205 protein-coding genes, 1 tRNA gene, 1 other RNA gene and 3 pseudogenes (2 of these 210 cut by a window edge) are annotated in these 230,686 nt (G+C 58.0%); 116 read left to right on the forward strand and 94 right to left on the reverse strand.

Annotation, left to right across the window (positions count from 1 at the left end; translation table 11 throughout):
* The 3 genes in view from SANT_RS02875 to SANT_RS02885 are tightly spaced (at most 10 nt apart) and all read right to left on the reverse strand, a layout consistent with a single transcriptional unit that may run on beyond the window.
* Positions 1 to 617 carry the 5' portion of a DmsC/YnfH family molybdoenzyme membrane anchor subunit gene (locus SANT_RS02875; RefSeq protein ID WP_025420796.1) on the reverse strand. Its footprint begins 244 nt before the window's first position, so only the first 617 of its 861 coding nucleotides appear in the window; it begins with the start codon at positions 615 to 617; its stop codon lies beyond the left edge, outside the window.
* Between the two features lies 1 nt (position 618).
* Complete coding sequence (locus SANT_RS02880) at positions 619 to 1,236, reverse strand: DMSO/selenate family reductase complex B subunit (protein WP_025420797.1); 618 nt, start codon at positions 1,234 to 1,236, stop codon at positions 619 to 621.
* A gap of 10 nt (positions 1,237 to 1,246) precedes the next feature.
* Positions 1,247 to 3,691, reverse strand: a complete 2,445-nt coding sequence (locus SANT_RS02885) for a DmsA/YnfE/YnfF family dimethyl sulfoxide reductase (RefSeq protein WP_025420798.1) — start codon at positions 3,689 to 3,691, stop codon at positions 1,247 to 1,249.
* 458 nt (positions 3,692 to 4,149) lie between these two features.
* Between SANT_RS02885 and SANT_RS02890 the strand changes: the two genes are divergently transcribed.
* Positions 4,150 to 4,614 carry a GNAT family N-acetyltransferase gene (locus tag SANT_RS02890; RefSeq protein WP_025420799.1) on the forward strand — a complete coding sequence of 155 codons (465 nt, stop codon included), beginning with the start codon at positions 4,150 to 4,152 and terminating at the stop codon, positions 4,612 to 4,614.
* A gap of 196 nt (positions 4,615 to 4,810) precedes the next feature.
* Here the strand turns inward: SANT_RS02890 and phoA are convergent, their stop codons facing one another.
* The gene (gene phoA / locus SANT_RS02895) at positions 4,811 to 6,250 is read right to left on the reverse strand and encodes an alkaline phosphatase (protein WP_038668147.1); all 1,440 of its coding nucleotides are present in this window, start codon (positions 6,248 to 6,250) and stop codon (positions 4,811 to 4,813) included.
* 346 nt (positions 6,251 to 6,596) lie between these two features.
* Here phoA and SANT_RS02900 point away from each other — a divergent pair, with 346 nt between their 5' ends.
* From SANT_RS02900 to SANT_RS02915, 4 genes are all read left to right on the forward strand, one after another.
* Positions 6,597 to 6,860 (forward strand): helix-turn-helix domain-containing protein, encoded by a 264-nt coding sequence (locus tag SANT_RS02900; RefSeq protein ID WP_025420801.1) that lies wholly within the window; start codon positions 6,597 to 6,599, stop codon positions 6,858 to 6,860.
* A gap of 71 nt (positions 6,861 to 6,931) precedes the next feature.
* Complete coding sequence (locus SANT_RS02905; RefSeq protein WP_051440085.1) at positions 6,932 to 7,738, forward strand: endonuclease/exonuclease/phosphatase family protein; 807 nt, start codon at positions 6,932 to 6,934, stop codon at positions 7,736 to 7,738.
* Positions 7,739 to 7,752: 14 nt separating this feature from the next.
* A complete protein-coding gene (gene clsB, locus SANT_RS02910) occupies positions 7,753 to 8,997 on the forward strand; it encodes a cardiolipin synthase ClsB (RefSeq protein ID WP_025420803.1) in 1,245 nt (414 codons plus the stop codon).
* Positions 8,994 to 10,034, forward strand: coding sequence for a lysylphosphatidylglycerol synthase domain-containing protein (locus SANT_RS02915; RefSeq protein WP_025420804.1), 1,041 nt, complete (start codon positions 8,994 to 8,996; stop codon positions 10,032 to 10,034). Before clsB ends, SANT_RS02915 begins: the two co-directional genes overlap by 4 nt.
* Before the next feature lie 92 nt (positions 10,035 to 10,126).
* Here SANT_RS02915 and SANT_RS02920 read toward each other — a convergent pair whose 3' ends face one another.
* The 3 genes from SANT_RS02920 to SANT_RS02925 form a co-directional block, all read right to left on the reverse strand.
* Positions 10,127 to 11,008, reverse strand: coding sequence for a PhzF family phenazine biosynthesis protein (locus SANT_RS02920; protein ID WP_025420805.1), 882 nt, complete (start codon positions 11,006 to 11,008; stop codon positions 10,127 to 10,129).
* Positions 11,009 to 11,831: 823 nt separating this feature from the next.
* Positions 11,832 to 11,981, reverse strand: coding sequence for a hypothetical protein (locus tag SANT_RS24575; protein WP_200867266.1), 150 nt, complete (start codon positions 11,979 to 11,981; stop codon positions 11,832 to 11,834).
* 383 nt (positions 11,982 to 12,364) lie between these two features.
* The gene (locus SANT_RS02925; RefSeq protein ID WP_025420806.1) at positions 12,365 to 12,616 is read right to left on the reverse strand and encodes a hypothetical protein; all 252 of its coding nucleotides are present in this window, start codon (positions 12,614 to 12,616) and stop codon (positions 12,365 to 12,367) included.
* Positions 12,617 to 12,851: 235 nt separating this feature from the next.
* On the opposite strand from SANT_RS02925, the gene SANT_RS02930 reads away from it, so the two are divergent.
* Entirely contained in the window at positions 12,852 to 13,532 is a 681-nt protein-coding gene (locus tag SANT_RS02930; RefSeq protein WP_025420807.1) for a TetR/AcrR family transcriptional regulator, read from the forward strand.
* Between the two features lie 417 nt (positions 13,533 to 13,949).
* On the opposite strand, the gene SANT_RS02935 is transcribed toward SANT_RS02930, so the two are convergent.
* The 4 genes and pseudogenes from SANT_RS02935 to SANT_RS02950 all read right to left on the reverse strand — a co-directional run.
* On the reverse strand, positions 13,950 to 15,356 hold the full coding sequence (locus SANT_RS02935; protein WP_025420808.1) for an efflux transporter outer membrane subunit: 1,407 nt from the start codon (positions 15,354 to 15,356) through the stop codon (positions 13,950 to 13,952).
* A gap of 27 nt (positions 15,357 to 15,383) precedes the next feature.
* A complete protein-coding gene (locus tag SANT_RS02940) occupies positions 15,384 to 18,488 on the reverse strand; it encodes an efflux RND transporter permease subunit (RefSeq protein ID WP_025420809.1) in 3,105 nt (1,034 codons plus the stop codon).
* Complete coding sequence (locus SANT_RS02945) at positions 18,485 to 21,697, reverse strand: efflux RND transporter permease subunit (RefSeq protein WP_025420810.1); 3,213 nt, start codon at positions 21,695 to 21,697, stop codon at positions 18,485 to 18,487. Before SANT_RS02945 ends, SANT_RS02940 begins: the two co-directional genes overlap by 4 nt.
* A 268-nt stretch (positions 21,698 to 21,965) precedes the next feature.
* Positions 21,966 to 23,133: pseudogene (locus SANT_RS02950) on the reverse strand (MdtA/MuxA family multidrug efflux RND transporter periplasmic adaptor subunit); the annotation flags it as partial.
* Positions 23,134 to 24,112: 979 nt separating this feature from the next.
* On the opposite strand from SANT_RS02950, the gene SANT_RS02960 reads away from it, so the two are divergent.
* The 21 genes from SANT_RS02960 (at position 24,113) to SANT_RS03060 (ending at position 42,547) form a co-directional block, all read left to right on the forward strand.
* A complete protein-coding gene (locus SANT_RS02960) occupies positions 24,113 to 24,994 on the forward strand; it encodes a winged helix-turn-helix domain-containing protein (protein WP_025420813.1) in 882 nt (293 codons plus the stop codon).
* A 298-nt stretch (positions 24,995 to 25,292) separates the two neighbouring features.
* Positions 25,293 to 26,063: a helix-turn-helix domain-containing protein gene (locus SANT_RS02965; protein WP_237234641.1), complete on the forward strand. Its 771-nt coding sequence runs from the start codon at positions 25,293 to 25,295 to the stop codon at positions 26,061 to 26,063.
* The gene (gene sctC / locus SANT_RS02970; RefSeq protein WP_025420815.1) at positions 26,060 to 27,691 is read left to right on the forward strand and encodes a type III secretion system outer membrane ring subunit SctC; all 1,632 of its coding nucleotides are present in this window, start codon (positions 26,060 to 26,062) and stop codon (positions 27,689 to 27,691) included. Before SANT_RS02965 ends, sctC begins: the two co-directional genes overlap by 4 nt.
* A 386-nt stretch (positions 27,692 to 28,077) precedes the next feature.
* Positions 28,078 to 30,120 carry an EscV/YscV/HrcV family type III secretion system export apparatus protein gene (locus tag SANT_RS02975; RefSeq protein WP_025420816.1) on the forward strand — a complete coding sequence of 681 codons (2,043 nt, stop codon included), beginning with the start codon at positions 28,078 to 28,080 and terminating at the stop codon, positions 30,118 to 30,120.
* Between the two features lie 17 nt (positions 30,121 to 30,137).
* The gene (gene spaK, locus SANT_RS02980; protein WP_025420817.1) at positions 30,138 to 30,539 is read left to right on the forward strand and encodes an SPI-1 type III secretion system chaperone SpaK; all 402 of its coding nucleotides are present in this window, start codon (positions 30,138 to 30,140) and stop codon (positions 30,537 to 30,539) included.
* Positions 30,540 to 31,835 (forward strand): type III secretion system ATPase SctN, encoded by a 1,296-nt coding sequence (sctN, locus tag SANT_RS02985; protein ID WP_025420818.1) that lies wholly within the window; start codon positions 30,540 to 30,542, stop codon positions 31,833 to 31,835.
* Complete coding sequence (locus tag SANT_RS02990; protein WP_025420819.1) at positions 31,819 to 32,280, forward strand: hypothetical protein; 462 nt, start codon at positions 31,819 to 31,821, stop codon at positions 32,278 to 32,280. Before sctN ends, SANT_RS02990 begins: the two co-directional genes overlap by 17 nt.
* The gene (locus SANT_RS02995) at positions 32,259 to 33,125 is read left to right on the forward strand and encodes a hypothetical protein (protein ID WP_025420820.1); all 867 of its coding nucleotides are present in this window, start codon (positions 32,259 to 32,261) and stop codon (positions 33,123 to 33,125) included. The genes SANT_RS02990 and SANT_RS02995 overlap by 22 nt, the downstream gene beginning before the upstream one ends.
* Positions 33,122 to 34,276 (forward strand): FliM/FliN family flagellar motor switch protein, encoded by a 1,155-nt coding sequence (locus tag SANT_RS24580; RefSeq protein WP_200867267.1) that lies wholly within the window; start codon positions 33,122 to 33,124, stop codon positions 34,274 to 34,276. The genes SANT_RS02995 and SANT_RS24580 overlap by 4 nt, the downstream gene beginning before the upstream one ends.
* 7 nt (positions 34,277 to 34,283) lie before the next feature.
* Positions 34,284 to 34,958, forward strand: coding sequence for an EscR/YscR/HrcR family type III secretion system export apparatus protein (locus tag SANT_RS03005; RefSeq protein ID WP_025420822.1), 675 nt, complete (start codon positions 34,284 to 34,286; stop codon positions 34,956 to 34,958).
* A complete protein-coding gene (locus tag SANT_RS03010; protein ID WP_025420823.1) occupies positions 34,955 to 35,215 on the forward strand; it encodes an EscS/YscS/HrcS family type III secretion system export apparatus protein in 261 nt (86 codons plus the stop codon). Before SANT_RS03005 ends, SANT_RS03010 begins: the two co-directional genes overlap by 4 nt.
* A 3-nt stretch (positions 35,216 to 35,218) precedes the next feature.
* Positions 35,219 to 36,016: a type III secretion system export apparatus subunit SctT gene (gene sctT, locus SANT_RS03015; RefSeq protein ID WP_025420824.1), complete on the forward strand. Its 798-nt coding sequence runs from the start codon at positions 35,219 to 35,221 to the stop codon at positions 36,014 to 36,016.
* Entirely contained in the window at positions 36,006 to 37,064 is a 1,059-nt protein-coding gene (locus SANT_RS03020; RefSeq protein WP_025420825.1) for an EscU/YscU/HrcU family type III secretion system export apparatus switch protein, read from the forward strand. Before sctT ends, SANT_RS03020 begins: the two co-directional genes overlap by 11 nt.
* 94 nt (positions 37,065 to 37,158) lie before the next feature.
* Positions 37,159 to 37,665: a tetratricopeptide repeat protein gene (locus SANT_RS03025; protein WP_025420826.1), complete on the forward strand. Its 507-nt coding sequence runs from the start codon at positions 37,159 to 37,161 to the stop codon at positions 37,663 to 37,665.
* A gap of 433 nt (positions 37,666 to 38,098) precedes the next feature.
* Positions 38,099 to 39,292 (forward strand): PrgH/EprH family type III secretion inner membrane ring protein, encoded by a 1,194-nt coding sequence (locus SANT_RS03030; RefSeq protein ID WP_025420827.1) that lies wholly within the window; start codon positions 38,099 to 38,101, stop codon positions 39,290 to 39,292.
* A gap of 11 nt (positions 39,293 to 39,303) precedes the next feature.
* Positions 39,304 to 39,558, forward strand: coding sequence for a hypothetical protein (locus SANT_RS03035; protein WP_025420828.1), 255 nt, complete (start codon positions 39,304 to 39,306; stop codon positions 39,556 to 39,558).
* Positions 39,559 to 39,602: 44 nt separating this feature from the next.
* Positions 39,603 to 39,914 carry a hypothetical protein gene (locus SANT_RS03040; RefSeq protein ID WP_025420829.1) on the forward strand — a complete coding sequence of 104 codons (312 nt, stop codon included), beginning with the start codon at positions 39,603 to 39,605 and terminating at the stop codon, positions 39,912 to 39,914.
* Entirely contained in the window at positions 39,911 to 40,672 is a 762-nt protein-coding gene (locus tag SANT_RS03045; RefSeq protein WP_025420830.1) for an EscJ/YscJ/HrcJ family type III secretion inner membrane ring protein, read from the forward strand. Before SANT_RS03040 ends, SANT_RS03045 begins: the two co-directional genes overlap by 4 nt.
* A complete protein-coding gene (locus SANT_RS03050; protein WP_025420831.1) occupies positions 40,653 to 41,252 on the forward strand; it encodes a type III secretion apparatus protein OrgA/MxiK in 600 nt (199 codons plus the stop codon). The genes SANT_RS03045 and SANT_RS03050 overlap by 20 nt, the downstream gene beginning before the upstream one ends.
* On the forward strand, positions 41,239 to 41,886 hold the full coding sequence (locus tag SANT_RS03055) for a hypothetical protein (protein WP_148296229.1): 648 nt from the start codon (positions 41,239 to 41,241) through the stop codon (positions 41,884 to 41,886). The genes SANT_RS03050 and SANT_RS03055 overlap by 14 nt, the downstream gene beginning before the upstream one ends.
* Before the next feature lie 58 nt (positions 41,887 to 41,944).
* Positions 41,945 to 42,547, forward strand: a complete 603-nt coding sequence (locus SANT_RS03060; protein WP_025420833.1) for a hypothetical protein — start codon at positions 41,945 to 41,947, stop codon at positions 42,545 to 42,547.
* Positions 42,548 to 42,562: 15 nt separating this feature from the next.
* On the opposite strand, the gene yajD is transcribed toward SANT_RS03060, so the two are convergent.
* The gene (gene yajD, locus SANT_RS03065) at positions 42,563 to 42,904 is read right to left on the reverse strand and encodes an HNH nuclease YajD (protein ID WP_025420834.1); all 342 of its coding nucleotides are present in this window, start codon (positions 42,902 to 42,904) and stop codon (positions 42,563 to 42,565) included.
* Between the two features lie 183 nt (positions 42,905 to 43,087).
* Between yajD and SANT_RS03070 the strand changes: the two genes are divergently transcribed.
* Positions 43,088 to 44,536 carry a glycosyltransferase family 39 protein gene (locus SANT_RS03070; protein WP_025420835.1) on the forward strand — a complete coding sequence of 483 codons (1,449 nt, stop codon included), beginning with the start codon at positions 43,088 to 43,090 and terminating at the stop codon, positions 44,534 to 44,536.
* Between the two features lie 197 nt (positions 44,537 to 44,733).
* On the opposite strand, the gene SANT_RS03075 is transcribed toward SANT_RS03070, so the two are convergent.
* The gene (locus SANT_RS03075; RefSeq protein WP_025420836.1) at positions 44,734 to 45,954 is read right to left on the reverse strand and encodes a pyridoxal phosphate-dependent aminotransferase; all 1,221 of its coding nucleotides are present in this window, start codon (positions 45,952 to 45,954) and stop codon (positions 44,734 to 44,736) included.
* A 333-nt stretch (positions 45,955 to 46,287) separates the two neighbouring features.
* On the opposite strand from SANT_RS03075, the gene SANT_RS03080 reads away from it, so the two are divergent.
* From SANT_RS03080 to SANT_RS03170, 19 genes are all read left to right on the forward strand, one after another.
* Complete coding sequence (locus SANT_RS03080; RefSeq protein ID WP_025420837.1) at positions 46,288 to 47,307, forward strand: phosphotransferase enzyme family protein; 1,020 nt, start codon at positions 46,288 to 46,290, stop codon at positions 47,305 to 47,307.
* A 423-nt stretch (positions 47,308 to 47,730) separates the two neighbouring features.
* A complete protein-coding gene (locus tag SANT_RS03085) occupies positions 47,731 to 48,552 on the forward strand; it encodes a winged helix-turn-helix domain-containing protein (RefSeq protein WP_025420838.1) in 822 nt (273 codons plus the stop codon).
* Positions 48,549 to 49,046, forward strand: coding sequence for a FidL-like protein (locus SANT_RS03090; protein ID WP_025420839.1), 498 nt, complete (start codon positions 48,549 to 48,551; stop codon positions 49,044 to 49,046). The genes SANT_RS03085 and SANT_RS03090 overlap by 4 nt, the downstream gene beginning before the upstream one ends.
* Before the next feature lie 278 nt (positions 49,047 to 49,324).
* The gene (gene arsC, locus SANT_RS03095; RefSeq protein WP_025420840.1) at positions 49,325 to 49,687 is read left to right on the forward strand and encodes an arsenate reductase (glutaredoxin); all 363 of its coding nucleotides are present in this window, start codon (positions 49,325 to 49,327) and stop codon (positions 49,685 to 49,687) included.
* A 1,599-nt stretch (positions 49,688 to 51,286) separates the two neighbouring features.
* A complete protein-coding gene (gene flhD, locus SANT_RS03100) occupies positions 51,287 to 51,637 on the forward strand; it encodes a flagellar transcriptional regulator FlhD (protein WP_025420841.1) in 351 nt (116 codons plus the stop codon).
* A gap of 2 nt (positions 51,638 to 51,639) precedes the next feature.
* Positions 51,640 to 52,221, forward strand: coding sequence for a flagellar transcriptional regulator FlhC (flhC, locus tag SANT_RS03105; protein WP_025420842.1), 582 nt, complete (start codon positions 51,640 to 51,642; stop codon positions 52,219 to 52,221).
* A gap of 114 nt (positions 52,222 to 52,335) precedes the next feature.
* Positions 52,336 to 53,235 carry a flagellar motor stator protein MotA gene (motA, locus tag SANT_RS03110; RefSeq protein WP_025420843.1) on the forward strand — a complete coding sequence of 300 codons (900 nt, stop codon included), beginning with the start codon at positions 52,336 to 52,338 and terminating at the stop codon, positions 53,233 to 53,235.
* On the forward strand, positions 53,235 to 54,155 hold the full coding sequence (gene motB, locus SANT_RS03115; RefSeq protein ID WP_025420844.1) for a flagellar motor protein MotB: 921 nt from the start codon (positions 53,235 to 53,237) through the stop codon (positions 54,153 to 54,155). Before motA ends, motB begins: the two co-directional genes overlap by 1 nt.
* A gap of 31 nt (positions 54,156 to 54,186) precedes the next feature.
* A complete protein-coding gene (cheA, locus tag SANT_RS03120; protein ID WP_081730500.1) occupies positions 54,187 to 56,592 on the forward strand; it encodes a chemotaxis protein CheA in 2,406 nt (801 codons plus the stop codon).
* A gap of 36 nt (positions 56,593 to 56,628) precedes the next feature.
* Positions 56,629 to 57,120 (forward strand): chemotaxis protein CheW, encoded by a 492-nt coding sequence (gene cheW / locus SANT_RS03125; protein ID WP_025420846.1) that lies wholly within the window; start codon positions 56,629 to 56,631, stop codon positions 57,118 to 57,120.
* A gap of 121 nt (positions 57,121 to 57,241) precedes the next feature.
* Positions 57,242 to 58,930, forward strand: a complete 1,689-nt coding sequence (locus SANT_RS24820; protein ID WP_025420847.1) for a methyl-accepting chemotaxis protein — start codon at positions 57,242 to 57,244, stop codon at positions 58,928 to 58,930.
* Positions 58,931 to 58,973: 43 nt separating this feature from the next.
* A complete protein-coding gene (locus tag SANT_RS03135) occupies positions 58,974 to 60,593 on the forward strand; it encodes a methyl-accepting chemotaxis protein (protein WP_025420848.1) in 1,620 nt (539 codons plus the stop codon).
* A 39-nt stretch (positions 60,594 to 60,632) separates the two neighbouring features.
* Positions 60,633 to 61,490 carry a protein-glutamate O-methyltransferase CheR gene (gene cheR / locus SANT_RS03140; protein WP_025420849.1) on the forward strand — a complete coding sequence of 286 codons (858 nt, stop codon included), beginning with the start codon at positions 60,633 to 60,635 and terminating at the stop codon, positions 61,488 to 61,490.
* Positions 61,487 to 62,536, forward strand: coding sequence for a protein-glutamate methylesterase/protein-glutamine glutaminase (locus tag SANT_RS03145; protein WP_025420850.1), 1,050 nt, complete (start codon positions 61,487 to 61,489; stop codon positions 62,534 to 62,536). The genes cheR and SANT_RS03145 overlap by 4 nt, the downstream gene beginning before the upstream one ends.
* A gap of 36 nt (positions 62,537 to 62,572) precedes the next feature.
* Positions 62,573 to 62,962, forward strand: coding sequence for a chemotaxis response regulator CheY (gene cheY, locus SANT_RS03150; protein WP_025420851.1), 390 nt, complete (start codon positions 62,573 to 62,575; stop codon positions 62,960 to 62,962).
* Between the two features lie 12 nt (positions 62,963 to 62,974).
* Positions 62,975 to 63,610, forward strand: coding sequence for a protein phosphatase CheZ (cheZ, locus tag SANT_RS03155; protein ID WP_025420852.1), 636 nt, complete (start codon positions 62,975 to 62,977; stop codon positions 63,608 to 63,610).
* 158 nt (positions 63,611 to 63,768) lie between these two features.
* The gene (gene flhB / locus SANT_RS03160; RefSeq protein WP_025420853.1) at positions 63,769 to 64,911 is read left to right on the forward strand and encodes a flagellar biosynthesis protein FlhB; all 1,143 of its coding nucleotides are present in this window, start codon (positions 63,769 to 63,771) and stop codon (positions 64,909 to 64,911) included.
* A gap of 1 nt (position 64,912) precedes the next feature.
* Complete coding sequence (gene flhA, locus SANT_RS03165; RefSeq protein WP_025420854.1) at positions 64,913 to 66,997, forward strand: flagellar biosynthesis protein FlhA; 2,085 nt, start codon at positions 64,913 to 64,915, stop codon at positions 66,995 to 66,997.
* A 29-nt stretch (positions 66,998 to 67,026) separates the two neighbouring features.
* Positions 67,027 to 67,461, forward strand: coding sequence for a flagellar protein FlhE (locus tag SANT_RS03170; RefSeq protein ID WP_071882061.1), 435 nt, complete (start codon positions 67,027 to 67,029; stop codon positions 67,459 to 67,461).
* A gap of 176 nt (positions 67,462 to 67,637) precedes the next feature.
* Here the strand turns inward: SANT_RS03170 and SANT_RS03175 are convergent, their stop codons facing one another.
* The 4 genes from SANT_RS03175 to SANT_RS23990 all read right to left on the reverse strand — a co-directional run bounded on the left by SANT_RS03175 (position 67,638) and on the right by SANT_RS23990 (position 69,705).
* Positions 67,638 to 68,078, reverse strand: coding sequence for a flagella synthesis protein FlgN (locus tag SANT_RS03175; protein WP_025420856.1), 441 nt, complete (start codon positions 68,076 to 68,078; stop codon positions 67,638 to 67,640).
* Positions 68,079 to 68,081: 3 nt separating this feature from the next.
* Complete coding sequence (flgM, locus tag SANT_RS03180) at positions 68,082 to 68,378, reverse strand: flagellar biosynthesis anti-sigma factor FlgM (protein ID WP_025420857.1); 297 nt, start codon at positions 68,376 to 68,378, stop codon at positions 68,082 to 68,084.
* 83 nt (positions 68,379 to 68,461) lie between these two features.
* Positions 68,462 to 69,397, reverse strand: coding sequence for a flagellar basal body P-ring formation chaperone FlgA (flgA, locus tag SANT_RS03185; RefSeq protein ID WP_051440092.1), 936 nt, complete (start codon positions 69,395 to 69,397; stop codon positions 68,462 to 68,464).
* Positions 69,398 to 69,438: 41 nt separating this feature from the next.
* Entirely contained in the window at positions 69,439 to 69,705 is a 267-nt protein-coding gene (locus SANT_RS23990; protein WP_148296230.1) for a hypothetical protein, read from the reverse strand.
* A gap of 139 nt (positions 69,706 to 69,844) precedes the next feature.
* Between SANT_RS23990 and flgB the strand changes: the two genes are divergently transcribed.
* From flgB to flgL, 11 genes are all read left to right on the forward strand, one after another.
* Positions 69,845 to 70,258 (forward strand): flagellar basal body rod protein FlgB, encoded by a 414-nt coding sequence (gene flgB / locus SANT_RS03195; RefSeq protein ID WP_025420860.1) that lies wholly within the window; start codon positions 69,845 to 69,847, stop codon positions 70,256 to 70,258.
* Between the two features lie 3 nt (positions 70,259 to 70,261).
* The gene (gene flgC / locus SANT_RS03200; RefSeq protein ID WP_025420861.1) at positions 70,262 to 70,666 is read left to right on the forward strand and encodes a flagellar basal body rod protein FlgC; all 405 of its coding nucleotides are present in this window, start codon (positions 70,262 to 70,264) and stop codon (positions 70,664 to 70,666) included.
* A 12-nt stretch (positions 70,667 to 70,678) separates the two neighbouring features.
* Positions 70,679 to 71,344: a flagellar hook assembly protein FlgD gene (locus SANT_RS03205; protein ID WP_025420862.1), complete on the forward strand. Its 666-nt coding sequence runs from the start codon at positions 70,679 to 70,681 to the stop codon at positions 71,342 to 71,344.
* A gap of 54 nt (positions 71,345 to 71,398) precedes the next feature.
* Positions 71,399 to 72,604: a flagellar hook protein FlgE gene (gene flgE, locus SANT_RS03210; RefSeq protein ID WP_025420863.1), complete on the forward strand. Its 1,206-nt coding sequence runs from the start codon at positions 71,399 to 71,401 to the stop codon at positions 72,602 to 72,604.
* 18 nt (positions 72,605 to 72,622) lie between these two features.
* Entirely contained in the window at positions 72,623 to 73,375 is a 753-nt protein-coding gene (locus SANT_RS03215) for a flagellar basal body rod protein FlgF (protein ID WP_025420864.1), read from the forward strand.
* An 18-nt stretch (positions 73,376 to 73,393) separates the two neighbouring features.
* Entirely contained in the window at positions 73,394 to 74,176 is a 783-nt protein-coding gene (flgG, locus tag SANT_RS03220) for a flagellar basal-body rod protein FlgG (protein ID WP_025420865.1), read from the forward strand.
* 114 nt (positions 74,177 to 74,290) lie between these two features.
* Positions 74,291 to 75,007 (forward strand): flagellar basal body L-ring protein FlgH, encoded by a 717-nt coding sequence (locus SANT_RS03225; protein ID WP_025420866.1) that lies wholly within the window; start codon positions 74,291 to 74,293, stop codon positions 75,005 to 75,007.
* Positions 75,008 to 75,015: 8 nt separating this feature from the next.
* On the forward strand, positions 75,016 to 76,146 hold the full coding sequence (locus SANT_RS03230) for a flagellar basal body P-ring protein FlgI (RefSeq protein ID WP_051440094.1): 1,131 nt from the start codon (positions 75,016 to 75,018) through the stop codon (positions 76,144 to 76,146).
* Positions 76,146 to 77,114, forward strand: coding sequence for a flagellar assembly peptidoglycan hydrolase FlgJ (gene flgJ / locus SANT_RS03235; protein ID WP_420480348.1), 969 nt, complete (start codon positions 76,146 to 76,148; stop codon positions 77,112 to 77,114). The genes SANT_RS03230 and flgJ overlap by 1 nt, the downstream gene beginning before the upstream one ends.
* Positions 77,115 to 77,239: 125 nt before the next feature.
* Positions 77,240 to 78,880, forward strand: coding sequence for a flagellar hook-associated protein FlgK (gene flgK / locus SANT_RS03240; RefSeq protein ID WP_025420869.1), 1,641 nt, complete (start codon positions 77,240 to 77,242; stop codon positions 78,878 to 78,880).
* 42 nt (positions 78,881 to 78,922) lie between these two features.
* A complete protein-coding gene (gene flgL, locus SANT_RS03245; protein WP_025420870.1) occupies positions 78,923 to 79,882 on the forward strand; it encodes a flagellar hook-associated protein FlgL in 960 nt (319 codons plus the stop codon).
* A 12-nt stretch (positions 79,883 to 79,894) separates the two neighbouring features.
* Here the strand turns inward: flgL and fliR are convergent, their stop codons facing one another.
* The 13 genes from fliR to fliF all read right to left on the reverse strand — a co-directional run bounded on the left by fliR (position 79,895) and on the right by fliF (position 91,177).
* Positions 79,895 to 80,677, reverse strand: a complete 783-nt coding sequence (fliR, locus tag SANT_RS03250) for a flagellar biosynthetic protein FliR (protein ID WP_025420871.1) — start codon at positions 80,675 to 80,677, stop codon at positions 79,895 to 79,897.
* Between the two features lies 1 nt (position 80,678).
* On the reverse strand, positions 80,679 to 80,948 hold the full coding sequence (gene fliQ, locus SANT_RS03255) for a flagellar biosynthesis protein FliQ (protein WP_025420872.1): 270 nt from the start codon (positions 80,946 to 80,948) through the stop codon (positions 80,679 to 80,681).
* 20 nt (positions 80,949 to 80,968) lie between these two features.
* Positions 80,969 to 81,730, reverse strand: a complete 762-nt coding sequence (gene fliP / locus SANT_RS03260; RefSeq protein ID WP_025420873.1) for a flagellar type III secretion system pore protein FliP — start codon at positions 81,728 to 81,730, stop codon at positions 80,969 to 80,971.
* The gene (gene fliO / locus SANT_RS23755; RefSeq protein WP_025420874.1) at positions 81,727 to 82,380 is read right to left on the reverse strand and encodes a flagellar biosynthetic protein FliO; all 654 of its coding nucleotides are present in this window, start codon (positions 82,378 to 82,380) and stop codon (positions 81,727 to 81,729) included. Before fliO ends, fliP begins: the two co-directional genes overlap by 4 nt.
* Positions 82,381 to 82,797 carry a flagellar motor switch protein FliN gene (fliN, locus tag SANT_RS03270; RefSeq protein WP_025420875.1) on the reverse strand — a complete coding sequence of 139 codons (417 nt, stop codon included), beginning with the start codon at positions 82,795 to 82,797 and terminating at the stop codon, positions 82,381 to 82,383.
* Positions 82,790 to 83,791: a flagellar motor switch protein FliM gene (fliM, locus tag SANT_RS03275; RefSeq protein ID WP_025420876.1), complete on the reverse strand. Its 1,002-nt coding sequence runs from the start codon at positions 83,789 to 83,791 to the stop codon at positions 82,790 to 82,792. Before fliM ends, fliN begins: the two co-directional genes overlap by 8 nt.
* A gap of 5 nt (positions 83,792 to 83,796) precedes the next feature.
* Positions 83,797 to 84,276, reverse strand: a complete 480-nt coding sequence (fliL, locus tag SANT_RS03280; protein WP_025420877.1) for a flagellar basal body-associated protein FliL — start codon at positions 84,274 to 84,276, stop codon at positions 83,797 to 83,799.
* A 146-nt stretch (positions 84,277 to 84,422) separates the two neighbouring features.
* Positions 84,423 to 85,733 (reverse strand): flagellar hook-length control protein FliK, encoded by a 1,311-nt coding sequence (locus SANT_RS22820; protein WP_025420878.1) that lies wholly within the window; start codon positions 85,731 to 85,733, stop codon positions 84,423 to 84,425.
* Between the two features lie 29 nt (positions 85,734 to 85,762).
* The gene (gene fliJ / locus SANT_RS03290; protein ID WP_025420879.1) at positions 85,763 to 86,212 is read right to left on the reverse strand and encodes a flagellar export protein FliJ; all 450 of its coding nucleotides are present in this window, start codon (positions 86,210 to 86,212) and stop codon (positions 85,763 to 85,765) included.
* A gap of 192 nt (positions 86,213 to 86,404) precedes the next feature.
* Positions 86,405 to 87,778, reverse strand: a complete 1,374-nt coding sequence (gene fliI, locus SANT_RS03295; protein WP_025420880.1) for a flagellar protein export ATPase FliI — start codon at positions 87,776 to 87,778, stop codon at positions 86,405 to 86,407.
* Entirely contained in the window at positions 87,779 to 88,468 is a 690-nt protein-coding gene (locus SANT_RS03300) for a flagellar assembly protein FliH (protein WP_025420881.1), read from the reverse strand. It lies immediately after the preceding gene.
* Entirely contained in the window at positions 88,461 to 89,453 is a 993-nt protein-coding gene (gene fliG / locus SANT_RS03305; RefSeq protein ID WP_025420882.1) for a flagellar motor switch protein FliG, read from the reverse strand. Before fliG ends, SANT_RS03300 begins: the two co-directional genes overlap by 8 nt.
* Positions 89,450 to 91,177, reverse strand: a complete 1,728-nt coding sequence (gene fliF, locus SANT_RS03310) for a flagellar basal-body MS-ring/collar protein FliF (protein ID WP_025420883.1) — start codon at positions 91,175 to 91,177, stop codon at positions 89,450 to 89,452. Before fliF ends, fliG begins: the two co-directional genes overlap by 4 nt.
* A 235-nt stretch (positions 91,178 to 91,412) precedes the next feature.
* Between fliF and fliE the strand changes: the two genes are divergently transcribed.
* Complete coding sequence (fliE, locus tag SANT_RS03315) at positions 91,413 to 91,727, forward strand: flagellar hook-basal body complex protein FliE (RefSeq protein WP_025420884.1); 315 nt, start codon at positions 91,413 to 91,415, stop codon at positions 91,725 to 91,727.
* A 288-nt stretch (positions 91,728 to 92,015) separates the two neighbouring features.
* Here fliE and SANT_RS24445 read toward each other — a convergent pair whose 3' ends face one another.
* The 4 genes from SANT_RS24445 to fliD all read right to left on the reverse strand — a co-directional run bounded on the left by SANT_RS24445 (position 92,016) and on the right by fliD (position 94,976).
* Complete coding sequence (locus tag SANT_RS24445) at positions 92,016 to 92,171, reverse strand: hypothetical protein (RefSeq protein ID WP_158500143.1); 156 nt, start codon at positions 92,169 to 92,171, stop codon at positions 92,016 to 92,018.
* A gap of 434 nt (positions 92,172 to 92,605) precedes the next feature.
* A complete protein-coding gene (gene fliT / locus SANT_RS03320; protein WP_025420885.1) occupies positions 92,606 to 92,980 on the reverse strand; it encodes a flagellar protein FliT in 375 nt (124 codons plus the stop codon).
* A 118-nt stretch (positions 92,981 to 93,098) separates the two neighbouring features.
* Entirely contained in the window at positions 93,099 to 93,503 is a 405-nt protein-coding gene (gene fliS / locus SANT_RS03325) for a flagellar export chaperone FliS (RefSeq protein ID WP_025420886.1), read from the reverse strand.
* 48 nt (positions 93,504 to 93,551) lie between these two features.
* Positions 93,552 to 94,976 (reverse strand): flagellar filament capping protein FliD, encoded by a 1,425-nt coding sequence (gene fliD, locus SANT_RS03330; protein ID WP_025420887.1) that lies wholly within the window; start codon positions 94,974 to 94,976, stop codon positions 93,552 to 93,554.
* Between the two features lie 298 nt (positions 94,977 to 95,274).
* On the opposite strand from fliD, the gene SANT_RS03335 reads away from it, so the two are divergent.
* Together SANT_RS03335 and SANT_RS03340 are read left to right on the forward strand one after the other, a co-directional pair.
* Positions 95,275 to 96,795: a flagellin gene (locus tag SANT_RS03335; protein ID WP_025420888.1), complete on the forward strand. Its 1,521-nt coding sequence runs from the start codon at positions 95,275 to 95,277 to the stop codon at positions 96,793 to 96,795.
* Positions 96,796 to 97,139: 344 nt separating this feature from the next.
* Positions 97,140 to 97,865, forward strand: a complete 726-nt coding sequence (locus tag SANT_RS03340; protein ID WP_025420889.1) for an RNA polymerase sigma factor FliA — start codon at positions 97,140 to 97,142, stop codon at positions 97,863 to 97,865.
* 340 nt (positions 97,866 to 98,205) lie between these two features.
* On the opposite strand, the gene SANT_RS03345 is transcribed toward SANT_RS03340, so the two are convergent.
* The 7 genes from SANT_RS03345 to SANT_RS03375 form a co-directional block, all read right to left on the reverse strand.
* The gene (locus tag SANT_RS03345; protein ID WP_025420890.1) at positions 98,206 to 99,444 is read right to left on the reverse strand and encodes an HD-GYP domain-containing protein; all 1,239 of its coding nucleotides are present in this window, start codon (positions 99,442 to 99,444) and stop codon (positions 98,206 to 98,208) included.
* 130 nt (positions 99,445 to 99,574) lie between these two features.
* A complete protein-coding gene (locus SANT_RS03350) occupies positions 99,575 to 100,714 on the reverse strand; it encodes an AraC family transcriptional regulator (RefSeq protein WP_025420891.1) in 1,140 nt (379 codons plus the stop codon).
* Positions 100,693 to 102,087 carry an MmgE/PrpD family protein gene (locus SANT_RS03355; RefSeq protein WP_025420892.1) on the reverse strand — a complete coding sequence of 465 codons (1,395 nt, stop codon included), beginning with the start codon at positions 102,085 to 102,087 and terminating at the stop codon, positions 100,693 to 100,695. The genes SANT_RS03350 and SANT_RS03355 overlap by 22 nt, the downstream gene beginning before the upstream one ends.
* A complete protein-coding gene (locus tag SANT_RS03360; RefSeq protein ID WP_025420893.1) occupies positions 102,084 to 102,830 on the reverse strand; it encodes an amino acid ABC transporter permease in 747 nt (248 codons plus the stop codon). The genes SANT_RS03355 and SANT_RS03360 overlap by 4 nt, the downstream gene beginning before the upstream one ends.
* 3 nt (positions 102,831 to 102,833) lie before the next feature.
* The gene (locus tag SANT_RS03365) at positions 102,834 to 103,508 is read right to left on the reverse strand and encodes an amino acid ABC transporter permease (RefSeq protein WP_025420894.1); all 675 of its coding nucleotides are present in this window, start codon (positions 103,506 to 103,508) and stop codon (positions 102,834 to 102,836) included.
* A 90-nt stretch (positions 103,509 to 103,598) separates the two neighbouring features.
* Positions 103,599 to 104,474 carry a transporter substrate-binding domain-containing protein gene (locus SANT_RS03370; RefSeq protein WP_025420895.1) on the reverse strand — a complete coding sequence of 292 codons (876 nt, stop codon included), beginning with the start codon at positions 104,472 to 104,474 and terminating at the stop codon, positions 103,599 to 103,601.
* 218 nt (positions 104,475 to 104,692) lie between these two features.
* Positions 104,693 to 105,451, reverse strand: a complete 759-nt coding sequence (locus tag SANT_RS03375; protein ID WP_051440098.1) for an amino acid ABC transporter ATP-binding protein — start codon at positions 105,449 to 105,451, stop codon at positions 104,693 to 104,695.
* A 503-nt stretch (positions 105,452 to 105,954) separates the two neighbouring features.
* On the opposite strand from SANT_RS03375, the gene SANT_RS03380 reads away from it, so the two are divergent.
* From SANT_RS03380 to SANT_RS03390, 3 genes are all read left to right on the forward strand, one after another.
* Positions 105,955 to 106,947 carry a phosphotransferase enzyme family protein gene (locus SANT_RS03380; RefSeq protein ID WP_025420897.1) on the forward strand — a complete coding sequence of 331 codons (993 nt, stop codon included), beginning with the start codon at positions 105,955 to 105,957 and terminating at the stop codon, positions 106,945 to 106,947.
* Positions 106,944 to 108,296, forward strand: coding sequence for an aspartate aminotransferase family protein (locus tag SANT_RS03385; RefSeq protein WP_025420898.1), 1,353 nt, complete (start codon positions 106,944 to 106,946; stop codon positions 108,294 to 108,296). The genes SANT_RS03380 and SANT_RS03385 overlap by 4 nt, the downstream gene beginning before the upstream one ends.
* Before the next feature lie 136 nt (positions 108,297 to 108,432).
* A complete protein-coding gene (locus tag SANT_RS03390) occupies positions 108,433 to 109,194 on the forward strand; it encodes a DeoR/GlpR family DNA-binding transcription regulator (protein WP_025420899.1) in 762 nt (253 codons plus the stop codon).
* 229 nt (positions 109,195 to 109,423) lie between these two features.
* Here the strand turns inward: SANT_RS03390 and argH are convergent, their stop codons facing one another.
* The gene (argH, locus tag SANT_RS03395) at positions 109,424 to 110,938 is read right to left on the reverse strand and encodes an argininosuccinate lyase (protein WP_025420900.1); all 1,515 of its coding nucleotides are present in this window, start codon (positions 110,936 to 110,938) and stop codon (positions 109,424 to 109,426) included.
* A gap of 423 nt (positions 110,939 to 111,361) precedes the next feature.
* On the opposite strand from argH, the gene SANT_RS03400 reads away from it, so the two are divergent.
* Genes SANT_RS03400 through SANT_RS03410 form a run of 3 tightly spaced genes read left to right on the forward strand, consistent with a single transcriptional unit; the run spans position 111,362 to position 114,765 of the window.
* Complete coding sequence (locus tag SANT_RS03400) at positions 111,362 to 112,684, forward strand: MFS transporter (RefSeq protein ID WP_025420901.1); 1,323 nt, start codon at positions 111,362 to 111,364, stop codon at positions 112,682 to 112,684.
* 18 nt (positions 112,685 to 112,702) lie between these two features.
* On the forward strand, positions 112,703 to 113,866 hold the full coding sequence (locus SANT_RS03405) for a mandelate racemase/muconate lactonizing enzyme family protein (protein ID WP_025420902.1): 1,164 nt from the start codon (positions 112,703 to 112,705) through the stop codon (positions 113,864 to 113,866).
* Positions 113,860 to 114,765 carry a dihydrodipicolinate synthase family protein gene (locus tag SANT_RS03410; protein ID WP_025420903.1) on the forward strand — a complete coding sequence of 302 codons (906 nt, stop codon included), beginning with the start codon at positions 113,860 to 113,862 and terminating at the stop codon, positions 114,763 to 114,765. Before SANT_RS03405 ends, SANT_RS03410 begins: the two co-directional genes overlap by 7 nt.
* A 65-nt stretch (positions 114,766 to 114,830) precedes the next feature.
* On the opposite strand, the gene SANT_RS03415 is transcribed toward SANT_RS03410, so the two are convergent.
* The 5 genes from SANT_RS03415 to SANT_RS03435 all read right to left on the reverse strand — a co-directional run bounded on the left by SANT_RS03415 (position 114,831) and on the right by SANT_RS03435 (position 121,296).
* Positions 114,831 to 115,508, reverse strand: coding sequence for a helix-turn-helix domain-containing protein (locus tag SANT_RS03415; RefSeq protein WP_025420904.1), 678 nt, complete (start codon positions 115,506 to 115,508; stop codon positions 114,831 to 114,833).
* A 646-nt stretch (positions 115,509 to 116,154) separates the two neighbouring features.
* A complete protein-coding gene (locus SANT_RS03420) occupies positions 116,155 to 117,537 on the reverse strand; it encodes a sugar porter family MFS transporter (protein WP_025420905.1) in 1,383 nt (460 codons plus the stop codon).
* Positions 117,538 to 117,548: 11 nt separating this feature from the next.
* On the reverse strand, positions 117,549 to 118,532 hold the full coding sequence (locus tag SANT_RS03425; RefSeq protein WP_025420906.1) for a 1-phosphofructokinase family hexose kinase: 984 nt from the start codon (positions 118,530 to 118,532) through the stop codon (positions 117,549 to 117,551).
* Positions 118,529 to 119,866: an FGGY-family carbohydrate kinase gene (locus tag SANT_RS03430; RefSeq protein WP_025420907.1), complete on the reverse strand. Its 1,338-nt coding sequence runs from the start codon at positions 119,864 to 119,866 to the stop codon at positions 118,529 to 118,531. Before SANT_RS03430 ends, SANT_RS03425 begins: the two co-directional genes overlap by 4 nt.
* Before the next feature lie 32 nt (positions 119,867 to 119,898).
* Positions 119,899 to 121,296, reverse strand: coding sequence for an FAD-binding oxidoreductase (locus SANT_RS03435; RefSeq protein WP_025420908.1), 1,398 nt, complete (start codon positions 121,294 to 121,296; stop codon positions 119,899 to 119,901).
* Between the two features lie 167 nt (positions 121,297 to 121,463).
* Between SANT_RS03435 and SANT_RS03440 the strand changes: the two genes are divergently transcribed.
* The gene (locus SANT_RS03440; protein WP_237234642.1) at positions 121,464 to 122,318 is read left to right on the forward strand and encodes a class I fructose-bisphosphate aldolase; all 855 of its coding nucleotides are present in this window, start codon (positions 121,464 to 121,466) and stop codon (positions 122,316 to 122,318) included.
* A 14-nt stretch (positions 122,319 to 122,332) separates the two neighbouring features.
* Entirely contained in the window at positions 122,333 to 123,295 is a 963-nt protein-coding gene (locus tag SANT_RS03445) for a YhfZ family protein (protein WP_025420910.1), read from the forward strand.
* A 137-nt stretch (positions 123,296 to 123,432) separates the two neighbouring features.
* Here SANT_RS03445 and SANT_RS03450 read toward each other — a convergent pair whose 3' ends face one another.
* Positions 123,433 to 124,335 (reverse strand): LysR family transcriptional regulator, encoded by a 903-nt coding sequence (locus tag SANT_RS03450; protein WP_025420911.1) that lies wholly within the window; start codon positions 124,333 to 124,335, stop codon positions 123,433 to 123,435.
* A 120-nt stretch (positions 124,336 to 124,455) separates the two neighbouring features.
* Here SANT_RS03450 and SANT_RS03455 point away from each other — a divergent pair, with 120 nt between their 5' ends.
* On the forward strand, positions 124,456 to 125,874 hold the full coding sequence (locus SANT_RS03455) for an aldehyde dehydrogenase family protein (protein WP_025420912.1): 1,419 nt from the start codon (positions 124,456 to 124,458) through the stop codon (positions 125,872 to 125,874).
* Positions 125,875 to 126,171: 297 nt separating this feature from the next.
* Here the strand turns inward: SANT_RS03455 and SANT_RS03465 are convergent, their stop codons facing one another.
* Entirely contained in the window at positions 126,172 to 126,957 is a 786-nt protein-coding gene (locus SANT_RS03465; RefSeq protein ID WP_025420914.1) for an IclR family transcriptional regulator, read from the reverse strand.
* A gap of 543 nt (positions 126,958 to 127,500) precedes the next feature.
* Here SANT_RS03465 and SANT_RS03470 point away from each other — a divergent pair.
* From SANT_RS03470 to SANT_RS03525, 12 genes are all read left to right on the forward strand, one after another.
* On the forward strand, positions 127,501 to 129,210 hold the full coding sequence (locus SANT_RS03470) for a M28 family metallopeptidase (RefSeq protein ID WP_025420915.1): 1,710 nt from the start codon (positions 127,501 to 127,503) through the stop codon (positions 129,208 to 129,210).
* A gap of 43 nt (positions 129,211 to 129,253) precedes the next feature.
* Complete coding sequence (locus tag SANT_RS03475) at positions 129,254 to 130,816, forward strand: ABC transporter substrate-binding protein (RefSeq protein WP_158500144.1); 1,563 nt, start codon at positions 129,254 to 129,256, stop codon at positions 130,814 to 130,816.
* A 72-nt stretch (positions 130,817 to 130,888) separates the two neighbouring features.
* The gene (locus SANT_RS03480) at positions 130,889 to 132,490 is read left to right on the forward strand and encodes an ABC transporter substrate-binding protein (RefSeq protein ID WP_025420917.1); all 1,602 of its coding nucleotides are present in this window, start codon (positions 130,889 to 130,891) and stop codon (positions 132,488 to 132,490) included.
* Positions 132,487 to 133,359, forward strand: a complete 873-nt coding sequence (locus SANT_RS03485) for a hypothetical protein (protein WP_025420918.1) — start codon at positions 132,487 to 132,489, stop codon at positions 133,357 to 133,359. Before SANT_RS03480 ends, SANT_RS03485 begins: the two co-directional genes overlap by 4 nt.
* Positions 133,356 to 134,969 (forward strand): gamma-glutamyltransferase, encoded by a 1,614-nt coding sequence (ggt, locus tag SANT_RS03490; protein WP_038668164.1) that lies wholly within the window; start codon positions 133,356 to 133,358, stop codon positions 134,967 to 134,969. The genes SANT_RS03485 and ggt overlap by 4 nt, the downstream gene beginning before the upstream one ends.
* A gap of 60 nt (positions 134,970 to 135,029) precedes the next feature.
* Positions 135,030 to 136,010 carry an ABC transporter permease gene (locus SANT_RS03495; RefSeq protein WP_025420920.1) on the forward strand — a complete coding sequence of 327 codons (981 nt, stop codon included), beginning with the start codon at positions 135,030 to 135,032 and terminating at the stop codon, positions 136,008 to 136,010.
* Positions 136,010 to 136,930 carry an ABC transporter permease gene (locus SANT_RS03500; RefSeq protein WP_025420921.1) on the forward strand — a complete coding sequence of 307 codons (921 nt, stop codon included), beginning with the start codon at positions 136,010 to 136,012 and terminating at the stop codon, positions 136,928 to 136,930. Before SANT_RS03495 ends, SANT_RS03500 begins: the two co-directional genes overlap by 1 nt.
* Entirely contained in the window at positions 136,930 to 138,813 is a 1,884-nt protein-coding gene (locus SANT_RS03505) for an ABC transporter ATP-binding protein (RefSeq protein WP_025420922.1), read from the forward strand. The genes SANT_RS03500 and SANT_RS03505 overlap by 1 nt, the downstream gene beginning before the upstream one ends.
* Positions 138,814 to 139,059: 246 nt before the next feature.
* The gene (locus tag SANT_RS03510) at positions 139,060 to 140,637 is read left to right on the forward strand and encodes an ABC transporter substrate-binding protein (RefSeq protein ID WP_038668167.1); all 1,578 of its coding nucleotides are present in this window, start codon (positions 139,060 to 139,062) and stop codon (positions 140,635 to 140,637) included.
* On the forward strand, positions 140,637 to 142,514 hold the full coding sequence (locus SANT_RS03515; protein ID WP_200867269.1) for a CocE/NonD family hydrolase: 1,878 nt from the start codon (positions 140,637 to 140,639) through the stop codon (positions 142,512 to 142,514). Before SANT_RS03510 ends, SANT_RS03515 begins: the two co-directional genes overlap by 1 nt.
* Before the next feature lie 617 nt (positions 142,515 to 143,131).
* Complete coding sequence (locus SANT_RS03520) at positions 143,132 to 144,469, forward strand: IpaD/SipD/SspD family type III secretion system needle tip protein (RefSeq protein WP_081730411.1); 1,338 nt, start codon at positions 143,132 to 143,134, stop codon at positions 144,467 to 144,469.
* A gap of 614 nt (positions 144,470 to 145,083) precedes the next feature.
* A complete protein-coding gene (locus SANT_RS03525; RefSeq protein ID WP_081730412.1) occupies positions 145,084 to 146,958 on the forward strand; it encodes a pentapeptide repeat-containing protein in 1,875 nt (624 codons plus the stop codon).
* Between the two features lie 317 nt (positions 146,959 to 147,275).
* On the opposite strand, the gene SANT_RS03530 is transcribed toward SANT_RS03525, so the two are convergent.
* Entirely contained in the window at positions 147,276 to 148,034 is a 759-nt protein-coding gene (locus tag SANT_RS03530; protein WP_025420927.1) for an alpha/beta hydrolase, read from the reverse strand.
* Between the two features lie 178 nt (positions 148,035 to 148,212).
* On the opposite strand from SANT_RS03530, the gene SANT_RS03535 reads away from it, so the two are divergent.
* Positions 148,213 to 148,659, forward strand: coding sequence for a MarR family winged helix-turn-helix transcriptional regulator (locus SANT_RS03535; protein WP_025420928.1), 447 nt, complete (start codon positions 148,213 to 148,215; stop codon positions 148,657 to 148,659).
* Between the two features lie 257 nt (positions 148,660 to 148,916).
* On the opposite strand, the gene SANT_RS03540 is transcribed toward SANT_RS03535, so the two are convergent.
* Positions 148,917 to 149,780, reverse strand: coding sequence for an IclR family transcriptional regulator (locus SANT_RS03540; RefSeq protein ID WP_237234643.1), 864 nt, complete (start codon positions 149,778 to 149,780; stop codon positions 148,917 to 148,919).
* Positions 149,781 to 150,096: 316 nt separating this feature from the next.
* On the opposite strand from SANT_RS03540, the gene SANT_RS03545 reads away from it, so the two are divergent.
* Complete coding sequence (locus tag SANT_RS03545; RefSeq protein ID WP_025420930.1) at positions 150,097 to 150,801, forward strand: PAS and helix-turn-helix domain-containing protein; 705 nt, start codon at positions 150,097 to 150,099, stop codon at positions 150,799 to 150,801.
* Here SANT_RS03545 and SANT_RS23995 read toward each other — a convergent pair.
* The gene (locus SANT_RS23995) at positions 150,770 to 151,177 is read right to left on the reverse strand and encodes a hypothetical protein (RefSeq protein WP_148296232.1); all 408 of its coding nucleotides are present in this window, start codon (positions 151,175 to 151,177) and stop codon (positions 150,770 to 150,772) included. The two genes, SANT_RS03545 and SANT_RS23995, sit on opposite strands and share 32 nt — an antisense overlap.
* Positions 151,178 to 151,270: 93 nt before the next feature.
* Between SANT_RS23995 and SANT_RS03550 the strand changes: the two genes are divergently transcribed.
* Both SANT_RS03550 and SANT_RS03555 read left to right on the forward strand, forming a co-directional pair.
* On the forward strand, positions 151,271 to 151,924 hold the full coding sequence (locus tag SANT_RS03550; RefSeq protein WP_025420931.1) for a helix-turn-helix domain-containing protein: 654 nt from the start codon (positions 151,271 to 151,273) through the stop codon (positions 151,922 to 151,924).
* A 14-nt stretch (positions 151,925 to 151,938) separates the two neighbouring features.
* On the forward strand, positions 151,939 to 152,418 hold the full coding sequence (locus SANT_RS03555; protein WP_025420932.1) for a hypothetical protein: 480 nt from the start codon (positions 151,939 to 151,941) through the stop codon (positions 152,416 to 152,418).
* Here the strand turns inward: SANT_RS03555 and SANT_RS03560 are convergent.
* The 6 genes from SANT_RS03560 to tkt form a co-directional block, all read right to left on the reverse strand.
* Positions 152,411 to 153,148 carry a metallophosphoesterase gene (locus tag SANT_RS03560; RefSeq protein ID WP_025420933.1) on the reverse strand — a complete coding sequence of 246 codons (738 nt, stop codon included), beginning with the start codon at positions 153,146 to 153,148 and terminating at the stop codon, positions 152,411 to 152,413. The two genes, SANT_RS03555 and SANT_RS03560, sit on opposite strands and share 8 nt — an antisense overlap.
* Complete coding sequence (locus SANT_RS03565) at positions 153,145 to 153,840, reverse strand: VUT family protein (RefSeq protein ID WP_025420934.1); 696 nt, start codon at positions 153,838 to 153,840, stop codon at positions 153,145 to 153,147. The genes SANT_RS03560 and SANT_RS03565 overlap by 4 nt, the downstream gene beginning before the upstream one ends.
* 340 nt (positions 153,841 to 154,180) lie before the next feature.
* Entirely contained in the window at positions 154,181 to 155,554 is a 1,374-nt protein-coding gene (locus tag SANT_RS03570; protein WP_025420935.1) for a PTS ascorbate transporter subunit IIC, read from the reverse strand.
* A 23-nt stretch (positions 155,555 to 155,577) separates the two neighbouring features.
* Positions 155,578 to 155,850 (reverse strand): PTS sugar transporter subunit IIB, encoded by a 273-nt coding sequence (locus SANT_RS03575; RefSeq protein ID WP_025420936.1) that lies wholly within the window; start codon positions 155,848 to 155,850, stop codon positions 155,578 to 155,580.
* Positions 155,851 to 155,890: 40 nt separating this feature from the next.
* Positions 155,891 to 156,343 carry a PTS sugar transporter subunit IIA gene (locus tag SANT_RS03580; protein ID WP_025420937.1) on the reverse strand — a complete coding sequence of 151 codons (453 nt, stop codon included), beginning with the start codon at positions 156,341 to 156,343 and terminating at the stop codon, positions 155,891 to 155,893.
* An 81-nt stretch (positions 156,344 to 156,424) separates the two neighbouring features.
* A complete protein-coding gene (gene tkt / locus SANT_RS03585; RefSeq protein ID WP_025420938.1) occupies positions 156,425 to 158,422 on the reverse strand; it encodes a transketolase in 1,998 nt (665 codons plus the stop codon).
* A gap of 310 nt (positions 158,423 to 158,732) precedes the next feature.
* Between tkt and SANT_RS03590 the strand changes: the two genes are divergently transcribed.
* Positions 158,733 to 159,470, forward strand: coding sequence for a GntR family transcriptional regulator (locus SANT_RS03590; RefSeq protein WP_025420939.1), 738 nt, complete (start codon positions 158,733 to 158,735; stop codon positions 159,468 to 159,470).
* Positions 159,471 to 159,601: 131 nt separating this feature from the next.
* On the opposite strand, the gene SANT_RS03595 is transcribed toward SANT_RS03590, so the two are convergent.
* Both SANT_RS03595 and SANT_RS03600 read right to left on the reverse strand, forming a co-directional pair.
* The gene (locus SANT_RS03595) at positions 159,602 to 160,336 is read right to left on the reverse strand and encodes an alpha/beta fold hydrolase (protein ID WP_025420940.1); all 735 of its coding nucleotides are present in this window, start codon (positions 160,334 to 160,336) and stop codon (positions 159,602 to 159,604) included.
* A gap of 98 nt (positions 160,337 to 160,434) precedes the next feature.
* Entirely contained in the window at positions 160,435 to 161,343 is a 909-nt protein-coding gene (locus SANT_RS03600; protein ID WP_025420941.1) for a DMT family transporter, read from the reverse strand.
* Between the two features lie 102 nt (positions 161,344 to 161,445).
* On the opposite strand from SANT_RS03600, the gene SANT_RS03605 reads away from it, so the two are divergent.
* Together SANT_RS03605 and SANT_RS03610 are read left to right on the forward strand one after the other, a co-directional pair.
* Positions 161,446 to 162,351, forward strand: a complete 906-nt coding sequence (locus SANT_RS03605) for a LysR family transcriptional regulator (protein ID WP_038669121.1) — start codon at positions 161,446 to 161,448, stop codon at positions 162,349 to 162,351.
* 248 nt (positions 162,352 to 162,599) lie between these two features.
* On the forward strand, positions 162,600 to 163,601 hold the full coding sequence (locus SANT_RS03610; RefSeq protein WP_025420943.1) for a bifunctional helix-turn-helix transcriptional regulator/GNAT family N-acetyltransferase: 1,002 nt from the start codon (positions 162,600 to 162,602) through the stop codon (positions 163,599 to 163,601).
* Positions 163,602 to 163,865: 264 nt separating this feature from the next.
* Here SANT_RS03610 and SANT_RS03615 read toward each other — a convergent pair whose 3' ends face one another.
* On the reverse strand, positions 163,866 to 164,786 hold the full coding sequence (locus tag SANT_RS03615; protein ID WP_025420944.1) for a LysR family transcriptional regulator: 921 nt from the start codon (positions 164,784 to 164,786) through the stop codon (positions 163,866 to 163,868).
* A 106-nt stretch (positions 164,787 to 164,892) separates the two neighbouring features.
* On the opposite strand from SANT_RS03615, the gene SANT_RS03620 reads away from it, so the two are divergent.
* Positions 164,893 to 165,525, forward strand: a complete 633-nt coding sequence (locus tag SANT_RS03620) for an NADPH-dependent F420 reductase (RefSeq protein WP_025420945.1) — start codon at positions 164,893 to 164,895, stop codon at positions 165,523 to 165,525.
* 1,748 nt (positions 165,526 to 167,273) lie between these two features.
* Here the strand turns inward: SANT_RS03620 and SANT_RS03625 are convergent.
* From SANT_RS03625 to SANT_RS03655, 7 genes are all read right to left on the reverse strand, one after another.
* Positions 167,274 to 168,077 (reverse strand): DeoR/GlpR family DNA-binding transcription regulator, encoded by an 804-nt coding sequence (locus SANT_RS03625; RefSeq protein WP_038668170.1) that lies wholly within the window; start codon positions 168,075 to 168,077, stop codon positions 167,274 to 167,276.
* A 178-nt stretch (positions 168,078 to 168,255) separates the two neighbouring features.
* Positions 168,256 to 169,341, reverse strand: a complete 1,086-nt coding sequence (locus SANT_RS03630) for an ABC transporter ATP-binding protein (protein WP_025420947.1) — start codon at positions 169,339 to 169,341, stop codon at positions 168,256 to 168,258.
* 14 nt (positions 169,342 to 169,355) lie between these two features.
* Positions 169,356 to 170,672 carry an alpha-glucosidase/alpha-galactosidase gene (locus SANT_RS03635; protein WP_025420948.1) on the reverse strand — a complete coding sequence of 439 codons (1,317 nt, stop codon included), beginning with the start codon at positions 170,670 to 170,672 and terminating at the stop codon, positions 169,356 to 169,358.
* A gap of 28 nt (positions 170,673 to 170,700) precedes the next feature.
* Positions 170,701 to 171,558 (reverse strand): carbohydrate ABC transporter permease, encoded by an 858-nt coding sequence (locus tag SANT_RS03640; protein ID WP_025420949.1) that lies wholly within the window; start codon positions 171,556 to 171,558, stop codon positions 170,701 to 170,703.
* A complete protein-coding gene (locus SANT_RS03645) occupies positions 171,558 to 172,493 on the reverse strand; it encodes a carbohydrate ABC transporter permease (RefSeq protein WP_025420950.1) in 936 nt (311 codons plus the stop codon). The genes SANT_RS03640 and SANT_RS03645 overlap by 1 nt, the downstream gene beginning before the upstream one ends.
* A 21-nt stretch (positions 172,494 to 172,514) precedes the next feature.
* Positions 172,515 to 173,810, reverse strand: coding sequence for an ABC transporter substrate-binding protein (locus SANT_RS03650; RefSeq protein ID WP_200867270.1), 1,296 nt, complete (start codon positions 173,808 to 173,810; stop codon positions 172,515 to 172,517).
* A 238-nt stretch (positions 173,811 to 174,048) separates the two neighbouring features.
* Positions 174,049 to 174,993, reverse strand: coding sequence for a BadF/BadG/BcrA/BcrD ATPase family protein (locus tag SANT_RS03655; RefSeq protein WP_025420952.1), 945 nt, complete (start codon positions 174,991 to 174,993; stop codon positions 174,049 to 174,051).
* 325 nt (positions 174,994 to 175,318) lie between these two features.
* Here SANT_RS03655 and SANT_RS03660 point away from each other — a divergent pair, with 325 nt between their 5' ends.
* Positions 175,319 to 176,599, forward strand: a complete 1,281-nt coding sequence (locus tag SANT_RS03660) for a D-tagatose-bisphosphate aldolase, class II, non-catalytic subunit (RefSeq protein WP_025420953.1) — start codon at positions 175,319 to 175,321, stop codon at positions 176,597 to 176,599.
* 11 nt (positions 176,600 to 176,610) lie between these two features.
* Positions 176,611 to 177,786: an SIS domain-containing protein gene (locus SANT_RS03665; protein WP_025420954.1), complete on the forward strand. Its 1,176-nt coding sequence runs from the start codon at positions 176,611 to 176,613 to the stop codon at positions 177,784 to 177,786.
* Positions 177,787 to 178,161: 375 nt separating this feature from the next.
* On the opposite strand, the pseudogene SANT_RS24665 reads toward SANT_RS03665, so the two are convergent.
* Positions 178,162 to 178,382: pseudogene (locus SANT_RS24665) on the reverse strand (helix-turn-helix domain-containing protein); the annotation flags it as partial.
* A gap of 1,410 nt (positions 178,383 to 179,792) precedes the next feature.
* On the opposite strand from SANT_RS24665, the pseudogene SANT_RS24855 reads away from it, so the two are divergent.
* A pseudogene (locus SANT_RS24855) lies at positions 179,793 to 179,957 on the forward strand (IS3 family transposase); the annotation flags it as partial.
* A 576-nt stretch (positions 179,958 to 180,533) separates the two neighbouring features.
* Here SANT_RS24855 and SANT_RS03675 read toward each other — a convergent pair.
* Positions 180,534 to 180,609: transfer RNA gene (locus tag SANT_RS03675), tRNA-Phe, on the reverse strand.
* A gap of 655 nt (positions 180,610 to 181,264) precedes the next feature.
* Here SANT_RS03675 and SANT_RS03685 point away from each other — a divergent pair.
* Entirely contained in the window at positions 181,265 to 183,427 is a 2,163-nt protein-coding gene (locus SANT_RS03685) for an ornithine decarboxylase (protein ID WP_025420957.1), read from the forward strand.
* 247 nt (positions 183,428 to 183,674) lie between these two features.
* Here SANT_RS03685 and mltC read toward each other — a convergent pair whose 3' ends face one another.
* The 3 genes from mltC to mutY are packed head-to-tail and all read right to left on the reverse strand — an operon-like array spanning position 183,675 to position 186,169.
* Positions 183,675 to 184,748 (reverse strand): membrane-bound lytic murein transglycosylase MltC, encoded by a 1,074-nt coding sequence (gene mltC, locus SANT_RS03690; RefSeq protein ID WP_025420958.1) that lies wholly within the window; start codon positions 184,746 to 184,748, stop codon positions 183,675 to 183,677.
* Positions 184,749 to 184,805: 57 nt separating this feature from the next.
* Positions 184,806 to 185,078, reverse strand: coding sequence for an oxidative damage protection protein (locus tag SANT_RS03695; RefSeq protein WP_025246773.1), 273 nt, complete (start codon positions 185,076 to 185,078; stop codon positions 184,806 to 184,808).
* Positions 185,078 to 186,169 carry an A/G-specific adenine glycosylase gene (gene mutY / locus SANT_RS03700; protein ID WP_025420959.1) on the reverse strand — a complete coding sequence of 364 codons (1,092 nt, stop codon included), beginning with the start codon at positions 186,167 to 186,169 and terminating at the stop codon, positions 185,078 to 185,080. Before mutY ends, SANT_RS03695 begins: the two co-directional genes overlap by 1 nt.
* A gap of 168 nt (positions 186,170 to 186,337) precedes the next feature.
* On the opposite strand from mutY, the gene trmB reads away from it, so the two are divergent.
* Complete coding sequence (trmB, locus tag SANT_RS03705) at positions 186,338 to 187,057, forward strand: tRNA (guanosine(46)-N7)-methyltransferase TrmB (RefSeq protein ID WP_025420960.1); 720 nt, start codon at positions 186,338 to 186,340, stop codon at positions 187,055 to 187,057.
* A 56-nt stretch (positions 187,058 to 187,113) separates the two neighbouring features.
* Positions 187,114 to 187,827: a DUF2884 domain-containing protein gene (locus tag SANT_RS03710; RefSeq protein ID WP_025420961.1), complete on the forward strand. Its 714-nt coding sequence runs from the start codon at positions 187,114 to 187,116 to the stop codon at positions 187,825 to 187,827.
* Positions 187,828 to 188,024: 197 nt separating this feature from the next.
* On the opposite strand, the gene hemW is transcribed toward SANT_RS03710, so the two are convergent.
* The 6 genes from hemW to SANT_RS03740 are packed head-to-tail and all read right to left on the reverse strand — an operon-like array spanning position 188,025 to position 192,250.
* Entirely contained in the window at positions 188,025 to 189,155 is a 1,131-nt protein-coding gene (gene hemW, locus SANT_RS03715; protein ID WP_025420962.1) for a radical SAM family heme chaperone HemW, read from the reverse strand.
* Entirely contained in the window at positions 189,148 to 189,741 is a 594-nt protein-coding gene (rdgB, locus tag SANT_RS03720) for an RdgB/HAM1 family non-canonical purine NTP pyrophosphatase (RefSeq protein WP_025420963.1), read from the reverse strand. The genes hemW and rdgB overlap by 8 nt, the downstream gene beginning before the upstream one ends.
* Before the next feature lie 59 nt (positions 189,742 to 189,800).
* A complete protein-coding gene (yggU, locus tag SANT_RS03725) occupies positions 189,801 to 190,097 on the reverse strand; it encodes a DUF167 family protein YggU (RefSeq protein ID WP_025420964.1) in 297 nt (98 codons plus the stop codon).
* Between the two features lie 5 nt (positions 190,098 to 190,102).
* On the reverse strand, positions 190,103 to 190,642 hold the full coding sequence (locus SANT_RS03730; RefSeq protein WP_038668174.1) for a YggT family protein: 540 nt from the start codon (positions 190,640 to 190,642) through the stop codon (positions 190,103 to 190,105).
* Between the two features lie 52 nt (positions 190,643 to 190,694).
* The gene (gene proC, locus SANT_RS03735; protein WP_025420965.1) at positions 190,695 to 191,516 is read right to left on the reverse strand and encodes a pyrroline-5-carboxylate reductase; all 822 of its coding nucleotides are present in this window, start codon (positions 191,514 to 191,516) and stop codon (positions 190,695 to 190,697) included.
* Between the two features lie 38 nt (positions 191,517 to 191,554).
* Complete coding sequence (locus SANT_RS03740) at positions 191,555 to 192,250, reverse strand: YggS family pyridoxal phosphate-dependent enzyme (RefSeq protein WP_038668177.1); 696 nt, start codon at positions 192,248 to 192,250, stop codon at positions 191,555 to 191,557.
* 16 nt (positions 192,251 to 192,266) lie between these two features.
* Here SANT_RS03740 and SANT_RS03745 point away from each other — a divergent pair, with 16 nt between their 5' ends.
* From SANT_RS03745 to rhaT, 3 genes are all read left to right on the forward strand, one after another.
* Positions 192,267 to 193,229: a type IV pilus twitching motility protein PilT gene (locus SANT_RS03745; protein WP_038668180.1), complete on the forward strand. Its 963-nt coding sequence runs from the start codon at positions 192,267 to 192,269 to the stop codon at positions 193,227 to 193,229.
* A 245-nt stretch (positions 193,230 to 193,474) separates the two neighbouring features.
* A complete protein-coding gene (locus tag SANT_RS03750) occupies positions 193,475 to 193,771 on the forward strand; it encodes a hypothetical protein (RefSeq protein WP_025420966.1) in 297 nt (98 codons plus the stop codon).
* Positions 193,772 to 194,028: 257 nt separating this feature from the next.
* Positions 194,029 to 195,063 carry an L-rhamnose/proton symporter RhaT gene (rhaT, locus tag SANT_RS03755; RefSeq protein ID WP_025420967.1) on the forward strand — a complete coding sequence of 345 codons (1,035 nt, stop codon included), beginning with the start codon at positions 194,029 to 194,031 and terminating at the stop codon, positions 195,061 to 195,063.
* A gap of 273 nt (positions 195,064 to 195,336) precedes the next feature.
* Here the strand turns inward: rhaT and SANT_RS03760 are convergent, their stop codons facing one another.
* Together SANT_RS03760 and rhaS are read right to left on the reverse strand one after the other, a co-directional pair.
* Positions 195,337 to 196,191 (reverse strand): helix-turn-helix domain-containing protein, encoded by an 855-nt coding sequence (locus SANT_RS03760; RefSeq protein WP_025420968.1) that lies wholly within the window; start codon positions 196,189 to 196,191, stop codon positions 195,337 to 195,339.
* A gap of 145 nt (positions 196,192 to 196,336) precedes the next feature.
* Positions 196,337 to 197,173, reverse strand: coding sequence for an HTH-type transcriptional activator RhaS (gene rhaS / locus SANT_RS03765; RefSeq protein ID WP_025420969.1), 837 nt, complete (start codon positions 197,171 to 197,173; stop codon positions 196,337 to 196,339).
* A 317-nt stretch (positions 197,174 to 197,490) separates the two neighbouring features.
* On the opposite strand from rhaS, the gene rhaB reads away from it, so the two are divergent.
* The 4 genes from rhaB to rhaM are packed head-to-tail and all read left to right on the forward strand — an operon-like array spanning position 197,491 to position 201,390.
* Positions 197,491 to 198,963, forward strand: a complete 1,473-nt coding sequence (gene rhaB, locus SANT_RS03770; RefSeq protein ID WP_038668182.1) for a rhamnulokinase — start codon at positions 197,491 to 197,493, stop codon at positions 198,961 to 198,963.
* On the forward strand, positions 198,960 to 200,216 hold the full coding sequence (locus SANT_RS03775; protein WP_025420971.1) for an L-rhamnose isomerase: 1,257 nt from the start codon (positions 198,960 to 198,962) through the stop codon (positions 200,214 to 200,216). Before rhaB ends, SANT_RS03775 begins: the two co-directional genes overlap by 4 nt.
* A 12-nt stretch (positions 200,217 to 200,228) precedes the next feature.
* The gene (gene rhaD / locus SANT_RS03780; RefSeq protein ID WP_025420972.1) at positions 200,229 to 201,062 is read left to right on the forward strand and encodes a rhamnulose-1-phosphate aldolase; all 834 of its coding nucleotides are present in this window, start codon (positions 200,229 to 200,231) and stop codon (positions 201,060 to 201,062) included.
* 13 nt (positions 201,063 to 201,075) lie between these two features.
* Positions 201,076 to 201,390 (forward strand): L-rhamnose mutarotase, encoded by a 315-nt coding sequence (gene rhaM / locus SANT_RS03785; protein ID WP_025420973.1) that lies wholly within the window; start codon positions 201,076 to 201,078, stop codon positions 201,388 to 201,390.
* Positions 201,391 to 201,559: 169 nt separating this feature from the next.
* Here rhaM and ruvX read toward each other — a convergent pair whose 3' ends face one another.
* The 8 genes from ruvX to metK all read right to left on the reverse strand — a co-directional run bounded on the left by ruvX (position 201,560) and on the right by metK (position 209,555).
* Positions 201,560 to 201,985, reverse strand: a complete 426-nt coding sequence (gene ruvX / locus SANT_RS03790; protein WP_025246785.1) for a Holliday junction resolvase RuvX — start codon at positions 201,983 to 201,985, stop codon at positions 201,560 to 201,562.
* Positions 201,985 to 202,548 carry a YqgE/AlgH family protein gene (locus SANT_RS03795; RefSeq protein WP_025420974.1) on the reverse strand — a complete coding sequence of 188 codons (564 nt, stop codon included), beginning with the start codon at positions 202,546 to 202,548 and terminating at the stop codon, positions 201,985 to 201,987. Before SANT_RS03795 ends, ruvX begins: the two co-directional genes overlap by 1 nt.
* A gap of 115 nt (positions 202,549 to 202,663) precedes the next feature.
* Positions 202,664 to 203,620: a glutathione synthase gene (gene gshB, locus SANT_RS03800; RefSeq protein ID WP_025420975.1), complete on the reverse strand. Its 957-nt coding sequence runs from the start codon at positions 203,618 to 203,620 to the stop codon at positions 202,664 to 202,666.
* Positions 203,621 to 203,631: 11 nt separating this feature from the next.
* On the reverse strand, positions 203,632 to 204,363 hold the full coding sequence (gene rsmE, locus SANT_RS03805) for a 16S rRNA (uracil(1498)-N(3))-methyltransferase (RefSeq protein WP_025420976.1): 732 nt from the start codon (positions 204,361 to 204,363) through the stop codon (positions 203,632 to 203,634).
* A gap of 94 nt (positions 204,364 to 204,457) precedes the next feature.
* The gene (endA, locus tag SANT_RS03810; protein ID WP_025420977.1) at positions 204,458 to 205,162 is read right to left on the reverse strand and encodes a deoxyribonuclease I; all 705 of its coding nucleotides are present in this window, start codon (positions 205,160 to 205,162) and stop codon (positions 204,458 to 204,460) included.
* 111 nt (positions 205,163 to 205,273) lie between these two features.
* Positions 205,274 to 205,789: a SprT family zinc-dependent metalloprotease gene (locus tag SANT_RS03815; protein ID WP_025420978.1), complete on the reverse strand. Its 516-nt coding sequence runs from the start codon at positions 205,787 to 205,789 to the stop codon at positions 205,274 to 205,276.
* 341 nt (positions 205,790 to 206,130) lie between these two features.
* Positions 206,131 to 207,528: a sugar porter family MFS transporter gene (locus SANT_RS03820; RefSeq protein ID WP_025420979.1), complete on the reverse strand. Its 1,398-nt coding sequence runs from the start codon at positions 207,526 to 207,528 to the stop codon at positions 206,131 to 206,133.
* Positions 207,529 to 208,400: 872 nt separating this feature from the next.
* A complete protein-coding gene (gene metK / locus SANT_RS03825) occupies positions 208,401 to 209,555 on the reverse strand; it encodes a methionine adenosyltransferase (protein WP_025420980.1) in 1,155 nt (384 codons plus the stop codon).
* A gap of 821 nt (positions 209,556 to 210,376) precedes the next feature.
* Between metK and speA the strand changes: the two genes are divergently transcribed.
* Together speA and speB are read left to right on the forward strand one after the other, a co-directional pair.
* Positions 210,377 to 212,353 carry a biosynthetic arginine decarboxylase gene (gene speA / locus SANT_RS03830; RefSeq protein WP_025420981.1) on the forward strand — a complete coding sequence of 659 codons (1,977 nt, stop codon included), beginning with the start codon at positions 210,377 to 210,379 and terminating at the stop codon, positions 212,351 to 212,353.
* A 19-nt stretch (positions 212,354 to 212,372) separates the two neighbouring features.
* Entirely contained in the window at positions 212,373 to 213,296 is a 924-nt protein-coding gene (speB, locus tag SANT_RS03835) for an agmatinase (protein WP_025420982.1), read from the forward strand.
* A gap of 169 nt (positions 213,297 to 213,465) precedes the next feature.
* On the opposite strand, the gene fliB is transcribed toward speB, so the two are convergent.
* Positions 213,466 to 214,704, reverse strand: coding sequence for a flagellin lysine-N-methylase (gene fliB, locus SANT_RS03840; RefSeq protein WP_025420983.1), 1,239 nt, complete (start codon positions 214,702 to 214,704; stop codon positions 213,466 to 213,468).
* Positions 214,705 to 215,828: 1,124 nt separating this feature from the next.
* On the opposite strand from fliB, the gene pgk reads away from it, so the two are divergent.
* The 5 genes from pgk to SANT_RS03865 all read left to right on the forward strand — a co-directional run bounded on the left by pgk (position 215,829) and on the right by SANT_RS03865 (position 221,332).
* Positions 215,829 to 216,992 (forward strand): phosphoglycerate kinase, encoded by a 1,164-nt coding sequence (gene pgk, locus SANT_RS03845; RefSeq protein WP_025420984.1) that lies wholly within the window; start codon positions 215,829 to 215,831, stop codon positions 216,990 to 216,992.
* 114 nt (positions 216,993 to 217,106) lie between these two features.
* The gene (gene fbaA / locus SANT_RS03850; RefSeq protein ID WP_025420985.1) at positions 217,107 to 218,183 is read left to right on the forward strand and encodes a class II fructose-bisphosphate aldolase; all 1,077 of its coding nucleotides are present in this window, start codon (positions 217,107 to 217,109) and stop codon (positions 218,181 to 218,183) included.
* 360 nt (positions 218,184 to 218,543) lie between these two features.
* On the forward strand, positions 218,544 to 219,512 hold the full coding sequence (gene mscS, locus SANT_RS03855; RefSeq protein ID WP_025420986.1) for a small-conductance mechanosensitive channel MscS: 969 nt from the start codon (positions 218,544 to 218,546) through the stop codon (positions 219,510 to 219,512).
* 262 nt (positions 219,513 to 219,774) lie between these two features.
* Entirely contained in the window at positions 219,775 to 220,416 is a 642-nt protein-coding gene (locus SANT_RS03860) for a LysE family transporter (protein ID WP_025420987.1), read from the forward strand.
* A 190-nt stretch (positions 220,417 to 220,606) separates the two neighbouring features.
* Entirely contained in the window at positions 220,607 to 221,332 is a 726-nt protein-coding gene (locus SANT_RS03865) for an oxidative stress defense protein (RefSeq protein WP_025420988.1), read from the forward strand.
* 261 nt (positions 221,333 to 221,593) lie between these two features.
* On the opposite strand, the gene SANT_RS03870 is transcribed toward SANT_RS03865, so the two are convergent.
* A complete protein-coding gene (locus tag SANT_RS03870; RefSeq protein WP_025420989.1) occupies positions 221,594 to 222,487 on the reverse strand; it encodes a LysR family transcriptional regulator ArgP in 894 nt (297 codons plus the stop codon).
* A 183-nt stretch (positions 222,488 to 222,670) separates the two neighbouring features.
* On the opposite strand from SANT_RS03870, the gene rpiA reads away from it, so the two are divergent.
* Complete coding sequence (gene rpiA / locus SANT_RS03875) at positions 222,671 to 223,327, forward strand: ribose-5-phosphate isomerase RpiA (protein WP_025420990.1); 657 nt, start codon at positions 222,671 to 222,673, stop codon at positions 223,325 to 223,327.
* 294 nt (positions 223,328 to 223,621) lie between these two features.
* On the forward strand, positions 223,622 to 224,854 hold the full coding sequence (gene serA / locus SANT_RS03880) for a phosphoglycerate dehydrogenase (protein ID WP_025420991.1): 1,233 nt from the start codon (positions 223,622 to 223,624) through the stop codon (positions 224,852 to 224,854).
* Positions 224,855 to 225,073: 219 nt separating this feature from the next.
* Here serA and SANT_RS03885 read toward each other — a convergent pair whose 3' ends face one another.
* From SANT_RS03885 to zapA, 3 genes are all read right to left on the reverse strand, one after another.
* Entirely contained in the window at positions 225,074 to 225,703 is a 630-nt protein-coding gene (locus SANT_RS03885; RefSeq protein ID WP_025420992.1) for a 5-formyltetrahydrofolate cyclo-ligase, read from the reverse strand.
* A 21-nt stretch (positions 225,704 to 225,724) separates the two neighbouring features.
* A non-coding RNA gene (gene ssrS, locus SANT_RS23210) (6S RNA) lies at positions 225,725 to 225,908 on the reverse strand.
* Between the two features lie 50 nt (positions 225,909 to 225,958).
* On the reverse strand, positions 225,959 to 226,288 hold the full coding sequence (zapA, locus tag SANT_RS03890; RefSeq protein ID WP_025420993.1) for a cell division protein ZapA: 330 nt from the start codon (positions 226,286 to 226,288) through the stop codon (positions 225,959 to 225,961).
* Positions 226,289 to 226,466: 178 nt separating this feature from the next.
* On the opposite strand from zapA, the gene SANT_RS03895 reads away from it, so the two are divergent.
* From SANT_RS03895 to ubiI, 4 genes are all read left to right on the forward strand, one after another.
* The gene (locus tag SANT_RS03895) at positions 226,467 to 227,054 is read left to right on the forward strand and encodes a YecA family protein (RefSeq protein WP_025420994.1); all 588 of its coding nucleotides are present in this window, start codon (positions 226,467 to 226,469) and stop codon (positions 227,052 to 227,054) included.
* 75 nt (positions 227,055 to 227,129) lie between these two features.
* Positions 227,130 to 228,449, forward strand: a complete 1,320-nt coding sequence (gene pepP, locus SANT_RS03900; RefSeq protein ID WP_025420995.1) for a Xaa-Pro aminopeptidase — start codon at positions 227,130 to 227,132, stop codon at positions 228,447 to 228,449.
* The gene (gene ubiH / locus SANT_RS03905; RefSeq protein WP_025420996.1) at positions 228,446 to 229,624 is read left to right on the forward strand and encodes a 2-octaprenyl-6-methoxyphenyl hydroxylase; all 1,179 of its coding nucleotides are present in this window, start codon (positions 228,446 to 228,448) and stop codon (positions 229,622 to 229,624) included. The genes pepP and ubiH overlap by 4 nt, the downstream gene beginning before the upstream one ends.
* A 31-nt stretch (positions 229,625 to 229,655) precedes the next feature.
* Positions 229,656 to 230,686, forward strand: partial view of an FAD-dependent 2-octaprenylphenol hydroxylase gene (gene ubiI / locus SANT_RS03910; RefSeq protein ID WP_025420997.1) — the 5' portion only. 187 nt of this gene lie beyond the right edge of the window; 1,031 of the gene's 1,218 nt are visible here — the first part of the coding sequence; the start codon lies at positions 229,656 to 229,658; its stop codon lies beyond the right edge, outside the window.

A 230,686-nucleotide genomic window follows, 5' to 3' on the forward strand; every position in this document is an offset into this window, starting at 1 on the left:
GGCAACTGGCTGGCCTGCAAAATCACCACCAACAGGCTCGCCAGCAGGGCAAGGGCGCTCACCCAGGGCAGGTAGCGCAGGGCGGCGTCCGGGATCCCCGCCGCGCGCAGCAGCAGATAGCCGAGCAGCGGCCCGCCTATCAGCACCGTCAGCACAAAGCCGAGCGGCGTAAAGACGCTGTACCAGGTCGGCACGGTATCGATAAAATACACCCGGCCCATGGCATACAGAAATACCAGTCCCGCCAGCGCGATCGCCACCAGCCAGGGTTTATCCAGCCGCAGGGGCAACCGGTTCAGCACCGCCAGCAGCCAGTAAAGCCCCCCCAGGGCGAAAAACAGCGAACCGGTGGCTATCTCATTGCTCAAGGGTGAGGCGCCCAGCCGATTAAGGGCGTTCATAGCGCGCAGCGGCGATCCCAAATGCAGCATCGACGCGGCGAAGCCCACGCCCATCAGCGCCCACAGGAAAAACATCATCCTGCGCACCCGGCGGCCGCTGTCGGCCGACAACCGCCCGCCGAGCAGCAGCGCCGCCATCGCCAAATAGCCGCCGATCACGCACTGGCCGGCCACGGTGAAAAACATCAACGGCCATTCATGCCATCCATTACCCATGCTACACCTCCCGCGGGTTTGCCAAATAACCGGTGGTATCGCCCACCGGCCGGCTATTGCTATTGGCCTTTAACACCAGATTGGGCCGGGTGAAACGTGCCGGCGGCAACGGGGCGACTTCCGCCAGCTGACCGTACTTGGCGCGCAGTTGGTCGATAGGCGCCAGATCCAGCGCCCGTAAGGGGCAAGAGTCAACGCAGATGGGTTTTTGCCCTACCGCCACCCGTTCGTGGCAGCCATCGCACTTGGTCATGTGGCCCTTGTTGGCATCGAACTGCGGCGCGCCATAAGGGCAAGCCATATGGCAATAACGACAGCCGATGCAGATCTCTTCATTGACCACCACAAACCCATCTTCCCCTTTGTGCATGGCGCCGCTTGGGCAGACTTTCACGCAGGCCGGGTCTTCGCAATGGTTACAGGCGATGGAAAGATAGTAGGCGAAGACATTCTGATGATAACTGTCGCCGTCCTGCTGCCAATCGCCGCCGGCATATTCATAAATACGACGAAAACTGACCTGCGGCGACAGGTTTTTATAATCCTTGCAGGCCAGCTCGCAGGTTTTACAGCCGGTGCAACGTTCGGAATCGACATAAAATCCGTATTGAGTACTCATGACCGACTCCCTACGCCTTCTCTATCTGGATAAGATTGGTATGCTGCGGATTGCCCTTCGCCAGCGGCGATGGACGCTGCGTGGTGAGGGTATTAATACAGCCGCCGTGGTCCACCTTATCGCCGTTCATATCCGCCTGATGCCAGGCGCCCTGGCCGATGGCGGTGACGCCGGGTAAAATGCGCGGCGTGACTTTTGCCATAATGCGGACTTCGCCGCGGTCGTTGAACACTCTGACCCAATCGCCGTTTTTGATTTGCCGCGAACGGGCGTCGAGGGGATTTATCCAGATTTCCTGCTGGCAAGCGGCCTGGAGAACATCGATATTGCCGTAGCTGGAGTGCGTTCGCGCTTTATAATGGAATCCCGCCAGTTGCAGGGGGAAACGCGTGCGTAGCGGGTCATCCCAGCCCTCAAAGCTTGAGGCATATTGCGGCAGCGGCGTTATGGTGTCACCCTGTTGCAACTGCCAACGGGCGGCGATATCCGCCAGCTGCGCCGAGTAGATCTCGATTTTCCCCGACGGGGTTTTTAGCGGATGGCCCGCTGGATCCTCGCGGAATTGGCGGTAGGCGACAAAATGGCCGTCGGGATCGCGCCGTTTGTAAATGCCCTGCGCCTTGAGCGTTTCATAGTCGGGCAACTGGGGATCGCGCGCGCGCATTTTATCGTAGAGATAATGCAGCCACTCTGATTGGCTGCGGCCTTCGGTGAACCGCTGCAGGACATCGTCCCCCAGCCGCCGGGCGATCTCGCTGGTCATCCAGTAGAGGGAGCGGCGTTCAAATTTCGCGCTGGTCGCCGGCTGGCCAAAAATCAGATAGCCCATGTTACCGGCATAATCATTCGGCACGATATCTTCCTGCTCGGTGGTCATCAAATCCGGCAGCAGCAGGTCGGCGTACTTCGCCGACGAGGTCATAAAATTTTCAACGACCACGATCATCTCGCAATCCTTATCGTTTTGCAGGATCTCGTGGGTGCGATTGATGTCGGAATGCTGATTCACCAGCGTATTGCCGGCATAATTCCAGATAAACTTAATCGGGACGTCGAGTTTATCTTTGCCCTGTATGCCATCTTTCAGCGCGGTCAATTCCCGGCCGCGGGCGATGGCGTCGGTCCACAAAAACACCGGTATTTTTGTTTTCACCGGGTTGGTGCCCACCGGAAGCCGTTCGATGGTGATGGTGTAGGTGGATTCGCGGGCGCCGCTGTTGCCGCCGTTGATGCCGACATTGCCGGTAAGGATAGGCAGCATGGCGATGGCGCGCGCGGTTTGCTCGCCGTTGGCCTGTCGCTGCGGCCCCCATCCTTGGCAGATATAGGCCGGTTTTGTACTGCCGATTTCCCGCGCCAGCTTGATAATGCGATCGCGCGGGATAGTGGTGATTTTTTCCGCCCAGGCGGGCGTTTTGGCGATGCCATCGTCTCCTTCGCCGAGAATATAGGCTTTGTAATGCCCGTTGGCGGGCGCGCCGGCAGGCAGCGTTTTCTCGTCATAGCCGATGCAGTAAGTATCGAGAAACGCCTGATCCACCAGATTTTCGGTGATGAGAACCCAAGCGATGGCGTTCACCAGCGCGGCGTCGGTGCCGGGACGGATGGGGATCCACTCATCCTCGCGGCCGGCGGCGGTGTCGGTATAGCGTGGGTCGATGACGATCATGCGCGCCTGCGAGCGTTCCCGCGCCTGCTCCAAATGATAGGTAATGCCGGCGCCGCTCATGCGGGTTTCTGCCGGGTTATTACCGAACATCACCACCAATTTGGTGTTGACGATGTCCGAGGTGCTATTGCCTTCATTACTACCGTAGGTATAGGGCATGGCGGCGGCAATTTGCGCGGTGCTGTAGGTACCGTATTGGCCAAGCGATCCGCCATAGCAATTCATCAGCCGGGTGACCAGCGAGCCGGAGGGGGACGACCGGCAAAAGTTGCCGCCGGTAATGCCGGAACTGTAATGAATGAATACCGCTTCGTTGCCGTAATCCTTGACGATCCGCTTTAGATTGGCGCTCAGGGTGTCCAGCGCTTCATCCCAACTGATGCGCTCAAATTTACCTTCGCCACGCTTGCCGACCCGCTTCATCGGATAATTCAGGCGGTCGGGATGATTCATACGGCGGCGTATAGAGCGGCCGCGCAGGCAAGCGCGCACCTGATGATCGCCATACTGGTCGTCGCCGGTGTGATCGGTTTCCACCCAATACACCTCATCATCCCGCACGTGCAGGCGCAGCGCGCAACGGCTGCCGCAGTTTACCGAGCACATGCTCCAGACAACGTTATCTTGCGCGGCGGCGGGCGCGATGGACTCGGCGTGCGCCTGGCGAAAGGGCAGAGGCAGGGCATGGCTGGCCAGCAATAAACCGCCGGCCGCGGTGCCGCCTTTAAGCAGGTTACGCCGGCTGATTGCGACCGGCTCCTGCGGGGAAAAGGAATTGGTTTTCATCGATCACCCATTGATTGCTCACAAAAATTGAACCGTTTAGCGCAAGCTCAGTTAATATGTTATGGAAACTATTGGCTTGCAGGCTAATGATGAACCTATGAACGGATGCGTAACTTGCTTTCACGCAATGTTATTGCGGTTATTCGCCGTCCCTGCCTGAGAATGTGACAGGGATAGCGTTATTGGCGACGTTATCGCGTTATGGCGCGCCGGTGCCAAGTGCCAAGTGCCAAGTGCCAAGTGCCAAGTGCCAAGTGCCAAGTGCCGAGTGCCGAGTGCCGAGTGCCGAGTGCCGAGTGCCAAGCGCCAAGTGCAAGGCGAGATGCTTGCGGGCGCAGCAGGACAGCAGTCCGTAATGCGGCGACACAGGCCAGGAATGAGGGGCGCAATACCCATTCATATCAGTCGCCGCCGGTCCGGCAAGGTCTGTTTTTTTTCCTAAGCACAACGGATATCAAATGATTACACTTCGAGATATGACCGCGGCGGAGTTTGCCGTTTATCTGCCTAGCGCAGTTGAAGAGTACGCGCGCGATCTCAGCGACAACCATGGCTATTCGCTGAATGTTGGGCGCGATAACGCCGCGCGCATAATGCATGATTATCTCCCGGACGGGCATGAAACCGTCGACCATCGATTGTGGTGCATCGTGCGCGATGGCGAGCTGGTGGGCTATCTGTGGGTCAGCTTGCGCGATCGACCGCAGGCTTATATCTGCGATTTCAGTATTCTGCCCCCTTGGCGCCGCCGAGGCTACGGCCGCGCCGCGTTGACGGCGCTGGATAACGAACTTGCGGCCGCGGGATGTACCGAGGTGGCGCTGCGGGTGGCGGCGAATAATCCCCACGCCCGCGCGTTGTATGAAAGCAATGCCTTCCACCTTACCGGCTATACCATGGCCCGCCAGCTGGTACAGCAGTGAGAAGCCAGCGCGTTCGGGCCACTTGCGCCTGATAGCGCTAGCCTGTGCGGCGCGCTGCCGGTTAAGGCGGGTTTACGACGGCGCGATGCGGGTTCACCGCAAACCCATCGGCCCTCGGGAGGCTTAGGATGACTTCAACCCTAATTTCCCGAAGGCGCGGGTGACTTCGACGCCATCGCGCCGGCAAGGCGCAGAATTACTTCAACCCCATGGCATCGCGCAGGGTATAAAACAGATCGGTCTGGTCAGTCAGGCCGGCGACATTGGCCGCGTGGGGACCGTACGCGGCGATGCGCAACTGGGTTCCAGTATGGCCCTGCGATTCAGCGTCCTCTGAATTACCGTAGCTGATGGCCATTACCGCGCCGTCTTTGGTGATAAGCGCCTGTGTCAAACCCGGCGCCTTGGCGTCAGCCTCGATAATCTGGCTGGAATGCGCATGGTCAGCGGTCACCACCACCAGCGTATTGCCGTCGGCGCGGGCAAACGCCAACGCCTGCTGTACCGCCTCATCCAAATCCACCGTTTCGCCGAACTGGCCGCAAGGATTGGCGGCATGATCCTGTTTATCGATGGACGCGCCCTCCACCTGCAGGAAAAAGCCCTGCGGATTGACTTTCAACAAATCAATGGCCTTGCGGGTCATCATCGCCAGCGTCGGCACGCTGGCGCTACGGGACGGATTGTCGACACAGGTGACGGGCTGCCCATCGACATTACCGTGATAGACGGCTTTAGGCCCCTGCCAGCGTACCGGCATGTTGCCCTCGGCAAACAGCCCGAGCAGCGGTTGCTGCTGATTCGCGACGGTGACGGCGTTCAGACTCTCAGCATCGTCCACCAGCCGGTAACCCCGCGCCAAGGCCTGTTCCCGCAGGCTTTTTCCCTGCCACTGGCCGGCCTTCGCCTGCTCGGCAAATGTCTTGCCGCCGCCCCCCAGGGTGACGTCGGCCCGCGCCGCCAGCAATTGCTCCGCAATCGAGCCGCGGCCATTATTTTCCAACGCCTGGGCGCTGCAAAGCTCGCTGGTCTTCTCCGGTCCATAACATTTGCGCGAGCTGACGTGGGCTACCAGCGCCGCCGGCGTGGCATCTTCCAGTTCGGCAGTGGACACGTTACCGGTGGCTTTACCCGCCGCTTTGGCCATTTCCAGAATCGTCGGGCGGTCTTGTCCGCGCACGTCTACGCCCAGCGCACCATTGTATGTTTTGACGCCGGTCGACCAGGCGGTGGCCGATGCGGCGGAATCGGTAACATAACTCGGTTTATGGCTGGTCTTATCCAATGAGTAATGGGTGTACTGACCGGTTATTGGCAGCGCGTCTATGCCCGGAAACATCTTTCCCGCGCCATAAGCATAATTACGCGCGGCGGTGATTTCGGAATCCCCCATGCCGTCGCCAATAAGCAAAATGACGTTTTTAGCCTGGCGGTTGCTTAGCGCGGCGGCCAGCGCGGCGGTCTGATCGCCTTGCAGGCGGCGGGCGCCGCCGGGTTGGGTGATATCGCCGTGGGCCGAGCGATCGGCCAACACATCATCCGCGGCCATCGCCGGCGCGGCAATACCGGCGCCGGCAAGAAGAACGGCGCTTATTACCAGAGAGAGAAGTGAAGCTGAACCAGAGGAATGCGGCATAATAACAGGACTCCCATTGTCATTTTAGTGTCTTAAACCTGACCGGAGTCTACGAAAGCGCGATGACGTTTTTATGACAGCGCCACGCCCGCATTGCTGCGCCGGCGCTACAGCGGGATGCCGTATTTCGGCGGCGTGGTTACTGCTGCGGGCGGCGTGTCGTGGCGGAGTCGGCGCTCTGGGCGGCGTGCGCGACAGGTGCCGGGCGGCAGGTATGGCAGGCGCGGCGGCGCTCTGGCGCACGAGGTAGCTTGGATGCGCCGGCGCTACAGCGGGTGGCGCAGTTGTGTCTTGGGAGCTACGATTATAAGCATGCTTATTTACTGACGTTTAAACGGATATGTCGATGACGACACTTGCTGATATCTCGGCGATGTTAAAACACGCCCGCCGTCACGCCGGTCTATCTCAAGAAATGCTGGCGCAGCGCGCGGGGGTGGCACGTACTACCGTGGCGCGCATGGAGACACAGGCCAACAATGATATGAGCGTCTCCGCGCTGGTGCGTCTGCTGGACGCCGCGGGGTTCGATTTACGCGCCGTCTTGCAGGGCGACTATTCCCTTGAGCGTTTTCTCACCCGGCAGCGACAGGACGAAAATGTCCGCTGATAAGGGCCATAGTGCCGCGCCGCGGCATGACCTAACGCGCGAGGTTGTCTGTTTATTAGGGGTTTGGCGACATGCTTCGAGCTGAAAGTCAGGACGATAATTTGACCACCAGGGTTAACCGGGCCGGTCAGGGCTTTTCGTTCAAGGTCCTGACCATTAACACCCATAAAGGTTTTGCCGCCTTTAATCGGCGCTTTATTCTGCCCGAGCTGCGGGAAGCCGTCCGTACCGTCTCGCCGGACGTGGTGTTTTTGCAGGAGGTGCTGGGCGCCAACGAGAAACACGCCAAGCGTTTTGAGAATTGGCCCGTGGTGCCGCAATATGAATTTCTTGCCGACAGTTTATGGGAGGATTTCGCTTACGGCCGCAACGCGGTCTACCCCGATGGCGATCACGGTAACGCGCTACTCTCCCGTTTTCCCATTCGCCGATATCAGAACGTGGATATCTCGGTGGCGGGAGAGGAGAAGCGCGGTATGCTGCACTGCGAACTGGCGGTACCGGGTTACGCGGGCGCCCCGCTGCATATGATTTGCGTTCATTTAGGGCTGCGCGAGCAGGACAGACAAGCCCAACTGCGGCAGGTGAGCCGTCATGTCAACGCGCTGCCCGGCGATGCGCCGGTGGTGGTAGCGGGGGATTTCAACGACTGGCGCCAGCGCGCCAGCCCGATTCTGCACCGCGCCGCGGGGTTAAAAGAGGTGTTTACCGAAGCCCATGGCCGGCCGGCCCGTACTTTTCCCGCGCGTTTTCCCCTGCTGCGGCTGGATCGCATCTATGTGCGCAACGTCCGTATCAGCCAGCCGACGCTGTTAGCGAAACGTTCCTGGTCTCATTTGTCCGATCACGCGCCGCTGGCGGTGGAGATCCATTTATGAGTAAGCCTGACACCATGAACATGGAGTGGCGCGAAGGCAATCGCATTAAGCTTCTGGAAAACGGCGAAGCGTTTTTTCCGCGCCTGCACGAGCGAATTCACGCCGCCGAAAAAGAAGTGCTGCTGGAAACCTTTATCCTGTTCGAGGATAAAGTCGGCCGCGAACTGCAACAGGTGCTGATTGCCGCTGCGCAGCGCGGCGTGCGCGTGGAATTGACGGTGGACGGTTACGGCTCGCCCGACCTTTCCGACGATTTCGTCGCTGCGATGACCGGCGCCGGCGTCCGTTTTCGCTACTACGATCCCCGACCGGCGTTTATGGGAATGCGCACCAATCTCTTTCGCCGCCTGCACCGTAAAATCGTGGTGGTGGATGCCCATTTGGCGTTCGTCGGCGGCATCAACTTTTCCCATGAGCACTTAAGCGATTATGGCCCGCAGGCCAAACAGGACTATGCGGTGGAGATTGAGGGACCGGTGGTAGAGGATATCCACCGCTACTGCCTGCGTGCCTTGTATAAACGCGACGAGCAGCGCAATTGGTGGGGACGTCGCTCCCGCCCGCCGGCCCCTAACCGCCGGCCCGGTGATGCCCAGGCGCTGTTCGTTTATCGTGATAACGATGAGCATGCAACCGATATCGAGCAGCATTATCTGGAAATGCTGCGCAGCGCCAAGCGCGATGTGATTATCGCCAACGCCTATTTTTTCCCCGGCTATCGCCTGCTAAAAGAGATGCGCAACGCCGCCCGGCGCGGCGTCAATGTTGTACTGATCGTGCAGGGTGAACCGGACATGCCGATAGTCCAGGTGGGCGCGCGCATGCTGTATCACTACCTGGTGCCGGAAGGGGTGAAAATTTATGAATACTGCCGTCGGCCGCTGCATGCCAAAGTGGCGCTGAAAGATGACGCCTGGGCGACCGTGGGATCGAGCAATCTCGACCCATTGAGTCTGGCGCTCAATCTAGAAGCCAACGTCATTATTCACGATCGCGCCTTTAACCGCGAGCTGCGGGATAACCTTGACCGACTTATCGCCAACGACTGCCAATGGGTGGATGAAAGCAAAGTGCCGCGACAGACCTATTGGCATTTAGCGAAAAGCGTGCTGGTGTTTCATTTTCTGCGCCACTTTCCGGCATGGGTCGGCTGGCTGCCGGCGCACACGCCGAAGCTGGCGCTGGTGCCCGCGCCGGTGCAGCCGGAAATGGAAACGCAAGATCGTACCGATACGGAAAATGGGAGCGTGAAACCATGAGCCGCTCCTCCTCCTACCAGCGTCACGGCAGCCGGCGCGGCGACGACGCTAAGCGCGGTTGGCTGACCTGGGGCAAAAGAGTCGTTACCTGGCTGTTTTTAATCGCCGTGATCGTATTGATGGTGGTGTATGCCGGCAAGGTGGACTGGGACGACGTGCTGCATGCGCTGAAGAATTATAGCCCCGGCGCCATGCTGGCGGCGATTGGTTTAGTGGTGGTGAGTTACCTGATTTATGGCGTTTACGACCTGATCGGGCGCGCTTACTGCGGCCACAAACTGGCCAAGCACCAGGTGATGCTGGTGTCGTTCATTTGCTATGCCTTTACCCTCACGCTCAGTACCTGGGTGGGCGGTATCGGCATGCGCTACCGGCTGTATTCGCGGCTGGGGCTGTCCAATAGCGCCATTACTCGCGTTTTTACCCTGAGTATCGCCACCAACTGGCTGGGATATATCCTGCTGGCCGGGCTGGTGTGCGCTTTTGGCGTTATCAAGCTACCGGCCAGCTGGGGTATCGGCGAAGTGGCGCTGCGGCTAATCGGCGTCGGACTGCTGGTATTTATCCTGGCGTATCTGGGCTTGTGCGCCTTCTCCAAGCGCCGCCGCTGGACGGTTCGCGGGCAAAAACTGGTGCTGCCGTCGTTACGTATGGCGGTAGCGCAACTGGGGGTGTCCGTTGCTAATTGGATCGTCATGGCGGGCATCATTTATATTTTGCTGAACGACAAAGTGGGCTTCCCGCTGGTGCTGGGCGTATTGCTGGTAAGCAGTATTGCCGGGGTGATTATCCATATTCCGGCCGGGATTGGCGTGCTGGAAGCGGTATTTGTCGCCATGCTGCACGGCCAGTCTATCTCCCATGGCACGATTATCGCCGCGCTGCTTGCCTACCGCGCCCTCTATTTTATCGCACCGCTGCTGCTGGCGATTGTGCTTTACCTCGGGTTGGAAAGCCGCGCGAAGGCCTTGCGTGCCAAAAACGAGCGCGACCTGCAACAGCAAGCGCCGGACGGTGACGAAGCGCCGCCGGCGTAGCGGGTGGGGCGTGATGTCGAGCAAAGCGCGATGGGGCCGCGATAGGCCTGAACTCTGCGCAGGCCATACAGGCTACAGCGGGTTTGCGCGGCTTAAAGCGTGATGTTTCCCTCGATTAACGTCGCGGAATAGCCGCCAATCCAGGGTTCGGCCCGCAGGTAATCCACAAACACCCGCCCGTCGCGCTGCCTGCAGGTGCCTTGACGTACCCGATAACTTTCGGCGAACGCTGGATTGCCGGCAAAGTCACGCTGCGGCAGCAGCCGCGCAAGACAAGCGTTGGCGCTGCCGGTGACGGGATCTTCCACCAGGCAGCCGTGCTCGATGATAAATGCCCGCATTTCAAAATCGACATCGCCCGCCGGGGCATGCCGACCATAAAAGGCAACGCCGGTGGCGCCGCACTGCGCCAGCAGCTCGGCCAGCGCGGTAACTTGCGGTTGCAGCGCTAAGCAGACGTCGGCGCTGGACACCTCGACCATTAACCAGCGAATGCCCATATCCACCACCGTTGGCGCCCCCTTGCCCGTCGAAGGTTCTCCTCCGGCGGCCGCGGCCAACAATCCATAACTCTGTGCGGAAAGCGGCGTCATTGTCGCCTTGGGCGCCTCGAAAGCCAGCATACCGTCACGGGCGATAGCAATTGTGACGTTACCGATGCCGCACTGCTGCACCAGATGACCGGGGAGTTTCGGTTTAAAGCCGTTTTCCAGCAGTGCATGAGCGGTACCCAGGGTGGGATGGCCGGCAAAAGGCAATTCACCGGCTGGCGAATAGATTTTCACCTGATAATCGGCCTGTGGCTCTGAGGGCGGCAGTACAAAGGTGGTTTCTGACAGATTAGTCCAACGGGCGATAGCCAACATCTGGTCATCAGACAGGCCATCCGCATCCATTACGACCGCCAGCGGGTTGCCATTGAGCGGCACCGCGGAAAAAACATCGACTTGTTTGAAACGTCGTAATTCACTCATAATTTTCCTGGTAATCATCGGGCCAAAAGGATTGCCGCGCGCGGGCTTTCAAGAGTAAGACTACTCCAAGCGGCGTATAATGAGAAAATTCCTGTTACGCCATCCCGCCGGCGTTATTTTTCAGGATCGTCATCCCCATAACGTTGGGCGGTATTATGCCTCTCGATAGAATAACGCCAGCAAGAAAGAATTCGCCGGCAAATAAATAATGTCAGGTAATGGCGGCCCGCGTGAAATTATTAATGACCATTTTAGGCAAATACAGCGAATGGCAGGGTACAAAACGAGCCCGATGCGCGATCATACTCGCTGCGCTTTGGGCGAGCACGGCAACGGCTAAGCGACAGGCGCCGATTAGGCCATAATAGCACTCTGATATAGACGGCTTTTTTTGGCTCGCCAGGGATAAGTGAAATGCTTTGCGCCGCCCGGCACATCGATCGGCAATCCTCCGCAAACCGACGGCGGTATAGATGTATTTTCATTAATCTATCGGCGGAACGGGACCGGCTAATTGCTGCAGCGGTGTAAGACGACTCGCCTGCGGAGGTTAGAGGATGGGACGGAGCGGCTTACGGCGGGAGGCGTGTGCCCGCACTCGCCCACGCCCACCCACGAGAGCGTCTGGACGTCGCGGCCAGCGAAGGGGAGAGTTTGCCTGTCTGCCCCGGTGAGCGGAAGGGACTGGGATGGCCGACGAGCGAAGGGGAATGGGCTGGATCCGCCCGTCGGCGAGAGGGCCTGGACGGGCCGCCACGCGAACGGGATGCAGTTGACGGCGCCGCCGGCGGCCGGAAGACGCAAAGGCCGCCGGCGGGCCCGGTTAACGTGGCGGACCGCCCTGCCAATGCGGACCGCCGCCGCCGGGGCCACCGCCGCCCCAACCGCCACCGCCGCCGGGGGGCGGCCACAGACAACCGCTCAGGGCGGCGCTCAGAAAGACAATGCCGAGAAACATAATTAAATGACGCATGCATTAACTCCATGGATTAATAATTTGATGTATCAAATCATTCACCGGGGAGGTATTTTGATCAATGCTCGACAGAGTAAAGGAATTGTAAAATCAATGACCGCTGTAACAAGCTGCGGATAATTAATACGACCAGCGGAAAAAAAAGAAACGGCGATGATGAACACTATAGGAAGAAGCTGAATAGTCGTCGTTTAATAGAATGGAAATGACAATCAAGAGAAGTCTTAATTTAATCTCGTATCGTTTATTATCGCATTAACTTGCAACTTCCTGTCCGTGTCCCAGGATGGTGATTCCGACTCGCTTTAGGCCAAAAAAAAGACCGCCCTTTGGCGGTCAATCATGCAGACGGCGGTTCCCCGGTTTTGCCGGGTGTGGGTTTAATTATAAATGACGGCGGTGCCGTGCATGTCGCGTTGCCCCGACAGTGAGGTCGGGGGATAGCTTGGGGAGTGGTCTCCGTTCACTTTATCTCCCGGCTCGCCATAAAAGGTGCCCACGCCGCTATGGCTGGAGGTCGCGACCAACGCAATGGGCAGGAGCTCATGTGCCGGAGGCTGAACTGCGGCCAGCGCGCCGGAGGAGAGTAGGCTGAGGGCGGCGGCAATGAACAATATTGGTCTGTTTTTCATCGAATTTTCTCCCGACTACACCGTCAGAAGGATGGCGGTTGAATAAATAGTTAACATTTGATAACTAAATGATAGACCGCAGCGGCTGATGAAGCAAGACAATATTTTAATGATCATTATAATAATGCTTTCCCATGCGCACATAATGCAAAAACTCTCTCGACACCGGGGGGAGTATTTTTTATAATGACCATTAATTTAGTGTATTTTTTCACCATTCGGCAAGAGAGGAACTATGAGCGACCATCAAGCCGCCTGTGTCAAAAAGGGGCGCGGGCGTCCGAAACAATTCGACCGTGAAACCGCCCTGGACCAAGCACTGCAACTGTTTTGGCGCCATGGCTATGAAGCGACTTCCCTTGCCGATCTGGTCGAGGCCACGGGGGCCAAGGCGCCCACGCTGTACGCTGAGTTTGGCAATAAAGAAGGGTTATTCCGTGCCGCGGCGGAGCGTTACGTAACCAAGTTCGCCGAAAAGGGTAAAGCCCTGCTGGCGCGCCCCGGTCTTTCCGTCACGCAAGCCATTGAAGACTTTTACCGCGCCGCCGCGGCGATGTTTACCGATAAAAGTTTACCGTCCGGTTGCTTTATCATTTGTACCTCGGCAGCGCTGGCCGCGTCGTCGGATGAAGTGGCGCAGATCCTGCGCTCGCGCCACCATTTGCAAGAACACACGCTGCTGGATTTTCTGTTGACGCGGCAGCAGCAGGGGGAACTCCCGGCCAGCACCGACTGTGCGGGTCTGGCAAAATATCTCGCCTGCACGCTGCAGGGGATGTCGGTTCAGGCGCGAGACGGCGCCAGCGAAGACGATCTCAACGGCATTGTCAGCACGCTGATGGCGGTCTGGCCGACGTTAAGCCAAACCTGCCGGCATATGAGCGGCGCGCAAGCGGCCACGGCCGAACACGCCTGATAGCCCATCTGATTTCCGTTGAGGCCAGCGCCAGTGCCTATGCTGGCCGCACGAACGAGGGGGCTCCGGGGCAGCCTCGCGCACCGGTAAAGTTCACCCGCGTTCCGCATGATTGATTCCCACGCAATGCCGGTGACATTTTCACCCGCCCCTGCTGCGATGCCCCCCGCATTTCCGTTGGAATTTCCTCGCGCTCCTGCCGTGAGGCCAACGCATTCCCGCTGGCGCTTTCACGCATACCCACTGTGATTTTCATGCGCTGTCGCTGGGACGCCCCCCAGGAAACGGCTGTTCTTTTCCAATGTGCCATCGCGGTAGCGGGTTAACCCCCAAGCGCCGGGCGGTATCCGTTGCGCCCTGCGGATGATAACCCTCGCAGAGGGCGCCCCCGGCGTCGTCCGGAAGCGCCTGGCATCGCTAGGGCGCCGCGGCGTCTTCCGGCGCCTGCCAGCCGCCGCCGAGGGCAACGATCAGTTGAACGCTGGTCACCCACTGCGTGCTTTGCAGCGATAACAGACTCTGCTGCTGAGAAAGACTGGTGTTTTGCGTAGTGGCGACATCGAGGTAATCAATCATCCCCGCTTCATACTGATTATACGTGACCCGTGCCGATTCCTGCGCGGCCTGCGCCGCCCGCTGCCGGGCCGCGATTTCGCTCTCTAGGGTGCGCAACTGCACCAAATAATCCTCCACTTCCTGGAACCCCGCCAGCACCGTTTGGCGATAGCTGGCGACGCTCGCGTCATAGCTGGCCTCCGCTTGTTCCACCTGCGCTTTGGTGGCCCCGAAATCCAGTAGGGTGCCGCTTAATTCCGGCCCCAGCGACCAGGTCCGATTGGGCAGCGACAGCAGATTGTGCAGCGCGGCACTGGTGAAGCCCCCGCTGGCGCTGAGGGTCAAATCGGGATAATAGGCCGCTTTGGCGACGCCGATTGCGGCGTTGGCGGCCGCCACGTTGCGTTCGGCATAGGCGATATCGGGACGGCGCTGCAATAACTGCGACGGCAGCGATGGCGGAATCGCAGGCATGGCGGCGATAAGGGGCGCGGCGGGCAGGCTGAACGCCGACGGCGGTTTGCCCATTAACACCGCGATTGCATGCTCCAACTGGGCGCGCTGCCATTGCACATCGAGCGCCGAGGCGCGGGCGCTCTCAAGGGTCGTTTGCGCCTGCGCCAAGGTATCGCGCCCTTCGCTGCCGGCCTGATATTTATTATTGATGATGCGTACGTAGCGCTCATAAGCGGTAATGCTTTGCTGATACAGCGCCAGTTGCTGATCCATCACCCGCAGTTGGAAGTAGTCCTGTGCCAGCGTTGATTGCGCGCTGAGGGTGATATTGGCCAATTCCGCCTCGCTTGCCTGGGCGCTAGCGCGATTTTCTTCCAGCGTGCGGCGCAGCTTGCCCCACAGATCCAGTTCCCAACTGGCGCTGGCGGTGGCGCTATGGCTATTGCTGGTCGTGCTGCTGTTGCCCGACCGGGTGCTGGAGGCCGTACCGGTGACGCTGGGATAAAGATCGGCGCGCGATTCCCGCGCCAGCGCCAGCGCCTGGCGATACAGTGCCTGATATTGCGCGACGTTTTGATTGGAAATTTGCACTTGGCGTAGCAGGTCGGACAGGACCGGATCCCGATACACCGCCCACCATTCGCCTTTGCTGAGCTGATCCTGCGGCGTTGCCCGGGTCCAACCCTGGGCTTCTTTAAACTGCAACGGCACTTCCGTCGCGGGCCGGTGATAGTCCGGTCCCACGCTACAGCCCGCCAGCGTCAGGGCCAGCGCCAGGGGGAGTAACTTCAGTGCGCGGTGTAAATCATTCATTATGGTGTTTTCACTCTTTTAACGGCTTCATGCCGTGCCGGTTTTACGCAAGCGATGCCAGGCGCGCTGACTATTGCGGCTAAGACGATCGAGGTAGAGATAAACCACCGGCGTTGTAAACAGCGTCAACAGCTGACTCAAGGCCAGCCCGCCGGCGATGGCCATCCCTAGCGGGCTGCGCAGATCCGCGTCGCCGCCGCTGCCGAGCGCCAGCGGCAGCGCGCCAAAAAAGGCCGCCAGCGTGGTCATCATAATCGGCCGGAACCGCATCAGACAGGCCTGGGTGATGGCCTGCTGCGGCGTGAGCCCCTGATTGCGTTCGGCCGCCAGGGCAAAATCGATCATCATGATGGCGTTCTTTTTCACAATCCCTATCAGCAACAAGATGCCGATCAAGGCGATCACCGTCAACTGGGTGCCCGTGACCAGCATCAGCAACAGCGCCCCCAGACCGGCCGAGGGCAGGGTGGATAATATCGTCAGCGGATGAATATAGCTTTCATACAATACGCCGAGCACAATATAGACCGCCGCCAGCGCCGCCAGGATAAGCCAGGGCATTGACGCGGCCAGCGCGGCAAACGCCTTGGCGGTTCCCTGGAAGCCGGCCTGGATGGTGCTGGGCAGGGCGATCTTCACCATCGCGTCCTTAATCGCCGCCTGCGCCTGCTCCAGCGACACGCCATCGGCCAGGTTAAAGGCGACGGTACTGGTGGCGGATTGCCCCTGATGCGCCACCGACAACGCCGCATTGGCGCTGCTAAAAGTAATGAACGCCGATAACGGGATCGATTCGCCGTTGTCGTTCACCACAAACAGTTTTTTCAATACTTCGGCATCGCCGGTATAGGCTTCGTTAAGTCCCATAATCACATGATATTGATTCAGGGTTTTGTATATTGTCGCCACCTGGCGCTGGCTGAAGGAGTTATTGAGCATCGCGTCGAGCATGTCGGCATTCACGCCCAGCCGGGTGGCTTTGTCGCGGTCGATGTTTAACATGATCTCTTGGCCGCCGTTTTCGCTGTCGGCGTCCACGCTGGTCAGCTCGGGGAGCTTTTCCAGCGCCGCCTTCACTTTCGGCGTCCAGACGCGCAACAGATTAAGATCATCGGCCTGCAGGCTGTATTGATAAGAGGCGTTGGCGCTGCGTCCGCCGATATGAAGATCCTGCGCCGCCATGAGAAACAGCTGCATGCCTGCCTCATTGCGGAATTTATTGGTCAGCCGGTTCGCCACCACGGTTGCGCTATCGCTGCGTTTGTCATAATCCTTCAGGCGCACGAAAAATGTACCGCTATTGCGTGATCCGAAAGCGCCGCCGCCGATGGATGACATCACGCCGTCCACCGCCGAGTCCTGCTGGATGAGTTTGGCTATCGCCTCGACTTTGGGCTTCATCGCCTGGAAAGAGATGTTTTGATCGGCGCGCACCATCCCCATTAGCAGGCCGGTATCCTGATTGGGGAAGAAACCTTTTTGCACCACGCCGTATAAAAAAAGATTCAGCATGATAGTCAGCACCAGGCTAAAGAGCGTTAGCCTTTGGTGACGCATCACCCACCCCAGTGCCAGGGCATATCCCGCCAAAAGCCTGGCCAGCCCGCTCTCGATCAGCAAATACAACCGGTTGGGGCGTTTGCTCACCGGCGGTTTGCGCCGCAGCAGACGCGAACACAGCATCGGCGTCAGGCTCAGTGACACCACCATCGAAATCAGCAGCGAGACGGTGAGCGTAACGGCGAATTCCCGAAACAGCCGGCCGACGATACTGCCCATCAGCAGAATGGGAATGAACACCGCCACCAGCGACAGCGTCATCGCCAGGACCGTAAAACCGACTTCCTGCGCACCCTTAATCGAAGCGCGCACCGGCCCCAGGCCTTCTTCGATATAGCGGGTGATGTTTTCCAGAACCACAATGGCGTCATCCACCACAAAGCCGGTGCAGATAATCAGCGCCATCAACGACAGGTTGTCCAGACTGTAATCCAGCAAATACATAACCGCGCAGGTACCGATGAGCGACACCGGCAGCGCCAGCGCCGGAATAATCACCGCCTGCAGATTGCGCAGGAAAATAAACACCACGGCGATCACCAGGAAAATCGCAATCAGCAGCGTCTCCTCGGTGTCGTACAGCGAGGCGCGGATGGTGGGGGAGCGGTCCACGACCTTATGCAGCTCGACATCGCCGGGCAGCTCTGCCTGTAGCGCCGGCAGCGCGGCGTTGATGGCATCAATGGTTTCCAGCATATTCGCGCCGGCCTGGCGGGTGACGCCGATCATCACCGACGGGGTTTGATTATAAAAGCCGATGTTGTATTTATCTTCCACCGAATCGGTGACGGTGGCGACATCGCTTAAACGGATGGCGGTGCCGTTGATATAGGTGATAATCAGCGACCGATAATCCCGCGCCTTGTCCAACTGGCCGTTACCGTCCACCACAAACGAGGTAGTTGCACCCTGCAACATGCCTTTGGGTAAATTGGTGGTGCTATTGGCGATGGCGCTGCGCACCGTATCGAGTGAAATCCCCAGATGGTTTAGCATTTGCGGCTGCAAATCGATACGCACCGCCGGGAGCGCGCTGCCGAGTAGCGACACCTGACCGACCCCCTGCACCTGGGCGATTTTCTGCTGAATGGTGCTTGAGGCCAGATCGTAGAGCTCGCCGCTGGCGCGGGTGTTGGAGGTCAGGGCCAGCATGACGATGGGCGCATCGGACGGATTGGCTTTGCGGTAAGTGGGCAACGACGGCATGCTGCTCGGCAGCAAGCTGCGCGCGGCATTGATGGCCGCCTGCACATCGCGGGCGGCGCCATTGATATCGCGGTCGAGCTCAAACTGCAAAATAATCCGGGTCGATCCCGTGCTGCTGCTGGAGGTCATCTCGGTGACGCCGGCAATCTGGCCCAGCGATCGTTCCAGCGGCGTGGCCACGGTGGCCGCCATGGTTTCCGGGCTGGCGCCCGACAGGCTGGCGCTGACCATGATGGTGGGAAAATCCACCTGCGGTAGCGGCGCCACCGGCAACAGCCGGTAGCCCAGTAGGCCAAGCAGCAAAATGGCCAGCGTGAGCAGCAGCGTCGCCACCGGCCGGAAGATGAACAGCCGCGAGATATTCATGGCGCCGCTTGCCTGCGTTTACGCCGCACGAAGCGCTGGCCACGTTGCGCCAGGCCGTCAAACCACAGATAGATAACGGGCGTCGAGAACAGCGTCAGCACCTGACTGAAGATAAGACCGCCGACAATCACCAGCCCCAGCGGCTGGCGAAGTTCGGCGCCGGAACCGTGGGCCAGCATCAACGGCAGCGCGCCCAGCAGCGCGGCCATGGTGGTCATCAGAATCGGCCGGAAACGCAGCAGGCAAGCCTGATGAATGGCCTCGCGCGGCGTCATGTGGTGCTTGTTTTCCGCCTCCAGCGCGAAGTCGATCATCATGATGGCGTTCTTTTTCACGATGCCTATCAGCAGGATAACGCCGATAAGCGCAATCAGGCTGAATTCGGTGTCGGCGAGCAGCAAGGTCAGCAGCGCGCCTACCGCGGCCGAGGGCAGGGTGGAGAGAATGGTGACCGGATGGATAAAGCTCTCATACAAAATCCCCAGTACCACGTACATGGTGAGCAGCGCCGCCAGAATCAGCCACAGCGTATTACCGGTGGCGCTCTGGAAGGCAGAAGTCTCACCCTGATAGCGCAGGGTAATGCTCGACGGTTGCTCAAGGGACTGGCTGACCTGCGTGATCGCTTTCTGTGCGTCTTCTATTGAATAGCCGTCATTGAGATTAAACGACACGGTTACCGCCGGGAACTGGTTCAGCCTGACATGGACCAGCGATCCTGTCCGGCGGTGCACCGTGGCGATAGAGGTCAGTTTGACCATCGCCGTCGCGCTGCCCGAGCTGGAACTCGAACTCGAACTCGAACTCGAGCTAGAACTGGAGCTGGAACTGGAGCTGGAACTGGAGCTGGAACTGGAACTGGAGCTAGAACTGGAGCTTGAGCTCGTCGCCAAATAAATATCATCCAGCGAGGCCGGCGATTGTTGATATTTGGGCTGAACCTCCAGCACCACCCGGTACTGATTAGATTGGGTAAAAATTGTCGATACCAACCGCTGCCCGAAGGCGTTATACAGCGCGGTGTCCACATCCGCCGCGGTGATGCCGTAGCGCGCCGCGGCGTCGCGATTGAGCTCCACGTACACCGTTTGCCCCTGATCTTGCAGATTGCTCACCACATCGCTGAATTCGGGCTCCTGCTGCAGGCGCGCGACGAGTTTCGGCGTCCAGTTAACCAAATTTTCGCTATCGGCATCATCGAGAGTGAATTGATACTGGCTGGGCGTGACCTGATCGTTGACCGTCAGATCTTGTGAGGATTGCAGATACAGCGTAATGCCCGCGACCTGTTGGGTGGCCTCTTTCAGCTGTTTGATAATGACATCGGCGCGATCGTCGCGATCCGCAAAAGGTTTTAAATTGATTTGCAGGCGGCCGCTGTTCAGGCTGGTATTGTTGCCGTCGATACCGACCGTGGAGGAGACGCTTTCCACCTGTGGATTCTTGAGGATATCGTCCACCAGCGCCTGCTGTCGCCGAGCCATCTCGCCGAAGGAAACGTCCTGCGAGGCAATCGTCACCCCTTGAATCAGACCGGTATCCTGCTGGGGAAAGAAGCCTTTCGGCACCAAAACATAGAGTAACGCGGTCAGCGCCAGCGTCGCCAGCGCCACCAGCAGCGTCAGGCGCTGATGGTCAAGTACGATAATCAGCAGCCGATCGTAGCCGGCGATAAGCCGGTCGAAAATCTCGCCGCCCTTACGGTAAAAACGGCTCTGTTCCGCCTCCGGGATATGGCGCAGCAGATAAGCGCATAGCATTGGGGTGAGGGTGAGCGACACCAGCATCGATACCAGAATCGATACCGCCAGGGTGATGGCGAACTCCCGGAACAGACGGCCGACCACATCGCCCATAAACAGCAGCGGAATTAATACCGCTATTAGCGAGAAGGTCAGCGAAATGATGGTAAAACCTATCTGTCGGGAGCCGTTAAGCGCCGCCTGCATGGGCGTTTCGCCCTCTTCCAGCCGGCGGGAAATATTTTCTACCACCACGATAGCGTCATCAATAACGAACCCGGTGGCGATAGTGAGCGCCATCAACGACAGATTGTTCAGACTGAAACCGGCCAGATACATCACGCCGAAGGTTCCCACCAGCGACAGCGGCACCGCCACGCTAGGGATAAGGGTCGCGGCGATGTTGCGCAGGAAGAGGAACGTCACCATCACTACCAGCGCAATGGACAGCATCAGCTCAAACTGCACGTCGCTGATGGAGGCGCGAATGGTCTGGGTGCGATCGGACAGGATCTGGATCTTGACCCCGTCCGGCAGCGCGGCCTGCAGCGTGGGAAGCTGCGCTTTAATATTATCCACCACTTGAATAACGTTGGCGCCCGGCTGACGCTGGACGCTGATGACAATCGCCGGATTACGGTTGGCCCAGGCGGATTGAAAGGTGTTTTCTTCCGCTTCCTCGATCTGGGCGATATCTTTCAGCCGCAGGGCGGCGCCGTTCTGATAGGTGAGAATGAGATTGCCGTATTCGGCGGCGGTGCGTAGCTGATCGTTGGCGTCGATGGTGATCGAATGATAACGCCCGTCGAAGCCGCCTTTAGCGGTATTGACGTTGCTATTGCCGATAAGCGTATTCACGTCTTCCAACGTCAGATGATGCGCCGCGAGCGCGCGGGGATCCATTCGTACCCGGATCGCCGCCTGATGACCGCCCGCCAGGGTGACCATACCGACGCCTGAGATCTGCGATAATTTTAGCGCCAGACGGGTATTGACCAGATCTTGTACTTGTATCAGCGGCAGCGTATCCGAACTCGCCGCCAGGGTGATGACGGCGGTATCCGCCGGGTTCACCTTTTTATAGGTGGGCGGGTTGGGCAAATCGTTTGGCAGCAGGCTGTTGGCGGCATTGATTGCCGCTTGCACTTCTTGCTCCGCCACATCCAGCGACAGGTCGAGGGAAAATTTCAGCGTGATGACCGATGCTCCGCCTGAACTGGTGGAATACATCTGGCTGAGGCCGGCCATCTGGCCGAGCTGCCGCTCCAGCGGCGCGGTGACCGACGATGCCATCACATCGGGACTGGCGCCGGGGTAAAGCGTAGTCACCTGGATCGTGGGATAATCCACCTGGGGCAGCGCCGAGGTGGAAAGCATTTTGTAGGCGAAAAGCCCGGAAATCAGCACCGCAATCATCAATAAAATGGTGGCGACCGGGCGCTCGATAAAAAGTCTGGAAGGGTTCATTGCGCGGCGCCGTCGTTACCGCCGGTCGTCGAGACGCGCTGCGTCGCCGCGCTGCCGGTGTGGCGGCGGGTGACGCCTGCCGCCTTGCCGTTACCGCCCGAGGAACCCTTCGCCGCGCCATCACCGCCGGTCGTGCCGTCAATTGACTTGGCGCCGCCGTTACCGCCCGTGGCGCCGCTATCCGTTGTGCCGGCGCTGCCCTTGACGCGAGTCGCACTGCCGGGCGCGCCGCTTTCCACGGCACTGCCGCCGCCGGTATCGTTGTCGCTGACGATCGTCACTTTCGCGCCGTTGCTCAACCGGTCAATGCCTTCGGTGACCACCCGTTCGCCCGGCGATACGCCGCTCAGAACGGCCTGTAGCGAGGTGCCGAAGCTCGGTCCCGCTTTGACCTGACGGCGTTCGACGCTGTTATCCTGCTTGATGACATACACGAAATCCCCGTCGCTGCTCAGCTGTAAGGCCTGGGCGGGGATAACCGTCGCGCCCGCCAGTACATTCGTTTGCAAACGCACATTCACAAATTGATTGGGATAGAGTTTTTCATCGTGATTGGCAAACATGGCTTTAAGCTTGATGCTGCCGGTCTCGCTGTCGATTTCGTTGCTGATAAAGTTCAGCTCTCCCTGCGCCAGCTCGGTCGTGCCATCTTGATCCAGCGCGGTGGCGGGCAAGGTTTGGCCGTGATGCAAAGCCTGTAGTAGCGTAGGTAAATTGGCCTGCGGCACGCTGAAAGTGACGGCGATAGGTTGGGTCTGGGTAATGGTCACGATGCCGGTGGTGTCGCTGCTATGCACCATATTGCCGGGATCCACCAGCCGCAGCCCGACCCGGCCGCTGACCGGCGCGGTGATCCGCGCATATTCCAGATCCAATTTCGCGGCGTCAATCTGCGCCTGATAAGATTTGATTGCCCCGGCGTACTGGCCTACGGTGGCGGTCTGGGTTTCTAAATCCTGACGCGACAGGGAATCCTGCGCATAGAGTTTTTGATAACGCGCCAGCGTCAGCTGCGCGCTCTTCAGCAGCGCTTGGTTTTGCGCCAAATCGCCCTGATATTGCTCTAGGCTGGCCTGATAGCTGCGCGGGTCGATCTGCGCCAGTAACTGCCCCTGCTCCACCTTCTGTCCTTCGGTAAAATAGACTTTGAGCAGTTGGCCATCCACCCGGCTGGTTACGGTCACGCTGGCGTTCGCCACCACCGTGCCCAAGGCCGATAAGGTGACGGGAACATCCGCCTGCTTGGCGACACCGCCGTGTACCGCCGTCGGGCCGCCCATGCCCATTCTCATACCGCCCGGCCGACCGGTCGGGGCAGCGCCGCTGCCGCTGTGGTGAGCGAAGAGGTAATAACCGAGGCCGGCAATCAACAACAGTATCAAAACCACCACTAAAACATTACGCCACTTAATCGTCTGCTTTGAATATCTTCTCATGGGATGGGGCTGGCCAGTTCGGGTTAAAATCGTGTTATCTTAACAGATTAAAGTAATTCGGATGCTTATTCTGTAAGCGTTTCGTCAAAAAGCGTTTCATTTGCCGTATCGCCCCCGCCGCCGCGTAACGTGGTGCCAAGACGGGTCGGACGTAGGGATTTCGGCCTCCCATCGCGTCAAAAAGAGAGAAACAGGATGCTGCGCCCGTTTAGGTGCGCAACATCGGTTAGTCCACGGTTAAGCGCTGACGCCTGTCAAGTATAGCGGCTTGGGGCATAAGGGTCAGACGCGGCGGCATGCGTCCGCGCGGTACACGGTGCGCAGTAATACGCATCGGCGGCACGCGTCCGCGCGGATATACGGCGCGCAGTAATACGCACCGGCGGCGTTTGTCCGCGCGGCATACGGCGCGCAGTAATACGCACCGGCGGCGTTTGTCCGCGCGGTACACGGTGCGCAGTAATACGCACCGGCGGCGTTTGTCCGCGCGATACGCTGACGATCTCGAGATAGGGGAGCCGTGTTTCTTGGCCGCCGTGGGTTAAAACCTCAGAATGATCCAAATCGCCGCAGGGCAGGTCGAAGACGAACCGCCTTACGCGCAGGTCATCGTAGTAAGGATTAAATTAATTATTCTAAATATGATTATATTATTTTTATAAACTATATCGGTTATAATTCTGCTCAGCTTTAATTGCACTATTTCTTCACAGGCATGCCGGGTTAATCACTTTTTTAGCGCTCAATTTTCCGTCGGTTTATAGCTTCGTATGTTTATCTTTGGTTTAAGTCAATACTATAACCTTTAATAATTAGATGAGGGTTAATTCGTTAAACCCGAAGATAAATAATCATTATTTTTAGCAGCGAATTAAGGATTGCATTGAAGAATGATGCATTTGCCATGAGCTACGCTGGACACTATTCCGTGCTGAAATAATGAAATGGAAGTTTATCGGGCAACAGGAGATATTAAAGGATGGATATAGCTCTGAAAAAAAATCAGGCGTCTTGCGCATGTACGCCTTTAGCGCCCATCGGCCCGGCTGGCGGAGGCAAAAATACTCTGCCGCCCGTACAGTACGCTTTTGGCGATTTTCTGCTGAACTCCTCCCGCGTGTTGTTTCATAAAGACAAACGGCTCAGCATCTCCCCCAAGGAACTGGGGGTGCTGAGTTTATTACTGGAATCCGCCGGCGAACTGGTGACCAAGGCGCAGATTATTCATGAAGTCTGGTACGGCGGCAATGTCGGCGAAGAATCGCTGACGCGCTGTATCTACGTGCTGCGGCGTATCTTACAAGAGGAGAAAGATCACCGCTATATCGATACGGTTTACGGTAAGGGCTACCGGTTTACGCTGCCGGTCACGCGCATCTTGCCCGCCCGGCCCGGAATGCCGGCGCGCTGCGTGCTGGCGGTATTTCCCTTCCGGCTGGCCGGTGATATCGACACCGTCGGTTTGCAGGATGCCATCGTACAGCAACTGGCGCCCTGCTCGCCGCTGGGATTGCATGTGTTGCCGACCTCGCTGACCATGAACTGTCGCACCACTGACGCCACGCTGCAATTGCTGGACAAAATCCGGCCGGACTATTACCTCACCGGTTACGAGCTGAACCTCGGCGGCGCGCCCTCGCTACGGATTGAGCTGATGCGCGCCGAGGATCATCTGGTGCTGCTGCGTGAACGGGTGGCCAAAGCCCATTTGGGGGGCGAAGGGCGCTTTCTGCGCACGCTGAAGCCTCTGATTTTGGGCGCGCTGCCCGGTATGAAGGCGATGGGACTGGCGGCGGGGAAGACAGCGGAGGGGGAGATCGGTCGGTCAGCTATGCCGGGACAGGAGGAAAGAAAAAAATGAGCCGGTCGCCACGGCCGATGCATTGTAAAGCGCGCCGACGGCGGCGGGCCCAGTAAGCGCCTGCGCGTCGGGCGCATTATTTCGCGGCGTAACCTAAGTCCCGATAAATCGGGTGGTCTCCTCGCCATTGCCTGGAATGAGAGAAAGCGTTTACCACGCGTCAGGCATGCTGTGAGCGTTTAAGCCATGAGAGGCTTCTGCAATTATTTCTCACCCTGAGTCATATTTTCATCATGATTTCTTTGAAAGAGACAGGCAATGTATGGCTATGAATATTAAGCAAAAGCGAACTGAGATAATGATGAGCAAAGAAATCATTGTCTCACCCGCTTCGCTGCTGAATGAATATCATCAGCAGGATATCTCGGAGCCAAAATGCTGGTTGCTGGAAATTCCCGATGGTGATTGCGATATTCATGTTCGCTGGGCGAATGAATCGTCGCGTCTGACATTATCCGCCGGATGGCGCGGCATGCTGTTAATGCAGCGCTTGAATCTGGCTCTGCGCGCCGGTACAGCGCGGCATCAGGAATTACCGCTCTTTGCCCTGGCAAAATTACAGGTATTTATCGACGAGTCCCGCGGCGTGCAGGTGGATTACGCCCAGCAGCAATGGGCGCAGATCGAGTTGCATGATTTTCCGCATATTGGCACCTGCGCCGATATAGAGCAGTGGATGCTGGGGAATTATCAGAGCGCGCCGTCCCAAATGAATGCGCTGGCGGTATTTTTGCGCCAGACGGAGTGTTATTGGTTAATACGATTTCTATTAAATGAGTCTGTCAATAATGGCAAGTTGAACGTTCTCGGCGCGCGTTACGGCCTGTCTTATTCACATTTCCGCCGCCTGTGCCGCAACGCGCTGGGAAACTCGGCTAAAAATGAGCTGCGGGGCTGGCGTATCGCCAGGGCGCTGCTGGATATGGTCGAAGAGCGGCAAAGCCTCACCGAGGTCGCCATGCGCTATGGCTATGCCTCATCCTCGCACCTCTCCAACGATGTCAGAGACGCCTTTGGGGTCTCCCCCCGCGGGATATGGAATATGATCAACAAGAAAGCGGAACAATGAATAACATCGCTCAGATAAGCCGCGGCCTGCTCTGCGTTATGTTGCTCGCCTGCGCCGGCCCGCGCGTCGACGTTCGCGCGGCGGAATTATCCCGGCAAGGCGAAGGTTATGTAGCCAATAAAGACGGCGTGAAAGTCTTTTTCGATGCGCTGTCGGCACGCCTTAATCAACCGGTGATTGTCAGCAAACTGGCGGCGCGCAAGCAGATAAGCGGCGAGTTCGACCTGGCGGATGCGCGGGCGCTTTTGACGCGCATTACCCAACAAATGGGGTTGATGTGGTACAGCGACGGCCAGGCAATCTATATTTATGACGCCAGCGAAATGCGCCATGCGGTGGTGGCGCTGCGCAGCATTTCACCGGCGGCGCTGCGCCATTTTCTCCAGCAGGCCCAATTGCACGATTCGCGCTACCCGCTGCGGGGAGATCCCGGTGGTCACGTCCTTTATCTCTCGGGGCCGCCGGTTTATATCGAGCTGGTGGAGAATGCGGCCCGCCTGCTGGATAAGGAGCCGGACGGCATACACGAGCGCGAGCAGGCCGAGGTTATCCCGCTAAGTTACACCTTTGTCGGCGATCGCCATTACGCATTGCGCGGCGAGAAAGTGACTATTCCCGGTATCGCCACGGTAATCGAGCGGCTGATGAGGCGGGAAGGGCGCCTGCCTGTCGTCGAGCCCCCCAGCCCGCTCACGTCCGCAGAGGCGCTGCTTCCCGCGGTGGACGCGCGCGGGGAACAGGACGTGGAATCGCCGCTGTGGCCGGTGCAGGTTATCGCCAATCCCAGCAACAACAGCCTGCTGGTCAAGGGGAGCGGCCGCCAGGTGCAATTTGTGCGCAATCTAGTGCATTCACTGGATATTCCTAAGCGCCACGTGGAGCTATCGTTATGGATAATCGATCTGGAGAAAAGCGACCTCGATCAGTTCGGCATCAATTGGCAGGGCGGCACCCGCATCGGCCAGCGGGGGGGCGTCACCTTTAATCAAGGATCCTATAGCGCCTTGGACGGTACGCGATTTGTCGCGTCAATATTGGCGCTGGCCAAAAAACACCGCGCCAACATTGTTTCTCGGCCGATTATCCTGACCCAGGAGAACGTGCCGGCGATTTTCGACAATAACCGGACCTTTTATACGCGGCTTCTGGGCGAGCGCAGCGTGGAGCTGCGCGAAGTGACCTACGGCACCATGATAAGCCTCCTGCCGCGGTTTTCCGGCGACGATGAGGTGGAGATGGCGCTGACGATCGAAGACGGCGGCGAAGTCGCCCGGCAGCACAGAAATCCGGGGCCGGATGACCTGCCGGAAGTGGGGCGCACCCATATCAGCACGGTGGCGCGCGTGCCGCGGGGAAAGAGCCTGCTGATTGGCGGCTATACCCGGGATGAGATTCGGGATAACCGCGGGCGATTACCCGGTCTGGGGTCGATACCGCTGATTGGCGGTCTGTTTCGCCATCGCGTCGATAAGCAGGCCAATATGGTCAGAATTTTTCTCATCCAACCGCGGGAAATTTCCGCGCCGCTGCAGCAGGACGCCGCCGCGTTTGCCCGTTCCATCGCCGCACGCAGCCATGAGGGTATATTGAAGGACTGGGCCGATAATTACCTCGCCAGCCAGCAGTAACCGTCCAAATAACACGGCGGCGGGAGATAACAAGGCGGTGAAAATTCTTATTAGCCGAGAAAATGTGCGCCGGTTTACCCGGCGGTGAGCAAATGTGGTTAATATGAGCAAGGTTATCCCGTCCGCTGACACGATATTGTCGCGCGACCTTATCAAGGCCGCGGCGCGGCCGTGATTCCGACCGCCGTCTTTCATTTATCTCCGCGGCTGCGATAATTATTAATCATGCATATAATTTTTCATCATAAAAATAAAAATGCTGTTGGGATCGCGCGGGCGGCCCGGCGCTAGTGCGGTTAACGCGTCGCCGCTCGACGGGAATAACGGGCGGCGGACGTCGCGTCCTTGCTTGATATCTATCTGGCTGAACGAAATGGATCATTCACGTGCTTAATCGATTTTTAAACCACATTCATTCCCGTCCTGAATTACTGATTCTGGTATTGGTGATTACAATCATTGCCATGCTCATAATTCCACTACCGACCTATTTGGTGGATTTTCTTATCGGCCTGAACATTGTCATCGCCATGCTGGTATTCATGGGGGCGTTTTATATCGATCGCATTTTAAGCTTTTCGACGTTTCCCGCGGTGCTGTTAATAACGACCCTGTTCAGACTGGCGCTGACGATAAGCACCAGTCGGCTTATCCTGACCGACGCCGACGCTGGCGAAATTATTGCCACCTTCGGCCAGTTTGTCATCGGCGATAACCTGGTGGTGGGGTTCGTCATTTTTGCCATCGTGACCGTGGTTCAGTTCATCGTCATCACGAAAGGCTCTGAACGTGTCGCCGAAGTGGCCGCGCGCTTTTGTCTGGACGGGATGCCCGGCAAGCAGATGAGTATTGACGCCGACCTGCGCGGCGGCGTGATCGACGCCGAAGGCGCCCGCGAGCGGCGCAGCGTGCTGGAACGTGAAAGTCAGCTCTACGGCGCGTTCGACGGCGCGATGAAGTTTATTAAGGGCGATGCGATCGCCAGCATTATCGTCGCCTTCGTCAACTTTATCGGCGGCATCGCGGTAGGCATGAACCAGCATCACATGGATCTGTCTCAGGCGTTGTCCACGTTTACGCTTTTGACCATCGGCGACGGGCTGGTCGGCCAGATCCCGGCGCTACTGATCTCGATTAGTGCAGGCCTCATCGTCACCCGAGTCAACGGCGATGGCGATAATCTGGGCCGCAATATCATGCAGCAATTGCTGGGAAACCCCTTCGTGCTGCTTGTCACCGCCGTGCTGGCGCTGTCCATTGGTATGCTGCCCGGCTTTCCGCTGCCGGTGTTCGTTATGCTGGCGATGGCGCTCGGGACATTGCTGCTGATGCGCCAGCGGCAAACCCGCACCGTCCCGCTGCCCGCGCCCGCGGACTACGCCGGCGGCATGACGCTGCGCGCCGGAACCGGGGACGGCCAGCCGGCCGGCGGCTATCCGGATCGGATGATGCCCGAGGCGCTGGCGGTGATCCTACAGGTGTCGCGCGCCAATTACGCCCGGCTGGAAAAAGAGCAATTATGCGAACGACTGCGCGGCCAGTTCCTTATCGACTTTGGCGTCACGTTGCCGCCTCTGATGCTACGCCCCTGTGAACATACGGACGATCGGACGGTAGGGGTACTGCTTAATGAAATCCGCGCCGACACCTTCACCATCCACTTCGACATGTTGAGGCGCAGCATACCCGGCGACCGGCCCTGTCCGTCCGACGTGACATTGCATCAGGATCAGGAGGGCGTGTGGGCGTCGCCGGACGATCGGGAGACGCTGCTTGCCGCGGGTTGCGTGCTGCGCCCGGCGGTGGATGAACTCTATCACTGCTTCGCGGTGATGCTGACTCACCACGTCAACGAATTTTTTGGCGTGCAGGAAACCAAGCACTTGCTCGATCAAATGGAAGGCCATGCGCCCGATCTGCTCAAGGAAGTGTTGCGCCACGCTACGGTGCAGCGCATCGCCGAGCTGCTGCAGCGGCTGCTGATGGAGCGCATTTCCATTCGTCATTTGAAGCTGATTATGGAGGCGATGGCCCTGTGGGCGCCGCGGGAAAAAGATGTGTCCGCGCTGGTGGAGCACGTACGCTGCGCGCTGGCGCGCTATATCTGCCACCAATTCGCCACCGATAACCTGCTGCGGGTGGTCATGCTGTCGCCGGAAGTGGAGGAAACCCTTCGCGCCAGTATCCATACCACGTCGGCGGGCACTTTCCTGAATCTCAGTCCGCAGGTGTCGGAAGAATTAATGGCGTTATTTACCGCCGCCCTGGAAAACTTGCCCATCGTCCAGCGCGATATTGTGCTGCTGGCGGCGGCGGATATCCGACGTTTTATCAAATCACTTATTCAACATCGTTTTCGCGATTTGGAAGTGCTGTCATTCGGTGAATTAACGGACAGCGTAACCGTAAATGTCATCAAAACAATTTAAACCAAGAGGAATACGACATGTACGTTGATATTGCGGCATTGGTACGCGAGGCGCTGCTGGACAGCGGCTGCGATCCCAGTTTACTGGGTAATTTCGACAGTCATTCCACGATTGCGCTGGATTTTAATGACATGCCAAGTATTTATATCAGCAGCAGCGATGACGATATCTGGCTGTGGTCGCGCATTGCGGAATATCAGGACACTATCCTTGAGCAATGTTCGTATAACTTATTAAAAGAGTTGCTTGAAGGTGCGGAGTATATTCGCGGGGGGCATTTTTCGCTGGCTGAAAATGAAAGCTATCTTGAGCTTAAGGCGCTGCTGTTGCCTTGGTGTCTGGAGAACAAACAAAATTTCGCCAGTGCATTAAGCGGCTTCTTCGAGCGTTTGGAACGTTTCACTAAGGCGTTACGCTAAATGGAGCGGCCGCTGAGAATGCTGCGACGACAGGCGCTTCCCCTGCGTCTGTCGGGGCCAATTATTGAGGCGGCGCTGCCGGAGGTGGCGGTAGGCGAGATTTGCGAGATCCGCCGTCATTGGCGCTCGGGCGAAGTGATCGCTCATGCGCAGGTGCTGGGGTTTCACCGCGAGCGGACGGTGCTCAGCCTAATCGGCGCCGCCCACGGCCTGTCGCGGGAGATGCTGATCCATCCCACCGGCGGCCCGCTGCGGGTGGCGGTAGGCGACACGCTGCTCGGCACCATCATCCTGCCCTCGGGCCGGCTGAGTGAGCGCCTGGTGCCGCCGCCGCAGGCCGGCGCCGTTGAACTGCGCGCCATTGATGCGCCCGCGCCGGACTATCGTCAACGCGTGGGGGTGCGGCAACCCCTTATCACCGGCATCCGCGCGCTTGATGGGCTGTTGACCTGCGGCATCGGTCAACGCGTGGGTATTTTTTCCTCCGCCGGCTGCGGCAAAACCCTGCTAATGCATCAGCTGATTGCCCACGCCGACGCCGAGGTGTTCGTTATCGGCCTGGTGGGAGAGCGGGGTCGCGAGGTGACCGAATTCGCCGAGGCATTACGCCTTTCTCCCCGCCGACATCAATGCGTACTGGTGTATGCCACCTCCAATTACGCCTCCCTGGAGCGATGCAATGCCGCGCTGGTGGCGACGACGGTGGCGGAATACTTTCGCGATCAAGGCAAGCGGGTGGTGCTGTTCCTGGATTCCTTGACCCGCTTTGCCCGCGCGCTGCGGGATGTGGCCCTGGCCGCGGGCGAAGCGCCGGCCAGACGGGGCTACCCCGCTTCGGTGTTTGACGCGCTGCCGCGTCTTCTGGAGCGGCCGGGGAATACGCATACCGGCAGTATTACGGCATTTTACACGGTGCTGTTGGAAGGCGATGACGAGCCGGATCCCATCGCCGACGAAATCCGCTCGATTCTCGACGGCCATATTTACCTCAGCCGTAAACTGGCGGCGGCGAATCACTATCCGGCTATCGATATCCTGCGCAGCGCCAGCCGCGTGGCGGGGCAGGTGACCGAACCCCGGCAACAGTCGCTGGCCGGCGCCATTCGTGGCCTGATGACCCGGCTGGAGGAGATGCAGACCTTGATCGATTTAGGGGAGTATCGCCCTGGGGATAACGCGGAAAACGACCGGGCGCAGGCTAAAAAACAGGCGCTATGGGACTTCCTTCGCCAAGACGCCGATCGGGCGGAGGATGTCGGCCAGACGCTGAGGCTAATGCATGCCCTTGATACGTGATATCGAACGACTCAGCGCGCGCTGCGAGCTGCGTTGCCGCACGCTGACGGCGACGCTCGCGGCGCTGGCGCGGCAACGGGAAACGCTGACCTCCCGGCTCAAAACGCTGGGGGAGCAGCAGTGGGCCGTCGCGCGGCAAACGGCGCTTGTCCGGCCGCAGGGGGTCGTCGATCGCCGCGCATTGATGTTGCATCAGCAGCGGTTGATGGCCCTGCGCGAAGAAAGCCGGCGGCTGGCGGATCGGCAGCGGCAGATGGAACAGGCGGTGCTAGCGCTGGATAAGCAGCAGCGTGAGGTGCTTGGCCAACGGCGCGCGTGGCAGAGGAAGCGGGAAAAGTACGATGGCTGGCTCGAACGGCAGCGGCACGCCAATCGGTTAATGCAATTGTACCGGCAGGAGACAGAAACAGAGGAGATGATGACATGGAACCGCTCGCAAGGATAAGGGACTGGCCGTCCGCCACGGCGGCATCCCCGGCCATTACGCCGCTGGCGGAGAGAGTTTCCGCCTCATCGCCAGAGAATGTGCATGCAGACTGGCGCGCCGCGCCTTCATCGTGCGGCGGCGGGGAGCGCCAGCAGGTCGCCGTCGCGGAAGACCGCCCGCTGGAGGAGGGGGCATCAGCATGGGGGGAGCAGGCGTCTTCATCATGCTCTTCGTTGCAGGGGCAGTGGCGCAGGGCGGCACCGCTCGGCGCCGGCAAAGGGCGGCGGCACGGCGGTGCATGGTGCGCGGCGCGGACCGCGATATTTTCCCTGCGCGCCAGGGCCGCGGCGCTTCATGGGCCCGGTGCGGGCAGGTTGCGCGCACCGATCGCGCCGCCGGAGCCGCGAGCGTTGGCGGAAGCGCTTCATACGGCGCTGATCAAAGAGATAGAGCAAAGCCAGTGGCTGGCGCTGCAGCGCGCCGCCGATCCGCTGCTGATGTCCACAGCACTGGCCGAGCGCCAGGATCCTTACGCCGGGCGCCATGATGCACCCGGTGCCCGCTACCGGCAGAAACGGCGGGCGCCGCGCCAGCCGGAACCGCAGCCGCTGCCGTCCCCCGCGCCGCAGGAGATGACGGCGGCGACCGCGCAGTGGATCTATCGGTTCCGCGGCGATGAAGGGGATTTTGTGCGGATCCTGGCGGCGATGGATGAGGGGGGATATCGGCTGATCCCGTCCAGCCATCAGGTAAGGGATCGCCTGGCGGCGCATCTTCCGGGCGCGCCTGTGGGCGTTCGCCTGATGAATGTCCCGCCAGCGGCGTCGGCGTCGGCGCCGGGCCTGCCGGAGGCGCCGACGTGAAGGCATTTCGGTTACGCAGGCTGACGCCCGCCGACGTCCGCTGGCGGCGGCTGCAGGCGGCATGGAACGCCCAGGGCATGCCCGCCCGTTTGCGCTCTCCTCCAGAGGGTGTCTATCTGTCCATCGGCGACGATCGCTGGCGGGGAATGATCGATCCGCGTCAGTGGCTGGCCTGGCACAGTCCGCAACTGGCGGCGCTGGCGCGCGAGGCCATCAGCGATCGCCAAATCCAGGCGTTGATAGAGGCCATGCCGCAGCCTTTGTCTTTCGCGCCGGCGGTATTGTCAGGCCAGGCTCTGGAGATCGGCCCGCTGATGCACTATCGCACCGGCGCCGGCCCCTGTCTGTATCTGCCCGCGCAGGAGTGCCCGGTTTGGCTGACGCAATTCAACGCGCCGCTGCCCCCTATCCACGCCGCCGGTTTGCCCTGTCTTTCCGGCGTTCCCCTGGTAGTGGAATGGGTGATTGGCAGCAGTCTTCTTCCGGCGGCGATGCGCGGCCAACTGGCGTCCGGCGATGTCCTGCTTATCTCGCGGCTGACTCGCCAAGTGAAATGCCAAGGGCGTCCGATCGGTTTTTATTTACAACAGGAAGGAAAGATCAGCATGAAGGCCAATGATAACGATGAAGGCACGCTGGCCCCCGGCCATGTTTCTCTAACGCCCGATTTAGCTTTCGCCGCGGCCGATGCTGCCGCGAAGCCCGGTAATGCGCACGCCGCCGGTCAATCCCACAGCGCCTCCCGTAACGTAACGGCTGGCCACCCGCGGGAGTGCGGCAGTTATCCCGCGGCCTCTTCCGGTCTATCGCAGACGCCGGCCGACTCTGGCGCCGCCGGCGTCCCGCATTCCGACGCCGGCGGCGAGGGGCCAGCCCCGGCGGGGCGAACACCGCTTAGCGATGAGGGGGAGGATCCGCTGGCCAATCTGCCGCTGACGCTGGAATTTATTTTGCAGCGCCGTTATCTGTCGTTGGGGGAAATACAGCAGTTTAGTCAGGGAAAGGTACTGGAGCTGGATCCGGAGGGGGAAAAACATATCGAGATACGCGCCAATGGGCATCTGCTGGCGCTCGGCGAATTGGTACAGCTCGAAGGTCGCCTGGGCGTGGAGTTAATGGAGTTGTCGCTGGATAACCGCTATGACCGCTAATTTCGGCCTGCCCAACGAGATGAGCCTTATCGGGATCCTGGCGCTGGCGACGCTGTTGCCCTTTATCATCGCCTCCGGCACTTGTTATATCAAGTTCTCCATCGTCTTCGTTATGGTGCGCAACGCGCTGGGTTTGCAGCAGGTCCCCTCCAACCTCACCCTGAACGGCATCGCGCTGATGCTGGCGATGTTTATTATGGGGCCTATCGCCGGCGATGCCTACCATGCCTACCAGGCGCAGCCGGTAACACTGAGCAGCGCCGCCTCGGTACTGGAGTTTTTGGAAAACAGCATGGAGTCGTACCGGCATTATCTACAGAAATACGCCGATCCGCATCTGACGGCGTTCTTTGACCGGGCGCACGGCGGCGCGCACAACGCCGAGGCGACAGGCCATAACCCCTCGATGCTGGCGCTATTGCCCGCTTATGCGCTGAGTGAAATCAAGGACTCCTTCCGAATCGGCTTTTATCTGTACTTGCCGTTTGTGGTGGTGGACCTGCTTATCTCAAGCGTACTGCTGGCGCTTGGTATGATGATGATGAGCCCGATTACCCTCTCGGTGCCGATAAAGCTGGTGCTGTTTGTGGTGCTTGACGGCTGGACGCTGTTGTCGCAGGGGCTGGTGCTGCAATATCTCGATATGGGCGCCGGCGCGGATATGGCAGGAGGCCCGGGATGAATAATTTGTTGTTTGCCGGTAACAAAGCCCTGTATCTGGTGCTTATTATGGCGGCGGGGCCGATCATTGTGGCAACGCTTGTGGGATTGCTGGTGGGGCTGTGCCAAACCGTGTTGCAATTGCAAGAACAAACGCTGCCGTTCGGCATCAAACTGTTGAGCGTCACCCTGTGCCTTTTTTTGCTATCCGGCTGGTATGGCGAAACGCTGTTGCAGTTTGGCCATGAAGTGATAAGGATGGCGTTAAGCCGCGCCTGACTGATGATCTCGCCTCTGTGGTCTTCCCTGTATGAATGGCTCGTTACCCTGGCGGTGGTGTCGGCACGCATTACGCCGATGTTTTTCCTGTTGCCGTTTTTCAGCGGCAGCATTGTTAGCATTACCGTCCGCACGCCGGTCATTTTTTTCGTCGGCGCCGCCCTGTGGCCTTACTCTTTCGACGCCATGGCCTCCCTTGAGCGCGCGCACATGCTGGAAATCGTGCTGCGCGAGGCGGCGATTGGCCTTCTGCTGGCAATATTATTGGCGCTGCCGTTTTGGGTTATGCATGGTCTGGGGGCGCTGATTGACTATCAGCGCGGCGCCTTGCTCAGCAGCGCCTATGATCCCATCAGCGGCGTCGATACTTCGGAACTGGCCAATTTATTTAATCTCTTTTTTGCCGCGGTGTTTTTGCAGGGGGGCGGTTTGACGCTGCTGCTCGAGGTCTTTGTCGGCAGTTATCAACTGTGCGATCCACTACAGCCCTGCCTGCCGTCGCTTGGCAAAATGACCACTCTGCTAGAGACGATGACGACGCGTATCCTGGTGCTTTCAAGCCCCGTGTTGGCGGCGCTGTTGCTTATTGAGATTTTGCTGGGCCTGCTTTCCCGCTTTGCGCCGCAGATGAATGCCTTCGCCATCGCATTAACGCTTAAGAGCGGCGTGACCTTCCTCATTATTTTGATTTACTTCGCGCCGCTGCTGCCGGACATGTTTCGTCAATATTGGCTGACGCCTCCCCAGCTGGAAGCCTGGCTGAGCGACGACCCATCGAAGGAGAGGGGCAATGAGCAATAAAACCGAAAAGCCGACGCCTAAACGCCTGCGCGACGCCGCGAAAAAAGGGCAAACGTTTAAATCCCGCGATGCCATCATCGCCTGCACGATGCTCTGCGGCGTCGCTTGGCTAACCTCCTTTACCTCGCTGGAGAGCCTAATGGATTTTTATCGCCAACTGGTGGCCGGCAATTTTTCGTTATCTCTGAGCGCCTACCGCAACGCGCTAGTGCTTCTCGCCCTGCGGCTGCTGCTGCCGATCATAGCGATAGGGATTGCGGCGTCGGCGCTGCCGTTGCTGCTGCAAACCGGCTTTCTGCTGGCGACCCGGGCGTTCAAGCTCAATTTCCAGGCCCTCAATCCCGCCCGCGGGATTAAGAAAATATTTAGCCTGCGTACCGCGAAAGACGGCGTAAAAGCGATGCTCTATCTGGGGGGATTCGCTATGGCGCTGGTGATCGTCTGGCGCAGTCAGCGGCAATTACTCTTTGCGCAGCTGTTTGCCAATCCGCAGGACATCGTGACCATCTGGCGACAATTGCTTATGTCGCTGGTACTTACCTGCTTGTTGTGTATCGTCTGCGTAATGATCCTTGACGCTATTGCCGACTACTTTTTGCACCTGCGCGATCTTAAAATGGATAAGCAGGAGATTAAGAGGGAGATGAAAGAGCAGGAAGGAGACCCGGAGATAAAACATCGCCGCCGCGAAGCCCACATGGAGATCTTATCTGAACAGACCCAATCCGATATTAAAGGATCGCAATTGATTATTGCCAATCCCACTCATCTCGCTGTGGGCATTTATCATAATCCAGAACTGACCCCTGTGCCGTTTATCTCGGTGCTGGCGCGTAATCAACGGGCGCTGGCCGTGCGCGCCTATGCGAAAAAGGTCGGCGTGCCGGTAATTGAAGATGTGAAATTGGCCCGACGGATTTACCATACCCATCACCTCTATTCTTTTGTCAAGATTAACGAGCTTGACGAGGTGCTCAGGTTATTAAGCTGGTTACAAGATGTAGAAAATGCCGGGCATTATGATTATGCAAAAGAGAATGATGAATAGATTTTCTTTTGCATAATAACTAAGTGTGTCATTTAACCCCTATTTTACTCTGATAATTTATCTTATTTGATATGGCTATTTTCAGGAGATAAACATGACCGCTGATAATTATATTCAGAAAAAAAATATTGCTGAAACATTATGGAAGGTGGTAAACAGCGGCGCCGGAGAAAGGGCTATGCGCGAGCTACCTGAAGGTTGGCTGACGGATCTTGCCGGCGGTGACGATAATGACGATCTTCATCAGCAGCTGGAAAATGCCGCGGTTTTTTTCCGCTTTCTGTGCATTTACGACTGCCATAACCCGGATTATTATATTGGCCTCGGGGCAGTCTATCAGTTACAAAAGCAGTATCAAAAGGCGGCAGATATTTATGCGGTAGCGTTTTCTATGGCGAAACAGGATTACCGACCGGTTTTTTACAGCGGCCAGTGTCAGGCGCTGATGCATAAAAAAGCCAAAGCGAAGCGCTATTTTCAATTGGTCATTGATCATTGCCAGCAAAACGAGTTGACCCGCTGGGCGCGCCAGAGCCTCGACGAACTGAGTCAATCCGCGGGTCAGGAACAGCATAATGCCGGTCTGGAAGACTGTCCCTGATGGAGGGACCTGTGCCGCTCCCGCGTGAAGAACGCGGGGCGCATCTTGCGCGTGCCTCGTCTGGGCAATAACTTACGATGTTGCGCCGGGGAATAGACGATGTCTCGGGTGGGTGACAATAGGTCCGCTAAAGCGCGATGTTATTGTCAGGTCAAAACCCGATATTGGAACTTGGCGCGCAAGACTCTCGACCACCGCGATGCTTCATTGTGGCAATAGCAAGAGCCTTGAGGGGAAATAATAAATTGCCCCGGTGAAAGCGGGTCACTTTAAGCGTATTATGACGGCGATGATAAGAATTTATTTCTCCAGGCGGCAATAATTCCTCGCGCGCAATAATAATTTATCAGATTTCCATCATGAAGTTTCGCTAATGAACGGGTTATACTTATATTAATTACCTCGCAGGTTACGGTATTGATAGATATTATGGATGATGAATAAAAAAAACGAACTTGGGTTGCTGTGCCGGGACGGTCTCGTATTACGCTTGCTGAACGGTTCGCTTAAAGGATGCGAATATTTCCTTAGCGCACCCATAACGTTATTTGTTGCCGGTGGCGAGGGGCAGACCGGCCCACGTCATGAACCGCCTTCCCTGCCGCCGGAGACCATTTTCATTCCGCGTCATCAGGGCGGCGTCAATTTTGAAATTGTCATTGCTACCGCCGCGCCGCACAAAAGCGTGCTGCGCGTTTTAAAGGATGACGGTATCCGCGAAACACCCCTGGTCGCCAATCGGGTGTTGACCGCCGGCCCGCAGGCGCTGGCGGTCAGAGCGGCGGCGGCGGCGTGGGATGCGGCGATTCTGGACTATTGCGAGACGCCAACGCCGGTCGCGCCGGCGCGATGGCGCCGCAGGGGCGTACTGGCTCTGATGTCGCTGATAGCCCTGCTTGGCGCGGGTTATCTGCTGCGGTACGACATCGTTACGGGTCATGAGGATGTCGCGACCTTGGGCAGGCATCTTGCCGGTGACAACGGTAAGTTCCATCTTTTGCCCGGCAAGGACGGGAGCCTGTATATGCTGGCCGACAGTGAGCGTGATGCCGCCTGGGGCCGCCAGTCGCTGGTGCGCCACACCTCTGCCGCCGCGGTGAAGGTGCTGAGCTGTAACGACGAGCGCAGGCGGGTGCATGCCTGGCTGGAACGGTACTATCCCTGGCTGGGTTTTCATCGCATCCACATCGACGATCCGTCCGCGCCGGAGCTGATTCTCAGCCGACAGCGTGCCGTGCTCTCCCCGGCGGAGCAGGATCGATTGAGCGAGGCGCTATTGGAAATGTTGCCTTATGCGCGGCAGATCTCGTTCGGGCAGTTGGACGACGACGCTGTGGTGCGCGACGCCGAAAACGGCTTGAGACAGCTGGCGATCGGCTATCAGCGCGTCGATCATCCCAACAGCGTCACCTTCGTGATAAACGGTGCGCTGGAGGACGGCGAGCGCCAGCGAATCCGCCGCTATGTGGAGGCCTTCCAGCAGCGGTGGAGCAGCAACTATGTGCAGTTCGCCGTCGACCTTAAGGACGACCCGCTGGCGGGAAAATCTTTTTCCTACGGCCAGCAGAATTTTGTCAAACCCAACGCCGGCCACTGGCATTTCACCCCATCGTCATCCAACAGATAAGGAGATAAAACGTGAACGGTATCGGTAGCCTAAGCCCGAGTGAACAGAGCAGGTACGCTGGCAATCCCAGCCAAGCCGTAAATCACATTGAGTCGATATACGATAGGGCTGCTAATGCGGTAAATCAACAGGATAATATTGATCCCCTGGCGGCATACATGGCGCAGAAAAATGACGCGAATCTTAAAAACGGCTTTCTCAGCCTGACGACCCGATTAAAGATGTTCAGCGATATCGTCTCGGAAATCATTCGCAACTCGCGCTAACGGCAAGGCGGGAAACTTGCCTCACTCTCAAAGGAAACGAGATTATGCACGCAAGCATCAGCCCCGTTCGGCGGGGCAACCCTCTCCAGCACACTTCGACCGTTTCCGTCGCGCGGGAGGGGATCCGCAGCCTGGAGGAGCAATTATTGCACACCCTTGCCGCCGGCGTGGCCGAGAACCACCACGACAAGCTCGCGCTATTGCGGCCGCCGCCCCCGCTAACTCAGCGGCATGACGCGCTGACGGACATGGTGCGGCAGCAAGTCAACGGCATGAAATACACCATGCGCACCTCGCTGATAGCGGCACTGGTCAATAAAGCCACCCTGGCGGTAAAGACCGTGCTAGGCACATGAGCAGCGCCAGCCGCCTGGCCTGCGGCGCCATGTTGATCGCCATGCTGAGCGCCTGTAAAGATGAAGCGTTGCTTAAAAGCCTCGATCAGGTGCAGGCTAACGAGGTCATTGCCACACTGCAACGCAACAATATCGCCGCTGAGAAGAGAGACCACGGCAAAAGTGGTTACAGCATTACCATTAGCAAAGTGGATTTGCCGGCGGCCGTGGATCTGTTGAAAACTTACCAGTTACCTTCGCCGCCCCGCATGGAAATCGCGCGGATGTTTCCCGGCGACTCACTGGTTTCTTCGCCGCGCGCCGAAAAGGCAAGGTTGTATTCGGCTATCGAACAGCGTCTGGAGCAATCATTGCAGGTGCTTGAGGGGGTCGTGAATGCGCGCGTTCACGTCAGCTACGATATCGACGCCGGCGAGAACGGCAGGACGCCTCGACCGGTACACCTTTCCGCGCTTGTGAGCTATGAGCCGGAAAGCGACCCCTCGCTCTTGATAGGCGATGTGAAACGTTTCTTGAAAAACAGCTTCGCCGAGGTGGCCTACGAGCATATTTCAGTCGTCCTCTCCCGCCGGCCGGTGCCGCAGCATCTACCGCCGGTGCGTCAGTCGCCCACCGCGGCGGCATCGCTGAACGGCTGGCGGCTGGGGGGCGTTGGCGCCGGTCTGGCCTTGCTGCTGTCGGCCGGTTTATGGTGGCGAAAAAAGCGGGCCGCGGCCATGCCCGCGCGCGAGATGAGCGATGAGTGTCGTGCCCCTTGATAGCATTATGTACGATCCCCTGACGTGGATCCATCCGGCCCGCTTTGCGCTGCCTGCCAGGCTGGACGGCATCGCGCAGCGCTCGATACTTAACGGTATGCTGATAAGCCTGTACGGGCTCAGTCTTGAGCGTCCGGCGCTGCCCGCGCACTCTTTGCCGCGCCAGTTCGTCGAGGCGTGGCATTTGCTGCCCCAAACGGCGCTGCTGATGGCCTGTCAGCGTCATCGGGCCTCGCTCGCTATAGGCGGGTGCGGTGCCGGTTTGCCCGATTGGTTGCGACAGTTCGCCGCGCTACCGCTGATGGCATCCCGATCATCGCCCACGGAGAGCTTGCCCAGCCCGGCACGGCTGTTAGCGTGGGGGCGATATGAATTGCTGGCGTTTGCGGACGGTTTGCCCCGCGGCCTGCGCCAGCGCTTGGATCTGCTGTTCCCGCCGGAGGAGGGCCGGGATGATTCACATGGATTGTCCCGACCGTCCCCCTGTCGACTATTACTCAAACTTGCCTTTCAACATGCCAAGAGACATCCCGCTACGCCGGATGCCGCCGGTTTACGGCGGTATATTGATCAAACGTGAACACCTCCAGCGCCAGCGTTGCGCGATGGATTTAATCAAACAGGCCCGCCGCGAGGCGGTGAAATGCCTTAAACAGGCCGCCGAAGAGGCGGAGCGCTTGCGAAGCCAGGCCATAAGCGAAGGATACCAGCAGGGGGTGTTGGCCGCGGCGGACGCGGTGGCCGACTATCTTGCCGAGCGGCAGGGTCTGCATCTGTCGCTGCAGCGCGAGGTTGAGGACCACGCCCGCGCGCTGCTTACGGCGGCATTGTCCCATGCTGATTTGCTGCTGGTGCTGCTGGAAGAGTGGCTGGCGCAACAGCCCGAGCCGTCGATTCCGGCGCCGCTGGAGCTGTGGGTGCCAGCGGATCGCCGCGCCGCCGCGCTACGGCTCAAGCGCCAGATAGGCGCGCTGTGGCGCGGCAAATATGACATTATCGCCCACGACGGCGGGAGTTTTATCATGAAATATGGCGATCAGGTCGCGGAATTTGATGCCGAGGCGTTTATCGACGCGGCAACCCGGCAGATGGCCTCTTGCCCTGACTATGGCACCAAAGTCCGCCGGCTCAGTGAACAAGGGCTGCAAGCGCTGTCGGAACGGCTGATGCGGCATTTCGCCGGCGAACATGCTCTGCCGATAAGTGAACCTTAGCGCGCATCGTCAGTCTGTCGTCAGAGCGGCAGTGATTAGTGAAGGCACAATGGGAGCAATGATGACTGAATCTCAACCTCAACGCGGAGGGGATCGCCGCCTTGGCGTCGCCATCGCGCTGGCGGCGGCGCTGGCGTTAAGCGGCTGTGCCTGGGGGCCCGCCGACGACAACCCCGCGCGCGCCTGGCTGGCAAGCGTGGCCGATCCTGGCTGCACGGCTGGCGGCGCCGTAACCCACCGGCAGACGCCGCCGATGCTCTATCGCGCGCTGGCGAGCTGCATTCGCGCGCAGCATTATCAGGACGGCGTGCTGCTGTTTGCTCTCGCGGGCAGCTACAGCTGGTATGACGCGCTGCGGGTGGATAGCGATGAAGCGCGGGAGGCGCATAGCCTGCTGCTGGCGGAAACTCTGAAGAGCGTCGATAAGCGCCGGCGGCAGGCCTTTTGGATGGTGGCGAAAGCGACCCTTGCGGATAAACAGGGGCATCAGGCCATCTGCCAGCGCATTCAGGCGATCGGTAAACCGGTCTATCTGCCTGACTATCTGTCATCGTTCGCCGCCGCCGGCGCCCTTACCCGGCCGATGGACGATGAGGCGATGTGGAAGGCCGCGATCGCGGGCTATATGCATTGCCCTACCGACGTGCTGGTCATCCGCTGATCGGCGCCCACCCGGCTATTTCTTCATCATGGCCTTCAGATTGGCAAAGGGGTTGTGGGTCGCCATCCCCACGTCCCGCTGCGCATCCTCGCCCGCGACCACCGTCGAGCCGTACAGGCTTGCCTCAGTGTATTTCTCATGCTCATGGTCGTGGCAATACAGGCACAACATCTCCCAATTGCTGCCGTCCTCGGGATTGTTGCCGTGGTCGTGATCGATATGATGCACCGTCAGCTCGCGCAAGTTGGAATAGGTAAACTCGCGGCTGCAACGGCCACAAACCCAGGGAAACAGCTTCAACGCTTTTTCACGATAGCCGTTTTCCAGCCGGGCATAATTTTTTGGAATATAAGCCATAAATGACACGCTCTCCGCGCGGTAGAAAACCCCTTGAGAGTGTAGCTTAAATCCCGCCGCTATCGCTATACCCCTTGGCGGCGACGGGACGCCGCCGGGATTTTCCCCGCCGGCGATATAGATGTTTAAGTAACGTTTATCGCTGCGGCACTATGGTAGGAAAAAATTAATTTACCGAAGTACATGAAAAGAGATCAAATTCTTCTGCTTGGCTGGTGTGTCGGCTATGCCATGCTATGGACGGGTGTCACCTTCCTGCTAGATCCCACCGTTCCTTATGATGCTATCGAGGCGCTGAATTGGGCGATGAATGCGGAATGGGGATCGCCCAAAAATCCCTGGCTGGTGGGCCTGGTCATGCGGCCGGCGCTCTGGCTGTCGGCACCCTGGTTGAGCTTTTACTGGTATGCGACGCATTTTCTGGCGGTTGCGCTGGGCATGTTTGGCGTTTGGCAACTTGCCTGGCGCCTAAGCGGCGACAGACGCCTGGCCTGGCTGGCGCTGCTGGCGCTCAACCTCAGCGGCGTCATCAATTTCGATATCATTTCCTTTAACGATAATTATCTGTTGGTCATGCTCTGGCCTTGGCTGTGGGTGTTTTTCCTACGGGCCGCCTTCGATCGCCCCGGTTGGTGGCTGGCGTTCGCCGTGACGGGGGGGCTGGCGTGCATGGCGAAATATTCCAGCCTCTCGTTCATGTTCTCGGCCTGGATGTTAACGCTGCTAATGCCGGCCATCCGTCGGAGTTATCGCCAACCGGCGTTTTATTTGGCCGTTCTGGTATGGCTTATTATTGTGGCGCCAAACGGATGGTGGTTGTGGCAAAACGACTTTGCCGCCGTTAAATGGGTGGATTCGCAGGTCACGCCCGGAGTGACGCTGCACGGGCTAAGCTCGGCAGCGACGGTGTTTTATCCGTTGGCGGTGCTCGCCGCCGTGCTCATCGTACTGCGGGCCCGTCTGGGCTGGCCACCTACCCCGCAGGGCCGGGCGGCCCTGGGAATGATGGTGATCCCGCTGGGACCTATCCTGGTGTGGTTCAGCCTTCACGACGGCGGCCGTATCACCGAATGGCTACAGCCTTACATGATGCCCGCCACGGCGCTGATGATGGCCTGCGTGACGCAACCGCCTAACCGGCCGCTGGCGGGTACGCTGAAAAAGCTGTTGCTGTGGGCGCCGGTGGTGCTGGCGGGTTACAGCGCGGTGATGCTGTTAAACCTGCGCGGTGCCGGCGAAAAATTAGCCGGCATCAAGCCCTTTAGCCAGCAGGTAAACGAACGCTGGCAGCGGCACTATCACCAGCCGGTGCGCTTTGTCGGGGGCGATTATTTATCCCAGTGGCTGACGTTCTACATTGACGACCGTCCGGCGGTGATTACCCCCTGGTCCGTGGAACGGCGGCCGAATATCTACACCCGCTCGTTGCGTCAGGATAGGTTGTTGCACGATGGCGTACTGCTGCTGGGGCCGCGCGGGCAGAACTGCGGCGAAGCGGATTTCAGCGATATACTGGCGCCCTGGCCGGCACTATCCATCGGTTATCGCGAGGAGATGGCGTTTGTGCCCCATCCCGGCGCCGGCGCCGTTCCGATTTGTCTGGCGTTTGTGCCGCCGATGACGCCGGAATGATCTCGCTACACGCCAACTCACCGCGGGGAAGAAATGCTGTGACTACCGCGATTCGCCGCACGGGTTAGACGCTCTGGCGGCCGTATACCGGCGCCGGTATACGGCGCCGTTTTCGCGTCTTGGACGCTGGCCGTCGCGTTTCGGCGTTGGCGACGACCCACTGCTCATGCGTCCCGGCACCCGGCAGGGGGAGAGGGTCAGCTCCGCCAGGCCGAGTGGCGCAGGAACCGGCTAAAGCGATCGGCGCCCTGTTCCAGCTTTTTGCTCGCGCTGGCAATACACCAGCGCAGGCAGCCTTCGCCCGCTTCACCGAATGCGCTGCCTGGCGCCAGCCCGACGCCGGCCTCGGCCACCAGCGCTTTACAAAATGTTAAGCTGTCGTTTAGGCCGTGTACGCGGAAAAAGAGGTACATGGCGCCCTGGGGCAGCGGTACTTCGACTTCCGCCAGCGAGCCGAGCCGCTGATAGAGATAGTCGCGGGAAGCCTGAAAGCGGGCCACCGTCTCCTGGCGCAACGCCTCGCCCTGGTTTACCGCGACCAGGCCGGCTTTTTGCACGAAACCGGGGGCGCAACTGCTGTTATATTCAATCAGTTTGCCTAATTCATGCATCAGCGCCGGCGGCGCGACCACCCAACCCAGCCGCCAGCCGGTCATCAGCCAACTTTTGGAGAAACTATTGATGACCACCAGCCTGTCGTTAGGATCGGCAATATCAAGGAATGACGGCGCGCAGCGATCGGGGGGGCCGTCATACACAATGCGGCTATAGACCTCATCGGAGACGATCCAGATACCGTGCCGCCGACAGTGCGCCAATATCTGCGCCTGTTGCGCCGCCGGCATCACCCAGCCGCTGGGGTTGTTGGGGGAATTGATCACCAGCGCCCGGCAATCGGGCGTCAAGGCGTGCAATAACGTTTCCAGTGAGAGATGCCAACGGGCGATGCCCTGCTCGTCCGGCCGCAGCTCAAGCGCGACCTCCTCCACCTGCACGCCGAGAATGCGCGGGATTTCCACCAGGTTTGGCCATACCGGCGTCACCACCACCACCCGATCCCCGGGGCTATACAGCGCTTGGGCGGTCAGCATCAGCGCGGATACCCCGGAAGAGGTCACAACGATCCGCTCTGCACTGACCGGCTGGTGCAGCCGCGAAAGGGAGTGTGCCAGCGCCTCACGCAAAGCCGGCTCGCCTAAGTTCGGCGTATAAAAGGTGTCGCCGGCGGTCAACGCCGCCTGCGCCGCCGCGCAAATAAATGCCGGCGTCGGCAAATCCGGCTCGCCGAACCAGAACGGCAAAATATCGTCGCGGCCGATGCCGGCGTTGGCGACGTCGCGAATAGCGGAGAAGCGCAAATCGCGCACCGCTTCGCGCGCCAAGGCCGGGTGTCCGGCCTGTAAAGGAAACTCTGACATAGTAACGACAGCCTTTTATTAAACTAGGGGATCCGCTGTGCCCGCCATCCGTTACGCCGCCTGCGGCAAGCGGCGCGGTAAGGATGACTGCGTATCAGCCACCCACTCCCATCAGAGTAACCGATACTTAATTGCCAACAATAGCGATAATTGCTGTCGCAGCGAGGGCGCCTACCGATAATGCCTCTCGCGGCGAACGACCGTAGCGCTTTCGGGAAAATCTTTGGTAGCAACGGCTGTTGCCCGTTGTCGGGCTAGGGGACTGAACGCTGTCGGGAGAATCGGCACCGGAATTGCATGCTTATTTGCCTCACGTCTCTCAAGGAGTTAAGCATGGCCGCCGAACAGTACGACAGTCTGGACGATGACGCGATCGTCCGTCTTGCCCATCAAGCGCTCGCCGCCTTTCCTTGGCTGACGCCACGGCGCGTGAGTCTGTTTTGTCGCTCCGAAAACGCCACATTGCGCGTCATTGATCAGCATAATCAAGGCTATGCGCTGCGCATCCATCGGCCGAATTACCATTCATTAGCGGATATCCGCAGTGAACTCTGCTGGCTGCAAGCGCTACAGGCCGCCGGCATTGCGGTGCCACAGGCCAGGCTGCAACAGGACGGCCTGCCCGTGGTCTCCCTGCGCGCCGCTAACGGGCAGACCCGCTATGCGGTTTTATTTGACTGGATTGAAGGCGCGGTGTTGCAAAGCGATGTCGACAGCGTGCGCGACACCGATTTCGTGGTGCTGGGCGAAATTACCGCCCGCTTGCACCAGCAAAGCCGGCAATGGATGCTGCCGGCCGAATTTAGCCGCCTAACCTGGGATCATGCTTCGATGGTCGGGGCGAAAGGACACTGGGGACACTGGCGATCGGTGCCCGGCCTGCGCCCGGAAGATTGCGCGCTCATTGAGCACTGCATGAGCCGGACGGCGGACGCCCTGCGACGTTACGGGCAATCTCCCGCGCGTTTTGGGCTGATCCACGCCGATTTACGGCTGACCAATGTCATGCGGTACCGGGATGAAACGCGGGTGATTGACTTCGACGACTGTGGCTTCGGCTGGTATTTACACGATCTGGCGGCGGCAGTCAGCTTCGTCGAACACCACCCCGCCGCGCCGGAATGGGTTGCGGGCTGGTTAGAAGGCTATCAACGCCACTGCCCGCTTGGCGAGGAGGATAAGGCGGTGCTGCCGGCGCTGTTCATGCAGCGGCGTATTCAACTGTTGGCGTGGGTAGGCTCCCATGCCGAGACCGAGCAGGCACGCTCCCTGGGGCCGCAATGGGTTGACGAAACGCTGCGTCTATGCCGCCGATATCGGGATAACGCTGGGCTACCGATAGGCGCCGGTTAAACAGGGAAGGGGCGCCCGCCGATTAATGCTCGCGGCGGCGGGGACAGCCCGTCTTACCTCAAGGGAATAGCGGCTTCGATGAGTAAGTAATAAAGAGATTAATAGTAAGTCTACTAATCAATAAATGGAAATTAAATGAATTTCTAGTATTTTTATATCAAAATAATTTTTTTGTGTATAATGATTGACATCACTAATAAGTATTTGAATCTACTTATTGTGAAGTCAGGGTTTCATATTTTAATGGCTTGTGGAGAATGTTATTTAATTGTGCTGAAAGAGGGGTTTTCAGCGCAGTGGGCGTTATGTCCTGAATTATCCCGTCATGCTTAATTATCGCTAATGAATATGTCTGTCGAGACGACCTGCCTGGCTTCGGACCCACTACTAATCTGACTTTGCGTCAAACAGGTGCAACTTATCGTGCTTAAAAAGTATATTATCAATGATATCATTGAATTTAACGCAGATGAATGTGTCCTCGTCTATATCAACACGGGCGATGCGATTCCGCTCACGCTGTCCGCCTCGCGTTTGCTGGAGTATTTCGTCAATTCCGGCGGCATCATTCTTACTCGCGAATCTCTACTGGAAAATGTGTGGAGCAAATACGGCCTCACCGCCTCCGGCAATAACCTGAATCAATATGTCAGCGTACTGCGGCGCACCCTGGCGGGGCTTGGCATCAATAACTTTATTGATACCCTGCCCAAGGTGGGATTCAAATTGAATCCGGCGGTCACCATTAGCCTGCCGCCGGGGGCGGAGATGGAGGGGGAGTCGCCGCCGACCGACATTGACGGGTTCCCTGCTCCCGTCGAACCTGCGCCGCCGCTCGCGGCCGGTCATCAGCGCGGGGCGAAGCGCAATCATCAACGCCATTTGGCCTTATTCGGCGGGCTGGCATTGATGATCATACTTGGCGTGCTGAGCTATTCCTTTTGGTCGACCTCGGGCGCAGTGGCCGCCCATACCATCACGCTTCCCGCCTCGGGAAAATGCCAGATCACCTTTATGCGGGATTTACCTGAGGCGGCTCGCGCCCGCAGGTTGCAAGAAATAAATGCCATTATTAAGGAAAATGACAGGGTTTGTGACAAGGAGAAGCGCGTCTATTTCGTCAGTGAGAAGGACAATGACCCCGCCAGTTTCGGCCGCACGCTGCTCTCGCTATGCCATATCGGCGGTAAGCAGGAAAATATCAGCTGTGAGAATTTCTATTATTACAACCGGAAAACGTCATGAAGTATAAACGCGTTATTGTGATTGCATTGGCGGTCGTTGTTGCCGCCGGCGCACTGTTGCACTTTCTCAGCGCAGGCGAAGACCTTTTTAACCCATCGCGGCAGATTGATTGTAAAGCGTTCACGGTGAATAACCTCGATGATGGTAACCAGCGGTTTAGGTTCTCCCTGAATGTGCGGGCGCGGTTATTCGGTAAAGGGGAGGGCACTTTGTATTATGAAGGGTATGCCAATCATAACGGTAGTGACAGTTATTTCGCCCGCACGGTGTATCTAAGCCATGCGCAGCGGGTGGGGAAAGATACCTACCGTTATCAAATCGACAATGTGGTTAAATCGCCGCTAGACCAAACTCAGGAAGCGGTCTTCGATGAATTTTGGAGTGAGAATACCGCCGACAAAAATGTGCTTTTGTTGTCGGTGACGCCGCTTGCGCCTAACACTTACCTTTTCGGCAGCGCCTTTTCTCCCCAGTTTACCTGCATCGCGCAATAAATAAACGCCGCCCCCGCTGGCATGACCGGCAGGGGACAGGCTACGCAGGCGCGAGCGACCCCCCTGTCGGGTGCACAATGGTCGGCATGAGCGACTCACGATATGCCGGCAGGGCGTTTTCGGTCATAATGTCTCCTTTATAAGCCATTTCGGTAAGAGGCGGGCCGGCACGGTTACCCGTCATGATGAATGAACGGTGCGCGGCCCGATCACGGCGCTGTGCCGGCAATTTTCCTCTGTGCCGGCTCAACGACGGCGCACGGCAAACAAGGAAGCTTATGACCTCAGTTACGATCTACCATAACCCCGCATGCGGCACTTCGCGCAAAACGCTGGCTTTGATCCGCGACAGCGGCATTGAACCGAGCGTGATCCACTATCTGGATCAGCCGCCCTCCCGGGCACAGCTGAAAGAGATGCTCAACGCTCTGGGACTGCGCGCCCGCGATCTATTGCGTAGCAAGGAAGCGCTTTACCGGCAATGGGGGTTGGAAGACGCGCAGCTTAGCGAGGAGGATCTCATAGAGGCGATGCTTAAGGCGCCCATTCTGATGAATCGGCCGATAGTGGTGACGCCCATCGGTACGCGGCTCTGTCGGCCGGCGGAAACGGTACTGGAAATTTTACCTTTGCCGCGCTAACGGGTTTTATCCCCGCGCCGCTTTGTTACACAGCTAACACGGTCAGGGGCGGTCGTTAACGCGCCTTTATAACATCCAGCGGCCTTCCGGTGGTGTACTCATGGTAGTGCGGCAAACGGTCTGCCTATTGCCTTGGACCGGCTCATTGCCGCAATGGCCTGTTTAAACCGGCGCGGGTATTTACCAGCTTATCGTCGCATTGTTGATTAATCAAAAGTCGACCAACATCGGCGTCTATTATTGCATTATCTCGGGAAGCGTCTTTTATCGTGCAGAGGGAAGCCTCATTGCGCCTTTGTCCTGGGTCGATGACGGAGGATATTAATTTATACTCGCGATCGAGCGTTGAATAAATTCGTACGACGATTTGTTCCACGCCTGAGATCGATTTATTCTCAATGGTGCTGGGATGAAATATTTTTTTTATGACTGATGCCGCGGTCGAAATAACCGCAGACCTCTTCTAATAATTTTCAAAGGAGGTCTATATTAACGCACTTAGGGCGCGTGTTTCATGGCATTCTGTCATTAATGTCTTTGCGTGAAAGAGATGATATTTTAAGCTGATTGTGGTGACTATTTGACCTGCGTCGCAGCAGAAAAATAAGTTCACGTCAGGCGCAATGCTAAAAAAAAGATTGTCTATAGGGACGTTGGCCTGATCCTGCCCCGCGCCGTCACAGCCACTTAGCGCGGCGACATTTCTCTCCTGAATCGGCCGTGAGTAACAGCTTTAGCGCCGGCGACAGGGATAGTTTTCGACAATAGCCTTAAGCCGCGGCGGGAAATAAACGAAAATGCAACTTTAGCAACGGCGGCGTAACATTATACTGCGTTAATTAACGCCATTATCCAGGCCGGCAACCTTAATCGCCATAATGCCAGTTGCAGGATTACACATACGGTTACTTTTCATAGGTAAAACCCGACGCTATCTCGACGCTTTCTTAAGCGTCGATAACGCTTGCGGCGCTGAACCCCTCCAGAACGGCTGCGGAGATGTGAAATCGCCTTCGTTTTGCTTAAAAAGTGATCGATATGGATTTAGTGGTGCTTTTATCTAATGATTGAGGCGTTATTGGCATAGTTGACTGCAAAATAAGAAATCATAGAAATATGATCTGCCATAACGCGCCTTTCAGGACTAAATCACTTATTTTAGACTTTTATCAGACGTTTTTTAGCCGATTATCGGTTGAAAAACTGCTTGACTAGAATGTGAAATCTGTTAGATGGCAAGGAAAAAAAGGCTAAAAAGTTCATAAAGTGTGATGTGGATCACGTTTTTGGTAAATCTTTCCACTTCACTGATTGTGTAACAGCCAGATTCAGCGGTAGAGTCAGCCAACTTTCGGATTAATCGTATTATTTGTTACTGAATCTCATGGATGAGTCCTGACGAGCCAGCATTCTCGGCGTCAGCGGCTCTGCTTGTGTTGGCTCAAATTTCGCAGAGGGTAATAACAGCGTGTGCCGCGCGAGTACGCTGGCCACGTGATCACAATTTGGCCAATATCCTGTTCTAATAACCATAGCCTCCTAAACAAAGGAGATTATGATGACCCGACTACACCTGAACATCGTCATTAGGGATGTAAAATGAATACCAGTGAAGTGCTGAAGAATATCTACGGTATCAATCTGTCTTATTTATCACTAGCGCAACGTTTGATTCAAACAGATAAATCTTCCGCGATGTTTCGATTGGGTATTAGTGAATCCATGGCGGAAACATTGCAGAAATTAACCATGGCGCAAATGGTAAAACTGGCAGAAACGAATCAGCTACTTTGCGTGTTTCGTTTTGAAGATCCGAAAGCCATTACACAGCTTACACAGGATTCACGGGTGGAAGATCTTAATCAAATACACGCCAGTATTTTATTGTCCAGTCGATTAAATGAGCAATTAACCACGAAAGCTGGCTCAACGCCTAAAAGAAAGAGTTAAACATGGCCGAAAAAAGTATTGTCCAAGAGGTAAAAGAAATCCAGCTTGCAATGGAGTTAATTTCTCTTGGCGCACGGTTGCAAATGCTGGAAAGCGAAACGCAGCTTAGCCGGGGCCGGTTAATAAAATTGTATAAGGAAATTCGCGGCAACCCGCCCCCGAAGGGGATGTTGCCGTTTTCGACCGATTGGTTTATGACCTGGGAACACAATATTCATTCATCGATGTTTTATAACATTTATCAAGTGCTGCTTAACCACGGCCGTTGCTCATGGGTGGAGGCGGTGATCGGCGCCTATCGCCTCTATCTGGAGCAGTGCCCGGAGCAGGATGGCGATATTCCGTTACTGGCGCTGACCCGCGCCTGGACGCTGGTGAAATTCGTCGACAGCGGCATGCTGCAACTGACGCCTTGCGCCCACTGCCGCGGTCATTTCATCACCTATGCCCACCAACCAAGCCAGAGTTTTGTGTGCAGTCTCTGCCAGCCGCCGTCGCGCGCGGTAAAAAGACGTAAACTTTTGCCGGATGCTGCCGATAATAATCCTATGTTGTCAGATGAGCAGAGAAGCGTCGCGGTATGACGGCCTGCCGCGGCAGGTTGATCCCGCCCTCACCGCAACGGTGAGGGACGCGTGACCCGCCTGTGCCGATCGGGTCGCTTTTGCTTGCCTGCTCTTCGCAGAAGGAGCGCTATCGTGTTAGTCATACTGGGTTACATTGTTGTTATTGCGACCGTCTTGGGTGGCTTTCTGATGGCCGGCGGCCATCTTGGCGCGTTGATACAACCGGCCGAATTTCTGATTATCGGCGGCGCCGGTATCGGCTCCTTCATCGTCGGTAATAACGCGAAGGCCATTAGAGCCACGCTCCGGGCGCTACCGCTGTTATTCCGCAGCGCCAAATATACCAAGGCCCGTTACATGGACCTGATGACGTTGCTGTTCCGGCTGATGGTGAAGTCACGCCAGCAGGGTATGCTCAGCCTGGAACGTGACGTGGAGAATCCCGCCGAAAGCGACATATTCAAGCAGTATCCGCGCATTCTTAACGATCCCTCCCTGCTGGATTTCATCACCGATTATCTGCGGCTAATGATAAGCGGCAACATGAACGCGTTTGAAATCGAAGCGCTGATGGACGTGGAAATCGATACTTTTGAAGAGGAATGCGAGATTCCCGCCAACAGTATCAATTTGCTGGGCGACTCGTTGCCCGCGTTTGGTATTGTGGCGGCGGTGCTGGGCATGGTACACGCCTTGGGAGCCGTTGATCGCCCGGCGGTGGAGCTGGGCGTACTGATAGCACAGGCGATGGTCGGCACCCTGCTCGGCATCCTGTTGTCCTATGCGTTTATTTCGCCGTTGGCCTCGCTGCTGCGTTTAAAGAAAACTGAAACCGTCAAAGTGTTGCAGTGCATCAAAATCACGCTGCTCTCCAATTTGCATGGTTATGCGCCGCAAATCTCCATCGAATTTGGTCGTAAATCGCTGTTTACCACCGAGCGACCCTCGTTCCTTGAGCTGGAGAATCATGTCAAACAAGCGCGAGGACTGAACAAAGCGGCGGCGCAGGATGGGGTGCAAGAAGCGGCGTAATGCAAAAGCCTATTATCATTGTTCGCAAGCGTAAACCCGCGCGTGCCTCGGGTGCGCATGCCGGCAGTTGGAAAATCGTTTTCGCTGATTTTATGACCAGCATGATGGCCTTTTTTTTGGTCATGTGGCTGCTGGCGATCGCCAGCCCGCAGGAGCTGACGCGGCTGGCCGAATACTTCCGCACGCCGCTGGAAGTGGCGCTCAACAAGGGCGAACGCAGCAGCTCGGATTTTAGTCCGATACCGGGCGGCGGGGAAGATCCCACCCGTCAGGAAGGGAATGTGCATAAGGGGCTTGCCCCGTCGGAAGCCGGCCAGGACGCGGTAAAACTGAAGCGGCTGCGGGACGTATTGGAACAATTGATCGCCAACGATCCCCGCCTGCAAAAGCTGCGTCCCCAGCTGCTTATCGATCTGGTGGAAGAAGGCTTGCGGATACAGATTATCGATAACCAGAATCGCCCGATGTTCAGTACCGGCAGCGCGGAAGTCGCTCCCTATATGAGCGTGATCCTGCGCACCATCGCGCCGGTGCTCAATGATATTCCTTACAAGATTTCTATTTCGGGCCATACCGACGCCACGCCTTATGCCAACGGCGGTCACGGTTACAGTAATTGGGAATTATCGGCGGACAGAGCCAACGCGTCGCGGCGGGAATTAGTGCTGGGCGGCCTGGCCGAAAACAAGGTGCTGGGAGTGGTAGGGATGGCGTCCACCATTAATCTGGATAATCAGCATCCCGACGCGGCCATCAACCGTCGCATCAGCCTGCTGGTCTTGAATAAGCGGACCGAGCGGTCTTTGGCTCATGAAAACGGCCAAAATCAGGATGTGCTTGTCGATGGCGCCGACGTGCGCCAGCGGCCGGACCTGCTGCACGACGTTTCCGCCGCGGACGGTGCTGCGCCGACAAAATGAATTTTCCCATCGCAGAGGTGAAGCCGTGAGCATGGATCTGAGCGCTTTTTATCAGACTTTTTTTGATGAAGCCGATGAGCTGTTGGCCGACATGGAGCAGCATTTGCTGCAGCTGGATCCGCAAGTGCCGGACAGCGAGCAACTGAACGCCATTTTCCGGGCTGCGCATTCCATCAAGGGCGGGGCGGGAACCTTCGGTTTCAGCGCATTGCAGGAGACCACGCACTTGCTGGAAAACCTGCTCGATGAGGCGCGCCGCGGTGAGATGTCCCTGAATACCGACAGCGTCGATCTGTTTTTAAAGACCAAGGATATTATGCAGGATCAATTGGACGCCTACAAAATGGCCCAGCAACCCGATGAAGAGAGCTACCGGTATATTTGCGAAGCGCTTCGTGAACTGGCGCTGACGGCAAAAGGCGGCGATGGCGTCGCGTCGGCGCCGGCGGCCGAGGTCAGCGCCGGCGCGGTGGCCGCCGCGACGTCCGCAGACGACGATGTCGCCACGGCGGGCGCAGCGTCGGCGGGCGCCTGTCGTGCCAAGGCGGTTGCGGACGAACCGGTGCATGAGATCGTCTTGACTGGCCTGACCCCGCAGGAAATCACCTTGATGCGCGAGGAACTGGCGAATTTGGGGCACGTCCTCGCCGACAGCGAGAGCGAAAACGGCCTCAGCGTCCGCCTGCAAAGTACCCTGGGCGAGGAGGATATCGTCGCCGTACTGTGTTTCGTGCTGGAGCCGGAACAAATCCGATTTGCCCACGCTGGCGCGCCAATACAAACCGGACAGTGCGCCGACGAGCAGAACGTGGATGACCGGCCGGCGCCGGCCTGCACCCCCGGCGATGCCGCGGCGTCTCCTGCACCCGCCGACGTCACCGCCGCCGGGCAAGCCAGCGTCGGAGAGGTGGACCGCGAGCAGGATTTTGCCGGCGCGCAAGCCGCCATGGCCGCCGATATCAGCGCCGTCGCCGATGTTTCCGCCGCTGCCGATCTCGCCGCCGCAGACGGCGTGCCTGTCGTCGTCGCAGACGGCGTGCCTGTTGTCGCCGCAGACGGCGTGCCTGTTGTCGCCGCAGACGGCGTGCCTGTCGCCGCCGCAGACGGCGTGCCTGTTGTCGCCGCTGACGCCGTACCTGTCGCCGCCGCAGACGGCGTGCCTGTCGCCGGCGATGCACGGGATGTGGCGCCCGCGGGCCGGCAGGCGTCGACCGCCGTCCCCGCTGCTGCGCCAAAAATGGCGGTGAAGAGCACCGACGGCAGCATTCGCGTGGCGGTGGAGAAAGTGGACCAGCTAATAAACCTGGTAGGTGAACTGGTCATCACCCAATCCATGCTCGCGCAGCGTTCCAGCGAACTGGATCCCGCCCACTACAGTGAACTGCTTAACAGCATGGGGCAGCTCGAGCGCAACGCGCGCGATCTGCAAGAGTCGGTAATGTCGATTCGCATGATGCCGATGGAATACGTCTTCAGCCGTTTCCCGCGTCTGGTGCGCGATCTGGCCGCCAAACTCGGTAAAGAGGTGCGCCTGGAGATGCAGGGCAGCTCCACCGAACTGGATAAAAGCCTGATTGAGCGCATTATCGATCCCCTGACCCATCTGGTGCGCAACAGCCTCGATCACGGTCTGGAATCCCCCGCCGCCCGTCTGGCGGCCGGTAAATCTGCCGTCGGCACCCTGGTGCTGGCCGCCGAACACCAGGGGGGCAATATTTGTATCGAAGTGCGTGATGACGGCGCCGGCCTGAACCGGGCGAAAATTCTTGCCAAGGCCAGCGCCCAGGGCATGGCGGTTAGTGAACATCTCAGCGATGAGGACGTCGGCAGGCTGATTTTTGCCCCGGGCTTCTCCACCGCGGAAGCGGTAACCGATGTTTCCGGGCGCGGCGTGGGCATGGATGTGGTGAAGCGCAACATCCAGGCGATGGGCGGCCATGTGGATATTCTGTTTGAAGCGGGCAAAGGCACCACCGTCCGTATTCTGCTGCCGCTGACGCTGGCCATCCTTGACGGAATGTCGGTACGGGTCAGCGATGAAGCGTTTATTTTGCCGCTGAATACCGTCATGGAATCTCTCCAGCCCCAGGCGCAGGATCTCTATCGCATGGGCGGTGATGAACTGGTGCTACAGGTGCGCGGGGAATACCTGCCGCTGGTTGCGCTGCATCATGTGTTCAATGTTCCCGGCGCCAAAACCGATCCCACCGAGGGGATTGCGGTTATTTTGCAAAGCGCGGGACGCCGGTATGCGCTGCTGGTGGACCAGTTGGTCGGCCAGCATCAGATTGTGGTGAAAAATCTGGAAAGCAATTACCGCAAGGTGGCGGGCATTTCGGCCGCGACCATTATGGGGGATGGCAGCGTGGCGCTGATTGTAGACGTTTCCGCTCTACAGCCTTTGAACCGTGACAAATGCCAGGTCAGCGCCGCTTAATCTGATTTTCACTCACGTCTAGTAAAAGGGTAAACCATGGCAGGACTTGCAAATATGACGACATTAGCCGGCGAAAGCGCGGGCGAAGAATTTCTGGTGTTTACCCTGGGAAGCGAAGAGTACGGCATCGATATTCTCAAGGTTCAGGAAATCCGGGGTTACGACCAGGTGACGCGTATCGCCAATACGCCGGCCTTTATCAAAGGGGTCACTAATCTGCGCGGCGTTATTGTACCCATTGTCGATCTACGGATTAAATTTGCGCAAAACGACGTCAGTTACAACGACAATACGGTAGTGATTGTGCTGAACCTCCAGCAGCGGGTGGTGGGTATTGTGGTGGATGGCGTCTCCGATGTCCTGTCCCTGAGCGCCGATCAAATTCGGCCGGCGCCGCAATTTGCGGTCACGCTGGCTACGGAATATTTGACCGGTCTGGGGGCGCTGGAAGACCGCATGCTGATCCTGGTGGATATTGAACGGCTACTCAGCAGCGAAGAGATGGCGCTGGTGGATAGCGTCGCCTAAAGGCACAGGATGGACAACCTAAGGCGGGAGCGGGGCTTCCGCCTTTTTTTCTGCCGCCGGGCATAAAGTTTGGCGGGCCGATGCCGATAAAACAGCATTAGGTGAATCAGGAACAAATACAATGTTAAACAGAATGAAAGTGGTTAACGTTATTTTAATCGCCCTGGTGTGCTATGGCTTGATTCAAATAATTAGCGGCGGATTATTCTATTCGGTCCAGACGCAAGACAGACATCATTTTAACGTTTATCAAAATCTGCATAACCAGCAGGCACAGCTTAGCGCCAGCTGGGTAGCGATCCTCCAGGCGCGCGACGGCTTCAATCAGGCGCGTATTTCGGTACTTAACGGCGCCAGCCCGGAAGATCTGCGCCGGCAAACCACGGCCGCGCTGGAGGCGCTGGGGAATGCGCAGAAAACCTTTAGCCGCTTCGCCGCGATGGTGCAGTCTGATAAGACGACACCCGACAATTTCGCTACCCTGCAAAGCGCCTTTACCCGCCTCCATGAGCAGCTGAAGCAGGCCGCCATATCGCTTCGAGACAGCGGCGACGATACCGTCGACGGCGCAGCGCTACAGGCGCCGCTCACGCAGTTCGACGGCGCCTATCGCCAGTATCTGAACGGTAATGACCGCCAATTCTCGCAGGCGGTGGTGCAAACCGGTCACATTATTTACCGCTCGGTGGCCATCATGCTCGGGATTTTCCTCTGCGCGGTAGCGGTTGGCGTGGTGTTATGGCTCGCCATCAGCCGGGTGCTGATGACGCCGCTGCATCGCATTATCGAACATATTCAGCGTATTGCCGCGGGCGATTTGACGGAGCCTCTGGCCATCGACAGCCACAATGAGATGGGAACGCTGGCGCACAATGTGCGTCAGATGCAGCAGAGCCTCATCGATACCGTACGGGCGGTGCGCGGCAGCGCCGACGGCATTTATCGCGGCACCGGCGATATCGTCGCCGGCAACAACGATCTGTCCGCGCGCACCGAACAGCAGGCGTCGGTGCTGGAAGAGACGGCCGCCAGCATGGAACAGTTGACCGCCACCGTGAAGCAAAACGCCGATAACGCGCGGCAGGCGAAACAGTTGGCGATGAATGCCTCGGACACCGCGCGGCACGGCGGTAAAGTGGTGGATAACGTCGTCCACACCATGCAGGACATTGCCGGCAGTTCGCAGAAAATCGCCGATATTACCGGCGTGATTGACGGCATCGCTTTCCAGACTAATATCCTGGCGCTGAACGCGGCGGTGGAGGCGGCCCGCGCCGGCGAGCAGGGCCGCGGCTTTGCGGTGGTGGCCGGCGAGGTGCGTAATCTGGCCCAGCGCAGCGCGCAGGCCGCCAAGGAGATCAAAACCCTTATCGACGATTCTGTCAGCCGGGTGGAAGAGGGCTCGGTTTTGGTGGAAAGCGCCGGCGAAACCATGCAGGAAATCGTTACGGCGGTGACCCGCGTTACCGACATTATGGGTGAGATCTCCTCCGCGTCCGATGAACAGAGCCGCGGTATCGATCAAGTTGGCCAGGCGGTTATCGATATTGACCGCGCCACATCGCAAAATGCCGCCATGGTGCAGCAATCCGCCGCCGCGGCGGTGAATTTGCAGCAGCAGGCCGAACGGCTTACCCATGCGGTGTCGGTGTTCCATCTGGAAACGACCGCCGCGCCGGCGGACGTCGGGCAGAAACCGACCCCCGCAGCGCAAACCCCCGCCCGCAAACCCGAGGCCGCAACCAGCCGGGCGCCGGCGCGCGCGCCGGTCAGCGCCGCCCTGTCGGCGGACAACTGGGAAAGTTTTTAAGCGTATTGATTTATCTTTTTGTAGCTACGGCAAGGGGTTTTCGATGTTATCGCGTATTAAAATTTCCACCAGTCTGGTGGTGTTGGTGGTGCTGTTTGGCCTGATGCAGGTGGTGGTAGCGGCGGTTTCCTACTACAACCTGCGCAGCGGTACCGAGCTTAATCAGAGCGTGCAACTGGTCAATCAGCAGCGCAACAACCTGAACCAGACCTGGTCCAGTCTGTTGCAAACCCGCAACACCCTGAACCGGGCGGCAACGCGTTATGTTTACCACAGCCCGCTGACGATGATTACGCCGCTGATGGATAGCGCTAAACAAACGCTCGCCGAGGCGGAAAAGCAATTCAAAACTTACAGCACCCTGCCGGCCGGCGACAGTCGCGAACAGCTCCTGCATGAGCGGACCGTCCAGGCATTTAACGGACTGACCGAAAACCTGCAAGGATTAATTGATTTTCTCGATAACGGCAACGTCGATGCCTTTATCGACAGCCCGACCCAGGGATCGCAGGATGTGTTTGAAAACGCGCTGAAGGCCAACTTGTCGTCGCTCGATGCCCGCATTGACGTAGCGGGTAAAGAAATCGTCGATATCAATGTGTACTCCGGCTGGCTTAATGGCGTCTTTGTTTGTGTCGCGCTGGGGCTGGCGGTGCTGGCCCTGTTCTGGCTGAAACGGCTGTTGCTGCAGCCGCTGAGCGAGATGCGCGATCACTTTGACGCTATCGCCCGCGGCAATTTGAGCCGGCATATTCAGGTCCACGGCAGTAATGAAATCAGCCAGCTGTTTCGTCAGTTGCAAATGATGCGCGATGAACTGGCGGGTACGGTTACGGCGGTCCGCAACGGCACCGATGCGATGTTGAGCGGCGTGTCGGAAATTATCGCCAGCAACAATGACCTGTCCTCGCGCACTGAGCAGCAGGCGGCGTCGCTGGAGGAAACCGCCACCAGTATGGAACAGCTCACCTCCACCGTGAAACAGAACGCCGGCAATGCCCATCAGGCGAGCGATCTGGCCAGGGCGGCCTCTTCGGCGGCCAACAAGGGTAATGCCATCACCGGCGATGTGGTGAAACATATGGCCGAAATCAACGCCAGTTCGCTGAAGATAGGCGATATCATCGGCGTGATTGACGGTATCGCTTTCCAGACCAACATCCTGGCGCTGAACGCGGCGGTGGAAGCGGCGCGCGCCGGCGAACAGGGACGGGGGTTTGCGGTGGTGGCCGGCGAGGTGCGCAATCTGGCGCAGCGCAGCGCCCAGGCGGCAAAGCAAATCAAAGGTTTGATCGATGAATCGGTCAGCCGGGTACAGCAGGGATCGCGCATGGTGACCGCCGCCGGCGATACCATGAACGAAATAGTGCGCTCGGTTACCCGCGTGTCGGACATTATGGGCGAGATCGCTTCCGCTTCCGACGAGCAAAGCCGCGGCATCGACCAAGTGGCGACCGTCGTCATCCAGATGGATACCGTTACCCAGCAAAACGCCGCGCTGGTGCAGCAAACCGCTGCCGCTTCGGAAGCGTTGGGCGCGCAGGCGGAAGCGCTGATGCAGAATGTGCAGGTCTTTACGTTGCAATCCGATGCGACCGTGGCGCAAGGGGAGTCCACGCATGCCGGCGGCAGTCCGCAGCCTCTGCAAACGCTGGCCGTCTGACCGGACAACGCCCGCCCGCGCGTAAAGTGAGACCTGTTTATGCCCAACCAAAGACGTGCTTTTTCCCGCAACGTGTTTTCGGCGGAGCGCGTGACGTTATCGGATGCGCAGTTTCAACGCATCAGTCAATTAATTTATCAACGGGCCGGCATTGTGCTGGCCAGCCATAAGCGTGACATGGTGTTCAACCGCCTGGTCAGGCGCCTGCGGGCGCTGGGGTTGCCGGACTTTGCCAGCTATCTGGCCCGTCTGGATGCCGACGCTCGCAGCGGCGAATGGCAGGAATTTATCAATGCGCTCACCACCAATCTGACGCAGTTTTTCCGTGAGGCCCATCACTTTCCGGTGCTGGCCCGCCATGCCCGCGATCGCCCGGCGGGCTACAGCGTCTGGAGCGCCGCGGCCTCGACGGGGGAGGAGCCCTATTCCATCGCCATGACCCTGCAAGAGACGCTGGGGGCGGGTAATCAGGCGCAGATCCTCGGCAGCGACATCAATTCGCGGGTGCTGGAGACGGCGCGCAACGGCATCTACCGCGAAGAAGATCTGCGCGGGTTGAGCCTACTGCAACGTCAGCGTTTTTTCCTGCGCGGCACCGGCCCCCAGCAGGGAATGGCGCGGGTGCGGCCGGAGCTGGTGGCGCGGGTACGTTTTATCGCGCTGAATTTGCTGGCGCCCGAGTGGGAACTTCCCGGGCCGTTTGACGCCATTTTTTGCCGTAATGTCATGATTTACTTCGATAAGCAGACACAAGGGCAAATATTGCGTCGCTTCGTGCCTTTGCTCAAGCCCGGTGGACTGCTGTTTGCCGGCCATTCGGAAAATTTCAGCCAGATCAGCCGCGATTTTACCCTGCGCGGTCAGTCGGTCTATGTTTTGGCGAGGGAGACAGCATGAACAAAATTCGCGTCATGTGCGTGGACGATTCTGCCATGATGCGGCAGCTCATGACCGAAATAGTCAATAGCTTTGCCGATATGGAAATGGTGGCCACCGCGCCGGACCCGCTGATTGCCCGGGATTTGATTAAGCGGTTGAATCCGGCCGTATTGACGCTGGATGTGGAAATGCCGCGCATGGACGGCCTGGATTTCCTGGAAAAACTGATGCGTCTGCGGCCGATGCCGGTGGTGATGGTGTCCTCGCTCACCGGACGGGGCTCGGAAATCACGCTGCGCGCCCTGGAGCTGGGCGCGGTGGATTTCGTGACGAAACCGCAGCTGGGACTACGCGACGGCATGCTGCAATATCGGGAGATTATCGGCGAGAAGATTCGTACCGCGGCCCGCGTCCGCCTACCGCCGCAGCGACCGAAAACGTCGGCGCCGGTGGTCCTGGAGGGGCCGCTGCTCAGCAGCGAAAAGCTGTTCGCCATCGGCGCGTCCACCGGCGGCACCGAGGCCATCCGCCACGTGCTGGAGCCGTTGCCGGTGACCAGTCCGGCGCTGCTGATTACCCAGCATATGCCCGCCGGCTTCACCTGTTCTTTCGCCAACCGGCTTAACAAGCATTGCCAAATCGCGGTGAAAGAGGCGGAGGAAGGGGAACGGGTGCTGCCGGGACACGCCTATATCGCCCCGGGCGCCCGCCATATGGAACTGGCGCGCAGCGGCGCCAATTATCTGATCCGGCTGCACGATGGTTCGCCGGTCAACCGCCACCGTCCCTCGGTGGACGTGCTGTTCCATTCCGTAGCGAAATTCGCCGGCCGCAACGCCGTCGGTGTCATTTTGACCGGGATGGGCAACGATGGCGCGGCGGGTTTGCTGGCGATGCGCCAGGCGGGCGCCTGGACGCTGGCCCAGGACGAGGCGAGCTGCGTGGTCTACGGCATGCCGCGCGAGGCGGTAGCGCTGGGCGCCTGCAATGAAGTGGTGCCGCTGGGGCAGATGAGCCAGCGGATGCTGGCGCAAATCAGTACCGCTCAGGCGTTACGAATCTAGAGCCCGGCCAGGGTACAGACGTTGTAAGGAGGAGTCATGGCAGATAAAGAACTCAGGTTTCTGGTGGTGGACGATTTCTCCACCATGCGGCGCATTGTGCGCAACCTTTTAAAGGAATTGGGATTTAATAATGTTGAAGAGGCCGAGGACGGCGCCGATGCGCTGGTCAAGCTAAAAGCGGCGCCGTTTGATTTCGTGATATCCGACTGGAATATGCCCAACATGGATGGATTGTCTTTGCTACAGGCCATCCGCGCCGACGGCGCTATGGCGGCGATGCCGGTGTTAATGGTCACCGCGGAAGCCAAAAAGGAAAATATCGTCGCGGCGGCGCAGGCGGGCGCCAGCGGCTATGTGGTGAAGCCGTTTACCGCGGCAACCCTTGAGGAAAAACTGAGCAAAATCTTCGATAAGCTGGGCATGTAACCAGGAGCGACCATGACGACCCCAATGGATATCTCAGACGCTAACGGCACGGATATCATCGCCCGTATCGGTCAGTTGACCCGCATGCTGCGCACCAGTCTGCGCGAGCTGGGGCTGGAGCAGGCGATCGCGCAGGCGGCCGAGGCCATCCCCGATGCGCGTGACCGGCTGGATTACGTGGTGCAAATGACCGCCCAGGCGGCCGAACGGGCGCTGAACTGCGTAGAGGCGGCGCAGCCGCGCCAAACCGCGCTTGAGCAGGGCGCGCGCGCGCTCACCGCGCGCTGGGATGCGTGGTTCGCCGAGCCGATGCCGCTAGAGCACGCCCGCGAGCTGGTGGATGAAACGCGCCAGTATCTGGCCGGCGTACCGGCGCATACCGCCTTTACCCACGCTCAGCTGCTGGAAATAATGATGGCGCAGGATTTCCAGGATCTGACCGGCCAGGTGATAAAACGCATGATGGATGTGGTGCAGGAAATTGAAAAACAGCTGCTGATGGTACTGCTGGAAAACATGCCCGAGAAGCCGGCCCAGCCGCGGGATAGCGAGCGGCTGCTTAACGGACCGCAGATGGATCATAGCGCCGCCGGCGTGGTGGCGAATCAGGATCAGGTGGACGACCTGCTCGATAGCCTCGGCTTTTGATCCCCTATTATTAGAACCGGCTCGCCGGCGTCCTGCGGCGCCGGGCTATCCGCTGAATAGCCCGTGGTTTGGCCCTCTGTTCATGCCATAAAAAAGGCGCCTTTTTTGGCATTCTTACGCCCATTATTCCTACCGGCGTTGTGCTAGCGGAATCCTGGATGGCGGAAGAAAGTGATTTAGAAAAAAGCGAGGCGCCCACACAGCACCGGCAGGAGAAAGCCCGTGAAGAGGGACAGATTCCCCGATCGCGCGAGTTGACCTCGATGTTGATGCTGTTGGTGGGCTGCGCCATGCTCTGGCTGGACGGCGCATACCTTGCCCGTCAACTGGCGGCGATGCTCGCCCAGGGCCTGCATTTTGACCACGGCCTGATTGGCAACGATCGTCAGAGTCTGAGCACTGCGGCGCCGTTGCTCAGCCAGACCGTTCTGGCGCTGGTGCCGTTGTTCGCCGGTTTAATCCTGGTGGCCCTGGGCGCGCCGATGTTGCTGGGCGGGATTACCTTCAATCCGTCGTTAATCAAATTTGATATCAAAAAACTTAATCCGCTCAGTGGACTGAAGCGGATGTTCTCCTCGCAGGTGTTGGCGGAGCTGTTCAAAGCGATATTAAAGGCGGTGGTATTCGGCTGCATCACCGGCGGCTTTTTATGGCTCAATTGGCCGCATATGTTGCATTTGGTCATGGAGCCTGCCGTACCGGCGCTGGGCGATGCCATGTGGATCATCACCGCCTGTATGCTGTTTATCATCGTCGGGCTTAGCCCGATCGTCGGTTTCGACGTATTTTGGCAACTCTGGAGCCACCTGAAAAAATTGCGCATGAGCCGCCAGGACATCCGCGATGAATTTAAAAATCAGGAGGGCGATCCCCAGGTGAAAAGCCGGATCCGCCAGCAGCAGCGGGCCATGGCCCGGCGCCGTATGATGGCCGATGTACCCAAGGCGGATGTGGTGATAACCAACCCCACCCATTTTGCGGTGGCGCTGCGCTATGAGGACGGTAAACGCAGCGCGCCGGAAGTGCTGGCCAAAGGCGTCGGCGAAATTGCTTTGCGTATCCGCGCGGTAGCGGCGGAGCACCGTATTCCGCAGCTGGAGGCGCCGCCGCTCGCCCGCGCGTTGTACCGCCATAGCGAAATAGGCCAGACCATTCCCACCGCGCTGTACGCGGCGGTGGCCGAGGTGCTGGCCTGGGTTTACCAGCTACGACGCTGGCAGCGCCAAGGGGGCGGGATGCCGAAAAAACCCGTCGATTTACCAGTGCCTGTCGCGCTGGATTTTGATCCTGAGAAAGAGTGATATGGCTAATCTGGCCGCGCTGCTGCGCTTACCTACCAATATGAACGCCGGTCAGTGGCAAATTCTGACGGGACCGGTGTTGATCCTGATGATCTTGTCGATGATGGTTCTGCCGCTGCCGGCGTTCATCCTTGATCTGCTGTTTACCTTCAATATTGCGCTGTCGATCATTGTGCTGCTGGTGGCGATGTTTACCCGCCGCACGCTGGATTTTGCCGCTTTTCCCAGCCTGCTGCTGTTTTCCACCCTGTTGCGCCTGTCGCTGAACGTTGCCTCTACGCGCATTATCCTGCTACAGGGCCATACCGGCGCCGATGCGGCGGGAAGGGTCGTTGAGGCTTTCGGCCATTTCCTGGTCGGCGGCAATTTCGCTATCGGTATCGTGGTGTTCATTATTCTGGTGGTGATCAATTTCACGGTCATTACCAAGGGGGCGGGGCGTATTGCTGAAGTGGGCGCACGCTTTGTGCTCGACGGTATGCCCGGCAAGCAAATGGCCATCGACGCGGATCTCAATGCCGGTCTTATCGGCGAGGACGAGGCGAAAAGCCGCCGCAGCGAGGTGACCCAGGAAGCCGACTTCTATGGTTCCATGGACGGCGCCAGCAAATTTGTGCGCGGCGATGCCATTGCCGGCATTTTGATTATGGTCATCAACATCGTCGGCGGCCTGATGGTCGGACTGTTGCAGCATGATATGGCGCTGGGCCAGGCCGCGCAAAGCTACACCCTGTTGACCATCGGCGACGGCCTGGTGGCGCAAATTCCGGCGCTGGTGATCTCGACCGCCGCCGGCGTGATCGTGACCCGCGTCGGTACCCATCAGGATGTCGGCCAGCAAATGGTCGATCAGCTGTTCAATAAACCGCAGGTGATGCTGCTCGCCGCCGGCGTGCTGGGGCTGTTGGGGCTGGTGCCCGGGATGCCCAATCTGGTGTTTTTGTTGTTTACCGCACTGTTGCTCGGCTTGGCCTGGTGGCTCAAAGGCCGGCTGGACGCGCCGGCGCCGGCGGCCGCACCGGTGGCCCGACGCGAGGACAGCCCGCAGCTGACGGAAGCCAGCTGGCGCGACGTGCAACTGGAAGATCCGCTGGGCATAGAGGTGGGCTACCGGTTAATTCCGATGGTGGACGCGCTGCAAAACGGTGAATTGCTCGGTCGCATTCGCAGTATCCGCAAGAAATTCGCCCAGGAAATGGGTTTTCTGCCGCCGGTGGTGCATATTCGCGATAATTTGGAAATGCAGCCGGCGGCGTACCGCATTCTGCTTAAAGGCGTGGAAATCGGCCGTGGCGAAGCGTTTCCCGGCCGCTGGATGGCAATCAATCCCGGCAATGCGGAAGGCGCCTTGGTCGGCGATGTGACCCGCGACCCGGCCTTCGGCCTGCCGGCGTTGTGGATTGATAGCGCTTTGAAAGAGCGGGCGCAGATTCAGGGCTATACCGTGGTGGAAGCCAGCAGCGTGGTGGCGACCCATCTGAACCACCTGATTGGCAAATACGCCAGCGATCTGTTGGGTCGGCAGGAAACGCAGCAACTGCTGGAACGCGTTACGCAGGAGATGCCCAAGTTGACCGAGGACTTTATCCCGGCCACCCTGCCGCTCACGCAGTTCCAAAAAGTACTGCGCAACCTGCTGGCGGAAAACATCCCCATTCGCGACATGCGCACCATTATCGAAGTGCTGATTGAACATGCGCCGGTGAAAAAAGACGCCGCCGATCTGACCCAAGTGGTTCGCGTCGCGCTGGGCCGCGCCATTACCCAACACTATTTCCAGGACAGCGAAGAAATCCAGGTGATCGGTCTGGATGTCACGTTGGAACGCGTGTTGCTACAGGCGCTGCAAAATGGCGGCGGGATGGAGCCGGGTATGGCGGACAGGCTGCTGGCGCAGGCGCAGTCCGCGGTGCAGCGTCAGGAGAGCCTGAACGCGCCGCTGGTGTTAATGGTGGCGCCGGCGCTGCGGCCGCTGCTGGCGCGCTTTTTACGCCGTGCGCTGCCGCAGTTGGCGGTGCTTTCCACGCAGGAAATTAGCGATGAACGGCGTTTACGCATGACCGCCGTGATTGGCGGTCTGGAATAATGGGCCTGCAGCGTAGGGCGCCCGGGCCGATGTGGTGGCTCATGGGGCTGCTGGCGATAGCGCCCGCGGCGCGGGCGGCGGACGGCGCCTGGCAGGGTAACGGCACGCAACTGATACTCAGCCAGCGCGGCAGCAGCGTCGCCGGTCCGGCCCTGCGCCCGCACAATTTACTCCCGGCGGGTGCCGTGGTGACCTCCATCGCCTGGCATATTGAGAGCGAACGACCGTTGCCGTCGGGCGTGCGGCTGGCGCTATGCCTGGGAGAACGGTGTTTCTTTCCCGATGGATTGGCGGGCCGTAACCTGGCGTTGGCGGGGCACCCCGCCGGCAATCCGGCGACGCTGAGGCTGAAATGGCCGGGACGCGGGGCGGTCGTGCCGCCGGTGCGCCTGCTTCGCTATTGGGTATTGATAAATTATCGCAGTCCCGGGTCCCGTGCGGCGCCCGGCGACGCGGCCCGCTGAATGTCGCACGGGGTCGCAGGTGGGACCAAGGGATAACGTAACGGTGCACGAGACGCCTGCGGCGCCCGGCGACGCGGCCCGCTGAATGTCGCACGGGGTCGCAGGTGGGACCAAGGGATAGCGTAACGGTGCAGTAGACGCCTGCGCCGGCCGGCGACGCGGCCCGCTGCGTGCCGTTACACGCTGAACTTGGGACCGAGCAGCGCCTGCGCGCTGGCATGCCCGGTGGGATCGTACATTCTGCTCAAGCTGCGCTGCTCGCTCATGGTGGACAAGCCGCGCTGATTCAACTTGAGATGCACATCCAGCAGCAGCCCGTTGCGCTGGTTGCGTTGTTGCAGCGCGCGGGTGTGGTTCAGGATAATTTCCCAGTCAGCATGAAGACCGGCATCGCTTTCATAGGGCGCCTGCAATCCCGTCTCCTGCTCCAGCAATTGGCGCTGATGATTCATATGTTGCAGCGTGCTGAGCTGCTCATCTTTGGTTTCGGTGGTGCGGTGCAAAAGCGGCGCGTTGACCTGGCCGGCGCTCAACAACTGCTGCTCTTGGGCAAGGGTCGCCTCCAATTTGATCAGCAATTCGGCCATGGCGGCCAGCAGTGTTTCCAACGTCTTCATGGCTTATTCATCCAACATCGATTGCGCCTGGCTAATCAGCGCATCGGCGATTTTACCGCTATCCATGGTGAGGGAGCCGTCACGGATGGCGTCTTTGATACGCTCGACCTTGGCGACATCGATATCCTGAGCGTCTTGTTTTTGCAGCTGATCCAGCGTGTCGCTCAGGCTAACGGTGCTTTTATTCTCTTGATTGTCGGCGCTGGCGGTAGTCTTGCTTTTCTGTGCCTGAACGGTATTGCCGTCGATATTTTGCAGCGGTGCCAGGGATTGAACGGGACGGCTACTCTCAATACTCATACAAGCCTCACTTACGTTGAGTTCGGTGATTGAAACGGCGCTATTATCTAACTATCGGCCCCGGGCGCGAAAACTTTAATCATTTATAATACGACGCGCACCTGTCCGGCGGTGGTGACCGTGCCGCTGACCTGTTGGCCGGAATCCATTTTTACCTTGATAGCGTCGTTGGCGGCGCCGTTGCCCAGCGCTTTGCCTGCGCTGTGCAGCGCGAACCCGTCGCCGCCGGCGATGACGGTGACCCTTTGTCCCGAGCGGATGAGCCAGGCGCGCCGCAGCATGGCGGCGGTCAGCGGCTGACCGCTGCCGATAATGCGCTCGCTGACGCTGCCGCTGGCCGCACTCCGATCGCGCAATGGCGGTACCGGCAGCAGATCCAACCGGCCGGTGCGCCAGTCGATGTCGTCATCGGTAAGCGTCTGGCGCGCCGCAATGGGCCGCGCCGCCACCAAATAGCGGTCGGTCACCTGCACCACAACCTGGAGGAAACGCGTCTGGCCGCCGCATACCATGCGTAGACTGAGATTGCCCATCACGCGGGTACGCGAAGGCAGGGAAAAAAGCGGCTCCGCGCAGGTTAGCCGCCGTTCGGCGGGCGTCACCACCTGCACCCGCAGCGACAGCGGCGCCGGACTAAACTGGCGCTGCATAAACGTCGTCAGTCGCGCGGTCAACGCATCTTCGGCGACGGCCTGTGTGGCGCAGAGCAACAGCACGCCGGCCAGCGCGCGTCGCAGCACACGCCGTCGTGGCCTGCCGCGCTGCGCATGCGACAGCGCGGCAGGCTGTGGCGTCACGGCGCTAAGCCTACGCAATGGCATTATCGACTGTCGCAGCCTGTGACCCAGCGCGTGAGGCAACATGGCCGGCAGAGTCGTCGTGCCGCCTGGCGGATGGAACCGCACCGCGCCATCGCACCAGGTCGGCAGAGGGGGGAGGGACGCCATGCCGTAGGGCGTATCTCCGCGTTGTCCTGCGTCGTTCTGACCTTGCGCGCCGGCGCCTGACGTCATGTTCATTGTCACTCATGCCTCATTGTTGTCTGCGTGGTCAGCGGGCCTCAGGCGTCTGTCTCAAGATGCACTCCTGTGGACGCCTGGCGGCGATCTGCTCGCGCCAGACCGGGTGTTTCTGGCTTCCGGCTGGCTATCCATCTCAAGACGGCTTGTTTTGGGCGGGGGCTATCGGTTTCTGGCGCCGCCGCCGTCACTCGCGTTTTAACCTCGTTGCCGTTATCGCCATGGCTGCCGTTATCGCTGTGGCTATTATCGCCGCTATTGCTGCCTTCGCCGCCGCTATCGTCGTTGCCGTCAGCGACCGCTATCACGGGAAAATAGTTTACCTTGCCCCCCACGGGCCAATGGTGAAAATAGCCCTCCTTTTCGCCCTTATTCGGGCGATGGGCCAGGGAGCATTAAGCATAAGCTGTGCCTCATCAATAATTAGCCTTGAAATATTGAACCGACATGCTTGATAAGCTCGATGACCTGATGCGGTTTCAGCAAGAAGCCCTCAATTTACGCGCGCAGCGCCAGAACATCATCGCTGCCAACATTGCCAATGCCGATACCCCAGGCTATCAGGCGCGCGATATCGATTTCTCGGCGGAATTATCCAAAGCGCTGACGCAGGGGCGGGCCAGCGGCGAGACATTATCGCTGACCACCACCTCCAGCCGTCATATTGCCGCGGCCAGCACCACTGAACCCGCAACCGAGCTTCTGTACCGCATTCCCGATCAGCCGGCGATGGACGGCAACACGGTCAATATGGACAGGGAGCGTACGGCTTTTGCGGATAACAGCCTGCAATACCAAACCGGCCTGACCCTGCTGAGCGGTCAGATAAAAGGCATGAATACCGTATTACAGGGGCAATAAGCCATGGGGATGACCTCAATTTTCGCCATCGCCGGTTCCGCGCTCAATGCGCAGTCCGAGCGCATGAACGTGGCCGCCAGCAATCTGGCCAACGCCGACAGCGTCTCCGGCCCTGACGGCCAGCCCTATCGGGCCAAGCAGGTGGTGTTTCAGGTGGCGGCGCCGGCGGGGCAGGTCATAGGCGGCGTTCAGGTCAGCGATGTTCTCGAGTCGACGCAGCCGGATAAATTGGTGTATCAGCCGGGGAATCCGCTGGCGGATGACAAGGGTTATGTCCGCATGCCCAATGTCAATGTGGTGAATGAAATGGTGGACAGCATGTCCGCGTCGCGCAGCTATCAGGCCAATATTGAAGTGCTGAATACCGCCAAAACATTGATGCAAAAAACGCTGACGCTCGGTCAGTAACGGGAGACCGCAATGAGTGTAGCCGTAACGTTAAATGAAACCGCTTCCAGCGCCAGCGCCGCGAGCACCACGTCCAGTAGCGGCAGTGAAAGCAGCGCGGATTTACAGAATAACTTTCTGACCCTGCTGGTGGCGCAGTTGCGTAATCAGGATCCCACCAATCCGCTGGACAACGCCGAACTGACCACCCAATTGGCGCAGATCAGCACTCTGAGCGGCATTGAAAACCTTAATACCACTTTGGGATCGATCTCCGGCCAGCTCACGACCAGCCAAAATTTGCAGGCCACCACCCTGGTAGGGCACGGCGTGATGATCGACGGCAACACCATCCTGGTCGGCAGCGACAGCTCCACCACGCCCTTTGGCGTTGAGCTGGACGCCGCGGCCAGCGATGTGGTGGTCACCATTCAGGATGCCAGCGGTAACACGGTGAAAACCGTCAACCTGGGCAGCCAGACCGCCGGCGCGCACGCTTACAGCTGGGACGGCACCGACGATAGCGGCGCCGCGGTGGCGGAGGGCTCCTATACCTTCACCGTCAGCAGCAGTAGCACTACCGCCACGGCGCTGAAATACGCCGAGGTGTATGGCGTGAGCAACAACGACGGCACCACGCAGCTCAATCTGGGCCTGTCGGGGAATGTGACCCTCGATAAGATCAAACAAATTATTTAACGACTCATCAGGGCGCGCAGGCGATGCCGCGGCCACACCCACAGGAGAGCATCAATGGGTTTTTCACAGGCGGTCAGCGGGTTAAACGCCGCATCAAGCAATCTGGACGTCATCGGCAACAACATCGCCAACGCCGAAACCAGCGGCTTCAAATCCGGCTCGGTCTCGTTTGCCGATGTGTTCTCCAGCTCGAAAGTAGGGCTGGGGGTGAAAGTGGCCTCCGTGACCCAGAATTTCAATGACGGGACGGTGAGCACCACCGATAACGGCCTCGACGTCGCCATTTCCAACAACGGCTTCTTCCGCCTGGTGGACGGCAGCGGCGCCGTTTATTACTCGCGCAACGGCGAATTTTCCCTCAACGCGGATCGTCAACTGGTCAACAGCAGCGGCTATGTGGTGACGGGCTACGCCGCCAGCGGCAACCCTGCCACCATCCAACAGGGCGCCGACCCGGTAGCCCTAACGATACCCAGCCAGGGGCTGTCCGCCAGCGCTACCACCAGCGGCTCGATGGTGATGAGCCTGACCTCCAGCGCGACCTCGGTCGGCACCACCGCTTTCGACCCCAACGATAGCAGCACCTACAGTTTTTCCCAGCCGTTGACGACCTACGACAGCCTGGGCAACCCCCACAACGTCAGTCTGTATTTCGCCAAAACCGAGGATAACACCTGGGAAGTCTACAGCGTAGACAACAGCAACGGCGATGGCACCGTCAATGACGTCGGCACGCTCAATTTTGACACCAACGGGCAGTTGACCGGCACCGATACGTTTTCCATCAATATGGCCGCGCTGAACGGCGCGCCGGCGCAGACTTTCAACCTCTCCTTTGAAGGGACCCGGCAGCAATATGCCAGCAGCAGCAGCGTAAGCAGCCAGACGCAAGACGGCTACAGCGCAGGCGATCTGACCAGCTATACCATCAATGACGACGGGACCATTTCCGGCACCTACTCCAACGGCAAAACTCAGCTCCTGGGCCAGATCGTGCTGGCGAATTTCGCCAACCCGCAGGGGTTGCAGTCCGACGGCAACAACCTGTGGTCCGCGACCTCGGCCTCGGGCCAGGCCATCGTCGGCACCGCCGGCAGCGGCACGTTCGGCACGTTGACCAGCGGCGCGCTGGAGTCGTCTAACGTCGACCTCAGCCAGGAACTGGTGAATATGATCGTCGCCCAGCGTAATTATCAATCCAACGCGCAGACGATCAAAACCCAGGATGCGATTTTGCAAACGCTGGTCAGCCTGCGCTAACCGTAACGGGATAATCCTATGGATCACGCCATCTATACCGCCATGGGCGCAGCCGCGGCGTCGCTGGATCAGCAGGCGGTGATTGCCAACAATCTCGCCAATGCGTCCACCACGGGGTTTCGTGCCCAGCTGTCCGCCGCGCGCGCGGTGCCGGTGGAGGGGGAATCGCTGCCGACCCGCACCCTGAGCGTGGCCTCGACGCCGGGCGCGCTGATGACGCCAGGGCCGATTGAGACCACCGGCCGCTCGCTTGATGTCGCGCTCGGCGGCGATGGATTCCTGGCGGTACAACTGCCCGACGGTCAGGAGGCCTATACCCGCAATGGCAATATACAGCAGGACGCCGACGGCCAATTGACGGTACAGGGCTATCCGCTGATGGGGCAGAACGGCCCGCTGGTGGTGCCGACGCAGGCTTCCCTCACCATCGGCGACGACGGTACCGTCTCGGCGCTGGGCGATGGCGATGCGTTAAATACCGTCGGACCGGTGGGGCAACTGAAACGCGTCACTGCCGAGGCCGGCACGCTGGTGCGCGGCGATGACGGCCTGTTCCACCTCAACGATGACGCGCAGGGCGCGCAGGCGCCGCTGCCGAATGACAATGCCGTCAGCGTTATGTCCGGCATGCTGGAAGGCAGCAATGTCAACACGGCCGAAACGCTGGTGGATATGATTGGCACCGCCCGCCGGTTTGAAATGCAAATGAAGGTGATAGCCAGCGTGGATCAGAATGCCCAGCAGGCCAATCAACTCTTATCCCTCAGCTAATTGCAGGAGAGCCAACGGATGATCCGTTCTCTGTGGATTGCCAAAACCGGTCTGGATGCCCAGCAGACCAATATGGATGTGATATCGAACAACCTGGCCAACGTCAGCACCAACGGCTTTAAGCGCCAGCGCGCGGTGTTTGAGGATTTACTGTATCAAACCGTCCGCCAGCCGGGCGCGCAATCGTCGGAGCAGACCACGCTGCCCTCGGGGCTGCAACTGGGCACCGGGGTGCGTACCGTCAGCACCGAGCGGCTGCATAGCCAGGGCAACCTGGAGCAGACCGACAACAGCAAGGATGTGGCCATTAACGGTAAAGGTTTTTTCCAGGTGCAGATGCCGGATGGCACCACGGCCTATACGCGCGATGGCTCGTTTCAGGTCGATCAAAACGGCCAGATGGTGACCTCTAGCGGTTACCCGATTCAACCGGCTATCACCATTCCCGACAACGCGCTTACCGTGACCATCGCCCGCGACGGCGTGGTGAGCGTCACGGTACAGGGGCAAGCCAACGCCACGCAGGTGGGGCAGTTGACGTTGAGCAACTTTATCAACGAAGCGGGGCTACAAAGTCTGGGGGAGAATCTCTATCAAGAGACCGACAGTTCGGGCGCGCCCAACGAGTCCACTCCCGGGCAAAACGGCGCGGGGCTGCTGAGCCAGGGCTATGTGGAAACCTCGAACGTCAACGTGGCGGAAGAGCTCGTGGATATGATCCAGGTACAGCGCGCCTACGAAATCAACAGCAAGGCGGTCAGCACTTCTGACGCCATGCTGCAAAAACTGACGCAACTTTAACATGATGAACGCGTACGGCGAGGGTATAGCCCGCGCCGCCGGGCCGGGAGGTTTGGCCTGCGCCGGCGGTCCGGCGCTAAACGTTTGGATCGGGACACCCCATCGGTGATGGCAATGACTTTAACATCCGCGTTCGGCCGCCGGCCAGCGCGTTTTGGTTGGCTGGCCGGCGCGAGCGCCCTGTGCCTGGCGGGCTGCGCTTACCTGCCCCATAAAGATTTGGTGGAGGGACCGACCTCCGCCGAGCCGGCTCCCGCGTCGATGCCGGTGGCCAACGGTTCGATTTTTCAGGGCGTCCAGCCGATGAATTACGGCTATCAGCCGCTGTTCGAGGATAGGCGGCCGCGCAATGTGGGGGATATTCTGACCATCACCCTGCAGGAGAACGTCAGCGCCAGCAAAAGTTCGTCGGCCAACGCCACGCGCGAGGGGAGCAATACGCTGGCGTTCGCCACGGTGCCGAAAATGCTTAACGGGCTGATTGGCAACCAGAAAGCGGACCTGGATGCCAAAGGCAGCAACGATTTTGACGGCAAGGGCGGCGCCTCGGCGAAAAATACCTTTACCGGCACCATGACCGTAACGGTGGCGGAAGTCCTGGCCAACGGCAACCTGAAAGTGGTGGGCGAAAAGCAGATCGCCATCAACCAGGGTACCGAATACATCCGTTTCTCAGGCGTGGTCAACCCGCGCACCATCAACGGCGATAACGCGGTGGTGTCCACACAGGTGGCGGACGCCCGCATCGAATATGTGGGCAAAGGTTATATCAACGAAGCGCAGGAAATGGGCTGGCTACAGCGCTTTTTCCTGAACGTACTCCCCTATTAGAGGCCATCATGACCAGGAACCCGACCGCCGCCCGCCGCAGTGGCCTGTTTGCCGCCGCCGCGCTGCTTCTCTTGCTGCTCGGCGCGCCCGCTGCCGCCGAACGCCTGCGGGATTTGGTGGACATACAGGGCGTGCGGGACAACCCGCTTATCGGCTATGGCCTGGTCGTAGGCCTGGACGGCACCGGCGATCAGACCACCCAGACGCCGTTTACCACCCAAAGCCTGAAGAACATGTTATCGCAGTTGGGGATCACCGTGCCGAGCGGTACCAATATGCAACTGAAAAACGTCGCGGCGGTGATGGTGACCGGGAGTTATCCGGCGTTCGCCCGCGCCGGCCAGACGATTGACGTAGTGGTATCGTCGATGGGCTCGGCCAAAAGCCTGCGCGGCGGCACGCTGTTGATGACGCCGCTCAAAGGCGCAGACGGTCAGGTGTATGCGCTGGCGCAGGGCAATCTACTGGTGGGCGGCGCGGGCGCCAGCGCCGGCGGCAGCCGGGTGCAAATCAATCAGCTGTCGGGAGGACGGATAAACAATGGCGCGGTGATTGAGCGGGAATTACCCAGCACCTTCGGCCACAGTCCGCTGTTATCGCTGCAGCTCAAGACGGAAAATTTCAGTTTGTCCCAGCGCATCAGCGACGCCATTAATCGCTTTAACGGCATGGGCGTCGCCCGGGCGCTGGATGCCCGCACCGTCGAAGTCAGCCTACCGGCCGACAATAGCGCGCAGGTTCGTTTTCTGGCGCAAATAGAGGATATCGATATCGCCGTCGGCCAGATGGATGCCAAGGTGATCATCAATTCGCGTACCGGTTCGGTCGTGATGAACAGGAATGTCACCCTGGATAATTGCGCGGTGGCGCAGGGCAATCTTTCCGTGGTGGTGGACAGCCAACTGAACGTAAGTCAGCCGGATACCCCCTTTACCAACGGCAATACCGTGGTGACGCCGCAGACCCAGATTTCCGTGCGGCAAAACGGCGGATCGCTGCAAAAAGTCGAATCCAGCGCCAGCCTCAATAATGTTATCCGCGCGATGAACGCCCTGGGCGCGACGCCGAACGATTTGATGTCGATCCTGCAAGCGATGAAAAGCGCCGGCTGCCTGCAGGCCGAACTGGAGATTATCTGATGCCGCTGATGCAGAGCATGGATCTTTCCCCCGCCTATGACGCCAATGCGCTGAATAAACTGCATCAGCAGGCGGCGGCGCAATCGCCGCAGGCTTTGAAAGCGGTGGCGAAACAGGTCGAGGGTCTGTTCGTACAGATGATGCTGAAAAGCATGCGCGATGCGCTGCCCCAGGAGGGGCTGCTGGATAGCCAGCAAACGCAGCTCTACACCAGCCTGTACGATCAGCAGATAGCCCAGCAGCTCTCCGCCAAAGGGCTGGGGCTGGCGGATATGATGGTGAAGCAACTGAGCCCCGCCCAGGGGGGGGCGGTTACGCCGGACGGCGCGACTACCGCCCAGGGCGGACTGCCGGCGCTGGCCCCCGGCGCCGGCGCCTACATGCCCCCCGCTCTGCTGGGGGAAATGCTGCGGCGCGGTGCGGTGCGGCAAGACGAGGAGGCGACGCCCGCGGCAACGGCATCTGCCGGCGGCGGCAGTTTCACCGACCGGCTCGCTATTCCGGCGATGATCGCCGGCGCCCGCAGCGGCATATCCCATCATTTAATTTTGGCGCAGGCGGCGCTGGAATCCGGCTGGGGTAAGCGTGAAATCCCCACCGCCGACGGCAAACCCAGCCATAACCTGTTCGGGATTAAGGCCACCAACGATTGGCAGGGCGCATCGACCACCGTAATGACCACGGAATATGAAAATGGCCAGGCGGTGAAAGTTCCTCAACGTTTCAAAGTGTACGACTCTTATTTGGCGGCGATTGAAGATTATATTCAATTGCTCACCACCAATCCCCGCTATCGCGAGGTGGTGAACGCCAAACATCCCGAAGAGGGGGCCTATGCGTTACAGCGCGCCGGCTACGCCACCGACCCCGGCTACGGGGAAAAATTGGTACAGATTATCGGCCAATTGAAAGATAGCGCCCACCGGGCGGTAAAAGCCTATGCCCATGATTTAAGCTCACTGTTTTAATAACGCCCGGCGAACTCTTTTTTTTACGCGCTCTAAAGTTTTGCCCCTTGGCGCCGTTATTTTTTTAATTGCCGTAATGATTCGCCGGTTTTTTTTATTCATATACCCGGAATAAAGGAAATGACATGTCCAGCCCATTATACAATATCGCTTCCTCCGGATTAAAAGCCGCGCAGATAGCGTTGGCCACGACCTCAAACAATATTAGTAACGCCTATGTCGACGGCTATAATTTGCAGCGGGTGACGCTGGGCGAGGCCCAGCAAAGCGGGGCGCTGGGAAACGGCGTCACCGTCACCGGCATCAGCCGCGCCTATGACTCGCTGGTGGTAGGGCAGCTACGCGCGGCGTCCACTTCCGCCGCCGCGGCCAGCACCTATTCGGATAATATCAGCCAGATTGATAACCTGCTGTCCGATTCGGATACGGACTTATCCACCCAGATGAGCACCTTTTTCGCCTCGCTACAGGCGTTGTCCTCGGCCGCCAGCGATAGCGCGGCGCGTCAGACGGTGATCGGCAGCGGACAGAATCTGGTTAGCCAGTTCAGTAGCCTGGACAATACGCTACGCGATATGGATAGCGCCATCGATAGCCAGCTCTCCGCCACCGCCGATCAAATCAATACCTACGCGAAACAGATTGCCACTCTTAATGCCCAGATAGCCCGTCAGGGCACCGGTTCAGAGTCCAATGCGCTGCTGGATCAGCGCGACCAACTGGTCAACTCGCTCAATCAATTGGTCGGCGTCAATGTGACGGTGCAAGACGACAGCACCCTGAGCCTGACTATCGGCAGCGGCCTGACCCTGGTGCAGGGCAGCAGCGCCTATTCATTAGCGGTGGTGCCGTCCTCGGCCGATGCGTCGCAAATGGCGCTGGCCTACGATCGCGGCAATGGCACCCTGAGCGAGATCGACCCTGCGACGCTCACGGGCGGCAGCCTGGGCGGTATGCTGAGCTTTCGCGATGGCGCGTTGGCCGACGCCCGCAACCAACTGGGGCAAATCGCGCTGGCGTTCGCCGACAGCTTCAACCAGCAGCATCAGGCCGGGGTAGATCTGAATGGCGATGCCGGCGGCGATTTTTTCACCCTCGGCAGTCCGACTGTCGTGAGCAACACTCGCAATAGCGGCAGCGCGGTGCTGAGCGTGGCGTTTGCCGACAGTACGGCGGTCAAAGCCAGCGACTACACGGCCAAATATACCGCGGACGGCTGGCAAATTACCCGCAATAGCGACGGCGCCAGCGTGGCTTATACCTCCGCGACCGACGAGAGCGGCGCCACCGTTTTGAGCTTCGAGGGCTTGAGCCTTTCTGTGAGCGGCAGCCCGAGCGTCAACGACAGTTATCAATTAAAAACGGTGTCTAACGTTATTCAGGGCCTGAGCGTTGCCATTACCGATCCCGCCCTGATCGCCGCGGGGCAGGCGGACGACGAGAGCGGCGACGGCGATAACCGCAATGCCGAAGCGCTGCTGGCATTACAAAACACCAAACTGGTGGGCGGTAGCGCCACCCTGTCGACCGCCTATGCGTCGTTGGTCAGTAAAGTCGGCACCCAGACCAGCAATGCCAAGATCACCGCCGAAACCCAGGCCAGCATGGTAAGCCAGCTGACCGAAAAGCAGCAGTCGATTTCCGGCGTTAATTTGGATGAGGAGTATGTGGATCTGCAGCGCTATCAGCAGTACTACCAGGCCAATTCCAAGGTCATGACGACCGCCGGTACCATTTTCGACGCTTTATTATCGGCGCTTGGCTAACGCCATCGCTGCCCGTTTGTCATGCCGTAAGGGGAAACCACCATGCGCCTGAGCACCAGTATGATTTACCAGCGTAATTTAGACGCTATCAGCGAGTCCTACAGCAAATGGGAGAATACCGGGCAGCAGTTGGCGACCGGCAAACGGGTCAATGTGCCCTCCGACGATCCTATCGCCGCGTCCCAGGCTATCAAATTGGGCCAAAGCCAGGCCCTCAATAGCCAATACAGCGCGGCGCGCACCAGCGCCACCAACAGTCTGTCGGCGGAAACCACGGTGCTGGAGCAGGTCACCGACGTGATTCAAAGCGCCCAGACGCTGCTGGTGCAGGCGGGCGACGGTACCTTGAGCGATCAGGATCGGCAGTCGCTGGCGACCCAGCTTCAGTCGTATAAAGATCAGCTATTGAACCTGGCCAATAGCCAGGACGGTAACGGCAACTACCTGTTTGCCGGGTATAAAACCAATAGCGCGCCCTTTGTCGCAGCGGAGGACGGCAGCGTCAGTTACAGCGGCGGCGGCCAGGCTATGACCCAGCAGGTCGACGCCAGCCGCAGCATGACCGTCGGCGATACCGGCTCGGCGGTGTTCATGAGCCTTACGGCCGGCTATACCACCGAGCCGGACGGCGGCGACAGCGAAAGCAATATATTCAATACGTTGGATATCGCCCTTAAGGCGCTGACCACGCCTCAGCAGGATGCCGACAGCACCGTCACCGATGACTATACCGCCGCCATCGGTAAAGCCAGCCGCGGTCTGTCCAATTCGCTGGATAATGTGCTGGCGGTGCAAAGTTCGGTGGGCAGCAAGCTGAACGAGCTGGACAATTTGGACAGCCTCGGCACCAGCCGCAGCACGCTTATCAGCGATAATATCAGCGCGCTGGTGGACGTGGACTGGTATCAAGCGATCTCCGACTACAGCCAGCAACAGGTTGCGCTGCAGGCCGCCTACAGCACCTTTACCGCCATGCAATCGATGTCGTTATTTAGCCAGTAACCGACGGGATCCTCAGCGGGCCATGCCGCTGAGGATCTCCGACAGCAGATCGAACACTTCTCCCATCATCTTCTCCCAAGACGGCGCCAGCAGCGGCAGTAACAGGCTGAAGGTCAAAATCCCCACCGTCAGCGTCAGGGGGAAGCCGATAACAAACACCGTCAATTGCGGCGTGATGCGGTTTAGCAATCCCAAGGCGATATTCAGCGTCATTAACATGCAGATAAGCGGCAGCGCCAGCATCATCCCGTTCAAAAAAATAACGCCGCCGGCGCGGGCCAGCGCCATAAACGCATTGGGATTCAGCGGCTGGTTATCCAACGGCAGGGTGTGAAAGCTGTCCGCCAGCAGCGACAATAGCCATAAATGACCGTTGAGGCTGATAAACACCAGCAGGGCAAGCAGGTTAAGCAGCCGCGCCAGCAGCGGGGTATTCAGCCCGCTGGCGGGGTCGAAGAAGGTCGCGAAAGAGAGCCCCATTTGCAGGCCGATGACCTCACCGGCCATGCGCACGGCGGCGAAGGTCAACTGCATCGTCAGGCCGAGAGTGGTGCCTATCAGGATTTGCTTGAGGGCGAGCCAAAAGCCGGCCAACGAAAACAGCGGCGTGTCGACGGCGGGCAGCGAGGGGGCGATAAGCAGGGCGATGAGAATGCCCAGTCCCAGCTTTATCGGCGCGAGAATCGATTTTTCGCTGAACAGCGGGGCGGTACTGATAAGCGCCAGAATCCGCAGCAGCGGCCAAAGCAGTGACGGCAGCAGCGCCGCGAGCTGGCCGCTATCCAAAGGTAGCACGTTAGCCCGCCATGAGCGGCAGATTGGTCAACAGGGCGCGCATGTAGTCTAAAATAAGATTTAGCATCCAGGGGCCGGCGAGGGTGATGGTGGCTACCACCGCCAGAATTTTCGGGATAAACGAGAGTGTCATTTCGTTGACCTGGGTCGCGGCCTGCAGCAAGCTGATGATAAGCCCGCTAAACAGCGCCGCCAACAGCAACGGCGCGGCCAGCGCCAGCGCGATTAACATGCCCTCATGGCCGAGGGCCATTACGGATTCCGGTGTCATGGGTACCGCCTGTAAAGGAACTAGCTATAAAAACTTTGCGCCAGCGAACTGATCAACAGTTGCCAGCCATCCACCAACACGAAAAGCATTATTTTGAACGGTAGAGAGATAGTCGCCGGCGGTACCATCATCATCCCTAGCGCCATGAGCACCGAGGCCACCACCAAATCAATAATCAAAAACGGAATAAATAAGGTAAAACCTATCTGGAAGGCTGTTTTCATTTCGCTGGTGACATAGGCCGGCAGCAGAATGCGCATCGGCACCGCCTCCGGCCCCTCCAGGGGCGGCACGTTGGCTAGGCGGGCGAACAATCCCAGATCCGCTTCCCGCGTCTGGCGCAGCATAAAGGCGCGTAACGGTTGCGAACCTCGTTCCAGCGCGGTCTGCATCGAAATTTTGTTCTCGCTCAGCGGCAGATAGGCGTCGGTGTAAATGGAGTCCAATACCGGCGACATGACAAAAAAGGTTAAAAACAGCGCCAGGCCCAGCAGCACCTGATTAGGGGGCGCCGAGGGCGTGCCGATGGCGCTGCGCAACAGCCCCAGTACAATGATGATGCGGGTGAAACTGGTCATCATTAACAGCGCCGCCGGAATAAAGGTCAGCGAGGTGAGAAACACCAACGTTTGCACCGGCAACGACCAGTTTTGACCGCCGCCGGGCAGCGGCTGGCTGATAATACCGGGCAATTGCGCGCAGCAGGCTGGCGCGAACAACAGCAAAAGCGCGGCGGCGTATGCGGGGCGGAAGCCGCCTGTTATCCCCCAACGGCGTATCATGCGTTACCGCTCCGCTGGCGTATTTGCCGCACTAACCGCTGGCGAAAATCCTCCGGCACGGGGCCGCTATCGCCCCGTTCAGGCTGCGCGGGGGCGGGCAAGGTATGTAGCGTAGTAATGTGCTGCGGCGTGATCCCCAGCACCAGCCAGGTTTCCTCGACCTGCATAATCACCACCTTTTCCCGCGCGCCGATGCTACAGCTGGCCCGGACCATCAGTCGATTGCCGCCGCGCCCGGCCGGCGTCAGCCGCAGGGTTTTCAGCAGCCAGCCGACAATGACGATAAGCAGCAGGATACCGAGCAGCGCGCCGCCAACCTGGGTGAGCGCGCCGCTGGCGCTGAAGGCCGGCGCGGGCGCGGCGGCGAACTCGCTCCCCGGGACGGCAGGGTGTGTCTGGCTCGTCAATGCGGACCGAGCGGTCGCTGCCGGTACGGCGGCGTCATGACCGCTCAGTGCCGGCCGTTCCGCCGGCGCGGGCCGACCGTTCGCAGTCGATGCAGCGGTGTCTTGACCGGTCAGAGCGTACTGTTCCGCCGGCGTCGGCGCCGAGCGCGTCTGGGCGGCGGATGCGGCGGCGCCATCGCCGGCCATCGTGCTGGCGTGGCCGGGGGTGGTCGGCGGAGAGTCGCGTAACGGGGAAGCGATCATTTACCGGCTAAGCCTGCGCATCCGCTCGGACGGCGTGATGATGTCGGTGATGCGAACGCCGTATTTGTCCGCTACCACCACCACTTCGCCTTGAGCGATAAGATAACCGTTGATAAGAATATCCAGCGGTTCCCCCGCCAGACCGTCCAGCGCGACCACCGAGCCTTGCGATAGGCGCAGCAGCTCTTTGATGGTCATTTTGGTGCGCCCCAACTCCACGGTCATCTTGACCGGGATATCCATGATCAAGTCAATATCCTGCAGCGGGCCGCTACCGCCTTCTCCCGCCAGCGGCGAGAAAATACCGTCGGTGGATGCCGCCTGCTCCCGATCGCCACCCTGCTGTGCAAGCGCTTCAGCCCACAGATCGTCCGCGGAAGGGTTCTCATCGGCAGACGGTTTGGTCGGCTCAGTCATTGGGCGATTCCTCATTCTGGGAGTTCAATACGGGATTAATCAGTTGGTCGACACAGAGCGCGTACTGGCCGGCCAGGGTGCCATACTGGCCGGTGAGCACCGGCACGCCATCGACATAGGCGGTGATATGCTCGGGTTTTTCGATGTTTAGCACATCCCCCGGCGCCAGTTTTAAAATTTCCGATAGCCGCAGCGACACGTCGGTAAAATTCGCCACGAGCTCTAACTCGGAGTGCTGGACCTGACGCACCAGGTTTTCACGCCAGCTCTGATCTTCCAGGCGCGAGTTTTCCAGCGGCGGGTTGGCCAGCAATTCCCGCAGCGGCTCGATCATGGAAAACGGAATACAGATATAAAATTCCCCCACCAGCGATCCGATCTCCACATGGAAGGGGGTCGTCACCACGATATCGTTAGGCGATGAGGTGATATTGGTAAACTTCACCTGCATTTCAGCGCGCACGTATTCGATAGTGAGCTGGTAGATGGCCTGCCATGCCTCCTGATACCCTTCCAGCGCCAGGCGCAGCATGCGGCGGATAATGCGCTGTTCGGTATGGGTAAACTCCCGGCCTTCCACCCGGATGGGGAAACGGCCGTCGCCGCCAAACAGGTTATCCACCGCAATAAACACCAGGCTTGGGGAAAACACAAACAGCGCGGTACCGCGCAGCGGCTTCAGGTGAATAAGGTTCAAGTTGGTTGGCACCGGCAAATTGCGGGCAAACTCATGGTAAGGTTGGATCTGAATGGCGCCGACGGTGATGTCAGGGCTGCGGCGCAACAGATTGAACAGCCCCATGCGGAAATGGCGGGCGAAGCGCTCGTTGATAATTTCCAACGCCTGCAATCGCTCGCGCACCACCCGCCGCTGAGTATAAGGATCGTAAGGTTTGATCTCCGGCTCGGCGCCGGGGCTGGCCGGTTGTTCCACGATATCGTCGCCGTTGAGCAACGCATCGATTTCCGCCTGCGATAAGATACTGTCTGCCATAGCGGTTAGCGCAGAATAAAAGCGGTAAACAGCACGTCGTCCACCACCTGCGGCGGTTGGCCGGCAACCAGCGGTTCGGCCAGCGTTTGCTTTATCTTGTCAATAAGTCCTTGTTTGCCCTGCGGGCTGGCCAGCTCGCTGGCCTGCTGACGCGACAGCAATAGCAATAGCCGACTGCGCACCAGCGGCAGATAGTCACTGAATGTCTTGCGCGTCTCTTCATTGGGCAGCCGCAGCGTCAGTCCGACATACAGCACCCGGTCCAAATCGTTATCGGGGTTGGCGACGTTGACGGTAAAGGTTTCCAGTACCATAAAAACCGGCGCGGGGGGCGGCGCCAGGGAGATCGCCGCCGGCTGCGTCGCGGCGGCGCGCAGCTGCCACCAGAAATAGCCCGCCGCGCTACTGGCGGCCAGGAGAATTATCACCAGCAGAGCGATCCAGGGGGCGGAAGTGCGGGCGATGGGACGCGCGGATTCAGACATGACGTGACGATTTCCCTTGAGCATGACGATTGGTACCAGGCCGCGCCTGATAAGCCAATCGGTTAATTGCCGCCAATTATGCCGCCATTTCTCGCCATCAATGGCCGGAATAGAAGAGGTAATTCATGCTTATTTCCACGCGGTGATTAGATATAGGTGTTAATCCGACCGTTGCTGATGGCGGTCGCACCCTGAGCGGTGTGCCCCTGCGGCGCGCTATCCGCAACCGCGCTGAACGCTCGCGGCTGACGGCCGCCGCCGGCGGTCCCGTCGCGGTTCTGACCACCGGAATACGCTTGGCCGCCGACGCTGCTCTGCCCAAGCTGGATCCCGCTTTCCGCCAGCGCCGAGCGTAAATGGGGCAGCGCGGCCTGTAAGGTATCCCGCACCTGGACGTGATCCGACACCATATGGATTTGCAGTTGATTGTCCTGGATATGCAAGGAGATCTGCAGCGAACCGAGATCGGCGGGGTGCAGGCGCAGTTCGGCGTTGCTCTGATTATTGCGGGCGAACATCACCAACTGCTGACCCAGCGCCTGTTGCCATTCATCGCTGCCCAACTGGGCGGCAATCATCGCCGACGGCGGGGTGGCGGTGGCCGCGGTGGCCGCGACCGCACCGCTTAGGGAAGCGGGAAACAGTGCGCCGGCATCGGTTGTCGACGGCGCCGCGGCGGGGGTCGCCGACGCGGCGTCAGAGCCGGTGCTCAGCGGCCGCGGGCTGGAATTGTCGGCGTGGCCATCGTGATCGGCGCCGGCGGCGGTTACCGTGCTCAGCGCACCATCGGCCAGATTGTCCGAGGCCGTTGACGACGCCCCGTCGGCGTTGCCCGCCGCGCCCGGTAGCGCAGCGCTTAACCGGTCGGCCTGAGTGGGCGCCGATTTTTGTCCCGCAGACGGTAATGCCACGGCGCTGCCGGCGGCAAGCGTCGCTGCCTGTTGTAGACCACTGACGCCGGCGGGGATAAGCAGATTGCGGCTTTGCGCCAGTAAACCGGGCAAACCGTCGTCGCTATTATCCGCTGAAGGCACCGTCGGGGGCGAGGTGTCGCCGGCGACGGCCGCGTTCAGCGGGACGGCGGTGGGCTCCACGATGGGCTGCGAAGACGGCGTTATTGTCAGCGTGTCCGACGCCGCGGCTTTGGTCAGCGTTTTTTTGCCGTGGCCGTCGCTTATCGCCTGATCATCAAGGTTGTCGACGGGTGCCGCCGTATCGCGGTCGGCCAGGCCGTCCTCTGGCGCGTTCACCTTCACCGATGGCGGCCGTTTACCGGCGCCTTGACCGACGTCCTGACCGGCATGCGCGGCGGCCCCCTGCGGCTGCGCGGCGTTAGAGACTTTGCCCTGCAGGACGGCGGTAAAATCCAGACTGTCCGCGTCGGCCTGTTGGGACGCGCCGGCGTTGCCCGCTGGGTGAACGGCGGCGACATCGGTCAAGGTAGGTAAGGTCATCATAAGATCCCCGGTGCCCCATGGGCTCGCCGTTAAGAGTTATTCCGCCGTGCGTCGGCCGCGCGGCGGGCGAATTCATCCATTTTTTTCTGATCCAGACGGTTTTCCCGCACCTGCGCCGCCTGCTCCTGACGAGAATGTAATGTACTTAAGGCATTCAACCGTTGCTGCTTATCCTGCCAAAGCGCAATCGCCTGCTGCACTTTTTCCTTCCATTGGTTCAGCGTGTAGCGGTGCTGCGCAATAGCGGTTTCCAGCGTCAAAATGAATTGTTGAAAGTTTTCATAATCGCCGGAGACCATGCCGCGGGCCAGTCCGGATTGCAGCTTCTGCCGATATTCCAGCTCGTACGCCAGTAATTGATCCAGCCTGGCCGCGGCCTGCTGGCAGGCGTGCCGGACCTGCCCGAGCGCCTTGGCCGCCACATCGCTATCTTCGCGGGCGCGGGCGCGCAGAACCTCGAGCGCGGAAGGTATTTTCATCGGGCCTCCCGTCCGGCCGCGGCGTACGGGCGTGCCATAGGTATGGCGCCGGCGTCATTATCACCGGCGCGCGGAATAGCGAGTGCCGAAAGTTTCTTCATAGGTTTTCCCAGCCGGTTGCAGCGCATAGCGATATCATAAGCGTGGCGCTGGCGTCATTTTCACGCGCGGATACGACGGTGAGTTTCAAGATCATACACGCTCTCCGGCCGGGGCGAACAGGGCCTGTAACTGCTGCAGGGCATCGTCATAACCGCACGCCTGATGCATCCCCTGCTGCAAAAAAGCTTCGATCGCGGGATAGAGCGCGATCGCTTGATCCAGCAGGGGATCGCTGCCGGGGGCATAAGCGCCGACGCTTATCAAATCGCGGTTGCGCTGGTAGCGCGATAGCAGCTGTTTCAGTTGGCGCACCTGGTGTTCATGTTCCGGCGTTATCAGCGCGGTCATGACTCGGCTGATAGACGCCTCGATATCGATCGCGGGATAGTGGCCGCTTTCCGCCAAACTCCGCGACAGCACGATATGGCCATCCAGGATCGCCCGCGCGGCGTCGGCAATGGGATCCTGCTGATCGTCCCCTTCGGTGAGCACGGTATAGAAAGCGGTAATCGAGCCGCCGCCGCCGATGCCGTTGCCGGCACGCTCCACCAGGGCAGGCAGTCGGGCGAACACCGAGGGGGGATACCCTTTGGTGGCGGGCGGTTCGCCGATAGCCAGCGCGATCTCCCGCTGCGCCATGGCGTAACGGGTCAGCGAGTCCATGATAAGCAACACGTGCTGACCGCGATCGCGGAAATCCTCGGCGATGCGGGTGGCGTAAGCGGCGCCCTGCATGCGCAGCAGCGGCGAGACATCCGCCGGCGCGGCAATCACCACCGAACGCGCCAGCCCCTCGCTGCCCAGAATATTTTCGATAAAATCTTTGACTTCGCGACCGCGCTCGCCGATGAGCCCGACCACGATGACATCGGCGCGCGTATAGCGGGCCATCATGCCGAGCAGTACGCTCTTACCGACCCCGGAGCCGGCGAACAGCCCGATGCGCTGGCCCCGGCCGATGGTCAGCATGCCGTTGATGGCGCGAACGCCGACATCAAGCACGTCGGTAATGGGGGTACGCTGCAGGGGATTATAAGGTTTGGTGATAAGCGGCGCGCGCGCCAGGGTGTGGGGGGCGGGCAGGCCGTCCAGCGGTCTGGCGCGGCTGTCCAGCACCCGGCCCAGCAGCGCCTGGCCGAGAGGCAATTGCTTGCTGTGGTCCGCCTCGTGGCCGGCGGCAACCACCTCGGCGCCCGGCACAATGCCTTCCACCTCTTCAAGGGGCATCAAAAACAGTCTGTTGCCGTTAAAGCCGACCACCTCGCACTCCACCTCGGCGTTATCATCGCCGCCGGTCCGCGCCACCCGGCAAGCGGCGCCTAACGGTAGCTGCAAACCGCTTGCCTCCATGACCAGTCCGGTAGCGCGCGTCAGACGGCCGCAGCGCCTTACCCGCGGGACCGGCGTCAGCCGTTGCTCCAGCGCATCCAGCGCGCCGAGCCAACGTTTGAGCCGCCCGGTCATCTACAGCACCTCCGGCGCGGCCAGCCGGCAAAGCGCCTGCCAGCGGGTGGCCAGCGACGCGTCCAGCGAACCGTCCGCCGCGCACAGCTTACAGCCCCCCGGGTGCAGTTGCGGATCGGCCTGCAGATGCCAGCCAAACTGGTCGAGCGTGGCGGCCAGATGCTGTTCCACCAGCGGCAGCAGCGCCGGATGGACGCGCAGCTGTAGCGGTCCACTGAAAGCCGGCTCTTGCTGGAGCAAATGCTGTATCGGTGCGGCCATGATGTCGTCCCATTGCGCGGGCAGCGCGCCGAGCACCTGCCGCGCCGCGTGCAGGGCCAATTGCGCCAGCCGGTCGGCGATGACGGTGTCCATGGCATCCAGGCTATGTTGAAATTCGCTGACCAGAGTTTGCAGTTGGGCAATAGCCGGCTGCTGTTCGCGCTGCCCCTGCGCGCGTCCTTCCTCCAGCCCGGCCTGGAGGCCCGCCTGATGTCCTTCCTGTCGCCCCTGCTGGAAACCCTGACGGCGCCCCTCTTCAAAACCCGCCTGCTGGGCCTCTTGCAGCACTTTTTCCCGCATCAACGCCAGCGCGGCCTGCTGATGGCGCTGTTCGCTGATTTCGTGCTCCGGCGCGGGATGTCCGCCCGGCAGCGGCGCGAAATCCGTCAACGACCAGGGACGCCAGGCGGCGTCGCGTACATCAGACATAGGAATCCTCGGCGCCGCTTATCACGATCTCGCCGCTTTCGGCCAGGCGGCGGACGATTTGCAAAATGGCCTTCTGTTCGTTTTCTACCAGCGACATGCGTATCGGTCCGCGATTGGCGAGATCGTCGCGCAGAATATCCGCGGCCCGCTGGGACATATTGGACAAAAACCGTTCGCGCAGGGGCTCGTCGGCGGTTTTGAGGGCGATTATCAACGACTCGCTCTCCACTTCCTGTAGCAGACGCTGGATACTGCGGTCGTCCACCTGCACCAGATTCTCGAACAGGAACATTTCGTCGATGATCTTCTGCGCCAGTTCGCGGTCGAAATCGCGCATGGCATTGATAACCGCCTCTTCCTGCTGGGTTTTCATCAAATTGATAATCTCGGCGGCGGTGCGGATCCCGCCCATTTTGCTGCGCTTGAGATTCTGGCCATCCAGCAGACCGTTGAGTACCTCGGTCAATTCCGCCAGCGCGGCAGGCTGTACTCCGCCAAAGGTGGCGATACGCAGCATCACGTCGTTGCGCAATTTTTCGTCGAACAACACCAGAATGTCGGCGGCCTGGCTGCGGCGCAGATGCACCAGGATGGTGGCGATAATTTGCGGATGCTCATCGCGAATCAAATCGGCGGCGCTCTGTGGCTCCATAAAGTTGAGCGTTTCCATGCCGGTGGTGGTTTCGCGGGTTTCAAAAATGTCTTCCAGCAGGCTGGAAGCGCGCTCTTCACCCAGCGCTTTCACCAGCACCGAACGCAGATAATCGCCGGTATTGACGCTCAGAGCGCTGTACTGATCCGCGGCGACTTCAAATTCCTTCAGCACCTCATTTAATTGCGCCTGAGAAATTTGCCGCAGCCCGGCCATTGCGCTACTCAACTGCTGCACTTCGCGTACGGCGAGATGTTTAAACACCTCCGCCGCGCGATCTTCGCCCAGGGTCAAAAGCAAAATGGCGCTTTTCTCGATACCGGTCATAGTCATATTTCGTTTGCTATCCATTGACGCACCACCAGGGCCACGATGCGCGGATCGCTGTCCGCTAATGTGCGTACCCGCTCGGCCCTGGCTTCAGTGTGATCGCGTTGTGCGGCGCGCTGCTGCGCCTCTTGTTGCTCTTTGCTGAGCTTGACCACCACATCTTCTTCCGCCGCCGCCGCTGCCTGCACTGTAGTCGCCGTTGCCGCGGCCTGCGGTGCCGCGGTTTTACTCGCCACCAGCGGTTTCACCACTTTGCGCCATAACCACCAGGCCGCCAGTAGAACAACCAGCCAACGTCCGGCGCTTAACAGGGCATTGAGCAGCAAAGGCTGTTGCCAGAAGGGCAACGCCGGCTCGCCGTCGCCGCTTTGCATGAACGGCGTATTGATAACGCTTAGCGTGTCGCCGCGCTCGCTGGAATAGCCCATCGCCTCGCGGGTGATGGCTTCGATTTGCCTTAGCGTTTCAGGCGGCAGCGGTTTGCCGGTGGCGTCATCGCTCGTCCCCTGATAATTAACCACCACCGCCACCGATAGCCGCTGGAGCTGCCCCACGTTGCGCCGCACGTGGCGCAACGTGCGATCCAGCTCGTAATTGACGGTCTCATCCTTGCGGGTATTGGACGACTGCGTCGGCGCCCGCCCCGAGGTGGCGTTGGCATTCGCATTGGCGTTAGCGTTTGGCGCCGGCCGCGCCGCGGTTCTTGCCGGGGTGCGGTTGGCGGGTGTTTTATCGATAGGCGCGCTATTGGCCGGCGCGGGCTGATTGGAGAGGGCGCCCGGTACGCCGCCCTGTGCGCCGCCGCCCAGCTGCTCGCTCTCGGACGCCTGACGGGAGCGAATGGCGGCGCTATCGCCACTCCCGTTGGGGCCGTAACGTTCCTCGGTTTGCTCCTGGCTGTCGAAGTCAATTTGCGCCGTGACTTGCGCGTGAACATTGCCGCTGCCTACCACCGGCGCCAGAATGTTTTCGATTCGCCGTTGGAAATTATTTTCCAATTCGTTGCTGAATTTAAGCTGGGTCGCGTTCAGTTCGCGCCCGTTGGGATCGGCCTGGGTCAGTAAATGCCCCTGCTGATCCAAAACCGTGACATTGGCCGGCGGCATACCGGCCACGCTGCTGGCGACCATATAGACAATCGCGCTGACCTGACCGTCATCCAGCACCCGGCCCGGCTGGAGCGTCAGGGTCACCGAGGCGGAGGGGTTTTTCTGCTCCCGGATGAATAGCGACGGCTTGGGGAGCGCCAGGTGCACCCGCGCGGATACCACCGGGCCGAGGGTTTCCATCGTGCGCGCCAGCTCGCCTTCCAATCCGCGCTGGTAGTTGATCTGCTCGCTGAACTGGCTGATGCCGAACTTTTCCTGGTCCAGCAACTCAAACCCCACCGCGCCGCCCTTCGGCAGGCCTTGACCCGCGAGTTTCAGCCGCGTTTCGTGCACCTTATCCGCGGGGATAAGCAGCGCCGTACCCTGCTCCGAAAAGCGATACGGAATGTTCATTTGTGTCAGCTGCGTGACGATATCGCCGCCGTCGCGATCGCTTAAGTTGCTATAAAGTACCCGATAGTCGGGACTTTTGGCCCACAGCGCCAACGCGACAACCAGGGCGATTGCCGCCGCTACCGCCACTGCGGCGGTCAATTTGGGATGAACACGCAACCGCTCCAGATAAGGAGCGAAAGGGTTTTTACCTTGTGTGGCGGAACCGTTTTTAACCGTGCTCATACCTTATTCCTGCCAACAATGGAACGTAACGGGCTCTGTTGCTGATAACAAAACGCTCTCCCTGCCGCGCGCGCATGGGTTTTTCGGTGAACTACATCAAATATGATGGGTATTATTTACTGGGGAAGACAAATTGATGGCTTAAATAGCCGGGTTTTTTAGCGTTAATTACTCGCTTAACCCCTGGCAATTTCTGCTAAGGTGGCGCCAACATCACAAAAAGGAAACTAATGGAATGTCGGTGCAAGGTATAGAGGCGGTAGTGGCGCAGCTCAACGCCACCGCACGCGCGGCGGACGGCATGATAAACACACCGGCTGAGAACCCCGCGGGGTTCGCGCAGCAGCTTGGCGCCGCGCTGGATAAAATCAGCGATACGCAGATCCAGGCGAGCCGCGAGTCACAAGCCTATTCGAGCGGGGAAACCGATCTGCAATTGAACGATGTGATGATTGATTTACAAAAGTCGGCTTTGTCGCTGCAAATGGGCGTTCAAGTCCGTAATAAACTGGTCTCCGCCTATCAGGACGTGATGAATATGTCGGTGTAATACTGTTTTGCGCAGATAACATGAAAGCGTCAGGGCTTTCCCTCTCGAATGCCGTGTCGCCCAATCGACATCACCTTTAACGACTTCACAGAATTTAATTCAAAGACGCTTAGGGTGGCGGCAAACGCCAGCTGCTCCCCCTATTTTGCCGGGATGGGTTATTGGCATCGCTAATGTCTATTTAGACGAGTTGAAAAGACAAAACGGGAAGCGTTAGGGGTTATTCAAACGCCGGCGCCGGCCTGATTTGCCTCGACGCCGACAGCGATAAGCGGTCACCGGCACCCATCAGCTATGTTTATGTTTACCCAACTGCGCGATGCGCTTCTGATCCTCTTCCTCATCGGCATCCGCATCATGGGCCATATGGCACAACGCCATTACTAAAATGGAAAGGGTACAGCCAAACATGCCTCCGGCCAAAAAGACGAGTGCGTAAATCATAATTTCACCTGCCGATATAATGGAGAAAAAAGGGCGGCGAAAGGTGAATTGGCGGCCATCAGCCAAAAATGAAAGTGATTTTTCATTGTATTACCTCTCTACCTTAGCCTGGTGCAAGCGGAAGGTTGTTTATTGACGGCCCCCGTGCGCTGCGGGTGAGTTTGGACCTGCTCCGCGCCAGCCGATGCTCGGGGTAATAAGGCGACTTCCGGCCTGTTACACATTAATCCCGGCGAATTCCTCCACCGGACACTATGTTATCGGCACGCCACGGCAAAACTGTAGGGGCAGATTGTGCGGTGGACCTCTTGTTGCGCCAATCCTGCCGCTGCGGCGACGGAACGCGCGATAGGCGCCGCTCGCGGCGGCCCGTCACGATGATCTTCCCCCCTCTGCGGCAGCGCCTTAAGCGATAAGGCGCGAGTGCCGCAAGGCTATTTAATATCTCCCGGCAGTATAGAGGCGCTATCGGAAAATTTAGAGTAGGCCGCATTGAGCGTATGCTGCTTACTTGACACGCTGATCATGCCGTGAAGCTCGTCGAGCCGTTGCTGCATCAGTCGTTTAACTTCATCTTCATTTTTGATGAGCTGCTGGAAAACCCGCGCGATGCGTTGTTGCTGATCGTCAGATAACATTGTCGTCATCGCTCCGGTTTGCTCAGCGATTTTCGCTACCGCAAAAACATATTTTTTTTCTTGATCTATTAATAAATCCCATTGTCCTTGCTGTGCCATTTCAAGCATCAATTCGCTAAGGGAATCGACCTGCTGATAATATGACAAAAGGGAAGCGAAAGCATCCAACATAACGGTCCTAATAGGCAATATTAACGCGTTTGATATATTCTTTCGATTTCTATTATGCCGCGGCTGCCCGCGATGTGGGCAGCCGCGACAACAATAAAAATGATGAATGCCGTTTTATTTAAACTTGCGGTTGCGGTTGTTCAGACGGAATCTGCTTCCAGCTGTCGGCGATATCCGTCAATAGCGCCCGGACGTGTTTGATCGCAACGGCATCTTTTTTCAAATTGGCCTGCATAAGCTGGCGAATGAAATAATCATATAGCGCTGCCAGATTACGGCTAATTTCGTTGCCTTTTTCCATGTCCAGCGCCATTTTGAGACCGTTGTCGATAATATTAATCGCTTTTGAGATGGCATTGCCTTTTGCCACCATGTTGTTTTGTTCGAGATAAATCTCTGCTTTAATCAATGCGCTTATGGCACCATCGAATAAAAGAACAATCAATTGATGGGGGCTGGCGTTCAGCACACTGCTTTGTAAACCTACGTTAGCGTAGGCCGCGGTACCATACATTTTTACCATGATTTAGCGTCCATATTCACGTCCTCCAGCCCGCACCCCTGTCAATAATCAGGATGAGCTGCTGGTTTTAGAAATAGCTTCAAATTGCTGAGTTAAATAATCACTGGTGCTGTTCAATGACGTTATCAATACATCCAGTTGCGTAAATTGTGATTTGTAGCGTGCAATATTGGAGTCAATGCTGCTCTGGACGCTATCGTATTGTTTAGACAATTTCGTCAGAATGGTATTGATGCTATCGGTCGCGTTATCAATCATGCCATTATCGTCAATATAGCTGCTGGCTAGATTGGTCATTTGGGTTGCTAACCCTGTCGTGCTCCCGTCGCCAATAAAGAAATCCGCCACGGCGGTGGGATTATTGGCCAAGTTTTTCACCAGCGTGCTTTCATCGACGCTCAGCGTGCCGTCTTTATTTAGCGTGACGCCTAAATCGTTAATGACTTGAAAAGTGCTATCGCTCTGCGCCGAACTTAATTGACTTTTTAGCTGATTTTGAATCGTGCGCAGGGTACTGTCGCCAATCAAGGCGCCGTTGCTGTCGCTCTGTTCTTCTCCCGCGCTAACGGCGGTATATTGCGTCAGGCTATTAAAGGTAGAGATCAAACTGTTATAGGCGCTGACCCAATCCTCGATGGCTTTGGCTGAATCGGTAGTGCTCTGACGCAGAATAAGATTTTGCGTGCTGCTGGTGGTGGCGTTCAGCGTCAGCGTCACGCCCTGCGGCACATCGGTAATGGTATTGGAACTGCGTTCAACGCTGATGCCGTTAACCGTCAGCAGGGCGTTTTGTGCCGCGGTGGTTTGCACCATCCCCGTGGTGCTGTCGGTATCGCTGCCGTCATAGCCGATGAGGGCATTCAATTTATCGTCGCCGCTAACCGCGAGCGTCATGGTTGCGTCGCTGCCGGTGCTGTCGGAGGTAATGACCAACTGATAACCGCTGTCACCCGACTGGATGATACTGGCGGTGACGCCGGCATCGGCCTGATTAATGGCGTCACGCAGGCCGCTGAGCGTGGTTTGATCGTCGGTCAAAGGAATGGTGACGGCGTCGCCGCTGCCTACGGTAATGCTCAATTGACGGTTGCTGCTGCCGCTGGTGCCGATAAGGGCCGTCGTGCTGCTAAAGCTGTTGCTGCTGCTGGTTGCCAGCGACTGCGCCGTGGCCAGCTGCGTCACGCTGATGCTATAGCTGCCGCTGACGGCGTCGTCGCCGACTTCAGTACTAAACGCATCATGGCTGCTGGCCACTTTTTGTGTATAGGTGGAACGGGTGGTTAGGGCAGCCGTCGCCTCGTTAAAGCTTTCCAAGGCGCTTTTCAATGTGCCGTAAGCCGTCAATTTCGTATTGTAGCTGTCTTGTTTATCAGTCACCGTGGTGAGACGCGCCTCTTCGGCAGTCTGTAAAGAATCCAATAAGCTGCTCAGATCCAATCCCGAACCGATACCTAATGAACTGATGGTTGACATCGCTTTGCCCTATGGTTGAACGCGGTAGATAAACTGTTATCGGCACGAACGAAAAAAAGTTTACCTGATTCTTGCCGCGGGCAATGGCGCTGAAACGAAGGTTAATAGCGGGTAATTCACGCAATAGAGGCGTAGATGAGGGGAAGGGCATTCCCATTCAAGGGCAATAAATTTCCATTTTAGGCTAAAGATTGGGAAAAGAACGCCGATACCATTGAAGACGGTCATTAAAGCCCCTTAGCAAAATGCCCGGGTTCACCTTTTCTGTCCCTAGGGACGATTATTTAGGAATACTGCAATGGCACAAGTCATCAATACCAACAGCATCTCGCTGATGGCCCAGAACAATTTGAACAAATCGCAATCTGCCCTGGGTACCGCTATTGAGCGTCTGTCTTCCGGCCTGCGCATCAACAGCGCCAAGGACGATGCCGCCGGTCAGGCGATCAGCAACCGTTTTACATCAAACATCAACGGACTGACGCAGGCGTCGCGCAACGCTAACGACGGTATCTCCCTGGCGCAGACCACGGAAGGCGCGCTGGATGAAATCAACGACAACCTGCAGGCAATTCGTACGCTGACCGTGCAGTCACAAACGGGCACCAACTCCACCAGCGACCTGCAATCCATCCAGGATGAAGTGACCCAGCGCCTGGCGGAAATCGATCGTATTTCCCAGCAGACCGACTTCAACGGCGTCAAAGTTTTAAGTACCGATAAGAGCCTGTCCATCCAGGTCGGCGCTAACGATGGTGAAACCATCTCTATCGATTTGAAGAAAATCGATTCCAATTCCCTGAAACTGGGCACCTTTAACGTCAACGGCCCGACCGGCACCCAGACCGGCGTTACCGTTGCGCCGACCACCAATGTCGCCGCCACCGGCAGCGTCTCGGTCAGCTCCGTCACCCTGTCCGCCGGCACGAACGACGCCAAGGCCGATATCGAAGCGGGTAGCCTGGTTAAAAACGACGACGGCTACTTCGTGAAAACCAGCGACGGCGATTACTATGCCGCCACGGTTTCCACCGACGGTACCGGCAAACTGACCGCCACCGTTGCCGATGACGCGGAAGTAGAAGCCGCCGCGCCGACGGACACCACGGCGGTCACTACCGGTAGCGCTATTGCCACCACTTATGATAGCGCCACCGGCATCACCGCCACCGGCAACGCCGACGCCGCCGATATTGCCGCGGGCACGCTGGTGAAAGACGACAACAACAACTACTACGTCAAAACCGATAAAGGCGCTTACAGCGCTACCGTTTCCATCGCCGACGACGGCACCCTGACCGCCACCGTTGCGGCCGATGCCAAAGCCACGACGCCGGGTATCACCGACAGTAACACCGCGTCCACCGTCGACAGCGCCAAAACGTCGCTGGTGCAGGACAAGAACGGTCACTATTTCATTAAAGACGAAACCGCCGGCTCTACGGATGCGACCGTGAAATATTACGCCGCCAAAGTCACCACCGACGATGATGGCAATGTGACCGCCGCCAGCTACGACTCCAGCAAAGCGCTGACCGCCGCTACCAGCGACCCGTTGGCCACCCTGGACGATGCGCTGTCCACCGTTGACACCATGCGTTCTAATTTGGGTGCGGTGCAAAACCGGTTCGAGTCCACCATTAACAACCTGACCAGCAGCACCAGCAACCTGAGCGAAGCACAATCGCGTATTCAGGACGCTGACTATGCCACCGAAGTATCCAATATGAGCAAGGCGCAGATCTTGCAGCAGGCGGGTACCTCAGTACTGGCCCAGGCCAATCAGGTACCGCAGACCGTTCTTTCTCTTCTGCAGTAAGCCTGTAAATTATCCCGGTCGCGCTATCACGACGCACGTTGTTGGCCGCGTCATCACGGCCAGCGACGTTCGCCGCTTACGACGACCGGGCGCGCCACACCTGGCTTCGCTGCCGCTATTGGCAGTCCCACCCCGCTCCGGCGGGGTTTTTTTATTCTCTACCGGCGCGGGGCAAGGAAGAAACTGATAGGTGACTCCTCCATCCGGCGGGTTAGCGATAGGGTAACGCCGTCGATAACGGCGGTATGGGAGGATAAGAGCGGCTTTTTGCTGACTATTCGGTCGATTGATTGGTGAACGAGTACGGATAATCAGCGCAGAACCGGGTGAGAAAGGGTTAAAAGATGAGCGATCTGTATACTGCCGCAGGCGTGATGGATAAACAGTCGCTATGGATGCGTTATATTCCGCTGGTACGCCATGAAGCGCTGCGGCTACAGGTGCGTGTACCCGCAAGCGTCGATCTGGACGATTTGCTACAGGCCGGCAGCATAGGCTTGCTCAGCGCGCTAGATCGTTTCGATGCGGTTCAGGGCGCCGCCTTTACCACCTATGCGGTGCAGCGTATTCGCGGCGCCATGCTCGATGAGTTGCGCGGCCGCGATTGGCTGCCGCGCAGTACCCGGCGTCACGCCCGGGAAGTGGCGCAGGCCATTCAGAAAACCGAGCAGACCTTGGGCAGAACCGCCACCGAGCAGGAGGTGGCGAATACGATGAACATTCCGCTGGCCCAGTATCACCAACTATTGCAGGACACCAACAGCGGTCAGTTGTTTTCCTATGACGAATGGCGCGAAGAACATGGCGACGCTGCGGATAATCTGCTGCCGGAGCACGAAGCGGGCAATAACCCGCTACAGCAATTGCTCGAAAGCGGCCTGCGCGATCGCGTGATTGCGGCCATCGAGGCGCTGCCGGAACGGGAGAAATTGATGCTGACGCTCTATTATCAGGAAGAGCTCAACCTGAAAGAGATAGGCGAGGTCATGGGCATCGGTGAATCGCGGGTCAGCCAGTTGCACAGCCAATCCATCAAACGCCTACGGGCGAAGTTGATGTCTGATTTCTAAACCTTTATTGCACTACCGCCCTGTTTGCCGGCGCCCTGGCCGGCACGCGTTCTTTTCCCTACCCCCCTGACAGACGCCTCGCCGGCAAAGGATGCGGCGGCCAAGGTTTTTTCGCAATGCCTCCCCGACAAACTCGACTTTCCTGCGCGCCCGCTAGCGGCCGTCTTTGCCGTCGCTAGGTCGCCGACGAACCCGAGTTTTATCCCGTGCGGAGGGGGTAAAGATGGCCTGGCAAAGCATTTTGCCCCCGGGCGCGGCTTTTACCGGCACCAGAGGCGTGCCGGTATGGCCCGGTAACGACCGTCGACCATGGGGCGGCCCTTACCCGCTTAGAGGCGGATCAGCCTTCCATTTCCCGTTCCTGATGTTGTCGCTGCGGCGTGTAGTCATCGCCGTGCCAACCGAGCGTAATGTCCGGTTCGGCGAGACCGGTTTCGAGCCCGTCTAGCAACGCTTCCGGCCCGGCGCTGCCGTCGCCGATACTGGGGATCGCCAAATCCAAATTGCGCGCGGACAGCGGCGCGCTGGTGAGTGAGGAAAAAAAGCGGCGGACTTTAGGGTGCAGTAGCGACGCGCCTTCCGCCTCCGTCGCCTCCGCCAGAGGCTCTGGCGCGAGACGTACCGCGGATCCTACCGGGTAAACGCCCACCGCCTTAACGAAGGTAAAAAACACCGATTGATCGAAATGCCCCTTCCAGGCCGCCATATTGCGGATGGCGGCGTCGGGGGTCCAGGCGGCTTTGTAACTGCGGCTGGATGTGAGCGCATCATAGACATCGCACACGGCGGCCATGCGTGCATAGCGCGAGATAGCCGCCCCGCGCAGACCAAAGGGGTAACCGCCGCCGTCGATTTTTTCATGATGGTGCAACAGGATATCCCGTATGGCGGGCGCGGTGGTATCGGGATTCAGCATGGCGATGCCGAGCAGGGGGTGTTGTTTGATGATAGCCGACTCCGCGACGGTAAGACGGCCGGGCTTATTCAGAATGGAAGCCGGGATCAGCGCTTTGCCCAGATCGTGCAACAGTCCGCCCATGCCCAGTAGCCGCAGCGTTTCCGACGGCAGGCGATATTGCAGGCCGAGGGCAACCATCAGCGCGCAGACCGCGACCGAATGCTGATAGGTGTAATTATCGTGGGTCTTGAGCTGCGCCACGCCCAGCAAAGCTATCGGATTGTCCTCAAGGGAGCGGATAACGCTATCCACCAGGGGCAGGGTAACCAGGGGATCGAGGGTTTTACCCAGCCGCGCGTCGCAGAAAATTTGTTTCATCTGCGCGGCGCCGGTCAGACAGATTTGGCGCGCGTTTTCCAACGCGCTGTCGATACCCTCGCCGTCATGGCGCGAGGGCGATGCGGGGATCTGGCTGAGCCAGGGGCGGGCGTTGACGGCGCGCACGCCCTTCAACTCATCAATCCAGACGTGTTTGATTCCGACGCGATGAATAGCGGTAATTTGTGCAGAAGTGGTTAGCAGAAAACCGTCGCGCAACGTGGTGGAGCTGTGGCGTGAGAGCTCCAACCGCTGGATATACATCCCCAGCCGCAACGCGCCGACGCCTAATCGCTTAATCACTGTCTCTCTCCTGAACAGAGGGCTTTAGACGTTAACGGCACGATGCGGGAAAACTTTAGCCCCCGTGCGCCCAAAACCGCATTTTTTTGCGACGGCGGCGGTGAATGCGCCTGAGGGAGCGGAGGCCACCTCAAAAAGAGTCGGGGACAGCGGCGCAGCGGTTCGCCCGCGACTGCCATTGTTTGGGAGACAAGCCATACCAGCGCTGAAAGGCGCGCGATAATGCGCTGGTTTCGGCATAACCCAACCGCGCCGACAGCGTGGATATATTACCCTGATCCTGTTCGAGAAAATCAAGCGCCAACTCACGACGCGTGGTTTCGATTAGCGTTTTAAAAGTTACGCCGCAGTCGACCAGGCGGCGGCGCAGCGTCCAACTGGGCATATTCAGCCGATGCGCCACGTCGTCCAGCCGCGGTTTTCCCTGCGCGAGCAACGCCGGCAAGGCGTGTTTCACTTGTTCGACCACATTGTGACCGATCTTGTCGCGCTGTCCGAGCATCTGCAAACTGTGTTTCGCGAGCGTCATAAGGCGGCGGTCGTAGCCCGGCATGGGCCTGTCCAGCGCCGCGGTGGCAAAAATGAGCGCATGCTGAGGTTGCTTGAAGCGCACGCCGGGGCCAAATAGCTGACGGTGCGCGCTATCGCATGCCGGCGGGCGATGGGCGAAGTGCACCGCCTGGGGCGTCCAGTCGGCACCCAGGGCCTGGCGCAGCAAAGTCTGCCAAACGGCCAATAGGAGTTCGCTAAGATGACGCTGTTGATCGGGGGAACTGTCGGCAGAGTGATAAATAAGGTGACACTGGCCCCGGCTTTGCCGCAGTTGAATGCGCGCGCGTTGCTGATGCAACGCAAAGCCATCGACGAGCTGCGCCAGCGCCGCGCCGAGCGTGGGACAACTGAGCAAAAGGTAGCCCAGCAGGCCCAGCGCCTTCAGGGGGAACTGACGTCCGAAAGCCAGGCCAAAATCGGCATTGCCGGTTTCGTCCGCCGCGACCTGTAGCACGCGGCAATAAAGGGGTAGGGGAATCGGCGCGTTGGGCGTGTCGTCCCAGTGCAGGCGCAGTCCGGCTTGTGCGCTGACCCGCGCGGCCACGCCGCCCTGGAGGGTGATGAAATCCGCCAGCCCGCTGGTCATCGTGGCCAGCAGCGAAGGTTCATCGTCGCGCATGCTTTTCTCGGCGGGAAGCGGCAGGGAGCACCCTTGGCGTTTGCCTACCCCGGCACGGCCGGCTGCCGGTTCGCCGCTTAATTCCGGGCGTCGGGACATAAGGCAGCCAATAACGAACGCAGGGTCGGCAGCGCCGCCATATCGAGCGCGTAGGCAAACACGTCGGCGGCCTGCGCGGCGGTCAGGCTAGCGCTGGCGCAGCGCACAAATTTGTCTGCCAACTGCTGATGGCTCAAACGCCACGCTTTGCTGCCCGGTTCGACGTCGGTCGAACGGAAAAAGGTGTTTCCGTCCACCGTCGTCAGCCGCAGACGGCAGCCCAGCGCGACGCCGCCGGCGCCTTTCGGTAGCGTGTCGTCGCAGAGCGTTAAGACTTTTTGCGCGAACGCCCGCACCTCGTCGCGCCGCACCGTCTCATCGTTAAAGTCCTGTAGCGCGAGTTGGCCCTGAACCACGGCGATGGCCAGGCTGAACGGCAGGCTGAACTTCGCTTCCATGGCGGTTGTCGCCTGCGGATGGATCAAAATGCGCGGCGTGGCGGGATCGACGCTAACCTCAACCCGGGCAATCGCCGTGGCGGAAAGCCGTTCGTCGGCGATAAGGCTCATCAGCAGCGCGATGGCGGCGTGGCTACAGGTGCAGCAAGGGTAGGCTTTGATCGTCACTCCGACGCCCTCCAACGCGAAGGGGCGGGCGAACGGCGCAATGAAGTCCTGTACCGCGACCGGTACGCCGGCGAACATAGACACCATCCCCGCCGGACCCATCAGGCTGCCCGGCGTTGAGGTCATACCGGCGGCAGCCATCTGCGCCGCCATAACGCCATGAGCGGCGGCGAGGCCGGTTTGCAATGGCTTGGCGTCGCTACCAAAGTTGCTGCGCAGGCCGGCCGCCATGGAAGCCGCAAAGCCCAGCGCGTGGCGCAGGCGGTCGGCATCCAGCCCTAATAGCAAACCGCTGGCCGCCGCCGCGCCCACCACGCCAAGCGTACAGGTTGCGTGCCAACCGGCCAGATAATGCCGCGGGTTGACCAGAGGGCCCAGCCGCATAATGGTTTCGACCCCCGTCAAATAAGCCGCCACCAGCGCTGTGCCCGACAAATCCAGCGCATCGCAGAGCGCCAGACAGGCGGCGCCGACCGTTACCGTAGGATGGCTCAGGGATAATAAGGTGTCGTCATCGTCGAAATCATCCACATGCGCGGCAAAGGCGTTGAACAGGGCGGCATGTTGTATGCTGAGGCTTTTGCCCTGGCCGATGGCGCGCGCGCTGGCGCCCGGCGCCGGTACCTGCGCCGGCAGGGTAGCGAGCAGCGCCAGGGTGGAGGGGTGCTGCGCGCCTGCGAGCATCACCCCCAGCAGGTCGGTAAGATGCTCGCCGGCGACGGCTTGCGCCGCCGGCGGTACGGCCGCGCCATAGGAAGCCAGCAGGCATTCGGCCACCGCGCGTTCGTGCTCAAGTAGTTCGCTCATGATTTACCGTCTTGAGAAGAAGGATTCCAAGGGGCGGCACCGTTCGACGGGCCGGCGGGCGCGGCAGGCTGTGCGGGACGGTGCAAATGGCGCGACAAACGTCGCTCCAAAAGCGATCCCGCTCTCGACACCGCGGAACAAATGACAAAGTAGACCATCAACATGAGTCCGTAGACGACGAAGCTGGAGACGCCGCCGGTCGTCGAGGTAGAGCGCTCAATCACTATCTGACCGGTGCGTAATAACTCCACTACCCCGACCACCGATCCCAACGTCGTGGCCTGGATCAGGGTTGCCGCCAATCCGCAAAACGGGGGAAGGATGATGCGCACCACCTGCGCCACCTGCACCAGCACGAAGAACAGCACCGGATGAAAACCCAAGGCGCTGCCGGCTTCTTTTTGCCCCGGGTCGAGCGAGGTCAACCCACCGCGGATGATTTCCGCCCCGTTGGCGCTGCCCCAAAGGGACAGGCTGATAACGGTTGAGGTAAAAGGATCTAACGAGACCGCGACCATCGGCAGTACAAAGTACACCGCCAGCACCAGCACGAAGATAGGGATGGCGCGGACGATTTCTACCAGTACGATAAAGAGCCAGCGCACCGGAGCCAGACGGCAGGTCACGCCGAAGGCCAGCAGAATGGCCCCCAGGGTGGACGCCAGCAACGTGCAAACGGATAACGCGAGAGTGACCGCGATGCTATTGAGGAAAAGAGGGAAATATTCAATTAATAATGGCATCACTTATCCTCTGGCGAAGGGGCGGTTCATGCGGGTTTCCATTAACCTGAGCAGCATGGAAAGTAAAAACACCGTAAGGATATAAATGATCGTGATAGCGCTGAACATCTCGACGGTTTTAAATTCCAAAGACACTTTGTCCACGGCGACAAACGTCAATTCCGCAATACCCACGACCTGCATATAAGAAGAGTTCTTCACCACTCCGATGGCGGTATAAAGCAGCGAGGGAAGGGCAATGCGCAACGCTAATGGCCAGGCCACCAGGACATGATAAAGCAGCGAGGATAACCCCAGCGCCTGGCTTGCCTCATTCAGGCCATGAGGGACTGCCGCCAGACCCGCGCGGAAATTCTCGCTATTAAAGGCGATGGCCCAAAGGGATAACGCCAGGATGCCGGAGTTGAACGGCGATAACTTCAGCCCCACTTCGGGCAGGCCAAAATAGATAAAGAATATTTGCAGCAATAACGGCGTATTGCGAATGAAGGCGACGTATCCTTTAATAAGCGCCGCAATTTTACCGTTCGGCGCCGCCAGTTGCATTGAGGCCAAGATAGCGCCTAATAACATGGAAATGACAATACTGATGAGGCTCAAGCGCAGCGTCATAAGCCAGCCCGCAAACAGATCGGGTAAATTGTCGAGGATATACTGCCAATCAAACTGAGATGCCATTGCCGCCTCTGCTAATACATAAAACCGCCTGGCGCCCTGCGGGCAAGGCCAGGCGGGTTGACCGAAAGAGACCTTTACGCCGTAGCGCCGTTATGATTTCGGCGGCTCCCCTTCATACGTATTGATGGTGAAGGTCCTGATTTGCTCGTTCTGGACATATTTCGCCACTATCGGTTGGTAAAAATGCTGCTGTTTCATTTGGGTCAACGCCGCATCAAGATAGGTTTTCCATTCGGTTTCCCCTTTGCGGATACCGCCGCCGCCCCACTGGACGTCGTATTGTTCGCTGGTGGGAAGCATCCGCAGGTCGGGATGGGTCGGGACCAAAGTAATCAACGACGCGATATCGCCGGTATAAGCCTCCCCTCGCCCCTGGCGCAGACTCTGTAGCGCATCGGCGTTGCTATTCATCCGTATCAGCTGTGCCTGAGGCGCGTTTTTGGTAAGCCAGTTGATTTGGCTGGCCCCTTTGAGAACGATAATTTTTTTATCCAAGATATCGGCGTTTTTCTGATAGGGACTGTCTTTGCGCACCAGAAAACTGCTCGAACCCCAAAAATAGGGGGTAGTGAAATCGATCACTTTCTGTCTTTCGGGGAAAATCCCTAAGGTGGCGAGGATCAGATCGATTTTCCGGCTCATCAGTGCGGCAATCCGGTTTTCCGAGGTCACGCATTGCAAATCGACTTTATCGGGGCTACCGAAGGCAAGCTGGGCGATATGATGCGCCATATCGACTTCAATACCGGTGGGTTTACCATCGCTGCCGAGGAAACCGGCGGGCTGATAATCGCATTTTACGCCGACGCGTAATTTGCCCTGATCGGCGATATATTTTGGCAGCGGCGGCAAGCTGTCCGCATAACTGGCCGGTAGCGCGCCCAACAGGGCAATGACCGCGGTAAGAGACCCTAACAATGTCCCGGAGCGGAAGGTCCGGCGGTTAATTCGTGGCTGCAAATTCATCGATGCTCCCGTTACTGCGAATGAAAAGGGGATGGAAATACTGTTGCCGCGCGCCATAACGCGCGGCGCCGTTGTGCTATCCAGCGCGTGGGACCGTCCGCTGATACCGACCGCCGTCCTGTGATACCGGCCGTCGTCCTTAATATCGACCGCTGTGCGCCATTGCCGACCGCCGTCCGTTTGTGTCGGTCTTCACCGCGGGCGCGGACCGCCACCCATTAATGAAGTAATTGGTTGAAGAAGGCTTTGGTGCGCGCCATGGCCGGGCGGTTGAAAATGGTGTCCGCGTTATTCACTTCGACGATTTCGCCTTGTTCCATAAAAACGACCCGATCGGCCACCCGGCGGGCGAAGCCCATTTCATGTGTCACGCACAGCATGGTCATGCCGCTACCGGCCAGCAACATCATTATTTCCAGTACCTCATTCACCATTTCGGGGTCCAGGGCGGAGGTCGGCTCGTCAAAGAGCATGATTTCCGGCTCCATACACAATGCCCGGGCAATTGCGACGCGCTGTTGCTGCCCACCGGAGAGCTGGCCCGGATATTTATGCGCCTGGGCGGCGATATGTACCCGCTCCAGTTGCGCTAAAGCGCGCTCGCGCGCCTCGGCGTGCCGCATTTTTTTGATCCATACCATGGCCAGCATGCAATTTTGCAGCACCGTTAAATGGGGAAATAAATTGAACTGCTGAAAGACCATGCCCACCTTGCGACGAACGGCATGGACCGCGACACGCTTATCCGCATGCGCAATCCCGTCGATCAAAATTTGACCTTGTTGATAGGGTTCCAACAAATTGATGGTGCGCGCCATCGTGGATTTGCCCGAGCCGGAAGGACCGCAAACCACCACCTTTTCACCGGCTTTGATCGACAGGTTAATGTTTTTCAACACCTGCATTTGGCCGAACCATTTATTCACCCCTTGCAATTGAATGGCATAGGGAATGCTCTCTTTTTCGGTCGATAACATGCTTTCTCCTGCTAATGACGTGCACCGGTTTGCCCAAACGGAGCGCAGGCCTTGCGCCACAAACGCACTCGCTAGAGGAAGGGCAAACCCTTACCATGCAGCCGCCTATCTCACCTCTAGCGTAAGAAAATCATAAAAATGTGGCATGTTCAACATATTTATTGCCCGGCTAAACTGGTTCAAATTATGCACCAAATAAGTGCGAAAAACGCGGCTGAGGGGAAAGTGATTAAGCCGTTAATTCGGCGCTAATTATTAGCGGAGGTGAGGGGGGGTTGCGCTAATTAAGTGTCAAATAACGGCTTTTTATCGTGTAAAATAAATTTTTATGCCCTTTGATAGGGCAGAGGGAACATAAATTAAGCGAAGACGTCAGGCCGTAGGTGGGGTGCTTTTTGCAGAAGCTGACGCGGTCAAAACCAATAAAAAAGTGCCGCTTGTGAGTTGAACTATCCACAAAAAAATGTTGTACTCGCCTCATATTAATCAGGCGAGAAACCGATATGCTTTATGAGGATAGCTTTTTGCAGCGCCTGGAATCGCTGCTGCGCGCGGCGTTGGTGGAGTGGGGGCTGGCGGCAGATAGTGCCATGAAATTGCTAACCATTTCCGAAAATGCGACCTGGCTTGTGACCCATCCCCGCTCAGGGGAACGGGTGGTGATGCGCGTTCATCGGCCTGACTACAGTAGCGAGGCGGAAATACGTTCTGAATTAGCCTGGCTGGAAGCGCTGCGCACCGCCGGCACCGTCAATACCGCGGCGCCGATACGCCGCCGGGACGGGGAGTATATCGGCTGCCTGTGGGATCGGGGCAGCGCTCGCTATGTGGTGGCGTTCACTTTTGTGGCAGGCCACGAACCGGATGCGGGCGCCGATTTGCGGCATTGGTATTCCGAGCTGGGTCGCATAACGGCCGCGCTACACCAGCACAGTCGGCATTGGCGTAAGCCGGCGGGTTTTGTCCGTAAACATTGGGATTATGACAGCATGATCGGGGCTGGCGCATTGTGGGGCGACTGGCGCGCAGCCCCCGGCCTGACGGATGCCGGACGCAATATCATCGCGCAAACGGCCGAGGTCGTGCGCCAGCAGCTGCGCGATTACGGCCAGGACGAGGCGCGCTTTGGCCTGGTGCATTGTGATTTACGGCTGGCCAATCTGCTGGTGGATGGCCGGCGCTTAACGGTTATCGATTTCGATGACTGCGGTAGCTGTTGGTATATGTATGATTTCGCCGCCGCGGTTAGTTTTCTGGAACAGGATCCGCGCGTGGCCGATTTTAAAGCGGCCTGGCTTCAGGGTTACCGCACGCAGACGCCGCTGTCCGCCGCCGACGAAAGTGCGCTGACGATGTTCATGATGTTGCGGCGGATTCAGTTAACCGCCTGGATTACCAGCCATGTCGAAACGCCTACCGCGCAAAATCTGCAACCTGCCGCGTATACCCAGGGCACGGTCGCACTGGCTGCACACTATCTGAGGGAAACCGCATGAATGAGGCAAAACCGATCTTGGCGTTAAACCGCTTCGACGCCCAGGCGGCCGCGCAACTTGATGCGCGGCTAAGTGAACGGGTGGCGCGCCGACATCGCACTCAGGGCAACGCCGCGGTGATTTTCTATCGCCAGCCGCTGGAGATTGTACGCGCCAGCGGCGTTTGGATGTATGATGCCGCGGGCAACGCCTACCTGGATATGTACAATAACGTGCCGTCGGTCGGGCACTGTCATCCGCGTGTGGTGAAAGCCATGAGTGAACAGGCCGCCCGCTTCAACACCAATAGCCGCTATTTGTACGCCATCCTGGATGAGTATGCCGAAACGCTGCTGGCCACGTTTCCCGACCCGCTCAGCAATGTGGTATTGACCTGCACCGGTAGCGAGAGCAACGATATTGCGCTGCGCATCGCCAGCGCCCATACCGGTAAACACGGGTTCATTGTGACCGAGGCGGCTTACCATGGTAATACGGCGGCGGTGATGGCGGTTTCGCCTTCGGCGTACCGCCAGCCCCGCGTTCCGGCGCATGTCCGTACCGTGCCCGCGCCTGACGCTGGCCGTCTGCGCGCGGGTGAGACCTTAGAGAGCGTGTTCGCCAGCCAGGTTCAAGCGGCGATCGATTCTCTAGACGCCGCCGGTATCGGTTGTGCCGGCCTGCTGGTGGACACCATTTTTTCCAGCGACGGGGTTTTTGCCGATCCGCCCGGTTTTCTGCAAAGCGCGGTACGGCGCGTACAGGCCGCCGGCGGCCTGTTTATCGCCGACGAAGTCCAGCCCGGTTTCGGGCGCACCGGGCAAGGATATTGGGGCTTCGCCCGCCATCAGGTCATGCCGGATATCGTCACGCTTGGCAAACCGATGGGCAATGGCTTTCCTATGGCGGGCGTGGTGACCCGACCGGCGCTTTTGGATACCTTTTGCCAGGCGACCGAGTATTTTAATACCTTCGGCGGTAATCCGGTGGCGGCGGCCACCGGGTTGGCGGTGTTAAACGTCATCAAGGAGGAAGGGCTCATCGCCAATGCCGACCGTACCGGCGCCTGGCTGCGTTCGGCCTTGCGCCAGCTGGCCAAACGCTTTCCGCTCATCGGCGATGTCAGGGGCGCGGGGCTGTTTATCGGCGTCGAATTCACCACGCCTGACGGCGCGGCCCCGGATGCGGCGACCGCGGTGGCGATGATCAACGGCCTCAAAGAAGAAGGGGTGTTGATAGGCGCCGCCGGCGCTCACGGCAATAACCTGAAGATCCGCCCGCCGCTGTGTTTTACGCAAGAAAATGCGGCCTGGTTTGTCGACAAATTTGCGACGGTGCTCTCGCGCGTGAGCCAGGAGCGACGCGGGTGAGGCTGTCGCCTTCGGGCGCAAAAAGAGGGTAACGCTTTGCCGCCGTTGCCGAAGTTGATATAAAGGCGTAGTAGACGCCGCGGGCGTATTTTACCCGTGGGCGATGGCATCGATCGCAGCTTTCAAGCCGGTAACCATGTCCAAAACCAAACAAATACGCCAGGCGAAGATCCTGGCGGAAATCAACGATACGCCCAGTTTGCGCATTGCCGAACTGGCGCGGCGACACCATGTTTCCACCGAAACCATCCGTCGTGATCTGGACGCGCTGACGCAGGGCGGACATCTCAGCCGCACTTACGGCGGCGCCATACGGGCGCAAAGCAGCGAACCGTCCATCAGCGAGCGCCACCAGTTGTTTGTAGCCGAGCGCGAGCGTATCGCGCGGGAAACGGTCAAGCAGTTAACGGGTGCGCATATCGTGATGATAGGCTCCGGGGCGACGACGGTCCATGTGGCCCGGCGTATCGCCACCGATATGAAAAATCTTAGCGTCATTACCCACTCTTTCGGGGTCGCCACGGTATTGTCGATGAATCCGACCATTAAAGTCATTATCGCCCCGGGGGAGTATGAATCCTCCGAGGGGTCGGTGGTGGGCGCGCTGACGATAAATTTTCTGCATCAATATTTCGTCGACTATGCCATTTTGGGTGCCAGCGGCGTTTCGGCGGAAGGGCCCAGCGACGCGTTGATCGATTGCGGAACGGTGTATAGCACCATGTCGCAGCGCGCCGCGGCAACGCTGGTCGTGGCCGATCACTCCAAGTTCGGCATGACGTTCCCGTCCCGCTATGCGCTTTGGCCGCAAATCACGCGGCTGATAACCGATAAACAGCCGGACGGGCCGCTGCGGGAGAGTCTTAATAAACATCAAGTGGCTTGCTCTATCGCCTAACGTGAGCCGAACGGGCCGCGGCGGGAAAATTTGCCTGAGCCGTCAGTGGGATTGTACGATCGTATCGCCGAAAGAGCGCCGGATGGGCGGCTGACACAGCGTCCGTTGCATGGCACACTCGCCTACAGACAGCCGGGCGGGCCGCTGGTGGGCTATTTTCATCAGCACCAGGCGGTTTGCACCCGCCCCTTGACGCCGCCGGCAATGGCGCGCCGGCGGCGGCCTGGTCTCAATCTCTCTCTGCCGCCAGCGTTTCCAACGCCGTTTGCAGCGCCTGGGTCGCCGCCGCTTTATGCTGTTGCCGTTCGGTCAGACGCTGCTCGTCGAGCTCAAGTTGCCGCCGCGCCGCCGCCAGCGCCTGCCGAATCGTCGCTGGCGCGGTGCCGCCGCTGTGGGTGCGTCCCCGCACGGCGCGCGCGGGATCCAACGTTTCGCTCACCCACGCATCATCAATGGGCAGCTCGCGCCCCAGCATGTCAACGGCGGCACGGTTAACCGCCTGCGCCGTTATCTGGCTGGCGTCTTTCCCTTCCTCAAGGGCCAAACGCACCACCAATCCGACGAGATGATGCGCTTCGCGGAAAGACAGTTGGTGGTCTTTCACCAGTCTGTCCGCTAATTCGGTGACGGTGCTGAAATTGCCATAGCAGCGCTGTAGCATGAGCTTGGCGCGGGGCTCCACGGTGGCAATCACCTGTGCAAACAGACCCAAATCCTGTGCGGCGCGGGCCAGCGCGGGCCAAAGATCCATCAGTCCTTCGCGGATAGCGTCCAGCGAAACGGTGAAATGGGTACTGCGAATGGCGCTCAACGTGCCGGTAAGGACGCCCACCAGCCGCGCGGATTCGGCGCGCAGGAACTCCAGCGCAAACGGATTTTTCTTCTGCGGCATGATGCTGGATGTCCCCGCCACGCTGTCGGGGAATCCGATAATGGCAAATTCATCGCTGGAAAAAGTGTGAAAATCCTGCGCTACCCGCCCCCAGGTGAGCGAGAGCTGCGTGACGGCATACAGCAGTTCGGTGGCGAAATCCCGCGACGCTACCGTGTCCAGGCTGTTGTGGGTCACGCCCTCCTGGCCCAGCAGGGCGGCGGTACGCTGTCGGTCGATAGGAAAGCTGCTTCCCGCCAGCGCGGCGGCGCCCATACTGCCTTGCACCAAACGCGGCCAAACCTCGGCCAGCCGCTGATAATCGCGCGCCAGCGATTCGGCGTAGCCAGCCAACAGAAAGCCAAAGGTAATCGGCTGCGCGGGCTGTAAATGGGTATAGCCCGGCATGATGACCTCGGCATACTTTTCCGCCTGCGACAGGCACAGCGTCCGCACCCGGTTGAGCGCCGACATGATAGTCAACGCCAGCCGCGCGGCACGCAGGCGGTCCAGGGTGGCGCCGATATCATTGCGGCTGCGCGCCAAATGAAGAAATCCGGCCTCGTGCGCGCCGACCATCCTGCCCAGGCGGAGTTCAAACGCAAAGTAACCGTCTTCGGTGCGGGGATCGATAACTGCCGGATCTTCTTGTCCTTCCGCGGCCATCGACAGCAGCGCTTTGGCAAGCGTAGCGGCACGGGCGGTCGGCATAAGCCGGCAGTCGTGCAGCATCACCAGATGGGCGCCGTTTACCGCGAGCATATCGGCGAAGTCGTCCGGGTTGACGTTTGCCAGCAGCGGAGCATAGATGCAATTCTGGATTTCCGGTAACGGATCCTGCGCCAAACGGGCGCCTATTTTATCGTTGGACATCGGTCATGTTCCTTACATACGGCCATCGTCGCCGGCGACCCGCGCCGGGGGGACAAAAGGGCATAACGGAGAAAACCCTCATTATGTGCCGTCGGGAAAAGAACGTCTTGCCCGACGGGAACAGTTTTTTGACCGATGATGACAGTCGGCGATCGGAATGCCTTAGGCCGTCGCGGCGTTGCTCCGCCTCATCCCTTCATTGCCTGGTTCCGTACCGGCGCGGGCTTGGCGGCTATGCTTCACTATGTGAAGCATTTTTACGGCGTATTTTATGATTACTCTCACGTAATCCCAAGCCGTCATGGCGAAACGGGCGGCGTTCGTCAACACTGACGTCATCCTACAACGCAGTGGCATGACCCTCTGACGCGACACTATCCGATAACGAAAACAGGGCAAATCCTGATTTGCTCAGGAGATCGCATGAATAATTCCAGTCCTCACTACGCCGCGACGTACCCGGGCGCCAATCCGGCCATGTCGTCCCGGCGCACATTTAAAATCATGATGTCCGCGGGTATCGGCCATTTTATTGAATGGTTCGATTTCGGCTTATACGGCACGCTGGCCGTGATTATCGGCGCCAATTTCTTCGCCGGCGGCGATCCGGCCGTGGCGCTGCTTAAGTCGTTTGCGGTATTTGGATCCGGCTTTCTGATGCGCCCCCTGGGCGGCCTGTTTTTTGGCTCGATGGGCGACAGGCTCGGGCGGCGCAAGGTGCTGGTAACGGTGATTATGATCACCTCCATCTCCACCTTTATTATGGGGTTATTGCCGACCTATCATCAGGTGGGCATTCTCGCGCCGGTGTTGCTGGTATTGACCCGGCTATTGCAGGGTTTCGCCGCCGGGGGCGAAAGTTCCGGCGTCATTACCTATCTGGCGGAAAGCGCGGCACCGCACCGCCGGGCCACGCTTACCTGCTGGAGTGAAAACTTCAGTTTTATGGCCTTTGTCGTCGGCACCGGGCTGGTGTTGCTGCTCACGCACCTGCTGGGCGAAACGGCGATGAACGACTGGGGTTGGCGGTTGCCGTTCCTTCTGGCGGCACCGCTGGGATTGGGCGGTTTGTACATGCGCCGGAATATGGAAGATTCCGCCGCTTTTCACGCCTTGCAACAGAGCGGCCATATTGAAACCGCGCCGCTGCGCAAGACCCTGACCTCGTCGAGTAAAGCGTTGCTCTTTTGCGTCGGTTTTGTGGTGGTAAAAGCCGTAAGCAGTTGGGTGTTGCAATCCTTTATGCCCGGCTATTTATCGACCCATCTGCACTATAGCCGCACCGATGCCTATTTAATTACTACGCTGGGGTTATTAAGCGTCGCGGTGTGCATGCCGTTAACCGGCTATTTATCGGACAGAATTGGCCGCCGGCCGGTGATGCTAATGGGCTGCGGCGGCTTCATATTACTGACTTATCCGGCCATGCTGCTGATGACCAAAGATTCGGTAGGCGCCGCCATTGCCGCCATGAGCCTGCTCGGCGTGTTCGTCGCCTTGTTCAACGGCGGCTGCGGCGCGGCGATGGTGGAGCTGTTCCCCACCGCGATCCGCTACGGTGGGATCGCGATTGCCTACAACATGACGGTGGCGGTTTTCGGCGGCGTCACGCCGCTGGCCTCCGCCGCCTTAATTGCCTTTACCGGCGATCCTTTATCCCCGGCCTATTATGTGATGGCCACCGCGCTGATTTCGTTTATTGCCGTATGGCTGGCGAAGGAAACCGCCGGTAAAACGCTGGATTAACCGACCCCGGAGAAGATAATGAAAATTATCGCAGTTGAGTGTTTCCCGCTGAAAATAAAACCTGCGGAAGTGTATTTGGGCGGTCCCGTCGATGACGTGCAGGATGACTATTATTACCGCCCGGAATATCGCTGCGTCTATTCGCGCAAAATGGAAACCTGTCTGGTGAAAATTACCGCCGACGACGGTCATGTTGGATGGGGAGAAGCGTTGGCGCCGGTGATACCGCAGGTTATCGCCGACATTATCACGGCACTCTTTACACCGCTGCTGATGGGAGAAAACCCGTTCAAAAGCCAGGTGCTGAACGCCAAAATGTATAATTCGATGCGGGATCGCGGCCACATCACCGGTTACCACATCGACGCGATCGCGGCGGTGGATATCGCGTTATGGGATCTCAAAGGTCAGATCCTCGGCCTGCCGGTGCATCAATTGCTGGGCGGTAATTTTCGCGATGGGATCCCCTGCTATGTCTCCGGACTGCCGAAACCCACGCTGGAGGAACGCTGCGCGCTGGCGCAGGAATGGCAGGGTAAGGGCTTTCACGCCGTGAAGCTGGCGCTGGGCTATGGCGTCGCGGAGGATGTCGCCAACGTTCGGGCCGTCCGGCAGGCGATCGGTCCCGAAGGCGATATTTTGCTGGACGCGCATTGGAATTACAGCCTGAGCGAGGCGGCCGAGCTGGCCGCAGCGTTGCGTGACTATGGTGTGCGCTTTTTGGAAGCGCCGCTGCTGCCGGAAGATGTGGCCGGCCACGCGGCGCTACGGCAAAAGAGTGCTATTCCGATCGCGCTTGGGGAAACGGAGCGCACCCGTTACCAATTCCGGCCGTTTATCGAACGCCAAGCCGTCGATATTCTGCAACCCGATGTCGGGCGTACCGGCATTACCGAATTGATGCACATCGCCTCCCTGGCCGAAACCTGGAACCTGAAGGTCGCCCCGCATCTCAGCGTCGGTCTGGCGCCCTGCATCGCAGCATCGCTGCAGGTGGCCGCGGCGCTGCCAAATTTATATTTGCTTGAATTCCAGCCGCCGGTGTTTGCGCTGGCGAATAGCCTGCTCAAGACGCCTTTGGTTTGCCGGATGGGAGCGTATCAGCTTCCCTCCGGCCCCGGTCTGGGCATTGAGGTGGATGAACAACGCGTGCGTGAATACTGTGAGGGGAAAGTATGCTAACAGGAAATGTACCTATTCTCGCGACGGCGTTCGATGCGCAGGGCCAGGTGGATCTGGCCTCCATTGAACGCCTCGTCAAATTTTTGCTGCGCCAGGGCATTGATGGGCTGGCGCTGTTTGGCAATGCCTCTGAAGGCTACGCCCTGACGGAGGCGGAAAAGAAGGCCATTTTTGACCGGGTGAAGGCGCTGACCGGCGATCTGCCGCTGGTGGCGGCGGCGGGCGGCGCCTCGAGTCAGGTGGCGATCGAATCCATTAATCGTGTCGCCGCCTGGGGAGCCCAGGTGGCCATGGTGAATCCGCCCGCCGTCGTCAAACCCGGTCCAGAGGAGGCGTATCGCTTTTTCGGCGATCTTAACGCCGCGTGCGATATCGACATCATGGTGCAGGACGCGCCGCTGATGACCGGCGTATCGCTGCCGGTCGCCACCCTGGCGCGGTTATGTCGGGATTTCCCCGCGGTGAAATACATTAAGGTCGAGCAACCGCCCACGACCCTAAAAATTACCGAATTAAAAGACCAGCTACCGGAACGTATCGGACTGTTCGGCGGGTTAAATGCGGGGTTTTTGTATGAAGAGTTAGCGCGCGGAATTGTCGGCACCATGCCCGCCTGCGAATTCCCGGAGGTGATCAACGGCATCTTACAGGCCTGGGGCCGCGACAGGCAACGAGCACAGACGCTGTTTTATCGCTATTTGCCCTTTTTGCGTTATGGCGTACAGCCCGGCATTGGCGTGGCGGTGCATAAGGAAATCCTGTATCGCGCCGGCCTGTTCTCCACCAACGTGGTACGCGATCCCGCGAAGACCCTTGATGCCGTCACTCGCCGGGAGTTGCGTGATTTGACGGACGCGCTGCCGCTGGCGGTGCTGCAGGAGGCACAGGGCGCGGCATAGCAAAGCGGGTCGCGCGCGGCCTAACGCAGCGTAGGGGCAGGCGGCGGCGACCGCGCCGGGATGACTTAGCCGCCGCCGAGTTTTTTCGCCGCCGCCACCAGAAATTTTTGCAGCGTTTCCAATGCCAGCGTATCGCCGCTTAAATTCGACAGCGCTATCGCGGCCTGCATGCCCGGCAAGAGGCAGGCCATGCGCGACTCGCCGTCGGCATAGGTTTTTACCAGCACCTGATGGCGCCGCGCCGCATCGATATCCCCTTTCAGCAGGTGGAAATCATGAACACCGATGAGCTCGACAATTTCCTCATCGCTTTTCGCCGCCAGCAGTTTGATGCCGATAATGGAATCGCGTATCGGTACCGAGTCGTAATTCCCGATTGCTCGGGCGGCGCTTTTGCCTTTACGGGTATGAATGAGATACACCACGTTTTTCCCGCTCAGCACGCCAATGACAATGGAAACGGAGTGATTGCCGATCTCCTCCAACAGGTCGATAGCCGCCGTGTAAAAGGCTGAATGATGAATCGCGCTGGCAGAAAAACGGTGCACCCCCAGGCCGAGCGTGTATTTGCGTTTTTCATTACGAAATACCATTTCCAGCGCTAATAGCGTTTGCATCAGGCGCGTCACTTTGGCGGAATCCAGCGCCAATTCTCGACCGATTTCGCGGATCCCCATCGGCCGGTTGACCGTTACCAGCAAATTCAGACAGCGAAAGGCGTCATAAACGGAACGATTTAACATGGACCTCTTCATCCTGACCGGGTGAACCGGGTGTCATCGGTTGCCATAACTCGACGCTACGCGAAGCCCGCGCCGCCGCGCATGGCCGACAGGCGATACGTCGTTGCTGAGCATACACTATGGCGCCTGCTGTTGTCGTACTCCGGCAGCTTACGTCGAATAAGAGAGCACCGGGATCGTCATTCCCATCGCCGCCGCGGGTTCAGGCTTTGCCGCGGCTGAGGTCATCGCTACCGCCGCCAAGGGGTGAGGTTTTCGCCGTGGCTGGGGTCATTCCCACCGCCGCCGCGTGACCACATGGCGTCGCTATTGCTACCGCTATCACTGCCTCAGGCGGCATTCTCGCGCTCGCCGGCGGGATAGGGCCTTATGGCCTCGGCGGTGCCGCCGGCGTAGGGCACCGGCTTTTGCCGGTCCCCTCGGCAAAAAGCAAAAGCCGCACCGTTGACTGACAACCGGTGCGGCCCTAAAGCGCATGAGTGTAGGTTTACAGAGGTAAGCGCTTATCTTCCGTCGTTGTCTCGTTCCCAGCGCCTTGACGGCAACGCCTGCGAACGGGCGGGGGGAAATAGACCTTGTCGTAAGCGTTTTCGCCCATCACCGCTTATGCCGCCGCGCGGCGGGTGTCAGGCACGCTGCTTCCCGCTTATCGGCGGTTCATTTGCAGCTCGATTTCCTCCAGCGTTTTGCCTTTGGTTTCCGGTACCATCGCTAGTACAAACAGCAGCGCCAGGACCGCGATGCCGGCAAAGATAAAGAAGGTGTTGGCGGCGCTGATATTTTCCACCAGCACCGGGAAAAAGCGGGACACGAAAAAGTTGCCGCCCCACAGGGCAAACGTGGCGATAGACACCGCGATGCCGCGGACCTGAATGGGGAATATTTCCGAAATAATCACATAGGCGACCGTACCGAATGACACCGCAAAAATGGCGACATAGGCCAGAATCAGAATCAGCAACAGCGTGGTATGCGATTCGTTCAGGCGGAATACGCCGCCGATACAGGCGAGCGTTATTGCCATGCCGGCGGCGCCGACGATAAGCAGTGAACGGCGGCCCACTTTATCGATAATCCACATGGATACCAGCGTGGCGGCCACCAGCATCACCCCTATCAGCACGGTGAAAGACATCGCGCCGCTGACGTCCACGCCGGCGGTTTTAAAGATTTCAGGCGCATAATAGAAAATAGCGTTGATACCGGTGATTTGCTGGAACAGCGCGACGCCAAAACCCACCATGAGCGCTTTGCGCAGCCGCGGACTAAACAGATCGCTAACGCGTGATTGACGCTCGTCTCGCAGGGCAAGTTTAACGGCATCAAGCTGTTGCCGGGCGGTGTGTTCATCGGGATTAATTTTCCGCAACACCGCTAGCCCTTGTTCATCGCGGCGTTTACGTATTAGCCAGCGCGGGCTCTCGGGGATCCATAACAATAGCAGCAAAAACACGACGGCCGGAATAATGCCCGTGGCGAAAATAACCCGCCAACCGTGCTCGATATTCCACGCTTCGCTGGCGCGGTTGGCAATGACCGCCGCGACGCTAAACACCGCCAAATTTCCGATACAATTGAACAACTGATTAAACGACACCAACCTGCCGCGAATATGCGCCGGCGAAACTTCGGCGATATACAGCGGGGCGATGGTGGTTTCGACGCCGATGCCGATACCGACCGCGATGCGGAACCAGACCAGCATATCGGCCGACGTGGCCAGCGCTTCGCCCAAAACGCCGAAAATGAAAATCAGCGCGGTCAGCAGTAGGACTTTCTTGCGGCCAATGGCATCGGAAAGCGGGCCGGCTATCGCCACGCCGAGAATACAGCCGATAATGATGGAGGAGGTGACCCAGCCAATACCGTCGGCGCTGAGCGTAAATTTGCTTTGTAGAAACCCGACCGAGCCGGAAATACTGCCGTTATCAAAGCCAAATAGAAAACCGCCCACGGCCGTAACAAAGGTAATCAACAAAACGTTGCGCATATAAGCGCTATTGGCTGCGATGTGTGTGTGCGTGACCATATAACTCTCCGTTATTCGATGGGGGAGTGAGGATCGTTGAGATAAGCGGTCGAAACGGCATGTACCGCGCATTGTTGTTGTAAAACGTCGAGAGCGCTATCCGGCGCCAGACCGGCGGTCAGGCTGGCGGCGTTGGCCGCACCGCACGCCGCCGCGAGCCGGAGATGATCCGTCCACGGGGCTTGGGGATGCGCGCAGAGGCTGGCGATCAACCCGGCGCAGTGCGCATCGCCGGATCCCACGGCGCTGCGCGTGGCGACCCGGGGCGGCGTGATGGCAAACAGGCCATCGGGGGTAAAAGCCACGGTCGGACGGCGGCCGTTAGTGATGATGACGCTGCGTACGCCCTGCGCCAGCCACTGCTGCGGCAGGGCGGCAAGGGAGGTGCCGCTGACCTGTTGTAATTCGTCCCGATTGATCTTGATGATATCCGGTCGGTGCTGCGCGGCCTGTAACAGCGCTTCACCGTGGGTATCCAATAGCGACGGCACCCCCTGCTGCCGGGCCAGGGCTATCCAATCGCCGTACTCCCCAACGGCCATCCCCGCCGGCAGCGAACCGGTGCAGACCAGTGCGCTGGCGCCGGGCAGGATCTGCCCCAGCGCCTGATGCAGCCGTGTCCGCTCCTCTGGCGCAATCGCCGGGCCGCGGGCGTTGTACACCGTGGCGTTGTCTGCATTTTGCCGTTCGATAATGACTTCACAGATGCGGGTAGCGCCGGCGGTGTCGACCCACTGACCCCCAAGATTTTCCTGAGCCAGCAGCGCGCGGCAGAGCATCCCCGTTGCGCCGCCTAAAAAACCGACCAGTTGCGGCGCTGGACAGCTCGGCAGCTCGCCGGCGCGCAGTTGTGACAGCACCCGCGCCACGTTAACGCCTTTTCCCCCCGCCAGCGTCCTGTCGTCTTGCAGGCGGTGGACCTCGCCGGGGCGATGTTGCTCGACCAGCAGCAGCCGCTCGATGGCCGTATTAAGGGACGCTATCACAATCGTCATACCGCCGCCTCCCCGTGCGCCAGCCAGGCTTCGCGGGCGATCATGGCGGCGCCGGTGGCAACCGGTTCCGCCAGTTCGCTGACATACAGCGGCATTTGCCAGCGCGCCTGACGATGCGCGACCATCTCCGGGCGCTGGAACAACGAGCCCATCAGGACTGCGTCCTGCAAGCGGATCGCCCCCAGCTCGCACATGTGTCCCAGCAGGTGGCGCGTACGATCGGCGATGGCATCCAGTACGCCGTATAACACCTGCTGCGGCGTGACGCCGGCGTGCAGATTTTGTAGCGAAAATAACCCCTGATGCTCCTCCTCGCCGAGGGTGACCTGGAGCGCGCCTGGTGCACAGGGCTGCGCCAGATCCTGGAACAGGGGAGCGAAATCGCCGCGGTAAAATAGCTCGGCCAGCGTTTGCATCATTTTGCCGGAAGGCGTGGCGCAGCCCATGACATATTCGCCGTTGCGCCAGGTGCGCTCGATGTCGATACCCAACTGCCAGGCCGTCGGGGTGGGTTGATAGCGGTCGGTCAACACCATTAGGTATTCCGAAGTGCCGATGGAGTCGAACACATCGGTCGGCTGGGTGCTTTGTACCGCATAGGCGGCCATAATCTGGTCGTGGCCGCCGACGAACACCCCGGCGCCGGGGTGGAGCTCGACCTCGGGCAGACTGGCGGGCCGTATCGCGCCGCAGGCGTCGCCGGTACCGGCGATAGGGGCGAACCACTCCGGGCGTAGCGCCAGACGCTCGAGCGTCGGCCTATGGGGACGTAAGGTGTGCAGGTCGAAGCACTGGGAATGGGTAATTTGCGATGCGCTGACCCGCCATTCCCCGGTAAGCCGCCACGCGACATAGCTGCCAAAGTCCGCCCATTTGTCGATGCGGTTAAACAGCGCGGGCTCGTTCCGGCGCAGCCAGGCCAGGCGTTCGGGGCTTTGGTTCGGACGTAGCCGGATACCGGACACCGCGTAATGCTCCGGGGTGTCCAGCCAGGCGCGATCCGCCGCCGACAGTGCGCTGTCCGGGTAATTTTCCCACCAGGCCAGCGAGGGGTAGATCATCTCGCCTGCCCGGTCGACGGCGACCGCTTCCTCCTGGCCAAAGGTGCCGATGGCGATAGCCGCGAGGCCGCCGCAGGGTTTTGCCTCATGGCGGGCATAATGGCTGACCAAATCGCGCACCGCCTGCCATACCGCGCGAGCGTCGTGGAACGTCAGTCCATTAGCCTGTGTGACGGGAGTACGGCATTTTTGCGCCGGGAGCAGCGCGCCGTCTTCAGCGATCCCCATCACTTTGATATGGGTCGTGCCGATATCGATTCCGAGAAACCACATAGCTGTCATCCTCAGTGCGTGGTACGGGGGCGTCAGATCCCAAGCTTGCCAGGGTTAAGAATGCCATTGGGGTCGAGCGCATGCTTAAGCCTGCGCAGCAAGCGATGCGCCGATCCCAGCGAGGCTCTGGCATAGGGGGACCGCACCAGACCGCCGCCGTGGTGGTGAGACAGTTCGGCGCCATGGGCGAGGCAGATCTCCATGGTTACGCGCCAGACGGTCTTAAGTTTGTCCACCGCTAATCGATCTGAGGCTTCGCGGCCAAGCACAATCATGTACATGGAGGTGCCCTGCGGATAAACATGGGAAAAGTGCGATAATACTTCGCCGGCGAGCGGCGTCAGGGCGCGGTTGAGGGCGTGATAAAGACTGTTGATGCCCTCCCAGGTGTGGGCGATCTCGATGGTTTCGGCAAAGCCGCCGTCGCTGTCGAGCAGATTCTCCACGGTGGAAAAATCAAAGCGACGATCCATCCAGCGCAGCGCGCCATCCGGTCCCAGCGTATTACCGCCGTGGCGCTGGGCGATGGTTAAAAACGCCGCCATTTCCGCCCGGGCAATCGCGTCTATCCCCTGCGTGCCGAGAAACATGACCGGTTGGTTTTGCTCAGGGTTTTGCATCGCGTGCCGGGCTTCGGCCGTGTCATAGAGGCGCAATAAAAACGGGCGCAGTCCCGCCATAGCCTGTTCACGCATAATCGCCAGGCCGGCTTCGACATCCGGCAGCGCCAGCGTTTCAAACAGCCGGGTGGGCGGCAGCGGGAACATTTTAAGCTGAACGGCGGTGACAATGCCGAGCGTGCCCTCCGCGCCGATGAACAGCTGCCGCAAATCCGGCCCCATCGCCGCGCGCGGTGAAGCTTTAAGGCGAATTTTTTCGCCGGTCGCCAAAATCACCGTGTAAGCGGTGATCAAATCCTCAATCCCGCCGTAATAGGAGGAAAATTGGCCGGTTGCCAGCGTGGAGAGCCAGCCGCCCACGCTGGACTGGTAAAGCGACTGCGGCGAGTGGCCAAGGGTCCAGCCCATTTGCTGCAGTTCGTCCTCGAGCTTGCCGCCGTTATAGCCGGCGGACACTTCCACCGTCAGATTGGTGGTATTGATGTCCTTTGACGGGGTCATTTTGGTCAGGTCCAGCACAATACCGCCCTGCGTCGGCAGCGGTTGCCCGGTCACCGAGGACGCCAGCGCGCGCGGCGTGACGGGCACATCGTACGCGGTGGCCAGCGCTAGCACCCGCTGGATTTGCGCTTCATCGGTGACCTGGACCACAACATCCGCCTGATAATCATGGCATCCTATTCGTTTGAGTTTGGTGGACAGCGGCCAGGTGTCATGGCTGGACGCCTGGAGGGTATCCGCATCCGACAGCACGCACTCGGCGGGGAGCTGCTCTTTCAAGGCGGTGATGAGTTGGGCAATGGCTGACATAATTTCTCCTGAATGGAACCCGCTTGCGGGGTAAATCAAACGTGAGGCCAAACGGCGCCGCACCGGACTTTATTCGATTGACATCGTCATGGAGGCTAATATACGATCAATTTGCAGAAAGCTGCAAATTGCATTTTATCTTTTTTGTCAACTTTGTGAAGGAGAGCATGATGGATTCCCGAACCGGTAAAGCGATTCGTATGGGGCGCCTGCTACGCCCGGAAACGGGCCACGCCGTGGTGGTGGCGGCGTCTCATGGGGTGATGTCGGGCCCGCCTTCGGGCCTGCGCACCCGCCAGGAGATAGCAAACGTGTTTACCCAGCTGCGCGCCGCGGATGGGGTCATGGTATCGCCGGGAATGATCCCGCTGGTGGAAAACACCTTCATCGGCCGCGACCGGCCGGCGTTTGTGTTGCACCTGGATTGGAAAAACCACGCTCGCAGTATTTACACCCCGGGCAAAGACGGCCGCGGCGAGGGGGTGCTGGCACAGCTGGCGGAGATAGACGAGGTGGCGGCCAGCGGTATCGATGCCGTGATGACCTATCTGTATCTCGGCCAGAAGGACACCGCCCTCGAACAGGCGGAGATCGTGCGCAATACCCGCATTGCCCGGGACTGCGAACGTCACGGTATCGCCCTCATCATCGAGCCGCGCTCCGCGCTGGAAGGGGTTGACCCGGACGCCCTGAGCGCAAAAGTGATGAGCCTTTATTGCCGGATCGCGGCGGATTTGGGCGCCGATCTGGTGAAAGCGCTCTGGCCGGGGTCGGTTGAGGCTTTTGGTCAGATAACCGACACATGTTATACTCCGATTTTGCTGGCCGGGGGCGCCGGGGGCGACGATCCCCTGTCCACATTACAACTGGCCTCGGACGCGATGCAGGCGGGCGCCAAAGGGGTGATGTTCGGCCGCCGGGTGTTTCGCGCCGAGCAACCAGCGCAAGTCCTGTCTGCGTTGGCGGCCGTGGTGCATGACAATCAGAGCGTGGAGCAGGCGTCGCGGCTTCTGGAACGGTAAGGACTGATGACACGATGACGGTTAAGGCGCAGGGGCTGGAGCATCTCTCTCCGGTCGCGTTTATCGCCCGCAGTATTCTTCAGCTCGGCCTGGGTGGGCGACTGCTCACCACCTCGCAGTATCAGGAGCGTCTCGGCATTGGGTCGGGCACGGTGCAAAAGGCGCTGTTGGAGCTGAAAAAAGCGGGGGCCGTCACGCTGGTCTCGCGCGGCCATCAGGGGACTTTTGTCGTCGCCTGGGATTTTCCCCGCCTGTGGGATGCGGCGCGGCTGCCGCCGGTGCACATTCTGCTGCCGCCGCGGGGCTCTTTGGAAGCCACGCTGGTCGCTTCGGCGATGGCGCGGCAATGCGAGGAATGGGGCGTTGTTGTCACCATCGGCTATCTGCGCGGCGCCCGCTCCCGCCTCGCGGCCTTTGCCGCCGGTGAAGCGGACATTGTGCTGCTCTCCGCCGGCTCCGCCCAGGTGCTGTTGCCTGAGGACGATGCGGCGGCGGGTTATACCCTGCTTAATGTGGGCGAAGGGACCTATTACCGACCCGGCAGTTTGGTGGTGGTCGAGAAATTGGGCAATCTTTGGGCGGGCAGGCCGCGGGTGGGTATCGATTTTCACTCCAGTGACCACCAACGTCTGACGCGCGCGCAATTTCCCGCCGCCGATTATGATTACGTGGAAACGGATTTTACCCTGCTGCCGCGGGCGGTGTTTCTCGGTGAAATCGATACCGGCGTCTGGCATCAGGAAGCGTCGCTTATCCCCCTTGACGGCGTCGGGCTTGCGGTGACGCCCCGGCTGCGGCCGCAGGCGCAGCGGCTGGCGAACGACATATCTTCAGCGGTGCTGGTGGCGCAGTCCGACACCCCCGTGGCCCGGTTAATGTCCCTGTTGGATACTTGCCGTATCGCGCAGGATATTCATCTGCAGGATGAGACTAACGCGCTCGCCCTTTCCTCCCGTTTGCCTATTCGGTTTCCCTGAGTCCGGCGGCGCGCAGTGCTGAACCCTAAACACTGGCCCCTGCAGCCGGATCTCCCTCCCTCAACTCCCTCATATCCGCCCCTCATCATACTGCCGGCTCTGTTAACCGCCGGAGGGAGCACGACGCGCAATTAACGTTACGCACGCCGGTCGCGCTGTTCATGAATAAGTTCGATCAACGCTTTCAGTCCGGCCGGTACATGGCGTCGGCCGGGATAATAGAGCTGCAATCCGCCGAACGGCGGGCACCACTCCTCAAGAACGCTGATTAATCTGCCATTGGTAAGTTCGGCGTGGATAAACCATTGCGCCATAAATGCCAGACCGATGCCGCTACAGACCGCCTGATGGATAGCGGGCATTTCATTCAGTACCAGGCGCGTCGGCATATTTACCACGTGCTTTTGCCCATGGCGCTCAAGCTCCCAATGGTATATCCCGCCATGGGACAGGCGCATGCCGATGGCCTGATGATGGACGAGACAGTCCGGTGTCCGGGGTTTACCGTGGCGGGTAAAATAGGCCGGACTGCCGACAATCAGCATACGCGCCTCTCCGGTCAGGGGAACGGCAATCATATCCTGCGGCACGAATTCCGCCAGCCGAATGCCGGCGTCGAAGCCCTCCGCGACGATATCCACCCTGCGCGGCTCGGTGGCGATATCGACGCGCATCGCGGGATAACGCTGCAAATAGTCCCGCAGCAGCGGTTCAAACAGTAGCGTGGCGCATTCTGGCGGGGCGTTGATGCGCAGCGTCCCCGACGGCGCCGCCGTCTGGCTGCTGATTTCGTCCGAGGCGCGCTGTATTTCGGCCAGCGCCGGAGCAATGCGGGCGATATAACGTCGGCCGGCGTCGGTCAGCGCCACGCTGCGGGTTGAACGATTGAAAATACGCACGTTCAGCCGCGCTTCCAGACCCGCCACCGCGCGGCTTACCGCCGTGGCGGACATGCCCAGCTCCCGTGCAGCGCCTCGAAAGCTCTGCCGGTGGGCCACGGCAAGGATCACATCCAACTCTGTCAGTCCGGTACGGTGCATGGATTATCCCGATTTTCGCAACAGACCATGCAGCATATACCGACTTATCGGCGCCGCATAGCCTCTCTATACTTGGCCTCACCTGACCCCTATTGGCTTCCTAACCCGGCGGAGACCCTCATGCAGCACATCGACAAAATCTATATTAACGGCGGCTTCGTCACGCCGCACGGCACGGAAATCTTTCACACCATCAACCCAGCAACGGAAGAGGCGATCGGCACGGTGCGGTTAGCCGATGAAATCGACGCGCGGCGGGCGATAGCGGCGGCGAAAGCCGCGTTCCCCGCGTGGTCGCAGACGTCGACCGCGGAACGCGTTGCCGCGCTCACGCGTCTGCACCACGCGGTGGCCGCCCGCGAGAGTCAACTGATGGCGGCAATTATCGCCGAATATGGCGCGCCCATCGCGCGTTCACGGTGGATGGCACGCTACCCCGCGGAGGTGATTGCGCAGGCCATCGATACCTTGGCGTCATTTGCCTTCGAGGAACCGGCCGGCGCCGCGCGCGTCAGTCTGTGTCCGGTGGGCGTGGCGGGATTGATTACGCCCTGGAACAGCAATGCGGGATTTATTTGCAATAAGCTTGCCACGGCGCTAGCGGCGGGGTGTAGCGCGGTCATCAAGCCCAGCGAATTAAGCGCGCAGCAAACGCAGATAGTGACCGAAGCGCTGCATGAAGCGGGCCTGCCGCCGGGCGTGGTGAATATCGTTACCGGCCGCGGCGAGGTGGCGGGAGCGGAAATCAGCCGCCACCCGGATATCGCCAAGATTTCGTTTACCGGATCCACCGCCGTGGGCAAAGACATTGTGGCCGCCAGCGCCGGCAATCTGAAACGGGTGACGCTGGAATTGGGCGGCAAATCGCCGACGCTTATCCTCGACGATGCCGATTTGGATCTAGCGATACCCATGGCGTTGACGGCGGGGTTTATGAACAGCGGGCAGGCCTGTATTGCCGGGACGCGGATATTGGTACCGCAGCACCGTCTCAAGGTGTGCGAAGCCGCTGTGGTGCAGGCGTTGGCGCACTTTCGCTCGGGCCGTCCAGGGGATCCGGAAACCGCGATCGGGCCGATGGTGAGCCGTAAGCAGTGGCAACGCGTACAGAACTACATACGTCTCGGTGTACAGGAAGGGGCGACTCTGCTGGCGGGCGGAGAAGGGCGCCCGGCCGGACTGGACAAGGGCTGGTTTGTTAAACCTACGGTCTTTACCGGCGTTGATAATGCGATGCGTATTGCCCGCGAAGAGATCTTCGGCCCGGTGTTGACGTTAATGGCTTATCGCGATGACGCCGATGCCGTGGCGATAGCCAACGACAGCGACTATGGTTTAAGCGCGCTGATATTGGGCCACGACCGCCGTCGTGCGCAGGCGCTGGCGCGGCAAATTGAGTGCGGCCGTGTGTTGATTAATACGCTTGATCACGAGCCGCAGGCGCCGTTCGGCGGTATGAAACAATCGGGTCTGGGGCGCGAGATGGGGAAATGGGGCATGCTGGCCTACCTAGAGCCGAAAGCGGTATTGGCGGGCTGAACATCGCGCCAGCGTCGTTCCGCGCGCGGCATCCGCCGGCAGATCCCTTTCGGCAACACGGCCGCGGACGCTTTCCTCGCGCGCGGCATCCGCCGGCAGATCCCTTTCGGCAACACGGCCGCGGACGCTTTCCTCGCGCGCGGCATCCGCCGGCAGATCCCTTTCAGCAATGCGGGCGCGGGCGTTTAACCCAGCGCGGCATCCGCCGGCAGATCCCTTTCGGCAATGCGGCCGCGGGCGCTTAACCCAGCGCGGCATCCGCCGGCAGATCCCTTTCGGCAATACGGCCGCGGGCGCTTAACCCGCCCGCGCATAGCCCAGCATTTGCGACAATCGTCCTGCCGCCTGTACCACCAGCGCGGCCCAGGTGTCGATATTGTCTTTCACCACCCGCGCCGCCGGCGCCGAGATACTCATGGTGGCCACCACCCGCTGCTCGGCGGCAAACACCGGCGCGGAGATGGACAGCAAATCATCGCTCACTTCGCCGCGGCTGACGTTGTAATGCTGCTGGCGGATGTCGGCCAGACGCGCGCGCAGCGTGCTCTGATCGGTCAGGGTATTGGCGGTATAGGCCGCCAACGCCGTGGACAAATACCGCTCGCGCTCCTCCTCCGGCATAAACGCCAGAAAAATCTTGCTTGAGCCGGTATGTAAGGGGCGTCGACGGCCGATAATGGCATTGACGCGGATTTCTCGCTCCGGCTCCCAACTGGCGATACACATCGTTTCCAGCCCGTCGCGGATGCGGAGCTGCACGGTTTCAGCCACCTGTAATCCCACCTCACGTAAAATCGGTTCAGCCAAACACACTAAATCGATCTGCGCACGGGCGGCATTACCGATAAGCAGCGATTGATAGCCGAGATGAAACGTTTTGCCGTCCCGGCTCCGTTCAATCATGCCGCGGGCCTCGAGATTGCGCAGCATGCGGAAAATGCGCTGTCGGCTGGCGCCCAACTTGCGGGCAATCTCGGAAAGACCGAGATGGGGGTCGCTTGAGACGATCATCAACACATCCAGCGCGCAGTCTACGGCGTCAATGCGGTAGCTGGCCTCTGCCTCGGTTTCTTTCTGACTCACGTTTCACCTTATTCTGTGTGAAATGGCGCGCTACAGCACGGCGGCGGCGGCCTGCTGCCGCCGTTACGGCGAAATTTATCGTCTCATCATAGCGATTATTAATGGTTATGCACCAGGCCGTTGCTCACCTGGCGCAGCTGTTAGGCGCTGTTGCTAAAGCCGGTCGCGGCGCGCGGATGGCGGGCCTGCGCGGCGCATCTTCGGCCTAGGGCCTGCGAATAGCGGAATTTCCGCTGCCGTGATTTTGTCTAACGCACTGAATAGAAATAATAAATAGCCTCAATATGCCAAGGTTTTGCCGCCGGGCCGCAGGGCAGGCGATGAGCGGCTTGATGCGGCCCTGCCGCCACGCTGAGCAGAATGCATCGCTGACGCCGGCGCAATAAATTTTACTTATTTATTTTGTCACACTGTGAGTGACGTCGTTTTATCTATGTTGACACAAGAGTTTTATTGCATAAGTATGCTCAGAAAACAACCGTTGGGAAAGTGTGCAGCCGGCGCTGCAGGCGAACCGACCCAGGGTGAAGGAGCAAAAGGAAAGTGAACCAGACGACACCGGTAGCGGAAAATGGGGTGTTAAGCGCGCTCAAGGCGCAAATTGACGGCGGCCGGATGATGGCGACGCTCGGCGAACTGGCGCGCTGGATCAAACTGTCCGGCTCGCCCGAAGAGCGCGAAAGCCTGGACTTTGTTCGGGCGCAGATGGCGGCGCTCGGTTTTGACACCGAGATCATTCTGCATGATGCCTTCATCAGCCTGCCCGGTGCGGCGTCGCTGCGCATCGGCGCGCGTGACGTTACCTGCATTACCCATTCGATGTCGCCTGCCACCGGCGCGCAGCCGGTAGTGGGCGATGTTATTGATTTGGGCACGGGATCGGACGCGGATTTTGCCGCGCAAAACGTGGCCGGCAAGCTGTTGCTGATAACGGGCATCGCCACGCCGGGGGTCGCCGAGCGTGCCAGCCGCGCCTGCGCGCTCGGCGTTATCCAGACCAGCCCGCATCGGCATATTCATGAGATGTGTATCTCGCCGGTATGGGGGAATCCGTCGCTGGAAACGGTGGCTAATTTGCCGCGCTGTCCTTTCGTTTCGGTGTCGCAGGCGGACGGCGATGCCATTCGCGCCGACCTGGCCCGGGGACCGTTAACCGCAACCATGACCACCGCGGTGGATACCGGCTGGCGCAAAACACCGATTTTAGTCGCGCAGATGGACGTGGCGGAGGATAACGAACCGTTTGTCCTGTTCTCCGGCCATCATGACACCTGGCATTACGGCGTGATGGACAACGGCTCCGCCAACGCCACTATGATCGAAGTGGCGCGCGTCTGCGCCCAGGAACGCCATCTGTGGCGGCGCGGCTTGCGTATTTGTTTTTGGTCCGGCCATTCCCACGGTCGTTACTCCGGCTCCGCCTGGTATGCGGATGAACATTGGCACGAGCTCAATCGCCGCTGCGTGGCGCATGTCAATATTGACAGCCCGGGGGGCGTCGGCGCCGGCAATCTGGCGAATACCGGCGTGATGACCGAACTGCGTCCGCTGGCGGCCGGCGCCATTATGGCCGAGGCGGGGCAGGCTCTGGCCGGCAAGCGCAAGGCCCGCTCGGCGGATGAATCTTTTCAGGGTATCGGTATTCCCTCGCTGTTTGGCTCTCTCAGCGGACAAACCGCGCTAGAGCCGGGAATGCGCAACGCGCTGGGCTGGTGGTGGCATACCCCCGATGACCTACTGGACAAAATTGACGAGGCCAATTTGTGCCGCGACGCCCGCGTGGTGCTTGAGGTGCTGTGGCGTCTTCTGAGCGATGAGGTCTTGCCCCTTGACGAGGCGGGTAAAGCGGCGGAACTGCATACGCAACTGGCAACGCTTACGACCGAGCTGAACTACCGCTTCTCTTTGCAGGACCTGACGGCGCAGGCGCAGCATTTAGTGCAGTCGCTACTGACGCTACAGGACCCGCAACATGCGCTGCCGCCCGGCCAGATCAATGCCGCGCTGATGGCGGTATCGCGCGTACTGGTTCCCCTCGATTACACCTACGGCAACCGTTTCGCGCACGATCCGGCGACGCAGGTGCCGGCCTGGCCGTTATTGGCGCCGCTGCGCCGTTTGGCGGCCGCCGACCATCAAGGGCAGGACCACCGCTGGCATCTGGCGCGGGTCAGCGCCGTGCGGGCGCGGAATCAACTCGCTTATCAATTGGCGCAGGCGCAGGCGGCCGTGGACGACGCGCTCAATGGCTAAACAACGCGACGGGATGGAAAAAGGGACCCTGATGAAAAGAGCTATGACGAGTGTCGCGGCGCTGGTGCTGTTGTGGGGCGCCGCCGCCCGCGCCGACGATCTGGTCATCGGTATGAAAGCCGCGGTGGACAATGCCGATCCGCACCAGCTGTTTACGCCTAATCGCAATGTCGATTTGCAGGTTTACGAGCCGCTTATCTATCAAGATCGCTACCTCAAACCGCAGCCGTGGCTGGCGACCGCGTGGAAAAATATTGACCCCGTCACCTGGGAGCTTACCCTGCGTGAAGGCGTGAAATTCAGCAACGGCCAGCCTTTTACCGCCGAAGATGTCGTGTTTTCCCTGCGCCGCGGCTTAACGTTGGACGGATTGCGCACCTACCGCGGTTATCTGAAAGATATTGTCAAGGTAGAGGCGCTGGACGCGCATCGGATCAGGATCACCACCCGGCAGCCGACATCGTTGCTGCCCTGGAATTTGACCTCCATCGGCATGGTATCCGCGGCGGCGGCGAAAGGGGCGACGGCGGCGGATTTTAACGGCGGCCGCGCGGCGGTGGGCACCGGCCCCTATCGCTGGGTGAAATGGACGCCGGGCCAGGAGGTCGTGCTGGCGAAGAATCCCGACTACTGGCAGGGTGCCGAGCCCTGGGATAAGGTGACCTACCGCTTTATTCCCAACGATAGCGCCCGGGTGGCGGCGCTGTTATCCGGCGATGTGGACGTTATCGACCAGGTGCCGGGCAATCTGAGCAAGCGTATCACCGCGAATCAAGGCACCGCGCTGGTAGAGGACACTTCGGTGTTCAACGCGTTTCTGGCGCCGGACCGTTACTACGACGTTTCTCCGTTTATTACCGCCAACGACGGTTCGCCGCTGCCGGGTAATCCGTTTAAAAACCCGCAGGTGCGGCAGGCCCTGACGCTGGCCATCAACCGCGACGGACTGGCGAGCCGGATTATGCAGGGCGCGGCCACCCCTACCGGCCAGCTGGCGCCGGAAGGGATGAAAGGTTATGACCCAGGCATCGCTCTGCCGCGCTATGATCCCGCCCGCGCGCGGCAATTGCTCAAGGACGCCGGTTATCCGCAGGGCTTCCGGTTGACCCTCCATTGCTATAACGATCGGTTCGCCGGCGACGCACAGACCTGTCAGGCGGTAGCGGCGATGCTAACGGCGGTGGGCATCACCACACGCGTGGAAACCATGCCCAGCTCGGTCTTCTTTAAGCGCGCCACCAGCGGCGGCGCAAACGGCGGGCCGGGTTTCTCGATGTACATGGCGCTGTACGGCACGCCCACCGGCAACAGCACCAATTTCCTTATCACCACCGTTGAGACCTATGACAAAGCCAAAGGCCTTGGCATCAATAACCGCGGCCAGTACGCCAATCCGGCTATCGATAAGGTGATCGATGCTTCGCAAACCACTTTTGATGATGCCGAAAACGAGAAATTACTGCTGCAGGCCACCCGGATGACCCTTGAGGACCAGGCGGTGATCCCGCTGTTTTTCCTCAAATCCTCCTGGGGCATTCGCGCCGGCTTAACGCTTGAGCCGCGCCGCGATGGCTTCACCATGGCGCGCAATATCCGCCGTCGTTAAGGCGCGAACACCTATCCATTCATCCCCGGCGTCTGACGGCGCCGGCACTTATGGCAATCAGAGGGGAGCGTTATGTTTGACAAACCACTGCAGCGGCGGACAGTACTGAAGGGCGCCCTGGCCGGACTGGCATCGTTATCTCTGGTCAGCCTGCCCGGCCGATTATGGGCGGCGCCCGGCAAAACGCTGCGCATCGCGCTGTCGGCCGCGCCGACCACCGTCGACCCGCATTTGCAAAGTAACGCGCCCAATAATGCCCTGGCGACCCACATTTTCGACTCGCTGGTGGTTAACGACGCCAAGTCCCAGTCGGTGCCCGGTCTGGCGTCCTCCTGGAGAATCGTGGACGATACCCACTGGGTATTCCAATTGCGTCCCGATGTGACCTTTTCCGACGGCGCGCCGTTAACGGCAGACGATATTATCGCCTCCATTAACCGGGCCACCAACCTGCCGAGCACCGCCTCCTTTCGCACCTACACCCAGACCATTAAATCCATGGCCGCCGGGGAAAACAACCAACTGCTGATTGAAACCCGCGCGCCGGATCCGCTGCTGCCGAATTCCCTGAGCCGCATTCGCATCATCGCCGCGAAGTATAAGGACGCGCCGAGCAGCGATTTCAACAACGGTAAGGCCGCCATCGGTACCGGGCCGTTTGTGCTGGTGGAGTATGTGCCCGGCAATAAGGTGGTGCTGAAACGCAACGAGCCCTATTGGGGCGACGCCTTCCCGTATGAGCACGTCGAACTCCAGGTGATCTCCGATGAGGCGGCCCGCTTGGCGGCTTTGCTATCCGGCAGTTTCGATTTGATTGAGGAGATGCCCTATCACGGCATCAAGCAGGTCGAGTCCTCCGGCCGCTTTCATATCCAGCGCGGTATTTCCAGCCGGGTGGTCTATCTGGCGATGGATCAACAGCGCGAGGTGACGCCGTTTATCAAAAGCCAAGCCGGCCAGCCGCTGGAGAAAAACCCGCTGAAAGATCCCCGCGTGCGCCGCGCGCTGTCGCTGGCCATCAACCGGGCCGGGATTGTCAAACAGGTGATGGATGGTAATGCCCAGCCAGCGGCGCAGTTTTTGCCGAACGGCGCCCCTGGCACCTCGCCGGACATTCAGGTGGATAGCTATGATCCGGCCGCGGCTAAGGCGCTGTTGGCGGAGGCCGGCTATCCCGAGGGTTTCCAGCTCACGCTACACGGCTCTAACGACCGCTATATCAACGACGCCAAAATCGTCCAGGCGATTGCGCAGATGTTCAGCCGTATCGGGGTAAAGACGCAGGTGGATGTGATGCCCTGGTCGGTTTATTCCGGGCACAGCAGCAAGGCGGAATTTAGCGTGTCGCTGGCGTCCTGGGGGGTGAATACCGGCGAAACGTCCAATCCGATCACCGCCACGGTCGCCACTTACGACAAGTCAAAGGGCATGGGCAGCAGTAATTACGGCCGTTACTCCAATCCAGCGGTGGACGAAAAGCTGCTCATCGCCAAAGCCACCATGGACGACGGCAAGCGCAATGCGCTGCTGGCCGAGATTTCGCACCTGCTGTTTACCGATCACGCCATTTTGCCGCTGCATTTCGAGGCGGTGGTGGTGGGGGCGCGCAAGGGAGTCAATTACACCCCGCGCGCGGATCAATATACGTTGGCCATGGGAGTGAGTGAAGCATGAAACCCGATCTGCTTGAGGGCGCTGCCGCGCGCGCCGCCGCCATCTACGACCTGGGACAGACCGCGATATTTTCCGCCCGCGCCGATCCCCGTTTTCAATACTGCCTGTATGTGCCGCCGTGCGTCGCCGACGGCACGCCGGTGGAGTTGCTGGTGGCGGTACACGGTACCGGCCGGACTTCGTTTCTCGATTTCCGCGATGGTTTTGCCGAGTTTGGCCGCTGGAACCGCTGCGCGGTACTGTGCCCGATCTTCCCGGTAGGGGTATGCGGCGACGGCGCGCGCAGCGGTTACAAATATCTTATTGAAGGCGATATTCGCTACGACCTGCTGTTGTTGGCGATGGTGGCGGAGGTGGCGGAAAAATACCGCCAGGACTGGCGGCAGTTCGCCATTTTCGGTTTCTCCGGCGGCGGCCATTTCAGCCACCGCTTCACGCTGTTACATCCGCAGCGCCTGTGGGCGGCGTCCATCGGTGCGCCGGGATCGGTGACGCTGCTGGATCCCGACCGGGACTGGTGGGTCGGCATCCGCAATCTGCCGGCGCTGTTCGGTGTGACCTTCGATGCCGCCGCGCTGGCCGCCGTGCCGGTGCAAATGGTGGTGGGCGGTGCCGATTTGGAAACCTGGGAGATTACCCATAAAGAGGGATCGCGGCATTATATGCCCGGCGCCAACGACGCCGGCGCCACGCGGCCGGAGCGATTAGGCGCGCTGCGCGACTCGTTTGCGCAGGCGGGCGTTAGCGTGCGCTTCGATCTGGTGCCCGGCGTCGCGCACGATCGCATCAAAGTGCTCGACAGGGTGAAAGATTTTCTCGCCGACGCGCTGTTGCAGCGGCGTCAACAGCAGAAGGCGGCGCGCGCATGAAACTGGATAATGCCATGATCGTGGCGGCCCAGCCCGAAGCGGCCGAAGTGGGTGCTGAGATACTCGCGCGCGGGGGTAACGCTATCGACGCCGCTATCGCCTGCGCCTTGGTACAAGGGGTGGTCGATCCGCAGATGAGCGGCCTCGGCGGCTTCGGCCACATGCAGGTGTATATGCCCGATCGGGGCGTGCATGAGGTGCTGGAATTCTATGCCCGCGCCGGCTCGGCGGTTACCGAAGACATGTGGCTGCCGTTAATGAGCGGCCAGTCCCGCGATGGTTTCGCTTTCTTGCTTGACGACCATCGTAATGAAATCGGCTATCAGGCGGTGTGTACGCCGGGCAGCGTGAAGGGTTATGCCCAGGCGCTCAGCCGTTACGGCACCTTTGACTGGCGGGATGTGATTGCGCCGGCGATAGACCAGGCGCGCCGCGGTTTTATGGTGCGCCCGCACGTGTACAGCTATTGGTGCCTGGATCAGCAGGCCGCCGGTCAGGTGAACACCCGCGACAAACTTGCGCTGACCGCCACCGGCCGCCGGGTTTATTTCAATACGGACGGGTCGTTGAAAAAACCCGGTCAAATCATTACTAACCCCGATCTGACCCGCACGCTGGAGCGTCTGGCCGAGGAGGGGCCGGAATCGTTTTACACCGGTGCAATCGCCCGCGAGATCGCCTCGGATATGGCGGCGCAGGGCGGGTTTATCACCTTGCAAGACCTTGCCGATTATCGCGTGGAGGTCACGCAGCCGTTGTGGGGCAGTTACCGTGGCTACACTATCGCGACGACGCCGCCGCCCTCCAGCGGATTAGCCATGCTGGAGCTGCTGCATATTCTGGAGAATTTTCCGTTGGGCACGCTGCGCCACGGCAGCGTGGAACATCTGCGCCTACTGGCGGAAGCGATGAAGCGTATGACCATCGACAAAGATCGCTACATGGGCGATCCGGCCTATGTCGAGGTGCCGGTCAAGATGTTGGTCGGGAAAGCCTATGCCGCGCAGCAGGCGGACGCGATCCGCGCCGGTCAACGCGCCACCGTCATCCGCCCGGACAACGGCACCTGTCGCGATACTACCCATGTTTCGGTAGTGGACCGCGACGGCAACGCGGTGGCCCTGACCCACACGCTGGGCAGTCCGTCCGGCGCCATTACCGAGGGACTCGGCTTTATGTATAACGGCACCATGAGCCGTTTCGACCCGCGTCCCGGCCGCGCGGCCTCTATTGCGCCGGGTAAACGGCGGGCCAGCTCCGCTGCGCCGACCATCGTGTTCCGCGAGGGCAAACCCTTTGTGGTGATAGGCGCGCCGGGGGGCAGTTATATCGCACCGTCCATGGCGCAGGGGATCATGAACATCATCGATTTCAACATGTCCATGCTCGAGGCGGTGAGCGCGCCGCGGGTGGTGGCGGTGTCCGACGCGCTGGATGTGTCCAACCGTATATTGCGTTCGGTGACCGATGCGCTGACGCAGGAGGGCTACGATGTGCGCCGCGCCTGGCAAAGCTACGCCTTCGCCGCGCTGCACGGTATCCGCATCGACGGCGGCCGCTGTAACGGCGGCGCCGATCCGCAGCGGGACGGCATGGCCATTTCGGTGTAACCCTGGCGGACGTAACGCTAGCCCGGCCGGAGTATCGGCGATGACGGATGAGGAAAAGCTATGTGGGTATGGTTAACCAAGCGCCTGTTTCAGGCGCTACTGGTCATCGTGGCGATGACCATTATCGTCTTTATCGGCGTCAATATGATCGGCAACCCGGTGGACATCCTGATTTCGCCGGATGCCGACCAGGCCGAGCGGCTGAGAGTTATTCATCAATTGGGGCTGGACCAGCCGCTATGGCGGCAGTATTTGGCGTTCGTCAACGGCGCGCTGCACGGCAATCTGGGCGATAGCTATGTCTACAGTCAACCGGCGCTGCAGGTGATTTTGCAGCGTTTTCCCGCCACCTTTGAGCTGGCGGTCACCGCCATGGTTTTTTCGGTGATTATCGGTATCCCTCTCGGGCTGTACGCCGGGCTGCGGCCCCACAGCCCGCTGGCGAAGCTGTTGATGGCCGGCAGCATTCTCGGTTTTTCGCTGCCGACATTCTGGGTTGGCCTGATGCTGATTATGGTGTTCGCCGTCCAGCTCGGCTGGCTGCCGTCCAGCGGCCGCGGCGCGACGGTGACGTTGCTGCACGCCCAGTGGTCATTTCTCACCCTGGACGGCTGGCAACACCTCATCCTGCCGGCGATCAATTTGTCGCTATTCAAGTTGTCGCTGGTGATGCGCTTGACCCGCGCCGGCGTGCAGGAAGTGCTGCCGCAGGATTATATCCGCTATGCCCGCGCGCGCGGGCTGACGGAAACCCGGGTCATTGGCGTACATGTTCTGAAAAATATCATGATCCCGGTGGTGACGGTGGTCGGTCTGGAGTTCGGTTCGCTCATCGCCTTTTCGGTGGTGACGGAGAGCATTTTCGCCTGGCCCGGTATGGGCAAGCTCATCATCGACAGTATTAACGTACTGGATAGACCGATCATGGTGGCTTATCTGATGATGATCGTGCTGGTGTTTATCGGCATCAATTTGCTGGTGGACATCATCTATTCGCTGCTCGATCCGCGCGTGCGGCTCAGCGCCAAAGGAAACCTGTAATGGCTACTCTTTTTGAACCTGAAAGCGGCGCCGTACCGCCTGGGGTCGATCGGCCGTGGCGGCGTTTACTGCGGGATTTCGCCCGCTCGAAGCTGGCATTGACCGCGCTGGTGGTGCTGATAGTGATTGTACTGATTGCGGTGCTGGCGCCGCTGCTGGCGCCGCAGAATCCGTACGACCTGATGCAACTGGATATCATGGACGGTCTGTTGCCGCCCGACAGCCCGGCGGGATCGGGTGGACGCACCTATTGGTTGGGCTCGGACGATCAGGGCCGGGATATGCTGTCGGCCATCATGTACGGTCTGCGTATCTCACTGAGCGTCGGCGTCATGTCGGCGCTGGTGGCGGCGTTCATTGGCGTCTCCCTTGGCCTGTTCGCCGCCTACCGCGGCGGGCGCGTTGAGAGTCTTATTATGCGACTGGTGGATTTGCAGCTCTCTTTCCCGTCGATTCTGGTGGCGCTGATGATTCTGGCTTTCCTCGGCAAGGGCATCGCTAATGTGGTGCTGGCGCTGATTATCGTCGAGTGGGCGACCTACGCCCGCGCCGCGCGCGGAACGGCGCTGGTGGAAAGCCGCCGCGAGTATATCGAGGCCGCCGCCTGCCTCGGTGTGCCGCTGCATCGTATTATTTTCCGTCATCTACTGCCCAATTGCCTGCCGCCGTTCATCGTGATTGCCACCGTGCAGGTCGCGCGCGCCATCGCGCTGGAAGCGACGCTGTCGTTCCTCGGGCTGGGGGTGCCGGTCACCGAGCCCAGCCTGGGGCTGCTTATCGCCAACGGCTACCAGTTCATGCTGTCGGGGCAATATTGGATGAGTTTTTATCCCGGTATTGCGCTGCTTATTACCATCGTCGCCATCAATCTGGTGGGCGATCATTTACGCGATATTTTAAATCCCAGGGGGCGAGCCTGATGAATAACACGATGACGGCATCCCTTCCCACGGCGGAAGCGCCGCCGGCAACTGATGCGCCATTGCTGGCGCTGCGCAGTCTGCGCACTTCGTTTTTGCGCGACGGTCAGTGGCTGCCGGTGGTGCGCGACGTCTCGTTTGATATCGGACGGCGCGAAACGCTGGCGGTGGTCGGGGAGTCCGGCTCCGGTAAAAGCGTCACGTCGATGTCGATTATGCGGCTGTTGCCGCCGGCGACCAGCCGGATAGAGGGTCGGATCGATTTTGACGGTCGCGATCTGCTGACGCTGCCGGCGGACGCGATGCGCCAAATCCGCGGCAACGATATCGCCATGATATTCCAGGAAACCAGTCTCAATCCGGTATATACCGTTGGCCAGCATATGGTGGAAACCCTGCGCCAGCACCGGCAGATGTCGCGGGCGCAGGCGCGTTCGGAGGCCATCGCGCTGTTGGATAAAGTCCGTATCCCGTCGGCGGCCAAGCGGCTCGACGACTACGCCCATCAATTTTCCGGCGGTATGCGCCAGCGCGTGATGATCGCCATCGCGCTCGCCTGTAAACCCCGCCTGTTGATTGCCGATGAGCCCACAACCGCGCTCGACGTCACCATTCAGGCGCAGATTTTGGCGTTAATTAAATCGTTGCAGGAAGAGGAGCAGATGTCGGTGCTGTTTATCACCCATGATATGGGGGTGGTGGCGGAGATCGCCGATCGCACCGTGGTGATGTATCAGGGGAATGCGGTGGAGGAGGGACCCACGTCGCGCATTTTCAGCCAGGCGACGCATCCTTATACCCGCGCGCTGCTGGCGGCGGTACCGCGGTTGGGGGCGATGAACGGCACCGAGCAGCCGCGGCATTTCCCGGTGGTGGATAAAACCACCGGTCTGGCGACGGCGGCGCAAGAGACGGCCACCACGGTGGATCCCACCGCGTTGCCGTTGCTGCAGGTCAGCAATCTGACCACGCGTTTCCCGATCCACGGCGGCACCTTCGGCGGTCTGACCGGTCGGGTGCATGCCGTGGAAAACGTCTCCTTCGCCATTCGCGAAGGGGAAACGCTATCGCTGGTGGGGGAATCCGGCTGCGGCAAGTCCACCACCGGCTGCGGCAAGTCCACCACCGGCCGTTCCATCATGGGTCTGACGACGCCGACCGCCGGCCGTATCATGATAGGCGACACCGATGTGGTCAGCCTGGGACGTGCCGGCCTGCGCGAGATGCGCAAAAACGTGCAAATGATTTTCCAGGATCCCATCTCCAGCCTGAACGCCCGCATGACCATTGGCGACGCTATCGCCGAACCCTTCCTGGTGCATAAGCTCGGCGATCGCCGCCAGGCGCGGGAAAAGGCCGCGGATTTATTGATAAAAGTCGGGTTACGGGCCGATATGGCCGGCCGCTATCCGCACGAATTCTCCGGCGGCCAGCGTCAGCGTATCAGTATGGCGCGGGCGCTGATCCTCGATCCCCGGCTGATTATCGCCGACGAGTCGGTGTCGGCGCTGGATGTGTCGGTGAAAGCGCAGGTGATCAACCTGATGTTGGATCTACAGGCCAGTCTCAAGCTGGCTTATCTGTTTATTTCCCACGATATGGCGGTGGTGGAACGCATCAGCCACCGGGTGGCGGTGATGTATTTGGGGGAGATAGTCGAGATTGGCCCGCGCGCGGCGATTTTTGGCCAACCTGCGCACCCCTATACGCGCAAATTGATCGCCGCGGTGCCGGTGGCCGATCCCGCGCGCCGAGCCGAACGGCGCGCGTTGGCCGTCGACGAAATCCAAAGTCCGATCCGGCCCCGGGATTATGTAGCGCCGCTGCGGCGCTATCGGGAGGTCAGCGCCGATCATTTCGTCATGGTCAATGGTGATGAATGATCAATGGGCGCGGCGCTGAACGGGCGGGCCGCCTGCTCGTCGTCGCCGGCGGGAGCGCGGGATCCGCGACGGCGGGCTGAGGTCGGGGCGCGCGTGGGGATCCGCTCAAGCGGACTGAGGTCGGCGCGCGCGTGGAGATCCCTTCATGGGGACCTGGGTCCGGCTGCCGGGTCGCCGAAATAAAACCATCATAGCCGCGGCGTTAACGCGGCAATAAGCCACTTGGAAAATCTGAGGAGCGAGGCCATGGGCAAAATGCGTATCGCATTAAACGCGGCGGGGCTGGTGATAATGCTATTGTGCGGCGGGCGGCTGCTGGCGGCGGAGCTCACCATTGGCCGGGCAACCGAGCCGTCCACGCTGGATCCGCAATTTGCCAGGACCGGCAACAATCATGCCACGGCACAGGATATTTTTGACCGTCTGGTGGAAACCGACGCCCATCTGCAAATCAAACCGTCGCTGGCGCTGAGTTGGGAAAATCGAGACCCGCTGACTTGGGACATTCATTTGCGCCCGGGCGTGAAATTCCAAGACGGTAGCGCATTTACCGCCGATGATGTGATGTTTTCCCTGGAACGGGTTAAAACCATCCCAAAGAGCCCGGCGCCGTTTAGCGGCTATTTGCAGACTATTGATCATTACACCGTCGTCGATCCTCTGACGCTGCGGGTGACCACCCGGGTGCCGAACCCGTCGCTGATTGAGGATCTAGGGCAGATCTACATCCTGTCCCGCCATGCCGCGGCGCAGGCGACGCAGGCGAATTTCACCTCCGGTAAAGCGGTGGTCGGCACCGGGCCGTATAAATTCGTGCGCTGGTTGCCCAACGATCGGCTGTTGCTGGCGCGCAACGACGATTACTGGGGAGCAAAACCGCCGTTTGACAAGGTTACGGTGCGCTTTATCGCCAATAACGCGGCGCGGGTCTCGGCTTTCCTGGCCGGGGCGGTGGATATCATCGACGCGGTCCCGGCGACGGATCTGGCAAGATTGCGCCAGCGCCAGGACGTCAATATTTACACCATTGATTCGGGTCGCCTGATTTATCTGGGGCTCAACCAGCGTCCGGGCGCCGTGCCCTTTATCACCGACACCGCCGGTAAAGCGCTGGCCGCCAACCCGTTGCAGCACGTTGAGGTGCGCCAAGCCCTTTCGCGCATGATTGACCGCCAGGCCATTGTCCAGCGACTACTGAAAGGCGAAGGGACGCCGGCCGCGCAACTGGTGCCGGAGGGGCTGGGTGGCTATGAACCGGCGCTGCGTCCCGATACGCCCGACGCGGCCGCCGCCCGCGCGCTGCTCGCCAAAGCCGGCTATCCGCAGGGGTTCGGTATTACGCTGCACTCCTCTAACGACCGCTTCGCCGGCGATAACGCGCTGGCTCAGGCGTTAGGCCAAATGCTGGCGCGCGGCGGATTGAAAGTGAACGGTGTCAGCACTTTGCCCTATAACGTCTATGCCGGCGCCGCCACGCGCGGGGATTACAGCGTCTACCTGTTTTCTCTCGGCACCACCCGCTCGAATGCCGGCAGTAACCTGAAATCTTTGCTGCAAACCTGGGATGCCGCAAAAGGTACCGGCAATTTTAACCGCATGCGCTACAGCAACCCGGCGTTTGATGCCAAGCTGGACCAGGCGCTATCGCAATTTGACCCCGCGCGCCGCGACGCACTACTGCGAGAGGCGATGGCTCTCGCCATTCATGATGTTGCCATTATTCCGCTCTATTTCCAGAAAGTGACCTGGGCAACGCGAAAAGGGATTACCTATACCGCCAATATGAGTGAATTTACCACCGCCAAAGACGCAGGAGTCGAATAATGACCAACACGGAGCAGGGCCAGGCCATCCGCGACGATGTGAGGGTGTATCGCAATATTATGGTGACAATGCGCGACGGGGTGCGATTGGCCACCGACATTTACCTACCGGCGGACGACATCGCCCGGCCGGTGATCCTCGAGCGCACTCCCTATGACAAGAGCGGCACGCCGCGCACGGAATATTCGGCCGCCCGGCCGACGCCGATGACCCGGGAGGAACTGGCGGTGTATTTCGTCCGCGCCGGCTATGCGGTGGTGTGGCAGGATTGCCGCGGCCGCTATGGCTCGGAAGGGGAATTCACCAAATATCTCGCCGAAGCGGAGGACGGCTATGACACCCAGTCCTGGCTGGTGCGCCAGGCGTGGTGCGATGGCCGTATCGCCACCACAGGACTGTCTTACGGCGCGCATACGCAAATGGCGGCGGCCTGTCTGAACCCGCCCGGGCTGGCCTGTATGGCGCTGGATTCCGGCGGTTTTGCCAGCGCCTATCACTGCGGCATCCGCCAGGGGGGCGCTTTTGAGTTGAAACAGGCGACCTGGGCGTATAATAAAGGCGCGGAGAGTAAACTGGCGCAGACCGATCCTCACGTACGGAACGCCATGGCGCATGAAGATTTGGCGGCCTGGTTCACCGCCATGCCCTGGAGCAAAAACCGCTCGCCGGTACGCTGGGATCCCAATTATGAAGCCTATCTACTGGAGCAGTGGCAGCGCGGCACGTTCGATGCCTTTTGGCAGAAAGTGGGCATTTACGCCGCCGGCTACTACCCAACGCTGCCTGCTATCCCGATGATTCTCATGTCCAGTTGGTATGATGCCTATGTCGCCAGCACGCTGCAAAATTACCAGGGCCTGAAAGACGCCCGGCCACTGACGCTGATAATGGGGCCCTGGACCCACGGCAACCGTGTCGCCCGCGTCTTCGGCGATGTCGATTTCGGCCCGGCGGCGATCTTTGACGGCCAGGTTGGCGAGGATTGGCTGTCTTATCGCCGGGCGTTTTTCGACCGCTGCCTGCGGCCGGACGTTGCCGCCGAAACGCCACAAGAGAACGTCCATGTGTTTTTGATGGGCGGCGGCGACGGCAAAAAGAGCGCCGAGGGCAAATTACAACACGGCGGCCGCTGGCTGCACGCCCGCGAATGGCCGTTGCCCAACACCGCGCCGTTGGCGCTTTATCTGCGCGACGATATGAGCCTGTCGGCGCAGCCGCCTGCAGAACCCTCCCGCCTCAGCTACCGGTTTGATCCGACCCGACCGGTGCCGACCATCGGCGGGTCTCTAACCAGCGGTGAACCTATCTTCACCGGCGGCGCGTTTGACCAGCGTGAGGATCCGCGCTTTTTCGGCTGTCGCCATCCCGGACTGCCGCTTACCGCCCGCCAGGATGTGTTGTCGTTCGAGACGCCGCCGCTTGCGCAGGATTTGGCGGTGATTGGCGAGGTGTTAATTGAGCTGGTGGTGTCGACGGATGCACCGGATACCGATTTCACCGCCAAGCTGGTGGACGTCTACCCGCCAAGTGAAGATTACCCGACCGGTTTCGCCATGAACATTACCGACGGTATTTTCCGCTGCCGCTATCGCCACGGTTATGAAAATCCGCAGCTTATTACGTCCGAGGAACCCTTTACCCTCCGTATTACGCCGTTCGCCACCGCGAACTTATTCAAAGCGGGCCACCGTCTCCGCCTGGATATTTCCTCCAGTAACTTTCCGAAATACGATGTCAATCCCAACAGCGGCGAGCCTGAAGGGAGCGGGCGCTGTCCGCGTAGCGCATACAATACGGTGCATTTAGCGCCGCACGTTTGCAGCCGTCTGCTGCTGCAAACCTTGCCGTCCGTTGCGCGGGATTACCCTGAACGCTGAGGCGCGATATCGTCGCGGCTTGATGCGCCCTGCACCGTCCGTCGCGGTGCTCTAGGTCAACCGCGGCAGCCGTTGTCGGTCGCGGCATGTGGGGTTAATCGCGGCAGCCGTGGTCGGTCACGGCTTTTGGGGTTAATCGCGGCAGCCGTTGTCGGTCACGGCATTTGTGGTTAATCGCGGCAGTCGTTACCGGATGAGGCGCTCATCGTCGGTTGCGGTAACTGCAACCGGTCGCGGCGCCTATTAACGATCCAAGGGGCATGCTATCTACGCCCGCGATCCTCTCCTTTTTCCAGGCAGCGCCACCCATCAGCTGACAACTCCACCGTTTGTCACCGGCGACTTGCCGCGTTCTGACAGTCATTGTCTGGCGTTTGGAGCAGGATACAACCACCGGGCATAAATGAGTGTAATTCCTGTGCCCGCAAAGAATATCAAATTTCAATCATGCTGCTAAATGTTTAGTGGGGGGTAATAGATTTTGCGGTTATTTATGCCAAGGTGCTAAGGAGGTATTCTATTCTTTTTCTATGTTTGGTGCTTTTTCTTTTATCGTGCACAAAATCATTGTTTATTTATAATAATTCACGACTAAGTGGTGATTATTTCGATTGGCGATGCTGGTTTTATTTAATATTACCCCTCTTGCAATCCCATTATGGCTTGGCTATATTTCGCCTGACAAAAGTGTCAGCAAATACACGAATGATTATTTAATTAGTCAATTGATTAATAATGGAGGATTCATGATAGATTCGTTATTGTTACCCGAAATAAGAGTCGGTAATTTAAAGGATGAAGGCTTTCCTTCAGTGCAGAAAGGGAAAGGTGAAAATGAAATGGGTTGCCGATATTCATGCATAATGCGAAATTTGAAAAATGAGTTATATGAAATCATTGAAAAGCATCGTGACCTGGGAAATGAGTTTACGGCGGGTGCAGGCACGCCTGCTCACTCTGTATCCTCAGCGGTTTCAGCGATGGACGCCCTGCTACAAAAGCTGGACGGTCGCCGATTGGCAGAATGTCCTGCTGTCGCGGCGGACGGCAGTAATCTGGAGGAGGTCAAAACAGCACTTACTGAATCTGCGCAAGCGACGTATGAGGTAGTTGATCAGGTAAAAGACCTGTTACGTAAGGAGAGTCTTACGCGTGCGGCTAAATTAACTCAATTACAAAGAAATATCGATCAGGTTGCGGCCAAGCCTGAGTTACGTCAAAGTTCCTGCGAGGCGACGCAGGATGAAAAACGATCGTCGAGGTATCGCGAGTTCTGGAACGCCATAGCCTGCGATATTAAATCGATTAAAAAGGAGTACGTTGATTTTTATTCTACATTAACGTTAAAATATGCTGATTTTTACCAAAAATACATAGAGTTACAAGCCGCGGCGGCAAAAGCCGTGAAGGAAGGAGATGATGGTAACCACGTGAAATGGGACGCCAAAGACTTCCAGAAAAAGTTTAAAGCGTTCAAGGATTATGTGGCAGAAACTGAGGTTTGTGACATTCCAGAATCGTCTGAATGGAAAAAAATAAACGGTATAGTTGATGACAAGGAAAGAGAAAAGGCCATCAACGATCTTGAAAAATCATTAGGATTAAAGCCCGCCTTTGAACTTGAACGCATAAAAGATGAATCGGGTAAGGTAATAAGAATAACAGGTAAAATTAAATTCAATAGAACGGCAATAGACAGTTGTCCGAATCAGCCATCAGGTATTGTAGAAAGCATTATCCCTGATTGGACTAACAACGGTCAAAGCACAGATATGGCAAGTTATAATGCCTGGCTTGCCGCGTTTAATTCAATGGGAAATACTTTTCAAAGTAACATGCAAACGGCTTCGCAACGTTATAGTCAAGCCAACAGTACTTTTGACAATCTCAACAAAGTACTGAGCAGCTCTATAACGGCATTGCTGGAATGCGCAAAATCCTTCCTGGTCGGGTAACGCTTGCGTTTGAGTTCATACTGTTTGCTCAGTGACAAGCTGCTGATGCCGAACTTCACCTTATGGCGACGACGATGACCGATGCTGCTAAATTGCAGCTTACAGGAAAATGTCGGCAGGATGACCTATGCCGGCAGAGTTCTTTTGGTTACGCAATGGGGCTTATAACGTGGTGTTGTGGTTTCCCGCACGCTACAGCGTAGGTGGAAGGCAATCATCACCACGCTGACAAAATCTGTCCCGTTGCCCAACGCTGTTTAGTAATTCATTTTGTGGCTTATGTTTACCAGGCGCAGCGGCTAGAGAAGGATCTACCGGCGGTAAATTTATATACCGAGTTTACTCGACGTTCTCATCCCCTTTTTTCAGGTGAATCATTGATCCCTAATTTCCCCATCAGCTCTACACTTTTTTAGCCGTTCTCGTACCTGCCATGTGTCAAGGTAGGTTAAGAAATAATAGCGTCAGATGCAATGTGCGTGTTCCTCAATGGTATTGATATTAACCTAGCGCACCACCCGCAACAGATTGGAATCAATAAGTGGTTGGTAACACTATCTGGGATCTATTTTATATACAGAATGATTAATAAAGATTATTAAAATGAAGGAGTGATGATGAATTTTAAAGTGGATGTCAATCGTTATGCCCAATTTTTGGATGCCAGTATAGGCATCAATGGAATAGACAAGAAAAAAGCCACTTCACCGGAAAGCTTACTTGAACGCGTCATCAATTTTGTCACGTTGGGGGCGCTGCACAAACGATTTTCGGCTGAGTATGATAACTTTAAAGCAGCGCTCACTCAGGCCATTGAAGAAAGAACGCAGGATATCGGTGGCTATACTCTTCCCGATGACCTCACCCTGGTCTATGAAGGTCATCGGGTCACTTTCACTCCCGAGCCCCATGGGGCGAAAGACGCTCCGCAAATGCGAGTGGAAGTTGAAGGTACCCTGGGGGAGAGAATAAGCGGGAAACGCTTCAACAATTTCTGCACCATGCAACTGCTAATGAAAAATACTCCCCTATGTGAAGCGGATATCTCATTAACTGAGCAGGGCATGCTTGATCTTAAACGTGCCAATCTTTCCGCTCTCCCGCTGACGGGGATCGATTTGAGCTACGCGGACCTGAGAGAGGCCAATTTCGCTAACGCCGATCTCAAAGGGGCCAACTTACAGGGAGCGTGGTGTCAAGAGGCCAAATTCAATGGCGCCAACCTGCAGGAAGCGTTCTGTCAGGAGGCGAAATTCAATGGTGCCAATATGGTAAACGTCGATTTCAAGGGCGCCAACCTGCAACGGGCATTGTGTCAGCAGGCAAAATTAAATGGCGCCAATTTACAGGGGACATTGTGCCAGGGAGCCGAATTACAGGGTACCAACTTGCAAGGCGCTTTGTGCCAGAAAGACGATATGGCGGAGGCAGATTTGCGTGACATCGAAATTGCCGAGACGGATTGCCTCCTCAAGCAGATCAAAGAGACGGCTGATAAAAAGCTTACCGAGGATATTAGCGCGCTATGCGATAAAATCAAAAAGGCCTATGAAAAAAAGAGTAATGGAAAAGTCAGTCCCGACGGCAATGGACTGTTCAGGGTCCCGCCCGAGAAGGCTAAACTGAACGAGGCCGAAGCTTCTCTTCATAGTCATAGATTAGATATTGAAAACGTTGATTTAAAAATTGCCGGCGAGCTAATAAAAAGGGAGTTCAAGGCGTCTAAACCCTTAGACCAACAAGCATTCAATCAACTTATGTCACACCCTGCGCGGGCACTACAATTACTTCTCGATAGATTTGATAACATGCCGGCGGAAATGGGGACAAGATGTCGAATGATATTGAGCGCTTTTGCTGATGCGTACAACAATGCAGACGATGATGATGTTAGCCAATTTAATAAAGAAACCGTCTTGAGCTGCGCGGCCGATACCTCAATATTCAGTGAGTTTTTCGCATTCACCAAGGAGAATTCTACCACCACTCGCCACATCAGCGAGAGGATCTTAAACGACGTTATCCAATATCAACGTACGCACCCGAATCGCCATCATAGCGAATTGGCTGGACCGGTCTCTTCTGCTTTGGAAAGCCGATTTTTGACCACCGCGCGTGTTGATGAGGCCATTGATAAACATCGGGCAACGCTTGCGAAATCACTTAACGCCGATGAAGACGCCGATCTACCTGCGCCACGCGCAAATATCTTATCGAAGGGCGCCGGGGATATCTTAGCGCAGGACCGGCGCGCTGATGAGGGCGCCTCGTCTGCGCCGCCGCAGACGAGCGCATTCTTCACCGAGGTCGTATCTCTGCCAGTGAAGATGAAAAGCGTGGAGCAGGACCAGGGGGCAATTCCTGCGCGAACTGAGGCAAAAAAAAAACGCGGCAACAATCTGCCTAGTGCAATGATTGATACACAGGCGGTTCAGAAGGTAAAAGAGCTAACGGCGTTTTTTGAAGGATTGGCCTATAAGGCGGGGTAATGAGGATTCATTGACGAGCCATCAACCCTCGCCGTCCCCTCGAGAGGGAATGCTCCAAACCGTTAGCGTATATTTGCAGAGGATAAAAGGTATCTTGATGCGGACAAGCGCATACTGCCTGCCGGCATTATTGCTTCTCCAGTTGGGTATTCCGTCTGAAAAGGGCATTACTCTAGCGACCCTGCTACTATCCTAACCTATAACGGATGGCGCACGCTGCGGCTTTGATGAGATGCGGCCGTTAGCCGCTCTGTTTAACGCAGCCCTTTAAACCATGCCCGGTACCCGCCTAAGACCGGCACAGGGCCTTCTCCCGCCTATTGCGATAAACTTTGCGCGGCCTGCTCAATCAGCGCCGCAACCTTTTCCGGTTGTGAAGCGTAGACCGCATGGCTACCCTTGATTTCGACGGTGTGGCTTTCGGCGCGTTTAGCCATAAACCGCTCCAGATCCGGGTTGATCGAGCGGTCCTCCGTTGCGACTATTGCCCAACTCGGTTTGGTTTTCCAGGCGGGGGCAGCGGCCGGGGTACCGAAAATAGCCGCGGACGGCATAACCTGGGAACGAGCCAACAAGTCGGTTTGTGCTTCCGGTAAATCCGCCGCGAAATCAGCATGGAACGCCTCGGGTTTGAGGTAAAGGAAATGGTCGGGGGTTTCAGCTATCCCTTTACCGGCGGCTGGGGTTTTACTGGCCAAACCCATTAATGATTCTCCTTTCTCCGGCTGGAACGCAGCGACATACACCAAGCCCGCCACGGACGGGTCTTTACCCGCTTCACTGATAATAAAACCGCCGTAACTATGGCCTACCAACAGGGAACGCCCTTGTTGCAGATTGACAATACGGCGGGTGGCCGCGACGTCATCCGCCAATGACGTTTGCGGCTCCTGAACAATGGAAACATGGTAGCCGGCTTTATCAAGGATACGGGTGACGGGTTCCCAACCTGAACCGTCCACAAAAGCACCGTGCACCAACACGATATTTTTGACCTGTGCGGCCATCGCGCTGCTCTGCGCGGCGAAGGTTAAAGCGATGCCAGTGGCGAGTATGGCGAGGGTTTTCTTCAACATAGCAATGTCCTCTTGAGTGATATAGGGAGACAGAGATAACTTGATATCGCGATAACTATTATCGCGGTAAGTATTGTTACGGTCAGTTTCTTTGTCAAGCGATTTATTATCGCGATATCTATTATTGCCTGTTTATGTTACTATCAGGGGCAAGAGAACCGTTAAAGGAGAGCGTCACATGTCGGATCGTCCACGCCTTGGCGAGCAGCTATGTTATTCAATTTACTCCACTTCGCTGGCCATCAAGCGCCTGTATAAGCCCCTGCTGGATGAAATGGGCGTTACCTATCCGCAATATCTGGTGCTGAATGTGCTTTGGGAGCATGACAAACAGACGATAGGCCATATTGGCGATACGCTGTCTTTGGAAACCAGCACGTTAACGCCGTTGCTAAAGCGGCTGGAAAGTGAAGGATTCATCCGCCGCGAACGCAGCCCGGAGGATGAACGAAAAGTCGTCATCAGCCTATTGGATAAAGGCAAAGCGCTAGAGGCAAAATCGTTATGCCTCTCCGATACGCTGCTGTGCAGCTCCGGTTTGGCGCTTAAAGCTATTCAGCGGCTTAATCAGGAAATCATTGCGTTACGTACAAATATTGTTCAGCGCGCGCAGGATGAGCAATAATTCGCGCTCGAGATCCTTGTGGAGGACCGCCTTGGCACGGGCGGTTAGCTGCCTGTCGCGGTTACCATGTCTCGCGCCGTCATTATGCCGGCGACCGGTGGGACGTTTGCATCATCGGCCGTGTTTATTCGAGCTCATTTGCTGTCGTTGAGAAAAGCGATACTGTCGGGAAAGACGATATGGTCGGGGCCGATAGATACCGGCACCGGGAAGGTGGGAAGATTCGGCGACAAGAGAGGGTGTCTGCGCTCCGCGCTTCACGGGCGATAGGACTGGCTTAACCCCTGGGCTAATGCGCGCAAATGCCGCTTCAGCTCACCATAATCACCGGGCACATGATCAAAATAGGGACAGGTAATCACCGCCTCCGCCCGCCCATCCGGCCTCAGTACCGGGAAGGAAATCGATGTCAGGCCGATTATTCTGTCATGTTTGATTTCACAGAATCCCTCTGTAGCAATAGCCGTTAACCGTTGATGCAGGTTGGCCCGCAGTTCCGGGCCGAGCGGATAATGCCGTATCAGCCGCAGGGCTGCCTGGTCAGAGGCCAGTGCCAGAAATAATAGCGCCGAACTGGATTTGAGCGCATTCAATGTGGATCCTTCTCGCGCACCGATAGCCGGCGAAAATTCAGGATAGGCATGGGCCAGCACGACGAAATTGTCCTCATGCAGAGAAGCTAAGTGACAGGATTGATTGGTTTGCCAGACGAAGTCGCGCATTAAAGACTGACATTGTGGCGAAACGGCAAAGCGTTGGATTGGGCTTACGGCATATTTGACCTCAATCTTATCGGTCAGCGAGTAAAGCCGCGCCTTATCCTGATACAGATAGCCCTCAGCCAACAGGCAATGCACGATACGATAAATTTGATTGAACGTCAGCCCCAGTTCAGACGCCAATTGTCCCATACTCTTAGGGGTCCCATCCTTGGCGAAGTGTTCGATAATTCTCAGCCCGCGGCTGAGCGCCGGCGCTTTATATTCCGGGCGGGAGGGGATCATGACGGCTTCATTCAACTTGAGCAAAGGATAAGCTCTACCATAAGTAATGCCGCTGACGCTGTCAAAAAAGAGTGCGGGGGTTGAGATCATACCCCAGGCTGTTGCGGCGAACGACATGTGCGCTGTCATCCTAGCGGGAATACGTTGCCGCTAAGCGGCTTGCAACCGATAAACGAGCGAGCGGATTCAACCGTGTTTTTGCCCCTCATTAACACGATTATGAATGTCCGGATGATGCGGTTATCGCTTTGCACAGACCGTCTATTAATTTTAATTGTCGTGATACCTAAAGAGATTGTATGGCTCATTATTATGATATTCAGAATCAAGGTAAATTTGAATAGATCCGGTTGTGTAATCGTTGTCCGATTATAGTTATCTCGCTATAGTGGGGGGGTATTAACGGCAAAAAAAGAGACTAACGGGGAATATTATGCATCCAGATGAATTAGAAGTTAATACTTTATCAAATAATCTTTTAATTTCGTTCATGAAAACCAGTAGAGATCACTGGTCTATAAAAGATTTGGACTCACGTTATGTTTTTATGAATGAACCTGCGTTGAAATTTATGCGCTGCCCAAAGGGATACGATGTCATAGGGAAGTTAGAGAGTGAAGTTAAATTACCCAGCAGTATGGAGTACTGGCCAGAGTTTATCGCCCTGGACCGCAAGACCATTGAAAGCCGAAAGATCGTGACTAATATCGATGTCCATTATTATGGAGAGAATAATATCGATACACCAGTAGCGCACCTGTGCCAAAGAACGCCACTGTACGACGGCGAGAATAACTGTCTGGGTATCGTCTGCCACGGGATGCCTATTGACTCACCGGCGCTGCTCTATTATATGAATAAACTTAATCGAACTACGGCGCAGTTTGATGTGCCGAGTGAAATATTTACCCCAAAGGAAATGGAAATCATCTTTTGGGCAAGACAAAAACTCGCGGCGAAAGACATTGCCAGGCGATTGAATCTTTCCTATAGAACGATAGAAAATCGTTTGAGAATTATCTATCAAAAAATAGGCGTACATAGCTTAAACGAACTCATTGACTATTGCTACGCCGCTGGTCTTGATAATTACATTCCTTCTAATTTTATTCGCAAGGGGGTTCAACTACTGGCTTAAGACGAGAGAGTATGCTGAATTGCAACATGATTCGACCAATATTAGGGTCTGTAAGCCCATCGGCCCTTTTCTTTTCAATAGCCGGCTGCTTAATGTCATCGAAACAAAAAATTGTGGATACCAATGCAGGTGTTTTGCTGTTTTTCATGCTGATCTTTGTCCTGTCGTTGCCGGGAATGATCGCCATTTTGCGCAGAAGCGCAGTCTTAGGCGGCTGCAAACATATGTCGCAATGGAGGTAACCGGGGTTATAATAAAGATAAATTCCTGTATCGATGAGATGCCGGCTTTCCGTTCCTTGGCGTAACGAGCGCACGCCTCTCGATATAACCTTCTGCCCAGGGAAGATCGCCCCGCGGGTCACAATATATTTCATGTAATTTATAATCAGCTAACTATATCGTCTTATGATAAAGGTTGTTAGGTTTTAATCCGTAATTTATATTATATTATAAAGGTAGATATTTTAATGCAACAAAACAATCATTCGTTATCAGAGCCGATTTCTGTTCCGTTGAAGAAAATCGGAAAGAATCTGGTTTACCTCATGAAAAAACGGGAAATTGATGCGCAACACTTAAGCGCACTCACCGGTATTGGCATTGCCACTATCAACAATCTCAGAAGAGGCGTTGGCAATCCCACTATCACTACGCTTTCCGCGATATCAGATTTCTTTGGTGTCAAGATGGGGAATTTGACCGACATGATTTTAGAGGATGACAAAAACCAACTTGGGAATGTCAAAAATATTCCGCTAATAAAATATAACGATCTGGGTAATTATTATCATGGTAAAATTGATATCACCAAAAGTTATACGGTAGAAGTGGAGGATTTTTCTGATGATTCATTGATAGCAATTGAAATAGCGAATAATGCATTATCCCCTTTTTTTGAGAGCGGTACGATATGTGTTGTTTCAGAACAAGAGCGTTTCAACGACGGTGATGTGGTGCTGGTGAAAATAAAAGATTACCCCCTTTGTTTTAGGCGTGTTTTTGTCGGCGACGACGTGCTTTATTTTTCCAAAACGGCAATAGAATCGGATGGGGACACCATTGAGTTAAAAAGCTATACCCTTATAGGTGTATTGATAAAAACAATCAGGAAGTTAAAATAGAAATAGGGGTTCCTATGCGTTTTCTGGATGCGGTCAAACAGATATTTAATCCTAAACATATATATACGTTAGATTATACTTCAATCGATAGCGAGACAAAACTTTATACTTTTAAAGAGTATGGAACACATTCCTATGTCAAAAAGAGTTATCATCAAATTCTTGAAACGAATTTTATCTATTTGATAAACCCCAAGGATATCCTTTATATTAGTAAGCTTGAGGAGAAAAAAGCGATGTTTGATGATGTCTACTTTATCCATGAAGAAAGAAGAGAAGGGATATATAAATTATCCAACGCCACTGACACGTTATTGCTCTCTGGCAATGAGGTTATCAAAAACAGAGAGCTCGTTGATAAAATTGATAATAACGATGTCGCTAAGATAGCATACTTAACCGGTGTACTCACGGGTAGAAAAATTTCAGAGATGCTGAGCCAAAAAACACCTTTGAAGAAAAAAGCCGAAAAAAGCTTTAGGCTTATCAAATGAAATAGGTTTGTATGTGAACAGGATCAGCAAAGCAAATAACGTTGAATCCGCTGCAGTTAAAGATACTGATATTCTCCGTTCCGTTTCGCCATTGATAGCAGATGGCGGGCGAGACGGAAATCAGAATATCTTCCCACTTTGTCTGGAAAGGCGTATGCGCATGCCCTGTACCGATAAACTTGACACCATAATCTTTGCATAAGGCCAGAAAACTATCGGCATTTCTCAAATTGCAAACGTCAACCAGCGGCGTTCCGACCGGCAATATATGATGATGAAGAAACACGGCTTTGTTTTTGTGCTTTTTCAATTTCAGGCATTCCTCAAACGTCACGAGCGCGTCGTCATCAAGCACACCATAATCCTCCCCGTTAACCACGCTATCTAGAGATAAAAAGTACCAGTCATCGCCGCCTAATTCAGAAATGTGGCGCAAATACTCCATTCCTGCTGCGCACTTTACGAATTCTTGTTGATTGTCATGGTTACCCATAAGCAGTGAGAAAGGCAATTTTAGTTGCGCCAGTCCTTCAAGGAAAGATGCATAAGACGCTTCACTGCCGTCATGGGAGATGTCCCCCGTAACAATAATGCTATCAATTTGCAATTGCTGTTGGTTTTCGACAATAAACTGCAAGGTATCAAGATACCGTTGGTACACGGGAACGGACAGAAGAAGCGAGTCCTTCTCTTGCAATAAGTGAGTATCTGAAATTTGTAACACTTTCATTTCTCTTTCCTCCTTGATTTCTCGTCGGAAAATACCGAGAGGGGATTGTATGACGTCCCCCAGTCATAATGATCTGTCCCCTCAATTTTTTTTACCCTCTCAGAAAGATAGATCGCTACGGGCAATAGAAAAACAGAGATGATGACTTTATAGCTCCATGTGGTTGTGATAATATTAATAACCTCGCTTGAGGTATATTTACTGGATAGGCTGATTGGATATGCCGTTAGTAATAATGCAGCTTGGGTAGTCATGGATGCCGTAATATATCTGACAAAAAACAGTTTACCCCTAAAATGAGTTTTCATTCTCGATATCACGTATCCATTTAAGAAATAAGACACCGGAACGGATATCCATGTACCTACCATGACCCGCCAGAATTCGTAGTACAACGTATAGTAGTTTCTCGATATGTCGCTGTTATCTGCTTGAATGACGGCAGCCAGGTTAAGCAGCACCACATATATAGATTGACAGAACACCATTATCCACACGGCCCTGACGCTAAGCTTATAGCCATAGACCTCTGTCAAGATGGTGGAAAACAAAAAACATAGGGAGAATATTATACCGCTTGCCGTTATTTTCAAGCCATAGATATCCAGCGTTTTATAAACTAACGTGTCACACGTTATCATGATAGTTACCGTTAACCCGACAAATAATCCATAAAGTTTATAATTAGTCATAAATTCATCCTTAAAGTTATTATTACCATGTACTAATTCATCAGCAAAATTATAAAGATATCAAAACGGCTACGCCGTGAATATCGGGACGACAAAGAAATTGGATGTATTGTATTTGAAATACTCCCCCGTTGCCACAGGGGTGTATTTCTACCGTAAAATTATTGCACCGATAATGTTATCTTGCTGAAGGGCAGGCTGCGGGCGGAATTATGCCCGCGCTGGTCAGCCATAATGACTACGGCCACGGAGGTATCACCACCGTGGCCGCTAAAGACTGATGATCACGGCCGCGGAGCGTTAACCTCCCTATCCTGGCCGTGGTATGACACGCTCGTCGTTAAACCTCGCTTTCTTCCGGCGCGGTTTTTTTCTTGGCGAAAACGTTATAGATCACCAGCAATACGAATACGCCGGTAATCACCATGGTGATCGTCCCTTTATTCAGAAAACCCGCCATATTACCCAGCAATATCCCCACCACACCGAAATCGGTATCCGAGAAGGTCGTATTGGTCAGCCCCATCGCGCCGAGTACGGGCAACAGCGCTACGGGCAGGAAGGTAATCAGCACGCCGTGAGCGAAGGCGCCGACCATAGCGCCGCGCCTGCCGCCGGTCGCGTTACCGAAGACGCCGGCGGTGGCGCCGCAGAAGAAGTGCGGTACGACACCCGGTAAAATTAATACCCAATTGAGCTGCCCGAGGACAAAAAGCCCGACCAGGCCACCGATAAAGCTGAATATGAAGCCCAGTAATACGGCGTTGGGGGCATAAGGATAGACGATCGGGCAGTCCAGCGCCGGCCGGGCGTCCGGTACCAGCTTTTCCGAAAAACCGGTAAACGCCGGCACGATTTCCGCCAAAATTAACCGCACGCCCTGCAGGATGATGAACACGCCGGCGGCAAAGGTGATGGCTTGAACAAATGAATACACCAGATAATTTTGCCCCTGGCTAAACTGACTTTCTACGTACTCTTTTCCCGCCGAGAGCGACAAAATAAAATAGATAATCATCATGGTCAGGGAGATGGAGATGGTGCTGTCGCGCAAAAAACTCAGGTTTTTTGGCATGTTCATCTCTTCGGTCGACTTCGATCCTTTGCCTACCAAAGATCCAATCCAACCGGATAGGACATATCCCACCGTACCGGTATGGGCTAGCGCCACCTGGTCATTGCCGATGATTTTGCGCATATAGGGCTGGGCGATGGCCGGGAAAAACGCCATCAGCAGGCCTAACGCCAACGAGCCGGTATAGATAAGTTGGATACCTTCAAAGCCGGCCACCGACAGAATAATCGCCACCATACAGGCCATATAGAAAGTGACATGACCTGAGAGATAGATAAATTTAAGCCGGGTAAAGCGCGCGACTATGATATTGGCCACCATGCCAAACGCCATGATAAGCGTGGTGGGGGCGCCGTATTTCGCCAGGGCAATAGATACCATGGCTTCATTGTTGGGGATAATCCCTTGGACATTGAAGGCATGTTTGAAAATATCGCCGAGCGGGGTCAATGAGCCTACCAGCACCGCCGCCCCACCGGCCAATACCAGGAACCCCAGGATGGTTTTAACCGTCCCCTTTATCACATCCGGAAAAGGCTTCTTCTGCGCGACCAGACCGAATAACGCCACCAGCCCGACTAAAATTGAGGGCACCTTTAGTATATCGACCACGACCGATAAAAGGTTTTGTATAAACATGATAACCTCAGCGATAAGATTTATTATTTTTTCTGAAAGTAGTCGCTAATCTTTGTTTCAAGCTCTTTGATGTCGATGATGCTGTTGACAACGATGAGCTTACTTTCAGGTAAGTTGGCGCTATAGGCAATATCTCTGCCCATGACAAATACGTCCGCCGCGTCCGGCGTGACCGAACCCAGGTCAGAATGTTCAACATCCGCAGTAATATTAAGATTCTTGAGGACTTTCTTAATATTCATTTCCATCATAAAGCTGCTGCCTAAACCGGCGCCGCAAACCGCCATAATTTTCATGATTCACCTCATTGGTCGTAGTAAAAACAATCGCCGATAGTTAGCTAAAATCGTTGACGATTTTGCTTAATTCCGGTTGACTCTGCGCCTTGAATACCTTGTCCATGACGGCGTCATCCGACAAAAATTCTGCCAATGTAGAAATGAGCTCCACGTGGCTATCTTTATCCGGCGCGGCAAACATCACAATCACATCGACCGGATCGTTTTCCTGCGAACCGAATGAGACGCTGTCGCGCAGTTTAAGTAATGATAGACCCAATTTGTTGGCGCCTTCTTCAGGCCGCGCATGAGGCATGGCAATGCGAGGCGCGATGACGAAATAGGGGCCGACAGCCTGCCGTTGTTTAATAATGTTGGCCACGTAATCAGCCGTAATGGTGCCATCGTCCAATAACGGACGTGCAACCAGCGCCAACGCCGCCTGCCAATCGTCGACGGCGTTGACATATTGAATACGATTTTCATTTAACCACGTTGATAGCGCTGACATATCTCACCCATAAAGTCATTGACGTTGAATGCCGCCAAAGGTGCTCTCGCGCGGCATTGGTCTGGCGCATGCGTGCGCCGATTAATTTTCCAGCAAGCCGCGGGCGGTCGACAGGGCGTTCTCTTGCGTGAAGCCAAAATGCCCGAACAACACCGCCGCCGGCGCGGATTCGCCAAAGCTGCGCATGCCGATGACGTTACCGTCCAGCCCCGCATAACCGCGCCAGAAACCCTCGATGCTGGCCTCGATCACCAAGCGTTTACGCACGGCGGCGGGCAGGACGCTTTCGCGCCAGGCGGCATCCTGTTTTTCAAAGCGTTCGGTGCAGGGCATGGAAACAACGCGCACCCGTTTCCCCTCTTCGTCAAGCTGTGCGGCAGCATAGACGGCCAGCTCAATTTCCGAGCCGCTCGAAATAATGATAAGTTCAGGCGTTCCCTCACAATCGCGCAATATATAGCCGCCCCGGGCGATACTCTCCAACTGCCGCGCGCTGCGGGGCTGCTGTTGCAAAGGTTGCCGCGTAAAGATCAACGCGCTAGGGCCGTCTGTTCGCTCAATGGCCTGCTGCCAGGAGACGGCGGCTTCGACCCGGTCGCAGCCGCGCCAGGTTTCCATATTGGGCGTCAGGCGTAAGGCGGCAAGCTGCTCGACGGGTTGGTGCGTGGGGCCGTCTTCCCCCAGCCCAATGGAATCATGGGTGTAAACGAAGATGCTGCGGATCTTCATTAACGCGGCCATGCGCACCGCATTGCGGGCGTATTCCATAAACATCAGGAAGGTGCCGCCATAGGGAATAAACCCGCCGTGCAACGCCACCCCGTTCATAATAGCGGACATGCCGAATTCCCGAACGCCGTAGGAAATATAATTGCCTGATGCGTTCGCGGGCGTGATATCACGGGCATTAGCGTGGCGGGTCAAATTCGAGGGCGAAAGGTCCGCCGAGCCGCCGAGCAGCTCCGGCAACCACTGAACAAAGTGGTTAAGCGTCTGTTGGCTGGCCTGGCGCGTCGCCAGCGCTGCCGGTTCATCCTGCAGCCCGCGAATATAGTCCTGGCTGTTTTGCCGCCAGTCGTCGGGTAACGCTTTCAGGCTGCGCCGCAGCAGTTCGGCCGCTTCCCTCGGATAGGCCGACCGATATTCGGCAAAAAGTGTCTCCCAGCCGGCCTGGGCGGCGGCACCTTTGGCGCGCGCGTCCCATTGGGCATAGATTTCTGACGGAATGTCGAAGGGGGCATGGGGCCATGCCAACGCTTCCCTGACCAGCGCCACTTCCTCTTGACCTAACGGGGAGCCATGGCTGTCATGGCTATCCGCTTTATTGGGCGAACCGTAACCGATGGTGGTTTTACAGCAAAGCAGGGTGGGTTTGTCCTGCCGACTGCGGGCGCTGTCCAACGCCGCGGCGACCTGCTTTGCATCCTGGCCATCGATATTATCAATCACGTGCCAGCCATAGGCGCGAAAACGGGCCGGGGTATCATCGGCGAACCAACCGTCGACGTGTCCGTCTATGGAAATATTGTTGTCATCCCACAGCGCAATCAGTTTTCCCAATTTCAGGGTACCGGCAAGGGAGCAGGCCTCGTGGGAAATCCCCTCCATCAAACAGCCATCACCGAGAAAAGCATAGGTGTAATGAGAGACGACCGGATAACCTTCGCGGTTAAACTCCGCTGCCAGGACTTTCTCCGCCAGCGCCATGCCGACCGCATTGGCGATGCCTTGCCCAAGCGGCCCGGAGGTGGTTTCCACGCCGGGCGTATAGCCATATTCGGGGTGGCCGGGCGTTTTCGAGTGCAGCTGGCGGAAATTCTGTAAATCCTCGATGCTCAGGTCATAACCGGTTAAATGCAGCAAAGCGTACAGCAGCATCGAGCTGTGGCCGTTGGACAATACGAAACGGTCGCGATTGATCCAGTTGGGATCCGCCGGGTTGTGCTGCAAAAAATCCCGCCATAACACGGTCGCCATATCCGCCATGCCCAGCGGAGCGCCGGGGTGGCCGGAGTTGGCCTTTTGCACGGCATCGATACTTAAAAAACGTATGGCGTTAGCGAGCGACTGATGTTCCACGGTGGTCCCCTATTGGCAAAGAGGCGGCTGACGCGTTCGCTGCGTGCTGCCGTCGTTAATCCTCAATTCACTACGTTTGGTAGTGGTATGTACATATTAAATTTGTATAGTCATCTTAAGAATGCACCTAGACGTGACTATACACAAGAGGTAGGATTAGAAAGATGAGCAGACAGCAGGGCTGAACCGTAAAGCTGTTAACTAGATCACATTTATGACGCGCATCGCGCCGGTGCGTAGCCACCTTTTCCTCTGTCCAGTAGACAGGCCTTGGCATGAACAACCTGATAACGCGGCGGTAGATAACGAGATGACCGACAATGTAACCGAAAAACAAAAAGAGGTTATCGACTATATCCTCGGGAAAATTAAGGAAAAAAAACTGCAACCCGGCGATAAACTGGACACTGAAATCGCTATCGCCAAGGCGCTGAATATTACCCGCGCTACGGTGCGTGAAGCGACGCGTATCTTGATTGATCAACGGCGGATATATCGCATCAAGGGTTCGGGTATCTTTATTGGCTCTATTGGTAAAAATAATCAATCGGGACGATTCCACGCGCTGTCCCCATTTGACTATCAGGCCCAGAAAGGGGGCCATCGCGCCGGCCGTAAAGTGATTTCCGCCAGTATTGTGACCGTGCCTGACGCTGCAATGGCACAGGCCTTAAGGATAAAAAACAGCGATCAGGTGTATAAAATTTTGCGCCTTATGAGTTTCGACGATATTCCCGTTTCTCTGGAATATATTCACTTCCCGGTGTCGTTGTTCAAATCCATCGAATTCAAGGAGCTGGAGAATTCAAAATATTCTTATATCGAGCGCATCACCGGCAAGAAGGTCTACAAACGCGATCAGAATTTCCATGCGTTCAACGCCACCGATGCCGAGATGATGAAATATATGAATATCGCTGACAATGCCGCCATGATGGAGCTTTATGAAGTGGTCTATCTCGACGACGGCACGCCGTTTGAAGTGAATATCGCCATTGTAAACACCAACATGCTGCACTTGAGCCAGGTCTCTGTGCGCGGTGAATGACGATACTTATTATGGGCTCGGCGCCCGAGCGGGCTATCGCTCCGGCGCCCGGGCGTGAGAGCAGCTTTAGCCGATAGCGCGTGCATGGCCGGCGGACCGGCGGCGTCATTTATTTCTCTAACGCGTTATCCTTACTGGGCAATGCTTGCCTGCGGACCGACTGATGAAACCGCCGTTTCCGCCAGCAGGATCGCGGTTAATTCCTCCGGTTTGTCCAGCATGATGGCGTGGCCGCACGCCAGCGCGTATACCTGCCATTGCGGATCATCTTTGACGCGGGCGTAGGTCGATGCCAACCAATCACCGCCGTTGGCGGTGGCAAAGATATAGGTCCGCTGGGTCACCGTCACAGATTCCACCCCCACCCCCTGGACGAACGTGGCCAGCGGCTGCGGTACCGACATGGCATCGACCCAAGGGGCATCAGACGCGTTCACGTTAAATAACGCCGCCGGGATCGGCGGCAGCATGCCGCCGTGTTCATTGGCCTGGTCAAGAAAAGCGTGCGCAATATCCGCCCCCGTGATGCTAAACAGAGACTGACCGGCCTGGGGCGCATAAGCGTCAATGTAGCAGAGCGAACGGATCCGCTCGCCGATGGCGTTGGCAACGCCCGTAATGACCATCCCGCCATAGGAGTGGCCGCACAGTATCGCCTCGGTAATGTTTTCATAGTTGAATACGTTGATGATGTCCTGAATGTGCGTATCCAGATTAATGCCGCAATGGACTAAATGCGCGCGTTCGCCGAGGCCGGTTAACGTCGGTATATAGACCTCGTGACCGGCGGCGCGCAGTTGACGGGCGACCCGCGCGTATACCCAGGCGCCCTGATAAGCACCGTGGACGAGAACGAAATTTGCCACTTTTTTACTCCTTGATGGATTGATAAGGGTTTTGCCGGCCGGGATGGCGTCAGCGACGACGGCGTAGGCCCGATAGCGGCAGCAAAGGCGACAGGCCGTTACTTGCCCGCGGGCGATCGGCGGCGCAGGATCGCTGCCAGCGCAGGCCCCGCCAGCAGAAGGGCTATCCCGGCGGTAACGAGGCAGGCGCTTATCATCTCCTTCGACGTGGGCGTTTGCCCCAACACCAAGACCTCAAGCCCCAGCGTGACGACGGGCATCAACGCGGGCAAGCTTGTTGCCGCTACCGAGCCCAACAGTTCCGCCGAACGGTTAAAGGCATACACCGCGACGGTGGTGACCAGAAAGCCCTGGAAGAAGGCCTGCAAAAGCAGATCCGGTAACGGCGTCGCCGCGATCTGTTTCGGCAACGCCACGGCGTAAACGGGCAGGTAAAGCACGGCGGAACCCACTGCGACCAGGGCGGTGGCGTTGAGCGCCGGCAGGCGTGTGGCGCGGATAACGGCGGCATATCCCGCCCACATCACCCCGGTCGCCATTAACACCCTATGCCCGGCGCTAATGCCCCCTCCCGTCAAGACAAACCCGCTAACGCCGAGGGCGGTCAGCGCGATACCTGCGCGCCGCGCCGGGGTGAGGGGCTGGCGCTCGCTGACTCGGGCAATAATGACCGCGGCTATCGCCATCACGCCGGGGTTGAGGGCGCCCGTGGCGGCGGCGGGGGCCGTCTTGACCGCCAGCGATAACATCAGGACATAGGGCGCACCGAACAATGCGATCAGCACAAGAGCAGGGATCCAGCCGGGAGGATGAACGCTGATGCCTTGCCGGAGGATGACCGGCAGCAGGATCGCCGCCGCTACCCCGAACCGCAGGGCGGTCAGATCATAAGCCGTCAGACCGGTGGAGACGCCCAGGCGCAACAGGATAAGTGAGCCAGACCAGATGAAGATTGCCGTGGCGGCCCATAACAGGCCGGGGAACAGGTGTCGCGATGCAGATGTCATAGCCGTGCTTGTCGGTGGTCCATGGGTTGACAAAAGGGTAAGGGACGATCAAGGATTAGTAAAACGAGATTAAGTCGCCTAATGAATCAGGAAAACTCAACGATGGACGACGTTATACCGATGCGCACCCTGAATCTTGATGCGTTGCGCAGTTTTGTCGCGATTCACGACACCGGCTCATTTCGGCAGGCGGCGGCGAGCGTTCACCTATCGCCCTCGGCGGTCAGCCTGCAAATTGGCAAGCTTGAAGAGCAGCTGGGCCAGAGATTGCTTGAGCGCAATGCGCGGCGGGTGGAACTGACCGAGCAAGGCGATGTGCTGCTGTACCAAGCCCGTAAACTGCTGTCCCTTAACGACGAGACCGTGGCCCTGTTTCGCGGATCCACGCTCACGGGGGGATTGGTGCTGGCGGCAGCCCACGATTTGGGTATCTCACTGGTGCCGGGCCTGTTGCGGCGGCTGGCGGAGCGTTATCCGCGCATCCGCGTCGACGTGCGGCTTGGCGCATCGTCGGACGTCCAGCGAGGTTTTTCGGCGGGACAGAGCAATGTGTTGCTGTTTAATGATGTGGGCGAACCCGCTTTTCCTTCACAAAAAATCTGGTCGGAACCGCTGGTGTGGCTGATGGCGCGCGGCGGGCGCGCGTCCTCCCACGATCCTCTGCCGCTGGCCGTGGCGGCGACGGGCTGCGCCTGGCGCGAGGTTGCTCTGAAGGCATTAAACGCATCGGGACGGGCATACCGCATCGCATACGGCAGCGATACGCTTATCGGACAGGCCGCCGCGCTGCGCGCCGATCTTGCCGTAGCCGCACTGCCTCTGTCCTTATCGCTGGCGCATAACGAGCTGATCGAGGTGCCGGACACGGCACGCCTGCCCGCGCTGCCGCAGACCCATATCCGCATATCCCATGATCACAGCGAGCTGGCAAGCGCGGTAGTGGCGATGGCGGTGGAGCTCGCGAGGACGCGGCAGTTGCCCGTTACGGATCCCGCCAGCGCGGGATAAACGCTCCGGGGTAATTATCGCGACGCCTGCCGGTTTCACGAATCGCCGTCGACAAACGCTTTTGGCAACATAAAGTTCCATATTAACTGGGTTTTGGCAACGGTGTGGCGATCGTGGCGCCGCTTTTGGCCTGCGATCGCCAGCCTTGTATGCCGATTACGGTGCGCAATGACGCTTAAAGGGAGTCTTATTGACAATTAATGGAAATGTGATTATATAACCCGTTATGCAACTACGGGAGACCACGCATGGATATTCTTTCGCAGCATCCTTACGCTTTCCTCGGCAGCCGCCTCAAGCGCTTGGCCGAGCAGTTGCAAACCGACGCCAGTCTGCTTGCCGAACGGACCGGTACCTATGTGACGCCCGGGCTTTTTCCCATATTGGCGTTACTTGAAGGTAAATCCCATCTCACCGTGGGGGAGCTGTCGCGGGCAATTAACATTAGCCAACCCGCCATGACCAAAAGCGTCGCCAAACTGGCGGAAGCCGGCCTGGTTTTAATAAGGAAGGACGATGCCGATAAACGGCAATCGCTGGTCGCGCTGACCGATGCCGGTAAAACCGCCGTGGCACAGGGGCAAAAAGTGGTGTGGCCGCTGCTGGATAGCCTCCTGCGCGAGCTGATCGGCGACGTGCCCGGATTCTTCATCGATCACATCGAGGCCTTGGAGCATCGCTTGGCCGAACAGTCGCTGACCGAGCGGGCCGCGCGCCGCCGCGCCCTCGACCTGCGGCCGGTGGCGGAGGCGGATGTATCGGCCGTAGTATCGCTGCTGAACCGGGCCTATCGCGGCCATGGCGCGGAGGCGGGCTGGACAACGGAAGCCGGTCTCATTGACGGCGAGCGGATAAGCGAGGCGACGCTGCGCCAGGAAATACAGGACAAGCCCCATGCGACGCTACTGGTCTGGCAGCCGAAAGATCAGATTGAAGGTTGCGTCTGGCTGGAGCCGGGCGCCGAGGATACGTGGTACCTCGGTTCGCTGGCGATCGCGCCGCAGCGGCAGAATCAGCAATTCGGCCGCCGACTTTTGGCCGCGGCGGAAGGCTGGATCCTGGCACGCGGCGGCCGTACGGTGAAAATGACGGTCATAGAGGCGCGCGACACCCTGCTCGACTGGTATGAGCGTCGCGGTTATCGTCGCACCGGTGAGACTGAACCTTTTCCCGTCTCCGACACGCGGTTCGGCATCCCGACGCAGCCCGGACTCACCTTTGCCGTTCTGAAAAAAGCCCTCGTGGAATGACCGCGCAAACGCCGGGCCAACGGCCGGGGGGATCAGTACGGCGCGGCGTGACAGGGGAGGTGACGGCGGCGGGCAGCTAGCTTCGATAGCTCATCAGGAGAGGCCGCGGTCGCGGGCCAGTTTGCCCGGCGCATTGCAACGCGCCGCGGCCACGACAAAGAAAATAATCACGCCTGACGATGTGTGGCGACCCGGCGATAGGGTTGTTTGACCTGTTTAGGCTTCTCATCGGTGAGAAGCGTTTCCAGGGGTAGGGTGATGGGCTTAAACGGCTTGACGAAGGTCCGTCTTTGCTCCGGGGGGGAACGCCGCCCTAAGCGCCTGGGTGAAGCATCTGATTTTGACCGTTTGTTTTCTTGCCGCCGGCACGAGCACATGCATCGGGCGTGATGGGCCGTCATAATCAGGCAGCACTCTGACCAAATTGCCCTTATTGATTTCATCTTTCAGCACGTCCTCCGGGCCAAGCGTGACCCCGTACCCGGCGACCGCCGCCTGCATCAGGGCTTTCCAATCGTTCGATCGAAAACGGCCTTCGGGTCTCACTTCCTCTTGCCGGCCGTCTTGGGAAAAAATCCAGCGACAGGGTAGGGATGCCGACCAGAATCCGTAGACCAGACAGTCATGATGATGGAGGTCGGCCGGTATTTGGGGCGATCCTCGCCGAGCGAGATAAGCGGGGGAGGCGCAGGCGATGATCTTATACGACGAAAGCGGCCAGGCCACCATGGCGCTGTCCGTCAGCTCGCCTATCCGAATAATGACTTCAACGTTTTCCTCGGCGGGATTGACGATGCGATCGCTTAACGTCAATTCCACCTCAACCTCGGGATAATCGCCAAGATAACGCGTGATGAAAGGCGAAAGCGCATGGGTGCCGAACGTCACGGGCGCATTCACCCGGATAATGCCGGCGGGGGTGGCTTTCATGTCCAGTACAATGGCATCCGCTTCTTCCACCTCGGTGAGGACAATTTGGCATCGATCGTAATACATGCGTCCAATATCCGTCAGGTGTTGACGACGGGTGGTGCGGTGGATCAAGGGCGTACCGAGGTGGGACTCAAGCGCCGCGACATGCTTGGCGACCATTTGCGGTGACAGCCCCAGCGCGTCGGCCACGGCGGCAAAGGAGCCTAGCTGTGCGGCTTTAACAAATATTCTCATGCTGACCAGTCTATCCACCATTCGCTCCTATGAGTTGTTTTTAAAACAACAATACTACGATTTATCTTCATTTAGGAGCGAATCATAGTAAGTTCTCTTTGGTGAGATTTCTAAGAGGTGACAAATGAATATTGGCATCATCGGCGCCGGCTTTGTCGGCCGGGCCATCGCCAAACTGGCCATCGGCCAGGGGCATCGCGTTATGCTGAGTAATTCGCGCGGGCCGCAGACCCTTTTCAGCCTGCGCGCCATGATTGGCTGCGAGACAGGCACGGCGGAGGACGCCGCCCGCTTTGGCGATATCGTCGTGATCGCTGTCCCGCTGTCCGCGTTGGGTTCGCTGCCGGTGGCTTATCTTAAAGGAAAATGGATTTTTGACGCGGTGAACTATTATCCCGAACGGGATGGAAAAGTGGCGGCGCTGGAGGGCCGGCAGACAACGACCAGCGAGCTTTTGGCCAGCTATTTACCTGAGGCGAAAATCATTAAGGCGTTCAATGCTATTCCCATGACGGATCTCGAAAGCGACGGCCTGCCGGCAGGTGCGCTGGATCGGCGCGCATTACCCCTGGCAGGGGATGAAGAAGAAGGTAAAAGGCTGGCCGCATCGCTTTACGACGCCTTCGGCTTTGACACCGTTGATGCCGGCCCGCTGTCCGAAGGGTGGCGTTTTGAGCGGGGAATGCCGGCGTATTGTGTGCCGTTGACCAAAGAGGCGTTACAGGTGGCATTAATGGCGGCCAAAAGGGATGAGTGATGTAAATAAATGAGATGGTTAATCAAGAGGCGCAGTTAAGCTATGCCGCCTGAGGTTGTTTCAGCAGAAGGACACTACGGTTTTAGTAAGATGCTGGTTCATGCGCTGTCCAAAGATGCTGGGAAATTTCATCTGAAGGTAGGGTGTGAACTTCCATCAATTTACTTGGAAATGTGATGGAGACTTTCCACGAGTTGAAAGCGAATTCACCCTAAAATCGTTTAATTATCTTCAAGTATTTAGTGGCGGAAGTTTGCTTGCTAACTGTGGTTTTTACTCCCACATGATGGTAAGAAAGCCCTAACCGAAAATAATTAACGGCAGAGCTTTAACCAAAAAAATGCCAATTTAATCAATCGGATCGCGGTCTGATACGTGTGCGCGTCTTTGTATATCGTTTAGGGCAGGAAGCAGTAAGCTAATGGCAGTTAACCCATGTCATAACGGGCATAAGCTCTCAGGCGTAGATTCGCATATATCGTTAACTGCTGGCAACAAGTGCCTCGCCAATAAAATGTAGACAGTGACAAAGTCCGGCACCCGTTTCGCCGGAGTATTCTGCGACCAACAAAAATACGTCATCATCCATGCTTGAGAGATCTAAATGAGCAAGCGCAGCATTCATGGCGGAATAAAGACACTCGCAATTCGGCAGTGATTGGTAATGCATTCCCGTGTTACTACCTATGTCAGCTAAAGCATTAATCTTCTAAATGTTGTGGTCATAAGCCCGGTTAGTGTTCCTAGCACTGCTGAGCTTTGCTTTTTTACAGTTGCAAAATGGCATGTCATTGCGATGTAATTACATTCACACCCTATGAGGATTTTGTAATTACGATATCAATCAAAAAGTTGAAAACAGACCGGTATCAAACACGACTTTCCCACGAGTTGCGAGCGCAGTTAGAAGAACAAGCCACAAAGACGGTGACAAAACACTGGCCACATGGATAAAGCGTGTGCTACGCAAAGAACTTCAGACACGATAAATTGTGCCTAGAGGTTGGACGGTGATTGATGTCAGTTAGTTTTGTTGGTTGAAGGTGGTATGCACAGGGAGGGGCGAAGTTGTTAACAGCTAAAACCTATAACAGACTAGTCAATTGTGAAGTTTTCGCTCTTTATCGATAACCCCACATTTAAAAATCGGGTGCCACATCCCCTTGGCAATTGACGTCGAAATAATCTTTGAATGACTACATCGTCCTTCACAAAGGTTTCCTTGTATTCGCCCTTATACATATGCGGTACGCATGTCGAAGCGTTATTAACCGGTGATTATTGGCTCAATGACATCAATTTATACGTAATGACAAACTCAATACTGTATGCTTTACCAAGATTTCATGGCCGTAAACTTTGGTTTCGTGTCATAAATAAGATATTAAGCGTTTAGTGGTTGTGCAATCATTGGATCGTTTAACGCATGAGCGGCATGCAAAACAAATGGTGATTCGCCGTAAATTCTTTAGTCTGTCTCCAGCAGGATCCTGCTGCTGTGATACAGGCAGTGAACAGCCTTGGCATGATGAACCACTGGTATCACCTTATAAGCCGCCTAGCAGAAGTGAACTTTCAAATCTTTCGAGCCAAACGTTGCCATAATTTCTAAGCTGCCGCGTAGGCAGTCAACGTTATACCGGCATTTGATGTCCATCATACAGATTTTAGCTGCCGCATAACGAGTGAACGCGAGCCATTGTCGCAGGCTGGACGAGGCTAAAGCGCCCTTATTTTCCGATGCCCATTTAGCCAGGGTGACCAGGGTAGCACTCATCTTTCTTTGCGACCTGCTGGACTCGGCAGCCGGTCTCCTGCAATTTGAGCGTCCAGCTTTCAGGCAGGTTCTGGTCGGTGATGACGTCCATTTCATCATTCAGACGCGCGACTTTATAGGTGGAGCGCTGGCCGAATTTGCTGGAATCCACCAGCAGGGTAACTTTGGTCGCGCGAGACAGCATTTTTTCGTTAAGACGCGCTTCCTCTTCGTCCTGAGTATAAACACAATTATCCTCGGCGATAGCGCCGGCTCCCATAAATAGCTGCTCGAAGCGCAGGCGGTCAAGGGCGGCCTCCGCCAGGCTACCGACCATGGAAGCGTTTTCCGGCCGCAGCCGGCCGCCTAGCAGGGTAATTTTCAGTTCACCGACATCCATGAGCAACTGGGCGAGCGTCACACAATTGGTGAAAATGGACAACGGCAGAGGATTCAAGCGGATCCGGCGCGCCAATTGCAATACGGTGGTGCCGGCATCCAGGAAAATGGCGCTACCGGGCTTTAGCCGCGCAAAGGCCGCTTCGGCAATATCGCGTTTAGCCGCCAAGTTATGCTGTTCGCGGATGGCGAATGCGACTTCGCCGCCGGCATCTTCGGCTATTTGCGCGCCGCCGTGGTTACGAGAGATGAACCCCTGCTGTTCCAGCACCAAAAGATCTCGGCGGATGGTGGCCGGGGATGCGCTAACCGCGTAAGCGATCTCCTGAATGGTGCTGTAGCCGCTTTTGTACAAATGCTGCCGTATGGCAGAAAAGCGATCGTTTTTCACTGTCATGCAAAGGCCTTTACCGGCATCGTGGCGAGCGCGATGTGACTAAAGGCAGTCCATTACCTGATTAATAATGCGTAATTGATCGCGGTTGCCAGATGATTTTACTCATTAATGGACGGCAAACATGCCAGAAAAAAACCAGACTGGCAATGGTATTTGGCTGAGCGCGGGCCGCCGCGGCTCAATTTATCTTTTCCGGCAACACCCGCAGGCCGGAACCGGTTTCAAACAGATGCTCGCAATGCGGTTTAGGCATTAGGAACACGCGCTCTCCCGGGCGCAGGTTACGGCGTTCGTGCAGCACCATGCAAAAGGGGGTGTCGCTAAGTTCATTGGCGCTTAGCATCACGATGGTTTCCGAACCGGTGGGCTCCACCACGGTCACCTGTGCTGCGATACCGGTATCGGCCGGCATGAGATGCTCGGGACGGATGCCAAATATCACCGGCCCCCCGTCGCGCTGGGGATAGCGACGAGAAAGCGGCACAACCGCACCGTCGCCAAAACGGATCTCACCGCCATCGTTTTGCAGTATACCGGACAGGAAATTCATTGCCGGCGAGCCGAGAAAGCCGGCAACAAACTGATTGGCGGGAAAGTCATACAGCGATAGCGGATCGCCCGCCTGCTCGATGACGCCATCGCGCATCACCACCACCAGGTCGCCCATGGTCATGGCTTCCACCTGATCATGGGTCACATAGACGGTGGTGGTGTGCAGACGCTGGTGCAGCTGCTTTATTTCCGAACGCATCTGCACGCGCAATTTGGCGTCCAGATTGGATAGGGGTTCATCAAACAAGAAAACCTGCGGCTGACGCACCACCGAGCGGCCCATGGCCACGCGTTGGCGCTGGCCGCCGGAAAGCTGGCGCGGGTAGCGCGACAACAGCGACGATAACCCCAGACTTTGGGCGACCTGCTCGACGCGCTGGTTGATTTCCGACGCCCGGACATTGCGCAGCTTAAGGGAGAAAGCCATATTATCCCGCACCGTCATGTGGGGGTAGAGCGCATAGTTTTGAAACACCATAGCAATATCGCGCTCTTTGGGCGGTAAATCGTTTACCACCCGTTCGTTGATGGCGATGTGGCCGCTGCTGATCTCTTCCAGCCCGGCAATCATGCGCAATAACGTCGATTTACCGCAGCCGGAAGGGCCGACCAACACCACAAACTGGCCGTCCTCGATGTCCAGATCGATCCCCCGCAGTACCTGCGCGGCGCCGTAGGTTTTTTGCAGTTCGCGAATTTTCACTGTCGACATGCCGGATCCGCCGCTTAGTTGAAGGTGGGTAACTGGGTGCCGTGGGCGGCGATCATCTCATCCACCAGCGCCACAATCTGATCCGGCGACAGCTCAGCCGCCGTGTGGGGGTCGACCATGGCGGATTGGTAAATATAATGCTTTTTGCCGGTCAGTGCCGCCAGTACGGTAAGTTCCTGCACGTTGATGCTCATGCGTATCACCGCGGCCAGCTCGGCCGGGATCTCGCCCACGGCGATGGGTTGAACACCGTTACGGTCTACGTGGCAGGGCACTTCGACGACGCAGTTGTCGGGCAGGTTTTTTATCAGGCCGTTATTGCGTACGTTGCCATAAATGACTCTGGACTGGCCGGTCACCATCGAGTGCAGAATGCCGGCTGCATATTCATCACTCCGACAGACTTCAATGGGCGTGTCGCCTTCTAATTGCTTACGCAGGCTGTGCCAGCCCGCCATCCGCGTTTCGCAACGGCGCGGGTATTCATCCAGCGGGATATTGAGTTCGCTGAGCAACTGCGGGTGACCGCTTTTGATGTACCACGGGACATATTCGGAGAAGTGTTCGCTGGATTCGGTAACGAAGTAACCGAAGCGTTGCAACATATCAAAGCGTACGCGATCGTCATCGGGCACCCGACCGCTGGCGGCCAGGGCCTGCAAGCGCGGGTAGAGGTCTTCCCGGGAGCCATTGGCCCGGCGTTTGGCATACTTCAGAAAGAAGGCCACGTGATTGATGCCGGCGGAGAGATAGTCAATATCTTCTATTTTCTCTTCCAGGCAATCCGCCAAATGCTGCGCGGTATGCTGCACGCTGTGGCACAGGCCGACCATATTGATTTGTGGCGCCAGCGTGCTGATGGCCCAGCAGTTCATCGCCATGGGGTTGACATAATTAAGCAACAGCGCGTCGGGACACAGTTCCGCTATGTCGTCGCAAATGGATTTGATTACCGGGATGGTCCGCAGCGCACGGAAAATACCGCCGATCCCCAGCGTGTCGCCGATGGTTTGGCGCAGGCCGAATCGGGTGGGTATTTCAAAGTCGATAACGGTGGAGGGGCGATACCCGCCCACCTGCATCATCAGAAACACAAAATGCGCGCCTTTAAGCGCGGCGCGCCGGTCCAGGGTGGCCTCCACTGTGACATCAGGCAGTGAAAGGGCTTCGCAAATACGGCGCGTCACGATCTCTGAGGTGCGCAACCGGTCGCTGTCGATATCCTGCAAGCTGATGGTGCAGTGACTGAACTCGGGGTTGCTCAGGATATCGCCGAGGATATTCTGCGCGAAGACGGTACTGCCGGCGCCGATAAGGGTAATCTTGCTCAAGATCTTTCTCCTCTCAAAGCGATGAATATTACTTGCCCGCGCCGGCCATCAGCCCGCGCATCAGGTAACGGTTGAGGAATATCACCACCGCGGCGGGGGGGATCATCGCTAATACCCCCGCGGCGTTGATAAGCCCATAATCGATATAGTTCTTGGTGGCGAATTCGGGGATAAGGACGGTCAGGGGTTTGGTATCGATGGTCGGCGCAAACACCAACGGCACCGAGAATTGCCCCCAGGCGCCGAGAAAAGTGAGGATCGCGGCGGCGATAAGCCCCGGCGCCGCGAGGGGCAGCACAATGCGGACCAGGGTATACAGACGGCCCGCGCCATCGATCCAGGCGGCCTCTTCGACGGAAACCGGCAGCGACTCATATACGCTGCGCATCAGCCACATGGCCAGCGGCAGAAATGCCGAGACGTAAATCAGAATGATACCGGTATAGGTGTCCACCAGACCCAGGCTCACCATCAGCCGGTACAGCGGGATAAGCACCGTATAGCCGGGCACCGCCATGGTGGATATGATGAGGATAAACACCAGGTTGCGCCCTGGGAAGCGCAGACGTACCGCCGCATAGGCGGAGAACGCCGCGGCGGCCACGGTAATTAAGGTCGCCCCCAGCGCCAGGACCGCGCTATTGACCATCGAGCGGGAAAAATCGCGCCAGATATCGTTATCGATCACGCCGAACAGGCCGCCGAGCAATTTTTTATAATGTTCCAGGGTCAGCACGGGCGGCACCAGACTTATCGGGCTGGTGGCGAGATCGGTCGGCCGCATCAGGCTGGTGGCCAGGGACCAGTAGAGAGGACCCAGCGTCCAGACCATCAATACACACAGGCCCAGCCAAAAGGCTAACCGGCGTGGAAAAGAGAGGTTCATTAGTCATACCTCGTGGCGCGATACACACGACGCACATACAGCGCCGAAACGATAATCGATACCAGCATTACGGTGATCGACATCGCCATCCCGTAGGAGAAATTAAGATTCTGAAACGCCGTCATATAGATCTGCGACTGTATCGGGCGGGTGGCCGCGCTGGAGCCGGTCAGGATCCACGCTTCGTCGAACAGGTTGAAAGCGGTGATCGTCGACTGCGTTAGCGCGATACCGAAGGCGCCACCAATCAGGGGCAGGGTGATCATGCGAAAAGTGCGCAGCGGGCTGGCGCCGTCGACTTTTGCCGCCTCGTACAGCTCATTGGGGATGGTTTGCAGCGCGGCCAGGATGATCACCGCATTGAGCGGCATCATGCGCCAAACGTGCACCAGCACGATAAGAAACAGCGCGGTGGCGCGATCGTTAAGCCAGACGTGACTCTGCTCGATAAGCCCCGTCTTCAGCAATAGCCCATTGAGCAAACCGTAATGCGGATTGTAAATCCACGACCAGATAATGGCGTTGACCACCGGCGGTAACGCCCAGGGCAGGATCACTGCGGCCAGCAGCCAGCGCCGACCGGTTTTGACCTTGTTCAACAGCAGCGCGGCACCCAGCCCGCCAAGGATTTCGATCACTACCGCCAAAATGACGTAAATCCAGGTGTTGATCCACGCCGAATGCACTTGGCCGTCTTTGAACATCTGAACGTAATTTTTGATGCCCACAAACGGGGTGCCCGGTAGCATGGGATTGACCCGATGAAAGCTTTCCCACAAGGTCACGACAAAGGGGACGAACACCAGCGCCAGCATCAGCACCACGACCGGCGACGATAGCGCCAGGCCCAGCGCCGCCTCACCTCCCAATAATCGGCGGAGTTGGCTTTTTCGGGACGGCTTTGCCGCGACGTTCGCTTCGATACTCATCGCCATTGCGCATCCTCCGCCCGAAAATTAATTGCCCGACATCGCGTTTTGCGCGGCTTCAGCGATGGTCTTGTTCGCCTCATCGACGCTTATCTGGCCTTTAGCCAGGGCATTGATGGCGGAAGCGGCGCCGTTACTGAAGGCGGGATACCAGGGCGGCGTGCCGCCGGCGAACAGCGGACCGATACCGCTTATTTGGGCGAGAATCGCTTCTCCGCTGAGCAGCTTGCCTTCTTTATTTAGCGCGGCCAGCGCCGGTGTGCTGGTCGGCAAAGTCCCCGCCTCGGTGTAAATCCGGCTTTGGTGCTGTGGGTCCATCATCCAGTTGATGAACGTCTGGGCCGCCGGTTGCTGTTTTGCCGCTTTGGGGATCGCCAGCGCCTCCGGCAGGCCATAGGTCCGGCTCTTGCCGGTTATATTCGGCACCACCGCCGCCAACGCGTCGCCGGCTACTTTCGATTGAGTTTTGTCGTTATAGGTGGCCAGCGGCCCCGGCCCGTCGGACAAGATAATGCTGCTATCGCCGGCCTTGAACATGGCGCGGACTTCTTCATTGCCGTAATTGGTGGCGGCGGGGTCGATAAGCCCTGCGTCCATGGCTTGCTTGATAAACGCCAACGCCTGATAGCCGCCGGAATGCTTATCGGTAAACGCCGGCTTCATATCTGCGGTGAACAGATCGCCATTGTGCATCATGGTTAACAAAAACCAGGCGGTGGACGTCGCTTCGCCGACGCTCAACGGCAGGCCGAAGGGGTATTTCACACCCGCCTTTTCTTTTAGCGCCTTGCCGTCGGCCAGCAATTGATCGAGAGTCGCGGGCGGCTCGGTAATTCCCGCTTTGGCAAATTGCGCTTTGTTGTACACCATCATTTTGAAATCGTTATTGTACGGCGCGCCCAGCAGTTTTCCCTGGTATTGGAAAATAGGCGTGATAGCAATATTTTTCAGCCGGGCGGCGTCAAGTTTACCGTCGAGAGGCGCCAGCCAGGCGGCGGCGCCGAACTGGCCCACCCACGACCAGTCCAGTTCGATAACATCCGCCGGCGCCGTGCCGGCAACCAGCGCGGTAACGATGCGGGTGCGCAACTGATCCCAGGCCAGGGTTTGCTGATCGACATGGATACCGGTTTCCTGTTCAAAACGTTTGATTTGATCCGGCGGATATCCCGGGCTTGGCAGCAAAACGGTGATGGTTTTACCGCTCAGCGCACCGCTGTCGGCAGCGCTGGCGGCGGACAGCCCGCCTGGGGTCGTTGCCATCAAGGCCAGCAATGCCGTTGCGAGGAGCGATTTCATGACTCTGGTTTTTATGCGCTTCATCGAACACTCCAAAAAATAATGGCCGTTATTCATCGCCCGCATATGCCTTGCTGGGCAATGCCGACGAAACATTTTTAATGAGTGACGTAATGCGTTTTCATCCTTGCGGCAATATTAATCATAGTCAATATTGTTTTTGATGTTTTGTGATTATTTGCAGAGAGAAATGAACAACAATGTTGATTTTTTCCAGCGGGCGCGCGCTTTTGCCCGCGGTGAAAAGAGCCATATGAAATAGTTATTGTTGTTGATTAAGCTGCCGGGCAAGCCGGTCGATCCAGCCGTCATCCACTTGCCAACCTGCCTGAAGCGCGGCGCGCAGCAGGGCGCCCCCCACCGGCGGCAGGCGCGGCGGCGCGGGCGGCCGACCAACGCTCTCACTGACGGCGTTACGCATTAGCGAGCTGTTAAATACCCCGCCGGCGTAGCTCCAGCGCGGAGGACCGGGCAAATCAAGCCGCCCCCAGGCCGCCAGCAGCTGCTCCGCGAGCTGAGCGGCAGCTTGGTGCAGTAGCGTTTGCGCCGCGACGTCCCCCGCTTCGGCCAGCGCCGCCACCGGGCGCGCCAGGCTGGCAACGCGCTCGCGTCGTTGCATGCCGAGACCAAAAAACCAGGTAATGAGTTGATCTGGAACGATGTCGAAATGCTGACAGAGGGTCTGGCAAAGGGCGGGGGCGTCAGTCCGCCCGTCCAGATGCCGGCAGACAGCGGTAATGGCCTGTAGGCCAATCCAATAAGCGCTACCTTCATCGCCAATGTCCTCACCCCATCCCCCTACGCGATAATGGCGATCCCGGGGGCGGTTACGGCTACTCCAGGCCATCGAGCCCGTGCCGGCGAGGATCAGCACGCCGGCTTCGCCTCCCAAGGCGCCGTCGAAGGCGATGCGTACGTCATTATCAACCTGCGCCGGTACGCTGATTAACCGCGCGATGACCTGTTCCTGCCGTCGGGAGTCCTCTTCCATTTCGCCGTGGCGCGGCAGACCGAACGAGGCTGCCGCCAGCCGGGGCAGCAGGGGGGCTGCCTGTCGGAGCAGATGGTCAAGGGCCGTGTCCCAATGGGGATCCGCGGCCGGGTCGAGGGTTTTTCCCTGCCAATACCCTGCCAGGTCGCCCTGCCTATTCGCCAGCGCCAATAAGGTTTTGGTACCGCCGCTGTCCACGCCCATGACCAAATTCATTGGAAACTCCCGCCTAACGCTGTGAGGTCGCAGGCATTGCTGAGCCCTGCGCGAAGATGACTCATTGAGGCCATAGTGTCATAAAAAATGCAATATTTGATTTATTTTGGAAAGCTTTATAGCGTCCATCTCAATGAAGCCAATGCGGCTTATCTCGATTTATGCCGGTCTATTGCCAATAAATGTGGGCTGTAGTTCAGGGATGTTGCAAAATAGATCAAAAAAGTGATTGATATAAGTTTTTATTGCGGGGTAGATTGCGTTTATATGATTTACGATGGCGCTTGTGTCGCGGCGTTGAGTTTTGCGAGAGAGAACCTAAACCATGCAAGCGTTGCTAAACCTGATCAAAAGGCATAAAGCCGGCGAGTCGGTCGGTGTGTTTTCCGTTTGCTCCGCGCATCCCTGGGTGCTCGACGCTGCCGTCCGTCATGCGGCGACAGCGCAAACGACGGTGTTGATCGAGGCCACCTCAAATCAGGTGAACCAATTCGGCGGTTACACCGGGCTGCGACCGGCGGATTTTCGCGATCGGGTTTGGCAGATGGCCGCCAACAACGGCTTACCGCGTGAGAACGTCTGGCTGGGCGGCGATCATCTGGGCCCCAACGCCTGGCAGGACCGACCCGTGGAGGAAGCCATGATCCTGGCGGAACAGATGATTGCCGAGTATGTGCAGGCCGGCTTTCGCAAAATCCATCTTGATTGCTCGATGTCCTGTGCTGACGACCCCAACCCGCTGGGGGATGACGAGGTCGCGCGCCGGGCGGCGAGGCTCTGTGCAATTGCCGAAGCGGCCTGGCGGACGGCAGGCGGGGAAGCGCCGGTGTATGTGATTGGTACTGAAGTCCCGGTGCCGGGCGGGGCGCAGGAGACGTTGCACGATGTGCCGCCTACGACGACGCAGGCGGCGGCCGCCACCCTGGCGGCGCATCGCGACGCTTGGCGCCAAGCCGGGCTGGATACCGTCTGGGCCAGGGTTATTGCGCTGGTGGTACAACCGGGGGTGGAATTCGATCATCAAAGCGTGGTGCATTATCTTGCGGCGTCGGCTGCGCCGTTAAGCCAGTACATTGAACATCAGCCCGGTTTGGTGTTTGAGGCGCACTCTACCGATTATCAAACTGCGGATGCGCTGCGGCAATTGGTGCGGGATCATTTCGCCATCCTCAAAGTTGGCCCCGCGCTGACCTTTGCCTTGCGCGAGGCGCTGTTCGCGCTGGCGCATATCGAGATGGCGTGGACCGACGAGCCAGCCCGCTCCGGGTTGATGGCGCGACTGGACGATGTCATGTGCCGACAGCCGGCAATGTGGCAACGTTATTATCATGGCGACGCGCGGCAACAGCAGCTGTTGCGTCAATACAGTTTGAGCGATCGGGTGCGTTATTACTGGCCGCAGCACGAGATTGAACAGGCGGTTGACCGACTGATAGCCAACCTGCGTCATCGCCCGGCCCCGTTGGGTTTACTGAGCCAGTATCTGCCGGAGCAGGCGCGTTTGTGTCTGGCCGGCGCGCTGTCGTCCGACCCGCAAGAGTGGGTCTATCACGCTATCGATAGGGTTCTGTGTGATTACGCTCAAGCCTGCCGGTCGGAGCACTAAGGAGTAAACCGATGGATAATTTTCTCGATTATGATGACAACTGGTTAACGCAGCACAAGGCCCGATTCACGGCGATGGAGATTTGGCAGCAGCCGGATTTGTGGGAGGCTTTGGGTGATGAACTGGCCCTGACGCAGCCGATTTGGCAGGCTTTCCTCACTCCGCTGCTTGCCCAACCCGGGCTACGCATCATTCTCAGCGGCGCGGGCAGCTCGGCTTTTGTCGGCCGGGCTTTAGCGCCATGGCTTCGTGAGCAGTCCGGTTATGATGTGCATGCCTGGGGCACCACGGATATCGTGGCCACGCCGCATAAGTACCTCGATACGACCCGTCCAACTTTGCTTATCTCGTTTGGCCGCTCCGGCGACAGCCCGGAAAGCGTCGCCGCCGTAGAGCTGGCATCTCAGATGGTCCCTGACTGCCATCATCTCATTATTGCCTGTAACCCCGACAGTCAGTTAGGGCGTTACGCGCAACGGAATACGCAACGGGCGTTAATGTTAACCATGCCCGAAGGCAGTCATGATCAAAGCTTTGCTATGACATCCAGTTTTAGCTGCATGCTGCTGGCCGGCGCTTTAGTGCTCGGCGGAATGCGGCGGCCGGCATGGCGCGAGGAACTGCACGGCATGACCGCGCGCTGCCGTACGCTACGTACCTCGTTGCAGCAACAGGTAAAAGCGTTGGCGCGCAGTGGCTTTCAGCGTTACATCACCCTGGGCAGCGGCGAATTCGCCGGTATCGCCGAAGAGGGGGCGTTGAAAATGCTGGAACTGACGGCGGGCCAGGTGGCGACGCGTTTTGATACCCCGCTGGGCCTGCGCCATGGTCCCAAATTCATGATAGACGACAAGACATTGGTGATCCTGATGTCCTCCCCCGAAGAATACGCGCGCCGGTATGAACAGGATTTATGGCGCGAACTACAGCGTGACGGACGCGCCCAGCGGGTCGTGGTATTGAGTCAACGCCAGGAGCCGCAGGCGCTGGCCCTGTACGATACCCCCCATCCTTTGTGGTTGATGTTTCCGTATCTGCTGTTTTTGCAGATGCTGGCTTTTGAAACCTCGCTGGCGCATGAGATGACGCCGGATAACCCCAGTCCGCAGGGGGAAGTTAATCGGGTAGTCAAAGGCGTCACCATTTATCCTTTTTCGGCTGACCATGTCGTCGGCGCAGAAGATTAATCCCGCCTGCGCTGTCGTATCCTGGGGCGTTAGGGCAGGCGCAGCGGTCGAGCTTCGCCGTGCCGGTGCGCAACGGTCCTAACCGCAAAGCGGTGCAAAGGGTGTTGCCAAAAACGGCATCGGCTTATGAAATGCCAAAAGGCGTGAAGCCGTATTTCGTCAGGAGGCCCTGAAGCGGGAGAAAACATTTGGGTTAAGCGTAGTGGCGACGGAATAAGCAGAAAGGTGTTACAGCGTTGAACGTTTTATTGCTGTGCAAGATGAGAAACGAATAAGTGGAAAGGGTGCTTGGACTCGGTAACATTCGATTTTCTATTAAGATGATATTGTTAATAAAAGCGATTTAGCGGTATGACTAAATTCGGAAGAGACTAAAATATGCTCGAAGGGCCAATATCGTCCGCGTCCGGCTGAAAGCGATTTCAAACCGTCGATGCCCTTAAGGGGAAACCCGTATATCCAGCGACCGACAGATGAACGAGCGCAGCAGAGCGTTCTGGCAACATCGCTGACACGGTCCCCACATGCAACATCAGCATGGCAATAATTCTGCGGGCATGATGTTTATCACGCGTTTTATGGGCAGTTTTTTTCATCAGGCGTCATTCGGTACCAGGTATTGGTGCTAGGATCGTCATCGCTCAGTCCGGTTGGTGATTTGGGATATGCCGCGGTTGAATAGATCGCACTCATGGCTGAGTTCTTTCGTTGTAACGCTTATTCCACACAGCTATTCATTAACAAGTCTATGTCCTGTTTTAGAAACGAGTCCGCTAGTAAAATAAAATATAGCGATTGTCTTGTCAGAACTGCGCCGTAAAAAGTCACACGAATAATTATGCGAAAACATAATGGATTGGGTATGGTTTAATTATGAAAGTATGATAAACGTTTGCTGCATATATATTGCCAATTTATTGCGTTTTAGGTTGCCTGATTTTTTGTGAAAAGAATTAAGACCAACGAAATGGTTAAGTTGAACGATTATTGGCGTACTGTGCTTAACGCAAGATTAAGTGAAGAAAACATTTCAATTGGCCTCAAAAAAAGAAAATTAATTACCCTATCTGATAAATATTATATTGAAAGTACTCTACTTACTCTGGCTCCTCCATGAGGGATCCATCGGAAATTTTGGCATCGCACCGCTGTTATTACCGCTGTTATTACCGCTGTTACCTATGTGGGAAGGATTCATCGGAATCTGAGGCATGCGGACATTGACTGGCCCGTGATCTATCAGTCGAAGCGCCACATTTTGAACTGCCGCGCCTCCGGCGCCAAACATTGCCCCAGGGAGGCCAGCTTTTGCCGCTCCCCCTACGGCTCCCATTGCCATGTCACGTCCTATAGAGCATGCCATTTGTTTATTCTCAGAACCTGATGTACATCTAAACATAGATTAATTCCTTTTTTTAATGAATCGATATATCAATAATATAAATATTGCGCTTATCATGGTGATGAACGAAGAGTATATAAAGCTATATACTTCGCCCCTAGAGATATTATCAAAACTGAACCCTCTTTCACATAAATAAATATAAATATTGGCCAGGAAGGGGCCGAATATTATTGTGTAAAATTCTTGCTTCCTTGCTCTATTATTCGTTAGATCGATAAATAAAGCTATAAGTACATATGTTAAAGGGGTTATGATATTAAATTCCATAATTCACCATGCTATGTAGTTCAGGTCTGACATTAATATACTTTGAATGATTGAAAAATACAATTTACTAAATAATTATATGCAATAACTTAACCGAATTATTTATGAATTACGTTAAACAGAATGATGTTTATTATATGATAGTCGGGAAGCCGTGACAAAAGTAATCGATATTGGTGAGTGTCAACATCGTGAATTAGAGGCCCCTTTGGGGTACGGTCTTTTCCGTTATCCCCTATTTAGCGTCTTAATGTCCGCTCATTTTCGCGGCATTTGAGGTATTCTTTGCGAAAAACATTCTTAATTTGTCAGTAACTACCACCCGTATGTAGAATCGCTGTTCAGGAAGCTGAAACATGTTCCGGCGCGGCCGTCATTGGGCTTCGTTGTCCTGAATAAGGCAAGAAGGTGGGTTAAAGGTTTTAGCCGGTGGTACAACGACGAACAACGGCACGGCGCTATCGGCTTTGTGACGCCGGAACAACGTCATAAGGGGTAGGACATTGCCTAATGGCCAACCGAAAACCTTACAGGTAGCAGCCCAAAGGGCCAACCCGGAACGGTGGTCAAAACATTGTCGTTAATGGCAACATGTTGGGGGGGGTGATGTTGAACCCGGACAAACCAGAAAAAGCGCGGGAAATGCAGCATAAAAAATGATGAAGGATGCCAACATTCTTGAAAGTTGCCGATCACCCGCTTCCGTGATTTTGCTAGTTCGGCGGAATCCTTTGCTTTAGCATTTCAAAAAAAAAACGACGGTGGTCCGGCATTTTTTCGATATGAATCGCCTCGAGCAATTTAGGCACTTTTCAGCTGTTGAGAATGCCGCCGTTATAGATCAAGAGTCACTACGTGTGCATCGGTGAGTTTGTAGAATTTTGCAGCGCGGATTTTACTGTCAGTCAAAGCCATGTGCGGGTCACTCCATTCATCGAACTGAATGGTTCACAATTCGACCCTACATTTTCCGGATACCGAAGGATAAATCGAAACGCATCGGAAAGTGTTTTATGCTAACCCATTGAATATCAATGATATGATGATTTATGAGAACGCATAAAAAAAGAAGAAATGGTGCCCGGACTCGGAATCGAACCAAGGACACGGGGATTTTCAATCCCCTGCTCTACCGACTGAGCTATCCGGGCAACGGGGCGCATTAAACCGTATTGACCGCATGGCGTCAACGCCTAATTTGCCCGCGCGGCGCGTTTGCTGCCTTTTCAGGCAGCCGAGAGCGCATCCGTGGCGCGCGAGTGCCTGCCGGGCCTGGGTGCCGGCGACGTGCCCGCTGGCCATTAAGTTATTTCATAATTTGACTATTTATAATTTTATTCTTAATTATCATAATATTAATCAAATCCATGATTATAGCGACGTGGGGTTTTTTGCTTGAACCCGATGGGAAAACATGCAATTATTGCGCAAATTTTTAATCACTTCTTATTACGCAGAAGATCACAGGAGACCGCCGCTATGCATCCAGCACTGTCGCCGCGTCTGGTCACGGGGCAGCTTTGTCCGGTGACGCGGATATCCTGCCCGCATTTTCTCTTTCGCGCGTATTCGTTCGCTATCACCATGCGGTGAGGGCACGCCGGCTCACTGTTAGGCATTAGTAAAATCAGACGTCCGGCTCTGCTTTTACTGATGTCTATTGGCTGCTGCTGATTCCCAGGCTTTCCATTATGTTGCGCTTTCCCATGCGGGGAAAGAACGGCCGGCATCGGGTGCGGGAGGCGTTTGCTCTCCCATTGTGTGCTCTGGCACATCGACTCATCCTTACCTCAGGGCATCGGTGATATGACTTTATTGAAAATAGCCGCCAGCACGGCGCTGGCCCACCGTCTGCACACCGAGCGCGCGCTTGTGCCGCTGGATCAGACTGATTTTACGGATGTCGCCGCGCTGGTGATTTCCGTAGAGGATGCCCGTTCGGGCATGCTGGCCGTGCTGCGCCATACCGGTTTTGCCATTCCGGCCTTCGTCGGCGTTGACGCCGCATGCCGGGAGGACGCCGTCGCGCTGCCGGCGGGCGCCGACGTGCTGTGGCTCGATGACGCGGCGCCCCATGCTGCGGCCGCACAATTGGAAGCCGCGGCGGAGAGTTACCAACAGGCGCTGCTGCCGCCGTTTTTTGATACGCTGACGCGCTATGTCGCCATGGGCAACAGCACCTTTGCCTGCCCGGGTCATCAGGGCGGCCAATTCTTTCGCAAGCACCCCGCCGGCCGGGCGTTTTTTGATTTCTTCGGCGAGAATGTATTCCGGGCGGATATGTGCAATGCCGACGTTAAACTCGGCGATCTGCTCATTCATGAGGGCTCGGCGAAAGAAGCGCAAAAATTTGCCGCCAAGGTGTTCAACGCCGATAAAACCTACTTTGTGCTTAACGGAACCTCTTCGGCTAATAAAGTCGTGACCAATGCCTTGCTGACCCGCGGCGATTTGGTGCTTTTCGACCGTAATAATCACAAGTCGGTGCATCATGGCGCGCTGCTGCAGGCCGGGGCAACGCCGGTGTATCTGGAAACGGCGCGCAATCCCTTCGGTTTGATTGGCGGTATCGATGCCCGCTGTTTTGATGACGCCTACCTGCGCCAGCGGGTGGCAGAGGTCGCGCCGCAGCGGGCGGCCGACGAAAGGCCGTTCCGGTTGGCGGTTATTCAACTAGGCACCTATGACGGCACTATTTATAACGCCCGGCAAGTGGTGGATAAAATCGGCCATCTGTGCGATTACATTTTGTTCGATTCCGCCTGGGTGGGGTATGAACAATTTATTCCCATGATGGAGCAATGTTCACCGCTGTTGCTGACGTTGAATGAAAACGATCCGGGGATCTTCGTCACCCAATCGGTACACAAACAGCAGGCGGGTTTTTCGCAAACCTCGCAAATTCACAAAAAAGACACCCACATTAAAGGGCAAAAGCGGTTTTGCAATCATAAGCGTTTCAACAATGCCTATATGCTGCATGCCTCCACCAGTCCGTTTTATCCGTTATTCGCGGCCCTTGAGATCAACGCCAAGATCCACGAAGGGTCCAGCGGCCGCCGGATGTGGATGGACTGCGTCAAACTGGGTATTGAAACCCGCAAGCTTTTGCTGGCGGAGTGCCGCCTCGTCAGGCCGTTCGTGCCGGACCGCGTGGATGGCCGGCTTTGGCAGGATCATGCCACCGAGGACATGGCCCATGAGAAGCGTTTTTTCAATTTCGTGCCCGGCGAGCGCTGGCATGGCTTCGACGGTTATACCCGCGATCAGTACTTTGTCGACCCCTGTAAACTGCTGCTGACCACGCCGGGAATCGATGCCGTCAGCGGCCGCTATACTGCGTTCGGTATTCCGGCCACGATTTTGGCGACCTATTTGCGTGAGAACGGCATTGTGCCGGAGAAATGCGATCTCAATTCCATCCTGTTCCTGCTCACCCCCGCCGAGGATGCGGTGAAGATGCGCCGGCTGGTGGACGCGCTGGTGCAGTTTGAGCGCTACATCGAGGAAGATGCGCCGCTGGAAACGGTCTTGCCCAGTATTTGCGAGAAATATCCCGGGCGCTATCAAGGCTACACCCTGCGCCGGTTGTGTCAGGAAATGCATGACTTGTATGTCAGTTTTGACGCCAAGCAATTGCAGCGTGAGATGTTCCGCCAGTGTTATTTGCCGCGTATGGCGATGAATCCGCAGGAGGCCAATATGGCCTTTGTGCGCGGCGAGATAGAGCTGCTTCCCCTGTCCCAGGCGGAGGGACGTATCGCCGCCGAAGGCGCGTTGCCTTATCCGCCAGGGGTGCTGTGCGTGGTGCCTGGCGAGGTATGGGGCGGGCCGGCCTGGCGTTATTTCTTGGCGCTGGAGGAGGGACTGAACCAATTGCCGGGCTTCCAGCCGGAGTTGCAGGGGGTCTATATCCAGCAGGACGCATGCGGCACCCGGCGGCTGTATGGCCATGTGGTCTGCCGGTGAGGGGGCTGGTTTCTCTACCGTAACCGGCTGAGGCAACGGTGCGCGTGATTGCCGCAACGCTCGCGCCCTTGGCCGCGGATCCCGCCTGCGCGGTAGGCCTTAAGGCATTGAGGTGGCGACACCCGCGCGCGATGCGCAATAGCCGGCAACTGTGCCGGCCCTGGCCGCGGATCGCTCCTACGCGTTGATCCTTATGGCGTTGAGATGGCGACATCAGCGCGCCGCGCGCCGATGCCGTCTACCGCCGTCAGCGCCGGTAGTTTTTCTGCAGATTATTCACTTTATACAGGTAGCGGCGCGATTCCGCCGACGGATGCTGCGTGGACAACGTTTGATAAACCTCGTCCGGCTGCATGCCGTTGATTATCTGGAACGCCCGGTTCTGGTCGCGTGAGAAAACCCGTAGCACACTGCCGGCGCCGCCGTTATAGGCGGTGATCACCGCATAGCGCCGCGACGTTGGATTAACAATCCCGCCCAAATAGCTGTTTTGCAGCATCGCCAGATAGGCGGTGCCGGTATCGATATTGTTTTCCGGATCGAATAGATAGCTGCGGCTCGGCTGGCCCCATTTGCCCTTCATTTTGAACACGTCGCGTCCGGCGCTGTGCTGCACCACCTGCATCAGGCCCAAGGCGTCGGCGTGGCTCACCGCATAAGGGTTGAAGCTCGATTCCGTCTGCATAATCGCCAGGATCAGTGACTGATCGACGCCGTATTGCTGCGAGGCTTTGCGCACCATGCCCAGGTATTTATGGGCGCGTTTGTCCACATGGTTCGGCACCAGTTGGATAGTGATGGACCATATTTGCCGCAGGCCGGTGGTGCGGGTTTGCAAACGGGTCTGCAGCAGATAATCGGCGAAATGGGCGGCGCGCCACTCCCAGCGAATCGGTTCGCCGTTATTATCCAGCACCTGCCCATAGAGGAAAGGCTCTTTGCTGATGGGAATATCGTCCGCATCCGAATAAAGATCGATATTGCCGGGATCGTTACCCATTAACAGGGTGCTGATAATCGCCTGACGCAGATGCGCGCTCGGATTATCGCCCGCGATGGTTTCGACGGTAATGGTACCGGCATCAAAGTTGATATGGCTGCGGGTTTCGTACTGATCGGTGTATTTGACGTAGTCTTTCGGCCCGGCAATCAGAACTTCATTCAGCCCCCAGAGATTTTCAATGTTATGGGCAAACTGGCCCATCAAAATATCGAAACCGTTGGTGTCTTTTATATAGGCTTCATTTTCGGCATTGTTTTTACTGCTGGAACAGGAGATCAATAACGGGGCAATGATCACTAAAGGTAATATTTTCTTCATGTTACGGGCCGTGTCAGGACTGGAGATTTCCGGGGCTCAATGCGCCCCGAAAAGGCGTTATTCGCTCGGCGGGGTATACCCCTGGATATGCACATCCTGACCTTCAAACAGGAAATTGATCATCTCCTGCTCCAACACTTTACGATCGGCGACGTTCATCATGCTGAGTTTCTTTTCGTTAATCAGCATCGTTTGCTTGGTCTGCCACTGCGACCAGGCTTCTTTAGAAATCGAGTCATAAATGCGCTTACCCAGTTCACCCGGATAAATTTGATAATCCTGCCCTTCGGCTTCACGCTTGAGAAAAGTACAGTAAATCGTTCTGCTCATCATTGTTCCTCTTTGTTGGCAGCCGCGGGCAATAAGGTAGTCTGTCGAGGCTGGCTCAATTGCAATAGCAAGCGCTCGACCGGCGCCGCCAGTCCGACCGCCGGCGGCTGGGCTAAGTTATACCAGAGTCCGCTGCCTTCATCCATGCAGCGTTGAATCGTGCCAACCTTTTGCCACATCGGTACGATATCCAAATGGAAATGGCTGAAGGTATGACGGAACGCCGTCAGTTGTTCACATTGGCCGTTAGGCAAACCGCGCTGAGACAGCCAGAGCGACAATGCCTGCGGGTCGGCAAACTGCGGAAAACAAAACAGCCCGCCCCAGAGGCCCACCGCCGGGCGCTGCTCAAGCCACACGCGGTTGCCGTCCTGTAGCAGCAGAAACCAGGCGGTTTTTTCCGGCAAGGTCTGCTTCGGTTTTTTGCCGGGATAGCTGGCCCAGCTATGGGAGGCGTAGGCCTGGCAACCCCGGTGCAGCGGGCAGAGTTCGCATTTCGGCCGCGAGCGGGTGCATACCATCGCGCCCAAATCCATCATGGCCTGATTGAATTGCGCCACGCCCCGCGCCGGCGTAACTTGCTCGCTGTGCCGCCACAGCCGCTGTTCCACCTCTTTTTTCCCGGGCCAGCCGGCAACGGCGTAGTAGCGGGCGAGTACCCGTTTCACGTTGCCGTCAAGAATAGGATAGTGCCTGTCCAGCGCTAACGACAATATGGCGCCCGCGGTGGAGCGGCCAATCCCGGGCAGGGCGCAGATGGCGTCAAAGTCTTCAGGAAATTCGCCGCCGTGGCGCTCGCTAATGAGCTTGGCCGCTTTATGCAAATTGCGCGCGCGGGCGTAATAGCCGAGGCCGGTCCACAAATGCAACACCTCGTCTAACGGCGCCGCAGCGAGTTGGCCGACGGTAGGGAATTTGGCCATGAAGCGTTGAAAATAGGGGATGACGGTCATCACCTGCGTTTGTTGCAGCATGACTTCCGATAACCAGACTTTGTACGGCGTTTTTTCCAACTGCCAGGGCAGCGTTTTGCGGCCGAACCGCTGGTACCAGTCCAGCACGAGTTGCGCGAACGGTGGCGCTTGCGTCATTGGGAAACCATTACCTGTGGGCGAAGATCCGCGTCGTTATCCTAATGCGCGATTGCAGCATAGTGCGCACAGGCTGTAAACAGGAACTTTCCTCTGTTGCGCGCTTGCTAAACAGCGCTATCTTTGCATAATGCGCGTTTGCCAACCCTTTTCACATTGCGGAATTTTATGAGCAACAATGTCATCTCCCCCGAATTCGATGAGCAGGGACGCGCGCTGCGGCGGATCCGCAGTTTCGTCCGGCGCCAGGGCCGGCTGACCAAGGGGCAGCAGCATGCGCTGGATACGCTATGGCCGGCGATGGGAACCGACTATCAGGCGCAGCCGCTCGATCTTGAAGCGTTGTTCGGCCGCGCGGCGCCGGTGACGCTGGAAATCGGTTTTGGCATGGGGGCGTCCTTGGTGACCATGGCGGCGGCGCATCCCGAGCAGAATTTCATCGGTATTGAGGTCCACTTGCCGGGCGTCGGCGCCTGCCTTGCCAGCGCGCAGGAAGCCGGCGTCAGTAATTTGCGCGTGATGTGTCATGATGCGGTGGAAGTGCTGGAGCAGATGATCCCGGAGGCGTCTTTGGCGCTGGTGCAGCTGTTTTTCCCTGATCCCTGGCATAAAGCGCGACACAATAAACGCCGTATTATACAGGCGCCGTTTGTCGAGCTGGTCGGGCGCAAACTCGCCGCCGGCGGGGTGTTCCATATGGCGACCGACTGGCAACCTTATGCCGAACATATGCTGGCGGTGATGTCGGCTGCCGATGCTTTCCGTAACCTTTCCTCCGCCGGAGACTATGTGCCGCGGCCGGCGAGCCGCCCGTTGACCAAGTTTGAACAGCGCGGTCAGCGGTTGGGCCATGGCGTTTGGGATTTAATGTTTGAAAAAGGGGTCTGAGCAACAGGCAGGAGCAATTCTGGTTTTCTTCACGCAGGTCAATATCAGGAGAAGGTATGTTGCGCAAAGCAATGCTCGGATTATTGCTGATGACCGCCTGGCAGGCGCAGGCGGATTATCAATGCCCGGTCAAACCCCAGGACGATATCATCATTGCCCCGCAGACGGTACAGGTGATAGGCCAAAGCGGCACGTTGACCATCACCCCGGCGGGGGAGGTGCAGCGTAACGGTACGCCGGTGCCTCTTGACGCCGGGCAGCGCCAGCAGGCCCAGGCTTATCAAAGCGCTCTGCGGCGGGATTTACCCTGGATTGACGAGGGCGCCCGCGCCCATCTGGAAAAAGGGCGCCAGGCGCTGGATAAGATTATCGTGCAGCAGCTCGGCCGCGACAGTAACGTGCGCAATCGGCTCACGACGTTGGATGGCCAGCTGAAACAGCAAATGAACCGCATTATCGAACACCGCAGCGACGGGCTCACTTTCCATCATCAGGCCATTAGCCAGGTCGAGCAGGACGGCCGGCAAATCGTGGAACAGAGCATGGGCGGCGTGGTGCAGGACAGCCTTAATGAGCTGGGCGTGCGCCAGGCGGTTAACGGCAGTAATCCATTGCAGTCGGTGATGGGCAGCCTGGGCGGCCTGCAGCAGGCGCTACAGACCGAATGGAATAATCAAGAGCAGGATTTTCAACAGTTCGGACGGCAAGTGTGCCAGCGGGTAACCGACCTTGAGCAGCAGCGCCAGACGCTGGTGGAGGCGCTGCCCTGATCTGAGCCGGTGCAGCGGTAAAGGTGAACCTTGCCGTAGCGCGGCTAACGCCTTAGGCGCCGCCGAGAGCTGCGGGGCTTGGAGCGGACAGGGAGAGGAACAGACGACTAGCCTGGTCGCGCGCCCTGACGGCGATAGGCACTATGATAAGGGGCAACGCGTTTACCGCGGCTTGCGCCTGCACCAGCGTCGCGATCTTACATAAACAGCTCGAGCAGGGAGTTGAGAAACAGCTTTCCTTTGTCCGTGACCTGCCAATGACTATCGCTTTCGCTGATGTACCCGCCGGCCAGCGCCTGATCCAGCGCGGGGCGCACCGTGGTTTCCGCCAGCCCGGTAAAAGAGGTGAATTCCACGCGCGGCGCCGCTTCCAACAGTCGGAAACGGTTCATGAAATATTCAAACGGCAAATCAGCCGGCGCGACCGGATAGCGTTTTGCCAGATAATTGCCCTGCATATAACCGCGCGGATGGCGGGTTTTCACCGTGCGCAAAACCGTGCCGTCCGGCTGGGTCAGCTTGCCGTGGGCGCCGCAGCCGATGCCAAGATAATCGCCAAAGCGCCAATAGTTGAGATTATGACGGCATTGAAAGCCGGGCTGGGCGTAGGCGGAGGTTTCATACTGGCGGTAACCCGCCGCGGTGAGCAGCTTGTCGCCGTGCTGGTAAATGTCCCAAAGCGCATCATCATCCGGCAGCGTCGGCGGCCGCGAGCCAAATAACGTATTCGGCTCGATGGTCAATTGATACCAGGACAAATGCGGCGGCGCCAGGGCGATGGCCTGGGCCAAATCATCAAGCGCGCCCGCAAGCGACTGGTCCGGCAGGCCATGCATCAAGTCAAGATTAAAACTGCGCAGGCCGAGCGAGGCCGCCAACCGCGCCGCGCGCCGGGCCTCCTCTGCGCCATGAATACGGCCGAGACGGGCGAGCTTCTCCGCCTCGAAGCTCTGTACCCCAATGGAAATGCGATTGATACCCGCTTGCTGATAAGCCGCGAAACGATCCGCCTCGACGGTTCCCGGATTGGCTTCCATGGTAATTTCGGCGTCCGGGGCCAGCGGCAGCCGCTGGCGCACGCCGTCGAGCAGCGACCGCATGGCGCTGGACGAAAGCAGGCTGGGGGTGCCGCCGCCGATGAACAGGGTATTGACGGCGCGGCCCGACGTCAGCGGTAGGTCATGACTCAAATCCGCCAGCAGGTGATCGACATAGTCTTGGTGCGGCACTTCACCCTTCAGCGTATGGGAATTGAAATCGCAGTAAGGGCATTTTTGCACGCACCAGGGAATATGCAGATACAGGCTGAGCGGCGGTAAATTAGCCATGGCGCAGGGCGTCCAGCAGGCAGGCCAGCGCCTGACCGCGGTGGGAGAGCGCCTGCTTTTCTTCCGCGTTAAGGTCGGCGGCGGTGCGGCCTTGCTCAGTCAGCAGGAAAACGGGATCGTAGCCGAAACCGCCGGCGCCGGACGGCTGGCGCGCAATCTCGCCGGACCAACTGCCGTGACATACCAGCGGTGTTGGATCGTCGGCATGGCGCAGATAAACCAGGACACAGTGAAATTGGGCGCCACGCTGACCGTCCGGCACCGAGGCCAGCGCCGCCAGCAACTTATCCACATTCTGCCGGTCGCTGGCGTCTTCGCCGGCATAACGAGCCGAATAGATGCCCGGCGCGCCGGCGAGCGCATCCACCGCTAAGCCTGAATCGTCGGCGATGGCCGGCAGACCGGTAACCCGCGCCGCGTGCCGGGCCTTGATAAGCGCGTTCTCAATAAACGTCAGGCCGGTTTCCTCCACCGACGCCACGCCCAGCTCACTCTGCGCCACTATCGCCATACCGAAATCCGCCAGCGCGCCGGCAAGCTCGCGCACTTTACCGGCGTTGCCGGTGGCCAATACTACTTTTTGCATAGGAATAACCATCATTATCGTGTGCCGCGCGGCGAGCCGCGGGCAATGATTAAGGGGGCTCAGGCAGCGTCCAATAGACGTGCGATGGGTTCGGGAATTTGCCGGGGCTGGTCGATCCGGATCTGTTTATGGCGCCCCAATTCCCCTTTCTCAAGTATCACGCGGCTTTTCGCCACGCCAAATTCCTTCGCTAGGAAACGAATCAAATGGCTGTTCGCCTGGCCGTCCACCGGCGGCGCCGTGATGGCGACCTTGATTTCATCGCCGTGGGCGCCGGCGATATGGTCGTTGCTGGCCCTGGGCTGGATATAGAGCCGCAGCACCAGCGTATCGCCCTCGTGCCAAACGCCGATCATAGGCGTTACCAAATTCCCGGGAACAGACTCATACCAAGATAATTCAAGGCATAAAGGATGAGGATTACCACCATTGCCGAGAAATCGATGCCGCCCATAGCCGGCAGAAAGCGGCGAATCGGATACATTAGCGGTTCAGTTAATTGATAAAGCACCACATCCATCGGGCTGCGGCCTTGGCTGACCCAACTGAGCAAGGAACGGATAATCACCACCCAGAACACCAGTTCGCCGGCTGCTTTCAGTAGCGCCAGCAGGCCGACCAGCAAAAAAATGGGATCGAGGATCAGCACGTGCACCTCGATGAGCATCAGCAGCGGGAATTTGATCATCGCCAAAATTAACGCCAGCAACAGCGAGGCGCTGTCCAGCGGCCCGAGGGCGGGAATAACTCGGCGCAGCGGCCCGATCACCGGCTGGGTGATTTTGACAATCAGTTGCGAAAACGGATTATAGAAATCGCAGCGCGTCCACTGCATCCAAATGCGCAGCAGCAGCACCATAATATAAAGATCGATTAGCGTTTTGAACAAAGCCGTCGGCATAAGAGGTAAATGTCCTTAATCAGGTTAACAAGCGCCGCGTCGGCGACAATCATCAGAATAATTTTTCCATCTCTTCGGCGCGCGCGACCGCCGCCTGCATCGCGCTGGCGACGGTGCGGGGCAGCTCCTGCTGCGCAAAGACCTGGAGCGCCGCGGCGGTGGTGCCCCCTTTCGAGGTCACGTTTTGCCGCAGGGTGGCGAAAGGGGTATCGCCCGCGTCCGCGGCCAGCGCGGCGGCGCCGGCGGCGGCCTGCAGCACCAGGGTACGGGCAGTGGTTTCATCGAAACCCAGCGCCTGTGCCTGCTGCTGCATGGCTTCCATAAACAGGAAAAAATAGGCCGGCGCGCTGCCGGCGGCGGCGATAACGCCGTTAATATCGCTTTCCTGCTCCAGCCAACACAGTTTCCCCACCGCGCCCATTAATTGAGCGCTGAAGGTTCTGTCCTCCTCGCGAGTCTGTGGGGGTGCGTACAGGCCGCTCATCCCTTTGCCCACGAGACAGGGCGTGTTGGGCATCACCCGCACAATGGCGATATCTTCGCCCAGCAGCGCATAAAACCGGCTCACGGTAACACCTGCGGCAATAGAAAGCACCAGTTTGCCGGAAAAATCTACCTCTGGGCGCAGCGATTCGCAGACCTGGGCGATAAGCTGCGGCTTCACCGCCAGTACCATCACATCCGCCTCGCGCGCGCCGCGCAGATTATCGCCGCTGCTTTGTACGCCGTAACGCTCGGCCAACGCGTCGCGATGCGTGGCGGAGGGAGCGCAAACCGTGATCAAATGCGCGGGATAGCCGTTATCCACCAGACCGGCGATGATGGCCTGCGCCATATTACCAGCGCCGATAAAGGTGATTTTACGCTGTTGCATGCAGTTCCTCGTTAAGCTGTTTAGGGAGATGCGTAACCCTAGTCTCTGGCGCCGAAAATGGCGGTGCCGATACGCACCAGCGTACTGCCGGCGGCGATAGCCGCAGGCATATCGTCCGTCATGCCCAGCGATAGCGTGTCGACGCCGGGGTGAACGCGTTGTATGGCTTCATACAAGTCGGACATGCGCTTAAACACCGCCAATTGCCGCTGGAAGTCGCTCTCCGGCGCCGGGATCGCCATCAAACCGCGCAACCGCAGATGTGGACACTCCGCGATGAGCGCCGCAAGGGACAACATGTCCTCGGGCGCGATACCGGCTTTCGTCGGTTCGTCACTGATGTTGATTTGGATTAGCACATTGAGCGGCGCGCGTTGCGCCGGCCGCTGATCGTTTAGCCGCCTGGCCAACTGCGGGCGATCCAGGGTATGGCACCAATCGAAATTTTCCGCAACCAGACGGCTTTTATTGGACTGTAGCGGACCGATAAAGTGCCAAATCAGCCCCGTGCCCTCAGACCGCTCCCGGAACCAGCCTATTTTTTCCACGCCCTCTTGCACATAATTTTCCCCAAAGGCCCGCTGACCGGCTGCGATGGCGGCTTCGATCGCCGTCACAGGTTTGGTTTTACTGACGGCGAGCAAGGTTATCTGCCGGGGATCGCGGCCGCAATCCTGCGCAGCCGTGCGGATTTGCTGATGAACGCGCTGTAGATTCTGCTCGATAGTGCTCATGGTTTCAGGAGGTCATATGGAATTGGATAAACTGGTGGGCCATAGTGTAAAGCATAATGCCTCCGATCTGCACCTTTGTCCCGGTCAGCCGCCGATAATTCGCGTGGATGGCCTGCTGCGGCCGCTGGAGACGCCGGCCTTGGCAGAGAGCGACATCGCCGGCTGCGCCCGGCGCTATCTTGACGCGCGCCAGCAAGACCTGCTGGCGCGCGGCGGTCAGGGGGACGCGGCCCTGACGCTAACCGGCGGCCAGCGGGTGCGCGCCCACTTCTTTTTGCAGCAGGGCGGCCTGGCCTTAAGCCTGCGTCTTATCCCTTCCCGGCCGCCGCGCATGGCGGAGCTGGGGCTGCCGGCGGCAGCGGGGGAGCTGCTGGCGCAGCCGCGGGGGCTGGTGCTGGTGACCGGGCCGGCGGGCAGCGGGAAATCGAGTTCGCTGGCGGCGATGGTCAATGAGCTCAACGACAGCCGGGCGCTGCACATCATTACCCTCGAGGATCCTATTGAGCATCTGCATGCCTCAAGGCATTGTCTTATCCATCAGCGGGAAATAGGGCGTCACTGCAGCGGGTTCCGCGCGGGGCTGCGCGCCGCCCTGCGCGAGGATCCCGACGTTATCCTGCTTGGCGAGCTGCGCGATTGCGCCACTATTGCCCTGGCGCTTACCGCCGCGGAAACCGGCCATCTTCTGCTGTGTACGCTGCACGCCCGCAGCGCCAGCCAGGCGGTCGACAGGCTGGTGGACGCCTTTCCCGCCGCGCAGCAGAGTTTCGCCCGCGCGCTGCTCGCCGGCAGCCTGCTGGGGGTGATGGCGCAGCAATTGGTCAGGCGCCCCGCGGGCGGGCGGATGGGGCTCTTTGAACTGTTGACCATGACGCCCGCGGTGCGTCACCTCATCCGCGAAGGGAAAACCCATCTGCTGCCGGGGCTACAGATGGGCTGTCGGCGTTCGGGAAGCCGGCATTCGCCCGCTGCGTCCTGAAAAAACGCGACATTGCTGCATACGTACCGCTTTTCTTGCGCCCTCGTGGGCATGACGCAACGCGCTCCCGGCGTCGTGACGCTGGGCACCGGGCAGCGATTTATTGCTACGTGAACATCACTTTGGCCACGGATTGTTTTGCCTCTTGTCATGCCGTCTCGTATGCTGCTGCTGTTCCTCGGCGCTGACCCGCGCCGAAGGAGCGGGCGGCGGTATCGTGCTTCACTACAAGGAAAGACAACTAGATGAAAATCAAGCAAATGCTTTTAGCCGCGGCGTGTTTGGTGGCGCCGTTCGCCGGCGTTGCCGGCCAGGCCCATGTTTGCCATTCAACCACCGTAAAAATCGATTTAAGCAAAGGCCCCGGCAGTCATGAATTATCCGACAGCACGGTGTTTAATTGCCCTGACATTGGCAGCAAAACCATTCCGGCGCTGGCACAGGACGGCTGGAAAATGGTCTCGGTGACCGAGCAGGGCGGACCTGATGACGATCCGGACGTCACCAATCTGTATTTTGAACTGTTAATCCAAAAGGATTAAACGTTCTCCACCGGCGGCGGCCATTCAGGTTAGCCGCCGTAATTTACGCCCGCCATGATGTTATCCGTTTGTGACCGCGCTCACTATCAGGTTGCTGATATTGCCACACTGGCAAAAAAGATGGCAATGATCCGAAGGCGTTACGCCCGGCAAGATCCCTACACTGACCTCCGCGTTTATTGACCGTATTCCTCCATCACCGCTTCCTCGCAGTTCGACGCCGGCGGCGATCTCACTTTGCAGACAGGAGCTTGTCCATGGGTAGTTCTATCGTGCTGGGGATCTTCTGGCATTTCATCGGCGCCGCCAGCGCCGCCTGTTTTTATGCCCCGTTCAAAAAAGTTCGTCACTGGAGCTGGGAAACCATGTGGTCCCTTGGCGGTTTCTTCTCCTGGGTCATTCTGCCCTGGGTCATCAGTTGGATGCTGCTACCGGACTTCTGGGCCTACTACCGCAGTTTTCCCTGGGGTACGCTGCTGCCGGTCTTCCTGTTCGGCGCGATGTGGGGTGTCGGCAATATTAACTACGGCTTGACGATGCGCTACCTGGGGATGTCGATGGGAATCGGTATTGCCATCGGTATTACGCTTATTGTCGGCACATTATTAACGCCTCTCCTCCAGGGGAAATTCGGCGTTCTGCTCAACACCACCGGCGGACGGATTACCCTGGTCGGGGTGCTGGTGGCGGTCATCGGGGTGGGTATTGTCAGCTATGCCGGCCTGTTAAAAGAACGGGCCCAGGGGATCCGGGCGGAAGAATTCAACCTGAAGAAAGGGTTATTGCTGGCGATCGTTTGCGGCTTCTTCTCGGCGGGCATGTCGTTTGCTATGGACGCGGCGGTACCGATGCATGAAGCGGCGAAAAACGCCGGAATTAGCCCGCTTTACGTTGCGCTGCCCAGCTATGTGGTAATTATGGGCGGCGGCGCTATTGTCAACCTGGGCTACTGCTTTATCCGGCTCGCTACGCGCCGGGAAATCTCCCTGAAGGCCGATCTCTCGGTCGGGAAATCGCTGCTGATAGCCAATGCGCTGTTTTCAATTCTTGCCGGCGTCATGTGGTATCTGCAATTCTTTTTCTACGCCTGGGGCCATGCCAATATTCCATCCCAGTACGCGTTCGTTAGCTGGATGCTGCATATGAGCAGCTATGTGCTGTGCGGCAGCATCGTCGGACTGGTGCTGAGAGAGTGGCTGGGCGTTGGCAAAAAACCCGTAAGCTGGTTATGTATCGGCGCGCTGGTGATTATCCTGGCCGCCAATATCGTAGGCTTGGGGATGGCCTCCTGAGCTCCGCGGGGTAAACGGCGGTCGGCTGACCGTCTCGCGGCCCGATCGGCGGAAAGAAGAAGGCAGGTGAAATCAGAGAGTGGATCGGCGGAGGCCAGAGGTTCTCGTGGCCTGACCGGCATATGCGCCGAAGAGAGTAGGGGCGGGTTGAACCAGCGGCTTAAACGGCGGTCGAGTGACGGTTGCGGCATTAATCGGCGTGGACGTGCTATAGGCCTCGGGTGCCGCCGGCGCAAGCGCGCCATAGGTGCGGCCTAGCGGCGTGATCCACCGTCAACCGGGGCTGAGGACCTTCTGAAAGCGCTGGCGGTATTGGCGCGGCGACAGCCCGTAAGCCTGGTTGAACACCACTGAAAAGTAGTTGCTGTCGTCGAAGCCGCACAGCGAGGCGACATCGCCTATCGCCTGCTGACCGTGGCGCAGCAGGTCCATCGCCTTGCACAGGCGTAACTGACGCAAATAATGATGTATACCCATACCGGTATGGTTTTTGAACATCACCCGCAACGTGCGGGCGTTAAGGCCGTACTGGCGGCAAAAATCATCCAGGCGGAAAGGCGCGCTGATATTGACGCGCAGCGCCATCAGCAGCAGATCCAGCTGTTCGGCGTCGGAGATAAAGGGGCTGTCCGGGGCATGACGGAAACGTTTAGTCCTCAGCGCCAACTGCAAAAACAGAGTTTCACTCAGCAGCAGCGATAGCGCATCGGATTTCATGCACTCCTGCGCCAGCGCATCGACGCTCTGGCGCAAAATGGCCATGCCGGGCGTGCTTAAACGCCAATACTGTCGCGCCTGCGTCCCCGAAGCATAGCCGGGAAGCAGATCCTGCCAGTTTACGTTGAGGGTAAGCAGTTCGCGCCGGTATAGAACGTTGTCCAGCTCTAAATCGTTGACCGATTCATAACCGTGGCGGTCACGGGCGTTGATATAGAAAAGATCGCCACAGGTGATGGGATAGGGCACTTCATTAAGAATATGCAGGCCGTTGCCGCGCCAGACAAAGACGATTTCGTCAAACTCATGACTATGCTGTGGAAAGGCGGGCTGTGGTCGACGATCGGCAACGGTGACCGCGTTTTTGTCGGTCAGGAAATAGTCGGAAACCTGCAGCTTAAGGCCATTCATGCCGTCATCCCCTAAGCTAAAAAGCAATTGAGAATAATGACATAATTTTGTAAATAATTATCTGATGATCGTTGCAAAACGCATTTTTTGTCGCGGCGGAAGGAGGGGCGGTGATGGCCGGATAACCGCCCGTCGCGTGCGGCACCTACAACAGATCGGGATAGCCCTGGCGCAGCATTTTCGGCGAATGAGAAAACTCACGCCGGAACTGGGTGGAGAAATGATTGCTATCGCTAAAACCACAGGCGTGGGCAATTTCCGTGATCGTTTTATCGGACTGTTTTAACTGCTTGCGCGCCTCCAGTAGGCGTAACCGGTTCAAATAGCGCTGAGGCGTCATCCCGGTTTGCTGCTTTAGCTGACGATGTAGCGTGCGCAGCGGCAACTGAAATTGATCGGCGAGGGTCAGCCAGTCGACATTGTCACTGAAATTATGCTGTAGCCAGCGTAACAGATCTTGCAGACGCTGCTCGCGGTTGCCGTCGCTGTGGGCCTGGAAACAGCCCTGGCGCAGCACGATAAGCAATTGCAGAAATTGCCCTTCGCTGGCGGCAATATTCTCCGGCGACAGATCGCCGCTCAGCGCGTCGAGAGTGTGAATCAATTGCTTGGCCTGCTGCAGCGCCGCGTGATTGACTTGCCAGTGAACCTGTCGCTCGCCTGGCCCTTCGCCCGGCAGAAATGGAGCGATATTCTGCAAAAAACGAAATCCGTTGGGCGCGCGGTACAGCACGTTGATCATATTCAGACGATCCACGCTTTCAAACAGGTGGTGGTCATCGGCCCGGACAAAACAGACGGTGCCGCTACACAGCGTGTGGGGTTGATCGTTGAAGACATGTATGCCCGATCCGTTTTCCACCAGCACTATCTCCCAGAAATCGTGATAATGCTCGGGAAAATCCCACTGCGGCAGGCGGGGTTCGATGGCAACCGTAGCGTCTGGGGAAACAAAAAAATCATCACCGTACAGTAACGTCATTTCAGGCACCTCAGCATGATACAGGGACCTTATCTTATGCCGCGATAATGCGGAGCGCCTTCAATTCCCGACCGTCAAACGCCGCATTGCGGTTTTTTTTTCAAGTTTTGCGGCCCCCGTGATGGATTTTGCGGCGAAGATCACAGGCGGCCGGAGGGGGGCGCGGCGACAAACGGAGGTGATATTGCTTTTGTGATCGGATTCACATTCATCTTGACGATTTTGCCAGCCCGCTAGCGCCGGTGGCAGCCACCGGAAGGTGGCGTCGCCTGTTCCTGCTTACACTGCCAACCAGAGCAGCAAAGAGGACAACGACTATGGCGACGCGAAATATCATAGCGGTCGATCTGGGTGCCACCAGCGGCCGAGTGATGCTGGCGACCTGGGACGGCGCCGCGCAGCAGATAAGCCTGCGGGAAGTTCACCGCTTCGCTAACGGCTTCGTTAAGCAGCAGGGGGCGGATTGTTGGGACTTGGACCGCCTCGAGCAGGAAATCCTTACCGGCATCGGTCAGTTGGATCGCGACGGCACACTTCTAGACAGCATCGGTATTGATACTTGGGGCGTGGATTATGTGTTACTTGACCAGGCGGGGGCGCGCGTCGCGCCGGCGGTCAGTTACCGCGACCATCGCACCGATGGCGTCATGGCGCAGGTGAGCGCCGAACTGGGCCGGGAGGACATCTACCGGCGTACCGGGATCCAATTTCTGCCGTTTAACACCCTTTATCAGTTGCAAGCCTGGCGCCAACGGCAGCCGGAGGCTGCGGCAAACGTCGCGCATCTGCTGTTGATCCCCGATTACTTTCATTACCGGCTGACCGGCGCGCTTAACTGGGAATATACCAACGCCAGTACCACGCAACTGCTTAATCTGGCGACGAATGATTGGGATCACGCCCTATTGGACTATCTGGGGGTCCCCCGCCATTGGTTCGGTACCCCTCGCCCGCCGGGCAATACGCCCGGTTATTGGATTAGCCCGTCAGGACAACGGGTGGCGGTTATCGCCGTGGCGACTCATGATACCGCCAGCGCGGTGGTCGCCTCGCCCCTGCAAGACGAAAGCTGTGCCTACCTGAGCTCCGGTACCTGGTCGTTAATGGGCGTGGAAAGCCACAATCCGTTTTGTGACGGCCGCGCCCTGGCGCTGAATATTACCAATGAAGGCGGCGTGAACGGCCGCTACCGGGTGCTTAAAAATATTATGGGCCTGTGGTTACTGAACCGCATCACCCAGGAGCTGGGGATTGCGAGTCTGCCGGCGCTGCTGGAGGAGGCCGCCGCGCTGCCGCCCTTTACCCGTTTGATCAATCCCAACGATGAGCGCTTTATCAATCCCCCCTCGATGGCGGACGCCATCCGCGAGGCCTGCCGCGAACAGGGGCAGCCGGTACCGCAGGAAGCTGCGGCGCTGGCGCGCTGTATTCTTGACAGTCTGGCGATGCTCTACCGTCGGGTACTGCTGGAGCTGAGCGCCCTGCGCGGCATTGCGCCGGCGCGGCTGCATATCGTCGGCGGCGGCAGCCAAAACCGCTGGCTTAACCAGCTTACCGCCGATTGCTGCCAGTTGCCGGTGTCCGCGGGGCCGGTGGAAGCGTCGACGCTTGGCAACGTGGGGTGCCAGCTCATGGCGCTTAACGACGTGGCGGACGTAGCGGCCTGGCGCCGGATCGTCACGCGCAGTTTTCCGCTGGCGCACTACCTGCCCAGCCCGATAGCCGATTTTGCCCATCATTGGCAACGCTTTCAGGCGCTTTGCCATCCGCAAGAGGAAATCCTGTTATGAACTCATCCCTTGAACAAGCCTGGCAACTGGCCAAACAGCGCTACGCCGATAGTGATGTCAACGTGGAGCAGGCGCTGGCGCTGCTGGATACGCTGCCCGTTTCGATGCATTGCTGGCAGGGCGACGATGTTGCCGGTTTTGAGAACCCCACCGGCACCTTGACCGGGGGGATTCAGGCCACCGGTAATTATCCCGGTAAAGCCACCAATGCTCAGCAACTGCGCGCCGATCTGGAGCAGGCGTTTAGCCTGATCCCGGGACCGAAGCGGCTCAATCTGCACGCCATTTATCTGGAGGCGGAGCAACCGGTAGAGCGCAACGCCATCGAGCCGGCGCATTTCGCCCGCTGGGTCGCCTGGGCGCGGGATCAGCATCTGGGACTGGACTTTAATCCTACCTGCTTTTCCCATCCGTTGAGCGCTGATGGCTTCACCCTTTCCCATGCCGATGACAAGATTCGTCAATTTTGGATTGAGCACTGCCAGGCCAGCCGTCGCATTTCCGCCTATTTCGGCCGTGAATTGGGAACGGCGTCGGTGATGAATATTTGGGTACCGGACGGGATGAAAGATCTCACCATTGATCGGCTGGCGCCGCGCGAGCGGCTGATGGCGGCGCTGGATACGGTTTTGGCGGAAAAACTGGATCCGCGCCATCATATCGACGCGGTGGAAAGTAAATTATTCGGCATCGGCGCGGAAAGCTATACCGTCGGTTCGGCGGAATTCTACCTCGCCTACGCCACCAGCCGCGGTACCGCGCTGTGCATGGACGCCGGTCACTTCCATCCCACCGAGGTCATCTCAGATAAAATTTCCAGCGCCAGCCTGTTTGTCCCGCGTTTGCTGCTGCACGTTAGCCGGCCGGTGCGCTGGGATAGCGATCATGTGGTTCTGCTGGACGATGAAACGCAGGCGATCGCCAGCGAGATCGTGCGGCAAAAACTGTTCAACCGGGTCCATATCGGCCTGGACTTCTTTGATGCCTCCATTAACCGTATCGCCGCCTGGGTTATCGGCACCCGTAATATGAAAAAAGCGCTGCTGCGCGCGCTGCTGGAGCCCACGGACACGTTGCGTCGCTTGGAACAGGATGGCGATTATACGGCGCGTCTGGCGCTGCTGGAGGAGCAAAAATCGCTGCCGTGGCAGGCGGTGTGGGATCGTTATTGCCAACAACATCAGGTACCGGTGGGCAGCGATTGGCTGTCGTCGGTGCGCGAATATGAACAAACCGTGTTAAGTCAACGCTGAGGATACCTGGTTATGCAATCATTACTTTCTTCCTGGTTCGTTCAGGGCATGGTCAAGGCGACCAGCGATATGTGGCTCAAAGGCTGGGACGAACGCAACGGCGGTAACGTAAGCCTGCGCCTGACGCCAGAGGATGTCGCCCCCTACCGGGCAGAGTTTAACCCGCAGCCGCGCAGCGAAACATTGTCGGCACCGGTGCCGGCGCTGGCCGGCAGTTATTTTCTGGTCACCGGCTCCGGCAAATTTTTTCGCAACGTGCAGCTCTCTCCCGCCGACAGTTTAACGCTGTTGCAGCTCAATGAGGACGGCACCGGTTACCGTATCCTGTGGGGGCTTATCGCCGGTGGACTGCCCACTTCCGAGCTGGCCACGCACCTGCAGTCCCATGCCGTGCGTAAACAAGTGACGGGAGGCGGCGATCGGGTCATCATGCACTGCCACGCCACCAATCTCATCGCCTTAAGCTATGTGCTGGAGCTGGATACCGCCCGCTTTACCCGCGAGCTGTGGGAAGGCAGCACCGAATGTCTGGTGGTGTTCCCCGACGGGGTAGGCATCATTCCCTGGATGGTCCCCGGGACCGACGGTATTGGCGCCGCTACCTCGGAAAAAATGCACGCGCATTCGCTGGTGCTCTGGCCTTTTCACGGTATTTTCGCCAGCGGTCCCTCGTTGGATGACGCTTTCGGCCTGATCGATACCGCGGAAAAATCCGCCGAGGTGATGGTGAAAGTCCGCTCGATGGGGGGCAAAAAGCAGACCATCAGTCGCGCTGAACTCGTCGCGCTCGGCGAGCGTTTCGGCGTGACGCCGATGGCGGCGGCGCTGGACGTTGAGTCGCGTTGAACGGGGAAATATGATGATAAGAAAAGCCTTTGTTATGCAGCTCAATCCCGAAGCGCATCAAGAGTATGAACGGCGGCACAATCCGATCTGGCCTGAGCTGGCGCAGACTCTAAAGCAGCACGGCGCCCATCACTACAGTATTTTTCTTGATGAACAGCGCCATCTACTGTTCGCCTATGTAGAGATGGAATCCGAAGCGCGTTGGGATGCGGTAGCGGAGACGGAAGTGTGCCAGCGCTGGTGGCGCCATATGACCGACGTCATGCCCGCCAACGCCGATAACAGCCCGGTAAGCGCAACCCTGCGCCCGGTGTTTTATCTGGAATAACTCGGCCCGTGGCAGCGGCAAGAGAGACGCGCCGTTGCCCTGCGTTATGCTATCGCCACTGTTGCGGGCCGGGAGACCGTCCTGCGAGCTGTGGCAGTGCCGCTGCGCGGCGTGTAGGTCGCTTCTGCCGGCGATGACGCCGCAGGCGACCGACGATGGTGCCGTAGCGTTACTCGGGAAATTGTTCGAGCCAGCTTTCCAAAATGATGACCGCCGACCCTGCGTCCACATTGCCTTTCTCCAGCGCGCGATAGCCGCCGCGCGCAAACAGACCCGCGCGGGCTTCGACGGTGCTGAGGCGTTCATCGTGCAGCACTACCTGTACGCCAAAGCGACCGTGCAGCCGGTTGGCGAACTTGCGCGCCCGGGCGGTCAGCGGCTGTTCGCTGCCGTCCATATTCAGCGGTAACCCCACCACTACCGTATCCGGCCGCCATTCATTGAGCAGTTTTTCGATCTGCTGCCAGTCGGGCACGCCGTCACGGGCCTTGAACGCCGTCAGCGGTCGGGCGGTACAGGTAACGCGTTGACCAATGGCCACGCCGATGCTGCGCGTACCAAAATCGAATGCCATGATGCTGCCGGCGCCGGCCATTAGGCATGACCCGCCTGGTTGGCGATATTATGAATATCGATGCCGAGGGTTTTGGCCGCTTCGCGCCAGCGGGCGGCGATGGGGGTATGGAACAGAATTTCGCTGTCGGCGGGGGTGGTAAGCCAGGCATTTTCCAGCAGCTCGCGTTCCAGCTGGCCCTGCTCCCAGCCGGAGTAGCCGAGCGCGACCAGCACATCCTCAGGCTGATCGGCGGTGCCGAGCGTCTCCAGCACATCCTTGGAGGTGGTTATCATCGTTTGCGGCGAAATGCCGATGCTGGATCCGAAACCCTCGCGCGGCGTATGCAGGATAAAGCCGCGGTCATCCGCCAGCGGACCGCCGGCAAACACCGGTTTGTCCAGCCGAATGGCCGGATCGCGGTCGGCGGGCATAATTTTAAGCTTGTGCAGCACGTTTTCGACGGTGAATTGCTCGACGGGCTTGTTGATGACGATACCCATGGCGCCGTCACTGTTATGCTCGCAGATGTAGACCACCGAACGCTTGAACAGCGGATCCTGCAACGAGGGCATGGCGATAAGAAAATGGTGCTGTAAATTCATGCTTTAAATAGGCAACATCAGTAAGTTTAAAAAATAGACGGCGTCCAGTATGCGGGCAAAATGGTGATAAGTCACTGGCCGCAAGCGAAATCAGATTGCGGCCACGTCACACACATCAGCGTTGTTGCGCCGCCAAGCGTTTTTCTATTGCGTCCATCAACATACCGGTGATGGAAATAGGGAAAGCCGCTTCGATCTCCCGTATGCAGGTGGGACTGGTGACGTTAATCTCCGTCAGGCGGTCGCCAATGATATCCAGACCGACGAAAATCAGCCCTTTCTTCTTCAGTACCGGCGCCACGTCGCGGGCGATTTTCCAGTCGCTGTCGCTGAGCGGGCGGGCCTCGCCGCGGCCGCCGGCGGCCAGATTGCCGCGGGTTTCCCCGCTTTTGGGAATACGCGCCAGGCAATAGGGAACCGGTTCGCCATCTACCACCAGCACCCGTTTATCGCCGTCTTTGATGGCCGGCAGATAATTTTGCGCCATACAGAAATGGCGGCCGTAGCCGGTCAAGGTCTCAACAATGACCGTCAGATTGGGATCGTCTTGCTTGACGCGAAAAATCGACGTACCGCCCATGCCGTCCAGCGGTTTCAGGATGATGTCGCCGTGCTCCTGCCAGAAGGCACGGATGTGGTCGTCGCGGCGGCTTACCAGCGTATCCGGCGTGTGGCGCGCGAACCAGGCGGTGAACAATTTCTCGTTGCAGTCCCGCAGGCTCTGCGGTTTGTTGACGATAAGTGCCCCTTCATCTTCCGCACGTTCCAGAATGTAGGTGGCATAGATAAATTCGGTATCGAAGGGCGGATCCTTGCGCATCAGGATCACATCCAGTTCGCCCAGGTTGATATCCTGTTCGCCGTTAAAGCTGTACCAGGCGTCATAATCCTGTTTTACCGACAGCAGACGGGTGGTGGCCCGCGCCTCGCCGCCGCGCAGATACAGGGAGCTCATTTCCATATAGTGAATTTCATAGCCGCGGCGCTGCGCTTCCAGCAGCATGGCGAAGCTGCTGTCTTTTTTGATATTGATGGAGGAAATCGGATCCATCACGATGCCAAGCTTAATCATAGTCTTCTCCTTTACCCCAAATCGCCGAAACGCACCTGCAGGGCGGTGATGGCGGTGAGTGCGGTGGTCTCGGTACGTAACACGCGTGGCCCCAGCAGAATATCGGTAAATCCATAACGGGCGGTCAATGCAATTTCCTCCGCCGACAGGCCGCCTTCCGGCCCGATCAGCAGGCGAATATCGTCCGCCGGCAGCGGCAGCGTATTGATGCGCTGTTCGGCGCGGGGATGCAAATTAAGTTTTAACCCCGCGTGCTGCTCCGCACACCAAGCCTCAAGCGTCATCGCGGGGCGGATCTCCGCCAGGCGATTGCGGCCACATTGTTCACAGGCGCCGATGGCGATTTTGCGCCACTGCTGCAGCTTCTTTTCCAGCCGCTCGCCCTCCAGCTTGACGCCACAGCGTGCCGAAAACAATGGCGTGATCACATTTACCCCCAATTCAATGGATTTCTGGATAGTGAATTCCATTTTTTCCCCGCGAGACATCACCTGCCCCAGGTGCAAATGCAGCGGCGATTCGCGATCTTCCGTGCGTACCGACAGCACTCTGGCCTCGACGGTTTTTTTGTCCACTCGGCTCAACCGGGCGCTAAAAACCTGATTACTGCCGTCAAACAGCTCAAGCGGCGCGTCGGTGGTCATGCGCAGCACCCGACTTAAATGATGCGCCGCGTCTTCGCTAACGTCGAGGACGTCGCCGACGGCCAGCGGCGCCGGGTGATATATACGAGGTATTCGCATAAGGCGTGGTTATGTTCCTGGTTGTCTGGCCGCCCGGGGCGGATTTAACCCTGCCGGCATAACGGCGGGGCCACTCTAGTGTAGAGCAGCGCTTTTATTGGCCGCAAGCCCGCGTGATATAAGGATTGAGATTGCCCTGCACCGCGGCGATACGCTGATTGCGTTTGCATTCCCACTCGGTCACCGGATAAGTACGGTCCCATACGTCAAATAACTGCGTTTGCGCCCGGGAAAGACGAAGCTGGTAACGATCGCGCATGTAGAAGTAAGTCCGGGCGATGGCGCCGCGCGCGCGGGCCGGCGGCTCCGCCTGCTTGTTTTTGAAATCCACCTTCATTTCACAGCGGCCGTACTGGCCTTCGCCGCCGCGCCATTGACTGTATTGATAGTTGCCGCGATCGCCGTTCACTTCGCCGATCGCGGGTTGCAGGTTATGCAGGTCGGTTTCGATTTGCCGATAAACCGCATCTTTGGCGCAGTTTTTACGACCGCCGTTTTGCCAGCATTGGCGCTGATGGCCGAACTCCCAAGCCGGTACCACATGCTCCCATTCGATGCGGTTGGCGCGCAGCTCGCTTTTACGCACCTGATAGCCGCAGGACGCCAGATCCGGGATGCCCTTTTTGCCCTGCCAGCGGATGGCACAACCGCAGTAAAAGGTGCCGGGTGCGTCGCGATTGATTTTCACCGCCGCCGCTTTCGCCTGGTTGAAATTGGTAATCTGCTGCACTTTGGCCGCGGTGGAAAAGGAAAGGAACAAGAGGGCAGCGGCCAGCAGGCCGGAAGTTTTATGCAGCATCATCAGCGTGTTCAATTTGGAAAAGCGCAGGTTACCTAATTGCGCAGCGACAGGCAAATTGAACGCGCGGTGCGTCGAATGACGGAAATGATGGAAAGCGGGCGAGGAGTCTTAACGTCCCGCCGTAGTTGTCTCGGGCTGTAATAGGTCGCCGCAGCGTCTGCAGCGGTATTGGGCTTCGCCGCGCAGAACGCGGTTATGCCGGCGTACGGTCAGAGCATGCTGCTGACAGCCGCAGCGATAGGGGAAGGTATTGGGTCTCACGACCGTCAGGTCAAATTCGTGGGTCCGGCGGGCAGGGGTTTGCAGCACGTGACTCATCATCCAGCGCCACTCCCGTCCGTGGGGCGCCACCCGGCCAAACTGGCGAAACACCAGCAGATGCGCCAGTTCGTGCGGAATCACTTCATCAATAAAGGTTTGCTGATTTTCCAGCAGCAACTGCGGATTCAGGCGAATTTCCCACTGCTCCAGCCAGGCGGTGCCGGCGGAGGTGCCACGCTGTTGGTAGGTGAGGGTGGGTTCGGGAAAAGTACAGTCAAAATACGCCTCGGCCTGTGCGAGCTTGGCCCGCAGGCACTGCATGACGCCCTGATGCAGGGCTATTGGAATACGTAACGGTTTCATATTTGTCAGCCTAACCGGCGGCGCAACAGGATGCAACCGCGTCAGCACGGCGTGCGGCACCGTCCAACCGTGCACAGGCCAACGCTTCGCTGCCGCAGATGGGCATTATCATCCGAGCGCCCCAGCGCGCGACCCTCCGCCGCTCGGGGCGTCGTTGTCGTTAAGGGGGGGACTTGGGCTGTATTCGCGCCCGGCGCCCCTGGATAAGTATGGAAATAAAAACACCGCCACGCCCAGCCATCGAGCAGGCTGCTAAGGCGAGCCTTTGCGGCCTACCTCGGTGCATAAAAAACGCCGCCGTCCAGCGGGACGGCGGCGCAGGTCTACGCAAAGGGGAGCGTTTAGTCCCGCGCGCCAATTTCGCGCAGCGGCTTGCCGGTCATCAAATTACGTTCGATATGCTCAAGGGAAACGTTTTTGGTTTCCGGAATCAGCATAATGGTCAATATGATAAAGATGACGTTCAACGCGCCGTACACCCAGAAAGTGTTGGCGTTGCCCAGCGTTTCCAGCATGGTCAGGAAGGTCGCGCCGACGATCATGTTGGCAATCCAGTTGGTAGCGGTGGACACGGTGATACCGAAGTCGCGCCCTTTCAGCGGCTGAATTTCAGAACACAGTACCCAAATCAGCGGGCCGGCGCTCATCGCGAAGCCGACGATAAACAGCATCAGCATGATGATGGCGAAGTATTTTTGGAATTCGGTGTCGATCCCCAAGTGCAGCAGCGTACCCAGCACGCCCATGCCGACCGCCATGACCAGGAAGCCCAGTTTCAGGGTCGGTTTACGGCCCCAGCGATCCACCAGACCGATAGCGATAAACGTCGCCAGCACGTTGACCAACCCGACAATCACCGTTCCCCACATCTGGTTGGCGGTGCTGGTAAAACCGGCAATCCCGAAGATTTTCGGCGCGTAGTACATAATCACGTTCATGCCGGTGAATTGCTGCATCACCTGTAGCAGGACGCCGAGAAAGACCGCGCGGCGAAAATTACTGTTGTCTTTGAACAGCGCCCAGCCGCTTTGTTTGATTTTCAAACTTTCGCGGATTTCTTCTAGTTCTTTGCGTACCTGTTCGCTGGAGCTGCGCAGCATATCCAGCACTTTTTGTGCTTCATGGTAACGCCCTCGGGCCGCCAGCCAGCGCGGGCTGCCCGGCAGAAACAGCACGCCGATGAATAGCAATACCGCTGGGATGGTGATGATGCCCAGCATCCAGCGCCAGGAGCCGCTATAGCTGAAAGCGGTATCAGAGAGATAGGCCGCGAGGATCCCGATGGTGATCATCAACTGATACATGGAAATCATCGAACCGCGGATCTTTTCCGGCGCGATTTCCGACAGGTAAAGCGGGGCAGTATAAGAGGCAATCCCGACCGCCAGCCCCAGCAGAATACGAGCGATGATTAGCGATTCCACATTGGGGGATAGCGCCGACCACAGCGAACCGATGATGAACAACACGGCGCCGGTAAGCAGGCTGAATTTCCGCCCCAGTTTGGCTGACATCCAGCCGGCGGCAAGCGCGCCCACCGCGGCGCCAAACATCATGGAGCTAACCACCCATTCCTGTTGCCGGTTATCGATGTGCAGATCAGTCGACAGGAAAGGCAGCGCGCCGGCGATGACGCCAATATCCAGTCCAAATAGCAGGCCGGCCAACGCCGCCATAAAACAAACGAAAAAAGTAAAACGAGCATGGGATCTGCCGGGTCTATGTGTGGCAGTACTCATAATGCCTCCATGTACTACGTAAATTAATAATTATGAATGTTATGTAAATGTATGCTGACAAAGTGTGAAGTCGATCACAAGTATGTAATCGGTTACATACACTTATCCCTGTCTGTCAGCATATTCATCCGTAGCAAAAAGCGTTGCCCCGCTAATATAGGGTATTCAGAGCGGTTGTCATCGGGAATAATCCGGATGTGGTAGCCTTTTTGTAACAAATAAGAAATGAAGTATTTATTGTATGCCATAATCATATTAACCTAATGATAATTATGATTTAATTTTCTGTAATCGGTTTCAAAAAAGATCGAATTCTCTTCGATGTGGCGGCGTGTTTTAGTTTAGATGAAACAAAAAATTTCGCTGAATAAGTTTCATCGCACTGCTCGGGGCGACTAGACAGTATCAACGGCGTCGATAAACGTCGCAGCTCTGCAACGTCAGGCGAAATGGCACTAGCCGGTATGCGTCCGCCTGGTAAATATCTCGTATCACCCCGCGTGATGACGGGCCGCGGGCAGCTGGAGGATACGGGCCGCGGGCAGCTGGAGGATAATGCTAGGCTAGACCGCAACAGCGGGAAAGGGGCGCGCCAGGCTAGGCCGTAACAGCGGGGAGGGTAGCGCCAGACCAGACCGCAAGAGCTGGGGAGGGTAGCGCTAGGCCAGATCGCAATAGGGGCGGCCAGCGCCGGACCCGATCGCATTAGGGGAGTGTGAAAGCAGCGACAGGGTGGTTGCGCGCTCGGCTTAGGCGGACTCTATCGGCAGGCGAATACCGGCGGGACACCCGTCCCGCAGGCAAAAAAACGGCGATCGTCTCGATCGCCGTTTCGGTGTCGCGGCAGTACGTCCGCCGCGCGTTATAGCGCGTTATTTTAGGCCGGCGGCGTCCCGCAGCAGTTCGGCTTTATCGGTCTTTTCCCAGGGGAAATGTTCGCGTCCGAAATGGCCGTAGGCGGCGGTTTCGCGGTAGATCGGCTGCAGCAGATCCAGCATGGTGATGAGCCCATAAGGACGCAGGTCGAAGAATTCGCGCACCAGCGCCGTCAGGTTTTCCGCCGGGATCTTTTCGGTGCCGAAGGTTTCGATGGTGATGGAGGTCGGTTCCGCCACGCCGATGGCGTAGGACACCTGAATTTCGCAGCGATCGGCCAGACCGGCGGCGACGATGTTTTTGGCCACGTAGCGCGCGGCATATGCCGCCGAACGGTCAACCTTGGACGGATCCTTGCCGGAGAAGGCGCCACCGCCGTGACGGGCCATGCCGCCGTAGGTGTCGACGATGATTTTACGGCCGGTCAGCCCACAGTCGCCCATTGGCCCGCCGATAACGAAACGGCCGGTCGGGTTGATAAAATAGTTGGTCTGAGGGGAGAGCCATTCCGCGGGCAGAACCGGTTTGATGATCTCTTCCATCACCGCTTCTTTCAGCTGCGGCAGGGCGATGTCTTCCGCATGCTGCGTGGACAGCACCACGGCATCGATGCCCACCACTTTGCCGTTGTCGTAGGCGAAAGTGACCTGACTTTTGGCGTCCGGACGCAGCCAGGGCAGGGTGCCGTTTTTACGGACCTGGGACTGGCGGGCCACCAAACGGTGCGCGTAGGTGATCGGCGCCGGCATCAGCACATCGGTTTCATTGGTGGCGTAACCGAACATCAGCCCTTGGTCGCCCGCGCCCTGTTCCAGCGGATCGGTACGATCCACGCCCTGGTTAATATCCGGAGACTGCTTACCAATGGCGCTCAGCACGGCACAAGAGTTGGCGTCAAACCCCATATCCGAATGAATGTAACCGATCTCGCGGATAGTGCTGCGCGTCAATTCTTCAATATCCACCCAGGCGCTGGTGGTGATCTCGCCACCCACCAGAACCATACCAGTTTTAACATAGGTTTCGCAGGCGACGCGCGCCTTGGGATCCTGCGCCAGAATCGCGTCCAGCACGGCGTCGGAAATCTGGTCCGCGATTTTATCAGGATGCCCCTCTGAAACAGATTCAGATGTAAATAGGTGTTTAGCCATTGGTCTTTTTACCTTTGGATACGGGTTGGAAATGACTGCGTAGCGCTGGGGACGGGGCACCCGCAATACGCGATGCCCAGATGATGACGGTACGCGTCATGCTGCCTCCCCCGGAAACTGTCGTTCAGCAGTAAAACAGTTAATCAGTATAGATGGATTAACTTCTGGATGGCTATTTTAGGGTAGGGTCTCGGTTGAATGCCAGTAATTTTTTGGCTGAAATATATCAGCTAGTTTCAAGGGAGGACAAAAAAGCGTCAATAAAGTGACATAGGCCAATTTCATTTTGCTTTTTTCCCCATTGAGCGGTATAAAATCGCGCGCGTTTACATCAGGTAACGTAAAAGTTAACCGAACGGGCGCTAAAAAATTTTACACTTATCCCCCGGCGCCCGGTTGAGGGCCTTATTTTTTCAGGAGACAGGGTTCATGACGCGTGTGATGTCTCTCGTTTCTGCATCCCGTTTCCGACGCGCGGCGCGTCAGGCCGCCTTTGCCCACGACGCCTCGCTCATCCTTTCTTGTCGAAGTCGCCGCCCCACAGGAGCGGCTCAGGACGCCCGGGCGGGCTAGCCGCGGGGTTCTGATTTCGGGCCACACGGCCTTTCATGCAATCCTAATTGATGGTGTTCCGCCATCCTGTAGCACGGAGTTCACCAAGGTGTTTTACAATTACTGTCTGGATAGACCGGACGCCGGCGGCGTCCGGCAGCGTTTCTTGCCGCATTCGTTGCGCGCGGGCGGGCTGAATGCCCTAACCGGCGTGAGCGCTGAACCGACGGTAGCCGGCAATCAAGCGTCGCGCCCGGGAGACCGCCGCCATGACTGATTCACGACTGGACCAGGAACCGCGCCGCGCGGCTCGACAAGACACTTTGCGCTCAATGCAGGAGGTAGCCATGAACGACAGCGACGCCAGCAAAATGCTGAGAACCTACAATGTCACGTACTGGGGCAATAACTACTACGACGTCAATGAGTTGGGTCATATCAGCGTTTGCCCGGATCCTGACTTTCCCGAGGCGTGCGTCGATCTGGCGGAACTGGTAAAACAGCGCCAGACCGAAGGCCAGCGTCTGCCGGCGCTGTTCTGCTTCCCGCAGATCTTGCAGCACCGCTTGCGCTCCATTAACGCCGCTTTTCAGCGGGCGCGCGATTCCTTTGGCTACCAGGGCGGCTATTTCCTGGTTTACCCCATTAAGGTCAACCAGCACCGCCGCGTTATCGAATCGCTGGTCAACTCCGGCGAGCCCCTGGGCCTGGAGGCCGGTTCCAAAGCGGAACTGATGGCGGTACTCGCCCATGCCGGCATGACCCGCACGGTGATCGTCTGTAACGGCTACAAAGACCGGGAATATATTCGCCTGGCGCTCATCGGCGAAAAGATCGGCCATAAAGTCTACCTGGTAATTGAAAAACTCTCCGAAATCACGCTGGTGCTGGAGGAGGCGGAACGGCTGAATGTGGTGCCGCGCCTCGGCGTGCGCGCCCGCCTGGCCTCGCAGGGCTCCGGCAAATGGCAATCGAGCGGCGGCGAGAAGTCCAAATTTGGCCTGGCGGCGGCGCAGGTGCTGCAACTGGTCGATCTGCTGCGTGTGAAAGGGCGGTTGGACAGCCTGCAATTACTGCACTTCCACTTGGGTTCCCAATTATCGAATATTCGCGATATTGCTTCCGGCGTGCGTGAATCGGCGCGTTTTTATGTCGAATTGCATAAATTGGGCGTCCATATTGAATGTTTTGACGTCGGCGGCGGTCTGGGGGTCGATTACGAAGGCACCCGTTCGCAATCCGACGGATCGGCCAATTATGGCCTGAACGAATATGCCAACAACGTCATCTGGGGTATCGGCGATGCCTGTAATGAATACGGTCTGCCGCACCCAACGGTTATTACCGAGTCCGGCCGGGCGGTAACGGCGCACCATACGGTGCTGGTGTCCAATGTCATCGGCGTGGAGCGCAATGAATTCAGCGAGCCGCATCCGCCGGAGACGGACGCCCCGCGCGCGTTGGAAAGCCTGTGGCAGACTTGGCAGGAAATGCAGGAGCCGCGCAATCGTCGTTCGTTGCGCGAATGGCTGCACGACAGCCAAATGGATTTGCATGATGTCCATACGCAATATACTCACGGTATGCTGGATCTGACGCAGCGCGCCTGGGCCGAGCAGTTGTATCTCAGCATCTGTCGCTTGATTCAGACCCAGCTCGATCCGAGCAATCGCGCCCACCGGCCGATAATCGATGAATTACAAGAGCGTATGGCGGATAAGCTGTACGTCAACTTCTCGCTGTTCCAGTCGATGCCGGATGCCTGGGGGATAGACCAACTGTTCCCGGTTCTGCCGCTGGCGGGGCTGGATAAGCCGCCGGAGGGGCGCGCGGTGCTGCTTGACATAACCTGTGACTCTGATGGCACCATTGATCATTACATTGACGGCGATGGTATCGCCACTACCATGCCGATGCCGCCTTACGATGCCGATAATCCGCCGGCCCTCGGCTTTTTTATGGTGGGCGCCTATCAGGAAATCCTCGGCAACATGCATAACTTGTTCGGCGATACCGCCACGGTGGATGTGTATGTGTTCAAGGACGGCAGCCTGGAGATGAACGAGTCTGACGAAGGTGATACCGTTGCCGATATGCTGCGCTATGTGCAGCTCGATCCCGATGTGCTGCTGACCCGTTTCCGTGACCAGGTGAAAGACACCGATCTGGATGCCGGGCTGCAAAGCGAATTCCTGGAGGAGTTCGAGGCGGGCCTGTACGGTTACACTTACCTGGAAGATGAATAACGTTAAGTAAGGAATGATGATGAGTACCCTGGGTCATAATTACGATAATTCGCTGGTGTCGAACGCTTTCGGTTTCCTGCGCCTGCCGCTGGAATTCAATCCGTATCACACGGACGCAGACTGGGTGATCACCGGTATTCCCTTCGACATGGCGACCTCCGGGCGTGCCGGCTGCCGGCACGGGCCCGCCGCGATCCGCCAGGTTTCCACCAACCTCGCTTGGGAAGGCTGCCGCTGGCCGTGGGATTTCGACGTGCGTAAGCGTCTCAAGGTGGTGGACTGCGGCGATCTGGTGTATGAATTCGGCGATGCGCAGGATTTTTGCGACAAATTGCAGGACCATGCCGAGCGGCTCCTGGCGGCCGGCAAACGGATGCTGTCGTTTGGCGGCGATCACTTCGTCACGCTGCCGTTATTGCGCGCTCACGCCAAACACTTCGGCAAAATGGCGCTAGTGCACTTCGACGCTCATACCGATACCTACGCCAACGGCAGCAAGTTCGATCACGGCACCATGTTTTATCATGCGCCCAACGAAGGATTAATCGATCCCGCCCACTCGGTGCAGATAGGCATCCGTACCGAATTCGAGCGCGATAACGGGTTCACCGTGCTCGACGCGGGGCAGGTTAACGACCGCAGCGTTGACGATGTTTTGGCGCAGGTGAAGCAGATTGTGGGTGACCTGCCGGTCTATCTCACCTTCGATATCGATTGTCTGGATCCCTCCGCGGCCCCCGGCACCGGTACGCCGGTCATCGGCGGCCTGACCAGCGATCGGGCGTTGAAGCTGCTGCGCGGGCTGCAACCGCTGAATATCGTCGGTATGGACATCGTCGAAGTGGCACCAGCCTATGACCAGGCGCAGATCACCGCGCTGGCTGCCGCCACGCTGGCGCTGGAAATGCTTTACATCCAGGGCGCCAAGCGGGGCGACGACTGACGGGGAAAGCGGTGTGCCGGCGGCCCCCTGGGATATTGCCAGCACGCTCCAAGGGGGCGTCAGACGCATGATAAGCGTGGCGTCCGCTTCTGCGCCCGCAGTGGCAAACGGTATGGTCTGTCCGCTCTCGCCCGCGGCGCGAGCCGTGACGTTTGCCCGCGGCTAAGGTCTAGTTCAATAACAACAGACACGACAGGTCGTCGCCATAATTCAGTTTGTCGATCAGCGCATCAAGCTGGGGCCGGAAATGGGCGGAGTGCATCGTCACGGTGGCGTAATGACTAAAGGTAAGCTGAACCGCTTCTTCCGATACCGCGTGGCCGCGAGCCGACTGCACCGATAGCAGGGTTTTCAGGTAGAAAAAATCGATAAAATAGTAATATAACGTCCTTAAGCTATGGGTAAGATCCTTCAAGCCGAATGTCGAGTGATGGAACTGATACAAGAAATAGTTTTTAAGGACGTGCGGCGGGGCCAGGCAACTGTCATGAAGCAGTTTTCTCCATTCATCATCCAATAGTTGCCAATTCTCGGGCATATTCGCTTGCAACGTTTCGTCTTGCAGACCAAAAAATTGCATGGTATCGCCAACCGAGGAGAGTAAGTGTTGACGCGATCGCCCCGTGGTGGTGAAAAAACGCAGCATCACTACCAGCAAAGAGAATTTGAAGTGGTGTCTGGCCGGTGTGGTGATAGCCTTTCTTTTTTGATAAATCTGGCCGTCGGTCAACTCCTTGACCAGCGAGGTAAACAGACTTTCCACCCGCGGGTAATTCTCCTCCACCCGATAATTCAGCGATTGTAAGAAGATCATAAACTGTACTAGGGCATACAGATTGTCTTCGATAAAGGGGCTGTGTGCCATAATCAAATGACGGCAGAATAACTGAATAATCTGTTGCTCCTGGGTAACCTCTTCTCGCCGAGCGCTGCCGACGGACTCGGTGATTTTAGTGCGTTTTACACTGGTTTTTTCCTCATACTTCAATGCATCGGGATGGAACAATACGAGGCGTACCGCTTCCGGACACGAGAAACTTAATGAATGCTGGCGATAACTCTGGATGGACGTTTCAATGCGTGGATAGGTTTGGCAGGTTTGACTCATTGCACTCGGACCCAGCGTCAGGTAGATGTTGCACAGTTTTTGTTGGTTGAGAAAAGGGCAATTGCCATCCTCTTTCAACGCGATATAGGCGTAGCGATGAGCATGCTGTTCTGAGCTGTTAGGTATCAGATATTTTTCTGTAATATCTTTTATTTCAATTTGATGAGCAGACTTATAGGTCTTATAGGTTTTTTTATCGATATGAATCGCCCACCCGCGGCAGCAGTGGGAGAGGCATTGCTCGCCTCGGCATTTGAAATTTTTATAGAAAACAGGCGTGATCTCACGATGCAGTTTCATGCATTAGACTCTGGCAGTGGGGGAAGTAGGGGGCACGTTATCAGCTGAGGTCGCCCGGCAATCGCCATAAGACCGCGACAAAAGCACGCCGTTTTACGACCGCCGGCAGACGCAGCATCCGCCAGCGTTTTGGCCGGGCGTTCAGGCTTGCCCGTTCCCGGCATTTGGCATCCGGTATTGCAGCATCCCGGCACGGCTACTCCAGCAGCACCTTGGCATCGTGGCGACCGCCATCTCGGCAACTCAGCCGGTCCCCCCAGCCCTCGGCACCCAGCACCCCATACTCAGCACCCTACACCCAGCACCCCACACTCAGCACCCTACACCCAGCACCCTACACCCAGCACCCTACACCCAGCATCCCACACTCAGCACCCTACACCCAGCACCCACATTCAGCACCCCACACTCAGCACCTTACCCTCAGCACCCCACACTCAGCACCCCACACTCAGCACCCCACACTCGGCACCCCACACTCAGCACCCCACACTCAGCACCCACATTCAGCACCTCACGCTCAGCACCTCACACTCAGCCCCTCACACTCAGCACCTCACACCCTGCACCCTGCACCCTGCACCCACCGCCACCCACCCCAGCATTCTCGTCTCCCGCTCGTGACGGCTCACTAAGCACGCGGGGAGAATAGGCTGTTGGCAGGTAGACCGAATCGGCGCAATTGTCATGGCCCAGGCGCGATAATTTTGCGTCATTAAGAAGATCTGCATCACAAAATCAGTAAAATTATTCCTGCCGAGTGCAGATTTGATTATTCTAGCTGAAGCGATTCAGTCAGCGACCGGATGATCGCGGCGGGCGTAACCCCGGCAAGGGATGTTGCGTGCGGTCTCACCTTCCGAGCGGATGGCAAAAGCGGGCACGGGCGTTATTTCGTGATATAGTTGATAACAGAGAATTATTAGTCAGGCTGGCATCCATTGCCCGCCGCCCGCCGGGGTGAGCGGCCGCGGGGCAACGTTTCATCCCCTGACGTGTCAAAGATTCAGGCCTGGCCCATAGACGTTGGATGGACGGGGCCGCGAGCGACTACTGGTCCGGTGTGAGGAAGCCTTTCCCCGCCGCTCAGGCAATTTAGCAAGCATCAAACAAGAGGGTTCACCATGGCTGTAATTAAGATGACCGATTTGGATCTGGCTGGTAAACGTGTTTTTATCCGTTCCGATCTGAACGTGCCGGTTAAAGACGGGAAAGTGACTTCCGATGCGCGCATCCGCGCCTCTCTACCCACTATCGAAGCCGCATTGAAACAGGGCGCGCGCGTCATGGTGACCTCCCATCTCGGCCGTCCGACCGAAGGGGAATACAACGCCGAGTTTTCTTTGCAGCCGGTGGTGGATTATCTGAAAGGCAAATTGTCCTCTCCGGTCCGTCTGGCCAAAGATTACCTCGATGGTGTGGATATCGCCGAAGGGGAACTGGTGGTGCTGGAAAACGTGCGCTTTAACAAGGGCGAAAAGAAAGATGACGAAGCCCTGGCGAAGAAATACGCCGCGCTGTGCGACGTGTTCGTCATGGATGCTTTCGGTACCGCTCACCGCGCCCAGGCTTCTACTCACGGCGTAGGTAAATTTGCCCCCGTTGCGTGCGCCGGTCCGCTGCTGTTTAATGAACTTGAGGCGCTGGGCAAGGCGCTGGATAACCCGGCCCGGCCGATGGTGGCCATCGTTGGCGGTTCAAAAGTCTCTACCAAGCTGACCGTACTGGACTCGTTGTCGAAAATCGCCGATCAGCTCATCGTCGGCGGCGGCATTGCCAATACCTTCGTGGCGGCCCAGGGACATAATGTCGGCAAATCGCTTTACGAGGCCGATCTGATCCCGGAAGCCAAACGTCTGCTGGAAAGCAGCGATATCCCCGTGCCGACCGATGTCCGCGTCGCCACCGAGTTTTCCGAAACCGCGACCGCCACCTTGAAATCCGCCAGCGACATTCAGGACAATGAGCAGATTCTGGACTTGGGCGATGTTTCCGCCGCCCGTCTGGCGGAAATTCTGAAAAACGCCAAGACCATTTTGTGGAATGGCCCGGTCGGCGTGTTTGAGTTCGCCAATTTCCGTAAAGGCACCGAAGTAGTGGCGCGCGCCATCGCCGACAGCGAGGCGTTCTCTATCGCCGGCGGCGGTGACACCCTGGCGGCCATCGACCTGTTTGGCATTGCCGATCAGATCTCCTATATTTCTACTGGCGGCGGCGCTTTCCTTGAATTCGTCGAAGGTAAAAAACTTCCCGCGGTAGTCATGCTGGAAGAGCGCGCGAAACAGTAAATATTCAGCGGGCGGACGCTTTCGGCGTTCGTCGTCGCCGCGGCTGGTTCACAGGCTCGGGCCGCGGCGATAAGTTACCTTTTATCAATGGCCTACAAAACAGGACAAAGTAATATGTCTAAGATTTTCGATTTTGTGAAACCAGGTGTCATCACCGGTGATGACGTTCAGAAAGTGTTCGCTGTCGCGAAAGAAAACAACTTTGCTCTGCCCGCCGTCAACTGTGTAGGCACCGATTCCATTAATGCGGCGCTGGAAGCGGCCGCAAAAGTGCGTGCGCCGATTATCGTGCAGTTCTCCAACGGCGGCGCCGCTTTTATTGCCGGCAAAGGCTTGAAAGCCGAAGGCCAGACCGCTGCGGTGCTGGGCGCGGTGTCCGGCGCGCTGCACGTGCATCATATGGCCGAGCATTACGGTATCCCCGTTATTCTGCATACCGACCATTGCGCCAAGAAATTGCTGCCGTGGCTTGACGGACTGCTGGACGCTGGCGAGAAGCATTATGCCGCCACCGGCAAGCCGCTGTTCTCATCCCATATGATCGACCTCTCTGAAGAGTCGCTGGAAGAGAACATTGAAATCAGCGCCAAGTATCTGACGCGTATGGCGAAAATGGATATGACGCTGGAAATCGAGCTGGGCTGCACCGGCGGCGAAGAAGACGGCGTCGACAATAGCCATCTGGACAACTCCGCGCTCTACACCCAGCCGGAAGATGTCGCCTATGCCTATGAAAAACTGCATGCCATCAGCCCGCGTTTCACCATTGCGGCCGCTTTCGGTAATGTTCACGGCGTGTACAAGCCTGGCAACGTGCAGCTGACGCCAAAAATCCTTGATAACTCCCAGAAATACGTTTCAGAAAAATTTGGTCTCCCGGCCAAATCTTTGAATCTGGTCTTCCACGGTGGATCGGGCTCTACGCCGGAAGAAATTAAGGAAGCCGTCAGCTACGGCGTGGTCAAGATGAACATTGATACCGATACCCAGTGGGCAACGTGGGAAGGTATTCTGAAATATTATCAGAAAAACGAAGGTTATCTGCAGGCTCAGCTGGGCAATCCCGAAGGCGCCGATAAACCCAACAAGAAGTTCTACGATCCGCGCGTATGGATCCGCGCCGGTCAGGCATCCATGGCAACGCGCCTGGAGCTGGCCTTCAAAGAACTGAACGCTATCGACGTACTGTAATCGTCCGGCGGTACCCTCGCGCGCCGCGCGGAGTGCCGCTTGCCTGCTTCCCGCCGTAGCGCGGGAGCGGGGGATATCCACCGCGCAATCCAACGGAAAGTCGTCTCTCCCTCGGATGGCGCGGTTTTTTGTGCCCGTGGCGGGGCATGGCAATATTTCGCCTAAGCGGGACACGCGACAGCGCGACAGCGGCGCTTAAAACGGTCTGGATCCTGATTAACCTAATGAATCATCGGGCATTTTTCTGCCGACTTGGCCAATTCCGTTGGCGTGATGAGGCGTTGCGGTATAGGCTTAATACTGTCTTGTCATCGGCCCCGGGCCGAGGGACCTTTGTTATACACCAGAGCGGGAAACTATATGGAAGATATAGACGTTGTAGATAAAATCAATCATGCCGGTAACTGGCTGGTCAATAATCAACAATTGCTGATTCATTACGCGGTGAATATCGTCGCCGCCATTATCATCCTGTTTATCGGTCTGCTGGTCGCGCGAATTATCGCCCGTACCCTGAATCGGATGATGAAGGCGCGGCACATTGACGCCACGGTGGCCGATTTTGTCTCGGCGATTTTGCGCTACGGCATAGTGATCTTCACCCTTATCGCCGCCCTAAACCGGATAGGCGTGCAGACCGCCTCGGTGATTGCCGTCATCGGTGCCGCCGGTTTGGCCATCGGTCTTGCCCTGCAAGGCTCCTTGTCGAACTTTGCGGCAGGGGTACTGCTGGTCACCTTCCGCCACTTCCACGCCGGCGACTATGTGGATTTTGCCGGCACCTCGGGCACGGTGTTGGTGGTGCAAATTTTCTCTACCACGCTGAAAACCTACGATGGCAAGATTGTGGTGGTGCCCAACAGCAAAATCCTGTCCGGTAATATCACCAACTTCTCTCAAGAGCCAAATCGTTTAATCGATACCATCATCAGCGTCAGCTATGATGCCGACATTGATGAGGTGAAGAAGATCATCACCGATATCCTGGTCGCCGATAGCCGCGTGATCCAGGACATGGGTCTGACCGTGCGGTTAAACGCGCTGGGCCCGTCCTCGCTGGATTTCATGGTGCGGGCCTGGGTGCCGCGCAGCGATCAGCAAAACGCCACTTTCGACCTGCTAGAGAAAGCTAAGGTGGCGCTGGATGCGCACAATATTGGCATTCCGTATCCGCAGATGGATGTGCATTTATACCGGACGCCGAAGCCACAGCCCGAGCAGGAACAGCAATCCGCCACTGCCGCGACGTCTTCGGACGCCTCCCGGGATGCCGAGGAGAGTCAGCAGGTGCAATCGCAGCCGGACGCCGATACTGGTAAGCCGGCCTGACGATATGATGCGCGCGGTCACGGCAGAATAACGGGCCAGGGCTGCGCGCCGCCGCTGCACGCCCGATGACCGACAGCGGGTGCCTTGCCTTACCGCGTTAAATTCTCATTGCCCCGAGGCGGTTAGGGGCGTTTCTACAGGCGCGCCGTGCCGGCGCGGTCGCTCATTAACGCCGCTTATCGGGGATAAGATCATTCCATTTCAACCGTCGCCGGACGGCCGATAAACTGCCCGCCACAATCGGTAATCGACGGGACGGTATATGTGGCGTTTTTTCTTACAAGGATTTTTTCTCGGCATGGCCCTGATTGTACCCATCGGGCCGCAAAACGTGATGGTGATGAATCAGGGGATACGCCGGCAGTATTTTTTGCTGGCAGCCACGCTGTGCTTTATTAGCGACCTGTTACTTATCTGCGCGGGGGTGTTCGGCGGCGCGGCGCTCGTCACCCGTTCACCGTGGCTATTGCTGGCCATCACCTTGGCCGGCGTGTTGTTCCTCGGCGGCTATGGTTTTTGCGCCTTGCGCAACGGCTGGCGCGGCGCGCTGGCGCAGGGCGATACCCGGGCCACCGCCGGCGGCAGCCGTCGTCGGGTGCTGTTGACCATTCTGGCGGTCACCTGGCTTAATCCTCATGTCTATCTGGACACGGTAGTGATCCTCGGCAGCGTCGCCGGCCAATTGGCCCCGGCGGGGCGCGGCTGGTTTGCCGGCGGCACCATCAGCGCCTCCCTGGTCTGGTTTTACGGCCTGGCGCTTATTGCCGTACGGCTGGCGCCCTGGTTGATACAGCCGCGCGTGCAGCGCGCCATTCAGTGGCTCGTGGGTATCGTGATGTGGTGCGTGGCATTGCAGCTGCTTCATCAGGGCTGGCGTATGTTCAGAGCGTTGGCCGCGTTATAGGCAATCCGTGCCGCACTCCCCTTATTCAGAACTTATCCTATGTTTTCGGTCCCAGACGACGGGATATGCTGGCAACCGGTATAAACGTAACGGTAAAAAACTGCAAATAACATTGTCCCCCGGGGGAAAAGGGGGATGATATACTCAGTTACGTATCTTAATTAGCGAGTCATATTTCCCGGGAGGAACCGTGAAGGTAAAAGCACTGGTATTAACCGCTATCGTAGGGCTGGGAGCCTCTATCATGCCGGCAGTGGCGGCCGAGTTGCCCCAGGGGCCGCATGTCGTCACCTCAGGGACCTCTTCCGTCGATGCGACGCCGGATATTGCCACGCTATCTATCGAGGTGTCCATTTCCTCCAAAGACGCGGCGGATGCGAAAAAACAGGCGGATACCCGCGTTGCGCAATATTTCGATTTTTTGAAAAAGAACGGCATCGCCAGCAAAGATATCAATGCCGCCAATTTGCGTACCCAGCCGGAATATGACTATCTTAAAACCGGTGAATCGGTGCTGAAAGGTTACAAAGCGGTGCGGCAAGTGCAGGTCACCCTGCATCAGCTGGATAAACTCAACGAACTGCTGGACGGTGCGCTAAAAGCCGGCTTGAACGAAATCCGCTCGGTGGATCTGGGCGTGGCGAATCCAGAACAATATCGTGCCCAAGCCCGGCAGAAGGCGATAGATGACGCCACCTCGCAGGCGCGCGCGCTGGCGGAAGGCTTCCACGCCTCGCTGGGGCCGGTGTACAGCATCCGCTACCATGTCGCCAATTACCAGCCGATGCCGGCGGTGCGCATGTTCAAAGCCACTAGCGCTTCTGCCCAGGCCGATGCCGATCAAACCTACGCCCAGCAGTCGATTCATTTCGACGATCAGGTGGATGTCGTGTTTGAAATGAAGCCGCAGCCTTAACCTTTTCGCCGCGCGGCGGGACAGCATCCTCGCCGCGGGTTCGGCAAGCGTTAAACCGGCGGGGCAGCATCCTCGCCGCGGGTTCGGCAAGCGTTAAACCGGCGGGGCAGCATTCTCGCCGCGGGTTCGGCAAGCGTTAAACCGGCGGGACAGCATTCTCGCCGCGGGTTCGGCAAGCGTTAACCGGCGGGGCAGCGTTCTCGCCGCGGGTTCGGCAAACGTTAAACCGGCGGGCAGCGTTCGGCAAGCGTGGAGCCGTTATCAATCCTGGCGCAGTACCTGATGACCGTGGTCTAGCAAGGCGTCGGTCACTTTACGCATCATACGGCTTTCCGGCGCAAATCGGTGCCAGTACAGCATGCGGCGCTGGTACAAGCCTGGCGTGAGATCGATAAGCTCCCGCTGCGCCAGTTCGCGCTCGATTTGCAAATGGGGGATCATGCAGCAGGTGGTGCCTTGACGCGCCAGCTGAACAAAGGCTTCCGAGGAATTCACGATATGGCACGGCACGCTGCCGGGTGAGAGATCGAAATTCTGCTGTAGGAAAGTCTGGTGCATATCGTCGAGATGATCGAACGCCACCGCGGGCGCCTTGAGCAGGGCGCTGCGGGTCACTCCGTTGGGAAAGTAACGGGCGGCGAACGACGGCGACGCGACGAACAGATAATCAAGCGCCCCCAGGCGGTCTACCAGACAGCTCGGCAGCGGCTGAGGCTGGATACTGACCGCACCCACTACCTCGCCACGGCGCAGCCGCTCCTGGGTGCGGGTTTCGTCTTCCACCTGCATATTCAACCGGATGGGGGAATCGCTCAGCACCGGCTTGAGCGCCGGCAGCAGCCAGGTTGCGAGACTATCGGCGTTGACCGCCAGCGACAGCAGCAGCGGGGTATCGCTGCCGGTATCGTTGCCCAGCCACTCTTCTTCCAGCAGCTCCACCTGATGCAGCAACGCCAAGAGTTTCTGCCCCTGCTCGGTGGGGCGGGGCGGGATGGTCCGCACCAGCAGCGGCTGGCCAAACAGGTTTTCCAACTGTTTTATACGCTGCGACACGGCCGACTGGGTAATACACAGTTTCTGTGCGGCGCGTTCAAAACCGCGCTCTCGTATTACGGCGTCAAGCGCCTGGAGCGTCCGATAATCCGGGCGTTTCATTCATCTTCCCCTGTCAGCATCATATCCCTGCACTATGCCATAGTTTTACACTATTGCGTGTGCAAAGTCTCGACCCTGCCGTACGGCCGTTCTTGGCCGAGGTTGTGGCAATATTCACGCCATTGCCGTCGAGTTTGCTTTATACTGGCCGCCACACAGGGTTACACAGGGCAGAAATAGACCATGACGCAGGATGAACTGAAAAAAGCGGTGGGCTGGGCCGCGCTGAAATATGTCCGGCCCGGCACGATCGTAGGCGTGGGGACCGGCTCTACCGCGGCGCATTTTATTGACGCGCTGGGGGCCGTCAGTCATCAAATCGAGGGGGCGGTTTCCAGCTCCGAGGCGTCGTCCGCTAAATTGAAGAGCCTGGGTATTCCTTTATTTGACCTTAACGATGTCGACGCTCTGGACATTTATGTCGATGGCGCCGATGAGATTAACGGCAGCATGCAGATGATCAAAGGCGGTGGCGCCGCGCTGACCCGCGAAAAAATCATCGCCGCCGTGGCACGCAAGTTCATCTGTATCGCCGATGCCAGTAAGCTGGTGGACGTGCTCGGCACGTTTCCGCTTCCGGTTGAGGTGATCCCCATGGCCCGCGGCTGGGTCGCCCGCGAACTGGTACGCCTGGGTGGTCAGCCGGTTTATCGCCAGGGCGTGGTGACCGATAACGGCAATATCATCCTGGATGTGCACAATCTGGCGATCCTGGATGCGGTGGCGCTTGAAGAGCAAATCAATAACATCCCCGGGGTCGTCACCGTTGGCCTGTTTGCGCGCCGCGGCGCTGATGTGGCGCTTATCGGCAGCGAACAGGGCGTCAAAATCATCGGCTAAACCGAAGGTCGGCGCGCGGTCTATCCGGTCGCCGCCGATGTTAATAAAAAACCGATAATATGTTTTATTTTTCTACCCTGAATTTAGTGATTAATTTCACATTTTTCACGCTTGCCTGCCGGAAATCTTCGCCTAATCCCCCCTGCTAGACGATTTATCCATAACGCGCCCTTATGGCTGTGTCTTATGCTGCACCTCCTGCGCCTATGCCGGTTGCCGCACCGGTAAATTTTGTTATTTTGTCGGAGTGCTGCGTGTCGCAGCCGCATCGTGAGCATCTTAAAGGGTCGGGAAATGGCAAAAGTATCGCTGGAAAAAGATAAGATTAAGTTTCTGTTGGTGGAAGGGGTACACCCCTCGGCGCTGGAAAATCTGCAACGCGCCGGTTACACCAATATTGAGTATCACAAAGGCGCATTGGACACCGAAACGCTGAAACACGCGATCCGCGACGCTCACTTTGTCGGCATTCGTTCCCGCACCCATCTGACGGAAGACGTTTTCGCCGTGGCAGAGAAACTGGTGGCGGTGGGGTGTTTTTGTATCGGCACCAATCAAGTGGATCTGCCGGCCGCGATGAAGCGTGGCGTCCCGGTCTTCAATGCGCCTTTCTCCAACACGCGCTCCGTGGCAGAAATGGTATTGGGGGAAATGCTGCTCATGATGCGTGGCATCCCTGAAGCTAACGCCCGGGCACACCGCGGTCAATGGAACAAACAGGCGCAGGGTAGCTACGAAGCGCGCGGTAAAAAACTGGGGATTGTCGGCTATGGCCATATCGGTACCCAACTAAGCATTCTTGCGGAAAGCCTGGGCATGCAGGTGTTCTTCTACGATATCGAAAGCAAGCTAACGCTGGGTAATGCCCAGCAGGTCGCTACGCTGGCCGAACTGCTGGGGATGAGCGATGTGGTGAGTCTGCATGTGCCGGATACGCTGTCGACGCGCAACATGATGGGCAAAACCGAGCTCGCGCAAATGAAAGCCGGCGCGCTGTTGATTAACGCCTCGCGTGGGACGGTGGTGGACATAGCGGCGCTGTGCGAGACGCTGGCCAGCAAGCATCTGGCCGGCGCGGCGATCGACGTTTTCCCGCAGGAGCCGGCGACCAATAGCGATCCGTTCACGTCGCCGCTGTGTGAATTTGACAATGTGATCCTGACGCCGCACATCGGCGGGTCAACTCAAGAAGCCCAAGAGAATATCGGCATCGAAGTGGCCGGCAAACTGGTGAAGTATTCCGATAACGGTTCCACTTTGTCGGCGGTCAATTTCCCCGAGGTGTCGCTGCCGGAGCACGGCGAACGCGTGAGCCGTTTGCTGCATATCCATGAAAATCGCCCCGGCGTGTTGACTCGGATCAACCAGATTTTCGCCGAGCAGGGGATCAACATCGCCGCGCAATATTTGCAGACGACGCCGGAAATCGGTTATGTGGTCATCGATGTGGAAACGGCGGCGGAAGATACCGCGCTGCAGCTGATGAAAGCGATACCGGGCACCATACGCGCCCGCTTGCTCTACTGAGGGCCGACAGGAATGCGCGGCGCGCGATGGCCCTCACCGCCGTGGGCGAAAGTCAGGTAAGCCCGGCGCAGGCAATGGCGGACACCGCCGGCGGCGGGAGTGGAGTAAGGTAAACCCGGCGCCTGCCCCTGTAGTCTCTCCTCGCCGGCGCCCATGTCGCGGGCGTGGCGCAGGCTTCAGCGCCACGGCCGATCTGGGTAACGAAGGGCAAAAACGGCGTCAGCCGGTTTTTTTCGCCCCGGCGTCATGCCAGCGCCAGTGGTGGGAGGGGGTAATAATTTCCGGAAGTCCAATATCCCACTCTTCCACCGGCAGCGGATCCGCTACCTGCTGACAATCGTGCGCCAGCCCGATAGGGTAAAAGCCCGCCAGTGGCCGCCAGTGCTGTAGCGTGCGGTCATAAAAGCCACCGCCCATGCCCAGGCGCTGCCCCTGCGCATCGAACGCCACCAGCGGCGTGAACAGCACATCCAGGCCGGCCAGCGGCAGTAGCGTAGTGATATCCAGCCGGGGCTCGCGGATGCGCAACCGGTTCAACACTAGCGGGGTGGTGGCGCTATAGCGCATAAACAGCAAGTGACCGGGGGTGAAAGGATGCAGTACCGGCAGATAAACCTGCTTGCCGGCGGCCCATAGGGCATCGATCAGCGGACGGGTATCCAGCTCGCCATCGAACGAAAGAAAAACGGCCAGGGTGCGGGCGCTACGGATACGCGCGTCGTTCATGACGCGGCTGACGACGCGCAGGGCGGCGTCCGATTGTTCTTGGGACGACAGCGCGCGACGCCGCAGGCGGATATGATTGCGCAGCGACTGCCGCAGCAGTGATTTTTCCATTGACGAGGTCATAGGGAAACGGTGCTTAACTAGGGGATCTCCGAGATGCCGCCGCAGGCTGTAACCCTTGAACCCTTGGTTCAAGGTGAACGCAGCGTCGAGACCTTAAGGCTTCTCGGACGAGCCGAGCATGCGCACCGGTCAGGAATCGCCACATTCTTGTGGTATGAAATATCGGCTCAGGGGACTGACCCGCTGGCGAACACCTCAGAGAAATTTGGTTTTCAGCCCGCGGGTATCGGTATCGGCCCCGCGGTGCGTACGTCGTTATTCGAACTGGTTTCCCGGTCGTTCCGTTATGCGGCCCTGTTCTACCAGCGCCTGCTCAATCGTTTGCTGCAATAAACGAATGCGCTGTTCCATGTTGGCTGCATAATCCCGGGTTTTCAACCTTTCCTGCGCCAATTCGTGACAGACGTTCAGGGCGGCGATGAAAACAAGTTGTTCCGTATTGGTGACTCTAGTTCGAACTTTCAGATCTTGCAACCGCTGATTAAGATCTTCCGCCGCCTGGTTCAACGCTTCCTGTTGCTCCGGGGGGCAATTGACCCGTAATGTACGGCCAAAAATTTGAATATCTACCGGTTGTGCGGACATACCACCTTCCTGCCTTTGTTACCGCGCCAACCCCGCCACTGCCGCGTAATATCGGCGAGGCGCGAAGGGGCGCAACTATAATCTATCTAAAACAGAAGTTACAAGCCCTTTCTGGTATAGCGACGGACCTTGGTGGTAGCATAACACGAACTTATCCCGCCAACATTGATGAAAGCGCATGTCTAAACAAAATACATTCCCCGATTACGAAAATTTGAACCGGCTTTTGGCAGCGCAGGCGGTGGCTTTAACCGCTGCGGAGATGCATGGGCTGCTGAGCGGGATAGTGTGTGGCGGTAACCATAACGACAGTTGGCAGGTGTTAGTGCATGAGTTGACCAACGACGGGTTGGCGTTCAGCCAAACGCTCGCCGGGCCGCTGCGCGACCTGCACCAGGCCACCGCCAGCGCGCTGGCGGATGCGTCATTCCAATTTCAGCTATTGCTGCCGGCGGACGACGACGAAGGGAATGCGCTATTCGCGCGAGTGGAGGCCCTGGCCGGCTGGGTCAACCATTTTCTGCTCGGTCTGGGGGTGGTCCAGCCGCAGTTGGACAAGGTGCGGGGCGATGTGCGCGAGGCGATAGACGATTTGCGCAATATCGCTCAGTTGGGGTATGACGAGGACGAAGATCGCGAGGCGTTGGCGCAATCGCTGGAGGAAGTGATTGAGTATGTCCGTATGGCCGCCATCCTTTGCCATAATGATTTCACCCGTCCGGATGACGACGCGGCGCCCACGCCGGCCGGTCCGGTATTACATTAACATTAACGCCGGCCTTGCGTCGGCGTATTGGCCACGGCAAAGGAGCCGAGCATGTTAACCAGGCTGGAGGGAGCGATGACACCACTAGAATATAGCCGGCGTCGTCAAGGATTGCTGGCGAAAATGGCCCCGGGAAGCGCCGCGCTGATCTTTGCCGCCCCCGAGGCGACGCGCAGCGCCGATAGCGAGTATCCCTATCGGCAAAACAGTGATTTCTGGTATTTCACCGGCTTTAACGAGCCGCAGGCGCTGTTGATTCTGGTCAAAAGCGACCAAAGCCATCATCACAGCGTATTATTTAATCGGGTACGCGATAAAACCGCCGAAATCTGGACCGGCCGCCGCCTGGGTCAGGAGGCGGCGCCGGAGCGCCTAGGGGTTTCCCGAGCGCTCCCCTGGGACGATATCGGCAGCCAATTGCATCTGCTGCTCAACGGCCTGGACGTGGTTTATCATGCGCAAGGCGAATACGACTTTGCCGACACATTGCTGTTCAGCGCGCTGGATAAATTGCGCCGCGGCGCGCGTCAGCAATGGCAGGCGCCGGCCACGCTGGTGGATTGGCGGCCCTGGGTGCACGACATGCGGCTGATAAAATCCGAAGAGGAGCTGGCGGTGATGCGCCGCGCCTGTGAAATCACCGCTTTGGCGCATACCCGCGCCATGCAGCAATGCCGGCCCGGCATGTACGAATATCAGTTGGAAGGCGAGATCCAGCATGAATTCAATCGCCACGGCGCGCGCTTCCCGTCTTACAACACCATCGTCGGCAGCGGCGAAAACGGCTGCATTTTGCACTACACCGAAAACGCCTCCAGGATGAAAAGCGGCGATCTGGTGTTGATCGACGCCGGCTGTGAATATCAGGGCTACGCCGGGGATATCACCCGCACCTTTCCGGTCAATGGCCGCTTCTCGCCGGAACAGCGCGCGATTTATGACCTGGTCCTGGCAATGCTTAACCGCGCCCTTGAGCTTTATGGCCCGGGGCGCAGTATTCAGGAGGTGGGTGAAGAGGCGGTGCGCATTATGGTCACCGGTCTGGTGCAACTGGGCGTCATGAAGGGAGAGGTCGAGGCGCTCATCGCCGAACAGGCGCACCGGCAATTCTTTATGCATGGCCTGAGCCACTGGCTGGGGCTTGACGTTCACGACGTCGGTAATTATGGCTCCTCAGAGCGTAGCCGGGCGCTGGAGCCGGGTATGGTGCTGACCATCGAGCCGGGTATCTATATTGCCAGCGACGCCGATGTGCCCCCCGCCTACCGCGGTATCGGCATTCGCATTGAGGACAACATCGTGATTACCGCCGCGGGTAATGAAAACCTCACCGCCTCGGTCGTCAAAGAGGCCGAGGCGATTGAAGCCCTTATGGCGGCGGCGCGCAAAGGATGAGTGTCACCATTATCGGCGGCGGCATGGCCGGCGCGACGTTGGCGCTGGCGCTTTCGCATCTGAGCCGCGGCACGCTGCAAATCGACCTGGTGGAGGCGCGGACGCCGGAAAGCCGCGATCATCCCGGCTTCGACGCCCGCGCTATCGCGCTGGCGCAGGGGACCTGCCGCGAGCTGACCGCCATCGGCGTCTGGCCGGCGCTGGCATCCTGCGCCACCGCCATTACCCGGGTGGAGGTGAGCGACAAAGGGCACCTGGGTAAAGTTCAGATTGCGGCCGACGACTATCAGTTGCCGGCGCTGGGCTATGTCGTGGAGCTGCACGCGGCCGGTAAACGGCTATTCGATTTGCTGCGCCAGGCCCCCGGCGTGCGGCTGCATTGTCCGGCGACGCTCACGCGCCTCAGGCGCGAGCGCGAGGAGACGATCATTACCTTGGATAATGGCGTCGAGCTCAACGCGCAACTGGTGGTGGCGGCGGACGGCTCGCGCTCGCCGCTGGCGGCGCAATGCGGCATGCGCTGGCGGCAGCGGGATTATCAGCAAATTGCGGTTATCGCCAATATCAGCACCGCCGTGCCGCACGGCGGTGACGCTTTCGAGCGGTTTACCCCCCAGGGCCCGCTGGCGTTGCTGCCCATGTCCGGCGCGCGCAGTTCGCTGGTTTGGTGCCTGCCGGCTGCGCATGAACAGGACATTGCCGACTGGGACGAGGGGCGTTTTTGCCAAGCGTTGCAGCAGGCGTTTGGCTGGCGGCTCGGCCGGATTACCGCCGCCGGCGAGCGCCAGTGTTACCCGCTGCGGCTGCGCACGGCCGAGCGGCATATTGCCCACCGCCTGGCGCTGGTGGGTAATGCCGCGCAAACGCTGCACCCCATTGCCGGCCAGGGGTTTAACCTGGGGCTGCGCGATGTGATGACGCTGGCGGAAACGCTGGCGCAGGCTGCGGCGCAGGGAGAGGATATCGGCGATTACGCCGTGCTATCCCGCTACCAGCGTCGTCGGCAGCCGGACCAGGCCGGTACCGTTGGCATCACCGACGGGCTGATTCATCTGTTCGCCAACCGTCACCTGCCGTTAGTGGTGGGCCGAAATCTTGGGCTGCTGGCCATGGCCCATATTCCGTCGCTGCGCGATGCGCTGGCGCGTAAAACGCTGGGCTGGGTGGCCCGTTGACCCCGACCCGCAAGCAAGGATCCATTAAGCTATGCAAGCATTTGATATCGTGATTAGCGGCGGCGGCATGGTCGGCCTGGCGCTGGCCTGCGGCCTGCAGGGGACCGGATTGCGCGTGGCGGTCATCGAGCGCCAGGGGCCGGAGGCGATTCCTCCTGCCGAACAGCCGGCGTTGCGGGTTTCCGCCATCAATGCCGCCAGCCGGCGTTTGTTGCAGCATGTGCAGGTCTGGGAGGCCATCACCGCGCAGCGCGCCAATCCTTATCGGGGCATGGAAGTCTGGGAGCGGGACAGCTTCGGGCGTATCGCTTTCGACGGTGCCGGGCTGGGCTATCCGGAGCTGGGGCATATCATTGAAAATCCGGTCATTCAGCAGGCATTATGGCGCCGCGCGGAGCAATTGGCCGAGGTAACGCTGATAGCCCCTGCCACGCTGCGCCAGGTGGCCTGGGGTGAAAATGAAGCCTTTATCACCCTTGACGACGACCGGATGCTGACCGCCCGCCTGGTCGTGGCGGCGGACGGCGCGCGCTCTTGGCTGCGGACCCATGCCGATATCCCGCTGACTTTTTGGGACTACCAGCATCATGCGTTGGTGGCAACCGTGCGCACCGCCCGGCCTCATGGCAATATCGCCCGACAAACGTTTCACGGTGACGGCATTCTGGCGTTTTTGCCGCTAAGCGACCCGCATTTAAGCTCTATCGTCTGGTCGCTGCCGCCGTCGGTGGCGCAAGAGCGCCTGACGGCGCCCGCCGAAGCGTTCAACGCCGCGCTGGCCATGAACTTCAGTCTGGCGCTGGGGTTATGCGAGCTGCAGGGCGAACGGCAAACTTTCCCGCTCACCGGCCGCTATGCGCGTAATTTTGCCGCTCACCGCCTGGTGCTGGTAGGGGATGCCGCGCATACCGTCCATCCGCTGGCGGGGCAGGGCGTCAACCTGGGGTTCATGGATGTCGCGGAACTGTTGGGAGAAGTGCGGCGCCTGCGAAAAGCCGGCAAGGATATCGGCCATTACCCCTATCTGCGGCGCTACGAGCGCAGCCGCAAACACAGCGCCGC

The organism is Sodalis praecaptivus (assembly GCF_000517425.1).
Classification (GTDB): Bacteria; Pseudomonadota; Gammaproteobacteria; order Enterobacterales; family Enterobacteriaceae; genus Sodalis_A; species Sodalis_A praecaptivus.

Bases quoted from the DNA above. Each gene is read 5' to 3' on its own strand.
- SANT_RS02880 (WP_025420797.1), bottom strand. From the start codon at position 1,236: ATGAGTACTCAATACGGATTTTATGTCGATTCCGAACGTTGCACCGGC.
- SANT_RS02885 (WP_025420798.1), bottom strand. From the start codon at position 3,691: ATGAAAACCAATTCCTTTTCCCCGCAGGAGCCGGTCGCAATCAGCCGG.
- SANT_RS02890 (WP_025420799.1), top strand. From the start codon at position 4,150: ATGATTACACTTCGAGATATGACCGCGGCGGAGTTTGCCGTTTATCTG.
- phoA (WP_038668147.1), bottom strand. From the start codon at position 6,250: ATGCCGCATTCCTCTGGTTCAGCTTCACTTCTCTCTCTGGTAATAAGC.
- SANT_RS02900 (WP_025420801.1), top strand. From the start codon at position 6,597: ATGACGACACTTGCTGATATCTCGGCGATGTTAAAACACGCCCGCCGT.
- SANT_RS02905 (WP_051440085.1), top strand. From the start codon at position 6,932: ATGCTTCGAGCTGAAAGTCAGGACGATAATTTGACCACCAGGGTTAAC.
- clsB (WP_025420803.1), top strand. From the start codon at position 7,753: ATGAACATGGAGTGGCGCGAAGGCAATCGCATTAAGCTTCTGGAAAAC.
- SANT_RS02915 (WP_025420804.1), top strand. From the start codon at position 8,994: ATGAGCCGCTCCTCCTCCTACCAGCGTCACGGCAGCCGGCGCGGCGAC.
- SANT_RS02920 (WP_025420805.1), bottom strand. From the start codon at position 11,008: ATGAGTGAATTACGACGTTTCAAACAAGTCGATGTTTTTTCCGCGGTG.
- SANT_RS24575 (WP_200867266.1), bottom strand. From the start codon at position 11,981: ATGCGTCATTTAATTATGTTTCTCGGCATTGTCTTTCTGAGCGCCGCC.
- SANT_RS02925 (WP_025420806.1), bottom strand. From the start codon at position 12,616: ATGAAAAACAGACCAATATTGTTCATTGCCGCCGCCCTCAGCCTACTC.
- SANT_RS02930 (WP_025420807.1), top strand. From the start codon at position 12,852: ATGAGCGACCATCAAGCCGCCTGTGTCAAAAAGGGGCGCGGGCGTCCG.
- SANT_RS02935 (WP_025420808.1), bottom strand. From the start codon at position 15,356: ATGAATGATTTACACCGCGCACTGAAGTTACTCCCCCTGGCGCTGGCC.
- SANT_RS02940 (WP_025420809.1), bottom strand. From the start codon at position 18,488: ATGAATATCTCGCGGCTGTTCATCTTCCGGCCGGTGGCGACGCTGCTG.
- SANT_RS02945 (WP_025420810.1), bottom strand. From the start codon at position 21,697: ATGAACCCTTCCAGACTTTTTATCGAGCGCCCGGTCGCCACCATTTTA.
- SANT_RS02960 (WP_025420813.1), top strand. From the start codon at position 24,113: ATGGATATAGCTCTGAAAAAAAATCAGGCGTCTTGCGCATGTACGCCT.
- SANT_RS02965 (WP_237234641.1), top strand. From the start codon at position 25,293: ATGATGAGCAAAGAAATCATTGTCTCACCCGCTTCGCTGCTGAATGAA.
- sctC (WP_025420815.1), top strand. From the start codon at position 26,060: ATGAATAACATCGCTCAGATAAGCCGCGGCCTGCTCTGCGTTATGTTG.
- spaK (WP_025420817.1), top strand. From the start codon at position 30,138: ATGTACGTTGATATTGCGGCATTGGTACGCGAGGCGCTGCTGGACAGC.
- sctN (WP_025420818.1), top strand. From the start codon at position 30,540: ATGGAGCGGCCGCTGAGAATGCTGCGACGACAGGCGCTTCCCCTGCGT.
- SANT_RS02990 (WP_025420819.1), top strand. From the start codon at position 31,819: ATGCCCTTGATACGTGATATCGAACGACTCAGCGCGCGCTGCGAGCTG.
- SANT_RS02995 (WP_025420820.1), top strand. From the start codon at position 32,259: ATGGAACCGCTCGCAAGGATAAGGGACTGGCCGTCCGCCACGGCGGCA.
- SANT_RS03010 (WP_025420823.1), top strand. From the start codon at position 34,955: ATGAATAATTTGTTGTTTGCCGGTAACAAAGCCCTGTATCTGGTGCTT.
- sctT (WP_025420824.1), top strand. From the start codon at position 35,219: ATGATCTCGCCTCTGTGGTCTTCCCTGTATGAATGGCTCGTTACCCTG.
- SANT_RS03020 (WP_025420825.1), top strand. From the start codon at position 36,006: ATGAGCAATAAAACCGAAAAGCCGACGCCTAAACGCCTGCGCGACGCC.
- SANT_RS03025 (WP_025420826.1), top strand. From the start codon at position 37,159: ATGACCGCTGATAATTATATTCAGAAAAAAAATATTGCTGAAACATTA.
- SANT_RS03030 (WP_025420827.1), top strand. From the start codon at position 38,099: ATGATGAATAAAAAAAACGAACTTGGGTTGCTGTGCCGGGACGGTCTC.
- SANT_RS03040 (WP_025420829.1), top strand. From the start codon at position 39,603: ATGCACGCAAGCATCAGCCCCGTTCGGCGGGGCAACCCTCTCCAGCAC.
- SANT_RS03045 (WP_025420830.1), top strand. From the start codon at position 39,911: ATGAGCAGCGCCAGCCGCCTGGCCTGCGGCGCCATGTTGATCGCCATG.
- SANT_RS03050 (WP_025420831.1), top strand. From the start codon at position 40,653: ATGAGTGTCGTGCCCCTTGATAGCATTATGTACGATCCCCTGACGTGG.
- SANT_RS03060 (WP_025420833.1), top strand. From the start codon at position 41,945: ATGATGACTGAATCTCAACCTCAACGCGGAGGGGATCGCCGCCTTGGC.
- yajD (WP_025420834.1), bottom strand. From the start codon at position 42,904: ATGGCTTATATTCCAAAAAATTATGCCCGGCTGGAAAACGGCTATCGT.
- SANT_RS03070 (WP_025420835.1), top strand. From the start codon at position 43,088: ATGAAAAGAGATCAAATTCTTCTGCTTGGCTGGTGTGTCGGCTATGCC.
- SANT_RS03075 (WP_025420836.1), bottom strand. From the start codon at position 45,954: ATGTCAGAGTTTCCTTTACAGGCCGGACACCCGGCCTTGGCGCGCGAA.
- SANT_RS03080 (WP_025420837.1), top strand. From the start codon at position 46,288: ATGGCCGCCGAACAGTACGACAGTCTGGACGATGACGCGATCGTCCGT.
- SANT_RS03090 (WP_025420839.1), top strand. From the start codon at position 48,549: ATGAAGTATAAACGCGTTATTGTGATTGCATTGGCGGTCGTTGTTGCC.
- arsC (WP_025420840.1), top strand. From the start codon at position 49,325: ATGACCTCAGTTACGATCTACCATAACCCCGCATGCGGCACTTCGCGC.
- flhD (WP_025420841.1), top strand. From the start codon at position 51,287: ATGAATACCAGTGAAGTGCTGAAGAATATCTACGGTATCAATCTGTCT.
- flhC (WP_025420842.1), top strand. From the start codon at position 51,640: ATGGCCGAAAAAAGTATTGTCCAAGAGGTAAAAGAAATCCAGCTTGCA.
- motB (WP_025420844.1), top strand. From the start codon at position 53,235: ATGCAAAAGCCTATTATCATTGTTCGCAAGCGTAAACCCGCGCGTGCC.
- cheA (WP_081730500.1), top strand. From the start codon at position 54,187: ATGGATCTGAGCGCTTTTTATCAGACTTTTTTTGATGAAGCCGATGAG.
- cheW (WP_025420846.1), top strand. From the start codon at position 56,629: ATGGCAGGACTTGCAAATATGACGACATTAGCCGGCGAAAGCGCGGGC.
- SANT_RS24820 (WP_025420847.1), top strand. From the start codon at position 57,242: ATGTTAAACAGAATGAAAGTGGTTAACGTTATTTTAATCGCCCTGGTG.
- SANT_RS03135 (WP_025420848.1), top strand. From the start codon at position 58,974: ATGTTATCGCGTATTAAAATTTCCACCAGTCTGGTGGTGTTGGTGGTG.
- cheR (WP_025420849.1), top strand. From the start codon at position 60,633: ATGCCCAACCAAAGACGTGCTTTTTCCCGCAACGTGTTTTCGGCGGAG.
- SANT_RS03145 (WP_025420850.1), top strand. From the start codon at position 61,487: ATGAACAAAATTCGCGTCATGTGCGTGGACGATTCTGCCATGATGCGG.
- cheY (WP_025420851.1), top strand. From the start codon at position 62,573: ATGGCAGATAAAGAACTCAGGTTTCTGGTGGTGGACGATTTCTCCACC.
- cheZ (WP_025420852.1), top strand. From the start codon at position 62,975: ATGACGACCCCAATGGATATCTCAGACGCTAACGGCACGGATATCATC.
- flhB (WP_025420853.1), top strand. From the start codon at position 63,769: ATGGCGGAAGAAAGTGATTTAGAAAAAAGCGAGGCGCCCACACAGCAC.
- flhA (WP_025420854.1), top strand. From the start codon at position 64,913: ATGGCTAATCTGGCCGCGCTGCTGCGCTTACCTACCAATATGAACGCC.
- SANT_RS03170 (WP_071882061.1), top strand. From the start codon at position 67,027: ATGTGGTGGCTCATGGGGCTGCTGGCGATAGCGCCCGCGGCGCGGGCG.
- SANT_RS03175 (WP_025420856.1), bottom strand. From the start codon at position 68,078: ATGAAGACGTTGGAAACACTGCTGGCCGCCATGGCCGAATTGCTGATC.
- flgM (WP_025420857.1), bottom strand. From the start codon at position 68,378: ATGAGTATTGAGAGTAGCCGTCCCGTTCAATCCCTGGCACCGCTGCAA.
- flgA (WP_051440092.1), bottom strand. From the start codon at position 69,397: ATGAACATGACGTCAGGCGCCGGCGCGCAAGGTCAGAACGACGCAGGA.
- flgB (WP_025420860.1), top strand. From the start codon at position 69,845: ATGCTTGATAAGCTCGATGACCTGATGCGGTTTCAGCAAGAAGCCCTC.
- flgC (WP_025420861.1), top strand. From the start codon at position 70,262: ATGGGGATGACCTCAATTTTCGCCATCGCCGGTTCCGCGCTCAATGCG.
- SANT_RS03205 (WP_025420862.1), top strand. From the start codon at position 70,679: ATGAGTGTAGCCGTAACGTTAAATGAAACCGCTTCCAGCGCCAGCGCC.
- flgE (WP_025420863.1), top strand. From the start codon at position 71,399: ATGGGTTTTTCACAGGCGGTCAGCGGGTTAAACGCCGCATCAAGCAAT.
- SANT_RS03215 (WP_025420864.1), top strand. From the start codon at position 72,623: ATGGATCACGCCATCTATACCGCCATGGGCGCAGCCGCGGCGTCGCTG.
- flgG (WP_025420865.1), top strand. From the start codon at position 73,394: ATGATCCGTTCTCTGTGGATTGCCAAAACCGGTCTGGATGCCCAGCAG.
- SANT_RS03225 (WP_025420866.1), top strand. From the start codon at position 74,291: ATGACTTTAACATCCGCGTTCGGCCGCCGGCCAGCGCGTTTTGGTTGG.
- SANT_RS03230 (WP_051440094.1), top strand. From the start codon at position 75,016: ATGACCAGGAACCCGACCGCCGCCCGCCGCAGTGGCCTGTTTGCCGCC.
- flgJ (WP_420480348.1), top strand. From the start codon at position 76,146: ATGCCGCTGATGCAGAGCATGGATCTTTCCCCCGCCTATGACGCCAAT.
- flgK (WP_025420869.1), top strand. From the start codon at position 77,240: ATGTCCAGCCCATTATACAATATCGCTTCCTCCGGATTAAAAGCCGCG.
- flgL (WP_025420870.1), top strand. From the start codon at position 78,923: ATGCGCCTGAGCACCAGTATGATTTACCAGCGTAATTTAGACGCTATC.
- fliQ (WP_025420872.1), bottom strand. From the start codon at position 80,948: ATGACACCGGAATCCGTAATGGCCCTCGGCCATGAGGGCATGTTAATC.
- fliP (WP_025420873.1), bottom strand. From the start codon at position 81,730: ATGATACGCCGTTGGGGGATAACAGGCGGCTTCCGCCCCGCATACGCC.
- fliO (WP_025420874.1), bottom strand. From the start codon at position 82,380: ATGATCGCTTCCCCGTTACGCGACTCTCCGCCGACCACCCCCGGCCAC.
- fliN (WP_025420875.1), bottom strand. From the start codon at position 82,797: ATGACTGAGCCGACCAAACCGTCTGCCGATGAGAACCCTTCCGCGGAC.
- fliM (WP_025420876.1), bottom strand. From the start codon at position 83,791: ATGGCAGACAGTATCTTATCGCAGGCGGAAATCGATGCGTTGCTCAAC.
- fliL (WP_025420877.1), bottom strand. From the start codon at position 84,276: ATGTCTGAATCCGCGCGTCCCATCGCCCGCACTTCCGCCCCCTGGATC.
- SANT_RS22820 (WP_025420878.1), bottom strand. From the start codon at position 85,733: ATGATGACCTTACCTACCTTGACCGATGTCGCCGCCGTTCACCCAGCG.
- fliJ (WP_025420879.1), bottom strand. From the start codon at position 86,212: ATGAAAATACCTTCCGCGCTCGAGGTTCTGCGCGCCCGCGCCCGCGAA.
- fliI (WP_025420880.1), bottom strand. From the start codon at position 87,778: ATGACCGGGCGGCTCAAACGTTGGCTCGGCGCGCTGGATGCGCTGGAG.
- SANT_RS03300 (WP_025420881.1), bottom strand. From the start codon at position 88,468: ATGTCTGATGTACGCGACGCCGCCTGGCGTCCCTGGTCGTTGACGGAT.
- fliG (WP_025420882.1), bottom strand. From the start codon at position 89,453: ATGACTATGACCGGTATCGAGAAAAGCGCCATTTTGCTTTTGACCCTG.
- fliF (WP_025420883.1), bottom strand. From the start codon at position 91,177: ATGAGCACGGTTAAAAACGGTTCCGCCACACAAGGTAAAAACCCTTTC.
- fliE (WP_025420884.1), top strand. From the start codon at position 91,413: ATGTCGGTGCAAGGTATAGAGGCGGTAGTGGCGCAGCTCAACGCCACC.
- SANT_RS24445 (WP_158500143.1), bottom strand. From the start codon at position 92,171: ATGATTTACGCACTCGTCTTTTTGGCCGGAGGCATGTTTGGCTGTACC.
- fliT (WP_025420885.1), bottom strand. From the start codon at position 92,980: ATGTTGGATGCTTTCGCTTCCCTTTTGTCATATTATCAGCAGGTCGAT.
- fliS (WP_025420886.1), bottom strand. From the start codon at position 93,503: ATGGTAAAAATGTATGGTACCGCGGCCTACGCTAACGTAGGTTTACAA.
- fliD (WP_025420887.1), bottom strand. From the start codon at position 94,976: ATGTCAACCATCAGTTCATTAGGTATCGGTTCGGGATTGGATCTGAGC.
- SANT_RS03335 (WP_025420888.1), top strand. From the start codon at position 95,275: ATGGCACAAGTCATCAATACCAACAGCATCTCGCTGATGGCCCAGAAC.
- SANT_RS03340 (WP_025420889.1), top strand. From the start codon at position 97,140: ATGAGCGATCTGTATACTGCCGCAGGCGTGATGGATAAACAGTCGCTA.
- SANT_RS03350 (WP_025420891.1), bottom strand. From the start codon at position 100,714: ATGTCCCGACGCCCGGAATTAAGCGGCGAACCGGCAGCCGGCCGTGCC.
- SANT_RS03355 (WP_025420892.1), bottom strand. From the start codon at position 102,087: ATGAGCGAACTACTTGAGCACGAACGCGCGGTGGCCGAATGCCTGCTG.
- SANT_RS03360 (WP_025420893.1), bottom strand. From the start codon at position 102,830: ATGCCATTATTAATTGAATATTTCCCTCTTTTCCTCAATAGCATCGCG.
- SANT_RS03365 (WP_025420894.1), bottom strand. From the start codon at position 103,508: ATGGCATCTCAGTTTGATTGGCAGTATATCCTCGACAATTTACCCGAT.
- SANT_RS03370 (WP_025420895.1), bottom strand. From the start codon at position 104,474: ATGAATTTGCAGCCACGAATTAACCGCCGGACCTTCCGCTCCGGGACA.
- SANT_RS03375 (WP_051440098.1), bottom strand. From the start codon at position 105,451: ATGTTATCGACCGAAAAAGAGAGCATTCCCTATGCCATTCAATTGCAA.
- SANT_RS03380 (WP_025420897.1), top strand. From the start codon at position 105,955: ATGCTTTATGAGGATAGCTTTTTGCAGCGCCTGGAATCGCTGCTGCGC.
- SANT_RS03385 (WP_025420898.1), top strand. From the start codon at position 106,944: ATGAATGAGGCAAAACCGATCTTGGCGTTAAACCGCTTCGACGCCCAG.
- SANT_RS03390 (WP_025420899.1), top strand. From the start codon at position 108,433: ATGTCCAAAACCAAACAAATACGCCAGGCGAAGATCCTGGCGGAAATC.
- argH (WP_025420900.1), bottom strand. From the start codon at position 110,938: ATGTCCAACGATAAAATAGGCGCCCGTTTGGCGCAGGATCCGTTACCG.
- SANT_RS03400 (WP_025420901.1), top strand. From the start codon at position 111,362: ATGAATAATTCCAGTCCTCACTACGCCGCGACGTACCCGGGCGCCAAT.
- SANT_RS03405 (WP_025420902.1), top strand. From the start codon at position 112,703: ATGAAAATTATCGCAGTTGAGTGTTTCCCGCTGAAAATAAAACCTGCG.
- SANT_RS03410 (WP_025420903.1), top strand. From the start codon at position 113,860: ATGCTAACAGGAAATGTACCTATTCTCGCGACGGCGTTCGATGCGCAG.
- SANT_RS03415 (WP_025420904.1), bottom strand. From the start codon at position 115,508: ATGTTAAATCGTTCCGTTTATGACGCCTTTCGCTGTCTGAATTTGCTG.
- SANT_RS03420 (WP_025420905.1), bottom strand. From the start codon at position 117,537: ATGGTCACGCACACACACATCGCAGCCAATAGCGCTTATATGCGCAAC.
- SANT_RS03425 (WP_025420906.1), bottom strand. From the start codon at position 118,532: ATGACGATTGTGATAGCGTCCCTTAATACGGCCATCGAGCGGCTGCTG.
- SANT_RS03430 (WP_025420907.1), bottom strand. From the start codon at position 119,866: ATGTGGTTTCTCGGAATCGATATCGGCACGACCCATATCAAAGTGATG.
- SANT_RS03435 (WP_025420908.1), bottom strand. From the start codon at position 121,296: ATGTCAGCCATTGCCCAACTCATCACCGCCTTGAAAGAGCAGCTCCCC.
- SANT_RS03440 (WP_237234642.1), top strand. From the start codon at position 121,464: ATGATGGATTCCCGAACCGGTAAAGCGATTCGTATGGGGCGCCTGCTA.
- SANT_RS03445 (WP_025420910.1), top strand. From the start codon at position 122,333: ATGACGGTTAAGGCGCAGGGGCTGGAGCATCTCTCTCCGGTCGCGTTT.
- SANT_RS03450 (WP_025420911.1), bottom strand. From the start codon at position 124,335: ATGCACCGTACCGGACTGACAGAGTTGGATGTGATCCTTGCCGTGGCC.
- SANT_RS03455 (WP_025420912.1), top strand. From the start codon at position 124,456: ATGCAGCACATCGACAAAATCTATATTAACGGCGGCTTCGTCACGCCG.
- SANT_RS03475 (WP_158500144.1), top strand. From the start codon at position 129,254: ATGACGAGTGTCGCGGCGCTGGTGCTGTTGTGGGGCGCCGCCGCCCGC.
- SANT_RS03480 (WP_025420917.1), top strand. From the start codon at position 130,889: ATGTTTGACAAACCACTGCAGCGGCGGACAGTACTGAAGGGCGCCCTG.
- SANT_RS03485 (WP_025420918.1), top strand. From the start codon at position 132,487: ATGAAACCCGATCTGCTTGAGGGCGCTGCCGCGCGCGCCGCCGCCATC.
- ggt (WP_038668164.1), top strand. From the start codon at position 133,356: ATGAAACTGGATAATGCCATGATCGTGGCGGCCCAGCCCGAAGCGGCC.
- SANT_RS03495 (WP_025420920.1), top strand. From the start codon at position 135,030: ATGTGGGTATGGTTAACCAAGCGCCTGTTTCAGGCGCTACTGGTCATC.
- SANT_RS03500 (WP_025420921.1), top strand. From the start codon at position 136,010: ATGGCTACTCTTTTTGAACCTGAAAGCGGCGCCGTACCGCCTGGGGTC.
- SANT_RS03505 (WP_025420922.1), top strand. From the start codon at position 136,930: ATGAATAACACGATGACGGCATCCCTTCCCACGGCGGAAGCGCCGCCG.
- SANT_RS03510 (WP_038668167.1), top strand. From the start codon at position 139,060: ATGGGCAAAATGCGTATCGCATTAAACGCGGCGGGGCTGGTGATAATG.
- SANT_RS03515 (WP_200867269.1), top strand. From the start codon at position 140,637: ATGACCAACACGGAGCAGGGCCAGGCCATCCGCGACGATGTGAGGGTG.
- SANT_RS03520 (WP_081730411.1), top strand. From the start codon at position 143,132: ATGCTGGTTTTATTTAATATTACCCCTCTTGCAATCCCATTATGGCTT.
- SANT_RS03525 (WP_081730412.1), top strand. From the start codon at position 145,084: ATGATGAATTTTAAAGTGGATGTCAATCGTTATGCCCAATTTTTGGAT.
- SANT_RS03530 (WP_025420927.1), bottom strand. From the start codon at position 148,034: ATGTTGAAGAAAACCCTCGCCATACTCGCCACTGGCATCGCTTTAACC.
- SANT_RS03535 (WP_025420928.1), top strand. From the start codon at position 148,213: ATGTCGGATCGTCCACGCCTTGGCGAGCAGCTATGTTATTCAATTTAC.
- SANT_RS03540 (WP_237234643.1), bottom strand. From the start codon at position 149,780: ATGTCGTTCGCCGCAACAGCCTGGGGTATGATCTCAACCCCCGCACTC.
- SANT_RS03545 (WP_025420930.1), top strand. From the start codon at position 150,097: ATGCATCCAGATGAATTAGAAGTTAATACTTTATCAAATAATCTTTTA.
- SANT_RS23995 (WP_148296232.1), bottom strand. From the start codon at position 151,177: ATGAAATATATTGTGACCCGCGGGGCGATCTTCCCTGGGCAGAAGGTT.
- SANT_RS03550 (WP_025420931.1), top strand. From the start codon at position 151,271: ATGCAACAAAACAATCATTCGTTATCAGAGCCGATTTCTGTTCCGTTG.
- SANT_RS03555 (WP_025420932.1), top strand. From the start codon at position 151,939: ATGCGTTTTCTGGATGCGGTCAAACAGATATTTAATCCTAAACATATA.
- SANT_RS03560 (WP_025420933.1), bottom strand. From the start codon at position 153,148: ATGAAAGTGTTACAAATTTCAGATACTCACTTATTGCAAGAGAAGGAC.
- SANT_RS03565 (WP_025420934.1), bottom strand. From the start codon at position 153,840: ATGACTAATTATAAACTTTATGGATTATTTGTCGGGTTAACGGTAACT.
- SANT_RS03570 (WP_025420935.1), bottom strand. From the start codon at position 155,554: ATGTTTATACAAAACCTTTTATCGGTCGTGGTCGATATACTAAAGGTG.
- SANT_RS03575 (WP_025420936.1), bottom strand. From the start codon at position 155,850: ATGAAAATTATGGCGGTTTGCGGCGCCGGTTTAGGCAGCAGCTTTATG.
- SANT_RS03580 (WP_025420937.1), bottom strand. From the start codon at position 156,343: ATGTCAGCGCTATCAACGTGGTTAAATGAAAATCGTATTCAATATGTC.
- SANT_RS03590 (WP_025420939.1), top strand. From the start codon at position 158,733: ATGACCGACAATGTAACCGAAAAACAAAAAGAGGTTATCGACTATATC.
- SANT_RS03600 (WP_025420941.1), bottom strand. From the start codon at position 161,343: ATGACATCTGCATCGCGACACCTGTTCCCCGGCCTGTTATGGGCCGCC.
- SANT_RS03605 (WP_038669121.1), top strand. From the start codon at position 161,446: ATGGACGACGTTATACCGATGCGCACCCTGAATCTTGATGCGTTGCGC.
- SANT_RS03610 (WP_025420943.1), top strand. From the start codon at position 162,600: ATGGATATTCTTTCGCAGCATCCTTACGCTTTCCTCGGCAGCCGCCTC.
- SANT_RS03620 (WP_025420945.1), top strand. From the start codon at position 164,893: ATGAATATTGGCATCATCGGCGCCGGCTTTGTCGGCCGGGCCATCGCC.
- SANT_RS03625 (WP_038668170.1), bottom strand. From the start codon at position 168,077: ATGACAGTGAAAAACGATCGCTTTTCTGCCATACGGCAGCATTTGTAC.
- SANT_RS03630 (WP_025420947.1), bottom strand. From the start codon at position 169,341: ATGTCGACAGTGAAAATTCGCGAACTGCAAAAAACCTACGGCGCCGCG.
- SANT_RS03640 (WP_025420949.1), bottom strand. From the start codon at position 171,558: ATGAACCTCTCTTTTCCACGCCGGTTAGCCTTTTGGCTGGGCCTGTGT.
- SANT_RS03645 (WP_025420950.1), bottom strand. From the start codon at position 172,493: ATGGCGATGAGTATCGAAGCGAACGTCGCGGCAAAGCCGTCCCGAAAA.
- SANT_RS03650 (WP_200867270.1), bottom strand. From the start codon at position 173,810: ATGAAGCGCATAAAAACCAGAGTCATGAAATCGCTCCTCGCAACGGCA.
- SANT_RS03655 (WP_025420952.1), bottom strand. From the start codon at position 174,993: ATGAATTTGGTCATGGGCGTGGACAGCGGCGGTACCAAAACCTTATTG.
- SANT_RS03660 (WP_025420953.1), top strand. From the start codon at position 175,319: ATGCAAGCGTTGCTAAACCTGATCAAAAGGCATAAAGCCGGCGAGTCG.
- SANT_RS03665 (WP_025420954.1), top strand. From the start codon at position 176,611: ATGGATAATTTTCTCGATTATGATGACAACTGGTTAACGCAGCACAAG.
- SANT_RS03685 (WP_025420957.1), top strand. From the start codon at position 181,265: ATGACTTTATTGAAAATAGCCGCCAGCACGGCGCTGGCCCACCGTCTG.
- mltC (WP_025420958.1), bottom strand. From the start codon at position 184,748: ATGAAGAAAATATTACCTTTAGTGATCATTGCCCCGTTATTGATCTCC.
- SANT_RS03695 (WP_025246773.1), bottom strand. From the start codon at position 185,078: ATGAGCAGAACGATTTACTGTACTTTTCTCAAGCGTGAAGCCGAAGGG.
- mutY (WP_025420959.1), bottom strand. From the start codon at position 186,169: ATGACGCAAGCGCCACCGTTCGCGCAACTCGTGCTGGACTGGTACCAG.
- trmB (WP_025420960.1), top strand. From the start codon at position 186,338: ATGAGCAACAATGTCATCTCCCCCGAATTCGATGAGCAGGGACGCGCG.
- SANT_RS03710 (WP_025420961.1), top strand. From the start codon at position 187,114: ATGTTGCGCAAAGCAATGCTCGGATTATTGCTGATGACCGCCTGGCAG.
- hemW (WP_025420962.1), bottom strand. From the start codon at position 189,155: ATGGCTAATTTACCGCCGCTCAGCCTGTATCTGCATATTCCCTGGTGC.
- rdgB (WP_025420963.1), bottom strand. From the start codon at position 189,741: ATGCAAAAAGTAGTATTGGCCACCGGCAACGCCGGTAAAGTGCGCGAG.
- yggU (WP_025420964.1), bottom strand. From the start codon at position 190,097: ATGATCGGCGTTTGGCACGAGGGCGATACGCTGGTGCTGCGGCTCTAT.
- SANT_RS03730 (WP_038668174.1), bottom strand. From the start codon at position 190,642: ATGCCGACGGCTTTGTTCAAAACGCTAATCGATCTTTATATTATGGTG.
- proC (WP_025420965.1), bottom strand. From the start codon at position 191,516: ATGCAACAGCGTAAAATCACCTTTATCGGCGCTGGTAATATGGCGCAG.
- SANT_RS03740 (WP_038668177.1), bottom strand. From the start codon at position 192,250: ATGAGCACTATCGAGCAGAATCTACAGCGCGTTCATCAGCAAATCCGC.
- SANT_RS03745 (WP_038668180.1), top strand. From the start codon at position 192,267: ATGGAATTGGATAAACTGGTGGGCCATAGTGTAAAGCATAATGCCTCC.
- SANT_RS03750 (WP_025420966.1), top strand. From the start codon at position 193,475: ATGAAAATCAAGCAAATGCTTTTAGCCGCGGCGTGTTTGGTGGCGCCG.
- rhaT (WP_025420967.1), top strand. From the start codon at position 194,029: ATGGGTAGTTCTATCGTGCTGGGGATCTTCTGGCATTTCATCGGCGCC.
- SANT_RS03760 (WP_025420968.1), bottom strand. From the start codon at position 196,191: ATGAATGGCCTTAAGCTGCAGGTTTCCGACTATTTCCTGACCGACAAA.
- rhaS (WP_025420969.1), bottom strand. From the start codon at position 197,173: ATGACGTTACTGTACGGTGATGATTTTTTTGTTTCCCCAGACGCTACG.
- rhaB (WP_038668182.1), top strand. From the start codon at position 197,491: ATGGCGACGCGAAATATCATAGCGGTCGATCTGGGTGCCACCAGCGGC.
- SANT_RS03775 (WP_025420971.1), top strand. From the start codon at position 198,960: ATGAACTCATCCCTTGAACAAGCCTGGCAACTGGCCAAACAGCGCTAC.
- rhaD (WP_025420972.1), top strand. From the start codon at position 200,229: ATGCAATCATTACTTTCTTCCTGGTTCGTTCAGGGCATGGTCAAGGCG.
- rhaM (WP_025420973.1), top strand. From the start codon at position 201,076: ATGATAAGAAAAGCCTTTGTTATGCAGCTCAATCCCGAAGCGCATCAA.
- ruvX (WP_025246785.1), bottom strand. From the start codon at position 201,985: ATGGCCGGCGCCGGCAGCATCATGGCATTCGATTTTGGTACGCGCAGC.
- SANT_RS03795 (WP_025420974.1), bottom strand. From the start codon at position 202,548: ATGAATTTACAGCACCATTTTCTTATCGCCATGCCCTCGTTGCAGGAT.
- gshB (WP_025420975.1), bottom strand. From the start codon at position 203,620: ATGATTAAGCTTGGCATCGTGATGGATCCGATTTCCTCCATCAATATC.
- rsmE (WP_025420976.1), bottom strand. From the start codon at position 204,363: ATGCGAATACCTCGTATATATCACCCGGCGCCGCTGGCCGTCGGCGAC.
- endA (WP_025420977.1), bottom strand. From the start codon at position 205,162: ATGCTGCATAAAACTTCCGGCCTGCTGGCCGCTGCCCTCTTGTTCCTT.
- SANT_RS03815 (WP_025420978.1), bottom strand. From the start codon at position 205,789: ATGAAACCGTTACGTATTCCAATAGCCCTGCATCAGGGCGTCATGCAG.
- SANT_RS03820 (WP_025420979.1), bottom strand. From the start codon at position 207,528: ATGAGTACTGCCACACATAGACCCGGCAGATCCCATGCTCGTTTTACT.
- metK (WP_025420980.1), bottom strand. From the start codon at position 209,555: ATGGCTAAACACCTATTTACATCTGAATCTGTTTCAGAGGGGCATCCT.
- speA (WP_025420981.1), top strand. From the start codon at position 210,377: ATGACTGATTCACGACTGGACCAGGAACCGCGCCGCGCGGCTCGACAA.
- speB (WP_025420982.1), top strand. From the start codon at position 212,373: ATGAGTACCCTGGGTCATAATTACGATAATTCGCTGGTGTCGAACGCT.
- fliB (WP_025420983.1), bottom strand. From the start codon at position 214,704: ATGAAACTGCATCGTGAGATCACGCCTGTTTTCTATAAAAATTTCAAA.
- pgk (WP_025420984.1), top strand. From the start codon at position 215,829: ATGGCTGTAATTAAGATGACCGATTTGGATCTGGCTGGTAAACGTGTT.
- fbaA (WP_025420985.1), top strand. From the start codon at position 217,107: ATGTCTAAGATTTTCGATTTTGTGAAACCAGGTGTCATCACCGGTGAT.
- mscS (WP_025420986.1), top strand. From the start codon at position 218,544: ATGGAAGATATAGACGTTGTAGATAAAATCAATCATGCCGGTAACTGG.
- SANT_RS03860 (WP_025420987.1), top strand. From the start codon at position 219,775: ATGTGGCGTTTTTTCTTACAAGGATTTTTTCTCGGCATGGCCCTGATT.
- SANT_RS03870 (WP_025420989.1), bottom strand. From the start codon at position 222,487: ATGAAACGCCCGGATTATCGGACGCTCCAGGCGCTTGACGCCGTAATA.
- rpiA (WP_025420990.1), top strand. From the start codon at position 222,671: ATGACGCAGGATGAACTGAAAAAAGCGGTGGGCTGGGCCGCGCTGAAA.
- serA (WP_025420991.1), top strand. From the start codon at position 223,622: ATGGCAAAAGTATCGCTGGAAAAAGATAAGATTAAGTTTCTGTTGGTG.
- SANT_RS03885 (WP_025420992.1), bottom strand. From the start codon at position 225,703: ATGACCTCGTCAATGGAAAAATCACTGCTGCGGCAGTCGCTGCGCAAT.
- zapA (WP_025420993.1), bottom strand. From the start codon at position 226,288: ATGTCCGCACAACCGGTAGATATTCAAATTTTTGGCCGTACATTACGG.
- SANT_RS03895 (WP_025420994.1), top strand. From the start codon at position 226,467: ATGTCTAAACAAAATACATTCCCCGATTACGAAAATTTGAACCGGCTT.
- pepP (WP_025420995.1), top strand. From the start codon at position 227,130: ATGACACCACTAGAATATAGCCGGCGTCGTCAAGGATTGCTGGCGAAA.
- ubiH (WP_025420996.1), top strand. From the start codon at position 228,446: ATGAGTGTCACCATTATCGGCGGCGGCATGGCCGGCGCGACGTTGGCG.